The organism is Paenibacillus sp. SEL1, from assembly GCF_054602535.1.
This window is the reverse complement of record NZ_CM137723.1, coordinates 4794559-5025244: the sequence shown is the minus strand read 5'-3', so window position 1 is coordinate 5025244 and position 230686 is coordinate 4794559. Positions and strand designations below refer to the sequence as shown.

The 230686-nt window shown below is 44.8% G+C and carries 151 protein-coding genes, 3 rRNA genes, 14 pseudogenes and 1 riboswitch (1 of these 169 cut by a window edge); of the genes and pseudogenes, 60 read left to right on the top strand and 108 right to left on the bottom strand.

What is annotated here, in order from left to right; all coding sequences use genetic code 11:
• The 6 genes from ACYCSE_RS22895 to ACYCSE_RS22870 form a co-directional block, all read left to right on the top strand.
• Positions 1-1092, top strand: partial view of a Gfo/Idh/MocA family protein gene (locus ACYCSE_RS22895; RefSeq protein ID WP_459700079.1) — the 3' portion only. It extends 15 nt beyond the left edge of the window; only the last 1092 of its 1107 coding nucleotides appear in the window; its start codon lies beyond the left edge, outside the window; its stop codon occupies positions 1090-1092.
• A 299-nt stretch (positions 1093-1391) separates the two neighbouring features.
• A complete protein-coding gene (locus tag ACYCSE_RS22890) occupies positions 1392-2429 on the top strand; it encodes an aldo/keto reductase (protein ID WP_459700076.1) in 1038 nt (345 codons plus the stop codon).
• A gap of 99 nt (positions 2430-2528) precedes the next feature.
• Entirely contained in the window at positions 2529-3101 is a 573-nt protein-coding gene (locus ACYCSE_RS22885; protein WP_165176836.1) for a TetR/AcrR family transcriptional regulator, read from the top strand.
• 308 nt (positions 3102-3409) lie between these two features.
• Positions 3410-4162, top strand: coding sequence for an SDR family NAD(P)-dependent oxidoreductase (locus tag ACYCSE_RS22880; RefSeq protein ID WP_459700074.1), 753 nt, complete (start codon positions 3410-3412; stop codon positions 4160-4162).
• A 64-nt stretch (positions 4163-4226) separates the two neighbouring features.
• Positions 4227-4547 (top strand): hypothetical protein, encoded by a 321-nt coding sequence (locus ACYCSE_RS22875; RefSeq protein ID WP_459700072.1) that lies wholly within the window; start codon positions 4227-4229, stop codon positions 4545-4547.
• Between the two features lie 179 nt (positions 4548-4726).
• Positions 4727-5725 (top strand): NADP-dependent oxidoreductase, encoded by a 999-nt coding sequence (locus tag ACYCSE_RS22870; protein WP_446674872.1) that lies wholly within the window; start codon positions 4727-4729, stop codon positions 5723-5725.
• 192 nt (positions 5726-5917) lie between these two features.
• On the opposite strand, the gene ACYCSE_RS22865 is transcribed toward ACYCSE_RS22870, so the two are convergent.
• A complete protein-coding gene (locus ACYCSE_RS22865; RefSeq protein ID WP_459700070.1) occupies positions 5918-7525 on the bottom strand; it encodes a mannitol dehydrogenase family protein in 1608 nt (535 codons plus the stop codon).
• On the bottom strand, positions 7526-8602 hold the full coding sequence (gene uxuA / locus ACYCSE_RS22860; protein WP_254328569.1) for a mannonate dehydratase: 1077 nt from the start codon (positions 8600-8602) through the stop codon (positions 7526-7528).
• Positions 8603-8764: 162 nt separating this feature from the next.
• Here uxuA and ACYCSE_RS22855 point away from each other — a divergent pair, with 162 nt between their 5' ends.
• The 5 genes and pseudogenes from ACYCSE_RS22855 to ppsA all read left to right on the top strand — a co-directional run bounded on the left by ACYCSE_RS22855 (position 8765) and on the right by ppsA (position 14053).
• On the top strand, positions 8765-9418 hold the full coding sequence (locus ACYCSE_RS22855) for a GntR family transcriptional regulator (protein WP_258296950.1): 654 nt from the start codon (positions 8765-8767) through the stop codon (positions 9416-9418).
• A 225-nt stretch (positions 9419-9643) separates the two neighbouring features.
• A pseudogene (locus ACYCSE_RS22850) lies at positions 9644-9951 on the top strand (DUF6597 domain-containing transcriptional factor); the annotation flags it as partial.
• A gap of 63 nt (positions 9952-10014) precedes the next feature.
• Positions 10015-10416: an AraC family transcriptional regulator gene (locus ACYCSE_RS22845; protein ID WP_459702561.1), complete on the top strand. Its 402-nt coding sequence runs from the start codon at positions 10015-10017 to the stop codon at positions 10414-10416.
• A gap of 132 nt (positions 10417-10548) precedes the next feature.
• The gene (locus ACYCSE_RS22840; protein ID WP_069289605.1) at positions 10549-10926 is read left to right on the top strand and encodes a VOC family protein; all 378 of its coding nucleotides are present in this window, start codon (positions 10549-10551) and stop codon (positions 10924-10926) included.
• Positions 10927-11440: 514 nt separating this feature from the next.
• Positions 11441-14053 carry a phosphoenolpyruvate synthase gene (ppsA, locus tag ACYCSE_RS22835; protein ID WP_459700066.1) on the top strand — a complete coding sequence of 871 codons (2613 nt, stop codon included), beginning with the start codon at positions 11441-11443 and terminating at the stop codon, positions 14051-14053.
• A 326-nt stretch (positions 14054-14379) separates the two neighbouring features.
• On the opposite strand, the gene ACYCSE_RS22830 is transcribed toward ppsA, so the two are convergent.
• Complete coding sequence (locus ACYCSE_RS22830; protein ID WP_459700065.1) at positions 14380-16545, bottom strand: amidase; 2166 nt, start codon at positions 16543-16545, stop codon at positions 14380-14382.
• Between the two features lie 499 nt (positions 16546-17044).
• Between ACYCSE_RS22830 and ACYCSE_RS22825 the strand changes: the two are divergent.
• Positions 17045-17095: pseudogene (locus ACYCSE_RS22825) on the top strand (DUF4188 domain-containing protein); the annotation flags it as partial.
• A gap of 27 nt (positions 17096-17122) precedes the next feature.
• Positions 17123-17353 carry a hypothetical protein gene (locus ACYCSE_RS22820; RefSeq protein WP_459702574.1) on the top strand — a complete coding sequence of 77 codons (231 nt, stop codon included), beginning with the start codon at positions 17123-17125 and terminating at the stop codon, positions 17351-17353.
• Between the two features lie 517 nt (positions 17354-17870).
• On the opposite strand, the gene ACYCSE_RS22815 is transcribed toward ACYCSE_RS22820, so the two are convergent.
• On the bottom strand, positions 17871-18869 hold the full coding sequence (locus ACYCSE_RS22815) for a methyltransferase domain-containing protein (protein WP_250261287.1): 999 nt from the start codon (positions 18867-18869) through the stop codon (positions 17871-17873).
• 666 nt (positions 18870-19535) lie between these two features.
• Here ACYCSE_RS22815 and ACYCSE_RS22810 point away from each other — a divergent pair.
• The 6 genes and pseudogenes from ACYCSE_RS22810 to ACYCSE_RS22785 form a co-directional block, all read left to right on the top strand.
• Positions 19536-19997 (top strand): annotated as a pseudogene (locus ACYCSE_RS22810) (IS110 family transposase); the annotation flags it as partial.
• A gap of 138 nt (positions 19998-20135) precedes the next feature.
• A protein-coding gene (locus ACYCSE_RS22805) for an IS3 family transposase (protein ID WP_452566895.1) occupies positions 20136-21436 on the top strand; the annotation gives its coding sequence in 2 pieces (ribosomal slippage) (positions 20136-20406 and positions 20406-21436; 1302 coding nt in all).
• Positions 21437-22448: 1012 nt separating this feature from the next.
• Positions 22449-23318: a glycoside hydrolase family 32 protein gene (locus tag ACYCSE_RS22800; protein WP_459700062.1), complete on the top strand. Its 870-nt coding sequence runs from the start codon at positions 22449-22451 to the stop codon at positions 23316-23318.
• Complete coding sequence (locus ACYCSE_RS22795; RefSeq protein WP_459700060.1) at positions 23252-23614, top strand: GH32 C-terminal domain-containing protein; 363 nt, start codon at positions 23252-23254, stop codon at positions 23612-23614. Before ACYCSE_RS22800 ends, ACYCSE_RS22795 begins: the two co-directional genes overlap by 67 nt.
• Before the next feature lie 243 nt (positions 23615-23857).
• Positions 23858-24880, top strand: coding sequence for a hypothetical protein (locus ACYCSE_RS22790; RefSeq protein ID WP_155729660.1), 1023 nt, complete (start codon positions 23858-23860; stop codon positions 24878-24880).
• A gap of 2 nt (positions 24881-24882) precedes the next feature.
• Complete coding sequence (locus tag ACYCSE_RS22785) at positions 24883-25149, top strand: acyl carrier protein (protein ID WP_061828346.1); 267 nt, start codon at positions 24883-24885, stop codon at positions 25147-25149.
• Here the strand turns inward: ACYCSE_RS22785 and ACYCSE_RS22780 are convergent.
• Entirely contained in the window at positions 25124-25969 is an 846-nt protein-coding gene (locus ACYCSE_RS22780; protein WP_459700058.1) for a PIG-L deacetylase family protein, read from the bottom strand. The two genes, ACYCSE_RS22785 and ACYCSE_RS22780, sit on opposite strands and share 26 nt — an antisense overlap.
• A 114-nt stretch (positions 25970-26083) precedes the next feature.
• Between ACYCSE_RS22780 and ACYCSE_RS22775 the strand changes: the two genes are divergently transcribed.
• The 10 genes from ACYCSE_RS22775 to ACYCSE_RS22730 are packed head-to-tail and all read left to right on the top strand — an operon-like array spanning position 26084 to position 35074.
• On the top strand, positions 26084-26332 hold the full coding sequence (locus ACYCSE_RS22775; protein WP_061828348.1) for an acyl carrier protein: 249 nt from the start codon (positions 26084-26086) through the stop codon (positions 26330-26332).
• A gap of 1 nt (position 26333) precedes the next feature.
• Positions 26334-27650 carry a hypothetical protein gene (locus ACYCSE_RS22770; protein WP_459700056.1) on the top strand — a complete coding sequence of 439 codons (1317 nt, stop codon included), beginning with the start codon at positions 26334-26336 and terminating at the stop codon, positions 27648-27650.
• The gene (locus tag ACYCSE_RS22765; protein ID WP_459700055.1) at positions 27643-28752 is read left to right on the top strand and encodes a hypothetical protein; all 1110 of its coding nucleotides are present in this window, start codon (positions 27643-27645) and stop codon (positions 28750-28752) included. Before ACYCSE_RS22770 ends, ACYCSE_RS22765 begins: the two co-directional genes overlap by 8 nt.
• Entirely contained in the window at positions 28724-29893 is a 1170-nt protein-coding gene (locus tag ACYCSE_RS22760) for a radical SAM protein (RefSeq protein WP_322161021.1), read from the top strand. The genes ACYCSE_RS22765 and ACYCSE_RS22760 overlap by 29 nt, the downstream gene beginning before the upstream one ends.
• Positions 29894-29943: 50 nt before the next feature.
• Positions 29944-30933 (top strand): ABC transporter ATP-binding protein, encoded by a 990-nt coding sequence (locus tag ACYCSE_RS22755; RefSeq protein ID WP_235309786.1) that lies wholly within the window; start codon positions 29944-29946, stop codon positions 30931-30933.
• A complete protein-coding gene (locus ACYCSE_RS22750) occupies positions 30930-31739 on the top strand; it encodes an ABC transporter permease (RefSeq protein ID WP_165176800.1) in 810 nt (269 codons plus the stop codon). Before ACYCSE_RS22755 ends, ACYCSE_RS22750 begins: the two co-directional genes overlap by 4 nt.
• 3 nt (positions 31740-31742) lie before the next feature.
• Positions 31743-32555, top strand: a complete 813-nt coding sequence (locus ACYCSE_RS22745) for an ABC transporter permease (protein ID WP_231109362.1) — start codon at positions 31743-31745, stop codon at positions 32553-32555.
• 35 nt (positions 32556-32590) lie between these two features.
• Positions 32591-33541: a methyltransferase domain-containing protein gene (locus ACYCSE_RS22740; RefSeq protein ID WP_250261296.1), complete on the top strand. Its 951-nt coding sequence runs from the start codon at positions 32591-32593 to the stop codon at positions 33539-33541.
• Positions 33534-34505 (top strand): 3-oxoacyl-[acyl-carrier-protein] synthase III C-terminal domain-containing protein, encoded by a 972-nt coding sequence (locus ACYCSE_RS22735; protein ID WP_235309789.1) that lies wholly within the window; start codon positions 33534-33536, stop codon positions 34503-34505. Before ACYCSE_RS22740 ends, ACYCSE_RS22735 begins: the two co-directional genes overlap by 8 nt.
• Entirely contained in the window at positions 34496-35074 is a 579-nt protein-coding gene (locus ACYCSE_RS22730) for a beta-ketoacyl-[acyl-carrier-protein] synthase family protein (protein WP_069291976.1), read from the top strand. Before ACYCSE_RS22735 ends, ACYCSE_RS22730 begins: the two co-directional genes overlap by 10 nt.
• A gap of 835 nt (positions 35075-35909) precedes the next feature.
• Here ACYCSE_RS22730 and xerS read toward each other — a convergent pair.
• From xerS to ACYCSE_RS22700, 6 genes and pseudogenes are all read right to left on the bottom strand, one after another.
• Complete coding sequence (gene xerS, locus ACYCSE_RS22725) at positions 35910-36980, bottom strand: tyrosine recombinase XerS (RefSeq protein ID WP_165176794.1); 1071 nt, start codon at positions 36978-36980, stop codon at positions 35910-35912.
• A gap of 287 nt (positions 36981-37267) precedes the next feature.
• A pseudogene (locus tag ACYCSE_RS22720) lies at positions 37268-37554 on the bottom strand (immunity 53 family protein).
• 35 nt (positions 37555-37589) lie between these two features.
• Positions 37590-37742, bottom strand: coding sequence for a hypothetical protein (locus ACYCSE_RS22715; protein WP_322161030.1), 153 nt, complete (start codon positions 37740-37742; stop codon positions 37590-37592).
• Between the two features lie 673 nt (positions 37743-38415).
• Positions 38416-39147: an NADPH-dependent F420 reductase gene (locus ACYCSE_RS22710; RefSeq protein WP_459700049.1), complete on the bottom strand. Its 732-nt coding sequence runs from the start codon at positions 39145-39147 to the stop codon at positions 38416-38418.
• Between the two features lie 69 nt (positions 39148-39216).
• Complete coding sequence (locus ACYCSE_RS22705; RefSeq protein ID WP_459700047.1) at positions 39217-39396, bottom strand: hypothetical protein; 180 nt, start codon at positions 39394-39396, stop codon at positions 39217-39219.
• 405 nt (positions 39397-39801) lie between these two features.
• Complete coding sequence (locus ACYCSE_RS22700; RefSeq protein WP_061828389.1) at positions 39802-40770, bottom strand: NAD(P)H-dependent flavin oxidoreductase; 969 nt, start codon at positions 40768-40770, stop codon at positions 39802-39804.
• Positions 40771-40988: 218 nt separating this feature from the next.
• On the opposite strand from ACYCSE_RS22700, the gene ACYCSE_RS22695 reads away from it, so the two are divergent.
• Positions 40989-41357 carry a winged helix-turn-helix transcriptional regulator gene (locus ACYCSE_RS22695; RefSeq protein WP_081112397.1) on the top strand — a complete coding sequence of 123 codons (369 nt, stop codon included), beginning with the start codon at positions 40989-40991 and terminating at the stop codon, positions 41355-41357.
• 651 nt (positions 41358-42008) lie between these two features.
• Here ACYCSE_RS22695 and ACYCSE_RS22690 read toward each other — a convergent pair.
• The 9 genes from ACYCSE_RS22690 to ACYCSE_RS22650 form a co-directional block, all read right to left on the bottom strand.
• The gene (locus ACYCSE_RS22690) at positions 42009-42155 is read right to left on the bottom strand and encodes a hypothetical protein (protein ID WP_231109365.1); all 147 of its coding nucleotides are present in this window, start codon (positions 42153-42155) and stop codon (positions 42009-42011) included.
• Between the two features lie 310 nt (positions 42156-42465).
• Positions 42466-42777, bottom strand: coding sequence for an SDR family NAD(P)-dependent oxidoreductase (locus ACYCSE_RS22685; RefSeq protein ID WP_235309795.1), 312 nt, complete (start codon positions 42775-42777; stop codon positions 42466-42468).
• A gap of 495 nt (positions 42778-43272) precedes the next feature.
• Positions 43273-47274 (bottom strand): GH32 C-terminal domain-containing protein, encoded by a 4002-nt coding sequence (locus ACYCSE_RS22680; protein ID WP_459700043.1) that lies wholly within the window; start codon positions 47272-47274, stop codon positions 43273-43275.
• 189 nt (positions 47275-47463) lie between these two features.
• Complete coding sequence (locus ACYCSE_RS22675; RefSeq protein ID WP_459700041.1) at positions 47464-49737, bottom strand: GH32 C-terminal domain-containing protein; 2274 nt, start codon at positions 49735-49737, stop codon at positions 47464-47466.
• Complete coding sequence (locus ACYCSE_RS22670; protein ID WP_459700040.1) at positions 49734-52202, bottom strand: PfkB family carbohydrate kinase; 2469 nt, start codon at positions 52200-52202, stop codon at positions 49734-49736. Before ACYCSE_RS22670 ends, ACYCSE_RS22675 begins: the two co-directional genes overlap by 4 nt.
• Positions 52203-52226: 24 nt before the next feature.
• Complete coding sequence (locus ACYCSE_RS22665) at positions 52227-53852, bottom strand: ABC transporter substrate-binding protein (protein WP_459700038.1); 1626 nt, start codon at positions 53850-53852, stop codon at positions 52227-52229.
• A 114-nt stretch (positions 53853-53966) separates the two neighbouring features.
• A complete protein-coding gene (locus ACYCSE_RS22660; protein ID WP_061828394.1) occupies positions 53967-54863 on the bottom strand; it encodes a carbohydrate ABC transporter permease in 897 nt (298 codons plus the stop codon).
• Positions 54864-54876: 13 nt separating this feature from the next.
• Positions 54877-55830, bottom strand: coding sequence for an ABC transporter permease (locus tag ACYCSE_RS22655; RefSeq protein ID WP_459700036.1), 954 nt, complete (start codon positions 55828-55830; stop codon positions 54877-54879).
• Positions 55831-56133: 303 nt separating this feature from the next.
• Entirely contained in the window at positions 56134-57102 is a 969-nt protein-coding gene (locus ACYCSE_RS22650; protein ID WP_061828396.1) for a LacI family DNA-binding transcriptional regulator, read from the bottom strand.
• A gap of 549 nt (positions 57103-57651) precedes the next feature.
• On the opposite strand from ACYCSE_RS22650, the pseudogene ACYCSE_RS22645 reads away from it, so the two are divergent.
• A pseudogene (locus tag ACYCSE_RS22645) lies at positions 57652-57978 on the top strand (Tn3 family transposase); the annotation flags it as partial.
• Between the two features lie 288 nt (positions 57979-58266).
• On the opposite strand, the gene ACYCSE_RS22640 reads toward ACYCSE_RS22645, so the two are convergent.
• Entirely contained in the window at positions 58267-59388 is a 1122-nt protein-coding gene (locus ACYCSE_RS22640) for an NADH-dependent flavin oxidoreductase (RefSeq protein ID WP_250268388.1), read from the bottom strand.
• A 169-nt stretch (positions 59389-59557) separates the two neighbouring features.
• Here ACYCSE_RS22640 and ACYCSE_RS22635 point away from each other — a divergent pair, with 169 nt between their 5' ends.
• Positions 59558-59986, top strand: coding sequence for a MerR family transcriptional regulator (locus ACYCSE_RS22635; protein ID WP_061828399.1), 429 nt, complete (start codon positions 59558-59560; stop codon positions 59984-59986).
• Positions 59987-60343: 357 nt separating this feature from the next.
• Here the strand turns inward: ACYCSE_RS22635 and ACYCSE_RS22630 are convergent, their stop codons facing one another.
• The 5 genes from ACYCSE_RS22630 to ACYCSE_RS22610 all read right to left on the bottom strand — a co-directional run bounded on the left by ACYCSE_RS22630 (position 60344) and on the right by ACYCSE_RS22610 (position 64132).
• Entirely contained in the window at positions 60344-60769 is a 426-nt protein-coding gene (locus ACYCSE_RS22630; protein ID WP_254325618.1) for a MarR family winged helix-turn-helix transcriptional regulator, read from the bottom strand.
• 124 nt (positions 60770-60893) lie between these two features.
• Positions 60894-61634, bottom strand: a complete 741-nt coding sequence (nfsA, locus tag ACYCSE_RS22625; protein ID WP_459700032.1) for an oxygen-insensitive NADPH nitroreductase — start codon at positions 61632-61634, stop codon at positions 60894-60896.
• Between the two features lie 107 nt (positions 61635-61741).
• A complete protein-coding gene (locus ACYCSE_RS22620) occupies positions 61742-62026 on the bottom strand; it encodes an SDR family NAD(P)-dependent oxidoreductase (protein WP_254351508.1) in 285 nt (94 codons plus the stop codon).
• Positions 62001-62966, bottom strand: a complete 966-nt coding sequence (locus tag ACYCSE_RS22615; protein WP_250268921.1) for an NAD(P)H-dependent flavin oxidoreductase — start codon at positions 62964-62966, stop codon at positions 62001-62003. Before ACYCSE_RS22615 ends, ACYCSE_RS22620 begins: the two co-directional genes overlap by 26 nt.
• A gap of 38 nt (positions 62967-63004) precedes the next feature.
• Positions 63005-64132 carry an NtaA/DmoA family FMN-dependent monooxygenase gene (locus tag ACYCSE_RS22610; protein WP_459700029.1) on the bottom strand — a complete coding sequence of 376 codons (1128 nt, stop codon included), beginning with the start codon at positions 64130-64132 and terminating at the stop codon, positions 63005-63007.
• A gap of 484 nt (positions 64133-64616) precedes the next feature.
• Here ACYCSE_RS22610 and ACYCSE_RS22605 point away from each other — a divergent pair, with 484 nt between their 5' ends.
• Positions 64617-64970, top strand: a complete 354-nt coding sequence (locus ACYCSE_RS22605; RefSeq protein ID WP_061828404.1) for a winged helix-turn-helix transcriptional regulator — start codon at positions 64617-64619, stop codon at positions 64968-64970.
• 2022 nt (positions 64971-66992) lie between these two features.
• Here the strand turns inward: ACYCSE_RS22605 and ACYCSE_RS22600 are convergent.
• Entirely contained in the window at positions 66993-67634 is a 642-nt protein-coding gene (locus ACYCSE_RS22600; protein ID WP_459700026.1) for a hypothetical protein, read from the bottom strand.
• A 405-nt stretch (positions 67635-68039) separates the two neighbouring features.
• On the opposite strand from ACYCSE_RS22600, the gene ACYCSE_RS22595 reads away from it, so the two are divergent.
• Positions 68040-69248 (top strand): IS110 family RNA-guided transposase, encoded by a 1209-nt coding sequence (locus ACYCSE_RS22595; RefSeq protein WP_459700024.1) that lies wholly within the window; start codon positions 68040-68042, stop codon positions 69246-69248.
• Between the two features lie 345 nt (positions 69249-69593).
• Here ACYCSE_RS22595 and ACYCSE_RS22590 read toward each other — a convergent pair whose 3' ends face one another.
• The 17 genes from ACYCSE_RS22590 to ACYCSE_RS22510 form a co-directional block, all read right to left on the bottom strand.
• Complete coding sequence (locus ACYCSE_RS22590) at positions 69594-70511, bottom strand: prenyltransferase/squalene oxidase repeat-containing protein (RefSeq protein ID WP_250268378.1); 918 nt, start codon at positions 70509-70511, stop codon at positions 69594-69596.
• 188 nt (positions 70512-70699) lie between these two features.
• Positions 70700-71170 (bottom strand): hypothetical protein, encoded by a 471-nt coding sequence (locus tag ACYCSE_RS22585; RefSeq protein ID WP_061828408.1) that lies wholly within the window; start codon positions 71168-71170, stop codon positions 70700-70702.
• An 87-nt stretch (positions 71171-71257) separates the two neighbouring features.
• A complete protein-coding gene (locus ACYCSE_RS22580; RefSeq protein WP_459700021.1) occupies positions 71258-74686 on the bottom strand; it encodes a GH32 C-terminal domain-containing protein in 3429 nt (1142 codons plus the stop codon).
• A gap of 202 nt (positions 74687-74888) precedes the next feature.
• Complete coding sequence (locus ACYCSE_RS22575; RefSeq protein ID WP_459700020.1) at positions 74889-75230, bottom strand: hypothetical protein; 342 nt, start codon at positions 75228-75230, stop codon at positions 74889-74891.
• 11 nt (positions 75231-75241) lie between these two features.
• Positions 75242-75352, bottom strand: coding sequence for a hypothetical protein (locus ACYCSE_RS22570; RefSeq protein WP_254351536.1), 111 nt, complete (start codon positions 75350-75352; stop codon positions 75242-75244).
• A gap of 22 nt (positions 75353-75374) precedes the next feature.
• Positions 75375-75443, bottom strand: a complete 69-nt coding sequence (locus ACYCSE_RS22565) for a hypothetical protein (protein ID WP_250262072.1) — start codon at positions 75441-75443, stop codon at positions 75375-75377.
• Between the two features lie 915 nt (positions 75444-76358).
• Positions 76359-77840 carry a glycoside hydrolase family 32 protein gene (locus ACYCSE_RS22560; protein ID WP_459700018.1) on the bottom strand — a complete coding sequence of 494 codons (1482 nt, stop codon included), beginning with the start codon at positions 77838-77840 and terminating at the stop codon, positions 76359-76361.
• 11 nt (positions 77841-77851) lie between these two features.
• The gene (locus tag ACYCSE_RS22555) at positions 77852-79087 is read right to left on the bottom strand and encodes an oligosaccharide MFS transporter (protein WP_459700016.1); all 1236 of its coding nucleotides are present in this window, start codon (positions 79085-79087) and stop codon (positions 77852-77854) included.
• 199 nt (positions 79088-79286) lie between these two features.
• Positions 79287-80270, bottom strand: coding sequence for a LacI family DNA-binding transcriptional regulator (locus ACYCSE_RS22550; RefSeq protein WP_061828412.1), 984 nt, complete (start codon positions 80268-80270; stop codon positions 79287-79289).
• Between the two features lie 99 nt (positions 80271-80369).
• Positions 80370-80657: an alpha-amylase family glycosyl hydrolase gene (locus ACYCSE_RS22545; protein ID WP_459700014.1), complete on the bottom strand. Its 288-nt coding sequence runs from the start codon at positions 80655-80657 to the stop codon at positions 80370-80372.
• Positions 80658-80897: 240 nt separating this feature from the next.
• Positions 80898-81353 carry an SDR family oxidoreductase gene (locus tag ACYCSE_RS22540; RefSeq protein ID WP_459702560.1) on the bottom strand — a complete coding sequence of 152 codons (456 nt, stop codon included), beginning with the start codon at positions 81351-81353 and terminating at the stop codon, positions 80898-80900.
• Positions 81354-81799: 446 nt separating this feature from the next.
• A complete protein-coding gene (locus tag ACYCSE_RS22535) occupies positions 81800-82459 on the bottom strand; it encodes a DUF3737 family protein (protein ID WP_459700012.1) in 660 nt (219 codons plus the stop codon).
• A gap of 162 nt (positions 82460-82621) precedes the next feature.
• Complete coding sequence (locus tag ACYCSE_RS22530) at positions 82622-83017, bottom strand: cupin domain-containing protein (protein ID WP_459700010.1); 396 nt, start codon at positions 83015-83017, stop codon at positions 82622-82624.
• Between the two features lie 80 nt (positions 83018-83097).
• The gene (locus tag ACYCSE_RS22525) at positions 83098-83559 is read right to left on the bottom strand and encodes a cyclophilin-like fold protein (RefSeq protein ID WP_459700008.1); all 462 of its coding nucleotides are present in this window, start codon (positions 83557-83559) and stop codon (positions 83098-83100) included.
• Between the two features lie 14 nt (positions 83560-83573).
• A complete protein-coding gene (locus ACYCSE_RS22520; RefSeq protein WP_459700006.1) occupies positions 83574-84362 on the bottom strand; it encodes a carboxymuconolactone decarboxylase family protein in 789 nt (262 codons plus the stop codon).
• A 176-nt stretch (positions 84363-84538) separates the two neighbouring features.
• Complete coding sequence (locus ACYCSE_RS22515) at positions 84539-85741, bottom strand: multidrug effflux MFS transporter (RefSeq protein ID WP_459700004.1); 1203 nt, start codon at positions 85739-85741, stop codon at positions 84539-84541.
• Between the two features lie 206 nt (positions 85742-85947).
• Entirely contained in the window at positions 85948-86997 is a 1050-nt protein-coding gene (locus ACYCSE_RS22510) for an NAD(P)-dependent alcohol dehydrogenase (protein WP_446674900.1), read from the bottom strand.
• Between the two features lie 303 nt (positions 86998-87300).
• On the opposite strand from ACYCSE_RS22510, the gene ACYCSE_RS22505 reads away from it, so the two are divergent.
• Entirely contained in the window at positions 87301-87846 is a 546-nt protein-coding gene (locus ACYCSE_RS22505) for a TetR/AcrR family transcriptional regulator (RefSeq protein ID WP_165179876.1), read from the top strand.
• A gap of 183 nt (positions 87847-88029) precedes the next feature.
• On the opposite strand, the pseudogene ACYCSE_RS22500 reads toward ACYCSE_RS22505, so the two are convergent.
• The 8 genes and pseudogenes from ACYCSE_RS22500 to ACYCSE_RS22465 all read right to left on the bottom strand — a co-directional run.
• Positions 88030-88814, bottom strand: a pseudogene (locus ACYCSE_RS22500) (alpha-amylase family glycosyl hydrolase); the annotation flags it as partial.
• 65 nt (positions 88815-88879) lie between these two features.
• Positions 88880-89773, bottom strand: coding sequence for a carbohydrate ABC transporter permease (locus ACYCSE_RS22495; protein ID WP_250268367.1), 894 nt, complete (start codon positions 89771-89773; stop codon positions 88880-88882).
• A gap of 13 nt (positions 89774-89786) precedes the next feature.
• On the bottom strand, positions 89787-90701 hold the full coding sequence (locus ACYCSE_RS22490) for an ABC transporter permease (protein WP_061828414.1): 915 nt from the start codon (positions 90699-90701) through the stop codon (positions 89787-89789).
• A 62-nt stretch (positions 90702-90763) separates the two neighbouring features.
• Positions 90764-92500 (bottom strand): type 2 periplasmic-binding domain-containing protein, encoded by a 1737-nt coding sequence (locus ACYCSE_RS22485; protein ID WP_459702559.1) that lies wholly within the window; start codon positions 92498-92500, stop codon positions 90764-90766.
• 325 nt (positions 92501-92825) lie between these two features.
• Positions 92826-94484, bottom strand: coding sequence for an extracellular solute-binding protein (locus ACYCSE_RS22480; RefSeq protein ID WP_459700000.1), 1659 nt, complete (start codon positions 94482-94484; stop codon positions 92826-92828).
• A 48-nt stretch (positions 94485-94532) separates the two neighbouring features.
• Positions 94533-95939 (bottom strand): response regulator transcription factor, encoded by a 1407-nt coding sequence (locus ACYCSE_RS22475; protein ID WP_254330353.1) that lies wholly within the window; start codon positions 95937-95939, stop codon positions 94533-94535.
• A gap of 2 nt (positions 95940-95941) precedes the next feature.
• Positions 95942-97648, bottom strand: coding sequence for a sensor histidine kinase (locus ACYCSE_RS22470; RefSeq protein WP_459699998.1), 1707 nt, complete (start codon positions 97646-97648; stop codon positions 95942-95944).
• Positions 97649-98086: 438 nt separating this feature from the next.
• Positions 98087-98248: a hypothetical protein gene (locus ACYCSE_RS22465; RefSeq protein WP_459699996.1), complete on the bottom strand. Its 162-nt coding sequence runs from the start codon at positions 98246-98248 to the stop codon at positions 98087-98089.
• A 1242-nt stretch (positions 98249-99490) separates the two neighbouring features.
• Here ACYCSE_RS22465 and ACYCSE_RS22460 point away from each other — a divergent pair.
• The 4 genes and pseudogenes from ACYCSE_RS22460 to ACYCSE_RS22445 all read left to right on the top strand — a co-directional run bounded on the left by ACYCSE_RS22460 (position 99491) and on the right by ACYCSE_RS22445 (position 104060).
• Complete coding sequence (locus tag ACYCSE_RS22460) at positions 99491-102340, top strand: alpha-amylase family glycosyl hydrolase (protein ID WP_069291950.1); 2850 nt, start codon at positions 99491-99493, stop codon at positions 102338-102340.
• A gap of 251 nt (positions 102341-102591) precedes the next feature.
• Positions 102592-102888 carry a Ger(x)C family spore germination C-terminal domain-containing protein gene (locus ACYCSE_RS22455; RefSeq protein WP_322163434.1) on the top strand — a complete coding sequence of 99 codons (297 nt, stop codon included), beginning with the start codon at positions 102592-102594 and terminating at the stop codon, positions 102886-102888.
• Positions 102889-103213: 325 nt separating this feature from the next.
• Positions 103214-103549: pseudogene (locus ACYCSE_RS22450) on the top strand (GerAB/ArcD/ProY family transporter); the annotation flags it as partial.
• Positions 103550-103622: 73 nt separating this feature from the next.
• Positions 103623-104060: a GerAB/ArcD/ProY family transporter gene (locus tag ACYCSE_RS22445; RefSeq protein ID WP_459699993.1), complete on the top strand. Its 438-nt coding sequence runs from the start codon at positions 103623-103625 to the stop codon at positions 104058-104060.
• Positions 104061-104155: 95 nt separating this feature from the next.
• On the opposite strand, the gene ACYCSE_RS22440 is transcribed toward ACYCSE_RS22445, so the two are convergent.
• The 5 genes and pseudogenes from ACYCSE_RS22440 to ACYCSE_RS22420 all read right to left on the bottom strand — a co-directional run bounded on the left by ACYCSE_RS22440 (position 104156) and on the right by ACYCSE_RS22420 (position 109920).
• Positions 104156-104269: an IS3 family transposase gene (locus ACYCSE_RS22440; protein ID WP_148504410.1), complete on the bottom strand. Its 114-nt coding sequence runs from the start codon at positions 104267-104269 to the stop codon at positions 104156-104158.
• A gap of 389 nt (positions 104270-104658) precedes the next feature.
• A pseudogene (locus ACYCSE_RS22435) lies at positions 104659-105693 on the bottom strand (glycosyl hydrolase); the annotation flags it as partial.
• A 1247-nt stretch (positions 105694-106940) separates the two neighbouring features.
• Complete coding sequence (locus ACYCSE_RS22430; RefSeq protein ID WP_459699991.1) at positions 106941-107408, bottom strand: PAS domain-containing protein; 468 nt, start codon at positions 107406-107408, stop codon at positions 106941-106943.
• Between the two features lies 1 nt (position 107409).
• Complete coding sequence (locus tag ACYCSE_RS22425) at positions 107410-108249, bottom strand: alpha/beta fold hydrolase (protein WP_250268353.1); 840 nt, start codon at positions 108247-108249, stop codon at positions 107410-107412.
• A gap of 576 nt (positions 108250-108825) precedes the next feature.
• Positions 108826-109920, bottom strand: a complete 1095-nt coding sequence (locus tag ACYCSE_RS22420; RefSeq protein ID WP_322163453.1) for an L-dopachrome tautomerase-related protein — start codon at positions 109918-109920, stop codon at positions 108826-108828.
• A 179-nt stretch (positions 109921-110099) separates the two neighbouring features.
• Between ACYCSE_RS22420 and ACYCSE_RS22415 the strand changes: the two are divergent.
• From ACYCSE_RS22415 to ACYCSE_RS22405, 3 genes and pseudogenes are all read left to right on the top strand, one after another.
• Positions 110100-111008, top strand: a pseudogene (locus ACYCSE_RS22415) (IS110 family RNA-guided transposase); the annotation flags it as partial.
• A 38-nt stretch (positions 111009-111046) separates the two neighbouring features.
• Positions 111047-111523: a hypothetical protein gene (locus ACYCSE_RS22410; RefSeq protein ID WP_452566873.1), complete on the top strand. Its 477-nt coding sequence runs from the start codon at positions 111047-111049 to the stop codon at positions 111521-111523.
• Positions 111524-111567: 44 nt separating this feature from the next.
• Entirely contained in the window at positions 111568-112230 is a 663-nt protein-coding gene (locus ACYCSE_RS22405; protein ID WP_452566872.1) for a helix-turn-helix domain-containing protein, read from the top strand.
• 102 nt (positions 112231-112332) lie between these two features.
• Here ACYCSE_RS22405 and ACYCSE_RS22400 read toward each other — a convergent pair whose 3' ends face one another.
• From ACYCSE_RS22400 to ACYCSE_RS22385, 4 genes are all read right to left on the bottom strand, one after another.
• On the bottom strand, positions 112333-112647 hold the full coding sequence (locus ACYCSE_RS22400; protein WP_459699987.1) for a DMT family transporter: 315 nt from the start codon (positions 112645-112647) through the stop codon (positions 112333-112335).
• Positions 112648-112665: 18 nt separating this feature from the next.
• Complete coding sequence (locus ACYCSE_RS22395; protein ID WP_061828428.1) at positions 112666-112992, bottom strand: DMT family transporter; 327 nt, start codon at positions 112990-112992, stop codon at positions 112666-112668.
• Between the two features lie 94 nt (positions 112993-113086).
• Positions 113087-113185, bottom strand: a riboswitch (guanidine-I (ykkC/yxkD leader).
• 83 nt (positions 113186-113268) lie between these two features.
• Complete coding sequence (locus ACYCSE_RS22390; protein WP_459699985.1) at positions 113269-113787, bottom strand: GNAT family N-acetyltransferase; 519 nt, start codon at positions 113785-113787, stop codon at positions 113269-113271.
• 25 nt (positions 113788-113812) lie between these two features.
• Positions 113813-114265: a MarR family winged helix-turn-helix transcriptional regulator gene (locus ACYCSE_RS22385; RefSeq protein WP_061828430.1), complete on the bottom strand. Its 453-nt coding sequence runs from the start codon at positions 114263-114265 to the stop codon at positions 113813-113815.
• Positions 114266-114379: 114 nt separating this feature from the next.
• On the opposite strand from ACYCSE_RS22385, the gene ACYCSE_RS22380 reads away from it, so the two are divergent.
• Together ACYCSE_RS22380 and ACYCSE_RS22375 are read left to right on the top strand one after the other, a co-directional pair.
• Positions 114380-115024, top strand: a complete 645-nt coding sequence (locus ACYCSE_RS22380) for a YczE/YyaS/YitT family protein (protein ID WP_459699982.1) — start codon at positions 114380-114382, stop codon at positions 115022-115024.
• A 398-nt stretch (positions 115025-115422) separates the two neighbouring features.
• Positions 115423-116337 (top strand): dihydrodipicolinate synthase family protein, encoded by a 915-nt coding sequence (locus ACYCSE_RS22375; RefSeq protein ID WP_459699980.1) that lies wholly within the window; start codon positions 115423-115425, stop codon positions 116335-116337.
• A gap of 763 nt (positions 116338-117100) precedes the next feature.
• On the opposite strand, the gene ACYCSE_RS22370 is transcribed toward ACYCSE_RS22375, so the two are convergent.
• The 8 genes and pseudogenes from ACYCSE_RS22370 to ACYCSE_RS22335 all read right to left on the bottom strand — a co-directional run.
• Positions 117101-159286 carry a non-ribosomal peptide synthase/polyketide synthase gene (locus tag ACYCSE_RS22370; RefSeq protein WP_459699978.1) on the bottom strand — a complete coding sequence of 14062 codons (42186 nt, stop codon included), beginning with the start codon at positions 159284-159286 and terminating at the stop codon, positions 117101-117103.
• A 2027-nt stretch (positions 159287-161313) separates the two neighbouring features.
• The gene (locus ACYCSE_RS22365) at positions 161314-161493 is read right to left on the bottom strand and encodes a hypothetical protein (protein ID WP_459699976.1); all 180 of its coding nucleotides are present in this window, start codon (positions 161491-161493) and stop codon (positions 161314-161316) included.
• Between the two features lie 299 nt (positions 161494-161792).
• Positions 161793-162101, bottom strand: coding sequence for a hypothetical protein (locus ACYCSE_RS22360; protein ID WP_025723019.1), 309 nt, complete (start codon positions 162099-162101; stop codon positions 161793-161795).
• 120 nt (positions 162102-162221) lie between these two features.
• A complete protein-coding gene (locus ACYCSE_RS22355) occupies positions 162222-164072 on the bottom strand; it encodes an ABC transporter ATP-binding protein (protein WP_459699974.1) in 1851 nt (616 codons plus the stop codon).
• On the bottom strand, positions 164065-165828 hold the full coding sequence (locus tag ACYCSE_RS22350; protein WP_459699972.1) for an ABC transporter ATP-binding protein: 1764 nt from the start codon (positions 165826-165828) through the stop codon (positions 164065-164067). The genes ACYCSE_RS22355 and ACYCSE_RS22350 overlap by 8 nt, the downstream gene beginning before the upstream one ends.
• Before the next feature lie 74 nt (positions 165829-165902).
• A complete protein-coding gene (locus ACYCSE_RS22345) occupies positions 165903-166313 on the bottom strand; it encodes a MarR family winged helix-turn-helix transcriptional regulator (protein WP_250261362.1) in 411 nt (136 codons plus the stop codon).
• Between the two features lie 612 nt (positions 166314-166925).
• Positions 166926-167948: an NADH:flavin oxidoreductase/NADH oxidase gene (locus tag ACYCSE_RS22340; RefSeq protein ID WP_322175844.1), complete on the bottom strand. Its 1023-nt coding sequence runs from the start codon at positions 167946-167948 to the stop codon at positions 166926-166928.
• A 174-nt stretch (positions 167949-168122) separates the two neighbouring features.
• Positions 168123-168350: pseudogene (locus tag ACYCSE_RS22335) on the bottom strand (NAD(P)H-binding protein); the annotation flags it as partial.
• A 681-nt stretch (positions 168351-169031) separates the two neighbouring features.
• Between ACYCSE_RS22335 and aiiA the strand changes: the two are divergent.
• The 5 genes from aiiA to ACYCSE_RS22310 all read left to right on the top strand — a co-directional run bounded on the left by aiiA (position 169032) and on the right by ACYCSE_RS22310 (position 173552).
• Positions 169032-169790, top strand: coding sequence for a quorum-quenching N-acyl homoserine lactonase AiiA (aiiA, locus tag ACYCSE_RS22330; RefSeq protein ID WP_336078431.1), 759 nt, complete (start codon positions 169032-169034; stop codon positions 169788-169790).
• A gap of 14 nt (positions 169791-169804) precedes the next feature.
• Positions 169805-171127 carry an MFS transporter gene (locus ACYCSE_RS22325; RefSeq protein ID WP_459699968.1) on the top strand — a complete coding sequence of 441 codons (1323 nt, stop codon included), beginning with the start codon at positions 169805-169807 and terminating at the stop codon, positions 171125-171127.
• A gap of 45 nt (positions 171128-171172) precedes the next feature.
• Positions 171173-172561, top strand: coding sequence for an Asp-tRNA(Asn)/Glu-tRNA(Gln) amidotransferase GatCAB subunit A (locus tag ACYCSE_RS22320; protein WP_029515916.1), 1389 nt, complete (start codon positions 171173-171175; stop codon positions 172559-172561).
• A 29-nt stretch (positions 172562-172590) separates the two neighbouring features.
• On the top strand, positions 172591-172782 hold the full coding sequence (locus tag ACYCSE_RS22315; RefSeq protein WP_235306327.1) for a hypothetical protein: 192 nt from the start codon (positions 172591-172593) through the stop codon (positions 172780-172782).
• 158 nt (positions 172783-172940) lie between these two features.
• A complete protein-coding gene (locus ACYCSE_RS22310) occupies positions 172941-173552 on the top strand; it encodes a TetR/AcrR family transcriptional regulator (RefSeq protein WP_081112483.1) in 612 nt (203 codons plus the stop codon).
• Between the two features lie 1144 nt (positions 173553-174696).
• On the opposite strand, the pseudogene ACYCSE_RS22305 reads toward ACYCSE_RS22310, so the two are convergent.
• Both ACYCSE_RS22305 and ACYCSE_RS22300 read right to left on the bottom strand, forming a co-directional pair.
• Positions 174697-174811: pseudogene (locus tag ACYCSE_RS22305) on the bottom strand (NAD-dependent epimerase/dehydratase family protein); the annotation flags it as partial.
• 288 nt (positions 174812-175099) lie between these two features.
• Complete coding sequence (locus ACYCSE_RS22300) at positions 175100-175981, bottom strand: LysR family transcriptional regulator (RefSeq protein WP_416145773.1); 882 nt, start codon at positions 175979-175981, stop codon at positions 175100-175102.
• A 99-nt stretch (positions 175982-176080) separates the two neighbouring features.
• Here ACYCSE_RS22300 and dapA point away from each other — a divergent pair, with 99 nt between their 5' ends.
• Positions 176081-176965 (top strand): 4-hydroxy-tetrahydrodipicolinate synthase, encoded by an 885-nt coding sequence (dapA, locus tag ACYCSE_RS22295; protein ID WP_459699965.1) that lies wholly within the window; start codon positions 176081-176083, stop codon positions 176963-176965.
• A gap of 437 nt (positions 176966-177402) precedes the next feature.
• Here dapA and ACYCSE_RS22290 read toward each other — a convergent pair whose 3' ends face one another.
• Together ACYCSE_RS22290 and ACYCSE_RS22285 are read right to left on the bottom strand one after the other, a co-directional pair.
• Positions 177403-177507: a DUF6254 family protein gene (locus tag ACYCSE_RS22290; protein ID WP_023988604.1), complete on the bottom strand. Its 105-nt coding sequence runs from the start codon at positions 177505-177507 to the stop codon at positions 177403-177405.
• Between the two features lie 232 nt (positions 177508-177739).
• Positions 177740-178654 carry an arginase family protein gene (locus ACYCSE_RS22285; RefSeq protein WP_322175835.1) on the bottom strand — a complete coding sequence of 305 codons (915 nt, stop codon included), beginning with the start codon at positions 178652-178654 and terminating at the stop codon, positions 177740-177742.
• A gap of 106 nt (positions 178655-178760) precedes the next feature.
• Between ACYCSE_RS22285 and ACYCSE_RS22280 the strand changes: the two genes are divergently transcribed.
• Positions 178761-179102, top strand: a complete 342-nt coding sequence (locus ACYCSE_RS22280) for a winged helix-turn-helix transcriptional regulator (protein WP_061830921.1) — start codon at positions 178761-178763, stop codon at positions 179100-179102.
• A gap of 153 nt (positions 179103-179255) precedes the next feature.
• Here the strand turns inward: ACYCSE_RS22280 and ACYCSE_RS22275 are convergent.
• Positions 179256-179432: pseudogene (locus tag ACYCSE_RS22275) on the bottom strand (glycoside hydrolase family 2); the annotation flags it as partial.
• A gap of 198 nt (positions 179433-179630) precedes the next feature.
• Between ACYCSE_RS22275 and ACYCSE_RS22270 the strand changes: the two are divergent.
• Entirely contained in the window at positions 179631-179918 is a 288-nt protein-coding gene (locus tag ACYCSE_RS22270) for a helix-turn-helix transcriptional regulator (RefSeq protein ID WP_322175832.1), read from the top strand.
• 169 nt (positions 179919-180087) lie between these two features.
• On the opposite strand, the gene ACYCSE_RS22265 is transcribed toward ACYCSE_RS22270, so the two are convergent.
• Positions 180088-180975 (bottom strand): LysR family transcriptional regulator, encoded by an 888-nt coding sequence (locus ACYCSE_RS22265; protein ID WP_322175828.1) that lies wholly within the window; start codon positions 180973-180975, stop codon positions 180088-180090.
• A gap of 111 nt (positions 180976-181086) precedes the next feature.
• On the opposite strand from ACYCSE_RS22265, the gene ACYCSE_RS22260 reads away from it, so the two are divergent.
• The gene (locus tag ACYCSE_RS22260) at positions 181087-182472 is read left to right on the top strand and encodes an MFS transporter (protein WP_322175826.1); all 1386 of its coding nucleotides are present in this window, start codon (positions 181087-181089) and stop codon (positions 182470-182472) included.
• A gap of 254 nt (positions 182473-182726) precedes the next feature.
• Here ACYCSE_RS22260 and ACYCSE_RS22255 read toward each other — a convergent pair.
• The 9 genes and pseudogenes from ACYCSE_RS22255 to ACYCSE_RS22215 form a co-directional block, all read right to left on the bottom strand.
• Positions 182727-182840: pseudogene (locus ACYCSE_RS22255) on the bottom strand (SAM-dependent methyltransferase); the annotation flags it as partial.
• Positions 182841-183509: 669 nt separating this feature from the next.
• The gene (locus ACYCSE_RS22250; protein ID WP_322175823.1) at positions 183510-184277 is read right to left on the bottom strand and encodes an S-layer homology domain-containing protein; all 768 of its coding nucleotides are present in this window, start codon (positions 184275-184277) and stop codon (positions 183510-183512) included.
• A 400-nt stretch (positions 184278-184677) separates the two neighbouring features.
• On the bottom strand, positions 184678-185073 hold the full coding sequence (locus ACYCSE_RS22245; RefSeq protein ID WP_459699960.1) for an SAM-dependent methyltransferase: 396 nt from the start codon (positions 185071-185073) through the stop codon (positions 184678-184680).
• Positions 185070-185597 carry a GNAT family N-acetyltransferase gene (locus ACYCSE_RS22240; RefSeq protein WP_459699958.1) on the bottom strand — a complete coding sequence of 176 codons (528 nt, stop codon included), beginning with the start codon at positions 185595-185597 and terminating at the stop codon, positions 185070-185072. The genes ACYCSE_RS22245 and ACYCSE_RS22240 overlap by 4 nt, the downstream gene beginning before the upstream one ends.
• Positions 185598-186122: 525 nt before the next feature.
• Positions 186123-186425 carry a putative quinol monooxygenase gene (locus ACYCSE_RS22235; protein ID WP_250261371.1) on the bottom strand — a complete coding sequence of 101 codons (303 nt, stop codon included), beginning with the start codon at positions 186423-186425 and terminating at the stop codon, positions 186123-186125.
• A gap of 93 nt (positions 186426-186518) precedes the next feature.
• A complete protein-coding gene (locus ACYCSE_RS22230; protein WP_440723561.1) occupies positions 186519-187313 on the bottom strand; it encodes an SDR family NAD(P)-dependent oxidoreductase in 795 nt (264 codons plus the stop codon).
• A gap of 137 nt (positions 187314-187450) precedes the next feature.
• Entirely contained in the window at positions 187451-188479 is a 1029-nt protein-coding gene (locus ACYCSE_RS22225) for a helix-turn-helix transcriptional regulator (RefSeq protein ID WP_459699954.1), read from the bottom strand.
• A gap of 1053 nt (positions 188480-189532) precedes the next feature.
• Positions 189533-190597: a Gfo/Idh/MocA family protein gene (locus tag ACYCSE_RS22220; protein ID WP_069291929.1), complete on the bottom strand. Its 1065-nt coding sequence runs from the start codon at positions 190595-190597 to the stop codon at positions 189533-189535.
• Between the two features lie 117 nt (positions 190598-190714).
• Entirely contained in the window at positions 190715-191623 is a 909-nt protein-coding gene (locus ACYCSE_RS22215) for an AraC family transcriptional regulator (protein WP_250268313.1), read from the bottom strand.
• A 489-nt stretch (positions 191624-192112) separates the two neighbouring features.
• Between ACYCSE_RS22215 and ACYCSE_RS22210 the strand changes: the two genes are divergently transcribed.
• The 4 genes from ACYCSE_RS22210 (at position 192113) to ACYCSE_RS22195 (ending at position 196543) form a co-directional block, all read left to right on the top strand.
• Positions 192113-193321: an MFS transporter gene (locus ACYCSE_RS22210; RefSeq protein WP_459699951.1), complete on the top strand. Its 1209-nt coding sequence runs from the start codon at positions 192113-192115 to the stop codon at positions 193319-193321.
• A gap of 113 nt (positions 193322-193434) precedes the next feature.
• Positions 193435-194676, top strand: coding sequence for an aspartate aminotransferase family protein (locus tag ACYCSE_RS22205; protein WP_069291926.1), 1242 nt, complete (start codon positions 193435-193437; stop codon positions 194674-194676).
• Positions 194677-194710: 34 nt separating this feature from the next.
• Positions 194711-195760: a 2-amino-2-deoxy-D-mannitol dehydrogenase GutB1 gene (gene gutB1, locus ACYCSE_RS22200; protein ID WP_069291925.1), complete on the top strand. Its 1050-nt coding sequence runs from the start codon at positions 194711-194713 to the stop codon at positions 195758-195760.
• A 30-nt stretch (positions 195761-195790) separates the two neighbouring features.
• Complete coding sequence (locus ACYCSE_RS22195) at positions 195791-196543, top strand: HAD family hydrolase (protein WP_081330754.1); 753 nt, start codon at positions 195791-195793, stop codon at positions 196541-196543.
• A 364-nt stretch (positions 196544-196907) separates the two neighbouring features.
• On the opposite strand, the gene ACYCSE_RS22190 is transcribed toward ACYCSE_RS22195, so the two are convergent.
• From ACYCSE_RS22190 to ACYCSE_RS22115, 16 genes and pseudogenes are all read right to left on the bottom strand, one after another.
• Positions 196908-198509, bottom strand: a complete 1602-nt coding sequence (locus ACYCSE_RS22190) for an alpha-amylase family glycosyl hydrolase (RefSeq protein ID WP_459699948.1) — start codon at positions 198507-198509, stop codon at positions 196908-196910.
• A gap of 179 nt (positions 198510-198688) precedes the next feature.
• Positions 198689-199165 carry an RNA polymerase sigma factor gene (locus tag ACYCSE_RS22185; RefSeq protein ID WP_459699946.1) on the bottom strand — a complete coding sequence of 159 codons (477 nt, stop codon included), beginning with the start codon at positions 199163-199165 and terminating at the stop codon, positions 198689-198691.
• A gap of 40 nt (positions 199166-199205) precedes the next feature.
• Positions 199206-200146, bottom strand: a pseudogene (locus tag ACYCSE_RS22180) (polysaccharide deacetylase family protein).
• Between the two features lie 67 nt (positions 200147-200213).
• On the bottom strand, positions 200214-201428 hold the full coding sequence (locus tag ACYCSE_RS22175) for an ABC transporter permease (RefSeq protein ID WP_069291922.1): 1215 nt from the start codon (positions 201426-201428) through the stop codon (positions 200214-200216).
• Positions 201425-202162 carry an ABC transporter ATP-binding protein gene (locus tag ACYCSE_RS22170; RefSeq protein ID WP_459699944.1) on the bottom strand — a complete coding sequence of 246 codons (738 nt, stop codon included), beginning with the start codon at positions 202160-202162 and terminating at the stop codon, positions 201425-201427. The genes ACYCSE_RS22175 and ACYCSE_RS22170 overlap by 4 nt, the downstream gene beginning before the upstream one ends.
• Positions 202159-203631 carry an efflux RND transporter periplasmic adaptor subunit gene (locus tag ACYCSE_RS22165; protein WP_459699942.1) on the bottom strand — a complete coding sequence of 491 codons (1473 nt, stop codon included), beginning with the start codon at positions 203629-203631 and terminating at the stop codon, positions 202159-202161. The genes ACYCSE_RS22170 and ACYCSE_RS22165 overlap by 4 nt, the downstream gene beginning before the upstream one ends.
• 35 nt (positions 203632-203666) lie before the next feature.
• The gene (locus ACYCSE_RS22160) at positions 203667-204773 is read right to left on the bottom strand and encodes a TolC family protein (protein WP_459699940.1); all 1107 of its coding nucleotides are present in this window, start codon (positions 204771-204773) and stop codon (positions 203667-203669) included.
• A 210-nt stretch (positions 204774-204983) separates the two neighbouring features.
• Positions 204984-206996, bottom strand: coding sequence for an ABC transporter permease (locus ACYCSE_RS22155; RefSeq protein WP_459699938.1), 2013 nt, complete (start codon positions 206994-206996; stop codon positions 204984-204986).
• The gene (locus ACYCSE_RS22150) at positions 206962-207741 is read right to left on the bottom strand and encodes an ABC transporter ATP-binding protein (protein WP_061830969.1); all 780 of its coding nucleotides are present in this window, start codon (positions 207739-207741) and stop codon (positions 206962-206964) included. The genes ACYCSE_RS22155 and ACYCSE_RS22150 overlap by 35 nt, the downstream gene beginning before the upstream one ends.
• Positions 207742-207842: 101 nt before the next feature.
• Positions 207843-208829: a sensor histidine kinase gene (locus tag ACYCSE_RS22145; RefSeq protein ID WP_459699936.1), complete on the bottom strand. Its 987-nt coding sequence runs from the start codon at positions 208827-208829 to the stop codon at positions 207843-207845.
• Positions 208826-209527, bottom strand: coding sequence for a response regulator transcription factor (locus tag ACYCSE_RS22140; RefSeq protein ID WP_459699934.1), 702 nt, complete (start codon positions 209525-209527; stop codon positions 208826-208828). Before ACYCSE_RS22140 ends, ACYCSE_RS22145 begins: the two co-directional genes overlap by 4 nt.
• 491 nt (positions 209528-210018) lie before the next feature.
• Entirely contained in the window at positions 210019-210861 is an 843-nt protein-coding gene (locus ACYCSE_RS22135) for a carbohydrate ABC transporter permease (protein WP_322175773.1), read from the bottom strand.
• Positions 210862-210889: 28 nt separating this feature from the next.
• Positions 210890-211768, bottom strand: coding sequence for a carbohydrate ABC transporter permease (locus tag ACYCSE_RS22130; protein WP_061830977.1), 879 nt, complete (start codon positions 211766-211768; stop codon positions 210890-210892).
• Positions 211769-211847: 79 nt separating this feature from the next.
• On the bottom strand, positions 211848-213149 hold the full coding sequence (locus tag ACYCSE_RS22125; RefSeq protein WP_459699931.1) for an ABC transporter substrate-binding protein: 1302 nt from the start codon (positions 213147-213149) through the stop codon (positions 211848-211850).
• A 199-nt stretch (positions 213150-213348) separates the two neighbouring features.
• Positions 213349-214455 (bottom strand): response regulator transcription factor, encoded by a 1107-nt coding sequence (locus tag ACYCSE_RS22120; protein ID WP_459699929.1) that lies wholly within the window; start codon positions 214453-214455, stop codon positions 213349-213351.
• The gene (locus ACYCSE_RS22115; protein ID WP_459699927.1) at positions 214448-216256 is read right to left on the bottom strand and encodes a cache domain-containing sensor histidine kinase; all 1809 of its coding nucleotides are present in this window, start codon (positions 216254-216256) and stop codon (positions 214448-214450) included. The genes ACYCSE_RS22120 and ACYCSE_RS22115 overlap by 8 nt, the downstream gene beginning before the upstream one ends.
• A 177-nt stretch (positions 216257-216433) precedes the next feature.
• Here ACYCSE_RS22115 and ACYCSE_RS22110 point away from each other — a divergent pair, with 177 nt between their 5' ends.
• Positions 216434-217420 carry a LacI family DNA-binding transcriptional regulator gene (locus tag ACYCSE_RS22110; RefSeq protein ID WP_235306353.1) on the top strand — a complete coding sequence of 329 codons (987 nt, stop codon included), beginning with the start codon at positions 216434-216436 and terminating at the stop codon, positions 217418-217420.
• 82 nt (positions 217421-217502) lie between these two features.
• Positions 217503-219779, top strand: a complete 2277-nt coding sequence (locus ACYCSE_RS22105) for an alpha-galactosidase (RefSeq protein WP_459699924.1) — start codon at positions 217503-217505, stop codon at positions 219777-219779.
• 133 nt (positions 219780-219912) lie between these two features.
• Here the strand turns inward: ACYCSE_RS22105 and ACYCSE_RS22100 are convergent, their stop codons facing one another.
• From ACYCSE_RS22100 to ACYCSE_RS22070, 7 genes are all read right to left on the bottom strand, one after another.
• The gene (locus tag ACYCSE_RS22100; protein ID WP_459699923.1) at positions 219913-220458 is read right to left on the bottom strand and encodes a GNAT family N-acetyltransferase; all 546 of its coding nucleotides are present in this window, start codon (positions 220456-220458) and stop codon (positions 219913-219915) included.
• Positions 220455-221180, bottom strand: a complete 726-nt coding sequence (locus ACYCSE_RS22095) for a YjjG family noncanonical pyrimidine nucleotidase (RefSeq protein WP_250261384.1) — start codon at positions 221178-221180, stop codon at positions 220455-220457. Before ACYCSE_RS22095 ends, ACYCSE_RS22100 begins: the two co-directional genes overlap by 4 nt.
• A 272-nt stretch (positions 221181-221452) precedes the next feature.
• The gene (locus ACYCSE_RS22090; protein WP_061830992.1) at positions 221453-222304 is read right to left on the bottom strand and encodes an alpha/beta fold hydrolase; all 852 of its coding nucleotides are present in this window, start codon (positions 222302-222304) and stop codon (positions 221453-221455) included.
• A 277-nt stretch (positions 222305-222581) separates the two neighbouring features.
• Positions 222582-222698: ribosomal RNA gene (gene rrf, locus ACYCSE_RS22085) — 5S ribosomal RNA — on the bottom strand.
• A gap of 144 nt (positions 222699-222842) precedes the next feature.
• A 23S ribosomal RNA gene (locus ACYCSE_RS22080) occupies positions 222843-225770 on the bottom strand.
• Positions 225771-226172: 402 nt separating this feature from the next.
• Positions 226173-227728 (bottom strand): 16S ribosomal RNA (locus ACYCSE_RS22075).
• The 16S, 23S and 5S rRNA genes sit together here, the layout of an rRNA operon.
• Before the next feature lie 460 nt (positions 227729-228188).
• On the bottom strand, positions 228189-229349 hold the full coding sequence (locus ACYCSE_RS22070; RefSeq protein WP_348622343.1) for a trans-sulfuration enzyme family protein: 1161 nt from the start codon (positions 229347-229349) through the stop codon (positions 228189-228191).
• Between the two features lie 235 nt (positions 229350-229584).
• On the opposite strand from ACYCSE_RS22070, the gene ACYCSE_RS22065 reads away from it, so the two are divergent.
• Positions 229585-229935 carry a hypothetical protein gene (locus tag ACYCSE_RS22065; RefSeq protein WP_459699920.1) on the top strand — a complete coding sequence of 117 codons (351 nt, stop codon included), beginning with the start codon at positions 229585-229587 and terminating at the stop codon, positions 229933-229935.
• Positions 229936-229980: 45 nt separating this feature from the next.
• Here the strand turns inward: ACYCSE_RS22065 and ACYCSE_RS22060 are convergent, their stop codons facing one another.
• Positions 229981-230661 (bottom strand): YetF domain-containing protein, encoded by a 681-nt coding sequence (locus tag ACYCSE_RS22060; protein ID WP_061831675.1) that lies wholly within the window; start codon positions 230659-230661, stop codon positions 229981-229983.
• Positions 230662-230686 lie beyond the last annotated feature (25 nt).

Sequence of the window (230686 nt, the reverse complement as noted above, 5' to 3'; positions counted from 1 at the left end):
GTAGGCATTATCGGGTGTGGTAAAATTAGCGGAATTTACATGGAAAATTGCCATCGTTTCGACATTCTGGAGCTGTACGCAGTAGCGGATCTGGACCAAGGTCGGGCAGAGGAGCAGGCGGTAGCGTTCAACGTTCCGCATGTATATTCGGTAGATGAGATTTTGGCTGATCCGGAGATCGAACTCATCATTAATTTGACCATTCCGGGCGTTCACGCCGACGTATGTCTCAGAGCTCTTGAGGCAGGCAAGCATGTCTATGTGGAGAAGCCACTTGCCGTCACCCGTGAGCAGGGTCAGGCTGTCTTGGATCTTGCTTATCAAAAGGGACTGCTTGTCGGCTGCGCACCAGAGACCTTCTTCGGTTCCGGTATACAGACATCATTGAAGCTGATTGAAGACGGAGTCATTGGGAGTCCGGTAGCCGCTACGGCTTTCATGATGAGCCCTGGACATGAACATTGGCATCCTGATCCTGAATTTTATTATGCAGTCGGCGGCGGTCCAATGTTTGATATGGGCCCTTATTATTTGACGGCTTTGGTGCAATTGCTGGGTCCGATTGCTGCCATTTCGGGCATGACAGGCAAGGCGATGGATCAGCGAACGATTACGAGCGAGAAAAAGAGAGGTCAGACCATCCCGGTCGATATACCGACCCATGTGGCCGGATTGCTGCGCTTCAAGCAGGGGGCTGTCGGCACGCTCATTACCAGCTTTGACATCTTTGGTGGAAGCACTCTGCCACCGATCGAGGTATACGGCACTCAGGGCACGCTACAAGTGCCTGACCCGAACACGTTCGGAGGGCCAGTTCGCTACAGGCTGCTGGGCGAGCAAGAATGGACAGAGGTACCGCTGCTGCCGGGCTACCAGGAGAATACACGGGGCATCGGTGTTGCCGATATGGCCTACGCTATCCGCAGCGGACGGCCTCACCGCGCCAGTGGTGAATTGGCTTATCATGTGCTGGAGGCGATGTGGGCGTTCCACGATTCCTCCGATCAGCAGACCTTCTATCCAATGCAGAGCACATGTCTGCGCCCGGCGGCTTTACCGGAAAACCTGCCCTTGTATACGTTAGATGCGTAAACTAATGTAATTTTTACATCCAGCTTTGGATGTTCATTACTACTGAAAAGAAGACTTCAGCTCCGTTTTGACCGCGGCTTTGGAGTCTTCTTAGTTCATTTTCAGGAAGGATCTTAATTTCGGGCATAAAATCATTCTTTACCGATCATTCTAAACATGTTATATTGTTGGCGTAGGAGGAATATACGGATAAGAAGCCAAGAGTTATGAGGAGTGGTGTGAGATCTTGCCGTGGACTCTTCTACGAATATTAGAACGATCATTCTAATTATAGCAGATGGAGAAGGGATGGATTGAACATGGAATATCGTGTATTAGGAAATACAGGCCTTAAAATAAGCAGTTTTGCATTAGGTACAGGTACTTTTGGTTTTTGGGGCAACAATACGGAGAAAGAAGCTGCAGTCATGTTAGATGAGGCTTTGGCTGGAGGCATTAATCTGATCGATACAGCGGATGTCTATTCAAGTGGTCAATCCGAAGAAATTCTGGGTCACATCCTAAAAGGACGCAGACAGGATGTTATTCTGGCCACGAAAGGCGGAATGCCCATGGGCAGTGGGCTTAATCAATCCGGTAACTCGAAATATTGGATTAAGCGTGCAGTAGAGGGAAGCTTGAGAAGGTTGCAAACGGACTATATCGATTTGTATCAACTACATCAGCCAGATCTCCATACTGACATTGAAGAGAGTCTTGACGCACTTACGGACCTGGTTCGTGAAGGGAAGATTCGCTATATTGGTACATCCAATTTTCAGGCATGGCAAGTGACCGAAGCACAATGGACTAGCGAACGCAAAAATACCGCACGCTTTGTATCCGAGCAAGCCCCGTATTCCATATTGAATCGAAGCATCGAATTCGATTTGCTTGCTGCAACCGCTAAATACGGAATGGGCGTAATGGTTTGGAGCCCACTTTCGGGTGGTCTACTAACGGGAAAATACCGCTCGGGAGAAGCTGTTGCCCCAGATTCAAGAGCAGCAAGTTCTCTAGGGAAACTTTCAACTGTTGTAGATCCGAATCGAGAAGAAAATCGCATCAAGTTCGAAGCCGTTGCTAAGCTCCAAACCCTTGCAAATGAAGCAGGATTAACTTTGCCACATCTTGCCATGGCATTTACACAAGCTCATTCGTCAGTTACTTCTGCTATAGTGGGGGCAAGAACAATTGAGCAACTTCGTGAAACGTTAAAAGGCAGCGACATCCGATTAAGCACTGATATCCTGGATGCGATAGATGCTATCGTTCCGCCAGGAGTAACCCTGGATGCCCTGGAAAAAGGATGGACGCCTGATTGGTTACAAGCAGACAAACGAAGAATCCTGGGTTAAATATATAGATTGACCTCAACCTGTAATGTATTCACTTTTTTTAAATCTAGTTTGCCGATCCTTCACTACATTGTATAATGATTATTCGAGGTGATGACGATGGCAAGATCAAAAGAATTTGAAGTTAATGAAGTATTAGATAAAGCAATACACCTGTTTTGGGCACAAGGATATGAGAAAACTTCAATGCAAGATTTGGTTGAGTTTATGGGCATTCACCGAAGAAGTATCTATGATACCTTTGGGGATAAGCATGCCTTATTTATGAAAGCTCTCGAACGATATGAAACGAAGCAGACCAGCAAAATGAGGTTTCTGATTGAAAAACAAAAACCGATCAAAGAATTAATTCGGGAGTTGTTTGAGGCGACAGTAAGAAATGAAGGAGAACCTCTAGGGTGTTTTCTCGTGAATTCAGGTGTGGAACTCGGCGTGTTGGATCCTGAAGTTGCATCCTTAGTTGATGAGAGTTATTCGCGAACTGAGGAACTCTTGACTAACCTTGTTCTGAAGGGTCAACAATCGGGTGAGTTCAAGGCTGACTTGGATCCTGTAGTTATTTCTCATTATTTAATGAATGCGTGGTTAGGGCTACGTACGTTGGTTAAGACAACAACGGATCAGCAAAAATTAAAGAATATTATTGATATGACACTGACCGCTTTAGATTAAAAGTGGAATTACAGCATGACAGGCAAAAGGAGTCACCTAAATAGAGGGACTGTTTGTTTCCGTGATACAAGTTTTTTCTTGTCCCTCTAATGAAAGAAAGAACTTGTATCTTATGCCTCAAACAAGTCAAGGAATACCGCTCCAAAATTAAAATTTTAGTCATAAAAAAATTATTTACTGTTCATTCTAGAATTGATATGCTAATAGCAAGTTAGATCTAACTTTTTTACCCTAATAAGAATGATCGTTCTAAAATCATCTTTAAAACTCATTTACACTAATCTGCATGTTATGAAGGAGAGAATATTATGAAGTATACAGTTATTACAGGAGCAAGTTCAGGGATTGGATATGAAACGGCATTGGCGTTTGCTGCACGTGGCAAAAACTTAATCTTGGTAGCTAGAAGATTGGATAAATTAGAAGAACTCAAATCAGCAATTCTGGATATGGATCCTACTATAAATGTTATTGTTCGTACAAGTGACCTGTCTGTTACAGATCAGGCCTACACACTATATAACAATTTAAAGGAATACCAAATTGAGACCTGGATTAACAATGCGGGGCTTGGTGAAGCTTCTTTTGTAGCAGAACAGAATTTAGATAAAGTTGAAACTATGCTACGTGTTAACATTGAAACCGTGACGATCCTTTCTACACTATATGTACGAGATTATGCTGATGTAGAAGGAACTCAGTTAATTAACGTCTCATCCGCACTCGGATATGCCATTGCTGTTGGGAGTGTTGCTTATTCTGCATCTAAATATTACGTTAGTGCCTTCACAGAAGGCCTTGCAAAAGAACTAGAAATGAAAGGTGCAAAACTAAAAGCAAAGGTTTTAGCACCAGCTATAACGGAAACGGAATTCGGGAAGAAATCATTAGATACTGAAGAATTTGATTACAAAGCAAACATGCCTAAGTACCACACTGCCAAACAAATGGCGGGATTCATGGTGGATCTTTATGATAACAACGAAGTGGTAGGTTTTGTAGACCAGAACTATGATTTCAACCTGAGAGGCCAAATCTATCCAATCATTTCAGAATTTTAAATTCAATTCATATATCCGTGGAGATCCTGAACTTTATCGCTACCTTGTAACGGAATTAGCTCAATTGGATTTAGCTTACCTTCATGTTATGCATCTTGGAAATGAAAAGCTGCTCCAAGACATTCGCTCAATCTGGACGAATCCATTGTTAGTCAATCGTGCTGGACGAGCTCTGGAAGATCTTAGCTTGGATATAGAAAGTAGCCTTGCTGATTTGGTGCCTGTTGGTGTATGGTCATTAGCCAATCCAGATTTAGTGGAACGGCTTCAAAAAGGTGCGCAACTAAATGAAGCCGATCCGTCAACATTCTTTGGTTTGGGAAGTAAAGGTTACACGGATTATCCTACGATGGAAGAATTTGAATCGCAAGAGGGTCTACAATAACATAAAGGCTGAAACATGGCGTACAACTGAAAATTGTGCGCCACGTTTTTAGTCTAAGATGTTTGATGTTTTCAAAAAAACGCATTTAGTAAATAATGGTATAGCGAGCGGGTCAACCTAAAAACTCGATTGCGTTCATGGTTATGCTATCTCCAAATTAGCAAAGGAAGAGGATGAATATGAGAGCAGCACAAGTACAGAAATATTCAAAAATAATCCATGTGGAATTAAATGATGTAAACATACCACAGATCAATAGCCATGAGGTACTTGTCAAAGTAAAAGCTGCAGGTGTAAATCCACTGGACATTCTTAATCTGAATGGCAGTGTTCGGATGATTGCCGACTATAAGTTGCCATTAACTTTAGGGAATGAACTATCTGGGGTTATTGAAGCTGTTGGTGATGATGTTTTGAATTTTAAGGTTGGTGACCCTGTTTATACGAGGTTGCCGCTTAATAAAATCGGTGCTTTTGCTGAGTATGCGGCCGTAAATGAAGATGCTTTATCCATCATGCCTGAAAATCTATCTTTTATTGAAGCTGCTGCTGTACCCCTTACTGCCTTGACTGCTTATCAAGCATTGCACGATGTACTCCATGTCCAGCCGAATAAAAAGCTATTCATTCCTGGAGGAACCGGAGGATTTGGCGCTATGGCAATCCCCATTGCCAAATCACTGGGATTATTTGTTATTACAAGTGGAAGTGAAAGAGGCAGATCACGTATACTGTCGATCGGGGCTGATCAATTCATAAATTATAAGGCAGAGAATTATGCTAACATACTGTCCGATATCGATTATGTGATCGACACCTTGGGTACCAAAGAGATCAAAGCTGAACTGGGTATTTTAAAACCACAAGGGAAATTGGTATCATTGAAAGCCGGACCTAATTATCGCTTTGCGGTTGACAATCATTTTCCAATGTGGAAAAAAGCATTGTTTGGTCTAGTGGGTGCTCGCTTAGATTCTTTAGCACGTAAGAATCAAAATGAATATCGCTTTTTATTTGTGCAAGCCAATGGAAGTCAATTACAAGAAATCACTAAACTTGTTGAAAAAGAAAATATCAAGCCCTCTATAGATTCAACTTATACGTTTGATGACATTAACAAAGCGTTGATTAAAGTGTCAACGGGCCACTCCCAAGGTAAAGTGATTGTGACCTTCTAAGTAATATTACATTTTTCATGATACTAGAATGTTCATTCTACTATTTGTTTCTAAAACGTGCATTCTAGCGAGTTAAAAAACGGTATTCGCGGGTGAAGCAACCCGGGATTTGATTATTTAAAGAATTGGTTCTCATTAATGCAATCCCCCTGACTAGATTTTCTGACAGTGGGGATTGCATTAATGTAAGTTCTAGTTCACATACTTCTCTATCGTGCTTCGGACTGCTCCGGGACCTGCCAGCATTTCATGAAACATGGCTTCAATCTTGTCGCCCAGACCAATTTCATATAATCGGACACCGAACAGTTTGTCATCCTCGAGGAGGCAGCGAACCTCGGAGGTCTGATCGCCCAGCTTCGTATTCTGCAAATATCCCTGCAACGTATCCAGTAACGGGTCCGGACTGAGTGTGAAGGGTTCTCCTTGATCATCCACTCCCAGCAAATAGCGACACCAGATCGCAATGGTCAAGGGGATAGCAGTCAAGTTCGTAGGATCAAGCCCTGCTGTGCTAGCATAAGACTTTATGGTTTCCCCAAAACGGATGCTCATCTTTTGAGACGTATCTGTTGCAATCCGCTGTGGCGTATCCGGAATATAGGGATTGGCGAAGCGTTCCTGCAATACTTCGTCAATAAATGGTTTCGGTTCGATAATTCCGGGATCAATTACAACAGGTAAGCCTTCCTTGTAGCCGATGGTTTCCACCAGACGACGCAATGCCTGATCCTTCATTTCATCTGCGATGAGCTCGTACCCAAGCAGACACCCAGCGAGGGCCAGCGCTGTATGCAGCGGATTGAGACAAGTAGTGACTTTCATCTTCTCCACTTTGTCCACCGTATCCCGATTCGTGAAGATGATGCCAGCTTCCTCCAGTGCAGGTCTCCCGTTCGTAAACTTGTCTTCAATGACCAAATACTCGCTAACCTCAGCATTGACAAAGGGAGCCGTATACGTATGCCTAGAGGTAACGATCATCTCCATGTCAGCTAACCCCAGCTTCCGAAGAGCAGACTGTACTTGCAAGGAAGGGCGGGGTGTGATTTTGTCAATCATGGTCAAGGGGAAGGTTATTTTCTCCTCATTCTGCAGATAGTCTGCAAATCCTTCCTCTACCAGGCCTCTGCGAGCCCACTCCTTGGCGATGGCAATCATGCTATCCTTTAACAGATCACCGTTATGGGAGCAATTATCCATGCTCACAAAGGTCATTGGATGCCGCCCTCTCAGATAACGCTGATAGGCAAGCGAAGTAGCCAGGCTCATCACATGCATCGGCTGTTCAGGACCATTCGTCAAATCCCTCTGCACAACAGCCAGATACTTGCCGTCGGGCCCGGTCAGGGCGTATCCTTTTTCCGTGACAGTAAAGCTGGCCATCTGCAGGGACGGATTCTCAAATATTTCAATCAGACGGAGGTAGTCGTCTGGACGATTTTGCTCTGCTGCGAGTCCCTCAACAATGCTTGCGACCACGCTCTTGTGAAATCTTCCGTCTGCACTCATCAACACCAGTAAGGTTAGATTGTCGTAAGGCTTATAAGCTTTGTCGATCATTTCAAAATCAAAGGCTTCGGCCGCAATAATACCTGTATCCGCTTTCAAGTTATTCAGCAGTTGTTGCTGCGCATTGGCTATCAACCCACGAAAAATATTGCCTGCGCCGAAATGCACCCATTGCGGTCTAACTCGGGTGTTATTGGCTACAAGCTCCAGATCATATTTCGGCAGTTCAATGCCTGCTGCTCGCCAGGCCGCTTTGTCTGAAAGGCCTTTCCGGTCAAGTTGGAGCATTTATTTCACTCCTTTGCCTTGAGAGAGACTATCCCAGACACCAAGCAAGTACATAACCCCCAGTGCACGGTCATACAAACCGTAGCCAGGTCGACAATTCTTTTCTTCACCCCATAGATGTCTGCCGTGATCCGGGCGCACATATCCCTGATAGCCGTTCTCGTGATAAGCTCTAACTACTTCCGGTACATCGACGCTTCCGTCCTTCCCGCGGTGTGACACTTCAATAAAGTCGCCATTCTCAAACACCTTGATATTACGAATATGCGCAAAATGAATACGATCATGAAACTCTCGAATCATAGTTGGCAAATCATTCTCAGGATTGCTCCCCAGTGACCCGGTGCAGAAGGTAAGACCATTATATGGGCTGTTCACTGCATCTAGGATGCGCTGGATGGTCTCACGACTACGGACAATTCTCGGCAATCCGAAGATGGGCCATGCCGGATCATCAGGATGAATGGCCATCTTGATGTCAACCTCTTCGCAGACCGGGATGATGCGCTCAAGAAAATACTTCAGGTTGTCAAACAACTTGTCTTCTGTGACATCCGCATAAGCAGCAAAAAGTTCATCCAGTCTCGCCAACCGTTCCGGTTCCCAGCCAGGCATGGTGAACTTCCCAGCTCCCTTGAGAATCCGATCCACCATTTGGCGGGGATCATCGGTAATGGCAGCCTTTTCATAAAAGAGGGCATTGGACCCGTCAGGCAGTTCCTTGTACAGCTCTGTTCTGGTCCAGTCAAAGACAGGCATAAAGTTATAGCAAATCACCTTAACTCCCACTTTGGCTAATTTTCGAATGGTGTCAATATAAATGTCAATATATTGATCGCGGGATGGTAGGCCGATTTTGATATCATCGTGGACATTTACACTTTCTACGACCGCCGTACTAAAGCCCTTGCTCGTAATCTGATCAGCTACCTCCTGAATTCGCTCCATTTCCCATACTTCACCGGCTACCTTATCATGTAAAGACCAGACAATGCCCATAACTCCCGGAATTTGCCGGATATGATCCAGTGTAATATTGTCGTTGCCTTCCCCATACCATCTCCAGGTCATATTCATAACGATACCTCCCTGATTATATTCCATCTGTCTTGTATACAAGATTGAGTTGATCATAAATTATAGGGTTTGTTCTTGTCAATGATAATCTCAGAGGAGTCCGTCACCTCAAAATGCTTTATAATAAGTCTACTAGATTTATAAAGTGAAGGTAGGAATGATATGTTTACAAAAGAAGAAATCATGCAACTGTTGAAAAAAGATATTTTGTCACTGACCTTAAAGCCGGGTACTCTTCTCAGCGAGACGACTTTGTCAGAACGCTTCCAGCTGTCCAGAACTCCGCTACGCGATGTATTGAAGTGGCTTGCGCTTGAGTCCTACATTGATATTTATCCCAAGAAGGGGAACATTGTGTCCTATATTGATCTGGAGTCCGTTGAACAAATTATTTACTTAAGAAGCGCATTGGAAAAGGAGATTATGAAGGAGCTTTCTTCGCAAATTGCATTAAGTGATGTACAGAAGCTGAGCGATATTCTGGACAGACAGAGAGCTGTGATTGAAGAAGATCATGCTACGGATCAATTCCTCAGTTTGGATGATCAGTTCCACCAAACCATGTTCCAATTGGTGGGGCGGGGGTTTCTTTGGCAGCTCATTCAGCAGTCGAATGTTCACTATATCAGATATCGCAAGCTTCATATGCTGGAAACAGGGAAGCTGATGGGCATCTGGCATGAGCATCAAGCTATGCTTGAATACATGCTGAATAAGGAAACAACTAAAATGGATGATCTGGTTCATCATCATCTCAGAGAGGATATCCATTCGCTCGATTTTCTTCGGAAGTTCGCTGATTATATCAAGAAATAAGGCAGCTAGCTCAAATTAACATGTACAGGAGTTTTCACCCTTGTATACATGTCAGGTGAAATCCTCCTTGAATACACTCATGGAATAATGTGACAGCTTAATCAAATTTATCGTAAATAGGACTGCAGACTCTCCTAGGAACCAACTATGAGGTAACTTAAAAAGAGGCCAGATACCTGAAAATGCTTGATATTACTAGTTAAACTTGATTAAGGAGGGATCTAGATGACTCATTCATTCCATCCCGTCCACTCCCCCAAATTGCAACCGGAGCTACAACAGCCATGGTATAACTGCCGGGAGTATCCAGTGAGTCCTCAATTGGAATCACATGTGGCTTCCTTTTGGACAATGGATTATCGTCCTGTTCCAGACAAGCTTTGGCATCGAGTTATACCGGATGGCTGTGTCGATATTGTCGTGAATCTTCTTTCTCCATTAGCCGAAAGGCTGCCTACGTTGTGGGTCCTACAACTCGATCAGAATTACTGCAGTTCTCTGAACCTCGTTCACTATTTGGTATTCGGATATATTCGGAATCAGCTCGTTCTATTCTTAAGACACCTCTTTCGGCGTTTAAGGGACAGCGTATCTACTTGGATGATGTATTGGGTTTAGAAGAAATGTATTGGGTAGAAGAAATCTTATCAGCCACTACGATCTCCGAAATTCTTGCGGTTGCTGAACATCATTTGGTCCGAATGCTGGCGACTAGCGATATGGCAATTCCTCCACTTGTGTATCAAAGCTTGCAGATTATTTATGGCCGAAAAGGGAATTTATCCGTAACGAATTTGGCCAATCAAGTTCACTTTAGTGAACGGCATCTTAGAAGGGTATTTGATCAGGAGCTGGGCTTAAGTCCGAAGGAGATGCTTGGAATAATCCGGTTTCAAAGCACGCTGCAAGATTTTTTTCAGGGCGGTTATTCCAGTTTAGTGGATCTTTCGCTCAAATACGGCTATTACGATGAGTCACATTTTACCAATACATTTTAAGCAATATTATGGATTGTCTCTTAAAAGCTTGATAAATAAGAGACGAAAGAGTCCGATTTTTCCTATTTAACAGTCTATATGATCGATACAATGGAGGTGAATAATCATACCACTGGATAGGAGTTGTGAAGCATGGCAGTTAAGTTAAAAAGATTATCGATTTTCGTAAAAGAGATGAAGAGGTCCTTGGACTTTTATCGGACATTAGGCTTAGAAATACCGGAAAGGGTAAATGAAGAACATCATATAGAAGTAGCATACAACGATGTTATTCTTTCTTTTGATACTTGGGAATCGGCACAGATGATTCTAGGCGATCAGCAGAAGCCTGCCGGTTATCGGATGGAGATCGCTTTCCAGTTTGACAGTAAGGAAGCGCTGGATGAATCGTATAGCCGATTGACAGTACAGGGATATGAGGGGCATTTTGAACCGAACGATACACCTTGGGGCGAGCGTTATGCGATCATAAAGGACCCTGATGGCAATTTGATCAGTTTGGTCGCTTGATTTGGTTTAAAATTACGGCAGCCGCACACAACGATCGGCTGCCGTTTTTTTCAATTAACGGGCAAATAGTTCGAACAAATTTAAAAAATACTCTTTTCTTTTGACTCAATAAAGGGGTAACGGGATGAAGTTGAGAAGTAACGGAAAAAATATAAGAGGTTCACTATACGTGCTACGTTCGCTGAACTAACGGGCAGGTAGCTCAATAAGAACCTGACGCCACTTCAGTTTCTTTAGGCTGCATAGAACCGATATGGAACTATGCAGTAACTGAGTTCAGCTCGAGCCACGGTTTTTGAATTTGACTAATGATAGTGGAAAATCAAAAAAAGAACCTGGATAGTTTTATCAGGTTCTTTTATATTGCATATAAAACAGACACGATGATATAATTAGATTGTGATTTATTAATTTAAGTGTTCATAAATATCACATCTTACACTTTAACTTTACCATGCCGCTAAACTCTTGTCAAATGTTTTTTTCTCAATTTAATAGTTAGGAGAGATATTGAATGAGTTCTTTGGTTATCGGTTTTCAGGAAATGGAAAAAACGCAGTTTTTGCTCGTTGGCGGAAAAGGGTTGAATTTAGGGGAACTATCAAAAATTGAAGGAATACATGTACCAGAAGGATTTTGTGTTACAACAGTGGGGTATCAAAAAGCCATCGAACAAAAAGAAACGTATTATGCATTGTTGGATCGACTAACAAGGCTAAAAGCAGAAGATCGTGCTCAAATTGGTGAAATCAGCAGGCAGATTCGACAAATCATTATGGAAGTAGAAGTTCCTGCCGATGTTGTGGAAGCAGTTACTCACTATCTCTCCCGGTTTGGAGAAGAACATGCTTACGCAGTGCGTTCCAGTGCGACTGCTGAAGATTTGCCACATGCCTCTTTTGCTGGTCAACAAGACACCTATTTAAATATCATCGGCAAAGAAGCAATCTTGCAGCATATCAGCAAATGTTGGGCTTCCCTATTTACGGATCGCGCGGTTATCTATCGTATGCAAAATGGATTTGACCACAGTCAAGTCTATTTATCCGTTATTGTTCAAAGGATGGTTTTCCCGCAGGCTTCAGGAATTTTATTTACCGCTGATCCGATTACATCCAACCGGAAGCTGCTATCGATCGATGCTAGTTTTGGACTTGGAGAAGCATTGGTCTCTGGCTTGGTCTCTGCCGATTGTTATAAAGTACAGGAAGAGGCAATCGTCGATAAGATGATAGGAACCAAAAAATTGGCTATCTATGGACGAAAAGAAGGCGGAACAGAGACAAAGCAGATCGAGCCTGATCAGCAAAAGACTCAAACCCTTACTGAACAACAAATTTTGCAACTGGCACGTATCGGAAGACATATCGAGGCTCATTTTGGTTGCCCACAAGATATCGAATGGTGTTTGGCCAATGATACTTTTTATATAGTCCAGAGTCGTCCAATCACGACTTTATACCCGATCCCTGAAGCAAATGATCAGGAAAATCACGTTTATGTATCTGTCGGTCATCAACAAATGATGACTGACCCGATAAAACCATTGGGATTGTCTTTTTACCTGTTAATAACTCCTGCACCCATGCGTATAGCCGGTGGAAGGTTGTTTGTTGATGTTACACATATGCTGGCTTCACCTGTCAGCAGAGAAACTTTCTTAAATACCCTGGGACAATCTGATCCGCTCATAAAAGACGCATTTATGACCCTAATAGAGCGAGATTTTATAAAATCGTTACCAGATGATAGAACAGAACGGAGTCCCGGTAATAGCAGTAAAGGTAGGTCGTCTGCAGGTTTTCAAGCACAAATCGAAAACGATCCGACAATCGTTTCTGATTTGATTAAGAACAGTCAAACATCGATAGAAAAATTAAAACAAAACATCCAAACGAAATCAGGAGCAGATTTATTTGATTTTATTCTGGAAGATCTCCAAGAATTAAAGAAGATCTTATTTGACCCACAAAGTTCAAAGGTTTTTATGACTGCTATGAATGCTTCGTCATGGATCAATGAAAAAATGTACGAGTGGTTAGGTGAAAAAAACGCAGCAGATACGCTTTCTCAATCTGTACCAAACAACATTACTTCGGAAATGGGTCTGGCGCTATTGGATGTCGCAGATACGATTCGTCCTTATCCAGAGGTAATTGATTATTTACAACATGTAAAAGATGATAATTTTTTGGATGAACTGGTTAAGTTGGATGGTGGACAGGAAACTCAAGACGCTATCTATGCTTATCTCAACAAATACGGAATGCGATGTGCCGGTGAAATCGATATTTCGAGAACTCGTTGGAGTGAAAAACCAATTATACTTGTCCCCATGATTCTCAGTAATATCAAAAACTTTGAGCCTAATGCTGGCTATTGGAAATTTGAGCAGGGGCGACAGGAGGCTTTGAAAAAAGAACAAGAGTTATTAGATCGATTGAAGCAATTACCGGATGGTGAACAAAAAGCCAAAGAAACAAAACGAATGATCGACCTGATCAGGAATTTCATCGGTTATCGTGAATATCCCAAATACGGCATGGTTAATCGCTACTTCGTTTATAAGCAGGCTTTACTAAAAGAAGCCGAACAACTCGTACAAGCTGGTGTTATTCACGAGAAAGAAGATATATACGATCTCACTTTTGAAGAACTTCACGAAGTCGTACGCACAAATAAACTGGATTATCAGATCATCCGTAAACGAAAAGACGACTATAAATTATATGAAAAACTAACTCCCCCGCGTGTAATCACGTCTGATGGTGAAATCATTGCGGGTGAGTACAATCGAGAAAATCTCCCAGCCGAAGCGCTTGTAGGTCTGCCTGTTTCTACCGGAGTTATAGAGGGACGAGCACGTGTCATCTTAAACATGGAAGATGCTGATCTGGAAGATGGAGATATATTAGTCACCGCCTTTACTGACCCCAGCTGGACACCATTGTTTGTATCCATAAAAGGCCTAGTCACCGAAGTTGGTGGACTGATGACTCATGGAGCCGTTATCGCACGTGAATATGGCTTACCCGCAGTTGTCGGAGTGGAGAATGCTACCAAACTGATAAAAGATGGGCAACGAATTCGTGTGCATGGAACAGAAGGGTATATCGAAATATTGTAATGGCTGAATGCGCTAAGTAATAGCCTCTGTCATAATGGACAGTATTAAATGCATCCTGTCATGGATAAAAGGGCGGTTACCCTGTTCGTCCTTTTATCCATGACACAAAATGATGATTTATACATAGCTGACCCGATAATCTAAATCTCTTTTCCTTTACGGCAATAGGTACAAGTCCTTTTCCTCGACAGTATCAGGTGTTAAATACCCAAGTGTGCCCTCAGAGTCGAACCCGCATATTCGCTTCTGAACAAGCCTTTTTCAACCAACTAATGATAATCTTACGGTCAGGGAACCCACAATTATAGTCAGTTCTATGATGTCCTTTATCGTTGGGGTAAAGTGACAGACTTGACTTGAGCAGAGGTATTTCCGTAAATATCCTTGGCCAGCACGAGAATATGCAGCGTATCAGCTTGGGAGGCACCATCCTGTTTGTATTTAGTAGTTGGAAGCGTTGCTGACCAATTGGCTTTATCTTCTGTAAAAACGACACGAATGCCATTGACATAAACTTTAAGCTGCGCGATATCACTTTGATCTGTGACTGAACCTTCCAAAGCGAGAACATCATCCGTGATTGAAGCATTCAACTTAAGTACAGGGGTTCCTGTTTCCTTGCGTTTAGAGGGTGGGAGAGTGGTTTGCGGGTTATAGGAAAAGGTTTCATCCTCAAGCGTTGGCGTACGTGCTGCAATAGGACGGTTTTTGGTCGCCTGCTCATAGGAATAAGCGTAACGAAGCAGGTCATTATCGCTGTATGCGGCACCTGCCATCGTCAGATTAACCGGCATACCGGTATCCTTCATAGCGCCCATACTCACAGACACACTTGGGATCCCGTACTCGCGTAGAATGAAATTCGTATTGGAGAAATAGTTGCCATTCTCCCAAGCCTCCTCGTAGGACGTTTCATTCACATCGGAGTCAGCTTTGCCGATATTCGAATTTGCCGGGAATGCAATAAAATCAAGGTTGTTTTGCTTCATCCAATCTTCAAAATCAATCTTTCGTACATTTTCAAGCCCCCTCAGACCTTCCTGAAACTGAGGAATTTGTTCGTAAGGGGTGACGCCTTTCTTTATGGTTTCAATGAATACGTCATAGTGGCCAAGGTCTCTGCCACGTTTGGCATCTACCGAACCGGGCGGATTCGGGAAGACGGTTGCAGGGTCAATATTTGCCCATGACGGGAAATTTGGATCGCCCACACTTTTAAGGAATTCCTCAGCTGCATAAGGATTAAGCAACCCGAATTCCTTTTCAGCCCACTTTGCCGGCATCAAACCACGCTCTTCAGGTGTTTTCGCTGTTGGCCGGTCTTTCTCGCTATTCGCCTGCAAGGGGAAGTCAACTTCCACAACCTCAGCTCCAAGAGCAGTTAAATCCTTAACAGCTTTTTCCCATAATGCCTGTATCGAAGGTCTGAATTTGATCGGAGTTGTGGTTTCATGGTCCTTACCGATATAAATTTTCGGAACGCCAATGCGTTTGCCTTTCAAAGCTTGAATGTCTCGCAGCTCTAAATAGGATTTGGGACGGACACTGTTGACAGAAGGGAGCCGAACGGATTTCTGCTCTCGCCAGAAATCGCCCTTGGTGATCTTATCTTCTACAACGATCACGTCAAGCAAGCGGAGCATGTCCTCGACAGTCCTCGTATGTGGGACAACGACATCACGTATAGGGAAGAGCGGCCAATTCCCCCGAATGGAGATTAGGCCCCGCGATGGGGTGTAGGCAATTAAACCATTGTTAGATGCCGGTGATCTTCCAGAGGATACCGTTTCTTCCCCCATACCGAAGGCAGCGAGGTTGGCGGCTGTTGATACGCCAGATCCGTTAGAGGAGCCAGAGTACCAGGCTGCAGCCAAATAATCTGGGTTGTACGGACTTTCAGCACGGCCATAAACGCCTCTTTGCATTCCCCCTGCTGCCATTGGCGGCATATTGGTTTTACCAATGAGCACCCCACCGGATTTGCGTATTTTTTCTACTGTAAAGGCATCGTCCTTTGCCATCAGGTTTTTGAAAGCCGGAGATCCAGAAGCGACAGTGAGTCCCTTAACCTTGTAGCTGTCTTTAACCGTGTAGGGGATGCCTTGCAGAGGACCAGTCTTAATACCTTGTGCCCTTAGTTGATCAGCTTGAGCAGCTTCTTTTAGTACGTCGGGGTTCAGAATAGGGATGGAATTCAGTCGAATGCCACTAGAATCATAGGCATATACCCGGTTAAGGTACAGAGCAGTGAGCTCGACACTTGACAGTGCCCCTGACTTCATCGCTTCCTGCATTTGAGCAATCGTAGCCTCTTGCAATTGAAATGTAACTAGGGAAGAGGCGGGTTCACTAGTTTTACTAGAGGATGAGGGTGAAGGAGTGGCGGATGCAAGCGGGCATCCCGTGAAAGTTAAAATGATACCAACTGTGATCCATTTGCAATAGTTACCGATTACATTCCTTGTATTCGCTTTTAGCGTTCGTGCGCACATAGCATTTTCACTCCTTAAATTAGGTAGGATCAGGAATTTAAAAAGAGGGGGATGAGAAAGGCCCTTTTACAGTATAAATGTTTCTAATTATATTACTTATTTTCATATGAAATGCCAATTTTTGTAATGAGAAACACAAGGAAATTCGCTACTTTTAATGTGAAATCTAGTAATTCATGATTCAGATTGTTGCATCATCGCTGAAGACAAAAATCAATCTCCTCCGAAAAAGAATTTTATATTTCGTTTAATCCCAGAGGAAGAGATGTTGAAAATTACAGACATTGGATTTCATGTGGACCAACGTACAGGCTTTCGATCCTGCGGGTCACCTCAACAAAGAAGGCCTGACGAAGAACGAAGTCTATCACATTGCCAGCAACATCAAGTTTATTGAACAGAGAACCATGTTGGGTGAAAAGGAGAAGTGAAGTGAGGAATTCAGAAGGAAAGATATAAGGCCGAGATCGATGGGGAGTCTATCGTATTTATTATTGGCATGCGAGTAAATCGTCTGTGGGCGATAAATAAGTGGTTACCTGTTTCCAAAGCAATGGGGCCGATTAGAGAACTATACATGAACAAAGATCTGGGGTTTCTCGGGATTGGCTGGCGAGGTGAACCAGTACAACAGCAGCACGTTGATGTCCGCCCACCATCATCTGAAGTAGGAGCAGTTCATGCATATGTTATCAAGGACAAAAAGGAAGTCTATCAAGCGCTGAAGAGGTTTTGGCCAAAAGCACACCGTGCAATAAAAGACATGCGCCCTATCTGCGGAGAAGTAGGCCCCGTAAATATTGTCTAGACAAAACAGCGGTTCTCCGATATTGGAGAACCGCTGTTTAAAAATTGTAGCCGGCTGCGGATCGACCGTCGAATTATACAAAAATGAGGGCTATGATATTAATACAATGCTAAGTATCAACATAAATAAAGGAATTCCACTGTCGGATAACGCTACCGAATTTGCCATGTCAGCTGCCGTTGGGATTAGCGACAATTGTAATTTCATTTTGCAAGATAGCTCTTCTTAAGTCAGTTTCTTATCCGGTCTATAAATAAAACAGGGCGAACGAGTCTGGAACTGTAATCTTGAAAATAAATCGAGTCTTCCTTGTGTTGTCGCTTGCCAGCTCTTTAACCGCCTCCTTCTGCACCTTATGCTCCATCGTTTCTAACGCGTCACTTTCCACAAGCAGACATGGAATCGAGCCAGCGGTCATGAGGTAGCTTTCGCCGCATGACGTACAGTCGAATGAGAACTCCCTCTTCACAAGCGTTTGCTTGCACTGCGGACACGCCCAGTTAACGTCTGTTAATGGTCAAGCATTGCTCACCGCTGCTCCTCCTTCAACCATGGCTAGGCTCTCCTTCGGTGCCGGAGGCATCTTCACCAAATGGACAATTTTGAATACTCTTCTACCTGCGACCATATCGGTATGATTTTGCGTGCCGGGTGCCTCCAGCCATTCCCATACTCGATCTTCCCCTTCTAAGGAGCCTTCAAGCGCATGCAGGCGGGTATCCAGAGCATCGTCTCCCGATTGTAATACATTGCCTGTAATATCCCGGATCAACGAGGTGTGAAAGCCTAGTCTTTGCCACTGCTCTTCATAGCGCGGCACGTCGGAAGCGCTCATAATATCCGCATACAAAAATGTCCCACCTGGCTTTAATACACGGTAGGTCTCCGTAAAGAACAGCTCAATATGAGGGTACAAATGCGAGGACTCGATGTTCAGCACAATGTCGCAGCTTTCCGTTTTAACAGGCAGCTGCTCCGCGTCGCCAATACAATAGTAAGCCTGCTCATATCGGTTATTCCTTTGGCAAAATTGAATATTGGACGGTGTCAGATCAATGCCGACCACGCTGCCGGTCCCATAGTTTTTGCATAGCTCGCTCACGTTGCCTCCCCGTCCACAACCGATTTCCAGGATATCCTTGCCTGAAACATCCAGGCCGCCAATAATTTCGCGAAGCAGCTGGATACTGCTGTGGTTAATACCTTGACGGCCGCCCGGTAGTTCGTTATCGGATGCATAACCCCAGTTAATAAAGGTGGAAAATCTGGACAGTCTTTTCTCCTCAAGCGACCGGTTAATAGAGTCAAACATGCCGATGATCGCTTCCTTTTGCGCCGCGCCTTCGGCAAGCTTCTCCGCTACAGGACGGTCAATTAACATACTTGCGAGGCCCTCTTCCCAGGCGTATTCGAGGCCGCAGGTCTCGCAGATCAAACAGTTGTCCGCCTCATAAAGATCACTCTTGCATTCAGTGCATACCAGGGTAATACCGGACAAAGGCCAAGTCGTTTTCATATCTACATCTCCTCATCGTTTTAGCCGCTTGCGCTGCTATAATTATTTATCGCCTTTCTCCAAATCAAACGGACATTTACCAGAAGAAGGATGGGGACGAGCACCCCCCATAGCATAAGCCCTTCATCCAGCCTATTCATAAAGAAAAGTGGACCAAAATTCGTAATAATTTTCTGCATTCATAATCTTTACTCCCCATTTGTTGCTTTTTCTGATGCGCGATATTTTATCCTTACTTACCTGGCGCTAGGATGAACACTTTACCACGATCAATCCCCCCCTTTAAAATTTAGAATTAATTTCAAGAATATGAATTAAATATACAACTTTTATGCATATGTTTCCAGTTATTTTACAATAGTGATGAATAATCTCTGCCAACGTGTCGAGGGACAAGAACATTGCACCGTTTAAAGTCACTATTATATCGGCTTTTCGTATTATTAGGACAGCCAGAAAGAAATTTTCTGGTTTGCCTATTTTAATGGGTGTTTTACGATGGTGGTAGCCCGGAGAACGAGGGCGGCTTAGGGACAAAGAACCTGTACAAAATCCATCCAACGACCATGTTTGAGCTGGTTGAGGGCTATGACCTCGTATCACAAGCTAAGCTATGGGTTTGGAAACCAGGTGGGAATGCCGGTAAATCGAATTAGGGAGGTTTTTATGCAACCCGTTGTTGGAATTGATGTGGCGAAAGGATGTAGTGTTATTCAGGCCTTCAAAAAGCGTAACGAACCATATGGAAGGATGGAGACCCTCCAGCATGGTGAAGAAAGTTTCGAGCGGCTAGGGGAAGTGCCTAGCAAACTGAAAGAGGCAAGTGGTGTGGAGCCTGTCGTTGTCTTCGAGGCAACCGAACATTACCATCGAGGTTTGGCAGGATATCTGAAACGTAGCGGATGGATTCACTACATCATCAATCCTTTGCAAGCGAAACGATCCAAAGGCACACAACTTCGAAAAGTGAAAACCGATGCAGCAGATGCTTGGCATATTGCCGAGATGTATTACCGTGGGGATGTTAAAGCGCATCGCGAGTGGGAAGAGTCCTACAGTGAGCTTCAGCACTTGACCAGGCAGCATGAGTTTGTGACCGCTATGTACGTGCAGGCGAAGCTAAACAGCTAGAATTATTGAAAAATAAAAAAAGTCCACTCCTAAGTCATGAACTGTGACCCGTAAGATGGACACTTTGAAAAAAGTACCCTCTTACGGGTCCTTTGCGTTTTAATCAGATTATAAAAGTTTGTGGGGATGTAGATTATGAAGAAAATCGGACGGGTTTTTACGGAGAAAGAGATCAAGGTACTGGAGTCGAATCCATCCATTTGGGTATCAGAGAATATCACGTATTCCCCTGCCTTTAAGATTGCGGCTGTACAGGCCAATCAAGCGGGGCATACACCCATGGAAATCTTCGTACAGACAGGATTTTACTTGGAACTGATCGGACAGGAGGCGCCAAAAAGATGTCTGGAGCGTTGGTGGAAAACATATGCTTCTTCAGGTGAAGCTGGGCTGCTGGAAGAGCGTAGGGGAAGGGAAGCTCAAAAAGACCGGTTAGTCGTGAGCTATCGGCTGAGGAAAAGCTCCGTCTTGCCGAGGCTCGTATCAAGCTTTTGGAAGCCGAGAATGAACTCTTAAAAAAAGCTAGAAGCGCTCGAAAGGCACAAAGACACAATGAATTACTAGCGTCTTCCGAGCGCTTTCAGCTCATCAATCAGGTTGTTCGTAAACATGGACTGAAACGCGTGATTTGCTATCTTTGTAAGCTTGCTGAGGTAAGTACAAGCGGGTATTATCGCTGGTGTGCGGCGGAAGAACACCGCCAGCTTCGAGAGGCTGCCGATGAACGAGACTTTTTACTTCTGAAGGCGCACTTTGATGCACTTAGAGGGATGGCTGGCGCGCTGGTCATCAAAATGAGGTTAGAACGGCTTCATGGAATCGTTATGAATCATAAGAAAATTCGCCGTTTGATGCGGAAATTCAGACTCGTTGCTGTGATTCGTCAAGCGAATCCCTACCGTAAAATGGCTAAAGCGACGCAAGAGCACCGCACCTGCCCAAACCTCCTGAAGCGTCGGTTTGACCGGGGAGAGCCTGAAATGGTATTGCTCACCGACATTACTTATATGCATTATGGAAATGGCCAACGGGCTTATTTGTCCTGTGTAAAGGATGGTGCAACAAAAGAAATTTTAGCTCACTACCTGTCCTCTTCATTTGAATTGTCTCTTGTTCAACGAACACTGAAGCGGCTGTTTAATCGTTTGGAAGTACATCCGGAGGCTATCTTTCACTCTGATCAGGGATTCCATTACACACATCCTGAAGTTCGTTCCATTATCGCTAAAGCTGGGTTTAAACAATCGATGTCACGAAAAGGAAACTGTTGGAATAATGCTTCGATGGAGACGTTCTTCGGGCATATGAAGGATGAATTAGAGTTCAAGGATTGCTTATCCCTACAAGAGCTGCGAGTTCGTGTCAACGAATACATCACCTATTACAATACCGAACGGTTCCAATGGACATTAAAAAAGATGACTCCTGATGATTGATGAATAGGGACCCTTTTCAAAAGGATCCACAAATGGGGTCACAGTTCATCACCAATAAAGATATGTTAATTCTATATATAGTAAATATAACTTGACTAAATACATATGGATGGATTTGATAGATAAAAAAATCATGAGTTTTAACAATGAAAAAAATGACCTCTAAATCATTGCGGAGGGTTGGGACTGGCTATAAAAGCATTACAAAGCACAAACGCATAAAGCCAAAAGGCACCTGAAACCGTAATTTGGTTTTTGGTGCCTTTTGTATTAAGACTGTAGTGAGCCACCTCTTCGACGATATCACCTTACCGTAGACGCGATGAACTCCAAAATCAGCGAAGTGTCCACCATGATGGATCATATTGTTTAGTAGACCTCGCACGTGGTGGTAAGCGATCTAGAGATACAACCTGTGTTCTCCAGGAGAATGTCAAAGAGATAATAAAGCTTTAGAAAGCTAAAAGGAACTGCTTTTCCTATTTATTCATTTCAAAAACGAAAAATTATTCAGAGAATTAGTCAAAAAATCCAAATGTCTAAATTTTATTTGATAAATTGGATAGTTTATTGAAAATCATAACATCATTTGGGTATTCAATGGTTTACATTTTATTTACTGAATAATTAAATGCGATAAGGAGAACTCAAATAAAAACGGCCGTTTTCAGATGAAACACTATCAAAATGTGCATATGTAAACTAAAAAGTTTATTTTAATTTAAAAAATAATTCGAATGTAAAAAAAAGTTTGACATTTGTACACATGTGGTTTATTTTGTTAAATATGGGCATTTTGTTTTGAGTGCTCTTGTAGTTTTTCTTGGTTGTTTCTATAGAAAAGTGGACGTAATATGTCCCGAACGAGTTGAATCAATTCTAATATGGATCTTATTTAAACCCAAAGGAGCGTGAGCAACATTAACAAAATGCACTTATCAGATGATATTAGCAGCAGAAAAGGATCAGGAAATCTGTATTACAGGGAGACATATAGGCCGGCAAACCACAGGTGCAGAGCATCGCTTACAGCAGGGATAAAGGTCGAACTTGGATAAAATATGAAGGTAACCCTGTTTTGTTCCCAACGAAAACGCTAGACTTTCGTGATCCGAAGGTGTTTTGGTATGAAGAATCGTCAATGTGGGTTATGGTTCTTGCCGTAAGAGACCGCGTCGACTTTTACACGTCTTCGAATCTGAAGGAATGGTCTTTTGCAAGCGATTTCGGTTCCGATATTCCGGGTATCCATCGAGGGATATTTGAATGTCCTGAGGTATTTAAAATCCAAGTGGATGAGGATCCCAATATCACTAAGTGGGTTCTGTTGCTAAGTGTCGGGGATAGAAATGGTGTGAATCCAAACGATTCAGAACCACCAGCAGGCGGTTCTGGCATGATGTATTTTATAGGCAACTTTGACGGTAAGGTATTTACAAGGGATGAAACGTTGGAATCATTCGATACGATCAAATGGATAGATTACGGGTCTGACTTTTACGCGGCCGTGACATGGGATGGTATTCCGAAAGAAGACGGACGAAAGATCTGGGTCGGCTGGATGAACAACTGGCGTTATGCCTCTACCCTTCCTTCAAAGGAATGGCGTGGCCACATGTCAATCCCCCGAGAGATTCAGCTTAAGACATATCCGGAAGGAATTCGCTTAATCCAAGTACCTATAAGAGAGTTAAGTCAACTCAGAAGACCGATTATGTCTCTGCAAGACTTAACGATTAAGCCAGGTAGCAACGTCTTATCTGATATTTCTACTGCAAAGGCCGAATTATTGCGGAATTTGAAATCGGTACTGCCGTGGAATTCGGGTTCAAGGTGCGTTCCTCTTCTACTCAGGAGACAACCATCGGATATGATGTCTTGAATGAGGAGCTGTTTGTCGATGGGACGAAGTCAAACGCAATTGATTTCCATCCTGATTTTGCTGCAAAGCACCAAGCCCCCATGAAGCCAGAGCATGAACGGATAACCTTGAGCATTTACGTTGATTGGTCTAGTGTCGAGGTCTTCGGCAATAAAGGAAAAACAATCGTTTCAGACATGATTTTCCCGGACTTGGAAAGTAGAGGACTAGAACTCTATACCCTTGGCGGAGAACTAAAGGTCGTGTCGCTTCAAATCAATGATCTGGTAAGCATCTGGGAAAATGAGACGGTTTAGACTTTAGCAATGGCTTGATTCGACGAAATGGTTACAGTCCGGTTTTGGGCACCCGGATCTGAACTTGGTACCCCAAACTAATTAACGAAGCAATCACTCCTTAAAACGAATAAGGACTACAGCGTTGCGGTGGTCCAGGAAGTTTGACTCTATCTGTGCTGTCAGTCTGTAGTTCTTAGCTAATTGACACTAAATCAAATTCTCTCCCAAGGGGGTGTCTAATTGCGATCCAAGATATTACCGATGCAGTATCCGGCAATCACCTCGTGGCAGTGGCAGGCAAATACGTTTGCCGTCCTAGCCAATTACCCGCAAGCAAAGCCGTGGATAATGACACATTTCATTCCTCTCCAGCTCACCTTAAATGAGGGAAGTTCCTATGTGGACTTCTACCGTACTCCTACCTTTGAATTTTGTCCTTGGCTGCTTCGCCAACATTTAAGTCGTCAGTTGGTTCGAAATTTCAACAAGGATATATGTACTTTTCTGATGGATTGTATAGACATGAATAATTATATTTATTTGCTTCTTGATCAAGCGCAGTTTTTGGATATTGAATCTTTCTTTTCACATGACTCATTTATTTTTGGTTATGACGAGGAGAGGGATATATTTCATATCGCCGATTTTACATTCGCGGGGGGGAAGTACTCATTTAACGAAATCACATTTGAGCAAATGAGACGTGCCTACGAGGGAATCGATGATGATGGAGATTGGTTGTATGCGTGGAAGGGTGGTCTCTCTCTGTTACAATTCAACGAGCGAGCAGCTTATGACTTTAATCTAAACTATGTTATTGAGCACCTTAAGGACTATTTAAATGGAGAAAATCCCGCCGACAAATACAGAGAGTTGGGTTATATAACAAATCCATGTGTATGGGGAATTCGTGTTTATGACGAGCTGATTTTGGATATAACCCGCATACGCAGTGGACAAATTGAGGAAGATAATCGCCCGTTTCAAATGATCTATGATCACAAGATCTTGATGTTGGAACGAATTGACTTCATGAATCAAACTGGTGTTCTAGGGGAAAGTAATCAGCTCAAGGTTCGCTATCAGACGATTGCCGACGATGCTCTATTAGCGCGAAATTTGATTATCAAATATTCACTGACGAAAAACGAAGATAACCTCAAAAAAGTGGAAGTGTTAATTAGGCGTATTCAAGCCTGTGAGCGCGAGGCTATCGAACTTATGATCTACAACTTGAGCCTTGTGTCAAACATAACTCCAATGGGCGTAGAGGAGGAGGTCTAACGTTGAGAAAACAACTCTGTTTGGAACGCATCCAAAACCTTATTCATCAAAAGATTCCGGACTACGATAAACAACGTATAAACGCTAATGCGTTACTTGAAGAGATATGGATCCAAATGAATTCTATGCAGATGATTACATTCGTCGTGGAGCTCGAAACCGAATTCGGTCTAGAGCTCCCGGACGAACTGGTAGGTAACATGGCAGGCAGTCATCTAACCCTTGGCGACTTGGCTGATCTTATTAAAAGTTACCAGGAACGCTTATAGCAAGCGGTACTTGATCATGCACACTCACAACATGCAGTCTGAAGCAATATGAGTTTGGATCAGGCTGATGCTCTGGCGGACGGCACGAATGCGCATGTTGAATCACTTGTCTAAGCATCTCCCATCGGGAGTGCCATAATAGACGGATCTGGGAGCGGTATTCCAGGATGGCCGCAGTCTTCTGTTTCAAACTGCACTTGGGAAGTGAAATGTAGACTGGATGTAGATTCCGAGCTAGGTCAATTTCCCATTTTATATCTTGACCATAGTTTAAATACGGTAGATCTTCGTAGTAAATCAAACGGGCAGAGACTTCCAGATCACTAATACTTCGTACAGCCTGTTCGGCCGCAACCCGCACGATACTGTGATCCACATGTCTTCCGATTGCAAGCGGAATATAAATATGATCGTAGTCTGTAAGACAGAGTCGTGTCAAAAGCACCTTTGTTGCCTCAGAAATCACGTCCAGCTCGGTTTCGTAGTCACTACGGAACAGATCGTCCAGCTTTTCATATGAGGGGGCACCGCTGCGATCTTTACGATAGATACATTCCGGCATGTCCAGATGAATCGTGTCCACATCGAGAAGATCACATGCACTAATGTCCTCTTCTCGCCGTACCTTCATCACGTCGGAGCTTAGCCCGAACTTTTTGTGCAGGATGCGAGCAAGTAGGGATAGATCTGTGCCAGTACCAGTGAAAACAGTTGCTATGGTCACATGATAGCCAGCACGAACAAGCGAATCGATATAATCGCCGCAAGAAATAATAGCATCGTCCAGATGGGCGGAGACAAACAGACAGTGGTTATTCAAGGGTTCAAGCCCTCCCTTTAACAGTGATAAGAAATATATTACTATTATACCTTTTATTTATTTTTTTTGGAATTAAATAAAAAATCTAAAATACAACTTGAAAGGATGTCGTTTATGTTTGAAACATTAAAAAATATCATTGCAACTGTGCTCGAGGATGACTCGCTTCGTGAAACTCTCACAATGGAGAGCGACCTGATTAACGACGTCGAGTTAGATTCCCTACAGATGATAACGTTTATTCTCGGAGTTGAAGATGCTTTTGGGGTGGAGATCGTTTACGAGGACCTGGACTTGGCTTGTCTGCGCTCAATCGGTGCCTTCATGGCATTCCTAAAAGGCATGAATCAAGAGGTCGGGTAGTATGTTGGTTGCCAGCACCTTTGATTCGGAAACCTATTGGCGTGAAGAAGGGAGTAGCAGGTTGCCTTTTATTCCTGATCCTTCACGGTCGCGGGTGGTAATGGCTATGGATGAATTGCTGGCTTCCTTATGCGGCCCGGAGGACACACTGTTGACCCGCTTTGAGATGGATGAGGCGCACATGGATTATTTGGCGCACATCGGCTTTCATTTTACACAGCTTAGTGCGAATGTCCCAAGCCATGAACCAAATCTATTTCGCGCTCTGTACGAAGTTCCAGAGACCGACGAGCGGCTGAAGCAGTTTAGTGAAATGACTCCCTTTTCAGTCGTACCTTACGTTCACGAGCTTCTCGACAGGTACAACTATTCGAACAAGCTGCCCACCCTTCAAGACGTTAAACGAGTAAATTCTAAGTTGTATTCCGCCGATCTTGCTAAGAGACTTCTGGGCAGCTCCTATAGCCAGCCAGTGTTCAGCGCGGATGAATTGGCTGCAGTAGGGCGAGAGCTTATGGGGTTGTCGAAAGGGGTCCTGTTAAAAGACCCCTTTGGCGTAGCTGGAAAAGGCAATATGCTGTTTAAAAACCTATCATCTTTGGAACGTGTAGTAAGCTATTTGCGCAAACAAGAGCAAGCCGGTTCCTCAACGGCGTTTCTTGTCGAGCCGTTCCTTGACGTGGAATATGATTTTTCCTGCCAATTTTCAATTGATGAGAGCGGGTCGTACCAGATCGTCGGCTTGCAGCAAATCATCAATCGACAGTTTGCTTATGTGGGGTCACAAGCGATGCAGGAGGAGAACAGTCATTCGCTAATACGGAACGGTTATTTCGATGTCATTGAGAAGCTTGCTTCCTCACTATACAAGGACAGGTACTTCGGCCATGTTTGTGTTGACTCCATGATACTAAAGGACGGCACAATCGTGCCGATTGTAGAAATCAACGCCCGTCAATCAATGGGACTGGTCAGTCATCGACTGGGCGAACGGCTGGAAAATGGGAAGCACGGGACATTTACGTTCCGAACGGTAGGCAGTCGCCATCGGTTTGATTACGGGCAGTGGCTGCGACAGCTGGATGATGACGGCGTTTTATACCCTAATCATACCGGCGAGGGCATCATTCCGCTTTCCCCGGCGTGCATGTTTGCTGGCTATGGGGAATCAGATTACCCACAGACATTAAGCGAAGGCAGTTTCATCAAGGGGAGGCTTTATCTGTTTGTAATCGCGAGAGATGTGCAGGAGCAGAAAAGTTTAATCGACAAGCTAAAGGAACGTTTTGAAGTCCAGGGAGGCAAGTGGTATGGATAGTCATTTGAAGCCTTGTGTCACTATACTTGGATCCGGTAACTCACTAGGTGTGTACATGCCAGCCGTACAGCTAGGCATTTACCTGGAGCGTTCCGGCATTTCAAACGAAGTCTGTGTGCTCGAAAATGTGTATGTCGACGGCGTAAAGAACAAAGTGCCGGCTTATCGCAAGGCCTTTCATGATAATTTCGCCATCGCCCGGAAGAGTGTGGAGTTGGCTCGCGATATTTCAGATTGCCTGGATCCCACCAAGGTACAGCTGCTGCTGGAAGATTGGTCCCGTGAGCGCCGGACGTCGTTCATTGCGTTGACTGGGTTCTGGATCCCGATTTTGGAACAATATGAACAGTTTGTTGGAACTCGGCTCGAGGTCGACATGCTTCATCTCGACGCTACGCTTTCGCCATCTTATTTGGTCTATGGATCTCGAAGCGAGCGGTACAACCACATTTGGTTTTACGAACCGACCAAGAAGCGTTTTGAATTACAACTTCCGATGACGGACGAAGCACCGATCCCGTTTCGCCAGCGAGAAGAGAGAATGGTGGTCCATGGTGGCGGCTGGGGGATTGGGACCTACCCGCAGGCTGTTCGAGACCTGCTTGAAGGCGGTATGGAGCTGGATGTTCTGGCTTATTTTGACGAGGATATTCAGCCTGATCCACGCATTTGCTATTATCGGAACGACCCATCGTGGAGTCCGTGGCTGAGGAATAGACGGGGGGAATTCGGTTTTCCTCCATTTGCTCAGATTCAACATGGAGAGACTTCCATTTACTTAGACAGCGGAACTACTCCCCTGTTATTTGAACGAATTCGCCGTTGCACAGCCATTGTCAGTAAGCCGGGGGGCTATTCCTTGATGGAATCGTTCGCCGCTGCGACGCCTATGGTTTTTCTTGAGCCCTTTGGAAGACACGAAACCGCCAATGCTGAATATTGGATTAAGCAAGGATTTGGCGTGTCCTTTACGGATTGGAAGACGCAGGGATTCAACATCGAGATATTGGAACGTGCTCATTGTAACCTACTACATGCCCGCGAGCGTTGCAAAACTTATGGAGGTGTAAATTATGCAACCCAAAACGAGTCGAAAGTTTGATGAGCGTGTGTTTAACGATCTGAAGCGTACAATTATGAATATGTCCCGGGTCAGTCGGCTTCGAGCGACCGATAGTCGCTATGCGATGGAGATCCCGGAAGATATCGGGATCAAGCTGAACAACGGGTGCAACTTGCGTTGCAAGCATTGCTACGAGTGGAACGCGGACGGCTTTCACTGGGACATGTCCAAGGAGGAGCAAGGTAAAGAAATCGATGTCGCGTTGGTCGATAAGCTCCTTGCCTTTACCCATGAGAAGAAGTCGAAAGTCTATCTTTGGGGCGGAGAACCGCTGTACCATAGCAAGTTCGATCAGATTGCGAATCTGCTGGAACGCGATCAGCGGACGACGACGATTTGTACAAACGCGATTCTTCTGGAGGAAAAGTTAGATTCACTGCTTAAGATCGGTGAGGGACTTGTTGTACTAGCCAGTCTGGAGGGATTCGAGGCTGAGAACGACGCGATTAGGGGCAGAGGGACCTACAAAAAGGTGGTTAGTGCCATAGAGCGTCTGCTGGAGTTGCAACGGCAGGGCATTTTCAAGGGCAGAGTATCCGTCAGCTTGACGATGAATGATCTCATGATTCCCAAAATGTTTGATTTTATGAAGTTTTTCGAGGAGATGGGCGTGGATTCGGTCTACTTTGTATATCCGTGGTATATCGCACCTGAGTCTGCTCAGGAGATGGACAATTTCTTCATCAAAGAGTTTGACTGGTTGGATCCAATCCGTCAGGGTAGCTGCAGTTGGAATTCATTCACTTATCATATCTCCGGCGAGAAGGTGGGGGCACTCAAGGAGGAGGTTCTCCGCATCTCCGAGCAAACATGGGGAAGCCGGGTTCGATTTATGCCCGCATTGGAGCAAGACGAGATAGAGGATTTTGTCACTGGCGTGCAGAGAACCGGGATGAAGCGGAAGGAATGCTTGGCGATCTCCACCCGAATGGACGTATTGCCGAGCGGAAACGTCACTCCGTGCAAGTTCTTTCCTGAGATGGCGGTCGGCAACATTAGTGATGTGGATGTGAAGGAGGTTTGGAAGGGGGAAAATTTTGCCAAACACCGAGAGGTATTAGCTTGCGGACTGATGCCGGTCTGTTCCCGATGCGGGTTACTTTATCATTATGGCCGGTAAACGTTATCGTCCACCTTCTAGTTCGATTTAATTGTTAAGGAGGGGCGCAATTGACAGCGATCCATGTGGTGCAGTTAGCTAAAAACTTCACCTATTACACCAAAGAGGTCGGAATGCTTCATTCCATTAAAAACCTCTTTTATCGGAAAAGTTTGACGAAGAAAGCGGTGAAAAATATCTCCTTTTCGATCGAAGAGGGGGAAATGGTTGCTTTCCTTGGGCCTAATGGGGCAGGCAAAACGACGACGCTAAAGATGCTCTCTGGCATCTTACATCCAACTAGCGGCGAACTTACTGTACTGGGCTTCAAGCCTTATGAGCGAAATAAGGAATTCAAGAAGCAGTTCGCTATTGTAATGGGGCAGAAGAGCCAACTATGGGTTGACTTGCCTGCGGCGGAATCCATTTTGCTAAACAAATATATCTATCAGGTTGACGATCGGCATTACAAACAAACACTGAACGAACTCATCGAACTGTTGGACGTCAAGCACATTATGAATGTTCAGGTAAGGCGTTTATCGCTAGGTGAGCGTATGAAGATGGAGCTCCTTGCGGCGCTTATTCATAAACCGAAACTGCTTTTCCTGGATGAGCCGACGATCGGGCTCGATATTGTTACACAGAAAAAGGTGCGGGAGTTTTTGAAGTATTACAATGAACAGCATAGGACAACGATTATTTTGACAAGTCATTACATGAAGGACATCGAGGATCTGTGCAAGCGGACGATCATTATTAATGATGGCAGGCTCGTCTTCGACGGGGATCTGAAGCGAATCGACGATGTTTTGAACGACACGAAAATCATACAGTTAAAATTTAAGCAACACGTAGCGACTGGACAGCTGCAGTTGTACGGGAAGGTGCGTCAATCGGACGGATTTCATGCCACGCTGGAGATAAGTAAGGAGCGCATTAGCATGGCTTCCAGGGATTTGCTTGAACACTACCCGATTGAAGATATTACGATCGAAGATATTCCTATCGAGGAAGTCGTTGTATCCTTGTATCAGCGGGATGATCGGGTATCCGGATGAGTGCCTTTCCCAAATACGGACGCGTGTTCCAGTTAGGCGTTCAGTCTTCACTCGAATATCGATTTGACTTTCTCTTTTCCTTGATCAGTGCATTCTTTCCGATTCTGATCCAATATTATATTTGGTCAGCGGTCTATGGAAGATCGGAATCGTCGGAATTTTTCGGATATACCTACGGCCAAATGATTTTATACACGATAACGGCAGCCATCGTGACGAAAATTGTGACAACGGATATAGGTCAAAACGTGGCCACCGAGATCAAGGATGGTGGGTTGAATAAATATTTGGTTCAACCGGTCAGTTTTTTCGCTCTGAAGCTATTTACTATGCTGGGGCAAAAGATTTTCTTTTTTTCAGCCATGCTATGTATCTTGCTGTTTACACTCGTTTACTTGACCGGAACTTATGGTATACGGATTCCCTTGGCACATATTCTACTCTTTATGGTGTCAATGGTCATGTCTTTGTTGTTAAACTTTCTTATCTCTTATACGCTCGCGGCTGTTGCATTTATATTGTCTGAAATCTCCTATTTTTTTGAAATGACCGGCTTATTTGTCATCATTTTAAGTGGTGGTGTTTTTCCGATTGAGGTGTTTGGTAAGACCATAAATAAGATTTTAGACTACTTGCCATTCAAGTATACGATCCATTTTCCTGCGAATGTTATTAATGGCAGATTGTCAATGGACGAGGCAGTACAAGGAATCGGGATGCAGTTCTTCTGGATGATCGCGCTGCTTGCCTTTTCACGGATCGTATGGCGCGCCGGAATGAAGAAGTATCTCGGATTGGGGGGCTGACCGGTGAGAGGATGGCTGGGAACGCTTCGCAACTACCTAATGATTTACTTTTTGTTCATTAAGAACTGTTTTATTGCTCAAATGGAATACAGGACGAACTTCATACTCGGGATTGCTGTGGAAATCGCATACTTGTTTGCCAAGCTTCTTTACGTCGTAGTAGTCTATGAGACGGACTTGCATATCGGATCGATCACGCCTGATGGTATCTTGATGTTTGTCGGCACATACACGATTATGACCGGTCTTTATTCCGGGCTCTTTTTCCCTAATTTCGTCAGGGTATCCGAGTATATACGCAGCGGGACGTTGGATCTACTCATGGTTAAGCCAATTTCACTACAGTTTTTGGTTTCGCTTCGATACATCGATCTTGGGATGCCAATTCCGAATTTCATCGCGGGTGGAACGATGGTTGTGATCAGTTGGAATGCATTAAATATCCCGGTAACGGCATGGAGTTTATTCTCATTTTTGTTTTACTTGGGGACAGCGTTGATCATTACTTACTGTCTCATGTTCATCCCAGCCTTGTTATCCTTCTGGCTTGTTAATACGGGAGGGCTGGCGGGAATTTTCTATTCCATTTGGGACGCCAATAATATGCCAATGCCGATCTATTCACGTTTCATCCAACGAATCGGCGTGTATTTATTGCCTTTTCTCGTCATTACGAATTTTGCGCCTATGATGGTGATGAATCAGCTGACACCTGCTTTGGCGGTATGGGGCGCTATCGTACCAATTGTGCTCCTTGTAATCGTTCGCTTCGTTTGGAGTCGGGCAATACGTAATTATAACAGTGCAAGCGGCTAAAGGCTGACAACTTAATTGAGGGAGGGAGGAATGACATGCATATGCTTCGTTGGCCGGCAACCGGCATTGCCTTAGTATGTCCTATTTGCAAGTCAAAGCTAAACACATCGGATCAGATGTTGGTGTGCGGGGAGTGCGCGGTCAGTTACTTCTTCGGTGATGGTGGTGTTCCGTTTATGCTGGCTGATCTGCAAGGGCAGGAAAGCGGGGAAACTGCAGTCCTCAAAAAGGATATCATGAAGATGTTCACTAACTATAATCGGTCCTTGGACGAGAGTGGCTTTTCCCGTTTCTCGACATTTATCAATTGGGGGTTCGCCTCCGAGTTCAATCAGGCCCCAGCAAGTGTCAATCGAAACTCCATCCGGCTTCTGCAGGAGTGCTTGGATGGTTTATATCTCGAGGATAAGAACATTTTGGAGGTAGCCTGTGGCAGGGGGGGAGGCGTGCGAGAGCTCTGTCGAAGTTACGGTGTGAGAAGCGTTGTTGGCTTAGATCTGACCGAAGCCAATATTGCATTTTGCCAATTGACCAATCGTTTCCCAAATGCCTATTTTTGTGTTGGGGATGCCGAGAGGCTTCCTATCGGTTCGTCATGCTGTGATTTTGTCCTCAACATGGAAGCGTCTGATCTATATCCATCGATTAAGTCTTTTTATGACGAGGTCTTCCGGGTGCTGAAACCGGGCGGGACTTTCGTTTATGCGGACGATTTGCCAACCTGGAAGTTTGACGATGGTGAACGATATTTGCTTGAACTGGGCTTCGAGCTGCTTATATCACGCGATATCACGGGGGAAGTTTTGCTTTCAAGTGATCAAGTTCTAAAGAATCGCATAGCCGCTTTTGGTACTGAAGATCAGATGGATACTGCGATTTGGAAAACAATGGGTGTGCCAGGCACTTCCTTGTACGATGAAATGAAAAGCGGGGAACGCCAGTACAAGATCATGCATTTCCGAAAGCGGGCTCATCACAATGTATGAGAACCACGTGACGATCGTCGATTATTCCGTCTATCTCCCGAAGTCCCGTATCCATGTCACGAAAGCGATTCAGCAGGTGAAGGCCGACGGCGTAGAATTTCGAATGAGCGATTCGGAATACTTGAACAAAGGCTTTGAGCTGGTGCCCATAGAAGAGGAACTTGAATTGGAACAGATGATTGCTACCGTGTGTAGGCCAATTCTGCGCCGGGCTCTGCAGATGAATGTACAGATCGCGGCGGTCATGTTTGCTAGTGTAACGAATAATGAAAACGGTGAACGGAATCTTTTTGATCGCCTAGCAGATGAATTCGCCCTTGAGGCAGTCTCATTTATCCCTTTGGAGGAATATTCTTGTTCCACGATGCACTTATCGTTGTGCTTGGCGTCGAACTACTTCATGGCCCCGCGTCAGCAAGGTGAAGGAATCTTGTTCATCACTGCCGACAGAGCCATGAATTCTTATGAACGGAGCGATCCGTTCATGGTGTTCGGTGACGGCGCGAGTGCTGCTTTATATATGAAGGGGCAGCGTCAAGGACAGCAGACACTTGCTTCGGTTATGAGAGTCGACGGCCTCGTATACGATCTGGCTCCAGATCGTATTCAATTATATTACTCAACGTTTTATTTAGGGGTCAGACAGGCAGTAAGAGCAGCATTAAGCGAGTCCGGTATTCACATTGCTCAGATCGCCGTGATCTTTTGCACCAATTTGGGGCTACACGTATGGAGTATGCTGGCTCAAGTGCTGAGGGTGTCCCTGGAACGCTTCTACAATCTAACCCTCTCCAAGGACGGACATATTCATAACACCGATATCCTAAATAATATCGATCACGCTATCCGTTCAGGTTTCTTGAAAGAAGGGGACTTGTATATGACGATTTCCGTTGGCTTTGGAGGCTATTACGGTTGTGCGATTCATCGGTATTCCAAGAAGGTGAACGAGCTATGTATTTGACATTTCATCATGCTGAGGCCGCTGTGGGATTAGAAATGCCATGGGGACGGATAACCGATCTAATTGAAAAGAATAGGAATTGGACCGAAGGAATTGACTTGCTCTGTTACTGTCATCAGACGGACTTTGAAGCTGGTGTTAATGGCTGTGCTAAACTGAGACAAGAATTAGGACTAAATGAGGTTATGCCCATTTCCGTCGGGCAGTCTGGTAGCCTTTCTCTATCTAATGCATTAACAATATTAGACTGGATGTTCAATAGCGGTACAAAAAATCATGCTCTTTGCGTCATTGCCGACTCATTCATTCCAGATCATATCGACAAACAAGGGAGTTGCTTGAGTATGACCGCACTGATCGGTGTGTCGACTATGGCCGGTGATTATCGAGTTGAAAGCTGCCGTAAGCTTCCAGGCACCAACGTTAAAGCAGGAGCAAAAAGCGCAGTTGAACCGATCCTAAAGCTTGGACTGCACCAATCAGAGTTTACAAGCGATCTGGAGATGGAAGTCGTCACGTTCGATGCTGGAGTCTTCGGTGCAAGCCAACTGAAGTTACGACGAACATAATTTCCTCGTACCCACCATCTTACCAAGGCCATTTAGGAGAAGGATTGGTTTTTTCCATGCGCTCCATCGTGACCTCGGGATATTGCTTCTTGTCGAGGGACAAGAACATTGTGTCATTGAAGTCGCTATTTTAGCGGCTTTTTTATTTTATCGGTAAAAGTTCGTGTCCCGATCCAAGGACAAGAACTTTTACCGATTGCCGATTAGATGTGTATCGCTATTTTAGGAGGATAGGACGACTTTTATTGTGGGATGAAGTTACAGGGAGTTGAAAGTGCTTTTCACCGATCAAGGGGTTCGGTGAATTTTAAAGTCAGATTTTGAATATTGAGAGTTAGTAAAAAAGGACCTCAGAAACTGAAAAATTTCGAGGTCCTTTACTGCGGATTTGGATTGAAAACGACGTTGACGGCAAGCATCATCTAAGAGGACTCCCAGCGGGTGACCTTTTTTTTGTAAAACCTTTACAAAAATGCGTAACAGGCAGGAAGCCCTTGATTGGGAGAAAGCGAATGCTATGAGTCTATGGAAAAAAGGCAATTCAATGAGTAGACATCAACAACCACGTCCATGGGAAGAATAGAGGGAGATGAGCGTATTGTATCTAAAAGCATTTGATCTAGATTTACCTTATATAATTAATGATGAAAATGTTGAATCAATGAAGTGGGGCTTTTATAAAGTTTTATTTATCATGAAATAAATTAGAGATGTATAATTTATCAAATAATCTTGAAAATCGCAATGCTCGTTATGAGTGAATGCGCCGCTAGACATTTAGTCAAAATACGGATTTTGTGAAGATGTTCAAGAGAAACCGCGTAGCGACACGGTTTCATCGGTCCATATTATTCACAGCATTACGCATCTCTTCATCTGTTAAGTGAGTATATATCATTGTTGTCTGAATGGAAGAATGCCCTAATTGATTCTTTAGTCTTGGGACATCGTTATTTTCAAGATGATATCGCGTTGCAAATGAATGCCTGAGCGAATGCACTGTTAGAGAAGGTTTCCCAAAGGCAGTGGCATATTTTTCAATCAGCTTTTCAATTGATCGTTGTGTCAGACGACGGCTTTTTCCTTTACGACCTACAGGAGCTGCAATGAATAAATAGTTTTCTTGTTTATCTGGTAAATATCTTGTTTCTCTGATCTGCAGATAACTTTCTAAATCCATTAAAGCCTGTTTGCTAAAGTAAACGTATTGTTCTTTATCACCTTTACGTACCACTCGAACTAAAGCTTTATTCATATCTAAGTCATCCATATTAATTCCTGCAACCTCAGACAATCTAAGCCCTGAACCTAATATCAGCGAAACGATTGCTGTATCACGCTCACGATTAAACTGATGAAACGTAAAAATACGCTTGTTTTCTTTATGTTTTTCACCAAAATCATAAGCTACAAATTGCCTGAATAATTCGAAATCATCATTTCTTAGAATTTTTCCTTCAATACGGTTTGCAATGGTTTCTTGGCTTTCTTTGATAGCATTCAAATCCATCTTGGCCATTACATTTCGTTGAATATAAGGCTTCAAGTCGCTTGTTTCAGCCTTATTCTGAAGGTAATCAAACAACGATTTTAGAGAGGACAATTTGCGATTTATCGTAAGTTTCTTGTTTCCAAGTTGATAATCCAGGAATGACAAGAAGTTTTCCACTTCACGTATTGTTAATAACTCCAATGTTTCTAAGGTTATTTCTTTCCGATTTGATGAAGTTAGATTCTCTGCAATAAGCCAATCGAAAAAAATAATGTAATCATGACAGTAATTAAGAAGTGTTGTTGGAGATAACTTGCGTTTTTTGCTATCTATAAATTCTGTTACATACCAAGGTAAATCGGACAATTTTTCATCAATACGTTGCATGTAGTGATTTTTCATTAGTTTATCCATTTATGTACAAACCTCCATGGATTCATCATAACCCATCGTTATTTATTCGTCAAATTATTATTTTACGTAATTTTAATATTCATCTTACATTATGGCATGGTAATTCGGAATATCCCTATGAATAGGAGAATTTTGTTTTTTTTCAGCACACGTTCAACCCAAAGTCTTTTGGCTTCTGCTTTATCTTGAGCTAGCTTGGTTCCACAGTTAAGAAAACCCGCCTAAGTATGGGTTAAAAAGTTCTAAGGCTTAACATCTGTTTTATCATTATTCTGCGATACTGAGTATTAATCTAACTTTACCCATCTATAGAATATAGATAGCATTTCACCTAGATTTCCTGGGCCCCCTGCAGAAAATAAACTGCTCTCGATATTGCAGTGAATCCAGTCATCATCGCTTCTCTCTATTATAAGCGCATTAAATTTTTTGTTTCTAGTTCTGTTTCTTTTAAATTAATTTTAATATGCCATCCTGGGTTATCAAGCGTTGTTATTTTTATTCGTTCTTGATGCTCCCAATCTTCATCGCAGTGTAAATAATACCATTCTTGTAACCAAGTTAATATATCCAATCATTACACTCCTTATGGCTTACGTAAATTTTTCGTCACAGGCAAAAAGATTGAATTTTTGGATCATCATAACTACAAATTGCTAAAACTTTTATTTTATCAGTACTTCCATCCTCTAGTAAAACCTCACCATATTCACCTATTTCTGAATAACATATCAGTTTAGCACCATCAGTTTCATTAAGCATTTACTCACCTTGTTCTTTCTAAACTTTGATTTGTTGATTTTCACAGATTGATCTGTTCTAATAAAATTCCCTTGAGTATCCCACTCTTCTAAATGATAATTCTGCAATGAATGGATTTATTTCAGTTTAAGTTCCTTTCCCTAATAATTTTCTATATCGTCCATTGCATCTATAACTTAACATTTCTATACTGTGTTTGCCTAAGTTGCTTCCAGTACTTTTCCTCGCGCTCTTCCTGAGAAAGCTTTTCACCATGTTATCCTGTCGTTCAAACAAATTTAATTATCGACCAAGCCCCTGTTCTGCCATAAAAAAACAACTCACCAGGAGTTGTTTTTAATATTCATGCTTCTTTGTAAGAACCCACGTACCTAATCTGTTTAAAATCTTTGGATAATCCATGGATAAATGTATTTCTAATGATCTTTAATATTCATTAGATACTCAACTAAGGTCGCAAAACCAATGATTGAGGAGAAAATCCTTCTTGATGCGCCTTCTTCATGACTTCGCTTTCCGGCCGACGTGTCCGGTTTGAAATTCTTATTTTGCCTGTTATAGATGCGAAGGACATTAGCTCTTGCTTGGTTTGCACCTTATCCGTTTCGTTGCACAGGCCTCTGCCAAGATTTTTAAAGCACACGGATAAAGATTGAAGGCAAAAAAATTCAACTCAGGAGTTATATATATCTCTATTCAGGTTCACAATGTCTTGGTGCGAATATCCCCCAGTAGCTGCCGATAGCTTCTCTATCACTTTATCGCGTTGGAATGGAGCTTTTTCTTTATTTGCTTTTTTTAATGCTTCGGTTAGTTCCTCTTTGGTAAGTTCTGTGCAGTACGCAGGGGTTCCTGGCTGTTGTCGCCACGAATCACTTAAAGATCCGCTATCTACTGGGTCGAAGCCGAGCTCATTTACTACGTTCATGGTTAATTGTTTATGCGACTGGTTATCACCAGCAATCGCTATGGCAAGTCGTCCACTGGTACCTTCGGGAGCTCCTTTATATTCTAACGTATAGGCTAATAAATTGTTGAAAGCTTTAGTGATAGGTCTCCCTAACTGATTTGATACCCAAACACTTTCAACCAACCCATTCTCAATTTCTTCAATTTTATTGTCTCTATACGGATAATAATTTGAAGTGTCAACAACGACTACTTCCTCCCCAACTTTATCTACAATGCTGCGAATGCTTGGCAGTGCGTTGAAAGGGATCGATATGACTAGAACAGCAATGTTTGTTATTACTTCATCTACACTCACTGGTGTACCTGCAAGTTCTTTTCCCTCTAGCCGTTCAATCCCGCGAGCATCTGCAATTTTGACATCATGTCCATTCTCAATTAATTTTTTTGCGATATTCGACGCGATGGGTCCTGCACCTATAATTCCAAATCTCATTTTCATTTCTCCCTATTCTAAAAGTTATTTTACGTCGCTGATCGGGTAGTAAGAAATTATTATTATTTTTTATTTTAGACTTCCGTATTGGTAGGGAACTCCCATATTCTCACGCAGTGTTTTACCCTCATATTCTCTGTATAACAAACCGCGGTCCTGCAAAATTGGGACAACCAGTTCCACAAAATCAGCAACTCCATCATAGGCTATATCCAGAACAACCGAGAAGCCGTCACATGCCTCTGCCAAAAACCATTCTTCCAAGAAGTCAGCAACTTGTAAGGGGGTCCCTGCAACTACCGGATGATAGTTAATGACTCCATAGGCAAGTATGTCTCGTATCGATAGCCCTTGTTTAACAGTCTGATATTATCATAGACGGCTCTAATTGCTCTTTATCGAGTGGCTGATACTGGTTTTCAAATAATACCATGGATTAGAGGTAACCGCGGCTTAAGAGCAGGCTTATCTCCCGACAGAATACCGATACATAGCCCCACCCACGGAATCACATATTTAGGTAAATTCGTTTGATTAGCTGCCTTAAAGATGGCCTCCCGTTGTTCCGCCGTCAGGGTTTATTCGCATAAGAACGAACAGAGGTATGATTTTGAAGTAATTCAAGCGTATTATTCAAAGGATGGGTCTCCGTTTTTACTTAATACCAGCTGCCAACTCATCAACCACTTCTTGTACAGTTTGGATCTTTTTGATTGGTGTAATTCCAGTACCAACAGTGATAATACCACCTTCGCCGTTACCTTCAAGCATACCGATACGGATTACACTTGAACTACCCCCAACCTTAGCAATTTCTTCACGAGATGCGCCCTGGTTATCCATAGCCACCAATTTTTCAGCAAACGGTGTAGGCAACGAACGATAGTAAGCTGGTAAAGTACGGTACAACAACAAATCTGCTGCAGATGAATCCACTATCATTTGCTTTACTGATTGTGCTGCGGGGTTTTCAACAGTAGGAATAAAACGGCTTCCTAAAAAGACACCTTCTGCCCCCAATTCAAAGGCGCTGGCAACACCGCGAGCATCACCGATTCCACCAGCAGCGATAACTGGAATATCAAGCACATCAACGATCATAGGAGTTATTGTAAACGTACCAATGATACTTGTTGGCAATGTTCCACCCTCATCAAATCCAGTAACAACATAAACGTCAACACCCATAGCTTGAGCAGCCTTTGCATCTTCGATCGTTGGAGTCAAAGGACGATAAACAATCTTAATGCCCGCTTCCTTTAATGGGGTAATGATCTTTTCAGTCAATGTTCCTTCAACACCATTAAGAAGAATAACTTGAACACCTTCTTCAATGACAACTTCTAAAATTGGCCAAGTGAACTTCATATCTGCATCAGTAATCAAAGTTGTACCAAATGGTTTATCCGTCAGTTCCTTTGTTTTACGAATCTCGCGGCGCATACGTTCTGCGGTTTCCTCTGGAGAGGTTGTAATTGTCGCTTGACCGGCATTCGGACCAAGAATCCCTAAACCACCCGCATTACTCACGGCAGCAACAAATTCAGCATTCGTAATCCAACTCATAGGTCCTTGTAAAATGGGCTTTTCAATACCAAGAATTTCTGTTACACGATTTTTCATAATTATTATCCTCTCTTTAGCACCATTATTGGCATAATACTGTAAAGCTTAATTGGTCTGCTCTCCGGGTTATGTTACAATAATCATTAGCTTGCTAATAATTTTTGTACTAGTTAGCAGCCTTGGCACTATCATAAGTCCATACGTTTCATTTGCAAAGAAGGCAATTTAAATGAACGTAGTACATATTTTTGTACTTTTAGACTGGGAGCGATATCATGAGGGTATGTAATGAAGGATTTGAAAAAGAGTTTATTGATGAAAAAAGAAATATGTACGCAATAGCCTTTACGCAAAATGTACTTTCGGGGCGATGGAAATATTTCATTATCTGGTATCTGGAAGGGGAAAGACGCCGGTTTACCGAGATAAAAAATTTCCTGAGAGGCTTGTCGCAAGGCTCGCTCACCAAGCAACTCAAGGAGCTGGAGGACGACGGAATTATTCAGCGCGATGTGTATCCAGAAGTTCCGCCACGGGTCGAATATTCGCTGACAGAGAAAGGAAACAAACTGCTGCCTGTCCTAAAGAAGATGGAGGAATTCGGTAAAGAATATGGGGAGAAGCCTGAATTAGATGAAGGATAAAGGCTACCCCCTAATCAGCCAGCACATAAAATCTCGCCATCTGGACCAAATGTATGTTCAGGATTGCTCCTTCAGCCAGCCATTCTAGTCCACCTCAAAAGGAATGGCCTTGCCACTACTTCTAATTGCATAACATATCGGGTAACAGTAAGTTAAGCCAACCTTTGGGGATAGGCCCAAAATATCGAACCTGGTCAAATCGGCAATAGTACCATGTTCTTGTCCATTTCGGCAAAGGGACCAAATTCTTGTCCTTTGCTTAGGACAAGAACTTGTACCGTTAAAAGACAAGAACTTGTACCTATTGGCGTTTTTTGTTCGCCCTCTTTACTTTATATTAGCATAATAAAAAAAAACTTTGAAAGCGACAGACATGGTCTTGTGTGTCCTGCATTCTTTCTTTGTCCCCAACTCTTCTAATGAAGCTATTTAAAACCCCTAACAATTAATGTTAGGGGCTAACTTCAAGTGAAACCAGTATATCGCGCCCGTTGTGGCCAAAGAATACGTCCAATGATCCATTTATCATTTTACTTTTAAAAAGTGTATAACTCAATTTATTACCAAGGTAAAAGCAAAGCTTATCAAGAACATCGAAAAAAATCCTATTTCAAAATTATTCTTTGCATATTGATAAGTCTAACAAGGCAATTAATTAAAATCTTGCATTAAGTCATCAATCACTGCTTTTACAGTTCTAATCTCTTTAATTGGAGTAATACCTGTGCCGACAGTAATATAGCCATCCACTTTGTTACCCTCTAGCATTCCGATACGCAGACCACTTGCTCCGCCCATTGCTTTTGCTCTTACTGATCACCCCTTGTTCCACCAATTGCGAACCGTGCTTGTTCTGCGGGCAACTGTTCCGCAATTTCTTCCTGCGGTGCATCTGGTTGAATTTTGACATGAACGAGAAAACGCATGTTTCACTCCTCCTAATATGTTAATATACTGTATAATCCAAATCTCATTTATTATAGTTTCACACGATCAATACCAATACTTTCACTACAAGCATCGAGTAGGGTATTTTTATTGAAATAAATGTGGGTACAGGGAAGGAACTCCTCCGGCAAGACCCTGCTGTACCTCCCGACTTGTAGCATCAGTCAACAATCTCGTAGAGGTCGGCTTCAATCCCATCGATTGCGGTTCTAGAGATGTCCTTTGGAGATGATTTAGGCGCATGGATGCCAGCTGTCATGTCCGTGTCCATAAACGCTACATGCAATCCGGCACCCCTAACGTTCTTAGCAGCTAATTCTAAGCGTAATGCTTTTGTTACTCCCCATTGAGCAGATTTTGCAGCTGAATATGCCCCTCCTTCGTCTATATTGATCCAAGATAATACGGATAGGATATTCAGAATCGAACCCCCTCCATTCTTCTCAATCACTGGTGCGAACGTGCGAATCATTGAAAGTGTACCAGAAACATGAGTGTCGAATTACAAATGAATATCATCCAGCTCACCTGTGAGCAGAGAAGCACCCGTTGCTGAACCAGCGTTGTTAATTAGAAGGGTAACATCCACTGCGATCTCTGCTGCAGCTACCACAGATTTCGGAGCAGTAATATGAGTTGTAGTGGAATAGCACCAGGCAGATCGACTGATTCTGGGTTCCTCGCACCAGCGTATACTTTAGCTCCTCTTGCTAAAGTTCAAGAGCTAGATGTTTGCCTAAACCTCGATTTGAACCGCTGACAATAGCAACTTGTTTTGAAATATCCATTTTGCTACACCGAATCATTAAATTAAATACATTTTTATCTCCCATCCAAATAAAATTGGTTCAGCTTCGTTTTACAAGTACCTGCCGTTCTCCTTTGCCATTTCGAATGACAAGCTGCTCTGACTATTCGGTTTGCCTGGAGTGACTGCAGGACTCACGGGTGTTCTGTATTGACAAGGTCAGTTGTTGGTCTTCTTCTTTACCTGAACAGGTACGTTGAAATCATCGACGTTAATATGTCCAAACCCGCCTTTGGAGTGGTCAACCACTTTAATGTAAAGCTCCTCGCCGATATAATCCGACGCATCCCAAATCTTTCGTTGATATTCTTCATAATTGGTCGCTGTCTCTTTAAATAACTCTTTGCCGTCCGACGCCCGAACCAGCGCAACATACAGACGATCTATATCCCGGCCGCCGCTGATAAGGAAGTTGATCTTACCGTTCCCACCAAGGACGAAATTTTGAGATCTTAGCGCTCCGGTTAAGCTGTCGCCGCCGGCTTGCTCGTTGAAGCCCCACAAATGGTAGCCGCCCGGAATTTTATGCGACGGGTTGAAGTAAATGTTGTCCCAGAAGAACTGGGTATTGGTCACATGGACATTCTGGAAGGCGTCTCCTTCCGTCATCCATCCTGTTAAGTCGCCCGTAGCAAAATCATGGTTAGGCAACTCTGTAATATCCTTATACACAGAATTATCCCACTTATCGGGTACATAGACCGGAGCAGCCGGTTTACCCGTTAAGGCATTCATATCCCATACTTGCATGGATTTGATATTGATATCGCCATCGGCCCAGATCTGTAAGCCTAAGGAGTCGTATCTGCCTACATAGACACGAGTTGTCAGCTTCTTCTTGTAATTTGCAAAGGATTCAATGACCGAGCGATCGAGAAAGATATGGAGTTTCAAGTTCTCTCCTTCAAGATCTACATATCCTCCTTGAATGCCGTCCACACGCACATCCGGATCAATGCTGCTCTTGGTTCGATCCACATTAAACGTCCCGTTCTTCTTGTCGTAGTAAATGAGCGTCTCTTCTTGGCCTTTTTCCGAGCGGCGTACCTTGAGACCGAATTTCTGGGCCTCACGCGGATCAATCTCCATCACAATCTCTAGCATGTCGCCTTTGACATTTTGGATCAATTGATTGGCGCTCTCCAAATTTTTGTCCGAAAAATCAACCCATTTTTTCCCTCGAAGGCTCTGCAGTTCTTTAATCGGTTCGATATGCAATTTATCATGCTTATCGAGGCTTAGGGAAACCGGCAAAGATAAATTATGAGCCCATCCAGATTGATATTCGGCTTGCGGTGTTCTTACATTTTGCACCATGGAAAATACGACCGTTCTTCCGTCGGGTGTGACCAGACCGCTCTCTGCGGTTAAATAGCCGTCACCTACATCCATTTTGGAGGGTGCCTCCGAATCAGGAATAAATTTAAAGTTATCCCGGTCCCAGGTCCCGATCCAGTAAAAGACCTCAACATCTCTTTGCACATCGTTCGCTGGAGGAACATGCTCCGGCTTTTCATGGGGATTAATCATGAAAATATATTTTTTCTTGCCCGTACTATCTGTGCCTAACGGCAATAACACTGGTAGCTCCCATACCGTACCCAACTCCGGATAACGGCTTCTGTCACTAACGTATAACGGCCCCTTATATTCCCAATTGTACATATCATCGGATACATACACCAAAGCTGTGCCGCTGCTGAAGTCTGGAAGACCAGATGTCACTAACTGATACCACTTGTCCACCTCTTTGTCGTACCATACAAACGGATCGCGGAACTCGTTGTGGATGCCTTTTCCGTTCTGCTCCGTTACCGGTTTAGGATATTTCACCCATTTTTCCAAATAGGGATCGGACAAATCCGCCGGAGATGCCAACCCTGTTCTTTGGTTCGGCGACAAGGAGTCGTTGCCAGCGGTATAGAACAGAACAGGATTGCCGTTTCGATCATACGCTGCACTGCCTGACCACGTGCCGTCCGGATCTAGGGTGCCCGCTTCGGGCGCAAGAGCAGGTCTTACATTTTCCCAGTTCACCATATCGTCACTCACCCAATGCCCCCAGTGGATTTGATGCCAGAATGGACCTTGCGGGTTATGTTGATAAAATAAATGGTATTTGCCGTTATAGTAAATCGGTGCATGTGCTTCATTCATCCAGTTTTGCGGAGGCATCGCGTGGTACTGGGGACGGTGCTGATCTCCGTCAAACACACTTGGATCCTCATCAATGTCCGCATTCGGAATTTTCGGAATTGAACCTCCATGAAGCGCCTTCACGCTCTCATATCCAGCAAGTATCTCCTGGTTCGTAAGGGCTTTATTATGCAGCTTCACTTCATCTAAAAGCCCGCTGAACATATTGAAGGAGAACACCCCTGCTAACTCTACAGGTTTATTATTTTTCCCGATGATCAGACTTTCGGTAGATGGTGTGATCGGAACGTTGACGGGGGTTGCTTGGGAAGCCACTTCCTCACCGTTTAGATATAACTTAATTTTTCCATCTTCTTTACTAAAAGTAGCGGCCACATAATTCCACTTGTATTTTTCCAACGGGTGATCCTTTACCCATACCTGAATCCACTGACCGCCGATGCCTACTTGCATCGACCATGTACCGTGCCGATACATACCAAGAGAAAAGCCTTCCGCTTTATCCTGATCGGATTGGTTTACGATCGCAGATAGCTTGTTTCCGTCTCCCCACTCATAGCTACGCGGTGCAACCCATGCTTCGATGGTTAACGCGTCGCTTACAGGCACAGTATCGTTTGCATTGACCTCAATATAATTCGAGTATCCATCGAACAATAAGGCGCCGCCTTTTATTCCGCGCGGAGTCCATCTCGGATCCTTCGATGCCATATACCTGGCGTTGTTAAATACATAGTTCACATCGTGCTTAAGATTGTGTACTTTCTCCAACGCCTTCTTTCCTGCGCCTTCATCAAGGTTTAAGTAGAAAATAGTCCCCCTACCACTTGCTTGGAAACGATCAACGGCAATGCTGGCTTCATTGGAATGATCGACAACCTTTACATAGAGCTTCTTGTTGTAGTGTTCTTGCACATTCCATGAGATTTTCTCGTTCGCGCTGACATTCCCGGTTTTCATAAGCAATGTGTTGCTGTTCGCATCGTAAAGTGCAACATATGCATTTTCCGGTTTGAGGATATCCAAAACAGTAAAATTAATTGTTCCGGTTCCCTGAAGCGTGAAAGTATTAGAAGTGATGGAGCCCTTTTCTTGCAGGGAGGATTTGGCATAGAAGTTCCCTTCTTTGCTCGCATGAGCTTCATCAGTCACTTCAAAAGCAGCTCCCTCAACCGTCCAGCCATCGAGATTTCCGGTTTCAAAGCTTGGATTATCGATTTCATAGCGCTTGAAATCCGGCTTGATATCTGTCGCAACAATTCCTTCAGCTGGCTCCGACTCATGGTACATGGAGAATGCGTCCGCAAAAATGACTCCCCAATCCGAGGTTGCATTATCGACGACCTCCACATACAGTTTCTTTCCCAAATATGTGGAAAGATCCGCCTTGTATTGCACCATATTGGCAAGCCGCATGCCCAGCGCGGGATCTGGGAAGCCCACGTCGGCGAATGCGTTATTTCCGTAACGGGCAATAACTTGTCCCGTATCGACTTCCACAATATTTATAAATACCTTGTCTGGGTTCTTCGCACCGCCAAGCCTGAAGCTGATCCAGCCGCTGCCGCCCAGCACGAAAGTGCTGGAACGAAGTATACCTGTCGCAGATTCGTCATACTTCCAGCCGTTTAAATGATAAGCTCCTTCCTGGTTATACGGTATTTTTTCCGCCCACCAAGTCGTTTCGTCGGTTACGCTATTCGGACCGAACGCATCGCCTTTGACAACGGTCCATCCCGTCAAATCTCCTGTTTCAAATCCAGGATTCCGGATTTGATAGACTGAATCCGGAACTGACAATCCCATGTCATTCTTAGGAATATTCTTGATTTGATAAATCGCATCCGTAACCGATGATTTCACATCATTCTTAGGAATGAGCGTTTCTCCAGCAACAGTTCTATTTTCGGATGCGACAGAGATTCCCGGAACAACTAGCTGGAGCACCATAGCCCATATAACCATTCCTGATATCCAACATTTTCCTATTTTGACTTTCCTCATTCTCGAGCCTCCTTCGAAACTTGTTATACTTACGAACATCGATACCTCATTTCGAAATGCTCTCCTTGTACAAAGATGAAAGTCATGAAGAAGGGAGAATATGAATGAAACGTTTCCAATCGGAGGAATGCAAAGTTTCTTGATTATTTGTGCATGACCCCATTCGTATGGAGCGCCTAAGCAATCGTCTTACCAAATGGACTGCATATCCCATATATCCAAGGATTTAACAAACGGTTCTCCATCTCCCCAAATCTCGAGTCCCAAAGCATCCATACGGCTCGGATATACCCGGGTTGTCAGGCTTTTCAATCCGTTTGCATAGGCTTCGACCATGGAGCGGTCCAAATAAATGTGGAGCTTCAGATTCTCCCCAAGTAGCTCCAACTTCCCGCCTTGAACCCCTCCGCACTTTTCTCCCGGATGCAGTGTCGTTTTCGACCGGTCGACCATGAGCATCGCTTGATTCCAATCATAATACAGCAGAGTTTCTTCCTCCCCGTCCGGCGTACAACGGACCTTGATTCCAAATTGTTTGGCGCTGCCGGGCTCCAATTCCAATTGAATCTCAAGCATGTCACCATGAACATCCCTGAGCTGTACATTAGTTTCAGCCAATGACTGGTCCCGAAGCGATAGCCGCTTGGCGCCACGTAGCGATTGAAGCTCCTGAATCGGCTCTATTCCCAGACGTCCGTCATCCCTCAAATACACGCTTAACGGCAAGCCGCCGTTATGAGCCCAGCCCGACTTATATTCCATCTCGGACGTCCGATCGCCTTGGGCTATCGTAAAGACGATATTTCTGCCGGTCTTCGGATCAACCATTCCGCTCGGTCCGGTAAAATGGAAATCCCCGAGGTCAATCAATTGAGGCTCTTCTTGATCGGGGATGAACGAAAGATTTTGCTTGTCAAGTTGCCCGATCCAATAGAACACCTCGACATCCGCTCCCTTCCCCACAGGGCTGACAAGCAGGAGATGTTTGTTCACCCCCTGCTTGTCACTGCCAAGGGGAAGAAGCACAGGGAGCTCCCAGATGGGTCCAAGGTAAGGAAACTTCTGAATATCTGCTTTAAATAACGGCCCTTTATACGTCCAATTCAGCATATCCTGTGACGCAAATGCCAGTGCTGCTCCACCTTCGATACCGGACCCGACCAGAGCATACCAGCCGTCATCGTCCTTCCATACGAATGGATCTCGGAAATCCCCAAATGCGCCCATTCCCTTCTTCTGCACGATCAACGGCTCTGGATGTTTGACCCACTGAACCAGATCCGGGTTTCCGTCAAGGGTATAAGTGCTTCGGGCAAGCGCTACGCTCTGATTCGGAGAAGCGCTTTCATTACCTGCCGTAAAGAACAAGACAGGAAGTCCGTCAGCATCATAGGTTGCGCTTCCCGACCAGATCCCGTCCGGTGCGAGCTGATCCTTTTCGGGCGCCAGGGCCACGGGTAGATCACGCCAATGCACCAAATCCTGACTTACCCAATGTCCCCAATGGATCTGATGAAAGAACGGCCCCTGCGGGTTATGCTGATAGAACAAATGATATTGCCCGTCAAAATAGATCGGTGCATGGGGTTCGTTCATCCAATGGACCGGCGGGCTAACATGATATTGCGGTCTGTGCCGATCAAGTAGCAGTGGCGTTCGGTCCAGCTTGATTTCGTCATAGTTTAATTGAGGCCGGTTACCTTCATGAAAGGTATCCAGCACATGCCGATAAGAAGCGGCCACTTCTTCCGCGCTCAGCGCCCGATTATAAATCTTGAGTTCATCAATGATACCGCTAAACATGTGCAGGCTGAACACTTCCGCCAGCAGGCTGCTATGGTTATTCTTGCCGATAAGAAGATCCGTGTCCGTCGCCTCAGCCAGGCGGGAACCACGAGGCACGGCAGCTGAAGCGATTTCACTGCCGTTCAAATACAGCTTGATTTCCCCTTGGTTCCCATCGAACACAGCATTCACGTATGACCATTCATTCTTGGACAGTTCTTGGCCGTCTGGCGACCAAAGTTCCTTCCAGTCCCCTCCTTCCAGCCCGACTTGGAAGGACCAGGAACCGTGACGGAACATGCCAAGCAGATAACCTTGCTTGCGATCCAGGTTGTAGCGGTTCACGATGGCGGACAATTTGCCATCATCCCCCCATTCATAGGAGCGTGGGGCTACCCATACTCCAATGCTTAGCGCTGATCGATACTCTGGCTCGGTGTTCTGATTTCCCTCATCGAACGAATGCGCAATGTAAGTCGAATAACCATCGAACAGAAGCCCATTTCCAATTACCCCCTGTCTCCACCTAGGAGGGCAAGGTTTAGTGAACTCTGCTTGGTTAAATACGTACTGGATATTATCCTGGACTTGGGATACGCTCTCCAGAGCGCTTGTACCGGAATCCTCATTGAACGCCCAATACATGATCAATCCCCGATTATCGGTTGCATGGCTCATACTTCAACCCTCCTTAATGTCTGCTCCGTTGGACCATTGGGAATATGAATGGAGTTAAGAGCATGGATATAAAACGAGTTCACTACAACTTCCCCTGATTTCGCACTTATCTCAATACGATCCATCGGAGCATCAGGGAATATTTGATCCGTCAGTGCAACCAAACCCTCATTCGCGTACACTTCAACCGCGTTGCGATCCAGCCAGATATGCAGCTTGATCTTCCCATTCTCCGAAACCATTCTAGCACCGTGCTTGCACGCAAACGATGAGTGGAAATCAGTCAGGCCCGATTTCGAACGGTCGATGAATAGCCATTGACGCCAAGGGTCATAACCGATAATAGTCTCACTTTGCCCAGAGGACTTCATTTTAATGTGAACCTCGTCCCCGGAACGAATGTCGATATCCGCTTCAATTTCAAGCAGAACATCATTTATTTTTTGCGTAAACGGCGCCTCTGGCGTAACCTTAACCTCATTCCAGCAGAGCGTTCCTTTCCGCAGCTGCTCTATTTCCCGAACAGGCATTTGGGTCAGAACTACGCCCTCGTCTCGGCTGGTCAATGACAAGACGCGAGGCAGAGTCATTGTGCCTCTCCAGGCCCCGGTAGGCGTTTGGTTAGCATATTTCCAGTTGCTCATCCATCCGATGATCACACGCCGTCCGTCCTGCTCAGCTATATCCGACCAGGTGACCCCCGCATAATTGTCCCGGCCATAATCCAGCCACAGGATATGATCGGCCGGATTGTCATTGATGAACGTATTTCCGTCGAACTCTCCGATAAAGTATTGCGTGCGTGAGCCTTCCGGACAGTTGGGATTATCTCCGATGCTTATGATAAGTACCCATTTGGAATGTCCGCTGTCATCAACCAGCAATTCAAAGAGATCAGGGCATTCCCAAACTCCGTCATGCGAGCCATCAATCTTTCCGAATTCGCCTGACAACGACCATTCACGCAAATTGTCCGAACGATAAAACCGAACGTGGTCTCCCGCGACAAGAGCCATAATCCAGGATTCACTTGGCGAATGCCAGAACACCTTGGGGTCCCGGAAGTCGACCAGATCATGCTCGTCGAGTATTGGGTTCCCCTCATATTTGTGCCAAGTTCGGCCTTTATCACTGCTGTAAGCCAGGCTTTGCCGCTGGCGAGGTTGTCCGGTCTCCGGACAGATGTCTGCATGAGTGAAGAGTGCGATCAATCCATGGGAACCATCGAACAGTCCGCTGCTATTATTCCAGTCAACCACACAGCAACCGGAGAAAATAGCGCCATGCTCATCCGGGAACAGAGCGATAGGCATATGCTCCCAATGAACCAGGTCTTGGCTTACAGCATGACCCCAGTGCATTGGTCCCCATTGGTTACTATAAGGATGGTGCTGATAAAACAGATGATAGACTCCCTCGTAATAGACTAATCCGTTGGGATCATTCAACCAATGGGAGTGAGGTGAAAAATGAAAACCCGGCCTAAATCTATCATCATCGTGCTGTTTATTTGTCTCGATTATCTGGGTAATTTCATCTGTCGTCGGCATAGATTGAAGAGCCCCTTTCCGTGTGGTTACTAATGCACCGCCGGCATTAGCAAAAGTTAGCATACCGATGATTTGCTGTTTGGTCAGCTGATTCAAAGAAACACCGGCTTTCAGTATCTTATATAACAAGCAGCCCAGAAAAGCGTCGCCGGCTCCTGTCGTATCAATGGCCTCTACTTGAAAACCCGGCACATATCCGTCATGACCCGCTAATCGGTAATAGCAGCCTTTTTCCGCTAAAGTTACGACGATCCAGGTGATGCCGAATTGTTGTTGCAGCTCTAACGAGCCTTTTTCCACATCAGTTGTACCCGTTATAAAGTGGAGCTCATCTTCCGATATTTTCAGGATGTCGGCATACTTCATGCCCCAAATGATATTCTGTTTCGCTTCCTCTTTACTCTCCCATAAAGCAAACCGGATATTCGGATCGAATGAAAGCAGGACTCCTGCCTCTTTAGCCTTCACAACTGCCGCTCTTGTTGCCGTACGGGCCGGCTCATGGGTCATCGACACAGAACCAAAGTGCAGTGCATGGCAGTTTTCAATCCTATCAAACGGGACATCCTGCGTGCGCAAGTATGTATCCGCTCCTGGCTTCCGGTAGAAGCTGAACGATCGGTCTCCGTTGTCATCCAGATGGACAAATGCCAGCGTTGTATTGGCTTCATCTGTAAACGAAAGCGCAGACACGTCGATGCCGCCGTTCATCAAGGTATCGTGCAGCAAGGAACCGAATCGATCATCCCCAACTTTGCTAATCAATGTCGCTCTAGCTCCTAAGCGGGATAGAGCAGCTGCTACGTTAGCCGGAGCCCCTCCAGGATTGCATTCAAACTGCTCGTTGCCTCTCGCTGTACGACCTGATGGCGTAAAGTCTATCAATACTTCCCCAATGGTTATTACATCAAGCACAGTTTCTCCCCACCTATCCTTTGATTATTTATTTTTTAAATTTGCATTATAACGGTCCAGCCCTTTTTGATAGATCTCCATCAATTCGTTCAGACCCATCTTCTCCAGTGTCTTCACATAGCGGTCCCACTGCTCATCCACGCCGCCATCGACGATGAACTTGCCTCTTTGGGTATTTACATATTTAATAAGTTCTGGCTCAATCCGATTGATTTTATCTAGTTCATCCGGCTCAAAGAAGATACTCGGATAGTTTTCCTTTGTCATATATGGAGTGTAATATTTATCCAAATAATCAGCACGCTTCTGAGCCCGGGGTTCCATATCAACAACTTTTCCGAAGTCATCGAAAGTAATGACGCCCGGATTTCCTGTGCCTGGAGCCACTTTTTGACGGAATTCACCTGCGGAGGCTCCCTCAGGAAGCGGCAGGTTCACCAATTTTCCTTTATCGTCCTTCTTGAATACGACATCCAACGGACCCCAGTGAATTTGAGCCGCCATGTAAGGATCATACTGTTGATCGATCCAACGCATCGTCATTGCCGGATAACGGTTCTCCTTTGTAATCACGAAGCCACCTCGTCCTGGACCGCCGCCGTTGCTGCGGCCGATCATTTGATCTCCATTTGGACCTTTAAGCGGGGGCAGCAGAGCATAATCCTTACTACGCTCCGGTCCGACAACCTCTTCGACTTCCCACCAAACATAGGAGCCAAGCGTTTCATCTGGTGTTTTGCCTTTTGCTAAATACTGAGCAGCGTCCTGGGTGAACGATTCACGGTCAATCAGGCCCTGCTTATACCAGTTATCATGAATATATTTTAATGCTTCCTTATATTGAGGTTGCGAAGCGGTAAAGATCACTTTACCTTCGCGGACAATCCGATGTTCCAAATTATCCGGAAGACCGAAAGCTCCGAATATGCCGGCAATGTCACTACACCACTGCATATGCATAAAGCTTAATGGGATTTCATCAGCCTTGCCATTGCCGTTCGGATCCTTCGTTTTAAAGGCAATCAAAGTCTGAGTGTATTCATCCAGCGTCTGAGGTACTTTCAGGCCCAGCTTATCGAGCCAATTTTTATTGATGATGTGAAAGAAGGGGTTGGTATCGAGCTTATTCTCTTCCCACGACGGCAGCCCATAGATGTGACCGTCTGGTGCTGTGATGGCTAGTTTAATGTCAGGCCGACGATCGAGAAGCGCTTTCAAATTAGGCGCATATTTATCAATTAAATCCTCCAGCGGAATGATGGTTCCGTCTTTACCGTAATTGATTAGATCGTAATCTGTGAATCCGGCTCCGTAAAATGCGTCTGGCAAATCTCCGCTGGCCAACAACAAATTTTTCTTCTCTGCAAAGTCAGTGTCTGGAATGTTTTCCCAGTCAATCTTTACGTTTGTTTGTTTTTCCAGCCGCTTAAAAATTTCCATTTTCGAGTAATCCGGCGCTAAAGCAGCTTTCGGGGAGACCATCTTTAAGGTCACCGGTTCTTTAACAATCGGAAGACCGGTTTTATTAAAATTCGCATCCTGATCCGGATTTACCATCTGATTTTTTGACTCGCCACCGCCTCCCGAACATCCGCTAAGTGCAAACACTCCGGCCAGCATTAGAATTCCAGCACTTTTGAATAATTTCATCGTACATAACCTCCTTTATGTCATTCCACAAGCTGAAAACTTCCCTTGCCCTTGTCTGAATGCTGGATCTATCGATTCTGTTGCACATTCCCCCTTTCAGGCACCATGACAATGTTAGCCTTTGATCGAGCCGATCATCACGCCTTTAACAAAGTATTTTTGCAGGAAAGGATACAAAATCAGCAACGGTAGACTGGATACCATGATGACACCATATTTGATAAGCTCTGTAACGCGCATCTTCGCTGCGTAAGATTCCACGTCTATCATCATGCCCGAGTTGGCCTGATTCTGGACAAGAATGTTGCGCAGAACCAGTTGCAACGGATACTTGTTTTCGTCGTTCAAGTAGATCAAAGCGTCAAAGAAACCATTCCAGAAGCCGACAACATGATATAGTACCATTACGGCTATAACGGACTTAGACAAAGGCAATACAATGCTCCAAAAAAATCTGGTATTGGAACAACCATCGATTGAAGCTGCCTCCCACATTTCATCTGGGATGGTCGACTGAAAAAAAGTCCTTACGATAATGACATTAAACACACCTCCCGCTCCAGGAATAACAAGTGCCCAGATCGTATTCAGCATGTGAAGATCTTTGATCAGCAAATAGGTTGGGATCAGCCCTCCACTAAAAAACATGGAGATCAGTAAAAACCACATAATCGCCGATTTTCCCGCCAGTCCTTTACGAGCTAACGGGTAAGCTGCACATACGGTCACGGCTACTCCGATTAACGTTCCTAGACCCGCATATAAAATCGAGTTGGCATAACCAATCCATATAGATGAATCACTAAATATCCGCCCGTATCCATCCAGCGTAAAACCCTTTGGAAAAAACCATACTTCTCCTGAGTAGATGAGATTGGGGTCACTAAGTGAAGCAATCAGCACAAAATACAACGGGAATAATACAAGCAGCATAACTATGGTCAACATGAAGTAGTTGACGATGTCAAACCACATGTCTCCCTTGCTTTTTCTCTTTAATAATTGATTCAAAATGAACTCCCCCTTACCACAGGCTGGTTTCAGTCAACTTTTTGGCGATCCGGTTGACGGTGATTATCAGGATAATATTTACCACTGAATTAAACAGTCCAATTGCCGTAGAAAAGCTGTATTGTGCCTTTTGAATCCCGATTTCATAAACATAGGTCGGAATGATATTGGAAGTGGCATAATTCAAATCGTTCTGCATAAGGAAAGCCTTTTCAAAACCGATGCCCATAATGTTACCGAGTGCGAGAATCAATAAGATGACGATCGTCGGCAAAATGCTTGGAATATCCACATGCATTACGCGCTTCCATTTGCTTGCTCCATCCATAATCGCGGCTTCATGCAATTCTGGATTGACCCCTGCCAGTGCAGCAAGGTAAATGATGGTAGCAAAACCTGTCTCTTGCCAAACCCCTGATAAAATATACAAAGGACGGAACCAACCTTCGTCGGCCAAAAACATAATGGGGTCTCCTCCGAACAAGGTGATGATGTGATTCACGATTCCGCTGTTTGGAGATAGAAAAACATTAAGCATACCGACGAGCACTACGGTAGAAATAAAGTGTGGTGCGTAAATTACAGTTTGTACAATTTTCTTGTATCTTTTGCCCAGCATCTGATTCAACATAATCGCTATAATAATCGGAGCTGGGAAGCTAAACACAAGCGATAGAACACTGAGTGTAAGTGTATTCGTCATAATCGTCCAGAAGTTATAGGAATCGAAAAAATCAATAAAGTGCTTAAAGCCTACCCACTCGCTTCCCCAGATTCCCCGACTTGGTGAAAAATCCTTAAAAGCAATTTGTATTCCATACATCGGATAGTACTTAAATACGAGATAAATAATAATGATTGGCAACAAAAACAGATACAGTTCATAATCACGTTTGACCTGGTTCCATATTTTGCGATTTGGCTTGATCGTGGAATGATCCAACTCACTAGTTCTTGAATTCACCATTACACTCCCTTTCTTGTAAAAGGATATTTTCATTTTTGAAACGTTTCCAATTTATTATAAGAAAAACGTCAGTCAGTGATCCATACCATAAATCCACCGAATGAGTTGAAGTTTTTCCAATGTAAAAAAACTTGCCTAAGATAACGGGAGATGATACATTTGCTGATTCAACTTATTCCTTCGATCTTTTAACAGAGTAGTCTGATTGTAAAATGAAACGTTTCCAATTTTCTAAAAGAAAAGTCAAGTTTGCATATCCAGACTGTGATCCGACTTTACGAGCTAATATCTTTACAATTAAAATCATGTAGTTTCGCCTTGTCTGAAGATAACGGGGAGACGATACACTTGCTGATCTAAAGTTATACCATCGATCTTTTGATACAGTAGTCTGATTGTCAAACGTGCCATCTCCTCCACTGGTTGCCTGATTGTAGACAATATCGGATGAAAATAACGATGATCCTGAATGCCGTCGTAACCGATGACCTTTACATCCTCTGGAATACGAATCCCCTGCCTACCTGCTCTTTCTATATATTTGGCGGCAAACATATCGGTAATAGCGAAAATGCCGTCCACATCCTGATGCTTAGATAGAAATTCGCCAAAATAGGCTTCGTCATCCACAATAGGATCTGGTTTCTCGTATACAACATAGTCTACACCTAATTTTTTCGCCTCATCAATGAAACCTTTTCTTCGATTCATGGTTTCACTAAAAACGGAAGTTACACTTCCCATAAAAGCCGGTTTCTGGGCCCCTGCTTTAACAAGTTCCCTCAAAGCTAGACGGCCTCCCTCATAATTATCGGAGGTTACACAAGTGATTTTTTTGTTGAAATGCCTATCAATACTTAGAATCGGAATGTCATTGCTTACGCTATTTTCTATATCATTGTAAGTAATGCCGACAATACCAGCCACTTTGTTTTGCCGTAGCATATCCAGGTAATACAGTTCCTTTTCGGGCTTGCCGCCGCTATTACACAACATGAGCTTAAAGCCTTCCCGATCCAACTCATCCTCAATGTAATAAGCTAGTTCAGAAAAAAAAGGATGCCAGATACTTGGAAGCAGCAAGGCTACCATCTTGGATTTCCTCATTTTAAAATTTCGAGCGACTTCATTAGGAAAATAATTGAGTTCTTGTATAGCTTTCTCCACTTTCCTTCGTGTATCTGGTTTTACAGAGCCCGAGTTATTAATAACGCGGGACACCGTTCCCACAGCAACACCAGCTATCTTAGCTACATCTCTAATACTTGGCATTTAACCCCCCCATCTCTCTTATGGGAATTATAATAGCACTAAGTTGGAAACGTTTCAATTATTTTTTGAAGCGCTTTTTTTCTGACTTTTTTCATTGCCTACCCCACATATGAATTTCGTGCCACCTGATTCAATCACACCTATTCGCTTTTTATTCTATTTTTTTACAAACTTACACAATGTACTTTTCGAAGCGACACAAACATGTAGGCAACTCTATAAAATTAGAACTTAATTATTTCAGATTAAGGTTGATGCGAACTGTAGCTTTTATTGTATTAGAAACGGCGATCAAAATGACCGCCACCGCAGTGTAAAATAGATAATCACATCTATTATTTCTTCTTCAAAAAAATAAAATCTCCTTTTAGAGACCGGTTCTTCTCTCGAGCTCTTCCGGTTTACATCAATGCAATATCCATTTACATATTTTCTGTGAAAAATGATATGAGTGTCTTGACAATCAACATGTCCTGGAAATTTTTCGACTTCCAGACTACTTCGTAATAACGCTTAAGTTCTTCCTCTGTTGGCACGTATGGTAGCTTCCGTCGATTACAGTGGATTGGTGACAACATCGATGCGCTTGATGGAGTAAACGTTGAAAAAGGTAGACTACATATTAATCGGCTTGAAAAAGATGTTCCAGAAGAGGCGAAACAATATAGCGCTGCTCTCTACGGCATGTTGCCACGGGTAAAGCTAACAGACCTACTTTTAGAAGTAGCAAGTTGGACTGGGTTTGACGAGCAATTCATTCATGCTTCAACCAATCGTCAACCTAAATCCGAAGAAAAACCGATTGTTCTGGCATCGCTCATGGCTATGGGTACCAATATAGGCTTAACAAAAATGGCTGATGCAACGCCTAGTATCTTAGAATCATTACGTCCGCTGAACCAAGGATAGCATAAAAGCCGGTTACACCCTTAACGTGTGAAAACCGGCTATTTTTGTACTCAGAATTCCTTAGCGTTGTAAATCTGCGTTTTGCTGGCGGTACCCCTTCAAGATCGAAACATTCGCAGTATGTGTGTCCGCAACAGTAGAATTGCCCTACCGAACTACGGATGGACGGAGCACCTTAGAATTAGCAAAAGAAACCCGAAGTCTCATAAAAGACGTGGGTTTCTCGTCAATCTGAGTAGCCTTTAGGACTACTTTTTATTTCCCAATATTAAACCAACCGGGCATTGCTTGAATTACATTCCAGAGTTTTTCTGGAATATTAAGCTGGTCGAGTTTTGAAACGTTCAACTTAGAATCTACCTCGGCTTCTCGTCCATTTGCGACCATTTCAACCCAAGTAGGATTCATAATTAACGCATGCCCAATGGCAACTAGCGGCAATCCTAATTCCACAGCTTTAAGAGCATCATCCGGTGTTATTATGGAACCAGCAGCCATCACAGGTACCTTACCGTTTGCTCTTTCAAGAATTAATTCAAGCCGTGTTTTTTCATCTTGACTATCTACTGGCTTTGAAGACACATTATCTAATGAAGCATGTATATAATCCAAATTCTGTTCAACAAGAATATCGATTAATTCATACGTGTCTTTCATACGTAATCCGTCCACTTTGGAGGATTCTTCAGGTGAAAATCGGTATCCTAAAATGAATGGTTTTGTAGCATGCTTTTCAATGACATTTTTGATTTCGTTAATAATCGCCAATGGAAAACGCAAGCGATTTTCAAGTGATCCTCCCCATTGATCCGTCCGTTGATTCGTTGCTGGCGACCAGAAGTTTTGAATTAAAAATCCATGTGCCCCATGAATTTCGACGCCATCAAATCCGGCTTCTATCGCTCGTCTTGTTGTGTCTCCAAAAGCACGTACAATCGACAAAATCTCCTCATGTGATAGTTCTCTTGTTTCTGGAGTTGAACCTAAATTAGTAATTTCGGGTTGCAATGCACTCGCACTAACTGCATCCAATTCGGGCAAAGCTTTATTGCCAGCATGAAAAATCTGTAGGATCACAGGAGAGCCTCCACTTTTCGCTGCCTCAGCTAATTTTCGTAAACTTGGAGTAAATTCATCATTGTACCCGGCGAATTCATTCGTAAAACCCTGTCCATTCGGTGTAACATGAGTGCACCCTGTAATGACGAGTCCTACTCCATTCACTCTTTGTTTGTAATACTTTACTTCGTCATCCGAAATGGTAAGATCGTCATTACTTGACCAGGTTGTCATAGGTGCCATAACAATTCTATTCTTCATTGTTATTCCACTTCTGAATGTGAAGGATTCAAATAACCTACTATATTTTTGATTCATTTCTTTAACCTCGCTATCATATTTTATTTTCTGTTTCAGTGTAATTGGTTACCGTTACAGTAGGTCAAGGATTTATTTTTATATGATTACATATAGAATTGTTGTGCTTTCATTCTCTTTATGATATATATTTAGTTACAGTAACTGTAACTAAAGGTGGGACAAGTAGATGTTGTATTCAATGACATACGTAGTGGAGAATTTAAATGTATCTGCAAAAACACTTAGGTTTTATGAAGAGCAGGGGATATTACCAAATATATCTCGTGACGAAAAAGGCCGTAGAGTTTATAACCAACAACAAATAGATTGGATTTCTTTTATTCGTTGTCTCAAAGAGACAGGAATGCCTCTTTCAAAAATCAAGGATTACAAGGAACTTTATGAATTGGGGAATAGCACCTTTTTACAAAGAGAGGAGATGTTGATACAGCATAAATTGGAACTTCAGAAGAAAATTGACGAAAGTTTTAAACACATGGAAGAAATAAACTATAAAATTGCCATGTATGAACTTCAGAAAGAAGAGGTTATGAAAAACCCTAACTATAACTTTAAATGTCACGGTCACGGCCTGGAGATTAAGACGGTGAATTAATGTAATGTATTTGCGCTAACGGGAAACGATAGTTCAATCTCCAACTAAGACTAGGCTGCCGATCAATGTCGGCAGCCTAGCTCTGTCTTTGCCCATTACGTAAACAACCCAACAAGATAAATGTAGGTTTATTCCATACGTTTGAGACGCTGGTATTTCTCCAATCATAGCGAAATTCCCAGCACTTATATTTAACATATTAATCCATCTACTTTGCCCTTGTGACAGCGACGCTGGTACTACCCCTTCTTCGGATGATTACACATAGGGATGCAGCCAATAATAATGCACCCTTTCTCGTTGTGTTATTAAATCAGTAATGTTTAGCTTGCAAATATATTAAAAAAGATGGAGAACTCATGATAGATTATTCTCCATTTGTTGCATTAATTGTCTTAATATCAGCCGATCTTCCGTAGAAATGGATTGAAGTAGTTTTTCCTGCTGTTGTCTCCATTTGATCTCAACCGGTGTCTCTAATTCTTTGCCTTTGTCCGTTAGGAAAATGCGCATTATCCTTGCATCTTGTTCATCACGTTTACGATATATAAATCCGTTCTGCTCCAATGATTTAACCATGTTCGTTACCGTAGGCGGTTCGCATTTTAAGTGTTCACATAGTTGCATTTGTGTTACCCCATCACCCAACCACAGACGATACAGCAAATTATCTTGCCCTACATAAAGGTTAAGTTCCCTGAGAGATTCACTATAATTTCGACGCATTTGGAAGGAGATTCGATCTAACGATTGACGAATATCACAATCCACTTGATCTGTCATTAATTCATCATCCCTCGACTCGAATGTTATTTAGCGGGCTAACTATATCACGACGAATTTGATGTGTCAAATTAATTTATGATGAACTTCCTTTCCTTCTAGTCAAAAAAGTTTCTTCCCTGCTTCATTTTTTGGCATATCCCTGTTTGTGGAGATAGTCCATCATTTGTGGCTGAATACTTCTTTGCAGATGATCATGGATGTGGTCACTCCATCCTTTTACTTTTTTCGCTGAGAAAGGGGCCTTTACAGGTCGATTTTCATAATACTTCAACATGGTCTTATCATAAGTTGCTAATTTCAGTTTATCGAGTGTTTGATACTGGTTTTCATGTAAAATCATAGATTTCGGCAATCTGGGCTTGAGTTCAGGTTTATCTCCAGATAGATAACCGATACATAACCCCACCAAAGGGATCACATACTTCGGTAAATTCAAAATGTCAGATAGTTCGTTAATGTTACTTCTCACCCCACCAATAAAAACGCCACCAAGTCCCATGGATTCTGCTGCCGTTAAAGCATTTTGTGCCATAAGCCCGGCATCGAATGAGCCGATTAAAAGGAACTCTATATATTCAAGGTCAACTTCAGGAGCTATTTGATGATTCCGGTGGAAATCTGAACAAAAAATCCAGAACTCTGCAGCTTGTTCAATATAAGGTTGATTAACCGAAAGTTGCATCACCTTTCTTCGAAGATCTGGATCTGTAATTCTAATAATAGAAACGGCCTGCAAAAGACTGAATGATGATGTTTGATTAGCTGCCTTAAAGATTTCTTCTCGTTGTTCTTGTGTCAGTGGTTGATTTGTATAAGAACGAATGGACGTATGATTATGAAGTAATTTAAGGGTATTATTCATATGAATATCTCCTTCAATATTATTATCATAAATAAAAGTGTTAGCAAAAATAGCAATGAAGTCTTAGTTATAGGTGGCCTCATATACTAACTCAATTCAATATTACGTTACATCACAGACAATCCTCCATCAATTACATGATCAGCACCCGTTATATTAGAGGCTTCATCACTCGCAAGAAACAAAGCAAGGTTAGATACCTCTTGAGACTGCCCTAATCTTTTGATGGGAACTTCTTGTACCCGTTCTTCAATTTCTTTTTCACTTAGAGCTTTAGTCACAATGTTTGTTTGTATAGGTCCTGGTTGAATTAGATTTATCCGAATTTGATCAGTGGCAAACTGTAGGGAAAAAATTTTGAGATCTTCATCCGATGGTTTTAACAATTTCATCAATCACTTCTTGACACGTTAGAATGTGCTGAATACCACCGGCTGATTCGGATACACTTACGGTCCCATTAACCAGATCGCCATCTAACATTCCAATTTTGAACCCTTCTCCATAATACTTATATGCTTCTGAAGGCTTTCCTTGATTAATGAGTTCTAACGCTTTTTTGCCCGCTTCTGTAGGAATGGTTCTCAAATGTCCTACGTCTGACTTAAATTCAATAAACTCTTCACTTTTCACCTTAATGATGGCTTTTTTTGTTTCTATGCTAGCCGGATTTTCCTTAGTTACTATGAACCTTGTCCCCATGTACACACCTTCTGCACCCATAGATAGTGCTGCTTTCGCTCCCCGACCATCTATAATTCCTCCAGCAGCAATAACAGGGATTTTTACAAGTGAAGTGATTTGTGGAACAAGGGAAAGAGTGCTAATTTTATAATCACTCATATGGCCACCAGCTTCATAACCTGTAACGATGAGTGCGTCCACTCCTGATTTCTCGGCTTCTACAAGCTTCTCTACAGTTGGACTTAAGTCTCTGTACACTACCTTAAAATCTTGTTCTTTAAGCCGTTTCAGTTCACGATCGACCACATTTAGCCCAATGGCAATAACGATTTTCACCTCTTCTTTTACCAATACATCAAAAACTGCATTAGTAAATGGGTCTTCTTTAGCCCCTCCCATTGGGAAAATGTAGTTTACTGCAAATGGTTTATTCGTTAATGCTTTAACCTTGCGAATTTCCTTCGTTAGTCGATCTGCCATATCCTCTGCACTTGTTGCTTTTTCCGTTTGGCCAGCATTTGGCCCCAACACACCCATTCCACCTGCATTGGAAACTGCTGCAACAAATTCCGCAGAGGTTACCCAGGTCATTGCAGCTGAAATAATAGGATATTCTATACCCAGTAGTTCTGTAATTCGGTTTTTCATGATTGATTTCTCCTCTTTTTTAAAAAAAATTTTAATTATTACTTCGTATACCTGTTTTCAGGGTAAGGTAGACCCAAATTCCCTCGAAGTGTGCCGTCCTCATATTCCTTGCGGAAGATGCCTTTATCTTGCAAGATGGGAACTACCAATCGGATAAAATCTTCAAATCCGGCTGGATGATCCTGTCTTATGAGCAAGATATCCATAACGCCCTCTCGATACCAATGTTCTATTTTTTCTGCAACATTCTCCGCAGCTCCCATCAATTGAGGCTTTGGCAATCTATAACCTTTAGGCATCCATGATTCGATTTCCCTTAGCTTTTCTAAGGCTTCTTTTTCCGTTTCCCCAACGATGGGGCTATGTGAAGGCATAATCAGTAGATCGTTTGGTGAACGCCCTTGATTTTGCACTTTTCTTTTAAGTTCAGTAGTGAATCTCTTAAGATATTCAAACTGATCTACAGGAGCCATGATGACTTCGGCATGCTGTGCAGCTATATCCATGAATTCCAAGGAAGTACCGGCTTGAAAGATGACCGGTCTGCCTTGTCGAGATCGACTAACATTTAATGGTTCCTCCACTGAAAAGTAATTCCCGGTATAATTTATTGGATGCATCTTACTCGGGTCATAAAATACCCCACTTTTCTTATCACGTATGAATGCATCGTCTTCGTACGAATCCCAGAGGCCTTCAACAATCTCTAAAAACTCCTTTTTCATGGGATAAAGATCTGCTTTCCTTAAATGGGACCGACTGTAATTGGCTAACCCTCCCGGATTAGAGGTGATCGCATTCCATCCTGCTCGGCCCTTGCTAATCTTGTCGAGTGAGGCTATTTGTCTAGCAACAGTATATGGATCAGCATATGAAGTAGCTATTGTTGCGGTCAAGCCAATGGAATGAGTCACCATACTCAATGCAGACAAAATAGATACGCCCTCAAACATGCTTAGATAGTGTGGTATCATGCCAGGTCCAATATGACTTACGTCTGCTAAAAAGAGGAGGTCGAACCTTCCCTGTTCAAGTTGCCTGGCTTTTTGAACGTAGTAATCAATATTTTCACTGGCATCTGCTGGAATAGCGGGGTGTCTCCATCCCGTGTAATTCCAACCAACGCCATCAATAAACCCTCCTATTTTTAACTTTCTTCCTTCCATTGTTGAATGATCTCCCTTTCATGAGGTTCTTTAAAGTTACAGTCAAAAAAGGAAAGCAGGTTATCTAATTGCTCTGGAAAATCATTTACCCCAATAATTCTCTGGACCTTAGCAATGCCCACATGGTCCAGCCATCAGCTGCAGAAGTCCTAATGTTTTGGAGACTTTTCTTAGCATCACTTCCGTTATAGACATGAAAGAAGTCTAAAATCGAAAGCTGTAGTCTATTTCCTGTATTCACTTATCAGTAAATCCTTTCTGTGTTATATTTATTTAGCTTACTAAATATAAAAACACAATCTTAGTTACCCTATTAAACTATAAAACGAAAACAAGAACATTATCCTTTCGCATTTTAGGTTAATTAAAATTAATTGTTTTGGTTTGTTGACACAATCATAAAGTCATTATGTTCATTTGCAAAGAGGGCAATATAAATGAACATAGTACAACTTTTTGTACCTTAAGATTAGGAGTGATATCAATGAGGGTCTGTAATGAAGGATTTGATAAAGAATTTATGGATGAAAAAAGGGATATGTACGCGATAGCATTTACCCAAAATGTTCTTTCAGGACGTTGGAAATATTTTATATTATGGTATTTAAAAGGAGAAACACGCCGTTATACGGATATAAAAAAATTTCTTGGAGGTTTATCACAAGGCTCTCTCACAAAGCAGCTTAAAGAGTTGGAGAACGATGGAGTTATTAAACGTAATGTTTATCCGGAAGTTCCTCCGCGAGTAGAGTATTCATTAACAGGCAAGGGAATCAAATTACTACCGATCCTTGAGAAGATGGAGGAATTCGGTAAGGAATACGGCGAAAAACCTTAATCTGATGAAGTTTCCAAACAAGCTTATTACCGAAAATTTTTGAATCCAAAGAAAACATTTTTATTTAAGTCTTTGTCCAAACTTCTTCTACGCAATCCGTGCGAATGAGCAAGGAAATTATACAACCGATTTCACAGTTAATATGGTTGCCTTTTACGGTCTATATGGTGAAGCAAAAAAGCGCATGGAAGCTGTTTATGTTTATGCGTCACAAAGAAAAGCGCGTTAATCATAAAGGGTGCCTGCATTCAGCAAGCACAAAATTACAATTTTTTTCAATGCTTCCTATACCGCTTTCTTATTCATGGCCCTCTTGCATAGATATGTGGGTTTTGCAGTAAGTATTGGCATGTATGGTCAGTCATTTCTGCTGGGCTCGAGGCATATGGGATAGCTGGTATTCTATAGATATCATTTGGCTTTTTCGTCAGCCGGTACGAGAAGTTCTTTTTGTATTTCTGAACTCAAATTACTATTTAACGAATCATCCTAAAACATTTCTGCAATGAGTATGAATACCATCACGCTATTGTCTCTTCCTACAGTCTTCCTGGCTTGTTTGCTATTAGATGTTAATCAAATCGGTAATCGGAGCAAGTTCCCTTTTCGGAAAAGGAACCAAGTTCTTGTCCTCAACTCGGAAAAACTTGGTTCCTCAAAACAAAAAAGCCGCTAAGTTCCGCTCAGATAACCCTTTCCCAATGGGCTGTACCACGAAGCCAATGCTGAGTTTTTCTAACGTAGGCAGTAGTTCGTCTTCCGGACATCTTCACCACAACGAATCGCTCTCGATGGCCGTCATAAGCGGCTTAACGGAATGCGCGCGTCGAATGGTTCCCACGCCCGCCTCCGACAGTCCCCAATGTTTATCTTTTTCCGCCTGAATTAAATCCCCTAGTGCCCAGGCTACTTTCCTCCGATTGAATAAAAATGATTAATGCGGTGAAGTTACCGCTGAAGCTTATCTTACAATCACTCGGCGGATAAAGAACGGGATCACCAGACCGATCACCGCTACGATCATTGCAAACCAAAACACATAAGCTTTTAATCTCGGTATCTCAAAAAATCTCATCCAATCTAGAGGGTTTCCTATAGCTTTAGAATGAAGCTAGAATAAAGCCTCTATATACCGCTGAAGGCTGTCGAGTAATATCGTCAGCCTTCCTTACATTAAATTATGAATTTTCACCCTAGAGATGAAGCCAATGCTGAAACCAAAACAAAAACCATCTATAATAGATGGCCAGATTGTCGAGAAACCCCCTGTTTTTTTGCAGGGGGTTTAAAACTGTCTTAGTGGTCTAAAAACTAGGGTCCTCAGATCGTTTTAAATCGATTTTTGTTTTAAAAGATGCGTCTCCCCATATAAAAATAGAAGTGTCGAAAAGTCCTCTGGACTTTCTCGACACTCTGACCATCTATAATAGATGGCTTTTTTCACCGTGTGGATGGACGAGCACGAAATTCTGTTACTCTCAATTTTATTAGAAAAAATGCCCCACTCTACAGAATTTACAAATGCTGCTCGATGATTTACGTGAAACCTCTCTAAAAGATAAAATACACCGTTTGTTGGGTTCATATGACCAAGTGAATCAATCTAGTTGTATTGTTGCTCAATATAATCAACATGACGATTTAAAAGCTGAACATGTTCATCCTTTTCCATCGATCTTAATATACCATGGCATGAATGTAAGACTTGCGAAAAATGTTCACTTATTGCAATTATCGTTTTTTCAGCATTGTGAGTTTGACTATGTAGTCTCATTATCGTAGAAAATACTGACGTTTTTCCTGCAGTAGATAACCCTTCGATGATTACTCCTCGAATCATATTCCACCTCTTCAAAATACTTCAGTACCCTTTCCGCCTGCCAAGGTAGCCAACCAATCACACTGGCAGCTACCTTCTTTCGTTTATTAAACTATTGTTTCCCGTTAGTTCAACAGGCTGCCAACCAAGGGCAGCCTGTATTATGTTACCTACCAATGAAATCAACAATTGTTTTTTTTATCTCATAATCCAAAATGCTCACAAACTAATTTAAACTGTTCTTCAACACTCAATTCGGGTGTTCTTTCCAGTGTTTTGATGCCATTTCGAATACAGGCACTTCTTACATCATGAGAAAATCTAATCATGTTTTTATTGCCATTTGCGATTGTTGCCGCTGGATTTGATGTAAGATTAATAACATCCAAAATCATCTTATGGTCTTCTCTAAAGAAATATAGCCTTTCTATTTCTTCGTCAGAAGTATAAAGGCAAATCATTCTTTCTTTTGGAATAAAGGGTAATATACGCTCGGGCATAATTCCTAAGTCTATAATGATTGGTTTATCAGTAGGCATTTTCAACAAATCCGTAACAAAAAATCCCATCATCTCTTCGACAATTTGAAAAAGCCAATGAACATGTTCATTATTGGGTTTATTGAACCATTTATCCCAATCTAAACCTGAATGAGGATACTGTAGGGCAGGGTATTCAACTGGATTGGTGAATGGTCTGTACTTCATCACGTTATCTTCCAGTGTTTGAAATCCTAACTCTTTAACAAATTTCTTTGTCATTGTGGACTTCCCTGCACAACAACCACCATTTAACCAATATACATGCTTTAATTGTTCCTTCAAATATTCATCATTTATTTTCATTGTAATCCTCCTCAATTTTTTTAATATTGAGGGAGGTGACGGATTCTTATTGGTTTTCTGTAACTGTAAAACCACATAGTAAATCCCCCTTTCATAATCTTAATCAATCGTATTCGACATATTTTAGTTAATTCCTTCCTTCTCGTTATCCTGCCCGTTCGTATTATGAGATCAACCAGTTCTTTCTGGTTGATCCTTTTTTCATTTGCATAGAGGATTAAGGTAGCCTGGTCGAACGTACCTGCCCGTGGGACTTGATCCCGAGCGCTATAGTGTTCGCCCTACTTGTCATGACCATGATTGAGGCTGGTTGGGACGTAAGATCCCGTATAACAAGCGATGCTATGGAGCGACAAGAAGAACCTTAGGGATGCCGGGGAATCTAAACTTACAGGGAGAGATGAAATGAATCCAGTTGTCGGTCTAGATATTTCAAAAGAAGAAAGTCATGGACAAGCCTTTTTAGCGCGCGAAAAGCCCTTCAGAGGGACATTCCACTTCGAGCACACTCGTGATGGCCTAGCAAATTTACATCAAGTTTTGAAGGATGTTGAGGCTGCATCCAGACTACGTCCTCTACTTATTCTAGAAGCAACCGGCCATTACCAAAGTCCCGTTGTTCAGTTCCTAGAAGAACATCACTACATTTACATTGTCATTAATCCGCTCATCTCAAATCGGCTTAGAAAGTCTCAACTTCGTAAAGTAAAGACGGATGCTGCGGACGCTTACCTATTGGGAGAGTTGTACTACAAGGAAGAGTTTGAACCTTTTAAGAAAAGAGGTGTGCAACTTCTCAATCTGCGCTATCTTACAAGACAGTATGAGTCCCTTTCAAAGATGTGTGTACAGACGAAGCTGCAATTCCAAGCCGTTTTAGATCAGGTTTTCCCAGCTTACAAAGGCGTCTTTGGAGCTATGTATTCCCGTATTTCACTACGGTTTTTAAGTAAATTTCCAACCTCATATTCAGTTTTGCAGACGGATGAAATCACACTCAAAGCTAAGATGAAAGAACTACTTTCTTCGAAACGGGGGCGTTCAGAGGGCTGGATTAACCAACGGGTTCAGCGACTGCTAGACGCGGCAAAGCAAAACCCATTTCAGCAAACCATGTATGCAAGCCACTTAATCAATTTGAAAGTTCTTATTACCCTTATTCTTCAGTACCAAGAGCATCTTGCTGAACTGGAACAGAACATAGATGCTCTGGCTGAAGAAATTGAAGAGTATGAATTAATTCAGTCGATTCCCGGTATTGGGCATAAAATTGCTGCAACAATTTTATCTGAAATTGGAGAAGTCGACCGATTTGATCATCCTAAAAAGTTAGTGGCTTTTGCAGGCATTGACCCGAGTGTCTTTGCTTCCGGTAAATTTACAGCAACTCGAAATCGAATCACGAAACGTGGTTCCAGGCAGTTGCGTTACACACTGGTAATGGCTGTCCAGTGTGGGCTTATACGCTCCCGAAATATGCGAATCAAAGCGTTCTATGATCGCAAGAGAGCAGAAGGAAAACCACATAAAGTAGCTCTAATCGCATGTGCAAATAAGCTCGTCCATTGGCTCTATGCAATCTTGAAAAACAAAAAGGAATTTCGTCCAATTTAAAAGATTATTATTGGCATAACCTTCCAAGACACAACGGAAATTGGAGGGTTATTTGGCATGCTCATTTTAACTATACCACATGATTTAGAATCACTTTACTGGTAATCTTGACAAGCTATTAGCTGGTATAGCGTAACAAGGCTGCCATTCAATCCACGGCAGCCTCATGGTTTAGTTTATTGAGTTGCCTCAACAAAGACCTCTTCTTTTGCTTCCCGTTTTACGGCTTCAATCAGTGTGTTTAGACAATCTTTTACATATGTGAAATTTGCAACTTTCCCCTCTAAGCCTTCCTCATCCTGGTCACTTCCTCTTCCACCATGAACTCCCTTCTAAAGGAAGTCTTTATGCATAGGTATACTCCGGTCCCAATCGTTCGATAACTCGATCCAACTGTTTGGTTAGATAAGGCGAAACGTCACCAATGCCAGCCACTGCTTCTAACAAGGGAAAGGGTTGCCCACTCCACGGGCCTCGTGGATCAAAGACTTGTCTACCGATTCGCAATCCTCCTGTTTCCTTGAAGATGTTCAATCGTTCCAATCCTTCAATAAGCAGCCCGACCGGCAGTGTTTTGTTCCTACGTCGGGACCATTCTGCCAAGAAGGACATGCCGCGTAATATATCATATTCAAAAAACCTCGGAAAGCAAGGCTTCAGCCATTCCATATCGATGACGCTTCTATTTTGTTTAGAACATACAAGACGATGCTCAATTAAATAACGTGCGCCTTCATCTAAGAAAACGACTTCCTGTTCAGTAAATTCACGGTCTGTATGCCATAAGATAGCTTCAAGCGGAGGAAGTGTTGAAACAATAGAGCTCTTTTTAGAATGAGTATAAGCTTCAGGGTCGCAGTTCAGCCCGCCATCAGGTAACTGATGCTTTAAGAGCCATTCGCGAATCCAAGGCAGTTCCTTGTCCAAATCACAGCCATACGCCATTAGAATCATATAGTATACGGCAAGTTCACAATGGCAGCAATCCATCTTCATCTTATCACTTTCACTTGTAGGATGGTCATCGGCGGATATGATGAAGGTCGGCCAGACCTGAGTTTCGAGTAAATATTTTGCTCCGACAATAGCAGACTCGGGAATTAGTTTCACCTCTCCCATTTCATAAAGAGCAGCCATATGCCACCAAGCTCCATCCCATTTTCGACGGCTGCACTCGCCGTGAGTCATCCCCAAATGGGGAGTAGATTCAAGGAACTGTATAGATTCTTTGATTGCTAAACGAATATTTTGATTTGTTTCCATCTGGGTATCTCCTTTTTGATTACCTCTACTTCATGCTTCAGTTAAGCAACGCTCATCTTGTATACCCTTCCACTCTTAAAAAATTCGATATGTTATTAACCCATCCTGCCCGTTAGCTTAACAGGCAGCCGATATTACGGCAACCTATTCTTATGAGACCATTCGTGTTGCGTTAATTATCTTAATCTCTAGGTGACCTTTAAGGCAAAATGATAAAACGCATCGCCACGAGATTGGTTCTCTACATCTTCATCCATCCACCATACCCCGTATGAATAAAAATATGTCCCTTTTTCTGTAGGAACTTGAAAACTATTTTCTTTCAATAAAACTTCTGTAAGTCTTCCTTCATAGAATTGCTCGACATGAAATTTATTCGGTTGGGGCTCATAATTCATAAGGAATTTTACAACATCACCAGGCTTTACTGGAATCGGTTCTTTTCCTTTTAAAAGTTCAACTGGACCAGCTGAATCCACACATGATGTTGTCCAGCAATATGTGCCGAGTTTTGTTTTGTACATTCGTTTATCAATCTGAATTTGAACCTTTGGTGGTTTCTCTCCCTCAAGGTCCTTGTTTTTTGGCTGAACACCCATGCAACCAACTATACATATAAGAGTTAGTGCCATAACGAATAACAAGACTGTATTCTTCATATAAACCCTCCTATCTATATTCGACCCTAATTATTCAACGATAGAAGAAGTAATTTACTGTATAAATCGATTTCTGTGCTGCGGCATTTACAAGGCTGACATGATGATGTTTGCAGGTTCATCGTTGCTCACATTGACGTTTTGATAAGATGCGTAGCCGCCAAATACATGAAGTCCAAAGTGGCCTTCTGCAAAAGTGCCATCCATTACATCTATGACTTTTTGTCTATCCACATAAACTACAATATGCGGCCCATTCGCTTCTATTTTCACCTTATAAGTTTGACATGGCTGAATGAAAGTCGGTACTTTCGCAAGAACCTGCCGTTCTTCAAATCCTCCATTAATTTTATAGAACAGACGGATCGCCTTCATGTTAGGGTCTAGATTCAGATAGTAACCACTGCGCCCATCCTCGCTAGCCCTGAACAAAATAGAACCTGCTCCTCCTGTTTCACCAAGCATCATGTCTGCTTCATACGTAAAATTCCCAGCCTTCTCTTTAGCGATATAATTCGCATCGCTGAAATAATTACCACGAATCCCATTCTCGCTAACTAACCATGAAGCAGCAGACAGATCTTTGGTCCATCCACTCAGGTTTGTCCGGAACTCACCACCTGTGACTTTAACGAGCACACTAGCGGATGCTTTACCATTCGGAGTAGATACGGTGATCGTGGACTCCCCTTCTTTTTTCGCCTCAATAACCGCCTGTGAATTGTCTACCACGTCTAAGGCTATTACTTCTTTATTGCTGGACTCCCACTTAAGCGGTTGAACGCCAAAACCTGGTCTGTACTCGACCATTGCCTGCAGTGTGTCCGATTCCCCTATACCCAGTTCCCGAACCCTCGTATCCATCTTTATCTGAGCTTTTGAATTAATGTCCTCATTCCAGACGGATTGAAGTTGATGCACTTTCAAGGAAACAACGTTCACATTCCCGCCTTTCACGTAAAAACTCATCGCTCTACTGGCTGGATTCGGAAATATAACATCTGAAAAGACGACTTTGCCGCCGTTACCAAAGGCTTCAACGGAAGACTCATCCACAAGAATACGCATCTTGACCCGATTATTCTCCATTTGCATCGGCGCTTCATGCTTTTTATTGAAAAGGCTGGAAAAGTCCGTTACTCCAGATGCAGTTCGGTCCACAAACATTTTACTCTCGCTTGCGGTATAACCCACAACCGTCTTCTGATTTGCACCCTCACGAAGGTTAAAGCCGAACTCGGTCACTGTGCTGGCTTCAGGGATTTCAATTTCAGCTTCAATTTCGTAAGCACCTGAAATAATGCCTTTTAGCAGGTTCCCGGAAGAAGGACTCACCCCTTTGTTAGAAGCAGAGTACAATGGTTTACGCAATGATTCCAATTCTTTAATTGGACTTTGTGCCATCCGAATTCCATCTTCGGTCGTTACCAATGATACTTCTCTCGGAATGGTTAGTTCACCTTTCCAATTCGTCGTTGGGAAAGCGAACGGATAGTCCCAATTCGTCATCCACGCCATCATCACTCTGCGATGATCAGGCATGTTAGCAAAAGACATCGAAGCGTAAAATTCTTTACCAAAATCTGTTCTTAGCACCTTACCCGCCGGATTATCATTCACGAATTTACCATCAGCTGTTAAATGACCAATAAAATACTCGGCATCTGATCCACCAGTTTTTGGATTCGCTCCCGTACTGATCATCATAACCCACTTCTTCTGTGACGTTCCGTCTACCGGAAGCTGGAACAAATCAGGGCATTCCCATACACCTCCGCGGACGTAATCCCCGTATCCCCAATTATCTGTCAATGTCCAGTCAAGTAAATTCGTTGACGTATAGAAACGAATATTATCTCCTCCGGACACAACCATAACCCATCGGTTATTCTCGTCATTATAGATCACTTTCGGATCGCGGAAATCCCAACCCCCAGGGTCTTCTCCGCTCTTACCTGGGTTCTCGATCACGATCGGACGGTCCTTCGAATATTCCCAAGTGCGACCTTGGTCCTTGCTGTATGCCATACCTATACGCTGGTTCCCATTCGGGCCATCCGGATTATAGGAAGTATAATATGCAATAAGGCCCTTGCCTCCTGAATCCCCGAATAAACCGGATGCATTCGTCATATCCGCAACAGCCGATCCAGACCAGACATGTCCGTGATCATTCCACGGAAGTGCAATCGGAAGCCGCTTCCAGTTCAGCAAATCTTTACTGACAGCATGCGCCCATGTGCCTCCATCCTGATGGAAGAGATGATATTCCCCTTCGAAGTAGACAAGTCCATTCGGATCACTTGCTGAACCACGTATTGGCGTGTAGTGATACTGAGGACGATATATTTCGTTATAATATTGGCTCGATTCCGTCACATAAGTATCCTGGAAGTAAGCCGTCCCCTGTTTGACGACGATTCCGGTATTTCCATTCGTGTAGGTTGAATCTTTCACGTCAATCGCGGCCGTAGTGTATCCGTCCAGGAAGACCTGAATTCGATTTCCCTTTGCCTTGATCTCCACATGATGTTTGGCTCCCATCTGACTCGGATAAGTACGCAGTGAACTTGCAATTACTGTTCCTTTCGTATTCGTCAAACTTACACGGACCTGATCTCCTTCCTTCGTAAGAGTAGCTTCATATCCATCAGCTCCATCGGCGGAGGAACGAAATGCGAGAGCCGCAACAGAATCAGGAAGAAGGGTAATATTCCCTTCATACACAATATCAGCCGCCTGTTTGTTATAGATTTGCTGTGCCTTGCTCTCATGTGCTATCGTCCCTCTTTTGCCGCTGATATCAGGCTGCCATTTTCCCTTACTTGCAACCACTGTACCCAAATTACCCTTCAGATCGCTCACCACGATGTTCGAAAACAAGGCGGATCCATCCCATACATGAAGTCCTAGCTTTCCGCTTCGATACGTAATGTCCTGAACATCAATCAAAGGTTTATATTGATTGCCCCAATATACTTTTAGCGAGGAACCCACTGCCTTCACTTTGAGATGATAGATCTGACCCGCTTCAACAGAAACTTTACGCTCCTCCTTTAATTTCCCATCTCCATTCCTTGCATCTCTTAACCGAATCAGACCTGTACCTGGAATGATTTGGAGCATGTACGAGCTAAAGCCATCCTCATTAGAACGGAACAACAACGTTGAGACTGCCTTCGTATCCCTGATCTTGACATCAGCTTCATAGATAAAATCATCGGACACCGTCTCGGAGATGGCCGTTACATTTTCTTTAGGCTGCGAAGTCAGCAAGATTCCTTCTGAAGTATACTCTAATAACCCTTTCCCTTTCACTTGCCAGCCTGTCAAATTGGCGTTTGATTTGATAGCGTTTTCAAAAATAGAAAGCTCCTCCTTTGCCTGTTTACTTGCTTCCTGATCAGCGAACACAGCCCAACCCGTAGCCGGATTAGATGTAAAAACGCCCATTGAAGTCAGAGCTAACCCCGTTGCCATCAGAAGACATATTGCGAATTTAGATTTATCTTTCATTCCTTACCCTCTTTTCTAATGGAATTGAAAGTAGCGGTCAGCAACTCGAGCTTAACTGGACGAGTCCTGGCAGCACAATATAATCAACAATGTGATCCAGTATGACACTAGAGCTGACATAGCCGTTCAGGTTATGTAGCACAGCCTTTCGAATCAACGGGAACAGCTCTTAGCTGACTTAATTCACTTATGGGTGTTTGGATTAAGCAAATTCCCTCCGAATACGTCCTAAGCTAGTATCTCTCGGGGGATTGACATGTGACCACGCCATTCTTCTGAAGGAAGAGTGGAAGCATAACGCCAATTGTTCATCCAGCCGACCCAAATCTTTCGTACGTCCTCGTTCGGAATGCCATCCCAGGTCACGGCCGCCTGCCGGTGGTTCTGAATCGTTTGGATTCACACCATTTCTATCCCCGACACTTAGCATAAGAATCCACTTAGTGATATTGGGATCTTCATCCACTTGGATTTTAAATGCCTCAGAACATTCAAAAATATCCTCGATGGATACCCGGAATATCAGAGCTGAAATCGCTTGCAAAAAACCATGCCTTAAGATTGGAATACGTATAAAAATTTTACATGGTCTCTTACGGCAAGAACCATTACCCACATTGACGATTCGTCATACCAAAACACCTTCGGATCACGAAAGTCTAGCATTTTCGTTGGGAACAAAACAGGATTACCTTGCCTGTGTATCATAAGGGGTATGTTGGTAGAACAGGTGGTACTCTCCTTCATGGTAACCCATGCCGTTGGGATCATTCATCTAATTTTCCTTCGGCTAATAGTGTAATTGGGACTGTATTTATTTTTATAAAAAATATTCACTGGTTCCTTTTCTGCTACTCATCTCACCAGATAAATGTATTTCTTTAATGTTACTCACCCTCCTTTTAGGTTATTTAGGATCTTAATAGAAGTGATTCAACTAGCTTGGCAACTAAATTGGAATGCGTGCAAATAACTGCTTAGTGTACCTGAAAAATGTATTTCTTATGAACCAAAATAATCCAATAGTGTGCATTTGTCAATCTTTTTTTACTTCATTTCACATATTTTTAGATAAATGAGCTTGTTTATTTTACATTTGCACAAAAATATATTAAATCACTCGAAAACGGAAACTTTTATTTAATTTTATCTAATCGTCCTTCTTTATTTTGTAAACTAAATGTATCTACAAATGTTCACAAGTTCTTGTTCTTTCCGGCAAAGGAACCAAGCTTTTGGTCTGACCGCGGCAGCTGCAACACGTCCGATGCTCCTGCAGACGGTGAGATTTCTTTCCTATCTGGAACCCTCCCTTAAACCAAGCCTAGGTTGCAACCAGGAACGAAAAAAGGACGCTCATTAATCCATGAACGCCCTTGCTTCAGAACTCACAACTTTATTTGACACCTTAGTCACCCTATTTTGATAAATGGTGACTAAGATGCTCATGTTTATTTTATTATTCACCTCTGATTTTTACAATTTTATGCTTCTTCATTCAAGACTAAATATCCACTCATTTGCCTTGAAAAAATATTAATTCTATCGCCTTAAAAAAACGACACTACATATTTTCTGCAGTGTCGTCTTTAATCCGATTATCTTAAGTAATTTAGCGAGATAAAATCTTACTTTTCTTTTACATAATATGAACTGCAATCTTTTCATCGAGTTATTCAGCTTGCCATATATCTTTCAATTTCCAATAGGTCAATTCATTTACTAGAGCCTCTCCACCCTCCGTTATGATTTCTATGCCTAGCAATTTCTCACTCGGATAGATGCGACTTGTCATCGTAGCTTGTCCTTCATTCGCAAACATTTCAATGGATGAGCGATCCAGATATACATGCAATGTCAGCTGCCCCCCAGCATTGAAGGCTGTTTGACGTACTCCATCTGTCTTCTTACCTGATTTAGAACAATTAAGCATAAGTTTCTGATCCGGAATAGAATATGTGATAACTGTTTCTTCTAGACCTGTTCCACGAAACTTCAAGCCTACCATGTCTGCACTTGACTTCGTGAGGTCGAACACTACCTTAAGTTCAAGTAGGTCGGCTTCAACTTCCTTAAAGTAACTTCCAGAAATGGCGCCATATTGACACAAAATATGTTTACTTTGACGAAGCAACTTCATTTCTTCTACTGGATTCATCAGTACTTTATTATTGTCACCCAACGTAACTAAACGCGGGATCGTCATTGCTCCACACCAGCCGTCTGCTTTCGTCGGCATATCCGATTCCCACATATCCATCCAACCAATCGCAATGCGGCGACCTTGAGCATCTAGAAAAGTTTGAACCGCATAGAAGTCATGACCATTATCCAACTCGATGAACTCTCCATGCTTATATTCATTACTATCATAATTATAATCGCCAACATAATATCCCGTCTGGAACAAGTTATTGTACTTATCTCCCTGCGCATCAATACCTTGTGGGGAGAACATAAATATATGCTTACCATTCAGTTCAAAGAAATCAGGGCACTCCCACATGAAGCCCATATTCTTATCTCCCTGCAGAAGCACACCATGATAGGTCCAAGTTCTAAGATCAGGAGATGTATATAGAATAACACGCGGCAGATCTTCTTTCGTGCTATTACCTAGGATCATGTACCATGTATCCTCATGCTTCCATACCTTCGGATCACGGAAATGCTGGGAGCTATCTATCGGAGGTTCAGCGATTACGGGATTCTGCCTTAGTTTTGTAAAATGAGTGCCATCTGTGCTTACTGCCACATTTTGATTTTGGAAAAAGATATTGTTTGGTTGATCAATATAGTGATGGCCAGTATAGATCAATGTCAGTTCGCCGTTATTATCTACTGCGCTTCCTGAGAAGCAGCCATCAAGATCACACGCATCTCCAGGTACTAATGCAATCGGACAATGCTCCCAATGTACAAGGTCTTTACTCTTCACGTGACCCCAATGCATTGGACCCCAGTTCTCATCATAAGGATGATGCTGATAGAAGGCGTGATATTCACCTTTAAATTGAATTAATCCATTTGGGTCGTTAATCCAGTTTGCTGGTGCCATAATATGATAACCTAATCGGTACCGCTTGTTCATTTTCGCTTCTGCCTGTTTCAATGCTTCCTCAGCTTGCTTCGTATTGTTATTATATGTGTTCATCTGTCTTCCTCCTATGCTGTTTCAATAAGCTTGTTAGGCTTGGGATTCAGCTTTTTCGGTTCTTTCTTTAAGGTAAAGATTGAGATTGTTGTAAAGGCAAATACGAAAACACCCATAATCACGTACGTATTTGCAAAGCCTCTAATGTCATAAGACATACCGGCGATTGGCGAGAAGATCGAAGCTCCTACCTGACTCGTAAACTGGTATCCCACCAGATATAGGATCGAAGACAGACGCGTATCGAAATTAGCAGCCAAGTACTTAAATACGGAGATCAGCATGATTGGCAGTTCCAATGCGTGAATCAATTTCATAGCTGAGATACCATAAGGTCCAATAACTAAGCCTGAACCCATGATCCGGAACGCCATCAAGAACCCTGCCAATATCAGCCCCTTTTTTGCTCCAATTTTGTTGACAATGAAAGGCGCTAAGAACATCATGCCTGCTTCCAAGAATACTTGTAGGGAATTTAAGTAACCGTAAACTTGATTGCCTAAAGCAACCGTTGAGAACGTCGATGAAAAGTAATTCGGGAACTGTTGGTCATACACATTGTAAACACAGGTAACACCAAGAACATATAAAATGAAGAACCATAAATGCTTATTTGCAAACAAATAGCCGATTTGCTTAAAGTTAACAGATTCTGCTCGCTCCATCTCGGAATCTGTCATTTCAACTTTAATTGTCATCATAATGATAAACAGAATGACAGCAGATACGGATGCAATCCAGAAGTTAATGTTAGGGTTGATATTGAAGAGCTGACCAGCGAAAAATGTTGCTGCTGCCCAACCTAGCGAGCCCCACATACGAGATTTTCCGTATTCAAAGTCATATTTTCGGCTGACTTTCTCGACATAAGATTCGATGGCTCCGATTCCTGCCAAAAAAGAAATACCCAAGTATAATCCACCTACAATGGCGCCGAGAAATACATTGTATTGAAGTAACGGCCCATAGATATAGATATAGAAAGGACCAACAAATAAGAGTAAAGAACTGATTAGAAATAAAATATGCTTCTTCAATCCAATTTTATCTGATATATAGCCATAAAGCGGTTGCATACATAGCGCAAAGATAGCGTTTACAGTAAAGATAACACCTGTTTCAGCACCATTCAGACTAATTTCTTGCCCTAGCCAGATGGAGAACAATGAGTAACTTGCTGACCAAGTAAAGAAGAAAAAGAAGAAATAGGCACTTAGTTTCCAGTACAAGCTCTTTGACTTTCTCATATCGAACGCTCCTCTAAGTTAAACATTTAATGTAAATGAAAGCACTTCCGTATTTACAGATCGATTATATGTCAACCGCTTTCATATGTCAACCGCTTGACATATTTCTAAAAGGAAAAGAGCTCTCCTCTTTGATTTCAATTACTCTAATAAGGATAGCTCCACCTTATATCACAATGCTGAAACTATGGAAATTGTATTAAGCTGTACTAGCTTCAATAAGTTTCACTGGTAGATAGGTTTCTCGCGGGACATCACTGAATCCACCTTCAATTTCTTTAATAAGTAACTCTATGGAAGATCTCGCGATCTCCTGTATTGGTTGCTGAATTGTCGTTAATTCTGGGAGAAGATTGCGGGTTGTTTCTGTTCCGTCATATCCAATTACGCGAATATCTTCAGGAACACGTTTTCCTCTACTTCTTGCTTTAGCAATAAAAGACGCAGCCACCAAGTCATTACTCGCAAACAATCCATCTACTTCAGGATGTTCATCGAGCAAGCGTTTAATCGGTTCATCGTGATTCTGTTGGTGGAAGGGATCATGTACTTCATAGGTAATTGCCTTTCGACCATACTGCTCCATCACATCTTCATATGCTTTTCTTCTCAAGCTTGCAGGTGTTTCCAATTCAACAGGGCCATTTATGTGTAAGATATGCTTGCACCCCTTTTCAATAAGCAGTTCTGACGCCAGTTTTCCACCCAAATAATTATCCGATCCTACAACTGGGATTGAATCGGATAGAAAGTGATCGATCGCAATGACGGCAATATTCTTCTGTTCGTAATTTACGATACCTCGGTTGTGTGTACCAACGATAATACCGTCAACTTGATTTCGCATAAGCATATCCACATAAGATTCTTCTTTATCCAGCTGATTCAAACTGTTACAAAGCAACAGCTTATAGCCTAATGACGCAGAAATATTCTCTATATGAAAAGTCAGCTCTCCGAAAAATGGGTTGCTTGTAGTTGGAATGATTAATCCAATTAGATTTGTTCGTTTACTAAATAATGACCGAGCCACATCATTTGGTAAATAATTCAGTTCCTGCATCGCTTTATGAACTTGATCCTTCGTTTCTTGACTGATATAGCCACGATTATTAAGTACGCGAGAAACCGTAGTCGGTGAAACTCCAGCTAATTGTGCAACATCGTTAAGTTTTGGTTTCATTGATTCAACCTGCCTTCTCTCCATGCCAAGTCTCCAATTATTCTATTATTTTAACATGGTTAAACGTGAAAAAACATCTGACCTACGAGCCCTTTTCATTCAAATCTGTAATATCATCCATATACAGTGGTATTTGTTTTGTAGGTTGCTACTGCCTCCTTGAACCATGGATATTCGCGGCTTGAATGATTGATAACAAGGTCCATGACATCTTACTCCCTTTCGGTCCGCTTCTTCCATCAAGGTGCGAAAATCATTTAGACTCCCACACAGCGGGTATACCTGATAGTAATCAGTTACATCATATTTATGGTAACTTGGAGACGGATTAGGGGCATAAGCCAGAGGCAGTTGACCTCCAAATCCACCCCGAATGGAGTTTGCCATCGTTTAATTAATCAAGTTTTTGTGTAATTCCTTTCAAATCACTGTGTCCGTCTTGTGAATATACTTGGTTGAATTATTATCTTGTGGAGTATGGATAAATGTATCCATTTAAGTGTATACATCCCGAGATTTTTGCCATTTTATATGGACTAATATATGAACGTACCATAATGGAATGAATCTCATGTGTGATTTCGTAGAAGAAGATGGGGCTGTGTTACCGCTTTTGGGCGGCATGCTTTACATGTAGAAACTGGTAGTATACAACAAAAAGCGAATATGATTATTGCATATAGCGTCTCCATCCATGACAATGGTTTGTCCAGTGAGATAACCAATTTTCGGATTGGCAAGTTGGAGCACAAGCTCCCCAACCTCGGATTTTTTACCCAGGCGACCCAGCGGCGTATTCCCGATAATCCCTTTCATCACAGCGTCATTTAATGAATCTGTCATTTCCGAAGCGATCGGGCCAGGCGCGATCACATTCACACTAATATTGTATTTTGCCAGCTCACGGGCTGAGGATTTGGTTAATCCAATCAATCCGGCCTTGGAAGCACCATAATGAGGGCCGAAGCTTCCTCCCGTTAAAGCCGCTACAGAGGAAATATTAATAATTCTGCCTTCTTCACAAAGGATATGTGATAATTTTTTGCATGTAAATATGAATCTGGAATTAAAAGCCCAGCTCAATATTTTAATAGGACAAATCAACTCCCGCTATGGAAATCTAGCACAAGCTCTGCTTCACTTCTTTTTAGCTCGCACCATATATCAACAAAAGCAAGCGCACAAAAAAATAAGCGAATTGTATATCCTTATAGCTGAAGCTTATTATCACCAAAAAGATTTTGAGACCGCATCGTATTACTACAGACAAGTCCTTCCTGATCAATAACAAAAAACCTCAGGGCTCCTTCCAGATGGATAAGGTCCCTGGGGTTTAATCATTTATATTTCACTTATGGTTCAAAACGCTTAATAACGATGACCACATTGTGGCCGCCAAAGAGGTCAAATTGATTTCAGTTTGATCATAATATATAACTTCTCGATCGCTAACTAAACGAATTTTTTACGTATCTCTAAAGCAGATTTTCCATTCGTTTCGTGGGGAGTGTCCGGTAACCGTTATTGAATCAATCGTCCAATCTTTGACGGTCCATGTAGCACATTCCCTGATTGCTTTCGATGGTGCAGTTGATAAACGTGATGTTCTTCGAATTCCAGCCTAAATATTCTCCGATGATCAATGAATCATAAACGGTGATATTCTCACAATTCCAGAAAGCGTCCTTTGAAATAAGCTTTGCATTGCGAATCTCCATATTCTTTGCTCCGTCGAATGCGTAGTTCCCTGCCAATGTGAAATCGTCGATGATGATATTTGCGCTATTCATTCCAAAATAATCGCCTTTTGCGGTCATATGATTCAAGTGAATATCTGCGCAATTCCATAAGGTTTCTTGGGCGTTGGATAGATCGACATTTGTCAGTCGGATCCCGCTCGAACGCCGAAATACCTTTGGTGCCTCTATTACGCAGTCACTGATGGCAATTTGATGTGTATACCATATTCCTGATCGGGCCATTTCAAGGAAAGTGCTGCTACTAACACGAATATTATTGCAATACCATAAGGGATACTTCCATTTGAAAATGCTATTATCGATAGTAATATCGTTGCTTTCCTTCAGTGGGGACTCGCCATCTGCAAAAATAGAATTTGTAATAGTAAGGTTATTTCTTTTGAAAAGTGCTCGTTCTCCAGTAAGTATTTGTTGATCGATCGTTTGCATAATACTGTCTCCAATCACTCAGTACTAGCTTCAAATATTCCCTGACCTCATATTCGTTTGATGAATATCCGCAGACTAGAAACAGAGGGTTCCTGGTTTATGAGAAGCTTCAATAGAAACGACAGCATTGATGTCTGCCGTTTCTGTGTGTTAATTCATTTATTAAAGTTTAGTATAATCTTCATCCATTACGGGTTCTAACCAATCTGTTTGTCCTGGTGTAAGAGCTAAGTGAACAAACCAGCTGTCCTTTGTAGCACCATGCCAATGTTTTACGTTTGGTGGAATGTTTACCACATCGCCTGTTTTGAGTAATTGGGCTGGCTTTCCATCTTCTTGATACCACCCTTCACCGCCAGTAACTAACAACACTTGCCCAGCATGATGAGAGTGCCAGTTATTGCGGGCACCGGGAGCAAAGGTTACATTCCCGATTGCTGTATTGAGTGGTGCTGGATCGGTAAACACCATTTGTAAGTATGCGTCACCGATAAAATTTTTTTCGGCTTTTTGACCCAATGGGAAGAGTGTGCTATTGCTTAAGTGCTCATTCTTCATTTTTTATCCCTACTTTCTTATATTTTCATTATTATCAAACGCGATGCTATCGACTTCTTACTTTTCAGGAATCATTAACGCTATTGGGCTTGCTCAATCGTCATCGTGAAACTGCCGTTCATTTTTACAAGCTTTTCAACTCCGGCCTCAATATGACCCAGCCTTACAAGTCCACTTGAATAACCAAAATCTTGATAAAATATAGCCAAATTGCCCCAAGGAGAATAATAAGTAAAATCTCCAACGGAAGGATCGATGCCTGACGGCGCAGCTTCAATGGACAATCTTTTCTCTAGCCTGCTGATTTTTTCGGTTCCAGCATAATCCTCGAAGGTTATAGTCATTGGAAGTCGCTGTAAAAAATCTTGGCTGGTCGGATTATCGTACATGCTTACCATTACTTCCTCGTTGTTAAATATCAATTTTATTTTTATATTAGTTGTTTGATTGGCCACAGTTTTTCCTCCATTGGTATTACCGCCACAAGCCATGAGGGTAAGGGTCATCAAAAAAACAAGGGATAGAGAAATCTGTTTCTTCACTAAACTCTCTCCAGCTATTCCGGAATGATTTCATTTAAGCAACTTAAAGCGTTTAATGTTCTCGGAAAACCCATATATGGAAGGCAGTGAGTGATGGCAGTGATCATCATATCCTTGTCATTACCCACATTCAGATTGCCCCGCACATGTGCCTTGACTTGACTTTCACAACCGCCCAGGCTGCTTAAGATACAGAGGGTCAGCAGCTCCCGTGTCTTCAGATCAAGACCTCCACGAGTATAGAAGTCGCCAAAACAGAAGGCAGAAAGATAGTCCTGCATATGCTTTTGATTGGTTGGAGCATTCTCCCTATTTTTTTCAATGACATCGCCGAAAATCTCTACCTGCACTGCAAGCCCTTTGTCTAACCGATTCTCTTCTTCAACCTGCTTTTGGCTTTCGAGAGGTAACACTATATTTTTGGCCTTGAAAACTTCATTAATCTCCGCGATGGCATTTAGCGTTTTGGGGAATCCCAAATAAGGCGCACATTGGTAAATGGCCTCTTTGATTTCTCCCGGTGTCAGCCCAACGTTCAGTGCAGCCTGAGTATGGGCCTTGAGCTGTGGCAACGTTTGGTTCGTTGCAAGCACCACCAGAGTAATAAGTTCACGTTGTTTATCGTCCAATTCACCTTGATAAAAAACTTCCCCAAAAATGAAGCGGCTCAGGATGTCCTGAAAATCAGGATCGGTAGCGTATGCCGCTGGCACTCCATCGCCAAATAGCTTTTTATACGTCACTTGATTCTTTTCAATTCGATTCATACATTTCCCTCTATTTCCAAGTTTCGTATAATCCATTTCATTGTTCCTCCCTTTCTTTTTTAAAAATAGTCCAATGAGCGCCTTTATTGATGTACATTAGGTGTTGGTTTCACGCGGTGCATCCTTGACTGTCGCCTAGTATCAATGGGAGTTATGCTCTTAGTAGGTGCATACATAGAGTGAGCGCCAATACTCCTTTGATATGGAGTGCATCAAACGGATAATTTTTTTATCCCTTTAACCAGAATGATATAGGTAATTATAGATAACAAACTGGTAGAAAATATAATAATTCCAAAAGGTATAGCGGAATTTTCGCCTGCAATTCCCACAAGCGGAGACGTAACGCCACCTAACACGAATTGTAAGGTGCCGAGCACGGCAGAAGCGCTCCCTGCAATATGCCCTTGCGACTCCATTGCTAATGTAAAAGAGATGGGTCCAATGATCCCAATGGATAAGGCGAATAAGAAGATCGAAATAAACATAGCTGATAATGCTCCATGTACTAGTACTATAAATAAGAGCGCAGCGGAAGATATAAATGATAGTATTAATCCGATCAAAAATAGTCGACTTTCCGATACCCGGCCTGCAAGCAGCTTGACGAATTGAGATCCTAAGATAATAGCAAGGCCATTCAACGCAAACAGGATCGAAAACAGTTGCGGCGACACGCCGTATATGTTTTGATAAATAAATGGGGTACCCGCAACATAGGCAAAAACACCTGCGAACAATATGCCATTGACGAAAGCATATCCCATAAAAGACCGCTTTCGGAACAAACTGTTGTAATTCTTCATCAACGAACGGAGACTGCTTGGAGCACGTTGCTGTACAGGTAAGCTTTCCTTTAACCCCCATATGGTTATCCCAGTTAATCCTATACCTAGGACCCCTAAAAATATAAATATACCTAACCAAGAGCTGTATGACATGACCGTACTTCCGGCCGTAGGGGAAATTAACGGAGCGACATTGCTTATCATCGTTAGCAACGATATAAACTTAGTCATTTCAATCCCACTAAACCGATCTCGAACAATAGCGCGCGAAATAACGAGTCCGGCGGACGCAGCAACCCCTTGAATAAATCTTAAAAATATAAACCATTCTATGCTTGGTGCAAAAGCGCATCCAATCGAGGAAAGGATAAATAATATCATGGAAATCAACAAAGGCCGGCGTCTTCCATAAATGTCGCTTAAAGGCCCCATTATCAACTGCCCTAACCCTAATCCTAACAGGCTAGTGGTTAAACTCGCTTGAACGGCAGTTGCACTTGTTCCAAAAAAAACAGCGATTTGCGGAAGTGATGCAAGATACATATCGACGGTAAACGGCCCCAGCGCCGAGAATGTGGCCAATATTAGAGCAAAACCGAGAGAATTTTTTTGGGTCTTATATTTCATTCCTTTAACTCCTATGATTGATTAAATGCACATTCTTTAAGCCAACGCATTTGCTTTAGGTTTTGTCGTTTTATTACCCTGTGACAGTATACCCCTCCGATATACAAAGGGTCTTAGATGAATTTCGGAAGATCTGTCTTTTCCTTATCCAACTCAAGGGCACACCACCCGGCGTGCCCTTGATATTTTTTTGCTGCAATGAATCCCTATTCGTTCCCCATCGTGCTGATGTCGATGACAAATCGATACCGGATATCCGAAGCAAGTACGCGTTCCCATGCCTCATCAATCTGATTAGCGGAGATAACCTCGATCTCAGGCGTAATGTGGTGTTCAGCGCAGAAATCAAGCATTTCCTGTGTTTCCCGAATACCGCCGATTGCCGATCCAGCAAACGACCGACGATGCGGGATAAGAGAGAATACTTGAACAGGCAATGCCTCCGGCGGCGCACCGACATTAACCAAGGTACCGTCCACTGCCAGCAGTGATAGGTAGGCATTCAAATCAATTTTCGCGCTCACCGTATTCACGATGAGATCAAACGTGCCGGCCAGCTTCTTAAATGTCTCCGCATCGCTGGTGGCATAATAATGGTCCGCTCCTAGTTTCAAACCATCTTCTTTTTTCTTCAAGGTTTGAGATAAAACCGTTACTTCTGCTTCCATAGCATGAGCGAGCTTCACAGCCATGTGTCCGAGTCCGCCAAGTCCAACAACTGCTACCTTCTTGCCGGAGGCAGCACCCCAATGGCGCAGCGGAGAGTACGTTGTGATCCCAGCACATAAAAGCGGAGCGGCGACATCAAGATCAATGCCGTCAGGAATTCGAACCACGAAATCTTCCGTTACGACGATGTGTGTGGAATAACCCCCTTGTGTATATTGTCCATATCTGTCGATAGCTGCGTAGGTACCCGTATGTCCATTAAGACAATATTGCTCCTCTCCTCTACGGCAACTCTCGCACTCTCGACAGGAATCAACCATGCAGCCAACTCCTACTCGGTCACCAACAGTATACTTTGTGACTTCCGAGCCAACCTGGGCGACAACACCGGCGATCTCATGTCCTGGAACGATAGGGTATTGGACTGGCCCCCAATCCCCACGGGCGGTATGGATGTCAGAGTGGCAAATCCCCGCATACTTGATCTCAATGAGAACATCATGCGGCTTAAGATTTCTGCGCTCAATTGTAGTTAGTATGAACGGACCTTCCGGACCGAACACAGCACGTGCATTAGCATTAATCATATATAACCTCCAGTGAATACAATTTTATCTGTTAGTCCTTTTTTAGAAATTAGTAATGATTATTCACATTTTTTATTAATTACCAAGTGAACATCCCTCCTTTCTAAATTTAAGTTCTCCTTTTAGGTAATATTAGTGAACTACAGAGAGCGGATAAACAAAACTTGTTGTTTTATCAACTCACGTCTATTATTATAAAAAAGAAGCCTAAGTTCAATGGTTAAAAAAGCGCAATTTGTTGAAATAACAACAACATCACGAAAAGTGTTCATTATTTTGAGTTGGTCAGGGGGAAAAGACTAAATGATAAAAGTGGATCGGAGAATTCTAAAAACGCAAGAATCCTTGAAAAAAGCCGTTATTGAACTGATGGCTGTAAAAAACTTCGATGACATTACCATTCAAGACATTGCAGACCAGGCAAACGTAAACCGTGGTACGATTTATCTCCATTATCAGGACAAATATGATTTGTTGGATAAACTGATCGAATCACACATGAATGAGTTAGGCGAAATGGATGAATGGGCATGTAAGCTGGATTGGAGCAATGGACTTGTACCCTTTTTTGAGTATTTTGAGAAAAATTATTTATTTTTTTCGACTATGTTAGCCAGTAAAGGAGCCCCCTCTTTTAGAACTCGTCTTCTTGATTATGTTATGGGAGGATTCAGAGGTGAGATTGATAGAGAAAGTGGAAGAAATGTGGATTTAAATGAAGACGTTATGTTGCAATATGCTGGTACCGCTTATGTAGGGGTAATAGAATGGTGGATTAGAAATGAAATGCCGTATCCGCCACAAATCATGGCTGAACAAGTTGGAGCCTTATTGGAGAGAAGTCTATAGAGGGTTAAATAATAGGTTTAAATAGAGTCTATACTGATTGAAGATAACTGCCCGTTAGTTTATCAAAAATGGAGCAGCTACCAACCGGCAAACTGCTCCATGCTATTTTCAACTAACGTTTCTCGTTTGCTCAATGATATATCAGTAATCACTTCGTCCATTACCCTAAATAATCCATTTACACCATAATGAACAAGCTTTTCGCAGCTCAAGCCTTGTTAATCTGATATGTTCAAATTGAAATACCATTGAAAACTCACTGCCGTCCGTGTTGCTATACAATTTGGCGATCTCTGGCGTAGCGCCCCATGTTTCTCCAACCGTCAGCAGATCTCCAGCTTTTTGAAACGTCTCCTTGCTGAGTTCCCTGATATACTTATGCAGATTCGGCCCGTTGCTGGTAATTTTCAAATCTGGTTCTTTTCCGATTAAGTCAATTACGTCAAGCCGAAAACCGCCTACACCCTTGCTTATCCACCAATTGATCATTTCGTAAATCTCTTGTCGGACTTTTGGGTTTTCCCAGTTGAGATCCGGCTGTTTTACAGAAAAAAGATGTAAATAATATTGTCCTATCTCGGGTACCCATTCCCAAGCTGAACCACCAAATATGGAACCCAAGTCGTTTGGCGGCATTTCTCCAATGCCGTCTCTCCAGACATAATAGTCATGGTACGGATTTTCTTTACTTTTTTTGCTTCTTGAAACCAGGGATGCTCATCATATCATCCAAAGACCCGAACATCGAATCGATATCCCGATAGTCCGAAATATCATAACCAAAATCATCCTGAGGGGATTTACAAACTGGTGATAGCCAAATTGCTCCGGCATCGAGTTGCTGCAAATAGTCTAGACGGGGAAACAATTTCTTTCAAATCGCCGATTCCATCACCATTACTATCTTGAAAACTCCGTGAATATATCTGGTATACAACGATTTCTTTCCACCAATTTTTATTTTTCATTGTTCATTACAACCCTTCCAATACACGAATAGGTGTTTTTATCTCAATCAAGTCACAGCATACAATTACTCTTTTACCGATCCTACAACAATTCCAGTCACAAAATATTTTTGAAGCAGCGGATAAATTAGCAGCAGCGGGATGACAGCGACTACGATTTTGGCCGCATTTAGATTTTTGTTTGAAATTTCAGTCAGGTTGCTGAGTTGTGCTGAGTTGGTGCCGGATTGAAGAAGTTCCGCAATATCCACGTTAAGAGACTGAATATAAGTCATTAGCGGATAATTGCTGACTTGGGTCATATAGATCAAACCGCTAAAGAAATCATTCCACGTTCCCACGATACTGAATAGTGCTACCGTCGCCAGCGCAGGGATGGACACGGGAACATACACTTTAAACAGGACCTGGAGCGGATTCGCCCCATCGATGAATGCTGCTTCTTCTAGCGCCTTAGGTACAGCAGAGAAGAAGTTCATGACAAGGATGACACTAAATATAGGGACAGCTCCCGGTAGAACAAGCGACCAAATTGTATTAAGCATATCGAGGTTTTTAATCAGTAGATAACTCGGGATCATCCCGCCGCTGAACAGCATGGCAAAAATCATGACATTCATATAAATGTTTCTGCCCCTAAATTCCCTTTTCGACTTGGAGAGCGGGTATGCCATTAAAATAATAAGAATCATGTTGAGAAGAAGTGTGAGCACAACACGTAGAACAGAAATGCCAAAGGAACGCCAGAACTGAGCATCATCAATAATTTTCGTATACGCTGCTGTTGTAAAATTGACCGGTACGAGACCTACAGCATTAGCTGACACGGCCTCGCTGCTGCTAAATGAAATCGCAACGATATTCCATAACGGAAGAAGGCAGATCAATGCCAGCAATATGACGATGGCATTGATGACAAACCGGCTAATTCGATCTTTTAGGCTTACAGAATATGACATGGGCTGTGCCTCCTTAGAATATTTTTCGGTCGGTGTATTTTTTGGCCAAATGGTTGGCGGACAATAGCAAAACAATACCGATCACTGACTTGAACAGGCCAACAGCCGTACCGAAGCTATACTGTCGCCCAACGAGCCCAATCCGATATACATAAGTATCTAGAATATCTCCCGACTCATAGACAACCGGATTATACAGATTATAAATTTGATCGAAGCCGGCACTCAAAATATTGGTCAGACTCATCACTCCCATGAGCAGGATAATAGGCAGCATACCTGGCAACGTAATATGCCATACTTTTCTCCACCAGCTGGCTCCATCCATTCCTGCCGCTTCGTACAGACCCGGATCAATCGAAGTAATTGCAGCCAAATAGACGATGGAACTGTAACCGAACTCCTTCCACACGTCTGTCCCAATAATCAGCGGCTGGAACCAGGTGTTGCTGCCGAGAAAATTAATATTCTCCAGACCGAAGAAAGCCAAAATTTGATTCACAATTCCATCCAAACTGAACATGTTAACAACCACGGACGCTAGAACTACCCAGGATAGAAAGTGTGGCAGATAAACAATTGTCTGAACGGATTTTTTAACGAATTTGATGCGAATCTCATTTAACAAAATGGAAAAAATGATAGCCATCATGGTTCCCAATAGAATCTTGGCAATGGCAATCACCAACGTATTACTAAAAACCTGTGCGATGTCCGGCAGCTTAAACATATAAATAAAATGCTTCAGCCCTACAAATTCGGAGCCAAACATCCCCTTGGCTGGTATATAATCCTGAAACGCCGTAATGACACCGACCATCGGAACATAGCTGAATACCAGCAAAAATAAAATTCCCGGAAGCATCATCAGATGATACATGGCACCCGTGCCCAACCGACCTTTTGCTTTATCATTTCCCTGTTTCATGGATGGACCCCTTTCCTGAAGAAAGGCTGCGTATCGCAGCCCTTCTAGCAGTTCATGATTATTTATTTATTGGATGCGGCCTCGTCTTCAATTTCCTGAATTACCTGGTCACCGCCTTGTTTCTTCCAATTGCTAACGAAAGTATCGAAGTAATCCAGAGATTCTGCACCAGTCACGATTTTGATGAAAGATTCCTGCTCCATCTTGGTCAGATTAGCCCATGTCTGTTTCATGCTTGGTGTAGTTCCAGAGAAAGCGGGTGTCATCCAAACGAATTTGTTTTCCTGTGTCAGTTTGTCGATGAGTCCCACTCCGTTGATACGCGAGTGATATTTCGACCAAGCTGTTATGTTATCCGTATCCATATCGCTCAAGTAGGTTTGGATACTTTCAATATTGTTCTTTGATTCGGTTGTCCGGACCTGATCCAGACTAATTTCCCCTTTAATCCCGCGAACAACGTCAGAGTAATCATCCAGCAGCGAGGTAGCCGAGTTGACTTCAATATTAAAAGGTCTGGTAGAACCGTCTACGCCGTTCTCTTGATACTTGGCGGCTTCTGGCATAGATGTTTCCACATTTTTATCATTTGCCAGTTTATCGTAGAAAAGGTTTACTATTTTAACGGCGAGTTCCGGGTGTTCATATCCTTTTCTCACAACGATAAACTGATTGGCTGGATTGGCGTGTGCCACGTTTACCTTTCCGTCTGCATCCTCCAAAGTGTAAGCCGTGAATTTCGCATTCTTATCCATCTGCTTCACGCTGCTCAGACCCCAGTCGGGAATATGCCATGGTCCAAAAGCAATACCGCTTTGGCCGTTGGTGTACAGTGCCGTAATATCATCAAATGTGCGTGTTCCAAATTGCGGGTCGATGATGCCTCTCTTGAACCAATCTGCCATGACGCCTAACATCTGCTTGGTTTCCTTTGTTGTTGAGCCATAAACAATGCTGCCATCCTTTCCCTTCATCCAGTATTGAGGGAATGCACCCTTGGTGGAGGCAACTCCCAGCATGGTATAGGCGGAACCATTATAGTCACTTGTATTCAGGGTGTTCACAAAAGGAATACCTACCGGTTTCCCGGATTGGCCAGGATCTCTTTTCAGGAATTCCTCGGCCGTTTTCTCCACATCATCCAGCTTGATGGCCCCGTCTCCGTCTGCGTCAAGTTGGATTCCCAGTAAATCCAGCCAATCCTGACGAACCCAGACCATGGTTGGCGCGGAATCTAGGGAAGTAGCCGGAAGTCCCATTAAACGTCCATCTATCGTCGCATTATCTAATGCACGGCCCTCATAAGATTCGTAAATGTTCTTGATGTTATCTGTGGCATACTGTTTGTAAATTTCCGTCATATCTTCAATCAGATCATTATCAACCAGTTCTTTGAGTTCATCCTTGGAATCGACACGCATCATGTCAGGCAGTTCCCCAGAGGCGATGGCGAGAGAAACCTGACGGCTGTAATCTTCTCCGTTGGCTTCAAATTGGTCTTTAATCTGAGCGTTAAACGTTTCTTTGACCAGCCGAGTATACGCGTTGTTCTCATACGTATCTCCAGCCGGCAGTTTCGGGTTGGCTGTAGTCACACGACCCATCGTTACGGTTATTTCGTCTTTATAGGCACTGAATGGGTCTCCCGGTGTTGCCTCATACTTGCCCGCTTCCTCCGCAGTAGGAGGGTTGAAGGAACCCCCACAGGCTACAAGGGTTGAAATCATCAGGGCAGACATCGACAGCACGGCCAGACGTCTCGTCAACATGTTTCTTTTTATGAACCATTTAGTTCTCATCACATTCGATTCCCCTTCGTTCTGAATATTTCTCTATCGTTGTTGTTTGCGCTTTCATTATGAAGACTCGGAGAAGACAAATCGAGATAGGGATTGAACGTCTGTTTGGATAGAGAAATGTATACGGTTTCATTCGGGATCATGAAGCCATAGTTGGCTTGTAAGCATTTATCCTACCTACCGACATACATTTGTCTATCCTTACTTACTAATCAAAGTGAAGAACAAAAAAACCGGCAGCTCCTGAAACAGGAATCTGTCGGCTTGATTAATGGAATTATAAAAGTGTCGTGTAGAATTTATCGTATCACATTCATGATGGTCTTCAGCGATGATTATGGGCTACGGTCACCTCCAGAGTCACTTGATCGCCCCCTTGTTCCTTCCATTCCTCGACAAATTGATCAAATGAATCGATTGGTTCAGCGCCTAAAATAATTTTCAAAAATGTATCATGTTCCAGTTTCGATAGTTCACCCCAAGCCTTCTCCATCGTTGGAGTTCGTATATAGGTAAGGCTTCGAACTTTATGGATGTTTGGATCGAAGAAATTTCTTCCGCCTACAAGAAGCGAATAACTCCGCATAAAGCTGTCGCTCTGTTTATTCCAATAGGAAATACCATGTTGATCATAAGGCTTCAATTTGGTTTGTTTTATCGTCGAAACCAAGTTTTCCAGTAATTTGTATTCAGACTTGCCCTTGAAATCGTCGGGTGTTTTGGTTCCCATCAGAATATCCTGCGCGGCCTTCGATTCATATCGTGCCTCATCTGCCGGAGCAAAGAAATTGCGGCTCAGCATAAAACGCGTACCGTACTTGAACTCATCACGAAGGTACAGATTGTTAATTTTAATGATCGCTTCGGGATGAGCATATCCTTTTCGTACCACCAAGAATGAACTTGACGGATTATCCACCTTCACATGGTATGCTCCGTTTGCATCCAGCGGGAGTGCGTATGCTTGCCAGTTCGCCTTCGGCTCGTTCTGCCAAGCGCTCGGAAGGGGCCAGTACCCAGCATAGAAACCTTGAAAGAACATCCCCGCCTGACCGTTAATGACCGTTTCCTCCGCTTCTTTGCGGATGCCCATTTCTGGATCGAGAAAGCCTTTGGCGTACATTTCACGCAGCTTCACCAAGGCGTCCTTCGTTTCCGGTAGAACCGAACCGTATACAGGTTTTCCATCTTTGCTCAGCCAATATCCCGGGAAAGATCCATATGCTGCGAAGATCGGCGTTAGATCAAAAGCAAAAGCACTGTTGTTGAAATCGTTATACAGTCCAGTGCTTGAAGCAAGGCCAATCGTATCCCGCTTACTGTTTCCATCCGGGTCATTCTCCACAAAGGCCTTGGCGATAGCTTCCAGATCATCGACCGTTTTCGGGGGCTTCAGTCCAAGACGATCCAGCCAATCCTGTCGAATCCAGAGCATGCTGAAGTCTTCCGCTGTCACAGAAGGAACAGCCATCATCTTGCCATCGAAGGTCACTTGTTCCATAGCCAATCCGTTTGTGCTATCGATGATTTTTTTTATTTCCGGTGATGCGCTGCTATTGTATGCCTCGGTTAGATCTTCAATTTCTCCAGCCTTGATCATCTCGTTCAGCTGCACCTGATTTACAATCATGGCATCCGGCAGATCATTGCTGGCGATAGCCAGATCGATTTTCTGACCCAGATTTTCCTTCGACACCTGCCATAATACCTGGACATCAATGTTAAGACTTTGTTTAATCATCGTTTTCCACATATTCTTCTCAAGTGTTTCTCCTCCGGATAGATCCGCGCCTGTTGGGTCTACCACATATCCCAGCCGGATGGAAACGGGATGTTCATATTTCCCCAATGGATCAGCAGCAGCAGTGTCCGAGATTGTTTTCGTTGGTCCCATTGGTGATTCCCGGAAGTATGGGTTGCTGAAATTTACTGTCACTGCAATTAAGCTGACGACAAGAACACATGCAGCCATCTTCTTAATCATCGCTTTCCCTTCTTTCGCCCGGATTATTGACTCATCTGGGAGAGTACGCTATTTATCCCCTCTGCCGAGCTGTCGATATTCACTTGGCAGCAGACCTGTCAATTCGCGAAAAATTCGGCTGAAATATTTTTCATCCGTATAACCCACTCGCTCCGCAATCCAGAAAATCGTGTTGGTTGTATTCAATAAATACTCTTTAGACTTCTCTATTCGTATAAATCGGGAGTACTCATTAAAGGTTTTCCCCATCAAATCCTTGAAGCATTGACTGAAATAGCTTCGGCTGATGTTCAGTTGTTGGGACAGACCTGAAGCTGTAAAAGCTTGGTCCAAATCATTTTGCATGATCATAATCGCTTTTTTCACGGCGTCTACAATTTCTTGTGAATACGAAGTCTGTTCATCTGCCTTACGAATGCCCACAGAGGTCTGCTTGATCCAATCTTCTACCTCGTACCAGGATTGAAAAGAATGGATCATTGAGATTCTACCCAGCGTGGTCTGAGCAAAAAGGTGATTCCATTCCATAACTATAGAGTATAGCAAACCCATCAGCTGGCCTTTATGCAGTCTTAGTGATTTGAACTGTTCAATCAGTTGGTTGTAGTAACTGTCGTTGTGGGTCCATGGTGATAGGAACCAACTTTGTTTAATACGATCCATGTCTTCATCCTGCGGTTCTATTGGAAATGAGTCCTCCACATTCATCGAAACGGAAATGACAGGATCACAAGGATTGTATGCATAGAATAAGGACGTTTCTGTATAGTTCATAATCCAGTTTTGGATTTGCGACCATGTTCGCTCTTGTACATCGGACAGAACCAGCAAGGCGCCTTGGGGAACTTGATCCAGGTATTCCTTCAGTTTATGGAACAGCTGATCCTCTACGTCCATGGGTGCCGTCCACATCCAGCTGTTCCGTTCAACCTCCCAACGGATCTCATCTACATTGGATGTCAGTTCAATCGGCCAGTTCTGTCCTGACTTGCGATCCAGTGAAACAAGTGCATACACATGGCGATAAAGGACATTGGTCTCACTTAGCAGTGGCAGCTTTCGTCTTGTATTCGCCAGCTCGTCAATCCGGGTATGTATTCGATGCAGCACGTGTTCGAATTGCTCCTTCTCGAGCTGAACTTTGGCTATATAATCGATGGCTCCCAGCCTGAGCGCTTCCTGGATATAATCGAAATCTTGATGCAGTGTTAATACGACAATATGTAGTTCTGGATAGAGCTGCCTTGCAGCTCGCATCAGTTCAATACCTGACATTACCGGCATCGCGAGATCCGTCAACATCAGATCGACCGGTTGGGATTTCAGAAAATCCAGTGCTTTCAACCCGTTACTTGCTTCTCCTACAACTTCCATATTGAACTCGTTCCACGGCATCGCGGAGCTTATTCCTTTTCGTACCAATTTATCGTCATCCACAATTAACACCTTAATCATCCTCAGACATCTTCTCCTTTGATAGGAAGTATGAGCAGTATACTTGTCCCTGTACCCAATTCACTTTCGATCACCAGTTGTGCTTGATCTCCGTACTGTGCCCTCAACATGCGGTGGACATAATTGAGTCCGATGCCCATCCCTACTTTTTTATGTTCAGCTATACGATTGTTCAGAAGTCTTTGAATCGCTTCCTCGGTCATACCTGCTCCATTATCCTGTATTAAAATATTCAGCGTTTTGGCAAGTGTAACTTCAATTTGAATAAAACCTTCGTCACTCAGTCCATGATAAAGTGAATTTTCAACCAACGGTTGCAGAATAAAACGAGGCACAGGTATTTGTAGCACTTGATCATCCGCTGAAATACGCACGTCAAATTCAAAGTCATATCGAATTTGTTGCAGGATTAGGTACTGTCTTAGCGCATCAATTTCCTCTTCCATCGTGGATACTTGCCCTAATTTACCCAAATTGTAATACAACAGCTTGTTCAAGGATTGCACCAACTTGTCAATCTCCCCTTGTCCGTTCATAACGGCCAGCCAGTGCACAGTATCCAGCGTATTCATCAGAAAGTGAGGATTGATCTGATATAACAATTTTTCCACTTCCAAATCTGCACGGATCTTTTCTTTCTGCTGCACTTCCTTGAACAGGTCGCCGATTTGATGCTGCATATTTGAGAATTCCCCCAGCAGAAAGTCAAACTCGGGAATTTGAGTGCGGATCTGGCTGCCTGCCTTTTGTGGATTCTGAGACATTCCGTTAATTTCCGAATGGAACAGACCGAGTGGTTTGTAGACGGTCTTCCACAGAAGCCAAGCAAGAAATACGGTAAAGCCGAAAAAAAATAAAGCGACCAGTAATATTTGAAGCAGCCACTGGTTTTTCTCCTGTTGATACTTAGCCTGCGAAATTACCGATATGACGCTCCAATTCTGAGAGGAGTCCTCCTTAAACCAATGGTAATCACGGGATATTCCATCTTTTGCAGTACCTTTCGATAAGCTGGAGAAATTCTCCCCGACCTTCATCGCTTCTGGAATTTCACTGTAAACAATGTTGTCCTCACCATTCAGGATCAAATGCGATAAAGCTCCTTTGTATTGATTGTAATCCAGTATATCCTGTGTAAGCCGAAAGCCGGATTCGACGTATATATATACATCGTCCCTTTGAGGCAGTTGTACCTTTCGCATAGCAGATAAAACGAGCTGATCATCAAATCGGTTCATACTGACATGGGGACCATAGTATGCAATGCCATATGATTTGAATAGCACAGGCAAAGACTCGGGGGAAAAACGATCTTTGATGGGAAAGTTAGCGAACTGTGTAGTGCCTTCTTTCTGGAAATAGTATAAGGTCAGACCTATATTCGGATTAGTAAACGTTACAACATTTAACTCATTCTTTAATTCATCTCTAGCCTCAATCAATTCAAATATATTGGAGGAAGGCTTCAAGACTTCATCCAGTTTCTTACCTAATGTACCTCTATATGACAATTGCTGAGTAACATGATTCAGGTTGTTAATTGAATTCTCCAGTGATGAAGTTACCTGCTGTAGATTGCTCCGAATTCCATCATTGATTTTATTCGCAAAAATGGAATCAATGGTATAGTAAGAAATTACAAATATGCTAATAAAGGGGATAAACGCGCTGAGAAAAAACAATAGAAAGATTCTTTTTTTAAGTGTCATTCCGACCCATTCTCCTTAGGTAAATGAAACAGCAAGCCCCTGGTTATGGAACTTGCTGTTTATGAACAACAGCTCTATCAATTATCGTGTTCCTCATAGCAGCGACCTATTTGAAAATTGGTGACATCTCAATCCGTTTCATATTGAAAAAATCAGGATACTTCCATCTCTGTGAGGTCCAATTCTGTTCATAATTATAGATTGATATTCAAATATGTCAAACGCTTTCATGGAATTCATAGAGCTTATTCTCTCTTCCTCTTTGCAGACATCGATTTGTCGTGTTTAATTGCTTATTGTAGTCCTTCCGTTCATCACGAACCAAAAAAAGAAGCGACATCGTTCAAGATCCCAACCAAGGTTTTTTTCTTGTCTTTACGTGTTTTCTTCTGTTTTCCGCTCTACCTGTTCTTGTTTTGCCAGTGTCTGTCATTCTACTTAGATTTTCTGCATACAAAAAAGGCTCCCTCCGTTATTCTTCAAATATATATACTTGCTGAATTCCTTTGGCGGCAATTGTTTTTCCTTAATATCGATTTCAATAAAAGTGTTCTCCGGCCAGATTGGAGCAAATACCAGTAACGCGGCCTGACGATTCATATTTTTCCTTCTTTCTGAGGTTTAGCTGTAAACCTCTTGTCCCAGCACCCGATTTACAGCCTTGATAAAGGCAAGATATCTACCATCGGTATCGTTCCGATGAGGAAGTGCCAAAAGCATTGTCTCTTCAACCTGGTTTTCGTCTAACTATTAGTTTAGGATTAGGGTTTTCATATGGGTATAAAGATCATCTTAAGATTTAGATGGCAGATGAAAAATAAAGAGACCATGCTCCATAAGAGCATGATCTCTAATTACATAATGGTATTGTTACCTAGCCATCATCTCCAACCTGAAGCATACGGTAACCAACTTCGATATGTGTTTGAATAAACTTTGTTTGAGATGATGTTTTTTCTATTTTTTTCTCAGCGTTGCCATAATGCCATCCTGTGCCCACCCTCTGTTATATTCTCTCTCAATCCTTAGTATATCATGAGCAAAATCACTACCGTATTACGAATTTGCCTACAACGTTAAGATTGCATTAAGATCCGATCTTATGTAATAACATCCTTAAAGAAGCAAGAGAACGATACTCCAGATACGTCTCAAGATGGGGCTTGCCTTCCTCCTCATACTAAACTTGATTTTATTTTACAACCAACCTCTCTTGAGAGATTAGGAGTAAATAAAAGAGGGTAAAAAAACAAAGTGTATACGTTTTCAAAGAGGCAATCGTTTGCATGTAATTATACTCAGAGACATGGTTTTATTCATTTAATAATTTGTCAATGCTTATATTAAAGATAAATTTCTAACGGCTTCCCCATCTGCTACTTGATCCGTTCACTCCACATTCTTCGTTTAAACATACGCTTTTCTCTGAAAATCCATTTTTTCACTGTTTTTAGCCATTCACTGACTAGCTTCTTGCAAAAACTCTTCGAATATGTGGAATAAGTTCTCGCTATGCTATTACATTGAAGGAATCATCCCCTTTTTAGTACTAAAATATAAACTCTTAAAACCTTAAAAATATGTCCCTAGCAATGCATTGACCAGTAAAAGTATGGATGATATAATCATAAAAGGAAAAAATCATTGATATAGAGCCCTGGGTTAATGGGCTTTTCTCATAGTTTCTTTTGTAAGCGCGTACAATGATTATTTTCCATATATACCGTGGAGGAGGCGATCAATGAATCCATTTTATCATAAATAAATGTCTTTCTTTTTTTTACTTTTAATGCAACCGATTGCATTATCTCCCCTACTAAATATTATCAGGAGGTTGTTAACTTGCTAAGGAAAAAAACTAGGAGTTTTATTTCTTGGTTGATTATTTTATCACTTTGCTTCAACTTCTTCGGTTTACCCGGCGTAGCTTCGGCCAGTAACACCGATTATACATCCACCTACACGAATTCCACAGCAACTGCCTTTCCATCGACAACCGCTTCTATCACGTCTACCGTAACCGCAACGTATGCACCTACCACAACACCTAAATCAACTCAAACTGGGTTAACGGTTCACTTTAAGAAACCTTCAAGCTGGAATTCAGCGATTCGAATCCATTACTGGAATCTGAATCCGACAACCGTTCCGATAAGCGGGGCGTGGCCGGGAATCCTGATGAAGCCGGATGGAAACGACTGGTACAGCTACACCATTGCCGAGGCGACAGGCTCAAGTCTCATCTTCAATGACAGTAGCGGCAAACAGACGGCCGACTTGTCCCGCAGTGTGAAAGAGGGCTGGTATTACACAGATAACACATGGTATGATGCCAGCCCGGAAATGCCTAAAATTCCGGCGATTTCCGCCTCTCCTGTACCCAAAACTTATGATTCGTCCCAAACGGTGACGCTTTCCAGCACCAACAGTGACGATAAGATTTACTATACGATAGACGGTTCGACACCTACGACATCCTCGATCTTGTATACCTCTCCAATCCAAGTTGCGTCCTCTTTGACCATTAAGGCCTTCGGTGTTAATTCAATCGGTCAAACTGGAAATGCATCCTCTTTCGCTTATGTGATTGACCTGAATGCAGATCTGCAAGCTCCGACAATCACAGCGAATTTGCCTGCAGGGCATTCCGATTCCTCAGTGACTGTATCCTTTAACCTGAAAGATAACAAGGCAGCAACGACCAAGGCATACTATACGGAGGATGGTACAGAACCAACCACAAGCTCAAAAGTCTATATCCTCGGCAACGCGCTGGCCGGAGTGACTGGACCGTCTATTCTTATCTCCAAGACCACGACATTAAAATTTCTCGTTATAGACGGTGCTGGTAATCAAACCAAACAGAGCTTTGTTTATAATATTGGAACTAAGGGGGATTTTCGGGAAGATACTATTTACTTCGTGATTACTTCCCGGTTCTATGACGGTGATTCGAGCAATAACGTGCACGCATGGGATGATGGAAAGGCGCGCAATCCAGATTCGGACCCAGCTTGGAGAGGGGACTTTAAGGGCTTGATTCAAAAGCTCGATTATATCAAAGCCCTCGGATTCAGCGCCATCTGGATTACACCTGTTGTGCAAAATGCCAGCGGTTATGATTACCATGGTTACCATGCTTTAAATTTTGCCAAAGTAGACCCACGGTATGAATCGGCAGGAGCTTCTTATCAGGATTTGATCAATGCGGCCCATGCCAAAGGGCTGAAGGTTATTCAGGACATCGTCGTCAATCATACGGGTAATTTCGGTGAAGAGAATCTGTATCCCATGTTCAAGAAAGATCCAGCTAAACCCGATACCGCTAACAACTTGGTGAAGACTACGGATAAGTTGCCGCCAAACTATGATTCCATGACACCCGATCAGCAGTATCAGGCAAGGCTCGCCTTAATGAAGTCAGAGGGGACGAACAATAACATTTACCATACAGAAAAAAGTCTCTCCTGGGAATCCTATACTGTTCAAACCGGTCAGATAGCGGGCGATTGCGTGGATTTGAACACGGAAAACCCTGCAGTTAACAAATATTTAATTGATACCTACAATCACTATATAGACATGGGTGTTGACGCTTTCCGTGTCGATACGGTGAAGCATGTAAGCCGGTATATTTTCAATAAATACTATATTCCTGCCTGGAAGACAAGAGGCGGCTCGGATTTCTATATTTTTGGAGAAGTAGCCACTCGTTACAGAGATGTCTGGAACAGTGGAATTCCAGCGATCTCGACGCCATTCTATACTTGGAAAAGCTCAAAATCGTATCCGGGCGATGGAAAGAATGACTACGCCTCCAATAAAGCGTCAGTTGAACAAGAGTGGGCGGACAACTCTACTACAGCAGGACAGCCAACCTCGAACAATGCTTTCTTAAACGGAAATACCTATCATACGCCTGACTATTCGATGAAATCGGGCATGGATGTGATTGATTTTCCAATGCATTGGGCATTCAAGACTGCACAGGAAGCATTCAGTATGAAAGGTGGCGATCAATACTATAATGATGCTACCTGGAATGTAACCTATGTCGACTCGCATGACTATGCGCCCGACCAGGCTCCGGAAAATCAAAGATTTGCGGGCACACAGGACACTTGGGCCGAGAATCTCGATCTGATGTTCACCTTCCGCGGAATACCCGCTATCTTCTATGGCTCCGAAATCGAGTTTCAAAAAGGGGCAACCATTGATACAGGTCCAAACGCACCGCTAAGCAAAACAGGACGGGCATATTTCGGCGATCACATGGAAGGCAATGTTACGGTACAAGATTACGGCAAATACACGAATGCTACTGGCACGCTTGCGGAATCGCTCAATCATCCTCTGGCGAAACATATCAGACAGCTTAATTTAATCAGAAGAGCTGTACCCGCCTTGCAAAAAGGCCAGTATTCCACAGAGAATGTATCGGGCAATCTGGCGTTTAAGAGAAGATATACCGACAGTGCCAAAGGCATTGACAGCTTTGCATTGGTCACGATTTCAGGAAACGCCACGTTTACCGGAATTCCGAACGGAACCTATGTGGATGCAGTGACCGGTGATTCCAAAACCGTTACTGATGGCAAGATTACCCTGACATGCTCCGGCAAAGGAAATGCAAGGGTATATGTATTGAATGGCAGAGGTGGAATTGGAGAAACGGGAACCTATCTGAAGTAAACGGCAGTATGTCTTAGTTAACTGAAGCAACCTCAGTTCGGTATTGCACCGTGCTAAGGTTGCTTCATTAAAAAGTAGATCCAAGAGAGAGTCGAATATTGCTCTGGACTAAATTTCTGGTTTTATGATTTGGAAGATGCACATCAGCAAATCGCTTCTAAAGCCAGAAGCTATCGTTGAAATGGACGAGACATACTTGTAATCGGAAAAGGGCAAGAGGAACATCACCGAACGCAAGCCAAGCTATAGATGTGACTGAACCGACTGAGCTTCGAAAGCTTGAACTGCTGCTAAATGAGAAAATCAAAGACCGCATCCGCCGAGCTGTGGCCGTATCTAAGACATTGAAATCAGATGTTTTTCAGTTCGCAGATTATATTAAATGGAGATATCCCGGGAGATGGAAGGACCTTAGGCCTGAGTGGGGAAAGCGTTACGCTGACCAGGTGAGAGTAGATCCTAGGGTTAATATTTCTGTTAAATGGTTCGGTACGTCGCAGAGACCTCAGTGGAACAGAATCCTGTCGGATACGGAGGAAGACAAATGATTATGATCGCCATTGTTTATGGTGCAGTAGGTATTTTAGAATGGAGATACCTACGGAAAAATAAACGTTCTATGCGTAGTGTCATGATTCTGGCGTGTTTATGGCTAGTCATATTCACCGGGATGGAAGTTACTTATGCCTTAAAGGATCGGTGGTCCCTTGGGCTGGTTATCTCGTTTATTTTTGAGCCCATACAGAGGTTCTTATTCATCGGAGATTGAAGGAGGCCCCATGGGAAAAATAACATCGCTTCAGGTGTACATGTTCTTTGCTCAATTCCTTTTCTCATGTACGATCGGGTTCTTCATCAGCCCCTTGGTTAAAAATGCCGGATATATGTCTTGGGTGTCCGGTATTACTCGGAAGTCTAATCGGGCTTCTCATAGCTTATCTAACTTATAGGTTATGTCTTCGCAGGCCTACACATTTTCTTGGACAGTACGGAAAGGACATCTTGGGCAGAAGGATCCATTATCCGCTGTTTCTGATCGTCATCTTTGTCAATCTGTTCTCAGCCGCATTTATCATGCGCCAGTTTATTGACTTTGTCGTACAAATATACTTACCTGGGACACCGGACTGGCCTATAGCAATTTTATTCGGTTTTTGTGTAGCCCGAGGGGTTCGTTCAGGCCCAGTTGCGTTATTTCAAAGCGCTCAAGGCGTGTTCTTCTTAAGTTTAATCTCAGTTCTGGCATTCCCCCTATTCGCCTTCGAAAGAAATGAATATAGACATGGCCGTTGCATTGGTTACAGCTGGGCAACCAGCTGGAATATGGAATGGTACAATGATCGTCGTGGCCCTGTTCAGCGAAATGGCTTTTATCGTGTACCTATTTCCGTATTTTGTAGGGACTGATAAGTTAATGAAATCCCTAATGGGGGCTACGGCTACAGCTGTTGTGGTTATACTTGCTGTCCTGCTAGGATGCTTATTGTTATTTAGTTCAGAACTAACAGCAAATCTAACCTATCCGACATTAGAATTGATTCGTTATATTCATGCGGGGGTTTTCTTGGAAAATTTGGATCCGCTGCTGATTATCTTTTGGCTGTTTAGTATATTTCTAAAGATATTTACAGGAGTGACTCCAGTCTTATATTATCTGGTGGACCGGATTCGTTTCGGTAAGCTGAAGAAGAACACTAATCAACCAGAGACCGACAGTTAAAGAATACCTGTTAAGAAGTACTTCGATATTGTAATGACAAAAAGCCTGAAAATTGGTCATCCCCCTGTCAAGTAGACAGGACTAAAAAGACATGTTTAAGCAGCAACCGCTTCTCGGTATTCAGCCGGGGAACGGTTGTTTAATTTTTTCTGAAATCTACTTTGGTTATAAAATGAAATATACTCACGTACCTGTTGTTCTGCCTCCATCTTTAACTCCAAGGAGACTGCCGAAAGGGTTGTCCCTTTTTGGCCATGAAAAAATCCCCTCCGTTCAACAAGATTAAATCCATCTTACCAGATGTCTTTTTTCTCTTGTCTACTAAAGGGGATAATACCAGTGCATCACTTCAGCATAAGCGTTTTTTTAAATTTCATTCAATCATTGCAGGTTCATTGGCATAGAGTCTAAATACTTGTACTCCTCGATCCTAACGGAGTCTTCTGTCCAATTCCCCTCTTTATCTTTCACAAAGACTTCTCTTATTTGTTACCGTCAAGGTAAAACTGCCCTGCGTCGGTATGATCTTGTCGGAGATCAGGTAACCCGTATCCGCAAAAGAGGCCTTGGTTGTTCATTGTGCACTTAGGACACACCGTTAATTGTTTTGGCCGTAATGATCTACATCCGGTAGCTCATCGAGCGTGATCACGTTTGGATGGTTAAACACTTTGTTCAAATGTTCCCGGCTGTTGTTTACGCCATCGGTCAGGAACTCTCCCGTCCAGGTAGTGAACCAGCTCCAGTTCGTTCCGTCACTGGAGAGTAAATCCGGATCCGGGATCGCGCCGTTCTCGGTTAATGCGACCAGCTTCTGGTTGTTCACAAGCGAGACGAGTGCATCATACTTGTCAGTGACCGGACTATAGTCGCCCGCAGACGGATAATGGTCCGTACTCACGATGTCTACAACATCGTGTCCCGGATACCACTCCGGTGCGCTAGAGTTCCAGACCCAAATCAAATTGTTCAGATCATGCACGTTCGTTAAGCGGTCGTACACCAGGTGGTAAAGTTTCTTTGACGGCTCCGGACCTTTCGCGCCCCACCAGAACCATCCTCCTTCCGCTTCATGCAACGGCCGGAAGAGCACGGGGATTTTCGCATCTTTTAGCTTTTGAAGCTGTGCCGCAATGGCATCGATATCCCGCAAAATAAGTTTATAATCCTCGGATTCCGGGTGATCCAACGCGTAATCAACGTCGAAAGTGGTGGAATCCCCGAAGAATCCCTTGTACCACTCTTTACCAGGCTGGTCAATTAAACCCTTCGGCGCGTTCCAATGCCATACGACGGTGACAATACCGCCTTGGCTATGCCAATCGATCGCATTCTCGATCTCGGAGGAGGAAGCGCCGTACTCGACTCGAGACGGTGAATAATCCATCAGGTCGAATCCGACAATGGCTGGCTTTTTACCAATCGCGTCCTGCATCCAGCTAATGTTAGAACTGTTCTGCTGACCGGATAGTATACTCTTGCCGTATTGATCGACCAGATAGCTCATCAACGATTTGGCTTCAGGCGAGGCGTTGGGATTAACGAGTGTCTTCCTAACCTGATGCTCCTCAGTGACCGTCGATTTTTGAAACTCGGCCACCCCCCCGTTCAGAACGCCTGATCCTGCTTCATACACAGCTTCAGACACGGTAACCGGTTCTTCGGATGCATGGGCAAAATAGTTGATACTGCTCTCTGCGCCTGCCGTCATTGGTAGCGAGAATAATAACGCTGCCCCGGTCAGAGTGCTGATCAAGCTCTTCGTTTTTTTAAATGAATTCATATTGGTTATCCTCCTAATGTTTATATCTTGCTGTCTGTTATCGCAAGATAAGGTCTGTTATGTGGGAAACAAGAAGTTATCAAAGAACCTAATCCCACGATCTCAAGTATTTATACTCTGTTTTAGCCCCCTTTTTTTGTGCATAACATAATCCATTTTTCTAGTACACTACCTCCTTCCCTAAGGATCGGCTGGTTGACTGATACCATCAATCGCAACGTACATTATTTTTTTGTTTAGCGAGTTGATCCCATCTTCCTATATGAAAAGGCTTTTTGGCGAATCCTCAATTATATCGACATTAAGGAAAAAAATTGAAATAGTTCTATTGGAGTGAAAATTATTTCATATAACAACAAACTATCAATTTCTGCAAAGAATGGTAGGGACTAAGTGTGTGATAAAGAAAATATTGCCGTTTCATTTTTATGAATCTTTAATTCACCCTTATGAATTTTGATTTAAATTATTGTTATTCTTGTACTATATAGAGGATTCATACTCACACACATAAGTGGTGAAAACGAATCAATTTACTTCTTCCACGCAGCTCGAGGATGAACAGATCAAAATGAAGATAGCGGATGCTGTAAAGAGGTAAAAGGAATCTACGATTATCGACGGGTCAAAGTATGGATCGAGAATACGCTTGATGAACGAGATGAGGAGTTAAGCTGTTATACGTAAGAAAAATCCTTATTACGCTATTTAATATTTAATGGACATAAAACCTATCTGCCATCAAAGACCTTTATAACAACGAGATTATCGCCTATTAGATCATGTAGAAATGACTTGAAATTTCTTTAACCATTTTCAAATCAGAGTGTTTTAAACGCTACACTTTTCGACAGGTGAAAAAGTGGAACATGTTATCTAATTAACGTCTATCCATAAAAACTAATATTCTCTGCATAAAATTAAACAACCTAAGACCGTATAAATATCGGACTCAGGTTGCTTAAATATTGCTTTTTTTATTACTATTTACTTGATAGGGGTCATTTCAAACAGATGTCTTTTTTCTCTTGTCTACTAAAAGGGGATAATACCACGATTCGGGCTTTTAGAGTATAACTACTCAAAGAAGCATTGAACTATATCTTGGGATTAGGTAAAGATGAAAGTCCTTCCTTTTTTTTATCAAGCTGCTTCTCAATCCTTAGTAGCTCCTCTTCCGCCTTCCGATAGGCTTTCTCAGCTTTTTCAATCTGTTGCTCGTATTCCTTCCTACGCAGCATGGGAATTAAGACACAATCGTACACCAATTCGTCTCCCTGCTCTCGAATCACAGCATTTAAAAGAACGGGAAGTGTTCCGCCGCTACCCGTTTTCATCATTAAATATATCTCATCTACGTGATGATTAAGCCGAATCAACGGTAAAAAATAAACCTGAAAGAAAATTTGGCTGGACCGATTTAGCAGGGATTCAAAACTGATACCGTTTACCCCTTGTTTTTCATATTCTAACAAGCGACACAGCGTTGCATTGACGATGCGTATTGTCAGATTTTGATCCATCGACAAATAACCGCAGGGGGCATGATCCAACCGTTCGTCCATATTATGTGTGCAACTCGCTTTCCTGTATTGAATCGATTGAGGCAAGATATTCGCTGATGAGTCTAATGGTTTCATCCGGATGGCTTACGTGTGGACAATGACCGGTTGCATCCATCAGTCGGAACTCGCTCTCCTTCATCTGCTGGTGGATATAGGCTCCAGCTTCCATCGGAACGATTACATCATCGGAGCATTGCAAAATCAACGAAGGCACCACTACCTTGCCGAGTTCCTTACGGTAATCAGAGAGAAACGTTGCTTCCGCAAAACGACGGGCTACCTTAGGATCGGTCGCGCAAAAACTTAACTCAAGATCTTGAGATAATTCCGGTCGGTCTGTATTCCCCATAATGACAGGAGCCAGATAGCTCGCCCAACCTTGAAAGTTTTGATCCATCAAGTCCAATAAATCCATCAGATCTTCCCGTTCAAACCCGCCGATGTAATCAGGTAAATCGTTCAAATATCGTGCAGAAGGACCAATCAGAACAAGCCGATCAAAGTATTCCGATCTTTGAATAGAGGCCAGCATACCGATAGTAGCACCGACGGAATGACCCACTAGAATGGCATTCTTCAATTCGAGCGCTGAACAAATGTCTAAGATATCCTGGGCATACCCGTTCAGATCATGATAAATATAAGGATTATAGGCCTGCATATCGGACTTTCCCGAACCTACAAAGTCAAACAATACCAGCTTGTACTTCTCTTCGAAAGCTGGTGCGACAAAGCGCCACATGTTCTGGTCACAGCCAAAGCCATGGACGAATATAAGAGTCTTGGAACCAAAGCCCCTTACTTTGACGTTGTTTCGGATGAGAATTTGTTGGCTATCCATCGACTTTTCCTCCTGGTAACGATAAATTCTGTTCAATAAATCATTATACCACTATATCAAGATTTTTAAATTTTTCCTGACGTGCCTAATCATCTGCTTGACTCTTATCTGCGGTTCCACAAGAAGCTACGCATATCATTGGCTTAAAGGCTATCCACCGATTCACCGGTTTGATTTATATAATCGAAGAACCTAAGCTGGATTAAAGAGACTAACACCAGTTGAGTTACCGTCGCCAGTTTGCAGCTCCATTATCCATTATGTTTTTTTCGGAATTAGGATTACTCGTTGGACTAAACTGCCTGTTAGCTCTTAACAGAGTACCGATAGTCTACAATGTAGTGTAGTGCTTAAGATCAAAAATAACAGCAGCTAGCATACCGATTAAAACTATTTGATTTCCAATTTCTCAAAAAACGTAAACGTTCTAATTTAAGTATACATAAGAATATGTAGAGCTTCCCTGGAATTGCTCAAATTAATAATACATGCCGCTACTAATTGTGTGGCAGCATGCATTGGTTATGAAATGCATTTTCTATTCAAATAAAGTCAACTTTGTAAAGTGAATATTTATTAAAAGGTGGGAGCAGGTAATTCATCAATTTTTATACGAAGTAAACTATAAGGTTTTTGTCGCAGGTCTTTTCCATAATGAAATCTTGCCTGCCGATGTAATTGGTTCACAATAACATATAAGTATTGATCTGGACCAATAGAAAAAGTATCCGGCCATAAAATTCTCGGATCATGTGCGATGGTTTCCATTATTCCATTCGGAAATATCTTTCGAATACTATCGTTTTCATAGTCACCAGCGTAAACGTTTCCTTTTGCATCGGTTATCAATCCATCAGACGCACCTTTTTCTCCCCAATACTGCACATGATAACGTAAGTTGAAATCCGGTATCGTTCTGTCTCTTAGGGCTTCTGTTGAGATCGAGTATAGATGACGACTGGTTAATGGACAAAAAAATATAATTTTTCCATCAGGGGAAATCGCTATACCATCAGAGGCCAATCGAAAGGGAGATGTCGAACCATCTGTGTTTCGATTCATCAAAATTTTACCTTCCACTTTCGGTAAAAAATACGGATCGGGTGAAGTTGAATTTGCTCCATTTAACCGTCTAAACGCATTTCCATTTTCTAAATCTACGACTATAATAGCGCCTGGACCTTTGGAAGAAGAATCCGTTATATATGCGTAACCTGATTTACCAACACGAAAATCAAATCGGACATCATTCAGATACGTTGTCGGCAAGATTGCATCTTCTGCAAACGTGTATACTTTTCTTATTGTATTTGTTTTTAAATCTACAGCGACTAATTTTGCCCCTCCTTTAATAGGCTCAGAAAAATTTGGTGCAGCTGTATCCAGTACCCACAGGGTTCCCCTTCCATCAGCAATTACACTTTGGACACTGATGAAGGACATAGTGATATTCAAAGGATTTACCAAATTCGTTTCTAAATTAGGATAAGGCTGCAACCGACCCTCAACAATTTCCGCTACCGTAAATCTAACGTCATCTCCCCATTTCGGAAAGCAAATGAAGATACGCCCGGTTTCTGATACACTAACGCCTGTAGGCATAGCCCCATAAAATGAATAAACGAGTTCTAACTTACCGAAATATTCTTCCATAGGTAACATAGGTTTTATGATATCCTCCCCAACATATTTGAACGGATATTACCTATAATATGTTTAAAAACTTTTTCTAATGCCTGCCTCTTAATGATTCTTTTCTAACCGAAACATAGAAGCACGCTGGGTAGAGTAACCCTTTGCTGGTTGTTGCGCCAGTTCTCAATTTTAATTGCCGTAGACAGGTGAATGTTATGGATGTCCTGATCGGGCGAGCTTGCGGTTTGGATGTTCACAAGAAGTCCATTACCGCATGTGTCGTAACTCCCGAAGGAAAGCGATTAAGACGTTTCATACCTACACGGTTTTCCTGCTTGATTTGATCGACTGGATCAAGCAACATTGCTGCACTCATGTGGCCATGGAAAGTACCGGCGTGTTCTGGAAACCGATCGTGAATTTGCTTGAAGCTGAAGAAATTCAGTTCCTCGTCGTTAACGCCCAGCCATCAAAGCCATTCCCGGCAGGAAAACGGACGTAAAAGATGCAGAATGGATTTGTAATCTGCTCCGCCACGGTCTGCTGAAACCCAGTTACATCCCAGACCGGAACCTAAGAGAACTGCGCGAATTAGTTCGTTACCATTGCAGCCTGATTCAGAGACGGTCCCGCGAACACAACCGGACCAAAAAGTGCCGGAAGGAGCCAGCTACCGTTGTCTCCGACATCATGGGGTGAGCAGCCGTGACATGATGAATGCCCTGATCGAGGGTGAAGAAGATACGGAAAAGCTGGCTGCATTCGCCCGAAGAACGCTGAAGAAGGCTAGATACGATCACGGGGATCGCAACACGCACCGTGGAACAAATTCTGCACGAAGTCGGGACCGACATTGGTGCGCGTTTCCCCTCCGACACTCCTCTCTGTTTGTGGATAGGTCTAGTTCCAAAGCAGAACGAAAGTGGTAAACGAATATCCTCCAAGACTCTCGCAAAGGCAACAAATACCTTTGTTCGGCACTCATTGAAGTTGCCCATTCCGTATGCAGATCCGACAATTACTCGGGTGTTCAGTACCGACGCTGAAAAGGCAGAAACCGAGCGGCCGTGGCGGTCACCCACTCCATCATGACTATTGTTTACCATCTCCTCACGCGCAGCGATACAAGGAACCATTCCTGTAGCCATAAGGGTGGCCGAACTTGACAAACGAGGCCTCCCGCATCTTTGGTAATCCGGTAATCATTGTCGACGCAGGCTATAAGTTACTCGCTATGTGTCAAGCCCCTATCCCCAGCCGACCTGATATCGAACAGCAGCGAAATTTGGGCTATATTCTTGACAGTAATATTGAGAGCATGAAGAAATCCAATCTGTACGAACTGACCCGTATGGCTCTTATTCCTTATTATTCACGTGATCCCGAGACCAACGACTGTTGGATAACAGCTTTTGTGTACGTACATGGTATAGAATTCGCGCAGGTCAGTGTTATGGAGCTGGATCGCAAATTTACAGATATTGATTTTGAACTCGTACAATTTCTTTGTGAGCTGGTTTCGGTAGAATTGCAAAAGAACAACTTTTATAATTGCAATCCAGGAATGATGCATAGTTTTTGCTTTCCGAACTGCTTACAGGCGAGCTCAATGATGCTAATATTATCGCAATGCGACTGACTCATCTGGAATGGACGCTTACACCTTACCTGAGAGTGAGGACCTTGACAGACTTGAAGAACGGCTTTTTTGACGGGAAAGTTCAGCTGGTTGCACAGCATATGATCCAATTACTGCCGGATAGCCGTTGGATCGTGTATCAGGGACGTATTGTATTTCTCATTTCCCTTGTTGATTCATCCTGTAAAATCATTGCTAAAGACAAACGAATTCTGGAATTTCTCCAAGTAAACGGACTAACTGCTTCGCTGAGTGACTGCTTTAGTCATTTAACTTTTTTGCGAAAATATTATAAGCAATGCCTAACTGCCATCGAGATTGGTTTCCAACTTAATTCTAACAAGCCAGTGTATATGTATGAGGACTATCTCTGCGAGCATATTGGAAAGATCATATCGGAACAGAATGATCTCGCTGACTTCTGCCATCCGGTTATCCAAAAGTTAATTGTTTATGACAATGCCCACAAAACAAGTTTGCTGCCTACCCTTGAAGCCTATCTTCAATATGTGGACACTCCAAATATTGCTGCTAAAACACTTTTTATTCATAGAAATACTTTGTTCTATCGAATCAACAGGATACGTGAGCTTTTTGAGATTGATCTAAGCGATGGTGATATTCGCCTGAAACTTCAATTGACTCTTCATTTTCTAAAACTGAAAACACAACGCGACGATCCTAAAGATCAGAGTATAGAAGGGTAAGAAAATGCAAAAAAACATGCAGACAAAATTTCTTATCGCTACTTTGTCTGCATGCTGGTCTTTTCTATCTATTTTCTTTAATTTTTCCAATTCCATCATTATTCAGCTTACCAGCTTTAGGCCAACTGCTGAACCGAGTACCATCGCGATGAACAGAATTCTCGCGGTATTACGCGGTTCACTGTAAAAGATCATGCCCAATATGGCTCCGCCAGAAGCTCCAATACCGGTCCAGACAGCGTAGGCCGTTCCCATTGGTAGTGTTTCCATGGCCAGGGATAGAAACAAGAAGCTCAATCCAAAGCCTGCAAGCAGGTAAAAAGCAGACAGGAAATGCCGATCTTTATGGAGCTTATTAATCATGAGAACCCCCATCATCTCAAATACGCCTGCCAAAATTAGAAATACCCAGTTCATACGTCAGTCCACCTCTTTTCATTGTTTCTTCTCTTTGCTCTGTATTTTGAGCCCTACAACTCCGAGCAGAAGCACCCCAATTAGCAACAATTTAGATCCCTGTACCTCAGCACCAAACAACAAAATTTCTGCTAATACAGTGCCGGCCGTTCCCAACCCGACAAATACTGCATACACCGTGCCTACCGGAAGCGTACGGGAAGCCATAATCATAAGTATGAAACTTACTAAAATGGCAACTAAAGTGCCCCCCCACTCTAACCAGCCGCTGGCATGTTTCAGGCCGATGACCCATCCAACTTCGAATAATGCCGCAACTACAACAGATAACCATGTCTTGTTCATTCTGTGCTTCCTCCTTTTTGATAATGCTGCAAATGTAGTATGGATTTATAGCAGCAATAAAAAAAACCTGAGAGAATACTGCATACAGCAGTTTTTCTCCCAGGCTTTTATCCCTCCGTGGCACAGTACGACGACTGTGAGTTTTCTCTCGGACCAGCCGATATTACATCGCGGAACCCTAGAAAACATTTATGAATTCAATTATAGTTAACATTATACACATTAGTTAATAAATTACAATATAAAAATAATAAGAATTCTTATATCATCCTAAACTTATATCATTGTTTTGGTCATTATGAAATCAATTTGTTCTTCATCACCCATATAAAAAGAGTGTGCGCCAGTTTGAACAAACCCCATTTTCTTATAAAAAGCAATGGCGTTTTCATTTTTTTCCCATACGCCGAGCCAGATTTTCTTTTTATTATGCTCCATCGCAATTTCCATAGCTTTATTTAGCAGATTTTTACCAAGCCCATGTTTTTGAGATTTATTTTTTATATAAATCCTCTCAATTTCGAGCGACTCATCACCCATTTTTTCAGATTGGGCGTCATTCATATTTACCTTTAAATATCCAGCAAGTTCTTCATTGAAATAGATGAAAAAGATTTCTGAAGAGACGTTGGACAATTCATCCTCCAACTGTTGAAAATTAAATGCTCTTTCCAGATAGGCTTTCATATTTTCAGGTGAATTCTGATCTTTAAAAGTATCGTTGAATGTTTCAATACTTATTTCTTGGAGTATTTGTAAATCTTCACGGTTGCACTTTATTATTTTTACAGTCACTTAATGTATCGCTCCTTCATGTAAATCAATAATTTCTCTTGTTCCCCTTTTTTACAAATTCCCAGTCTTCCCCTATATTTTCTCTCACTCTTTGAAGAAGATTGAAAATGGTTTCTACTTCTCTTTCCGAAAATCCCTCTAATGCAACGTTATTGGAATAATCATTTTCTCTTTTTATAAAAGGATAAACATTGTTCCCTTTATCTGTTGGAAAGAGTTTTTTAATTTTTTGGTTATGGTTATCTTCTTTCTTTTCAATAAAGCCATTAATTACAAGTTTTTTTATAGCACGAGATGCAGTTGTTCGATCTACTTTTATCATCTCAGCTAACTTTTCTTGAATGATTCCTGGGTTTTCACATATTCGCACAAGGTACAAATACTGCCCTTTTGTAAGGTCATATTCTTTAAATTCTATATTACTTATAGAATCTAATGCCCTTGCAATCATTCCAATTTCACGAAGTACTTCCTTCATAGTTAACTCCTTCGCACCTATTTTATTGCAAATGCAATAAAAATGATATATATTGAATTTACCTTATTTTTATTGCATTTGCAACATAAAATTATGTTAAAGAGGTCGAGTAAAGTGAGATATGTTTTTTTCGTATTAGGAATTTTTATATTATCCCTTGGAATTTCGTTTACTATACAATCAGACCTTGGGACTTCACCTTTTGATGCACTTTTGGTAGGACTGTCCATAAATGTGGGGCTTACTGTGGGAAGTTGGGAAATCATAATAGCTATAATATTGATATGTTGTAATTCGCTTTTAAAAAGACAAAGACCAGAAGTTTTGGGGTTGTTAACGGCATTTATAACGGGTATTGGAATTGATATGTGGCTTTTTTTATTACACAATTTGATAACACCTGAACTATGGTACAGCAAAGTTGTTTGTTTTGGAATTGGTTTAGTCGTTGTAGGATTAGGAACTGCAACATATTTACAGACAAATTTTGCACCAATTCCAGTTGACCGATTAACATTGATCGTACAAGAATTTACTAGAACAAATCTATTTTTTTCGAGAACATTCATCTACCTTATATTCTTGATCATAGCAGTCATTTTAAATGGACCCATTGGCATTGGAACTTTGTTAACCGTTTGTTTAGGGGGGCTAATACTCAATTACTTTATGCCACTTACTGAAAAAGTACTTGACCGCATATTAACACACTCTGATACATCACCAAATCATGAGAAAGATAAAAAGCATTCTATATAGAATGCTCAGAGTGTCGAGAAAGTCCAGAGGACTTTTCGACACTTCTATTTTTATATGGGGAGACGCATCTTTTAAAACAAAAATCGATTTAAAACGATCTGAGGACCCTAGTTTTTAGACCACTAAGACAGTTTTAAACCCCCTGCAAAAAAACAGGGGGTTTCTCGACAGCCTGAGCATTCTATATAGAATGCTTTTTATGTTGTTCAACTAACTTGGTCTGTTAAAAGATGTACTATCATAACGTTGATTTTGATACAGAAATGTACTTTGTACTTAAGTTTGTCTAGAAGAATTGGTACTGTTATTTGTCACTCCATTGGTACTTTAATTGTGTCTAATTCATTTTTATAATGTGTTTGTATTTTGAAGGTCAATTAATAAAGGAGTGTAGCTTTATGTTCTGTGGATTATCTGCTTTTCCACTCACCCCCGTTAACGAGACAGGTATTGACGAAAAAGCATTTGTGACACTGATTCAACGATTAGTTGCAGCTGGTGTCGACTCAATTGGTGCATTGGGTTCAACTGGAAATTATGCATATTTTAATCGAGAAAAACGTTTACGTGTGCTTCGACTTGCTGTCCGTTCAGCTGAGGGGATTCCCGTGATGACAAGTATAAGTGCGATTCGTACTTCTGAAGTACTTCGATTAGCGGAAGATGCACAAAGAGCAGGAGCAAGCGCAGTGTTGCTAGCCCCTGTCTCCTATCAAACACTAACGAATGAAGAAGTATTTTTACTCTATGAACAGGTAACCAGTTCACTCTCCATTCCACTTTGTGTATATGATAATCCGAGTACCTCGCATTTCCATTTTAGTGATGAGTTGCACGGTCGGATTGCTGAGCTACCTAACGTTCGTTCTATCAAGATTCCTGGAGTACCTTCTGATCCTGAAGCAGCCAAGGCACGCATTAGAAAACTACGCACGACCATTCCTCCCCATGTAACTACAGGAGTAAGTGGAGATTCATTTGCAGTCACTGGCTTGAATGCAGGCTGTGAAGCATGGTACTCGGTTCTCGGTGGTTTGTTTCCAAAGGCGTGCCTAAAAATGACCCGTTTGGCCCAGGACGGTTTTGTTGATGAAGCGGAACGACTCTCGGCGCTACTTGAACCTATTTGGACGTTATTTCATCAATATGGTAGCCTTCGTGTTGTTTCAGCAGCAGCAGAAATAAGTGGCTTGATCTCAAGTCCCAGTCTTCCTTTGCCCTTACAACCATTGAATCAATCAGCTAGAGAACACTTGGAATTCATACTAAAGGATCTTCAGTCTACAGAAACATTCTGTTGCCCATTCGGCTAATAGCTTTTCGAAGAGAAGACTACTAAGCACGTTTGCTGTAAAATTTTTCGTTATGAGTGTTGGAGAAACAACAGATGTGAGCTTCAATCATAGCATTTTTTTCGGGACTAACGCCTGTGCTTGTTGTCCTGCTAGCTACTTTGCTTTGGGAAAAGACACTTACTTTTAGTGCAGCTAGTCGAATTCTGCATCATTATCCTTCTCGCTTATCGTCGTTAAATACAAGCGAGATCTGCAAGTAGGACATTACCGAGGCTAGCAATGGAGCGTGCTGGCTATCTTGTTTCATAGCTTCACAGACCTTTCCTCGAAACAAGCTTTACTTTACGGAGTATCTATTTTGCCTATGTCGTCAAGAGATATTCGGTTTAATTCTAGCATTGATTGGAATTATCGTAATTAAAATGATGTTTTAAACAAATTGATGTTTAAACTGCATATGAATTCAACCAGCAATTGCTAAATAAAGAAGACCCGCGTTTATTGAAACACGGGTCTTCTTTTGTTAAGTTCATTGAGCTTATTCAAAGTGGTATCTTTTAAATAATCAAAACAATTCGTAACATACAATGGAGCTAATCCATCTTATAATCTTCCCTTAATATATAATGTGCATAATCAACCTAAACTTGACGAATTTTATAATACTTAAATTTTCAAATGGAATTATTTTTGCTGTTTTTTCAATGCAGGCAAGGGCAGTCGGACAAGCCGCCGCCCTCTGCACACGCAAAGTGAAATCATTGCATCTTAGAAAACAGATTTAGAAAACAAAGTCGATGGAATCCGGCGAGAAGCCTTCCGGTTGCTCGTCCGAGTTCACCTGAATATCGCTTAACAGCAAATCTGGATTGATCCCAACCTGGGACAGGATCGCTATCAAATCTCTGGTTAATCTCTCAATAGCGTCGGCTCCAAACAGCTTCGTGCAATATTCAAAGGAACCCTTGATTTCCCCGTCTTCATCACTCATAGACAAGGTCAAATCGAATTTGGAGATGCTGTGCTCCTGAACATATGGACTGAAGGACAGCGTTTCTAGCTTCGCTTCCTGTGACTCCGTATTTTGCAGTACAAACATAGTGTCAAATAATGGGTTACGGCTTGCATCCCGTGCTACATCCAGCTTTTCCACCAACTCTTCCAGTGGATAATCCTGATGCTCAAAGGCTTGCAGCGTACGATCTCTGGCTTCTAGCAAGTAGCTGTGGAACGGTTGGTTGCCCTTCGGCTGATGCCGGATGGCTAGCGTGTTGACGAACATTCCGATCAGTGGCTCCAGTTCAGGCAACAAGCGGCCTGCTACCGGCGTACCGATGATCAAATCGTCCTGACCGCTGTATTTGGACAGCAGAATGGTGTAGGCACTCAACAGCACCATGTACAGTGTACTTCCGGTTTGTGCCGCAATTCGGTGCAGTTGCTCGGATACATTCGCGTCCACTGTAAATTCATACATCGCACCCTCGAAGCTGCGAACAGCAGGTCTAGGATAAGCAATTGGCAAATCCAGTACCGGCAATTCTCCGGCTAAATGCTCCAGCCAGAAGTGTTCCCGGCGTTGGTATGACTCACGCTGCGTCTCCTGTTGCTGCCACACGGCGTAGTCTTTGTACTGAATTTGCAGCGGCTCCAATTCCTGTCCCTCGTACAGTTGTACCAGCTCCTGCACGATATTGTTAGACGATACACCGTCTGAAATAATATGGTGCATGTCGTACATCAGGAGATGGCGCTCTGGTTCAGTTTGAATAAGACGGACACGCAGCAGTGGTGCCTGGCGAAGGTCAAAGCTGCGTACAAAGGACTCGATATAGGCTCCGGCTTCGGACTCCCTGGCCTGCAAGTGCTCTACTGCAAACTCCACTTGATCGTAAACCCGCTGAACGACCTCGCCTTCCACCATTTCAAAGGAAGTCCGCAGCGTTTCATGGCGGGCTATTAACTGACGGAACGCATCTTCCAGCCGATCGGCCTGAAGCGGCCCCTCCACGGTTAATACACCCGGCATATTGTAGCTGAGATCCCCACCTTCCAGATGGCTCAAAATGTACAGTCGTTTTTGAACCGAGGAAACCGGGTAGTACGCCTGTTGCGCCGCCGCAGGGATCACCGTATAGGTGTCTGTACCGTGCGTAGCTATGAGCTGAGCTTGCTGCTCAATCGTGAAGTGTTGGAACACCTCACGCAGCGTAATCCGGCTGTCCAGTTCCTGATGGATTTTGGCCACCAGCGTCGTTGCCCGCAGGGAGTGCCCACCCACGTCAAAGAATGAGTCGGTGACTCCTACGGTGGACAGCTTCAAGACATCCTGCCAGATTTGGGCTAGTTTGGCTTCCAGCGGCGTCCGCGGTGCAACGTACTCCAGGCCTCCTTCGAGACGTGCTTCCGGTGCCGGCAACGCCTTGCGGTCGATTTTCCCGTTCGGTGTCAGCGGGAAACGATCCAGTTGTACCACATACGTCGGGATCATGTAATCCGGCAGCTTCGGCTGCAGCGCATTGCGCAGCTCCGGCAAACTCAGGGACTCTGAAGCTATGATGTAGGCACACAGGTCCTTGTGTCCGTCTTCGTTTTCCCATGCTGTGACCACGGCTTTCTGAATGCCATCCACGGTCAGCAGCTGCGCTTCCACTTCGCCCAGCTCGATCCGGTAACCCCGGATTTTCACCTGATGGTCGATCCGGCCCAAATACTCAATGCTGCCGTCTGGCAACCACCGTGCCAGGTCGCCCGTCCGGTACATCCGGTTTGCGTGAGTGCTGTCCGCTTGATCGGTTGCTGCCGTATCAGCGAACGGATTCAGGACGAACTTCTCTGCCGTCAGCTCCGGCAGGTTCAGGTATCCTCGTCCTACACCTGCACCTCCGATATAAAGCTCACCTGCGATCCCGATTGGTACCAGCTGTTGCTGGCTGTTCAAGATGTACACGGACTGGTTCGCTATCGGCGTTCCGATGGATACCGTATGCTCCCCTTTTTCCAGCAGTGCGTTCAGGGCTTCCACATCTTCAATCGTATAAGCAGTCGCATCTACCGTGGTTTCGGTCGGACCGTACACGTTGGTAATCACCGGACGATACCCGGACCACTTGTGCAGGAACACATTTACCAGCTGCACGGATAATGCTTCGCCACCGATCAGGTAATGCTTCACCTCCGGCGCTTCCGTCACATTGACGCTTTCGTTCAAAATATGCAGATGCGCAGGTGTGCCGTCCGACAGATCAATCCGGTGCGTACGGTAGTAGGCGATCAAATGCTCTCCGCTCAGACTGACGTCACGGGACACCACGTGCAGGGTGTGGCCTAACAGCAAGCTGGCAAAGATTTGCTTCACTGAAGCGTCAAATACAAATGCCGACAGCCATGCGACATGAAGCGGCTGTTCATAACGGCTGTATACTCGCTCCAATAAAGCATCTACCAGATTGCTAACACTGCCCTGCTCGATCATGACCCCTTTCGGTTGGCCAGTGGTACCTGACGTGTAAATCATATAGGCCAGATTATGCGGGCGGGCGACAGGGATTAGATTACTCGCATCCTGTGCTCCCAGTTGAGCTTGAACGTCCTCGTCATCCAAGACTACAGCTCGAACTGTGCTGAGCGACAGGTTGGCAACTCTGCTTGTAATCACGACCTTGGCCCCACTGTCTTGGAGCATGTAGTCGATGCGCTCCTGTGGATACATCGTATCCATCGGCACATACGCGCCTCCGGCCTTAAGTACCCCCAGAATGCTCACCAGAATATCCGCAGAACGTTCCAACAATACGCCAACCGGTTGATCTGTTTCGACCCCTTCCGCTCGTAACACACGAGCCAATTGGTTCGCACGCTCATTCAGCTCAGTGTAGGTCAGCGCGGTGGCCCCAGACACAACTGCTATCCGCTCAGGGTTTCGCTTCGCTTGCTCTTCAAAGCGTTCGCTGAGCGAACGGCCTTGCACCTGTCTGTGTTCAGCACAACGCACACTATGTGCGTTCGGGTCATTAAATACCTCCAGAATCTGCACGGTTTCTTCTACTGTAATCAACTCCAGCTCACCCAGCTTCGCATCCGGGTTCGCCGCCACGGCTTCAGCCAAGCGAATAAAGTGGCGTATCATCCGTTCCACGGTTTCCCGTTGATACAACGCGGTTGCATACTGCAATCCGAACTGGATGCCTGCCTCTTCCTCTCTGGCTTCCAGCGTCAAATCAAACTTGACTGGCGTTTGTTCTAAGCCGTATGGACGGAAGCTCAGGTTCGCCAGCTGCAGCTCTCCTTCCTCAGTCGTTTGCAGGGTAAACATCGTATCAAACAGTGGATGGCGGCTCATATCCCGTTTCACGTTCAGCTTTTCCACCAGCTCCTCAAACGGATAGTCCTGGTGCTCGTAAGCTTGCAGGGCACGCGTCTTGACATCCTCCACGTAGCTTCGGAAGCTTTGCTCTGCCGTCGGATAGTTCCGTAATGCCAACGTTCCGACGAACATCCCGATCATTGGCTCCAGATCCGCATGCGGTCGTCCGGCAATTGGCGTGCCAACTACGATGTCCTCTTGCCCGCTGTATTGATGCAAGAGCGCGGTGTACGCTGCCAGCAGCACCATATACAGCGTGGAGCCTGTGTGCGCCGCCAGTTCTTTCAGCCGTTCGCTGACTTCACGTTCCAGTCCAAACACCACCGTATCACCTGCGGTACTTCGCACCGCCGGACGTGCAAAGTCCGTCGGTACATCCAGCACTGGCAGCTCATCCCGGAAGGTGTCGAGCCAGTACGCTTCCTGACGTTGCATCCACTTCTGATGGGCTTCGCTTTGCTGCCATACCGCATAATCCTTGTACTGAATTCGCAATGGCGATAGCTCTTTACCATCATACAAGCGGACAAATTCATCGGTCAGTACTCCCATGGACACACCATCCGAAACGATATGGTGCATATCGAGCATGAGTAAATGCTGCGGTTCCTGCTCGGTTCCTTGTACGCCCAAATCTACCAAGCCTACCCGCAGCAGCGGAGCGGCTTGCAGATCGAACGGACGTACAAACTGCCGCACCCGTTCTTGTGCTTCCTGGCTGACCATCGTGTCCGTATCCGTAGTCGCATCTTCTGCCTGTACCTTTGTATATTCCACCTCAAACGGCACGGTGTCCTCAATCCATTGCATTGGCTCACTGTCCACCAGTGCAAAGCGGGTACGCAAGGTCGCATGACGGGCGATTAATTGACGGAACGCGTCTTCTACCCGTTTCACATCCAGCGGTCCGCTCACTTGCAGCACCGACGGCATGTTGTAGTTCACATCATTCGGGTCGAACTGATGTAGCACATACAGTCGTTTTTGCGCCGAAGATAACGGGTAGAAGCTGCGCTCTTCCGTTACCGGAATGGACGCATATGTTACTTGATCCAGCTGTTCCAGTACGACTGCCAATTGTTCAATTGTTGGTGATTCAAAAATACTGCGTAGTGGAAGCGGCTTGTTCAGCTCCTTGTGAATTTTCGAGGCCAGCGTCGTCGCCCGCAGCGAGTGTCCGCCAATCTCGAAGAAGTTTTCCTTCACACCGACCTGCGCCAGACCCAGCACATCCTGCCAAATTTGCGCCAGCTTCACTTCCACCCATGTCCGCGGCGCGACATAATCCGCTCCGCTTTGCAGGCTGTCTTCCGGTGCTGGCAGTGCTTTGCGGTCGATTTTCCCATTCCGAGTCAACGGCATCTGCTCCAGCTGTACCAGATAGGAAGGGACCATGTAACCCGGCAGCTTCTGGCTCAAAGCGCTGCGTAGCTCACTTGCCACAACTTCCCCATCGGCGACCACATAAGCGCAGAGCTGCTTCTGCCCTTGCTCATCTTCACGTGCGATGACCACAGCTTCTCGCACTGCCTCCAGTTTCAACAGCTGCGTTTCTACCTCGCCCAGTTCGATCCGGTAGCCCCGAATTTTCACCTGTGCGTCGATCCGTCCTTTATATTCCAGCGTCCCGTCCACATTCAAGCGTACCAGGTCGCCTGTGCGATAGCAGCGTTCTCCGCTGCGGAACGGGCTGTCGATGAACTTTTCGGACGTCAGGTCCGGACGGTTGCGGTATCCACGTGCCACCCCGTCACCGCCGACGATCAGCTCACCCCATACCCCGACGGGCTGAAGCCGCATCGAACGGTCCACGACATACGCTGTCGAATTATGGATCGGTCTGCCAATTGGCACCGATTCCAATTGCATACCAGTGATCGCATGCACTGTCGAAAAGGTCGTATTTTCGGTCGGGCCATAGATGTTACTGATCCGCAAGGATGGATGAGCCTCCAGCACCCGGTTCATATGTGGTACGGACATCACATCACCGCCGATCAGCAGCTCCCGTACCCCCTCGAACAGCGCCAGATCCTGCTGGGACAGCTGGTTAAAGAGCGGTGTAGTCAGAAACATCGTGGTAATGCCGTGGCTACGCACAGCTTCCTTAAGCTTGGGGGCGTCCAAAATGACACCCTGGCTCACTAGCACCAGCTGTCCACCATTCAATAGCGCCCCCCAAATTTCGAAGGTGGATGCGTCGAAAACAACAGCCCCTGTCTGTAAAATGCGCGTGTCGGCATCTAATTGCGCGTAGTTTGTATTTTTCACCAAACGTACGACATTACGATGCTCCACCATAACGCCCTTCGGCTGCCCCGTCGTACCCGACGTATAAATGACATAGACCAGATCGTTCGGACCAGACAACGATTCCAGATTGGAACCATCCTCGTGATACACACCCTGTGACCCATTCAGCACCAGCACGTTACCGTCAAAAGCTGCTTTGTCCACCAGATGGTTTTGCGTTAACAACAGCTTCGCACCCGAGTCGTCCAGCATGTAGCGGATACGCTCCTCTGGATAGGTCGGATCGATTGGGACATATGCACCCCCGGCTTTCAAAATGCCTAAGATCCCCACGATCAAGTCTACCGAACGTTCGGTCATCAGACCCACCAGGCGATCCTTCGTCACGCCTTGACTACGCAAGGTGCGCGCCAGACGATTCGCACGTGCATTCAGCTCGCGATAGGTCAACTGCTCTCCTTCGAAGAACAACGCTGGCTGTTCCGGTGTCTGCGCCGTTTGTGTCTCGAACAAGCCATGGATCGTTTGCCCGCTCGGATACTCGGCAGCTGTATCTCCCCATACGCGGAGAATTTGCTCACGCTCCTGCTCACTTACCATATCCAGCTCATGCACTCGAATGTCCGGCTTCGCCACCACCTGCTCCAACAGCTGTACCAGATGGCCCTGAGTCCGTTCAACAGCTTCCCGATCATATAACTTCGCATTGTATTCAAATCGGATTTTCATCGCTTCCTGCGGCATGACAACCAGATTGAAATCATAGTTGGTTTGTTCAATCATGCCGGCATTGCGAATTTCAAAATCCGACTCTACACCTTCGCCAAGTTGCTCGACCTGCTCCTCCACCGGATAGTTTTCAAACACGATAATGTGGTTGATCAGATCTTGCTTTTGCTCGCTCAAGGCTTGAATTTCATACAGCGGATACGTTTCATAATCTTGAGAAGTCAGCGCCTGCTTCTGATTCATTCTGATCATGTCAGCAAAGGTGTCCTCAGCCCCACTGCGGATACGTATTGGAATGGTGTTAATGAACAAGCCCACCATATTTTCGATCCCCGTAATATCCGCTGGACGACCAGACACTACACCGCCAAAAACAGCGTCGTCACTACCGTTGTACTTTTGGAGCAGCAATCCCCAGGCTGTTTGCAGCAATGTATTCGGGGTCACGTGGTGCTGCTTAGCCACCATTTCCATACGTCCGGTCAAATCCTTGCCGAGATCGCACAGGATATGCTCAAATTGTGCACCGTCCGCTTTCACGCCTACTTTTCCGGTCGGAATCGAAGTTTGCTGATCATAGCCGAGCAAATAATCCTTCCAGTAGGAAGCTGCCGCTTCTACATCCTGTGCTTCAAGCCACTCAATATACTGACTGTATGGAGTCACGGGGGCAAGCTTCGGCTGTCTATGCTCCACGGCTGCAAAATAAGCCTCAAACACCTCATCCGTGACTAACGCCACACACCAGCCATCCATCAAGATGTGATGAGAGCTCCACACAAAATAATAATCCTCGTCGCCTGTTCGTAAAATCGCCACGCGCATCAACGCATCCCGGGATAAATCGAATCCGGCTGCCTTGTCCTTGCGAATAAATTCCTTCACATACGCGTCACGCTCCCGCTCATTCAGATGACGCAAATCTTCACATCTAAAACCAACATCCTTGCGGCGGAAAATGACCTGCACAGGCTCATCCTGCCAACCGCTGATGAAATTAGCTCTAAATATTTCATGCCGCTGCGCCAAATGATTCAAGCTATCTTGGAAAATATCCGCTTGGAAGCGTCCGTGCAAATCAAAGGTCGTTTGTTCAAAATAAGCACCTGACGCTGCATCCATCAGACTATGGAACAACATGCCTTTTTGCATCGGTGTCAGCGCATAGACATTTTCCAGTTCCCCCATGTCACGTGTCCGTTCTACCAATTGATCCAGCTCGGCCATGGTTACATTTTTCAGCATGACATCGCTTGGCGTCAGCTCTTGCTGTTTGCGGCTTGTGCAATGCGTAATGATTTCCTGCAAGCTGGTTCTGAACTGTTCGGCTAACTGCTCCATCGTTTCACGACGATATTCCTGCTTGCTGTAGCTGATCGTCAATTGCAGCTCGCCTTCCGAAATCAGTCCGTTCATATCCAGCGTGTGCGATCTGGCTGCATGGGCGCTAAGCTCTGCACCGCTAGCGTAAGGAGATACGCCAATGGATTGATTTTGCATATCTTGGTCAAATTGTCCCAAATAGTTAAAGCTGATTTCAGGTTCGGTTACAAAACGCTCTTGCTCACGTGCTGCGGACAGGTATCTCAACATACCGTAGCCGATGCCCTTTTGCGGAATGCGGCGTAGTCCTTCTTTCACATGTTTGATGCGCTGTGAAAGGTCTTGCCCCACGCTCATATCCAGCACAACCGGGAATTGGGTCGTAAACCAGCCCACGGTGCGCGTAATATCCAGTTCTGGCAAAATGGATTCCCGTCCATGGCCTTCCAGGCTCACGAGCACTCGTTCCAGGCCCGCCCAGCGATGAATCGTCAGCCCCAATGCGGTAAGCAGCACATCATTCATCTCCGTGTTGTAGGCACGATGCGCTTGTTTTAACAGCTGCTCCGTTTCCTGAGCTGTCCACGTAACTGTAATGTTCTCGCTGTCCCTATTGAAGGAATGAGAAGGGGACTCGTCTTTTGGAAGCGGCTGATATACGCCTTGTTCCATTTCCTGCCAGAATGCGAGTTCAGCTGCCATGGCCGGACTGTTCGCATATTGAGACTGCCCATCCGCCCAGGTGCGGAACGAATCCGTTTTGTGCGGAAGACGAGCCGCTTGTCCGTTCAATGCCTGCTCATAGGCGGTCGTAATATCCTCGAACAAAATGCGCCAAGATACGGTATCCACCACTAAGTGGTGAATAGCTATCAGCAAATGATCTCCATCAGGACAATGGAACAGCCCCAGCTTCACCAGCGGTCCTTCGCTTAAATGAATGCCCGCCTGAATTTCATTCACTTTGGCCTCGATCGCCGCTGCCACCTCAGTCTCATGGCTGAAGTCCATACGTTCCAGCGTATACAGCTCGCCCTCCCCAATCGCGCGGTTCCAGGCTTCATAACCGTGCTCACTAGGACGGAAAATGATACGCAGTGCGTCGTGATGGCTAACGATTTGATCCATCGCCGTGCGCAATGCCAGTTCATCAAAACCGTCCTTGCTATGCAGCATAATGGACTGGTTATGATGATGAGCATCAGCATCCGTCAGGTTCTGCTCAAAGAACCATTGTTGCACCGGTGTCAGCTTCACAGCGCCCACCACTTCGCTCTGATCCGCCAATCGGGTCACCGATTGGACTTTCAGTGCCAAGGCAGACACGGTTGGATGACTGAACAGGTCTTTCATCTCCAGTCGATAACCTGCTTGCAGCAATCGGGAGGATACTTGCAAGGCTTTGATCGAATCGCCACCCAGCTCGAAGAAGTTATCCTGCGTGCCTACCGCTTCCACGCCGAGTACTCCGGCCCATACCGCAGCCAGCACTTGCTCCACCGTGGTACGCGGTGCCACATAGGCTGCACCGGTATGGATGCTTCCTTCCGGTTCCGGCAAGGCCTTGCGGTCGATTTTTCCATTGTGGGTCAGTGGCAAGGTCTCCAGACGCATCAAGCGTGCAGGTACCATATGTGCTGGCAGTCCTGCTTCCAGCTCGGCCTGTACCTCCTCGATCCGCAGCTCGGTTTCTCCCGTGATGTATCCGCACAAATACTTGTGTCCACGCTCATCCGTCCGGTCGATGACTACCGCTTGACGCACGCCCGGCACCCGCTGGATCGCCGTTTCAATCTCGCCCAGCTCGATCCGGTAGCCGCGGATTTTCACTTGATCATCCATCCGCCCGATAAAGTCTACATTGCCGTCCGGCATCCACCGCGCCAAGTCACCTGTGCGGTACAGTCGTTCACCTGGCACGAACGGATTGGCCACGAATTTCTCGGCGGTCAGGTCCGCACGATTCAGGTAGCCTCGTGCTACCCCGGCACCGCCAATGCACAGCTCGCCCAGTACGCCGATCGGCACCGGATTTAGCTGGCTGTCCACAATGTAGAAGCGGGCGTTCAGCCACGCCTGGCCAATCGGTACATTGCCGCTGCTTGGCAGCTTCGACAATTCTTCGTCGTAGAAGCTGGAGTCAATCGCCGCTTCCGTGACACCATAGCTGTTCATAATGCGGATATCCGCGCCAAACCGTTCTTGCAGCACCCGGTAGTCTGTCACACTGCAGCTATCCGAGCTGGTGATCAGCAGTTCCAGACTGCTCATGTCCAGTCCCTGTTCATACACATGCTGCATAAACGGTACGATCAGGGCCGGGGTCGATTCGAACACCGTAATCTGATAGTCGCGAATCCAGCCATATAGACGGCTTGGGTCGATGCGATCATCTTTCGGACAGATAACCATCGTGCCACCGTTATAAAGCGTTCGCGCAATATCCCCGACGAACACGTCGAAGGAGAAGCTCGCCAGTTGCAGCAACCGTACCGGGAACTGGTTCAGACGGTAATCCCGGCGATAGGCCGCGGCTGTGTTTACCAAACTGCGATGCTCAATCATGACCCCTTTCGGACGTCCCGTTGTACCGGAGGTGTAGATCACATACGCCAGATCCTGCTGTTCATTGATGTGATTGACGTCTGTGGTATCCCCGGTGTACAACGACTCATCGTCCAACGCCAGTACGGTATGCAAACGTATCCCCGTTGCGGATTCGGATGTAGTTTTGCTTTCATCCAGCCATACCTGTGCACGCTCCTGCAAGCCGATTTGGGTCAACAGTACCGTCGCACCACTGTCCTCCAGCATGAAACGAATACGTTCGGACGGATAGTCCGCATCTAGCGGCACATAGGCGCCTCCAGCTTTCCACACCGCCAGTACGCCGACCAGCATGTCTACCGAACGTTCACTCAAAATGCCGACCATCGACTCGCGGCCAATGCCTTCATTTCGCAGTCTACGGGCCAATTGGTTCGCACGCTCGTTCAGTGTGCGGTACGTCAGTTGTTGTTCCTCGTACACCACCGCCACGTGATCTGGTACAAGCTGCGCCTGTTCTTCCACATAGGTATGGAACAAGGCTCCTGCTTCAACAGCAGCAACATCCGATACTCCCACATCTCCAAAACCGTAGATGATTTGTGCCTTCTCCTCGACGGTTACCATATCCAAAGTTGCCAGTGGCTGCTGCGGATGCAGGGTAATTGCACGTACAAGTTCGGTAAAATGCTGTGCCAATCGCCCGATGGTCTCAGCCTTGTACAGCGCCGTGCTGTATTCCAGACTGCACAGAATGCCTTCCGGCTGCTCCACTGCATCCAAGGTCAGATCAAATTTGGCCGTATGATTGTCCGTCGGATACGTTTTAAAGGTCAGACCCTCCAGCTCGAACTCCTGCTGTTCAAATGTTTTCAGCTCAAACATCGTGTCAAACAGCGCATTCCGGCTCGTATCCCGCGTTAAATTCAGCTTTTCAACCAGTTCTTCAAAAGGATACTCCTGATGCTCATAAGCACTGAGCGCATGCTCTTTGACCTCTTGCAAGTAATCCAGGAACGTTTTGTCGCCAGCCGGATAATTGCGGATCGCCAGCGTGTTGAGGAATACGCCTACCAAGCCCTCCAGTTCCGCATGTGGTCTTCCGGCAATCGGCGTGCCGACGATAATATCCTCCTGCCCCGAATATTTATGCAAGAGCGTGCTATACGCGGCCAGCAACACCATGTATAAGGTGGAGCCGGTTTGCGCGGCCAGCTGTTTCAACTGCTCGCTGTCCTCCAAGCTGATCGCAAATTCCAATCGAGCTCCTTCCAGACGCTGCACGGCTGGTCTTGCAAAATCTGTTGGCATATCCAGTGCTGGAATGTCACCAGCCATCGTGTTCAGCCAGTAGCTTTCCTGCTCACGAAGACGTTCACTTTGCATATCGGCATGCTGCCAAACCGCATAGTCCTTGTACTGGATGCGCAGGGGCAGCAGTTCCTTGCCTTCATACAATTGAGAGAACTCCTGCACGATAATTCCTTCAGTCACGCCATCCGAAATAATATGGTGCATGTCATAGAGCATGACGTGACGCTCCGCTCCGGTTTCCACCAACTGAACCCGCAGCAACGGTGCTTGTGCGAGATCAAATGCACGTACAAAGTCCTGTGCGTACTGCTGGGTCTCTTCTTCGCTTGCCTGCACATGCTCCACGTTGAATGCGACGCCCGATTCAATCCGTTGAATCACCTCGCCATCCACCATGTCGAATCTAGTTCGCAGGGCTTCATGACGGGCAATCAGCTTACGGAAGGCTTGCTCCAGTCGCGTTTTATCCAAGGAACCTTCAATGATCAAAGCGCCTGGCATATTGTAGCTAACCTCTCCGCCTTCCAGGTGACTCAGCACGTACATCCGTTTTTGCGCCGAGGAAACCGGATAATATGCACGTTCCTCCGCAACAGGGATGGATACATACGTTTGCTGTGTCTGAACTTCTCCCATCACCTGTACCAGTTGCTCAATCGTCGGATATTGGAAAATATCTCGCAGCGCCAGCTTGTAATTCAGCTCCTGATGGATTTTCGCCATCAGTGTTGTCGCGCGCAGAGAATGTCCTCCGACTTCAAAGAAATGGTCCTTAATACCGATCTGCGGATGATTCAGAACACTTTGCCAAATACGTACCAACTGCTCTTCCAGCAGTGTGCGCGGTGCCACGTACGCTGTGCCTCCTTCAAGGCGCGCTTCCGGCGCAGGCAACGCTTTGCGGTCAATTTTCCCGTTTGGTGTCAGCGGGAAATGATCCAGTTGTACGACATATGTCGGGATCATATAACCCGGCAGCTTGGGCTGCAGCAGGTTGCGCAGCTCGGGCAAATTCAGCGCCTCAGAGGCTACGACATACGCACACAAATCCTTGTCTCCGTCTTCGTTTTCCCAGGCGGTGACGATGGCTTTCTGAATACCGTCCACGGTCAGCAGCTGTGCTTCCACCTCGCCCAGTTCAATCCGGAAACCCCGGATTTTGACCTGATCATCCATCCGGCCAATAAAGTCCACATTGCCATCTGGCATCCACCGCGCCAAATCGCCTGTGCGGTACAGTCGTTCACCCGGTACATATGGATTCGCTACGAATTTCTCGGCCGTCAGGTCTGCACGGTTCAGGTAGCCTCGTGCCACCCCGGCTCCGCCAATGCACAGTTCACCAAGTACGCCGATCGGCACCGGATTCAGCTGGCTGTCCACGATGTAGAAGCGTGCGTTCAGCCACGCCTGGCCAATCGGCACATTGCCGCTGCTTGGCAGCTTCGACAATTCTTCGTCGTAGAAGCTGGAGTCAATCGCCGCTTCCGTGACGCCGTAACTGTTCATAATGCGAATATCCGCGCCAAACCGTTCTTGTAACAAACGGTAATCCGTCACACTGCAGCTATCCGAGCTGGTAATCAGCAGTTCCAGACTGCTCATGTCCAGTCCCTGTTCATGCACATGCTGCATAAACGGTACGATCAGGGCCGGAGTCGATTCGAATACGGTAATCTGGTAATCGCGAATCCAGCCATACAATCGGCTAAAATCAATCCGATCGTCTTTCGGACAAATGACCATCGTGCCACCGTTATAGAGCGTCCGCGCGATATCCCCGACGAAGACGTCGAAGGAGAAGCTCGCCAGCTGCAGCAAACGTACCGGGAACTCGCTCAGACGGTAATCCCGACGATACGCCGCAGCCGTATTGACCAAGCTGTGATGTTCGATCATGACACCCTTCGGACGTCCTGTTGTCCCGGAGGTGTAAATGACATACGCCAGATCCTGCGGTTCGTTGATAGGCTCGATATCGGTGGTATCTCCGATGTACAGCGACTCATCGTCCAACGCCAGCACGGTATGCAGACGCAGCACTGTTGCCGGTTCGGATGCTGCTTCGCTGTCAGACTTCGAATCTGATTTCAAGCTTACGCCTTCACTAAGGCGGTCTCTTTCCATCGTTTCAGCGCTAACCGCCGTCTCCAGCTCACTCTCATTCTTTCCTTCGCCCAGAGCCCATTGGCTTTCATTCAGCCAACCCAGTGCACGCTCCTGCAAGCCCGTTTGGGTCAACAGTACCCTCGCACCACTGTCCTCTAGCATGAAACGAATACGTTCTGACGGATAGTCTGCATCCAGCGGCACATAGGCGCCTCCAGCCTTCCACACCGCCAATACACCGACCAGCATATCCACCGAGCGTTCACTCAAGATGCCAACCATCGACTCGCGTCCAACGCCTTCGTTCCGCAATCTCCGCGCCAATTGGTTCGCACGCTCGTTCAGTTTCCGGTACGTAAGTTGCTGCTCCTCGTACACCACCGCCACATGATCCGGTACAAGCTGCGCGTGTTCTTCCACTAAGATATGGAATAAGGCTCCTGCTTCAGCAGCAACATCCGATACCCCCACATCTCCAAATCCATGGATGATTTGTGCTTTTTCCTCGGCAGGTACCATATCCAAAGCTGCCAGTGGCTGTTGTGGATGAAGTGAAATTGCACTTACAAGCTCGGTAAAATGCTGTGCCAATCGCGCAATCGTCTCAGGCTTATACAGCGCCGTGCTGTATTCCAGACGGCACAGAATGCTTTCTGGCTGCTCTATTGCATCCAAGCTCAGATCAAATTTGGCCGTATGATTTTCCAGCGGATACGAATGTAAGGTCAGACCTTCCAGCTGCAACTCCTGCTGCTCCAATGTTTTCAACTCAAACATCGTGTCAAACAGCGCATTCCGGCTCGTATCCCGCGTCAAATTCAGCTTTTCAACCAGCTCTTCAAAAGGATAGTCCTGATGCTCATAAGCACTGAGCGCATGCTCCTTCACCTCTTGCAGATAATCCAGGAACGATTGGTCGCTAGACGGATAATTGCGGATTGCCAGCGTGTTGATGAAGACACCTACCAGACTCTCCAGTTCCGCATGCGGTCTTCCAGCAATCGGCGTGCCGACTACGATATCTTCTTGGCCTGTGTATTTATGCAAGAGCGTGGTGTACGCCGCCAGCAGCACCATATACAAGGTTGAACCTGTTTGCGAAGCCAGTTCTTTCAGGCGTTTGCTAACTTCACGCTCCAGTCCGAATTCGATCGTATCCCCTGCCGTACTCTGTACCGCCGGACGGGCAAAGTCGGTTGCCAGATCCAGCACAGGCACGCCGCCCCGGAAGGTACCCAGCCAGTACGCTTCCTGACGCTGCATCCACTCCTGGTGGGCTTCGCTTTGCTGCCATACCGCATAGTCTTTGTACTGAATCCGCAATGGTGATAGCTCTTCACCGCCATACAAGCGGACAAATTCATCGGTCAGCACCTCCATCGACACACCATCCGAAACGATATGGTGCATGTCGAGCATGAGCAGATGCTGGGATGCCTGCTCTGCTCCTTGTACGTCTAGATCCACCAAGCCTACCCGCAGCAGCGGTGCAGCTTTCAGATCGAACGGACGCACAAACTGTCGTACCCGTTCTTGTGCTTCCTGGCTGACCGTCGTGTCCGTAGCTGTAGCTGTGTCCTGATCTGTATCCGTAGTTGCACGCTCTGCTTGTACCTTCGTATATTCCACTTTGAACGGCACGGTGTCCTCAACCCATTGCATCGGCTCATTGTCCACCAGCTCAAAGCGGGTACGCAAGGTTGCATGGCGGGCGATCAGTTGACGGAACACATCTTCTACTCGTTTTACGTCCAGCGGACCGCTCACTTGCAGCACCGACGGCATGTTGTAGTTCACATCACTTGGATCAAACTGATGCAGCACATACAGTCGTTTTTGCGCCGAAGATAACGGGTAGAAATTGCGTTCTTCCGTTACCGGAATGGACGCATAGGTTACTTGATCCAGCTGTTCCAGTACGACTGCCAGTTGTTCAATCGTTGGTGCTTCAAAAATACTGCGTAGTGGAAGCGGCTTGTTCAGCTCCTTGTGAATCTTCGAGGCCAGTGTCGTCGCCCGCAGCGAATGTCCGCCAATCTCGAAGAAGTTTTCCTTCACGCCGACCTGCGTGAGACCCAGCACATCCTGCCAAATGTGTGCCAGCTTCACTTCCACCCACGTCCGCGGTGCGACATAATCGGCTCCGGTTTGCAGGCTGACTTCCGGTGCTGGCAGGGCTTTGCGGTCAATTTTTCCATTTGGACTCAGCGGCATTTGCTCCAGCTGTACAAAGTACGACGGCACCATGTAGCTTGGCAGCTCCCGGCCCAGCTCACTTCTCAGCTCACTGGCACCCATTTCTTGCCCGGCGACATAGTACGCCACCATTTGTTTTTGTCCCGTTTCATCCGCACGCGCCGTGACCACGGCTTCTCGTACCGATTCCACTTGGAGCAGCTGCGATTCGACCTCGCCCAGCTCAATTCGGTACCCGCGGATTTTCACTTGATGGTCGATCCGGCCCAAATATTCAATGTTGCCGTCCGGCATCCATCTCGCCAAATCGCCTGTGCGGTACATCCGTTCATAGCCTGCTTCCCCGCCAGCAAACGGGTCGGCTACGAATTTCTCGGCCGTCAGCTCTGGACGGTTCAGATAGCCGCGGGCTACACCTACACCGCCGATGCACAGTTCTCCTGCAACCCCGATCGGCTGCAATTGCTCCGTGCCTTCCTTCACGATGTACAGACGAATATTCTGAATCGGTTTCCCGATTGGAATGACCGCATATTCCTCATCCGGCTCGCAATCGAAGTACGATACGTCCACCGTCGCTTCGGTTGGTCCATACAGGTTGACCAGTTTCGCTCCGGACAGGCTCGACACCAGCCGTTGGAACCGGGCCACATGCTGTGGCGGCAACGCTTCGCCACTGGCAAAGACATGGCGCAGCGTGCCTAGTTTCGCTTGCATCACTTCTCGTGGCTGCTGCTCCACATACTCCAGGAACGCATGCAGCATGGCAGGTACAAAGTGCATTGTGCTCACGCCATCGCGGGCAATCGTGTCGACGATGTCTTCCGGGTTCTTTTCCCCGCCAACGGACAGCAAGCTCACCTTCGAGCCGACCAGCGACCACCAGAACAGCTCCCACACCGACACGTCGAACGTGAAGGCGGTCTTTTGCAGAACCGTATCTTCCGCACTCAAACCGTATCGATCATGCATCCACAAAATCCGGTTCAGCACGGAATGGTGCTCCACCATCACGCCCTTCGGTTTCCCGGTGGAGCCAGAGGTATAGATGACATAGGCTACATGGTGCGGTCCGGCCAATGGCTCCAGATTCGAACCGTCTTTGTGGTAAATGTCTTGGCCATCCTGCTCATGACGATCCAGCACCAGCACCTGGCCGTCGAAACTCCGTGAGGCTTGCTCCGCCAAATGCGATTGCGTCAGCACCAGCTTCGCTCCCGAGTCCTCCAGCATAAAGCGGATACGGTCCGCCGGATATTCCGGATCAATGGGCACGTAGGCTCCGCCTGCTTTGAGGATCGCATAAATGCCTACGATCATGTCCAGCGAACGGTGGACCAGAATGCCTACAGGCTGATCCGGTTCAACACCTGCGGCACGCAACGTTCGAGCCAAACGGTTCGCGCGCTCATTCAACTCCGCGTAGGTCAACGATTCCACTCCGCACAACACTGCCACCTGATCCGGTGTTTTCGTGGCCTGCTGCTCGAACAGTGCACTTAGCGTTTGATCCTGCGGATAGGCTGCCGCCGTATCCCCCCAGACCTGAACGATTTGTGTCTGTTCTTCTGGTGTCACCAATTCCAGCTCATTCACACAGATATGTGGATTGTCGATAATTTGCTCGATAACATGCAGTACATGTCCCTGCATACGCTCTATCGTGATCCGATCGTATACATTGGCGTTATATCTGAACATGATGCGGAAGGTTTCGTCTGGCATCACAATCAAGTCCAGATCATAATTCGTTTGCTCGACAACCTCTACATTCGTAATTTCAAAAGCGGACGGACGAACTTCACCCAGCTGCTCAACTTGCTCCTCTACCGGATAATTCTCAAATACCATAATGTGGTTAATCAAGTTCTGCTTCTGCTCCGTCAGCGCCTGAATTTCATACAGCGGGAAGCTGTCATAGGCTCCCGAGGCCAGTGCCTGTTCCTGCGTTTTCCGCATCACTTCCACAAAAGTGGCATTCCGTTCACTTTGAATCCGCACCGGGATCGTATTAATGAACAAACCAATCATATGCTCTACGCCAGCAATATCCGTCGGACGTCCAGATACGACACTACCGAAAATAACATCCTCGTTGTTGTTATATTTCTGCAAAATAAGGCCCCACACGCTCTGCATCAGCGTATTAATCGTGACCTGCTGCTGCTTTGCAATCCGGTGTATGGCTTTGCTCCACGTTGGGTCCAGATCTACCGTTATTTTTTCAGAGATATATTTGCTGGTGTCGCTTGCTGTAGTGGATACCGTATGATCCCTGCTATCTGCCGCTTGATCTTTCGATAAAGCATCCGATCCAGGTAACAACGTCTGCTGTTCAAAGCCGGCCAAATAGCTGCTCCAATATTCTTTTGCTGCACGCTCATCCTGACGCCCCAGCCATTCGATATATTGGCCATATGGTGTGATAGGAGCAAGCTCCGGTTGCTTCTGCTCCAGTAGCGCAAAGTACGTATCAAACACTTCACCCGTAACAAGCGATAAGCACCAGCCATCCATGACAATATGATGGAAGCTCCATACCAAATGATACGTTTCTTCATGGGTCTGCAATACCTGTACGCGCATGAGTGCATCCGTACCGAGATTAAAGCCCCTAGCCTGGTCCTCTTGCTTAAACGCCTGGATATACGCCTGTTGTTCTGCTTCCTGCATGCCGCGTATATCCTGGAAAGCAAGATCGCTATCTTTGTGACGGAATACGATCTGCAATGGCTCCTGACTGTGTTCTGTCTCAAACATATGGAAATTCGTCCGCAGCGCTTCATGACGCTGTGTCAGTACATCCAGACTCTTGCGGAAAATTTCAACATCAAAGCTGCCTTTTTGATTAAACGACGCTTGCTGGAAGTAGGCACCTGACTCCGGCTCCATCAGATTATGGAACAGCATCCCCTTCTGCATAGGCGAAAGAGCATACACATTTTCCAGCTCGCCTACAGAAGAAGTTTGCTCCGTCAACTGTTCCAGTTGTTCCAGTGACAAGCCTTTGAACAATACATCGCTTGGTGTTAGCTCACTCCGCTCTTTGAAGGCACAATGAGCGATCACTTCCTGCAAGCTTTCCTGCAGCAACTGCGCAAATTTTTCTACATTTTGCTGATGATATACCTTACTGTCATAGCGAATTTCCAGTGTCAGCGCGCCCGCTGTAATCATTCCGTTCACATTCAAAGGATGCTCCAGAACGGTATGGTCACTCATCGGCTCTCCACCTGGATGTGAAGACAGCGTGATATCCCCATTTTCCAAGTCCTGATCAAATTGTCCTAAATAGTTAAAGCTAATTTCGGGCTGCAGGGTCCAGGAAGGATGGGCATCATGCTGAGACATATAGTTCAAAATGCCGTAGCCAATGCCCTTATGCGGCACATGACGCAGATCTTCCTTCACCCGCTTGATTCGCTGCCCGACTGCTGCCTTTCCGTCCACATCCAGCAGCACCGGATACTGACTCGTAAACCAGCCCACGGTACGGGTAATGTCGATATCTGGAACAATGGCTTCCCGGCCATGTCCCTCCAGATTGACCAGCACGCGCTCCTGTCCGCTCCAGTTATATAACGCTGTGCCGAGTGCGGTTAACAGCAGATCATTGACCTCGGTGTGGTACGCAAGGTGTGCTTCCTGCAGCAGCAGCCGTGTTTCCTGTTCGCTCCAAGCCACGCTTACCGTCGCAGTGTCTCTGATTAGAGAATGTTGTCCTTCCGCTCTCTCTTGATCCTTAGGCAACGATGCGACTTCCATTTGAGCGAGATGCTGCCAATATTCACGTTCGTTGTCGATCGCCGGACTATTCGCATATTGTGATAAGCGCTCTGCCCAAGCAGAGAAAGCGTCCGTTTTATAAGGCAGGCGAATCGCTTCTCCCCGCACGGCCTGCTCATATCCCGTGGCAAAATCCTCAAACACAATCCGCCACGAAATCCCGTCTATGACCAAATGGTGAATGGCAATCAGTAAATGATCTCCATCCATGCAGCGGAAAAGTCCCAGCTTCACCAACGGTCCTTCGTCCAGACGAATGGAACTTTGGATGGCATTGGCTTTCGTTTCAATGGCTGCTGCAACATCTGTAATGTTCTGCACATCCGTCAGATCAACAACGTCCAGACGATACAGCTCGCCTTCGTTCAAACCGCGATTCCACGCTTCATAGCCCTGTTCGGTCTGACGGAAGATCATACGCAAAGCATCATGATGCTCCGTTACCTTGGCCACCGTTTGATGCAATGCGTCTATATCGAAGCCTTGTGCTCTATACAGCATCACTGACTGATTGAAATAATGCGGCTCTGCTGAGGATTGTCCAAAGAACCATTGCTGTATTGGGGTCAATTTAACTGCCCCCGAAACCACCCGCTGATCGGCTGTGCGGCTGACCTTGTGAACATGACCGCTCAGCAGCGAGATGGAAGGATATTGGAACAAATCCTTCATGTCCAGCTTGTAGCCCGCTTGCAGCAAACGGGAGGATACCTGGATCGCTTTGATCGAATCGCCGCCCAGATCAAAGAAATTATCCAGAATTCCGACTCTCTTCGCTCCTAATACAGCCTGCCAAATGGACACTAACGTCTGCTCCAGCGCTGTGCGCGGCTCTGCATAATCCGCTCCGCTTTGCAGGCTGCCTTCTGGTGCCGGCAGGGCCTTGCGGTCGATTTTACCGTTCGGTGTCAGTGGCATCTGCTCCAGCTGGATGAAATACGAAGGCACCATGTAGTTTGGTAGCTCCTCGCCCAGTAAGCTGCGCAGCTCACCCGCGCTTACTTCCCGTTCAGCAACATAGTACGCCACCAGTTGGTTTTGCCCCTGTTCGTCCGCTTGTGCCAGTACGATGACCTCTTGTACGTCCTCCACCTTCAAAATTTGTGCCTCGACCTCGCCCAGCTCGATCCGATAGCCCCGGATTTTCACCTGATGGTCGATCCGGCCCAAATATTCGATGTTGCCGTCTGGCATCCATCTCGCCAAGTCACCCGTACGGTACATTCGTTCATAGCCGGCTTCCCCAGCCGCAAACGGGTTCGGTACAAATTTCTCAGCCGTCAGCTCTGGGCGATCCAGATAACCCCGGGCCAGACCCGGACCGGACACGCACAGTTCACCCGCTACGCCTACCGGAGCCAAATGTCCATGCACATCCAGCATGTATACCCGATGGTTCGGCACAGGGCGTCCGATGGAAATCAGTTGTCCGGCTCTCTCATCCTCGGATACCGGCCAGATGGACGTCGCCACCGAGTTTTCGGTGGGACCGTATCCGTTGTAGTACGCCACTTGATCCTTCCACTTGTATACCAGCTCGGTTGAAGATGCTGAACCCGCCGTAAACAAAATACGCAGGTTTGGCATCCGTCCCGGCTCCAGATAGACCGCATAGGTCGGCGGCAAAGCGGCCACCGTGATGTGATGATCCGCCATATATTGCTCAAACCGTTCGTAGTTCAAAATCGTCTCTGACGTTGGCACATACAACGTGGCTCCGCAGAACAGCGCCTGGAAGATTTCCCAGCATGCCGCATCAAACGAATAGCTGGCGAACAGCAACGCATGATCCGACGTACGGATCTTGAGCGTCTGATCAAAATACGTTTTCAGATTGCACAGCCCGTGGTGCTCCAGCATCACGCCCTTCGGCTGCCCGGTTGTACCCGACGTATAGATCACATAGGCTAGATCGTTCGGACCGGACCACGGCTCCAGATTGGAACCATCCTCGTGGTACACCGTTTGCTCCCCATCCAACACCAGCACGTGACCGTCGATAGCTGCTTTGTCCACCAGATGGCTTTGCGTCAACAGCAGCTTCGCACCCGAGTCGTCCAGCATGTAGCGGATACGCTCCTCTGGATAGGTCGGATCGATGGGGACATATGCACCCCCGGCTTTTAAAATCCCGAAGATACCTACGATCATGTCCACCGAACGCTCAGTCATCAGACCCACCAGACGATCTTTCGTCACGCCTTGACTACGCAAGGTACGAGCCAAACGATTGGCGCGTGCATTCAGCTCGCGATAGGTTAATTGCTCTCCTTCGAAGAACAATGCTGTCTGCTCCGGCGTCCGCGCAGTTTGCATTTCGAACAAGCCGTGAATCGTTTGCTTACTTGGATAGACTGCCGCTGTATTGCCCCAGACCTCAACGATCTGCTTACGCTCCTGCACCGTAACCATATCCAGTTCATGCACCCGAATGTCCGGCTTCGCTGTCACCTGTTCCAGCAGCTGTACCAGATGACCTCGAATTTGCTCTACACTTTCCCGTTCAAAGGCCAGTGCATTATACCCAAAACTCATATGAATGGTGTTCCCTGGCAGTACCACCAGGTTAAAGTCATAGTTGGTCTGCTCGACAGACTCGGCTCCGGTGATGCTGAAGCTGGACTCATCACCGTTGCCTAATTGCTCCAATTGTTCCTCTACCGGATAGTTCTCAAAAATAAGAATATGATTGATCAAATCCTGCTTAAGCTCCGACAGCCCCTGAATTTCATACAACGGATACGTATCATAGGCATGGGAAGCAATCGATTGCTCTTGGGTTTGCTTCATCACGTCTGAGAATAAGCTGTCCACTTGACTGCGGATACGCACAGGAATGGTATTGATAAACAGACCAATGATGTGCTCCACATTCGGAATGTCTGCCGGACGTCCAGATACCACGCTGCCAAACACTACATCATCTGTGCCATTATACTTTTGCAGCAACAGGCCCCAAACGGTCTGCATCAACGTATTGATCGTTACCTGATAACGCTTGGCTACGCGCTGAATGCCTGCCGTTAGATCCGCGCCCAAGTCAAAATCCAGACGCTCCGCCTGATATTCCGTTTTGCCCTGCATTTTAGCCTGTGGCAGGCGGGACTGTTCCTCATATCCTTCCAGAACCTTGCTCCAGTAACTTGATGCGGCCTGACGATCCTGCTGTTCCATCCATTCGATATATTGACTGTACGGCGTTACAGGGGCCAGTTCAGGCTGCTTATGAGCCAGTATCGCAAAATAACTCGCAAACACTTCGCCTGTCACCAGCGACAAGCACCAGCCGTCCATCACGATATGATGGAAGCTCCATACAAAACGGTACGCATCCTCACCTGTGCGCAAAACGGCCACACGCATCAAAGCATCTTGCGCCAGATCAAAGCCTCTTTGCTTGTCTTTGCGCGTATATTCGAGGATGTACTCGTTTTGCCGCTCTTGCTCCATATCCCGCAAATCCTCTACATACAGTTCGCTGCGCTTATTCCGATACACAACCTGAAGTGGTTCATCTTTCCAGCCGCTGTAGAAGTTCGTGCGCAGTACCGTATGCCGCTGCATTAAAACATCCAAACTTGCCGCAAACGCATCAATATTAAAATGTCCTCGCAGATCAAAGGAGGCCTGTTCAAAATAAGCTCCCGATTGCGAATCCATCAGATTGTAAAAGAGCATGCCCTTTTGCATCGGCGTCAGCGCGTATACATTTTCCAGCTCATCGGTATGTGCCGCCTGTTCCGCAATTTGTTCCAGTTCTCTAGTCGTCAGACCTTTGAAGGACACATCACTCGGCGTCAGCTCTGGCTGTTCCTGAGCGACACAGTGCGCAATCACCTCTTGCAAAGCGGATTGCAGTAATCCCGCCACACGTTCCAGCGTTTCTTGGCGATACTGCTTACGGCTGTAAGCAATCGTCAAGCGCAGCGTGCCTTCCGAGATCATCGCGTTCAAATCCAGCGTATATTGCAGCCGTGAATGTGCATCCTCTGTCTCCCCTGCACTATAGGATGACCATGTGATTCCACTGTTTTGCATATCCTGATCGACCTGCCCCAAGTAGTTAAAGCTGATTTCCGGTTCTGCTCCAATCGCATGCGCTTCACCTGATGCAGACGCAGGAGATAAGTAGCGCCATGTGCCATAGGTCAGCCCTTTATGTGGAATGCGGCGCAGACCTTCCTTCGTTTCTTTGATGTGCTGTGCCAGTGTCATTCCCTTGCCCATTTCCAGCAGCACCGGATACAAGCTCGTAAACCAGCCTACTGTACGTGTAATATCCACCTCTGGCAGGATTGCTTCCCGGCCATGTCCCTCCAGATTCACCAGCACCTGTCCGGCGCCTGTCCAGTTGTGCATCGCCAATCCTAACGCGGTCAACAGCAAATCATTGACCTCGGTGTTATAGGCGCGATGGGCCTGCTTTAGCAGTTGCTCCGTTTCAGCCTCGGTCCACTCCACCGTCAGCACTTCGCTGTCTGCATTCAAGGAGCCCTCGTAGGCGAAATCCTTAGGCAGCGGTGCCGCTTTCGCTTTGGCCTGTTCCAGCTGCTGCCAGTAGGCTTCATCCGATGCAGCCTCTGGACGGTTGGCGTAAGACGACAACTCCCGTGCCCATGTTTGGAAGGAATCCGTTTTAAAGGGCAATCGTACAGGCTCGCCCTTGATCGCCTGCTCGTAGCCTGTCGAGAAATCTTCAAACAGAATTCGCCACGACACCCCGTCCACCACCAAATGGTGAATGGCTATGAGCAAATGATCGCCCTCGGCTGTGCGGAACAATCCCAGCTTGACCAGAGGTCCTTCGGACAGGTGGATGCTGCTTTGAATTTCATTTGCCTTCGCTTCCAGCGCTTCCGCATAGGATGCTTGTTCACGGTAGTCCACGGTTTCCAGCGTATACAACGCGCCTTCATCTACGCCGCGTGTCCAAGCCTCGTAACCGGCTGAAGCCTGACGGAAAACCGTACGAAGCGCATCATGATGCTTCACAATATGATCCATGACTTGGCAAACCGCCGTCTCATCAAAGCCCTCGGCACGATAGAGCATAACTGCCTGATTAAAGTGCTGCGGACGCTCGCGCTCCTGCGCAAAGAACCAATGCTGGATCGGAAGCAAAGCGGTTTCCCCGCTTACTTCTCCTTGATCTGCCATACGACTGACCTCATGCATATGCGGTGCCAGTGCTGCAACCGTTGGATACTGGAACAAATCCTTCATGTCCAGCTTATAGCCGGCCTGGAACGCACGCGATGCGATTTGGATCGCCTTGATCGAATCGCCGCCCAGATCAAAGAAGTTGTCCAAAATACCGACAGTCTGTAGTCCCAGTACCGACTGCCAGACCGCTACCAGAGCGCGTTCTTGCGCGGTACGCGGCTCTGCATAATCCGTTCCGGTCTGCAGGCTGCCTGCCGGTGCTGGCAGGGCTTTGCGGTCAATTTTGCCATTTGGACTCAGCGGCATCTGCTCCAGCTGTACAAAGTACGATGGTACCATGTAGCTTGGCAGCTCCCGGCCCAGTTCACTTCTCAGCTCGCTGGCGCCGAGCTCTTGTCCGGCGACATAGTAGGCCACCATTTGTTTTTGGCCCGTTTCGTCTACACGAGCCACGACGACCGCTTCTCGTACCGATTCCACTTGGAGCAGCTGCGATTCGACCTCGCCCAGCTCAATCCGGTACCCCCGGATTTTCACCTGATGGTCGATCCGGCCCAGATATTCAATGTTGCCGTCCGGCATCCATCTCGCCAAATCGCCTGTGCGGTACATCCGTTCATAGCCTGCTGCCCCGCCAGCAAACGGGTCTTTCACAAATTTCTCGGCCGTCAGCTCTGGACGGTTCAGATAACCGCGGGCTACCCCGACACCGCCGATGCACAGTTCTCCTGCAACCCCGATCGGCTGCAATTGCTCCGTACCTTCCTTCACGATGTACAGACGAATATTTTGGATCGGTTTTCCGATTGGAATGACCGAATAGATTTCATTAGGCTCGCAATCGAAGTACGATACGTCCACCGTCGCTTCGGTTGGTCCATACAGGTTGATCAGCTTCGCTCCGGCCAGGCTCGACACAAGCCGCTGGAACCGGGCCACATGCTGTGGTGGCAACGCTTCACCACTGGCAAAGACATGGCGCAGCGTGCCCAGCTTCGCTTGCATCACTTCTCGTGGCTGCTGCTCCACATGTTCCAGGAACGCATGCAGCATGGCAGGTACAAAGTGCATCGTGCTCACGCCATCGCGGGCAATCGTGTCGACGATGTCTTCCGGGTTCTTTTCCCCGCCCACGGGCAACAAGCTCACCTTCGAGCCGACCAGCGACCACCAGAACAGCTCCCACACCGATACGTCGAACGTGAAGGCGGTCTTTTGCAGGATCGTATCTTCCGCACTCAAGCCGTATCGATCATGCATCCACAAAATCCGGTTCAGCACGGAATGGTGCTCCACCATCACGCCCTTCGGTTTCCCGGTGGAGCCAGAGGTATAGATGACATAGGCTACATGGTGCGGTCCGGCCAATGGCTCCAGATTCGAGCCATCTTCGTGGTATATTTCCTTGCCATCCTGCTCATGACGATCCAACACCAGCACCTGGCCGTTGAAACTCAGCGATGCTTGCTCGGCCAGATGCGACTGCGTCAGCACCAGCTTCGCTCCCGAGTCCTCCAGCATAAAGCGGATGCGATCCGCCGGATATTCTGGATCGATGGGTACGTAGGCTCCGCCTGCTTTGAGGATCGCATAAATGCCTACGATCATGTCCAGCGAACGCTGAACCAAAATGCCCACGGGCTGATCCGGTTCAACACCTTCCGCACGCAGCGTCCGAGCTAAACGGTTCGCGCGCTCATTCAACTCCGCGTAGGTCAACGATTCCGATCCGCACAACACTGCCACCTGATCCGGTGTTTTCGCTGCCTGCTGCTCGAACAGTGCACTTAGCGTTTGATCCTGCGGATAGGCTGCCGCCGTATCCCCCCAGACCTGAACGAGCTGTGCCTGTTCTTCCGGTGTCACCAATTCCAGCTCATTCACACGGATATGCGGATTGTCCACAATTTGTCCGATGACATGGTCGATATGGCCCTGGATACGCTCCATGGCAGACCGGCTATACACGAGCGCATTGTATTCAAGCAGGATAGAGATATCCTCGTCAGGCACGACAATCAGGTTAAAATCGTAGTTGGTTTGCTCGGCAAGTGCCACATTGGCAATCGAGAAGCCTGTTTGTGCCTTTGTCTCGCCGGAACCGCCCATCTGCTTCATCTGTTGCCCGATCGGGTAGTTTTCAAAGACCATAATGTGATGAATCAGGTCTTGTTTTTGTTCAGTCAGTGCCTGGATATCGTACAACGGGAACGTATCATAGACACTGGAGGCCAAAGCCTGTTCCTGGGTGCGCTGCAATACTTCAGCAAATGTAGCATCCGGTGCACTGCCAATGCGTACTGGAATCGTGTTGATAAACAATCCGATCATGTTCTCCACGCCTGGAAGGTCTGCCGGACGACCGGATACCACACCACCAAACACAACATCCTGATTATTATTGTATTGCTGTAAAATAACGCCCCAAACGCTTTGCAGCAATGTGTTAATCGTGACATGTTGTTGCTTGGCCATTTGGTTTAATGCCGCAGTCCGTTCTTTACCCAGCCTAAAGGGCAGCTTTTCCGAAACATAGCCGGAATGGGAACCCGCACCGCTTCCGTCTGATTCTTCATTGCGTGCGACGACAGAAGCTTGTGCGTTTTCACCAGGCAACAAGGTTTGCTGCTCAAAACCTGCCAAATAGTCACTCCAATAACGGGTCGCTTCCTGTGCATCCTGTTGTTCCAACCATTCGATATAGTCACTATACGGGTTGACAGGTGCCAGCTCTGGCTGCTTGTGCTCCAGCAGGGCAACATATGCACCAAACACTTCGTCCGTCATTAGTGACAGGCACCATCCGTCCATCACAATATGATGGAAGCTCCATACAAAACGGTATGAGCTTTCACCCGTGCGGAAGACGGCTACGCGCATGAGCGCATCCTTGCTTAGATCAAAGCCTCGAGCTTTATCCTGGGCCACAAATTCAGCTACAGCGTGTTCGCGCCCTCTGACATCCTCATAACGGAAGCTCGGATTTTTATGACGATAGACAATCTGCAACGGTTGACCATACCAGCCGCTGTAGAAATTCGTCCGTAATATAGCATGTCGGCTAACCAGCAGCTTCAGACTTTCCTCGAATAGGGACGGTTCAAAGTACCCCTCCAGATCAAAGGTCGCCTGTTCAAAATACACGCCTGTTTCTGCATTCATCAAACTATGGAACAGCATACCCTTTTGCATAGGGGTCAAGGGATACACATTTTCCAATTCCCCAACCGTCTTGGTCTGCTCGATAATCGTATCTAATTGCTCCAGGGTCAGACCTTTTAGCAATACATCACTTGGAGTCAATTCAGTCCGCTCCCGTGTGACACAATGCTCAATCATCTCAAGCAGATTGGATTTCAGCAGATTGGCTAGCATGTGGACGGTGTCCTTACGGAAGGCTTTGCCGTTATACCGAATGTCGAGTTCCAGAATGCCGTTCGTTACGATTCCGCTCACATCGAGAGCATATTTCATCTTCGTCCGGTCACTAACGACTGATCCAATCGAGTAAGGAGACCTACGCATATCGCTGTTTTGCAAGTCCTGATCCAGCTGTCCGAGATAGTTAAAGCTTACTTGTGGCTCGGCAAAAGCTTGATATTGACCAAGGTTCAGCACACCTGCTTGCTGACTAGCGACTTGGCCGGATTCACTCAAATATCTCCAGATTCCGTAGCCCATTCCTTTATGCGGAATAAGGCGCAGGCTCTCTTTGACCTGTTTGATGCGTTCCGACCAAGCGTGATTGCGACCGATGTCCAGCAATACTGGATATGGACTCGTAAACCAGCCTACCGTACGAGAAAGGTCCGTACCCGGCAAAATGTTCTCACGTCCGTGTCCCTCTAAATTAATCAGACTGCGTTCATGACCCGTCCACGTGTACAGCATCATGCCCAAAGCAGTCAGAAGCAGATCGTTCACTTCCGTGTTATATGCGCGGTGTGCTTGCTTCAATAATTTTGATGTCTCTTCCTCCGTAAGCTGGACGACCACTGTATCCGTGTCAGCCAAGGTAAAGGGCTCAGCCTGCGCTTGATCCTCAGGCAAACGTACTTGGTCAGCCCAAGCGGCTGCGTTCCATTGCTCCCAATAGGCGTGTTCACTGTCCATGGCTGCGCTATTCGCATAGGTGGAAAGTTTTTGTGACCAGGAACGGAATGAATCCGTTTTGTCCGGCAGCTGAAGCACTTCCTGATGAACAGCCTGTTCATAGGCAGTAGCCAAATCCTCAAACAAGATACGCCAGGATACCCCGTCCACGACCAAATGGTGAATCACCATCAGGAGATGATCTCCATCTGCACAGTGGAACAAGCCCGCCTTCAACAACGGCCCTTCATGCAGCTGAATACTGCTTTGGATTTCACTGGCTTTCGCCTCAATTACCGCGCTGAGCATGGCTTCATCCGTCAAATCCCTAAAGTCCAGCACGTCCAGATGATACAGCTCGCCTTCCTGTATTCCGCGGTTCCATGCTTTATAGCCTTGCTCGGTCTTGCTGAACACCATCCGCAGAGCATCATGATGCTCTGTCAGTTTGATAAGCGCCTGACGCAGAGCAGCTTCGTCAAAGCCCTGCTCCCGGTGCAGGATAACGGCCTGATTAAAGTGATGCGCATCCACTTGGGCCTGCGCAAAGAACTCATGCTGGATCGGAAGCAACGCCGTTTCTCCGCTCACTTCTCCCTGATCTGCCATACGACTGACCTCGTGCATATGCGGTGCCAGCGTTGCGACGATGGGATAGCGGAGCAAATCCTTCATGTCCAGCTTGTAGCCTGCCTGGAACGCACGAGACACGATTTGAATCGCCTTGATCGAATCGCCGCCCAGGTCAAAGAAATTGTCTAAAATACCGACGGTTGGCACGCCCAGGACGGACTGCCAGATCGCTACGAGTGCTCGTTCTGTTACAGTGCGTGGCGCTGCATAATCCGCACCGCTTTGCAGACTGCCTTCTGGTGCTGGCAGGGACTTGCGGTCGATTTTACCATTCGGTGTCAGCGGCATCTGCTCCAACCAGATGAAATACGACGGCACCATATAGCTTGGTAGCTCTTGTCCCAGCTCCTGTCTCAGTTCACCCACTCCAAGCTCTTGACTCGCCACGTAGTACGCCACGAGCTGTGTTTGGCCCGTTTCGTCCGTGCGTGCCATAATGACCGCTTCTTGTACCGACTCCACCTGCAGCAGCTGCGATTCGATCTCGCCCAGTTCGATCCGGTAACCTCTGATTTTCACCTGATGGTCCATCCGACCCAAATATTCAATGTTGCCGTCCGGCATCCATCTTGCCAAATCGCCTGTACGATACATCCGCTCATGGTCTGACTTGTCATCAGCAAACGGATTACTCACAAATTTCTCGGCCGTCAGTTCTTCACGTTTCCAATACCCACGGGCCAATCCTTCCCCTGCAATACATAACTCACCCGGTACGCCGACGGGCTGCAATTCTCCATTCGCATTCATGATATAGATTTGGGTATTCGCAATAGGACGTCCGATATTAATGTCTTGAGCATGAGTCAGTTCCTGTACGGTCGACCACACCGTCGTTTCTGTAGGTCCGTACATGTTATAAATGCCAGGACCGTTTATTTCTTGCAGTGCTGCGAGCAGCTTGGACGGAAGGGCTTCGCCCCCGACCATAATGGCCTTCACGCTTTGCAGCGCGCGGGAACCTGCTTCATGACCCAGCAGCATTTGTAACCGGGATGGGGTCATTTGCAACATCTCAATCGAATGTTGAGTAATCAATTCACCCAGCGCCTGCGGATTCACCTGATGCTGGCTGTCGCCAAGCACCACCGTCATTCCACCCAATAGGGGCAAGATGGTTTCCAAGACGAAAATATCGAATGAAATAGTCGTCAGTGACAAAATGGTTTGGCTCGCTTCAAAGTCAATGACTTCGCGCATTCCGGTAATAAAGTTGAGGACCGAGCGATGCTGGAGCATAACTCCTTTCGGATTTCCAGTCGAACCCGACGTATAGATGACATAAGCCAAATGCTCTGGGCGGGCAATCGTCTCCAGGTTGCCGCTCTCTCCCTGATACAAGGCTGCATCCTCAAGAAATAGGGTATTGGCATGGCAATGATGCTCTTCCAACAGATCACGACTGGTCAGAAGCACTGCGGCCTCGCTATCTTCCAGCATGTATGCAATACGAGAGGACGGAAATTCGGGATCAATCGGCACATAAGCACCACCTGCTTTGAGAACAGCCAGCAGACCTACGATCATTTCCACGGAACGCTGTACCATCAGACCGACCAGCTTGTCAGGTCCTACTCCTTGTGCTTGAAGCATTCGTGCCAATGAATTCGCCCGTTCATTCAGTTCCCGATAAGTCAGACTCTGATGTCCAAACACCAATGCCACCTGATCTGGCGTATATTCTACCTGCTCCTCGAACAGCTGATGGATCGTCTGATGAGACGGAAAAGCACAAGCGGTATCATTAAATGCCGCTGTAATCTGTTGTTTTTCCGCTGCTGTGAGTAGTTCCAGTTCTTCAACACGAACATGCGGATTGAGCGAAATTTGCTCCAGCAGGCGTGCAAAATGCCCATACAGACGCTCAATACCTGCTTGATCAAAGCTGAGCGTGTTATACATAAAACGAATCTTGATGCCTTCACCCGGCATAACGACGACGTTCAGATCATAGTTGGTTTCCTCTGTAGACACCACGTTCGAAATCGTAAATTTATCCTGTCCATCACTGCCCAACTGCTCTACCTGCTGCTCCACCGGATAATTTTCAAATATCATAATATGATTGATTAAATCCTGCTTCTGCTCGGTCAGTGCTTGAATTTCATACAGCGGGAACGCATCGTAGGCATTGGAAGCCAGCGCCTGCTGCTGTGTTCGTTTCATCAGCTCGACAAAGGTTTCACCTTGTTCAGACTGCACGCGCACTGGAATCGTGTTAATGAATAGCCCAATCATGTGCTCCACACCTGGAATATCCCCTGGGCGACCGGACACAACGCTGCCGAACACAACATCCGAACTGTTATTATATTTTTGCAACAAGACGCCCCATACCGTCTGAATCAGCGTATTGATCGTCACCTGATTTTGCTTCGCTACTTGTTCGATCTGGGCAACCAGCTCTGGCTGGAATTCGCAATCCAGATCTTCAGCAACATATTCCCCGGTGTGCATCGATTTAGGCTGTATTTTTTGCTGCGGGAGCGTAATTTGCTGCTCATAATCTTCCAGATATCTGCTCCAGTACTGCAGGGCCGCTTCACGGTCCTGACGTTCCAGCCATTCAATAAATCGACTGAACGGCGTAACAGGCTCCAGTACGGGCTTATGACCCGCGCGCAGTGCCAGATAGCTGCCGAATACCTCCTGTGTCATAAAGGACAAGCACCAGCCATCCATCAAAATATGATGGAAGCTCCAAACAAAGTGGTACGTTTCATCCCCGGTTTGCAGGATCGAAATACGAATGAGCGCATCCTCTGCGAGATTGAATCCTTTCGCTTTATCGGCAAGGGTAAAAGCCTCAACACGCGCTACTCGTTCTTCTTTTTCCAGTCCGCGCAGGTCTTCATAGTACAACTCTCCGCTGCGATTGCGGAAAACGACCTGTACAGGCTCATCCTTCCAGGAGTTGATAAAGTTCGTCCGCAATGCCTCATGACGCTGTACGAGCAGATCAAAGCTTTTGCTGAAAGTAACCACATCAAACCGTCCATTCAATTCAAAGGTGGCCTGCTCAAAATAAGCTGCCGAACTCTCATCCATTAGACTGAAGAAGAGCATACCTTTTTGCATCGGTGTCAAAGCATACACATTTTCTAGTTCACCCATATCTTGTGTATCTTTCACCAATTGCTCCAGCTCGTCCAGCGTTACATGTTTTAACAAGACATCACTTGGGGTCAACACCGTTCTCTCTTGGGCTACACAATGATGAATGACTTCACGCAAGCCGGATGCTAGCAGCTCTCCCAGCCGTGCAATCGTTTCATGACGGAACTGCGTTGTGCCGTAGCGAATAGTGAACATCAGCTCCCCATCCTCGATTAATCCATTGATATCTAGTGCAAAATCCATAGCCGCGTTCGTGCTAACAGGCACACCAATGGAATAGGAGGAAGGCTGTAGATCGTTGCCTTTATAGTCCTGATCGAATTGGCCCAGATAGTTAAAACTGATCTCAGGCTGCGCCTGTAACTGTACGCCTGCTTTTTCCAGCACATTCATATCTGACAGGTATCGCAAAATACCATAACCGATACCTTTTTGCGGAATATGACGCAGCCCTTCCTTAATCCGTTTGATCAGACGAGCGGTATTTCCCCCTTGTCCCAGACTTCCATCCAGTACAACCGGGAATTGGCTCGTAAACCAGCCGACCGTGCGCGTAATATCCACGTCGGGTACAACGGCTTCCCGTCCGTGGCCTTCCAGGTTAACCAACACCCGTTCGGAACCGGACCATTCATACACGGCTTTGCCGAGCGCAGCCAGCAACAGGTCATTCATTTCCGTGTTGTATGCGCGATGAGCTTGTTTGAGCAACTGCTCGGTTTCCTGCTTCGTCCAGCGGACAGTCACAACCTCACTTTCTCCCAGCAGAGCATTGTCATTTGCAAAATCCTTCGGCAAAGGCTTCGCGAGACTGGCTTCTGCTTGTTCGATATGCTGCCAGTAGGCAAGCTCCCGCTCCATCGTCGCACGATTCGCGTAGGCTGACAGCTGTTTGGCCCATACCTGGAAAGAATCTGTTTTATGCGGCAGTCGAATAGCTGTGCCTGTTTGACCTGCAACGGCCTGCTCATAACCGGATGCCAAATCCTCCAGTAAAATACGCCACGATACGCCGTCCACAACCAAATGATGAATCACGATTAGCAAATGATCGCCCTCAGCGCAGTGGAACAGACCAAGCTTCACAAGCGGACCCTCGCTCAAATGAATGCCGGCTTGAATTTCACTCGCCTTGGCTTCTACAGCGGCAGATTCGTCCTCTATTCCTCTAAAATCTACAATGTCCAGCGTGTATAGCTCGCCTTCCTCCACACTGCGGTTCCAAGCGACATAACCCTGCTCCGTCTCACGGAATACAGTGCGCAATGCGTCATGATGCTGGACAATACGTTCCATCGTACGGCGCAGCGCTTCTATGTCAAAGCGCCCAGCTCGATACAGCATCATCGCCTGGTTGCTGTGGTGCAGGTCTACCGGCTGCTGCTCGAAGAACCACCGCTGAATGGGTGTCAGTTCCACCTGGCCTACGACTTCTTCCTGACTGGCCATCTTGCCATCTGTACGAAGTAAAGGACTGAGTGACGCTACCGTCGGATTGCTGAAGAGGTCCTTCATGTCCAGTCGATAACCTGCTTGCAGCAATCGGGAGGATACTTGCAGCGCTTTAATCGAATCGCCGCCCAGTTCAAAGAAGTTATCCTGCGTGCCTACCGTTTCGACACCCAGCACCCCGGCCCATACTGAAGCTAAAACCTGTTCTACCGTGGTACGCGGTGCCACATAGGCCACTCCCGTAAGGATGCTGCCTTCTGGTTCCGGTAAGGCCTTGCGGTCGATTTTGCCGTTGCTCGTCAGGGGGATCGCCTCCAGACGCATCAAGCGTGCAGGTACCATATGTGCTGGCAGTCCGGCTTCCAGCTTGGCCTGTACTTCCTCGATCCGCAGCTCGTCTTCACCCGTAATGTATCCGCACAAGTACTTGTGTCCACGCTCATCCGTCCGGTCGATGACTACCGCTTGACGCACACCCGGCACCCGCTGGATCGCCGTTTCAATCTCGCCTAGCTCGATCCGGTAGCCCCGGATTTTGACCTGATAATCCATCCGGCCGATAAAGTCCACATTGCCGTCCGGCATCCACCGCGCCAAGTCACCTGTGCGGTACAATCGTTCACCTGGCACGAACGGATTGGCCACGAACTTCTCGGCCGTCAGGCCCGCACGATTCAGGTAGCCTCGTGCCACCCCGGCACCGCCAATGCACAGCTCGCCCCGTACGCCGATCGGCACCGGATTCAACTGGCTGTCCAAGATGTAAAACCGGGCGTTCAGCCACGCCTGACCAATCGGTACATTGCCGCTACTTGGCAGCTTCGACAGTTCTTCGTCGTAGAAGCTGGAATCAATCGCCGCTTCCGTGACGCCGTAGCTGTTCATAATACGAACATCCGCGCCAAACCGTTCTTGCAGCACCCGATAATCCGTCACGCTGCAGCTATCCGAGCTGGTGATCAGCAATTCCAGACTGCTCATGTCCAGTCCCTGTTCATGCACATGCTGCATGAATGGTACGATTAAAGCCGGTGTGGATTCGAACACCGTAATCTGATAGTCGTGAATCCAGCCGTACAGACGGCTTGGGTCAATCCGGTCGTCTTTCGGGCAGATGACCATCGTGCCACCGTTATAGAGCGCCCGCGCGATATCGCCAACGAATACGTCGAAGGAGAAACTTGCCAGTTGCAGCAAACATACCGGAAACTGGTTCAGACGGTAATCCCGACGGTAGGCCGCGGCTGTGTTTACCAAACTGTGATGCTCGATCATGACCCCTTTCGGACGTCCCGTTGTACCGGACGTGTAGATCACATACGCCAGATCCTGCGGCTCATTGATAGGTTCCACATCCGTGGCATCCCCGGTGTACAGCGACTCATCGTCCAGCGCCAGTACGGTGTGCAGACGCAAGTTCGTTGCGGATTTGGATGCTGCTTCGCTGTCAGGTGGCGAATCTGATTTCAAGCTTAATCCCTCATTAAGGCTGTCTCTTTCCATCGTTTCAATGCTAACCGCCGTTTCCAGCTCGCCCTCAGACTGCCCTCCGGCCAAAGCCTGTCGGCTTTCCTCCAGCCATGCCTGCGCGCGCTCCTGCAAGCCGATTTGCGTCAGCAGCACTGTCGCGCCGCTGTCCTCCAGCATAAAGCGGATACGTTCGGACGGATAATCCGCATCTAACGGTACATATGCCCCGCCGGCTTTCCATACTGCCAATACGCCGACCAGCATGTCCACCGAGCGCTCGCTCAAAATACCAACAATGGATTCGCGCCCAATGCCTTCATTCCGCAATCTACGAGCAAGTTGGTTCCCACGCTCGTTCAGCTCACGGTATGTAAGCTGCCGCTCCTCGTATACAACTGCCACGTGATCCGGTACAAGCTGCGCTTGTTCTTCCACATAGGCGTGGAACAACCCTTCTGATTGCTTTTCATCACTCCATGCAGATACGCCTACTGATCCAAAGCCGTCGATGATCTTCACTTTTTCCTCAGCAGTCACTAGCTCCAGCTCATCTACCAGCGCATGCGGTTTGTGAATTGCTTCTTCTATCACATGCAGCCAGTGCTCACGGAATTGCTCGACAGCTGCACGTTCAAACACCAGCGCGTTGAATTCCAAATGAATACCCATTTCATCGCCTGGCACCACTGTAATATTAAAATCAAAGTTCGTTTGCTCTGACATTGAAGCATTGGCAATCGTAAAACCGTTCGTGTCACGGCTGCCCATGTGCTCCATACGCTGTTCCACTGGATAGTTTTCAAACACCATAATATGGTTCACCAGGTCTTGTTTTTGCTCTGTCAGGGCCTGAATTTCATATAACGGATAGGTTTCATAGGCACGGGAAGCCAGTGCCTGCTCCTGTATCTGCTTCATTAACGCAGCAAACGTTACATCTTTTGAACTATGAATCCGTACAGGAACCGTGTTAATGAACAAACCAACCATTGTATCGATGCCTGGAATATCCGCTGATCTGCCGGATACGACACTGCCAAATACAACATCCCGACTGTTGTTATACCGTTGCAGCACAACGCCCCACGCCGCTTGCAGCAGTGTATTGACCGTTACCTGCTGCTGCTTGACCAGCTTGTTCATCTGCTTGGTCACTTCGCGGTCCAGTGTAAACGAAAGCTTGTCCGCTTCATATTCTTTAGCGTGACCGTCCAGCTGTTTTGCCTGCGGCAATACCGTCTGCTGCTCGAAACCAGCAAAATAATCACTCCAGAACCGTTCAGCCTCTGCTTTGTCCTGCCGCTCCAGCCATTCAATATATTCGCTGTATGGCGTTACCGGGGCAAGCTCCGGCTTGCGGTCTTCGAGGATGGCAAAGTACGTATTAAATGCCTCTCCTACAACAAGGAACAAGCACCAGCCGTCCATCAAAATATGGTGGAAGCTCCACACAAAACGATACGACTCCTCGCCTGTACGTAAAATAGACACCCGCATCAGCTCGCCTGAGCTAAAGTCAAACCCTTCTACCTTGTCACGCTTTGCAAAATCAGCAATGTACGCGCCCAGTTCCTCTTGCTCCAGTGAACGTACATCTTCAAAACGGAATCCAGCCGCTTTATGGCGGTACACCACCTGTAAAGGCTGCTCATTCCAGCCGCTATAAAAATTCGTTCTGAATATTTGATGGCGATCCACCAGTTGATTTAAGCTTTCGGCAAAAGCCTCCACTTGAAAGCTGCCTTGCAGATCAAATGTCGCCTGCTCAAAGTACGCCCCGGATTTCGGCTCCATTAAGCCGTGGAACAGGATGCCTTTTTGCATGGGTGTGAGCGAATAAATATTTTCCAGTTCTCCCGCAACAGCCGTCTGCTCTACAATATGATCCAGCTCTCCAGCCGTCAGTCCTTGGAAGGACAAGTCGCTTGGCGTCAGCTCTGGCAACTCTTTTTCCACACAGTGAGCCAATACCTCACGCAAGCTCTCCTGCAGCAGATCAGCCAGCTTTTTGATTGACTTTTTCATGAACGTTTTGTTGCTGTAGCTGATCGTCAGTTCCAGTGCACCGTCCGTGATCATGCCGTTGATATCCAGAGCATACCGCTTGGTCAACGTATCACTAATGGAAGCTCCGATGGAATAAGGAGACATGCGAAATGCGTTATTCTTCAAATCCTGATCGAATTGTCCGAGATAGTTAAAGCTGATTTCCGGCTCGGCGACAAAAGCGGCTTCCCCTTCCCTAGGCGCAGAAAGATATCTCAAAATACCGTATCCAATTCCTTTATGCGGCAAACGACGCAGCCCTTCCTTGACGCTCTTGACACGCCGTCCCACATTCCGATCCTCGCCCATATCGAGCACAACCGGGAATTGGCTGGTAAACCAACCGACCGTACGCGTAATATCCACATCCGGCAAAATAGCTTCCCGTCCGTGACCCTCCAGATTTACAAGCACCTGACGGATGCCTGCCCACTCCTGAATTGCGGTGCCCAGAGCTGTCAGCAACAGGTCGTTCGCTTCCGTGTTGTAGGCTTGGTGTGCCTGCTTCAAAAATTGTTCTGTTTCTTCGACAGTCCACGCTACTGTCAGTGTCCGATCATCGCGAAGCTGTGGCTTGGCCTGAGATTTACGAGTGTAATCTTTAGGCAAGGATGCCTGACTCTTCCCTGCTTGCTCAATCTGCTGCCAATACGCACGCTCACTCTTCAACGCTGTGCTGTTCGCATAAGCGGATAGCTGGTCTGCCCACAGACGGAAGGAATCCGTTTTGTTAGGTAAACGGACAGATTCGCCCCGTAAAGCCTGCTCATAGCCGGTTGCCAAATCTTCCAGCAAAATACGCCAAGACACGCCGTCGACCACCAAATGGTGGATCGCTACCAACAAATGGTCTCCATCCGGGCAACGGAACAGACCCAGATTTACCAGTGGTCCTTCGGACAGGTTTATGTTGTTTTGAATTTCAGTTGCTTTCGCCTCAATCGTCGCGCTCAGAATGGCTTCATCTGTCAAATCCCTAAAGTCCAGCACGTCCAGATGATACAGCTCGCCTTCCTGTATTCCGCGGTTCCACGCTTGAAAGCCTTGCTCGGTCTTCCTGAACACCATCCGCAGTGCATCGTGGTGCTCCGTCAGCTTGATAAGCGCCTGACGCAAAGCAGCTTCGTCAAAGCCCTGCTCCCGGTGCAGCATAACCGCCTGATTAAAATGATGCGCATCCACTTGCTCTTGTTCAAAGAACCCGTGCTGGATCGGAAGCAACGCTGTTTCCCCGCTCACTTCTCCCTGATCTGCTATATGACTTGCCTCGTGCATGTGCGGTGCCAATGCTGCAACGGTTGGATATCGAAGCAGATCCTTCATGTCCAGCTTGTAGCCTGCCTGGAACGCACGAGATACGATTTGAATCGCCTTGATCGAATCGCCGCCCAGATCAAAGAAATTGTCCAACATTCCGACGGTTGGCACGCCCAGGACTGACTGCCAGACGGCTGCGAGTGCCCGTTCCGTTGCAGTGCGTGGCTCTACATAATCCGCTCCGCTTTGCAGGCTGCCTTCCGGTGCTGGCAAGGACTTACGATCAATTTTACCGTTCGGTGTCAGCGGCATCTGATCCAATTGAATGAAATACGACGGCACCATATAGCTTGGTAGCTCCCGCCCCAGCTCACTTCTCAGTTCGCTGGCTCCGAGTTCTTGACTCGCCACATAGTACGCCACGAGTTGTTTTTGACCCGTTTCGTCCGTATGGGCCACGACGACCGCTTCTCGTACCGATTCCACCTGCAATAGCTGCGATTCAATCTCGCCCAGTTCGATCCGGTAGCCCCGGATTTTCACCTGGTGGTCCATCCGTCCCAAATATTCAATGTTGCCGTCCAGCGACCATCTCGCCAAATCGCCTGTACGGTACATACGTTCATACCCGACTTTGCCTCCGGCAAACGGATTATCCACAAATTTCTCGGCCGTCAGTTCTTCGCGATTCCAATATCCACGGGCCAATCCTTCCCCTGCAATACATAACTCGCCCGGCACACCGACTGGCTGCAATTCCCCACTCGCATTCATGATATAGATTTGGGTATTCGCGATGGGACGTCCGATATTAATGTCTTGAGCATGAGTCAGTTCCTGTACGGTCGACCAAACCGTCGTTTCTGTAGGTCCGTACATGTTATAAATGCGGGGACCGTTTATTTCTTGCAGTGCTGCGAGCAGCTTGGACGGAAGGGCTTCACCCCCGACCATAATTTCCTTTACGTCTCGCAGCGCGCGGAAACCTGATTCATGATCCATCAGCATCTGCAGCCGCGATGGTGTCATTTGCAACATATCAATATGATGGTGAGCAATCAACTCACCAAGCGCCTGAGGGTTCACCTGATGCTGGCGGTCGCCAAGCACAACAGTCATTCCGCTCAACAGGGGCAGGATGGTTTCCAATACGAAAATATCGAATGAAATGGTCGTCAGTGACAAAATCGTTTTGTTCGCTTCAAAGTCGATGATTTCACGCATCCCGGTAATAAAGTTGAGTACCGAGCGATGCTGGAGCATAACTCCTTTCGGATTTCCAGTCGAACCAGAGGTATAGATGACGTAAGCCAGATGCTCTGGGCGGGCAATCGCCTCTAGGTTGCCGCTTTCTCCCTGATACAATGCTGCATCCTCAAGAAACATGGTATTGGCGATGTAATGATGTTCTTCTGCCAGATCACGACTGGTCAGAAGCACTTCGGCCTTGCTGTCTTCCAGCATGTATTCAATACGAGAGGACGGAAATTCGGGATCGATCGGCACATATGCACCACCTGCTTTTAAAACGGCCAGCAGACCTACGATCATTTTCAATGAGCGCTGCACCATCAGACCAACCAGTTTGTCAGGTCCTACTCCTTGTGCTTGAAGCATTCGTGCCAATGAATTCGCCCGTTCATTCAGCTCCCGATAGGTCAGACACTGATTTCCAAACATAACCGCTGTCTGATCCGGTGTACGTTCTGCCTGTTCCTCGAATAGCTCATGAATCCCCACATTGTGTGGATAGGGCACTGCTGTCGCATTAAATACATCCATAATTTGTGCCCGCTCTTCGTCACTCATCAGTGACAACTCCTGAATCCGCTTCTGTGGCCCTTTCACCATATGCTCTACCACACTCAGGAATTGGCGAATAATTCGGGCGATCTCCTGCTCGCTGAACAACTCGGTCCGATAATCCAGTTGCAATACAAGTTTATCGTCATCCAGCATGTCTATCATGGCAATATCGAAGTCACTCACCGTATCTCCGCAGAAATCGGTATGCACCTGCTGAACGGCTTCATCAAAACGGGAGAAGCTCAGTGTACGGTATTGAATGGTAACGCCAAACAGGCGGCGAATATCCGTGCCGCTTTGCTGTTCACGCAAATCCTGCATGATTTTGTTGTACGGATAACGCTGATGCCGCAAAATGGACGCCTGCTCCTTGCCAACACCTTGCAGGAAGGTGAGTAGCTCGGATTCCGGCTCAACCCGCAGACGTGTAGCCACAGTGCTGACGAACATGCCCATTGTATTTTTTTCCTTCTTCAACGTACGGTTAGCATACAATGTGCCCACGGTTAAATCCTGTTCCCCTGTCATTTTATGCAAATAAATATACAGAGCAGCCAGGAAAAATGTAAAAATACTGATGTTATTCGCCTCGCAAAAAGCAGTGACACCACGATATAATTCGTGCTCCAGTGTATAGTTCTCCCGGCGTGCAGCCGTACTCACCGTAAGTGGATTGTATGATTTTAAACCTGTAACCTCCGGCAAATCGGCAAATTTCTCCGTCCAGTATATCTTGTCCTTTTGATAGCGGTCCGATTGCTCATAGCTTTGCTCCACCTGAATAAAATCGAGATATGAATTCGCTGGAGCCGACGCATCTGAACCTGTACCATGCACAATATTCATATAATGCCCCGTAATTTCATTAATGGCCTGCTCCATGGTTACGCCGTCCGAAATAATATGGTGCATTTTGAAACTAAACCAGGTGTCTTCTGCCCCCAACCGCAAAATAACAAACCGATACAGCTGCGAATCCAACAAGGGGAACGGCTGTGCGTTATGATGGCTGACCCATAGCTCAGCTTCCTCCGGGGTAACCTGAAGCGTTTCTATGCTTTGAGCAGCAAACGGCTCCACATATTGATAGGGGATGCCGTCCCGAGCCGTGATTTTGATACGAAAAGAATCGTTTTGTGCAATCACCCGGTTCATTGCCTGCTGCAATGCATCTATTCGAACTGTTCCCTTGATTTTAACAGTGGTAATAATCGTGGACGTGTTGCGATTGGGATACACAAGCTCCGTGTACCAAATACGTTGCTGTGGTTGGCTTAATGCAAACAATTGAACATTGTGCTGAGTCATACGTATCTCTCCTCGCGAAATAGATGTGGGTAAAAAGTAACTCCTCATAAATGACCGTCCTTGTCAAGGAACTGGTCATGCGTACCTTTTCACCGGCATTAAATTGCCAATGGCAGTCGGCAAAAGCGACCACTCCTGATATACCATTGAGATATGGGTGTCTTCGAAGAGCTAAATTTGAATAGAAACAAGCACATCTCTCTTTTTCATCACTCACACTTTCGCAGTGCAAGCTTTTTTAGTTGGGCGGACATAGTGAAATAACTCTGACTCTGGATGTATGAATATGTGCATGGAGTGAGAACTTTTTTGAATTATGCTGAGAGTACATCTTGGTGGTGGGTTGTAGAATGGTTGCCGCAGTGTTAACAACGTAGTGTATCATGCTGTGTGCTGTTTGAATCTTGGCTGGAGGGTATCGATGCTGTGAGATACATGAGCTGCTGCAGCGTGGTGAGGAGCGTAATTCTAAGATGAAAGGACAAAAAAATACTCACGACTGCGCTTATAACTTCCTGATTTTGTACATGGATGAAAAATGATGGTCATCGGACGAGTCAACGGGATTCCCAGGCTGTTAAAGGATATATTTCGTATACCTTAAAAATAATAGAGTTGTCTTTTGGATTACGGAAAATGTGAGACGGATTTACCAGATATGATGCTATGGACAGGAAATCTTGCAGTTTTGCCTATACAACTGCCATGCTGTTTCAATTACAATCAGTGCTCCCATACAGTGTCTAAAAAAGAAAACAGCTTATGTACTTATGAAGCCATTTCGGGAAGCTGTGAGGGCATATTGTTCTGCTTGATATCCATGGAGCTTCTGCTGAACAACTTTCATGTTCTGTAAGCCATTCAGGTTTAAAGCCCCCATGTCGGGCGAAACAAAATAACTGGATCTTCTCAGTCAGATGGATCACGTTTTTAAAACCAAGACATGACCGAGTTGACATATAAATTTCTCATATCCTCTTACTGTCCAAAATCTCACAATAAATCCTTATATCCCTTTTTTCCTCCCAATACTTTCTAGCTATTTTAAATATACAAACTTTAAAACCGATTAGCATGGGACATAAGTTCCAAATTAATGGATTTCATGAAATCAATAAATAACCCATATTATTCCATTATTTTTATATCTTCAAATGCAAGAATTTTAATTTTTTATTAAATTGAATACTGACCATGACCCGTTAACGTGATTCAAAACAAAATTTTTGATTTTATAAATTGATAAAATCAAAATGATGTAGGCTTGCAAGAAAGTCCAAAACCCTTGTGCCAAAACAAATTTTACGTTACATACCATTAACACAAATATAACAAATCAATCCTGACATTATCCGACAAATTTCAACTTTTTCAGCAATATTCTTTAATTGCCTATATCATGGAATTTATTTGCATTAAGCTGGAATAATTCAAAATTAATAACTCTTCACTTTTTAAATAGATAGTGACTTTTAATAGATCTTTTGAACCAATTTACATGCGGAATTTTCTTTAATTTTTCTCCTGAAATTTTAGTTCAGCTTAAATTCCGTTTAATTTAAGCTATAAATTTTATTTTTTAATTAATAGAAACGTTTTGATTCCCCTTTAAAAATATAAATTTTTAGAAAACTCATAACTTTGGAACTATTTTTTTTCGCAAAATTTAATGAACGGAAAATACAAAATAGCAAGTCTCCATGTTGCAAGAGACTTGCTATTTTAAGATTTTGGCGACTTGACCCTTAAGAATGAAGTGAATACTCTCACAGCGAACGTACCGGAAACATTTGTTGTGTGATGTATACTGTTGTACGAATCGAATCGTTTTTGTTACCGAGCGCATCACAACCGAGTGAGCTTCTGCCCTGTGACCAGACAGGAAACGAATCCTTTGAAACCACTCATCAGAAATCCAGACAAACCCTCGTACATCACGTCTTTTAAATGACAAGGGCTTGCCGCAGCTGTTCACATTAACCGATTCAAAATGGTGTGCGTCAGGCAGGAAAATGATTCGAAATGCTTCACTCGTTGGGAAGCTCCAGTTTTTTACGCAAAACAATCTCATTACTGTCTTCCTCGCTAAACATCCCATACAAACGAGCGCTGACAGCCCATCCTGACAATCCGAACTGTTCCGAGCTGGAGATCTCCATTAATGCGCCATCCAAAGCAATAATTAAATCGCAGCTTTTTACCGTCAATGGTTGTTCGCCTAATTTACCAGCTTGCACTGCCTCCGTAATGTGAAACAGCGAAACATCTCTAACCTAGCATCGTTCCCCTTTTAGTTGATCCAGCTGTTAAGTCTCTTAGCATCAAGCCAATGGAATATGTATTTTGTGGTATGGATTATTCTTCCCAGTATATTGACATAATTAACAAAAATGCTGACATCTATGTAACTCGATGTCAGCAGGCAGAAATCAGCACTGTCAATTTGCTGTAAAGATATACTACGAAGTCAACTACCTTCAGCAGAATAAGAATAGTGAATAGTTCTTCACCCATCCACCACATCTGCTTGCAAATCTGTTGCAATTTCAATCATCTTAGGCACGACAGCCTCATCGGAAATAGCCACATACACATCACCCATGTAATGACGAAAAGGTATTTCTACATCAGCATACTTCCACATGAAAAAATCTCCCTCGATCGACATGGTGCTCTCAGCACCTTGTATGATTAGTACTCGTGAATACGAAAAGTCTGGCTGGGATGCAAAGTAATCTTTGCACTCCTCCAGGGAAATGGATTGCTCCACAGGACTTTCCTGCATGGAACGGGTGATTCGAAAACGCTGGTTCATTGATCTGCCTCCACAATTATGATTAAAAAATTCTGGCTTTCATACCTTATAATGTCCATATGCTGATGTCAATTTCGTTGGAATTATATGGATATTTATTGTGCTTTCAAGCAGTTACTTTTAAGATGCATGTTCAAACTGACTATTGTATAGATCGGCATAGAAGCCGCCTTTAGCCAACAATTCCTCATGGTTACCCATTTCGATAATGTCACCGTCCTTCATGACCAGAATCAGATCCGCATTCTTGATCGTCGAAAGTCGGTGAGCAATCACAAAAGAGGTTTTCCCCACAGTCAGCTGGTCCATCGCTTGTTGAATCAGCAATTCCGTACGCGTATCGACCGAGCTTGTGGCCTCATCCAGAATGAGCATGGGTGAATCTTCAATCATCGCTCTTGCAATGGTAATCAATTGCTTTTGACCGGCAGAGAGATTGGCTTTGTCATCCAGCACTGTATCATAGCCCTGCGGCAGTGTTTTAATGAAGCTGTGCAGACCCACCGCTTTACATGCAGCTTCCACCTGCTCATCGGTAACATGATCTTTGGAAAAGACGATATTGTCACGAATCGTTCCTTCGAACAGCCAGGTATCCTGAAGCACCATACAGAATAATTCATGAATATTTTCGCGCGTTAATTGGCTAATCGGGGTGCCGTCAATGTAGATTTCTCCATCGTTCAGCTCATAAAACCGCATGAGCAAATTCACGAGCGTGGTCTTACCAGCGCCTGTCGGACCGACAATGGCAATTTTCTGGCCAGCTTCAGCTTTCATGGAGAAGTCCTTGATGATCATACGATCTGCATTATAGCCGAAACGGACATGTTTGAATTCGACATCCCCTTTGGCAGTGTCCAGCTTTATGGTCTTGTGACGCTCATCTGCCAATTCTTCTTCACCCAGAAATTCGAATACACGTTCACTGGCGGCAGCCGCCGACTGCAGATTGGTTGCAGCCTGTGCCAGCTGCGACAAGGGCTGTGTAAACAGACGAATATACACCATGAAGGCGACAATAGTTCCAATAGTTATAGTCTGTTGGTTGACCAGCAAAGCTCCCACGACACAGACCGCAACATAACCAAAATTTCCAATGAACATCATAACTGGCATCATCAGACCAGACATGAATTGGGACTTCCATGCATTTGTATATAAGCGGCTGTTAATGCCATGAAACACTTCCTTGGCTGCTTGTTCCCCGTTATATACCTTGACTACGTTATGACCAGCATAAGTTTCTTCGATATGACCGTTGATCTGGCCAAGCTCCGCTTGCTGTGCTACAAAGTATTTCTGTGAATGCTTCATAATCACGCTCATCAGGCAAAAGCCGATCAGCGTAGCTATAATTCCGGTAACGGTCATGATCCAGTTCGTATACAGCATCATAATCAAGGCGCCTACAAAGGTAGCCAGCGCACTGACAAGCGTGCCGAGACTGTTGTTTAACGTTTGTCCAATGGTATCGACATCGTTGGTTACACGGCTAAGCACATTACCGTAACTCGTAGAGTCAAAATACTTCAAAGGCATATGATCGATTTTTCGAGACAGTTCTGTCCGCATCTTCTTTGTAAGACGCTGTGAGACGGTTGCTGTAATGAAGCCCTGAAAATAGTTAAAGATAAGACCAAATCCATATAAAAGCGCCAATACAAGAACAATCTTCTGAACAGCACTTACATCAATCCCGGTCACGATTCCTTCCTGAATCAGGTTGGCAATATCGCTGAGCTTATCGGGGCCAATCACGTTGAGGGTGGAGCCGACCAGGGCCAGTACCATAGCTAGTATAATCATAGGCACATAGGCCTTGCTGTAGGATACAAGCTGGCTGATGGTCTTTTTAAAATTATTCGCTTTTTCACCAGCACCCTTGCCCCCCGCAGGGCCTTTACCCATGGGACCTCCCTGATTCATTTTCATTTGCTGGCTGTCGAGGGTGTGTTCATTCTTATCCATGTATGAGTTCCTCCTTCGAAAGCTGCGAATATGCGATCTCCTGATAGGTGCTGCAGTTCGTCATCAGCTCTTCATGCGTGCCGCTCCCTACAATCTCTCCCTGGTCCAGCACGATAATCCGATCAGCGTCTTTGATCGTACCTATGCGCTGACCAACGATAAGTGTCGTAGCGTGGCCGGTTTCTTTTTTGAGAGCGGAGCGCAGAATCCGGTCTGTTCTGTAGTCTAATGCCGAGAAGGAATCATCGAAAATATAAATTTCCGGCTGACGGTAGATGGCACGCGCAATGGACAGCCGCTGCTTTTGGCCACCGGACACGTTCGCTCCACCTTGCGAAATTCTACCCTGATATTGACCATCCATCTTTTCGACAAACTCCGTTCCTTGAGCAATACCAACGGCTTCTTTAACGAGTTTCTCCGAAGCTCCTGCTCTTCCGTTATCGCCATACGAAACGTTGGATACAACCGTACCGTTGAACAATACAGCTCTCTGGGGGACATACCCGATTTTGTTATGGAGTGCCTGCTGATTATAGTTCCTGACATTCACACCATCCACGAGTACCTCTCCCTCGGTCACATCATAGAAACGGGGAATCAGATTGATCACGCTGGTTTTTCCGCTGCCTGTAGCGCCAATAAAGGCAACCGTCTCGCCTCGTTTCGCCGTAAAGCTAATGTTGCGAAGCACGGCCTCCTCCGCGTCTGGATATTTGAAGCTGACATTACGGAATTCCACTTGCCCCATAACGCTCTCTTCTCCTGTCGTCTCATGCCCGTTAATGATGCTGGATTCGGTATTCAAAACCTCCATGATCCGTTTGGCAGAGATCGAGGCGCGAGGCATCAGAATGAATATCATACTTACCATCATAAAGGCCATAACCACCTGCATTGCATAAGAGGAGAATACGACCATATTGGAGAACAACGTGATGCGGTCTGGTACGGCCGCCCCGTTAATCAGGTAAGCGCCGATACAATAGATAGAGACACTCAGACCTGACATAATAAAGGTCATACCTGGGCCAATCATCGTCATTAATCGGTTCGCGAACAGGTTTGTATTCGTCAACTCAACGTTAGCCTGCTCGAACTTCTCCTGCTGATACTGATCTGCATTATAAGCGCGTACTACCCGAAGTCCGATCAGATGCTCACGTGTTACCCTGTTCAGATTATCGGTGAGACGCTGGATTCTCTGAAAACTTGGAAGAGCGAAAACAACAATGACACTTAGCATTAAAATCAGAACAGCCACGGCCGCTCCTGTGGAGGCGGTCCACTGCCAGTTTTTATCCGCAATCTTCACAATAGCCCATACGGCCAGAATAGGTGCCTTGATGATCACCTGCAGCCCCAGCGCAACCACCGTTTGAATCTGCGTAACATCGTTCGTGGAGCGGGTAATGAGGCTTGCCGTCGAAAAGCTGTTCATCTCTTCCATCGAAAAGGATAAGGTCTTGTCAAAGACCATCGCACGCAGACGCATAGCCAGCCCAGCAGCCACCTTTGCCGCGAAATAGCCCACAATAATAGATGCAATCATACTGCCGACGGCACAAAACAACATGTAACTGCCGGGAATCAGCAGTTCGGACACAGGCGTTCCTTCCGTTTGCAGCTTGGTCGTAATTTCCGCCATATAATCAGGCAGCTTCAGATCAAGCCATACCTGCACAACGATGAAAGCTAGGCTGCAAAGTACGAGCATCCATTCATTTTTCTTGAGATATTTGAATATCTTTAGCATTCTGTTGCTCTCCTTTTATCTGATAGTCTTTGATGTTTGGTGAAGTATGGTGCGTCCTGCATCTGCATAGAAATTCAGCTTCTAGAGACAATAAGCTTAATGAGTCGAATCAGTTCTTTAGCATCCTCTTCGTCTAACTTTCGAAGAACATTCTCGGTCCATGCAATTCCTTCATTATGCTTATCAATCATAAATTGCTTACCTGAATCCGTAATGAATACAATCACCTTACGTTTGTCGTTGACATCAGTACGCCGTACAACTAGTCCTTTCTTCTCCAGACTCTTCAGTGCCGTTGCTACCCGTCCCGTACTGACGGACAAGTATTCGCTCAAGTGGCCAGAGGTAACCCCGTCCTTATTGAAATTCAGACAAATGAGAATCCCCATTTCGCCACGTGAGAAGTGCCCTCGTTCCTCTAATGCCGGTTTCCGCGATTTGACGATATACTCGAATAATTCTGTCGCTAATGCTTTATAATCCAATGGTCACAACACCTTCTCGCTAATACCTTATACTATAAGATAATTAATCTTATAGTATAAGATAATTAATCTTATAGTATAAGATAATTAATCTTATAGTATAAGATAATAATAATGTCGAGTCACAAAGTCAATTAGAGAAAATATGGAATACAAAAAAATCCTTCGTAACTAGCTTGTATTTGTACCAATTTTTCTACACAAAGTCCAATGTAAAGACATCAGAGCTAAAACTGAATCTCTTCTTATGTATCTTCCTCTGAACATCTTCATTATTGTTTGTAAGGTCAAGTTCTACATGCCGTACTTTGATGAATCGTCTGGTCATCGATTCCGCCCACAGATTCAAAGCATATTCGGCAATCTTACGCACTTCTCCCGCCACAATCGGAAACCTTCTTCCATGCTCCTGCCCAGGCAGCCAGCAAATTGATTTGAGCAACAATATTCTGGATGCTCTCTGTGATCGCAGAGTTCATTAATTAGACCTTTTGTAGAGTACCTTGATAGAGTACTTTACAGAAGGTCTAAAGGACGTACTTTTTTTGCTTAATCGATTCGAATCGTTTTACTGACCCAAGCAGGCTCAATCAGTAATGTATACAGTCAGTCTTAAAACCCTGTAGTATACTGTGTAGGGATTGCAGTTTCTTTTTTCAATTTTGATGCTGCTTCCAGTGACCAATAAGGATTTCTCAACATCCCTCTACCCACAGCAACCAGATCGGCCTCTTCATTACCGATAACTGCATTCGCCAAAATTGGATCTTCCAGTCTTCCAACGGCCATCACCGGAATATCCAGAGCTTCTTTGATATCTTTTGCCAAGGGGACTTGATACGCTGCGTGAGTTCCTGGTCTGCCCCATGCAGCTATAGGTCCCTCACCGCCAGATGAAATATCAAACATATCTACTCCTGCCTTTTGATATTCCTTGGCAAAAGCAATGCTTTCCTTAATACCATATCCACCTTCTACATATTCTTTGGCAGAAATACGCATCAACAGTGGCATATCTTCCGGCATTTCGCCCTTCGCTGCCTGAATGATCTCCCGACCAAAAAGGGTAAGATCTTTACCATATTCATCTTCCCGTTTGTTCGTAAGCGGCGAATGAAATTGATGAATCAAATAGCCATGTGCACCATGAATTTCAATGCTGTCGAATCCAGCCTTAACAGCGCGAGCTACAGCAGCACGAAATTTCTCAACGAGTCCTTTAACCTCTTCGGTTGCAAGCGCGCGAGGTTGTTTTGAATTTTCATCAAATGCAATAGCAGATGGTGCTACAGGGACTTCAGCATCTTCCGCCTTGCGTCCGGCATGCGCGATCTGGATTCCCACTTTGGCACCGTAGCTGTGACAAGCATCTACAATCCGTTTGAGAGCAGGAATCTGCTCATCTGACCATAAACCAAGATCAAAATCGGAGATACGACCATCTGGCTCTACATCTGTCATTTCAATTATGATAAAACCAGCTCCGCCTACCGCCCGGCTAACGTAGTGTATATAATGCCAATCTGTGGCGACCCCATCCTTTTTGTCAACCGAATATTGGCACATTGGAGGCATAACTACGCGATTTTTCAATTCCAAACCTTTAATTGTATAGGGACTAAATAAATCTTTCATGTGAGAAAGACTCCTCTCTGATTTATATTATGAAATGCATCAATAAAATGCATGCACAAGCATATACATTAACATGTTTGTTTCATTTGTCAACTCTAGGCATGATTTCAAAACTTCAAAGTAATTGGTGCAAATAATTCTTTATTGTTTGGATTCACACTTGATCATTCATCTTCAGATTTTTTGCAATGCTTCGACAACTGAATCGTCACCAGTAATCAGATCAAATGCTCGCTTGTATGTGTTCTCCTCATCTAAAGCTGCCACAATGGCACGGGCTACATCCTCACGTGGGATACTGCCATAGGTGATATTCTCCGCGGCAGCCACTTTTCCCGTACCGATTTCATTTAAAAGAATCCCCAGTCTTATGATTGTGTAGTTCAAACTGCTGCTTTCCAGCTATGAGTAATGGCTATACTTGAGACAAAAGTTATTCTTACATTCCTAAAATTTCTAGTTATAAGTGATACTTTCTTGCTTTAACTGAGAATTTTTACGTTTTTTTGGATTATAACTGAGACTTATCCTCCAACAATAACATAATCACACCCTAATATGATCACTCGTCATTCTATAACTGTGAAGAGAAATGAGAACCAGTAGATTCCTTTTAGCTACTGGTTCTACCTGAACCGCAACAGCGACACAACATCCGTTTGAGTAAACTGTAGGCAATCTGCCCGGCTAAAAAAGTCTAAGACATATACCAAAAAAAGTATAGCTAAATTCGTCTCATGTATTACCGTAACTCATACCTGCGTCAATATGCCGGAAGTGTATTCAATAAGATATCCTTAGCTCCTTGGCTTTTGTCTTGCGTGGCTCTTTAGCCGCAAATACTCTTGCTCACTTTGATATCGCGATCCCCTTGGTTTTTGTACACTGCGGCTTTAACGCAGCCCCGTTGTTTCTTTGCACTCCACCTAGGCGACATTCTTTAGCTTGGCGTATTGTTGCAGGTGTAAGGCTTTTGCCGAAGCCCAACCGCCGATAACAAATTGACATCGGACAATTTGTCCGATATAATCAAAACAAATCGGACAAACTGTCCGAATTTATAATATGAAGGGTGAAACTGGGATGAATATCAAAAAGTTGTATTTTTTACCTGTAGGTGAATGTTTCCTAGATCAATCGGCAGTTAATCGAACCCTTGCCCCCGGGAAATTAGTCGGAATGCCTGTGTGGTCTTTTCTATTGGAAACGACCAGCGGGCTGATACTCATCGATACGGGAATGCCCGACGCTTTTATCAACAATCCCGATTACTACAAGGGGACTAGACGTGAAGGGCGCGTCGTCCCCAACATGTCTGACGGCGACTCGATCGTAAATGTGTTAAAGCGTGTAGGTTATCGACCTGACGATATTCAAATGGTCATTAGCTCCCATTTACACTTGGATCATTCTGGGGGAAACGGGCATTTCCGCAATACGCCGATCCTTATTCAAAGGGCAGAGTATGATGCGGCCATAAACAATGAGGATTACTCTCCATTAGAGTGCAGGCTGCCCGATTTACAATATCAAATCATTGAGGGTGACCATGAATTGATTCCGGGGGTTCAAATTTTATTCACTCCGGGTCATTCCCCTGGCCATCAATCAGTCCTTGTCACAACGGAAAAGTCGGGTCCAGTGCTACTGACAATTGATGTTGCTTATACTCGGGAGAACTTCGAGAATAGCGTACCGTTCTTGACATTCGATCAAGAGATGGCTGCCAAATCGATTACTCGCATGCAGGAGTTAATTCAGGATGTTCGGCCGTCCTATGTTTTCTTGGGACACGATAGAGATCAGGCGCAAAAATGCCGCACCTTTCCTGACTTCCTGTAATGGAGGGACAGGCTATGGATACTCAATCAATGGCTTTATCCGGCAATGAGCGGAAATTAATGGGGACACTTTGCTTGCTCATTATTTTCGGAAACATCAATATGACCATGTTTAATTTGTCTATACCTTCGATTTCCGCTGACTTTGCCCTGACCTCCTCGCAGGTGAGCTGGGTTATGGTCGGTTACAGCATTTTGATGGCTATCGGCGCCGGTACTTACGGCAAGTTAACGGAGTCCTTTTCCTTTCGCCAGCTGTATGTCATTGGTTTAATCCTTTTAGCTTTCGGCTTTATGATCGGCTTTTTTGCAGATTCATACTTGCAAGTCATCATTGGAAGACTGCTGCAGGCAGCAGGGGCCTCATCCATCTCTCCCCTGTCTTATGCGGCAGTAACCCTGTATTTTAAGCCTACAGTCAAGGGACGGGTGCTGGGAACCTTATCCGCCACAATTGCCTTTGCTTCCGGCTTCGGGCCTGTGTTCGGCGGTTTCGTGGAGCAATACTTTGGCTGGCGTGCTTTGTTCATCGTGTCCAGTCTGAGCCTATTTGTTATCCCTTTGATATTCAAGTATGTTCCTGACAAGAAACACGACCGCGGTTCATTCGATTTTCTCGGAGCTGTTTTGTTCTCCGCGGGACTGGCGTTGGTATTGCTAGGGGTTACGAACTATTGGTTTATGCTCATTGCAGGAGCAGCAGTTCTTCTATGGTTCGGTACTCATATTCAGAAAAAAGAACATCCATTTATCGATGCATCTTTCATGAAAAATGCTCCTTACCGACGAATTCTAGGGATTGGATTCCTTACCTTCGTATGCAACACGGGGTTAACCTTTACTCTTCCTGTCATGATGAAGAATTCCTTTCATTTACCAACTAGTAAAATCGGTCTGCTGATGCTTCCCGGTGCCGCCTGTGCAGCCTTGCTCGGATCCCGGATCGGAGGTTGGACAGATCGTTTCGGAAGCTCCCGCGTGCTTGTCATATCGCAAAGTCTCGTCATCAGCGGATTTATACTACTGGGGGTATCCGTACATTTGCCGCCATGGATCGACGCTTTATTGATCATTATCCTTATGATTGGATTCAACGGTGTCCTCACCTCTAGCAGCAATTTAGTTTCGACGACACTCCGTTCGGCTGAGCTGGGTGTAGGGATGGGTGTTTTCACACTGGCCTATCTCCTAGGCGGAGCATTCGGCCCTGCGCTGGTCGGCCGACTGATTGATCTAAAGATGCCTTTTTCTGTTGTTTATTTTACCATTTCCCTGTTGGCAATCCTGACATACTTATTCGCAAGAAAAGCAAATCGTAGCGGAAGCTATGGTAATTAGTTTGGTAGACTTACGACATGTCCGAAAGATACGGAGGATGAATAGATGAGTAAATTAAATTTCCAACTGTCCTTTGCTGCTATTCATGAGCTGGCCGAGGGGATTCGAACAAGGGAAATATCCCCGGTAGAGATTACAGAACATGCGCTTCACCGCATCGAACGTTTGAATCCGAAACTGAACGTTTTCGTTACCCAAACGTCCGAACTGGCGATTGAACAAGCGAAGCAATCGGAACGCGATATTATGCATGGTCGGTACAAAGGGCCCCTTCACGGGATTCCCATCGTTCATAAGGATCTATATTACACTAAAGGGATCCGAACAACTGCCGGTTCAAAAATATTGAACAGCTTCGTCCCCGATTACGATTCGACGGTTGCAGCTAAGCTACATGAGGCTGGAACAGTTCTGCTAGGCAAAGTACAGACTCACGAGTTCGCTGCGGGATTGACAACAACTAGCCCGCACTTCGGTCCTTGCCTCAATCCGTGGAACACTGAACTTGTAACGGGAGGTTCAAGCGGCGGCTCGGCTTCTGCTTTAGCGGCTGGACTTACTTATCTGGGCACAGGCTCGGATACCGGAGGTTCGATCCGCATACCCGCTGCTTTGTGCGGTGTCGTAGGGATGAAGCCGACGTACGGTCGGGTCAGTCGGTATGGTATCATTCCAATGGCCTGGTCATTGGACCACTCGGGTCCGTTGACCCGCTGTGTCATGGATGCGTCCCTGTGCTTGGATGTGATGTCTGGCTTCGATCCAAAGGATGAATCGACTGTCGATCTGCCTGCGCCAGGTATCAAGATGTATCCGAATGGTCTCAGGGGTGTGCGTATCGGATTGCCGACAAGCTACTATTACGAGGATTTGATGCCGGAAGTGGAAGCTGCGATGAAGGCCGCTATCAATAAATTCCGAGAACTGGGAGCAGAAATCATCGAAGTTAGCCTGCCCCTGATCAAACATGTTAGAAGTGCGACGATGGCCATTATGATGACGGAAATGTACTCGTACCACGAGAAGTGGCTTGAGACAGAATTGGAACAGTATGGACCGGACGTCCGAATGTTTCTTGAAAGCAGTAGAGATATTCCGGCTTCCATTTACCTTCAGTCTCAGCGGGCCCGGCAACTAATTGTCAATGATTTTTTGAATGCATTGTCCGGAATCGACATCTTGTTGACGCCGGCAACACCGATCACTGCGCCGCGTGCAGATGATGATGCTAGTGTATTCAGATTGAACTCATTTACGGTTCCGACCAATTTGACTGGCTTGCCTAGCCTGAGCATGCCTTGCGGCTTCTCACCTTCCGGTCTGCCGATTAATATGCAATTGATTGGCCGCCCCTTCGAAGAAGCGACAGTACTAGGTATCGGCAATACTTATGAAATGAATACAGACTGGCACAAGAGACATCCGGATTTGTAAGCCTGAATATATTTGATGGAGGGTAATCTATGGATCAAAAGCAACTTAACTCTGAAGTTAGCAGGAAAGCATCAACCGAAACCGGAACAGATACGACGAGCGACAAGAAAAAAGCATACGAGCAGTTTATTCATTCGATCGCAAGTTTAAAGGAACTGGACCTATCGGGCATTGAACCGCATTTGCCTCCAATTTACAAAAAGCACTATACCAAGAAATAAAAAAAAGCTCATCGGTCACCCAAATGAATGTATTTTTAATTTTTCACGAAATGTATTATAATATGAAGACGGACAACATGTCCTATACACGAAAAACGGACATATTGTCCGTTTTTCGTGTTAAATAACAGTTAAATTAATGATGAAGGGAGATGTTTATGATGAATTCAGAATCGCAATCTGTCTCTCTGAAAATTCCCAGAGAGGAGTTAAACCGAAGACGAATTTTGGCGGCGGCTAGAGAACTTTTCATCAAAAACGGTGTTGACAATGTCAATATGCATCAGATTGCGAAGACTGCTGGAGTAGGACAAGCAAGCCTATACCGCCGCTACTCGGATAAGGGCGACATATGTCAGGAGATCGCGTATGAAGAATACCAACCTTTGTTTGATGAAGTTCAAGCATTTCTTGATCAATCCCCAGAAACCGCTGCCTTGGACCGGCTTTACCATGTAATCGTAAGATATGTCTCTTTTTTAGAAGCGAAAGTTCCTTGGCTCTGTGAGGTCAGCCGGGCCTCAACCGGGCATCGTCCGTTGCAATCTCCGTTATGTCAATGGATGCGCAATATAAGCAGAAATCTGCTAAATGAGGCCGTTGAACAGGGAGACGTATCCGGGGTGGACATTTCATATACTATTGAAGCCCTGCTGGCCGTGCTTCACAATATCGATTACCATCTCCAAGATGAAGGCTTTACAAGCCAACGAGTTCTTGATGGATTACACCGCATATTTATTGAAGGTTTAAGAGCTAATAGACATTAATTGAGGGGCTGGCCACAAAGCCACATAACATGGATGAGGGATAGTCCTGCGTAACTCCTCTTTTTATCTCATAATGGTATATTGAATGTACAAAGAAACCATATCCTTTCAAATGGTCGGGTGGTACCTCCATTTTACCCAGGAACGGTTTCTTATTGTTTTACAATTGGAGAACAGGACGTCCCTAGTCATTTTTATGACTTATGGGACAACCCTTTTTTTTCTGCCAATGGCTGCTATGCGAATTGTCCGGATCGGACTTCCATGGCACGCTCTCCTTATTCGGTCTTCTTATCATCAGCAGCGCTCTTTCGTCTACTTCCTGTAGGCTTCGTAGCAGCAGGCTTAGTAGCCTGAGAATCCATGGAGAACAAGCAGGTTTTCATCTTATGTATTCCAAAATTGCAGTTGAAGAGATTTGTACAGCACTTTTATCGTATGACTTCTTCTCTTGTTGCTTCTCAAGTTTCATCGAGGCTTCCAGTACAAAAGTCGGGTGATTCACTAAATCAGTAAAAAATATCTCTAGATCCTCACCATCAGGCCTCCTTAGCCACACATGAGGGGGATTTATGGTAACCACCTTGAACTTTTTCCCATAAAGACAACACTAAGCATATATCCTGATTTGGTTAAATGCCATACAACATTCCTCCATCTATTTTTTCTACTTGGGGGTTCACCTGTGTGTTTAGTAATATTATGCTACGGGATGAAATAAGCTCGTTGAGATTGGTGATTAATGTTCCTTTTGCGATGAGGTGATAAATCAATGGTTTAATTAAGAGGGGATCTGTATTGTTTACGAATGTGGAGGCAAGATGGTCAACTGGACAAGACCCAAATACACTGAAGTCGATAGATAACAGGGTTATATACCATTGTGAATAGTACTTTCTCTCTTTTAAAAAATCTTTCAAAAACTTAAGGTTACGGGACAGAGATATCGGCGGTTTTTTTGGGAAAACTACTTGATATTCCCAATCCTTTTTTGATGCGTATGTTCTACAATATTTATTACCCAATTCTGTTCGATCATTGTTTCGTTCTTCTTTGGGCTCCAGTTTTATTTGATAAAGTAATGGAATATGCCCTTGCCTAAAAACCAAAACATCAGGAACATGGAACCATTATGATAAGCATTAGCTTGTTCTTGTTTCCTAACCATCGGGACGGACTGTGTGTTCTTTGTTTTCTTTCAAAAAATGGATAAGATGTTGTCCAATTTGTCCATTTGAACCTACCACCAAAACCTTCACCTAATCACTCCTCATTATTATATTTTTTCCTTTCCCATTAACTTAAATCACCATTCTTGGCTGTAAGGTCGATCATCTTGTTCTAATTAAACATTAAGTAACCGAATGGTTTAGTGAATACAAATATTGATTGCTTATTCTCCAGAAAAAATACGTCGATGATTTGAATAAACTTTGGTTCATCTTTGCTTTCTAAGTTCTCATTCTTCGGTACGTTAAACTTTGAGCGCTTCTGGTATCTACTAGGAAGCGCTCGTATTGTATATTAATTTTGATGTGGAGGAAAATCTATATTCTCATGCTCTCCATAAAAAAGCTCAATGCGTTGGACACCCACTTTTTGGGATGAAGAACAAGCTGAATTTCCAGCTTGAGCTCGGCATGCTCAAAGGGTAACACCTTTAACTCTTCCCGTTCAATCTCTTCCAGCGCAGCCATTAGAGGTAGAATGGATATACCCTCTCCAGTCTTGATGCTCCGTTTGATCGCTTCCGGATTACCCAGCTCCAGACTCACGCGATAGGTGATTCCATTTGCTCGAAGCACTCTCTCCAGCAGTTGTCTGTAGTTGCACGTATGCTCGGGCATGATCCACTCCGCATCAACCAGATCATTCAGGTCGATTCGCTCTTTAGCGATAAGCGGATGGTTCGGATGGACAATCAGCACAAGCGGTTCTTCTCGAATGGTAATCCACTGCAACGCCGGATTGCTTGAATCGTCCGCGAGGATCAACCCAACATCGGCCTCCCCTTCCCTCACCTGGTGCAAAATCATCTCTTCGCGATCCGTATGCAATCGTATGTTCAGATCTGGGTATTCTTTGCGAGTCGCCTGCATATACGGCGGCAGAAAATACGAAGCGATGGAATCCATAGTACCGATCGTCATGGAGCCTCCGCCCTGCTTGGCCAATTTTTCTTTCGATTGCTCGAAAAGCTCCAGCATTTGTCCAGCAAGCTTGAACAGCTCTTCTCCGGCGGAGGTAAGACGAATCTTATTGTTATTGTAGCGCTCGAACAATTTAACTTGATATGTTTTCTCCAGCTTTTGAATCTGGGTCGTGACGCTGGATTGTGCGTAACCGAGCACTTCTGCTGCTCTTGTAAAGCTTTCACGAATGGCAACTTCCCGAAATGTTTGAAGATAAATGAAATCCAATCTGGCCACCCCATCGAAAATTTTGATTAGAATCATCGTTTATTATAGATAACTCTGATGCTGTTTCCTATGTTACATTAGATTTAATTCAACGGGAAGGGATAACTGATGATGATGAACGAACAACATATTCATGGGATTTTCATACCGCTGATTACACCTTTTACGCGTGACTATAAGTTGGACATCGATTCGTACCGGAAGTATGTTACCTATCTTGCAGGCCATGACATCCAGGGTCTGGTCGTTAACGGTACGACAGGAGAGTCGCCAACCGTATCCTGGGATGAAGTGAAGCAGATGGTACATGTGACGCAGGATGTTCTGAAGAGCATAAACAAAACCATTCCGATCGTCATTGGCACGGGAACGAACGATACCTATTCAACGGTGCATCGGACGGAAATGGCGGCTGAATTAGGAGCGGATGCAGCCATGGTGGTCACTCCGTATTACAACCGGCCGACGCAGGAAGGAATATTGGAGCATTTCCGTGTCGTATCTCGTGTAGGCCTGCCTGTGCTAGTATATGAGATTCCGGTTCGCACGGGTAGTCGCATGACAATAGATACAATTCGCAAAGTGCTGGACCTAGATGGCATAATTGGGCTCAAGGACAGCACGGGCGGTCTTGATCTGCTCTTAAAATTGGCCCAGTACGAGACCAAGCCTGTCCTCTGCGGAGAGGATGCCTATTTCCATGCCATGCTATGCCAGGGGGCTACCGGTGGTATGCTTGCATCCGCTCATCTCCATATCCAGAAGTATGTGGATATATACCAACGTTTTGTGGCTGGCGACATGAACGGGTCGCGAGACAGTTTTATGCTACTAGAACCGATGATCCAGCATGTATTTGCAGAGCCAGCCCCGGCCGCGATCAAGTGGTGGCTTACCCAACAAGAGATTATTGCCGCCGAGCAATTGCGTCTGCCACTTATGCCCCTGTCGGATCAGGTGAAGCAGGGTCTCCTGAATTCAATCGTATCCTGATAAATCAGCTTATCTCAGACTCACCAATCATAACGTAGAAGAAGCATCTCCTGGACAGGAGATGCTTCAATTCTTAGCCGGAACAGGCAACCTGTAGAAAAACGAATTTAAGAAGATACCCTCTTTAGTAGAACGCTGCGCATCTTCATCCCCAACCAACCCCAACTGTCTGTCATCAGGAAAACATTTTTTACAAGTCCCGCTATCTGCATTGGGTTGTTATACAAAGAGAATATTATGAATAACTACATACTCAGTTTTTCATCCTAATGAGGTCTACAATCTGAAAAGCTTACAAGCAATAGCTGGAAAGTTATTAGTAAATCCAGCTGCAACATTAAAGGGATTATTTCCTGTAAGCGAAATTATTGCAAAAAGAGGGCTGCCGATGAATTTCACCGACAGTCCTTCTCTTTCAAGCAGTATACTCCTCACTCCTATTCGCTGGACAGCTCCTTGAGCGATTTGACTTTACCATGGGGATGCTGCTCTTGCTTTCGTGACTTCCAGGCTGCTTCTTTCCTTTTCTTCTGGTGAGCCATAACAGATATCCTCCTTTGGAAATTGTGATGTATACTACTTTCTTAAGTTGTCATTTCTCAGCTCTGTTCATTCATAAAACTAAATTCGTTGAATTTTCTCCTACATATCACAATCCCAAATATAGGATGTCAAAATCGCTAATCATAAAAATGCACTCACGCACTTTATGTTTGCGGAGGTGTATTTTTATGATTAAGCAGATCATTGTTCTATTATAATCCATGTATGAACTTACTTATTTAAAATAGGTATCTCTCCAAGCAGATTCTTTAAGTTAATAGCATCCCACGGCATATGCTCCGTTATACCTAATCCAACTACATCTGTCTCTTCAGATAGTTCTTTAATCAGATTAAGTAGCTGAGGCATTTGCATTGTTCCCGCAGGAGAAAAATTATAGGGCGCTTCAGGGTTGGCGAACAGTAAAGAACGAAATGCTTTTGGGTCAAGCACATCTAAATCAAGGTGAATAGCTAGATGCTTAATGCCACTTTCTTTAATCCACTCTCTAATAGATTCAGTACTATTCGTTAACTCTTTGGTTCCTGCAGTTTTAATCCCTAGTCTTTGAATCATTTCTGTGTCTGATTCTGCAGGAGCTATGCCTAGTCTTTGAAACGCTTCTGAAATGACTTCTGCTTCTTGTTCTGTAGGAGCCGCTAATCCCGCGATAAAGACATTTTCAGGTTTTAGTGGGATTTTCACATGTTTTGCGAACTCCTCATCTCCTTCTCCCAAAAGATTTCCGAGCGGTAATGTATGTCCGTTATCATAGCCCACATATCTAACTAAATCACTGTGAGCATCGATCCAAATTAAACCTAATTCCCCACCGTATCGTTCGTTCAAATAGGCAAATGGAGCTTGTTCCACTAAGCAGTCACCACCAAACATTACAATACGATCTGGCTTATGAGCATCAATGATATGCTGAGCAGCCTCTAACTGTTCAAGTAGCTGTTTTCTCCCATTCATACCGTTTTCGTTTTCAAGCGGAGTACCGTTATAAGCTTGAATGGGAACATGAATAAGGGGTTGATCATTATCCGGAGCTAGCCAAGCAAGCAGTTCGGCTCCAAAAGAGTAATTAGGATTGTTTCCCCCTTGCCATTGTGGCATTAACAGACGTATTGTTTTTTCAGTCATGTTTTTCTCTCCTTTACTTCAAAAGTAAGGTTAGTATAAACTGAACACAAATAAAAACGTAGTACGCACTATTTTGATAGGTACTACCCGAAAGGATATTGTAAACATGAGTATGGCTGAATTTAAAGGTAAAGTTAAAAACATTCAAGATACACCTTTTGGTTATACAGTTTCACTGATTGGTGGTAAATGGAAAATGGTTATTATTTATCTCCTAGCCGAAAACCGAACAGTTCGCTTTAATGATCTGAAAAGACAGATAGGGGCTATTACTTATAAAACATTGAGTTCACAACTAAAAGAATTGGAAGCGGATGGTCTGGTGAATCGGAAAGAATATCCTCAAGTCCCCCCTAAAGTCGAGTACAGTCTCACAGATAAAGCAGAAACGTTATTACCTGTTTTGGAAGGGTTATGTGAGTGGGGAACAAAAAACCAAAAAAATTAAATCCAGTTTTCTAATAAAAAGCCTGTATGCGAAAAGTTGTCCTGTTTTCCAACATTGCTATTCCAAGTTTAAACTCTCTAGTTAAGTGAATCCAGCAATGGCTGAACAACAGCATGCAACCGTTCTGCAAATTCTATTATCTTAATTATCGCTTCAAGCCAGATTTATTTCCCGAATCACTTCAAGCGGAACCTTCGGTTTTCGGTCTTCCGTCAACAATCCGTTAACTTCCTGCTGTACATCGGTTACCTGTGTATAGCAATAGCCCGAGAGATAGGGGGTCGCTTTAATTGCTCCGGTGATTGCACGGAAACGTTCGATAAAAGCTTCGACTGAAAGTCAAAGCGGATCATATGACGGTCGATATCCGGTATTATCTTGACCTCATTGATTCTTACCTCATTCACATATTCAATCCACACACTTTTCCAGATTCCGGTGCTCTGTACATAAAAGCATTCAAAGTTCGGCACCTCTCCCGGCGGCACCGTCCATGAGAGGATTCGTCATACGGCGGAATATATTCGTATGCAATGTCGGAACATGCTCGATTTGAAGACAATGACTGCGACGTCAGGTTATAGCTCCTTTCATTTTAGCCGGCTCTTCCATCAGATCATGGGCAGCACCCCAGCTCAATATTTGCTCCAATGCCGAATAACGCTGGCCAAACATCTCCTTGTATCCACGGTACTCACTGTAAAGCAGATTGCACTGGAAACTGGCTTTCATCAAAGCAGCTATTTTATCAAGAGATTTCGGGAGGATACAGGCATCACGACGGAGCAGTTTCGCCAGCTGAGAAGGATGGGTTAGTACAATCTAATAACTGTTCAATAGCTGGGCATGTGTGTATGGCAGCGTACAAATCGAAATTACAAATTTTGCAGTTGAAGAAAAGAATAAGCGGCCGCTTAGGACGTTTGGTTAACATGTCCTACGCTACCGCTTCTGTTAATGTTTTTTATTTCACTTCTATATGGGATTATATTGTCTGTTTGGATATTGCTCCGAAATATTCTACAACTACCTCACGGAATTCCAGAGCAGCCCGCGAAATATACCGACTCCTTTGCCATAATAAAGCGATCTCACGTACCAATTCGTGATTTTCTACTTGAAGATATTTAAGATGTTCCCGTGAGTTTCTTGCCGTGCTTGGTATGAAGGCTATGCCAATTTCAGCTTCCACAAGTGTACTAAGCCTTGCAGGTTCATCCCCCTCATACACATACTTAGGTATAAAACCTTCCGATTTGCATACGGAGTCCACTAAATCGCGAGTACCGTAGCCTCTCTTTACACCGACAAACCATTCATCCCTTAGATCTGTCAACGTTACACTGCTTCGATCCGCCAGCCGATGCCCCTTTGGAACAGCTACAAGGATTGGGTCGATAAACACGATTTGGCATTCGATGTCATCTCCCTCTATTGGAGGTGAGGACAAGCAAAAATCGACCTCTCCTCTATGAAGCAGCGTTACCATTTCCTGCGTGGTCAGCATTTGCACATGAAATTGAATATAGGGTCGCTTTTTCCGAAACTCTCGCAGAATATTGGGTAATGTGCTTGCGGTGGTCACTGCCAATTCGAGAGTGCCATGTTCCGGGCTGGATAAATCACTAAGCTCCTGCTTCCCCTGCTCCAATTCAAATAAAGCCCTCTCTGCACGGTGAAGGAATCTGCTTCCGAACTCATTCAATCGCAGTTTCCTCCCTGTTCGATCGAATAGAGGAACCCCCAGATCTTCCTCCAGGCGTTGAATCGTTTTGCTCAGCGACGATTGAGTAACGTGCAGACTTCGTGCAGCTTCGGTCACATGTTCCAAACGAGCTACCGCGAGAAAATATCGCAGTTGAAGAAGTTCCATTATGATCCCCCATTCATTCCCTCAAGTCAATGAGATTATAACATCAAATGCGTTGGAATAAATAATCGCTTTCAAGTACGATGATATTAATTCGCTATGGGGGGACCAGAAATGAGCGTTCGCAGCTGGTGGTTACTGATTTCAGTTGGTCTAGGGATACTATTGAACCCATTAAATTCTTCGATGGTTTCTGTTGCTATTCCAAGTCTGCAAAATGTATTCCAACTTGACTTTACAGGTGTTTCCTGGATTATTTTTTCTTTCTACATTGCAAGTAGCATCGCACAACCTGTCATGGGAAAGGCCAGCGATTTATTCGGTCGTAGGAGGATATTTCTTTCTGGGCTTGTTGTAAGCTTCATTGCATCATTATTAGCTCCATTATCACCAAATTTCGGGTGGCTCATCGTGTTCCGCATTGTGCAATCCATCGGAACAAGCATGATGGTTGGGGTTGGAATGGCTATTGTTCGAATTCATATTACAGAGAAACCAGCAACTGCGCTGTCTGTTTTGTCCATATTCCTATCTGGAGCAGCAGCGATTGGCCCCTTTATTGGCGGTGTCTTGATTCACTGGTGGAATTGGCCTGCTATCTTTTTCATCAATATTCCGTTTGTGGTGGCCAGCTTTGTATTGGCTTGGAGGACTATTCCTAAGGACGAACTGCCAACATCCGTAGCACGCAACATGTCCTTTCGTAAATGGTTTGAATTGATTGATGCATTAGGAATTCTGCTCTTCACAGTGGCTTTGGTTACCCTGCTCGTTGGATTACTCTCAGCAAAATCATCTGGACATATCTTATTAGGAAATGTCATTTTCGGGCTGGTAGGTCTCGTTGCGCTGGGGATATTCGTACGACATGAGTTAAAAGCGACATCACCCTTTATTCCTTTACGTACATTTGCCAAGTACCCTGCGATGACTTGGGTTAATGTTGAATTCATGCTCGTTAATGTACTATATTACTCGCTCTTTTTCGGGCTTCCGTCCTACTTGCAAATGGTACGTCATGTCAGTGAGTTCCAAACAGGCATTCTCATGCTAAGCTTAGGCTTGTGCTCGCTAATTACTTCTCCAATTGCAGGACAATGGATCGATAAATCAGGACCCCGACCGGCATTGCTGGTGTCCGCAATTCTGATGACATTGGGGTCAGTGTGGCTCGTGACATTGAATCCAACTTCACCGGTTATCAGCGTGTGTTTGGCTTTAGCTGCATTCGGTATTAGCAACGGTTTGAACAATGTAGGTATGCAAGCAGCCCTGTTCCAAAGTTCTCCAAAAGAAATAATCGGTGTAGCATCCGGATTATTTAACACATCAAGATATCTGGGAACCATTATCTCTTCATTATTGATAGCTATTGTAATGGGAGGTACGTTTAGCTTCAAGGGATTTCAAATGCTTGGGATTATCCTCACGGTAATTGCATTGTCTTTGGTATTCATGAGTCGGCAGCACTGGAAGTCAGCGCAATTGTATGAGTCGTAGGCCCACAAAGTTCATATCTCAAACCATTGCGCGGCACCAATCATCATGCATCCAATGTCATTTATTTGGATTAAAGAAGGCGTTTCACCTAAACGAACGGTTTTATGAAGTCGGTTGCATGAACCTTTGCACACTATTTTAATTGATTCTGATGTTTCTCTCTGTGAAGCAACCTTATTAGCTATTTTTTTAATAACTGCCATAATACCATTTTTCAGAAAACAAAAGCATATTCAGTGGTCGTTTGATCATTATCGCGCCCCTGTATTTCCCTTAAGCGGAGTGGGCTTGTCGAAGTGTTGAGCCAACGTAACACGGAAGTCAGTCTGCTCCAGCGGGCTGGTATATTCGCCAATGTTTGAAAAATACTACAGATTTCGTCCCTCGCTGAAGCAAGGACAAGACCCTTGTTCCGGCTTGGCGACATAATCCAGCTTGTCATTATACCCTTCCGAATTCCAGGGATTAGTAGAACGTTCGCTACACATAAGTTCAGTCTCCTTTTTGTATGATTACAGGTCACAATAGTAGTGCATCATTTTCTCACAAAAACCAGTACTTTATAGAATGTACCGACTTGGTAAAATTTCAAGTATTAAAGACTTAATAGATATATACTAACTATATTTTAATCAAAGCTAACCATTCCCTTTCGGTCTGTCTGACGCAAAGGCAATTAAATAAAGCATCGTGTGGAGTGCATTCTTCATTGCTTTTGAATACTTCAGATTCCCCACTTTAATCAAGGATTTAATGGATCTATATTAACCTCGATTTCGTCGACCTGTCAAAAAACTTTCCAAAAAATGCAGCTTGATCTTCCCCCACGTTCATACTAAAAAAAACCGCTGATTTGATTTGTTCAGATCAGCGGTTTGAAATCTCAATAATTCTTCCACAAATTCATTGACATACTTTTAGATTTGTTTATTTTCTGAATTCGGATTATCAAAACCTAACAGCCTACCCTTTGAGGTGTAAATGAAGCCATTTGTTGGATCTTTTTTGCTTTTGTCTGATCATCATTGATTTAAAAATTACTTCGTTGTAGCTTCGTACAAACGCTGTAAAATGGTAACAGCTTCAGCCCGTGTGACTAGCGCTTTTGGGTGAAGGTATCTTTCATTAGCAGTAAGGACTCCCATCTTGGTTAGGGTGTAGAATGCTTCTGCCTTTTGATCCTGGGAATCTCCATCATAGTTGTACTCTTCTCCAGTCTTGTCGATGTACAGCACCGGATAGTAGGCCGAGAAATTGTCATTGTAATTGGCCTGACGAACTTTTATATCCTTGTACTGCGCAGCTGCGGAAATCACTTCCTCAATCTCAGGATGAAGCGTCTGATTGGTATAATCCGTCCGAAGAGAGGCGATCATCATCACATCCCAGCGGGTCAATGGTTTGTCAGGTTTGACATAGAATTGATAGTTTGGATATTTCCCGCCAACACTTTCAGCATACGGCCAGACGTAGTCCCCGTTGAATATTGCTGCAAAATCTTTATTCGCCCAGTGTTTACGCGCATCCACAAAGTCGGAAGGTTCGCCGGAAGAATGATCGATTTCTGGAAAAAGCTTGTGAAACATATGTACAAATTCCGCTTTCGTTATGGTTTTACTTGGCTTGAAGGTCCCATCTGCATAGCCCTTGACAACGCCCTTGTCGACCATGGAACGAATCGATTCGGCAGCCCATTCATATTTTGTTCCTTCCACATCAGGAAACGTGTTTGCCGCGAATGCAGATTGACCGAAAAATAGTGTCGTCGCAACCAACGGGGTGATAAGCCATTTCTTTTTCAACATCTCTTTCCACTTCCTTTAGGTAAAATTTATGTATAAAATAGTTCTCTAGACTCAATTTTATATCGGCATTTCAAAAGAAAATGATGATATTAGAGAGAAAAAAGCACTGTTAAACAGTATTTTGGAATATCGACAATCTGTGTTTAAAAAATGTTATGGATACAAGTTCTAAAGCCTCTCCATATTCGGGTAGACCCGTCGGGAATTGAGAAAGCTTGTGGAGGCCTTCATGGGCCGTTCTCGCTTTTTACTCTTTTGACCTAAGCCTGTACGTTCGACCCTAGCATCGATTAACCGCTTCATGCGATGAGGAATCTGCATTAGTGTAATCTGCCCGTTAGTTAAAAAACAGCCGAGCGCTCGGCTGTTTTTTTGGTAGCGTTGAACTATCGTTTTTTAGTTAGTTTAGCGAATTCCACCCCATAGGACTGGGAAGCTCATTCGCTCCAAAATATTGATACGCATCTACGCTTATGACTGCATCGAAGTATTGCTCTGCAAAAGGCAAGTGGCAGGCATCTGCATGGATGGGGATAATTTGGCTTTCCAAACCAAACTCTCTGAATCTTCTATAGTTTTCAGTTGCAATAATCCATAAATCGACAGCAAATATGGTTATGTCAAACTTTTGCGCCAGATAGATAGAAGTAAGTCCGGTCCCACAGCCCAAATCCAGCACTCTCATTCCTTTCTGCAAAGTCAAATTTTTCGATAGCTCCTCGAGCATGATAATCGAACTAGGCCCCATTAAATTTGCTCTTATGAAATCTACGTCACCTAGATCTCGCCGGATCATTTCTGCTGACCCCCTCCTACTTTCTTCATTTGATATTTCCAATAAAGCAATTCTTCATCTTTGTGATCAATTTGAAATCCTAACTTCAATAACAAATTCTTAGAGCTGTTATTGTCAGGTGCGCATCTTGCCGTTACGATTTGGACTTCTTCATGATTTAAGGACCACTCTATTAATTTTTGAGCGGCTTCATAGCAATAGCCTTTGCGGCGATGACTTTCATTCGTTGCAAAACCGATCTCAATCTTACCGTTCTGATCAGGATCTCCTAAAAAACCAATCCCTCCAACAATTTCTTGGGTATCCTTCTCCACAATGATCCAAGAATCAAAACCTCTAGTGCCATTATTTTTTATCAAAAGTTCTCGAAAATAAGGTAAAGCTTCAAAGAAATCAGGACCCGGCCATTCATCACTGGTTTTATAACCCAAAGCTTCAATAGCACCTATATCACGTTGGGCTGCTGCTTCGATTAAATTAAGATCAAGTGTTTTTAATAGGAGCCGATTCGTTTGAAGTTTCATGTATTGTCCACCTTTCTACTTACTTAGATTGAATCTTTCATTCAAGAAGTCTGGTTGTATTGGACCAAATTGGAGTAATTCCCTTCTATCCCCCTTTGCTAAAATTAGAAAAGGGCAGGAATGAACATACGTCATTCCTACCCTCATATCACCTGCTATTTTGCCACAAAAAAATCCGCGCTGAACCAGCACGGATTGGACTCATAATAACAGGTATCCCTAAGGATCTGGTAATATCCGTTGTTCTTAACTAATTCCGAAGCTTTCAAATCCCCACCCGTAATACAAAAATTGGGCAGACGAATAGTAGGTGCATGAAAACCTCTTTTTATGGAATTGGATTAGTAAAGAACAGCTCTAGACAAAAAAATCTCTCCTCAGTGAATTACCCTTATTATATCAGGGCCAATTTTATCTGCCAACCTTTCACATGTTTCAAAAGTGTTTCATTAGGACTATCCTGCTGGTTAGCTTAAAAGCAACCGAGTGATCGGCTGCAGTGGTAGCAGTAACTGCATCATGACCCTACAGGCCTTTTCCCCCTAGAGCACGCAGTTTAATGGGCTCCGCTCCAATAATCAACGATCGGCCGCGTTGTATCGACGCCAGTACCTCTTCGTTCTTAAGACTGGCTGCATGGGCATCTGCATCTTTCCACAGTTCGGTCACATACACCGCATTCGGGTCGTCGTCTGACACATTGACTATATACAAATAGCAGTCATTATTCGACTTCAACAGATCGGCCGCTTCTAGCAAGATGTCTGCAAGAGCGTCCCTTTGCCCTGGACGTGCCGTCAACTTTCCATACATAGCAAAATGGTTCATGATCCTCATCCTACCCTCGAATGATATTTGACTTCATCTTATTATAATGTTCCGCAATGTCAGCGCTAATTTCAGCAAGCTTCTCCACAAGCGCTAAAAAATAGTCGGTACCATTCCCCCATCCATACGGATTGGCGAACCTTTAAATGCAGATGCATAAGGACTACATACAAATGTAGCTAGTCTACCTATTTCAATAGGCTTGATAAATCGCTGTATTTCAGATTGAGGCAGGTTTGTAACCATAAAATCTTTCTCTTTTTCTGAAAAAGTCATATTTTCATGAGGATACATACTCTCAATGATTTGGTGCACATTCTCAGAGAGTGTTGGTCCTGGCATGATCGTATTGACTGTAACTTCTGTCCCTATTGTTAATTTAGATAAGCTTTTTGACAATGATAACAACATAGATTTTGTCATACAATACTGCGGCATTTGTCCTGAAGGCATAATTGCTTCTTCACTCGCAATAAAAATAATGCGGCCATAATCATTTTTCAACATTTTAGGTAAATAAAATTTTGATAATCCATTTGCAGCAAGAACGTTAGTACGGAAGTATTTTTCCCATACTTCATCGTCTACGTCCTCATATTGCATAATTTCATAAATGCCCGTATTGTTAACCAAAATATCAATACTAGGGTATTTTTCAAATAAAGCTTCTCTTTGTCCAATATCCACAATATCGGCTGTCGCATTTTGAGGGGAGGTAGCTGGGAAATTTGACTTAATTTCATTTACAGTTCGTTCTACCTCTTCATAATTTCGTCCATTAATTAGTACATTAACACCTTCTTTGGCTAGTTCAATGGCAGTTGCTTTACCTATGCCTTTCGTTGATCCTGTAACTAAAGCTGTTTTATATTTTAATCCCATATCCATAATACACTTCTCCTTTTTTAAAACAGTCTTGAGCTCTGGATAGTGATTATATTATCTTGTCTGGATTGTCCAGTAACTAGCATATTGCGCCAAAGTTCTTGTTTAACACGCCAAATGATAAAACTCATTAGGCAGTCCTAACGTGCTCCTGATATCGAGTTTGTACCTAAGTGTTCAGTCCGCCAATTTGAAGGTGTATCACCCTCCCATTGGCGGAAGGCGCGGTAAAACGAATTCTGGTCTTCATATCCAATCAAAAATGCCACCTCTTTAATATCGAGCGAGGGGTCTGCCAAGTACTCTCGTGCCTGCTCATGTCTAGCTTGTGTCAATAGAAACTTGAAGCTCGTATTTTCGTCAGTAAGCCGGCGCTGCAAGGTACGATCGCTCATACTGAGCTCCTTCGCCACAGCCTGAATGTCAGGACGCCCTCCTGTAAGGCTACGTTTCAGGATCCATTTGACCATTTCAGTAATTGAGCGGCTGCGCTGCTGCTCATCCAACGATCTGTCCAGAGCAGGAGTCAGGATTTCCAGCAACTCTTTGTTGTACGAGACAAAGGGACGGTCCAGATCTCTTCGATGTAGCGTCAATCGGTTACATTTTGCACCAATTCGAATGCGACAGCCGAAGTATGCTTCAAGGGCTTGTACATCGCCCATGGAGTGCGAAAATTCAACAAGCTGCGCTGTCAAAGGTTGACCTGTCCCCCGTCGTCCAATCTCCAGAAGACAAGCCAGCGTAATACCCACCAGCATCGGCGGACCAGATTGCTCGGGAGACAGCCATTCCAGATCAATTGTACAGTGCTCCCCCTTCTCAGTGATATGTAGGTTTTCCGGGGGACACAGTTGTTTGTACCGAGCCATTCGGTTTAGAGCGTCGCGGTAGTCCCGAGCATGGTAAGTCGCTAAGACAGTCGGTGGGTACTTCGCTGTATCAAAGACGGTTGCAAGCTTGATGATTCCTTGTGCAGTGTCACCAATGAGATCAGAATATGCCTGCCAGATCGCGAAATATTGAGCGGTGGTGACTACTGTTTCAGTACTAATGGTGATCGGCAATCGTGCTTTGCGAGCTACCTCGTGGGCGCCAAACCCTAACTGACATAATCCTGCCCACAATCCTGGCGGGATTTTAATACGGCCAGAGGTATGAGACTTCATACGTATGGGCCTCCTTTATCTACTTACATATTCATTAGTTTTGGTTGCGATGGGATCCCTCTTAAGTACACATAAGAATACTCTTAAGTAGGTTAAGGTGTCTACATTAACGTAATAAGCTGCGAAAAATGTTACATCTTCTTGTTATCTGTGATACTTTCAATCAATGAAGAGGAATATGGCGAATTACTTAATCATAATAAAATTCTGTTAATGGCACGAACGACTCATCCTCAACACCAAAAAACACACCCATATGTTTATGAGTGTGTTTTTAAAACCTCAAATCACCGACACTCCTAGGAATGTCATTCCTTCATGCTTCTTATATTTAAAAATTAAGGCTTCAAGAAAGGCCCGTTTTCACCGATCTTACCGGAGGCAGGATTATCCGGGAGATCAAGTACAATAAACCTTTTGCACCCCAGCGGCTAGAGTAGTTGTACACAACATCCTGTATGATTTTATATCTTTATCGTGTGCAGCATTAATCAAATCTTGGTAGGTTGCACCTGGTGACTCTCATTGGATCACTGTTGGCTGCATTGCCGCTTGAAACATGATTCGCACCACCTCGGTTGTTCGAAGGGTCCGCATCAACGTTTTTTGCATTGATCAGCATTGATCGGCGTTACAACAATTACAGATGTTAATACAAGTATCCCCGTGACGATCTCTCCCTTCCTCTTTTCTCGTACAAATGATTATTCTATCACTCTCATGGATTATTTTATGTTTTTATGGAAGAATTCAGAGTAGAATATGTTGATTTATAAGGAGGAAATAGCGGATTTTATGTAAAAACTTCTTTTCTCTTTACGTGTAAATTAAACCTATTCGAAATCTCAGCAACTTAAAAATGATCAAGCAATAGAATTCGGTTGTGGAGCGATGCCCGCTTGTGTTTTATGGTGGGCAAAATTATTTTGCTCACCATTTCAAAGGTTTACTGATTACTTAAACGCATCCCAAAATTTCATTAGATCAATACTATTTGGTTCTCTCCAGGATCCTATATCTCTCTCTTATGATGGATCGAAAAATAGAGCGGATTTAAATAGTTCTTCGAATCACGCTTTTGGTTGCTGCCGCCTCAAAAATCGTCTCAATCAGCACCAATACACGGTGTACTTCTTCATTTTTGATCGCAATCTCCGCTTTTCCTTCGATGGTGGAGACAAAATTCTCATAAAAGCTTTCTGCAGCAGCAGGTATTTTCTCAATCGGGAACCTAAGGGTGGATTCCTCAGACGGCGGCGCCATCGTTTTCGTCAATCCTTGACCTGCTTGAATCGGCTTGGGTTCCACGTGAGCGACATCTGGGTTTCGGGTGACGATCTCTCCACTCAAATCCCAATCTCTAATCATTGCGGTTCCTTCAGTTCCTTTAATATACCAGCGCGGCAGCTTTACGTAATTGGTTGTACCCACTTCAATGACTGCGGTCAGACCGTCCTTGAACTCAATAAAGCTGGTAAAGCCGTCATCCACTTCAGTCCCCAAAATATAGCTAAGTGTAGCAGCTACGCTTTCTATTTTGCTGTCCGTAATCTGAAGCAGCTGGTCCAACAGATGTACTCCCCAATCCAGTAGCATTCCTCCTCCATACGCCTTTAGTTGCCGCCAGTCACCTGGGATGCCATTAGCCCCCTGAACTCGCGATTCCAAGTGGAAAAGATCACCCACGGTCTTATTGCCAATTATATCTTTAATAATTCGGAAGTCTTCATCCCATCTACGGTTCTGATGTACTGTAAACACACGATTTTCTTTCTTCGCCACCTCAACAATGTCCAATAAATCCGCGCTCGTTATCGTAACCGGCTTTTCACAAATGACATGTTTTCCGGCTTGCAGTGCCTGGATCGCGATTTCCTTATGAACATCATTAGGTGTTGCTATCAAAACAATATCCACGGCCTGATCGGCAAGGACGGCATCCAGGCTGGCATAGGTTTTATAGCCGGCAGCCGCAGCCAGTTCCATTCGGTAATCGACAATATCATATACACCGCCAACGGCAAGTTGCTGATTAGATTCGATCAATTGAACATGGTAGCTTCCCATGCCTCCATAACCGATAATGACTACATTGTATATACGATTGCCCATTTTCATCTTCCTCCACTCCTGATTTAAGCCCACCGCATATCAAGTGGTTGCTCATAGATCAATAAATTTTAATGTCCTCGTAACTCTCCCTTCACTTCATCGGATAGCTCTATCATACAAATCTCATGAAAAGCTTTCCTCCTCATTTCTTGCTGTTTTATTCCCGAATATTGTCCTGCGGTATTTCAATGGTGATGTTCCTGTTGCTTCTTTAAAGAGATGATGAAACGTCTTTACACTACTGAACCCTGCGGCCTCTGCGACCTCAGTGATCGGATTATTTTCATTCAACAAAATCCATTTTGCCTTATTCAGTCTGTAATCATTCAAAAATGCTACAAAGGTCATCCCCGTATTCTTCTTAAATAGCCTGGCGAAATAATAGGGACTGAACCCCATATAATCAGCGACATTCTTCAGCGAAATGGTTTCATGATAATGGCATTCCACATACTCAAAAATACGTTCCAGTTTATAAAGGGTGTCCTTTGATTGTGTTAAGGGTCTTTCAGAGATTTCAGGAAGCCTTGGCGCCATGCTTCTCGGCACTTCACGCATAATAAGAGTCAACATCTCAAACAACTTCGCTTTGATCATATAGGCATGACCTTCGTGGTGGTTGACGTTCTCATCATAAATGCTTTGAATCAGAGGAAGCATTTTAGCTGCTGTTTCTTCTGGCCAGTTCCAGCTTGATTGCTCCATCTCCGTAAATATAGTTCTAAGAGGGCGTTTCTGATCACTTAATGTGGAAACCTCTTGAAAAAAGCTCAGATCAAATTGAATAACCACCCGTTCGCTGTCGGGAGAAGCCAAGAAATAATGAACATCACCCCCATTTATAAACTGAACTTCACCTTGTTTCATGCGTATCGAAATATCGTTAATTCCCAGATCCAAGGTTCCCTGGGTCACATAAATAATTTCAATTTCTTTATGCCAATGAGGATAGCAAAGCACGTCGCCTTTATTAATAAAACTCCGGAAAGGAAAATGTCGGTCAAGCTCCGGGATTTCTAAATAAAAATTCATTTTGGTAGACTCCTTTTGTTGTAAAGTTCAAAAAAGCCGTACACATGACTATTGATAATTATGCTGCACTGCATTCCTTCTTTTCTTTTCATTTTTCTCCTTCTCGACTTTCGAAAAAATTCCCTCTCCCTTTTAAATTGTAAGCGGTTAACATTCTTTTTCCTACCCTATCAATCATAGTTGTATTAAGTAAAACAACTGTTAGGTATCCTTACTAACCTAATTTTGCAAACACAAAGTTATGCCTCAATTATGAGCGGTTTGGCGCCCGAAAACAATTTGGGCTGATCTTATTTCTCCCTTCCGCATGCAGTTTCTTCAGGTAAACTGGTTTCACCTTAACTGGATTAAGCAAATACGTGTAAAATTGTCGAACGATTATTTTTACATTTTTTATATAAATACGTGTGTACATTTCCAATAAAAAGGTATAATCTAGTAATGCAACAGAATCCATATAAAAAATATAGACTTATGGAGGGACGGACCTTGAAGAGACTATTCGCTTTAAGTTGTGCTTTCTATCTGTTAATCGGCATTACTAGTGTGGTGCTTGGAGCATTACTGCCGGTCCTACTGCCTTACTATGGACTGGGGTACAGCGATGGCGGATTATTGTTGTTCCTTCAGTTTTTCGGATTTCTTGTCGGTGTTCTGTTCTCCCCCTTCATGGCTCTACACATCGGTCGCAAGTCTATGCTGTCCATTGCCCTGGTTAGTATCGTAGCAGGGTATGCCATCTTGGGTGTACTCCCCTCATGGACCTGGGTTATCGTGATGACCATCTGGGTTGGCTTCGGCTCAGGCATCATTGAGTCGTCCATCGGAGCGTTCACGATTGAGTTCACCGAAGAGCAGAAAGCCGTAGCCATGTCCAAGCTGGATGTCTATTTTGCACTTGGTGCACTGCTCATTCCCGCAGTGGTAAGCCTGTATATCTGGCTTGGAGTGTGGTATTTGACCTTCTACACCATCTCCCTTCTGACGTTTATTCTGGGGCTGTTCTGGATTACCATGCCTACTTCCTCCTCTTCCCATCTTATTCAAGCAGATCTCCAAACCTCTGAGCGATCGGTCGAACAAGCCCGGTACTCTGTACAGCACCGTGTGTTACTGGGAATATTCATTGTATTTTTCTTTGTTTACATGGGGCTTGAACTGGGGCTCATGAACTTCCTACCCTCTATTCTGATCGAGACCCTGCAGATTCGGGAATCCGTAGCTTCGTTGGGTGTTAGCATACTATGGATTGCGATGATCATCGGCCGCATGTTCTCAGGGAAGATTGCAGAGTCCGCAGGATATATTCCTTTCCTGCTGTGGAGCGGAATCGGAACTTTCTGCTTTCTGGTCGCAATGGCGTTTGTCTCCAGTCAGTGGGCTACATACCTTCTGATTTTTGGTGCAGGGTTATTCATGTCCGGTCTCTTCTGTATTGCCCTCGTCTATGCGAACGTGCTGATTCCGGGAATGACCGAGAGAACGACCAGCATTCTAATTGCGTCAGGCGGAATTGGCGGAGCAGTGCTTCAATATGTAACAGGCTGGAGCATGAGCGAATGGTCGGTGACGTCTACCCTTTGGATTTTGGCGGCTTTCAGCCTAATTTTGCTGCTGGCGGTCATTTTCTCGCATCTGTGGAATGGCAGGAGCAGACGGGTAGTTGACTCCCTTGTCCATCAGGGCAAGGAAGGATGAGATTCTTTATTCTTGGGGGAGGTGAGGCCCACCGCTTTATGTAGTAGCAGGGCAGTACATTTTTTAAGGATGTACTTAATGAGAATGTATATTCTGATATGGAGGGGAACATCGTGCATACCTTAACCAAAGAACGCTTCAGATACGGAAAAGGCATTACTCTGATTGACGATTCGGGTAAGGAATATTTAGATGGCGTATCTGGCACCTTCAATCTCTCACTCGGTTACAATCACCCTCATGTCGTCACCAAAGTACAGGAACAAGTCGCCAATCTTGCCCACATGTCCTCATCCTTTACCGAGCCCTATGTCGAGGAAGTCCTGGATCATTTGATCCAGTATACGCCGAACGGCATTGACGCGGGATGGATGAGAGATATTACCGGCTCTACGGCGAACGAATGCGCTGTGAAGCTAGCCCAGAAATATACGGGAGCGCTCGATATAATCAGCCTGTATCTATCCCATCATGGGCAGACCCAGTTCGCAACAGGCATATCCGGCAACGCCTTCCGGCGGAGGAAGTTTCCCAACTCGGCTGCAGCAAATTCCCTTCATGTACCTGCTCCCTACTGCTATCGCTGCCCGTTTAATTCTTCGCCTGACAAGTGTGGCTATCAATGCGTCGAAGCCATATCGGATGCTATTGAGTATGCAAGCTCAGGTTCTGTGGCCTGTATGATTATTGAACCCATCCTGGGCAACGGAGGCAATATCATCCCACCTGCAGGATATTTTAAGCGTCTCCGTCAGCTGTGCAACGAGTACGGGCTGATCCTAATCGCTGATGAGGTGCAGACCGGGATTGGGCGGACAGGCTATATGTTTGCAAGTGAACTGTTTGATATCCAGCCAGATATCATTACTCTCGCCAAGGGTCTCGGCGGCATTGGTGTACCGGTAGCAGCAGTATTGATGCAGTCTCGTCTTAATGTCCTCGAGAAGCACGAGCACTCCTTCACCTCAGGTAGTAATCTAATCTCGGTTACGGCAGCTAAAGCCACGCTAGAGGTTGTGTCTGAACCCGGTTTTCTGGAAGCCGTTCGGTCCAAAGGAAGCCTGCTCGGAACCCTGCTGACGGAGATGGCCGACAAGCACGATTGTATCATTGGTGAGGCTCGCGGCGTCGGCTTGATGTGGGGACTGGAAATTGTCGACGAGGATAATGCCCCAGACGCAGTTAAGAGCAATGCGATTATCGACCGCGCTTTTGCCGAACAGCAGCTGATTCTCAGAGGCTCCCGTTACGGTTACGGCAATGTGGTCAAAGTGAGACCTTCCCTCACGGCTACGGAAGATGAGATTGTCGAAATTGCCAAGCGGCTTGACACTGTTCTGACCACCCTTCACTAACTATCTGCCTAACAGGCAAAAGGAGGAATTATTCATGCTTGCACTGGTATACAAATCGGCTTGGGATGTCGCACTTGAGGAAAGACCTATCCCGGAGATAAAAAAAGATAACGATGTACTCGTCCGAATTCGGGCGACAGGCGTATGCGGTACGGACCTAGGTATCATTAGTGGCAAATATCATGCCGTTCCGTCCACTATCTTGGGCCACGAATCAGCGGGGGATGTGATCGCTGTAGGATCAGCCGTCAGTTCACTGCAGCCTGGGGACCGGGTGGTGATTGATCCAACATACTACTGCGGCCAATGCGAAATGTGCCGGACAGGAAGACAGAATCATTGCACACACAAATCCGTAACCGAGACCGGAGTTAGCGCCGACGGTACGTTCACCGATTATTATGTGACTGAGGACCGTTTTTTGTACAAGCTGAAGGACCATATCAGCTACGAAGAAGCGACGCTGACCGAACCGCTGAGCTGTATGCTGACCGGAATCAACCAGATTCACTTGCTGCCGAACTTCACAACCGTTATTTTAGGCGCAGGTCCGATCGGGATTCTGTACAGTTATGCTCTTGCTTCGAAAGGCATAACTGGTTGCCTTGTTGACATCTCGGAGGAACGGCTCGCTATAGCGGATTCTATTGCTCCCGAACGGTGGTCCGCGCACGCCACACTGGAGTCGGCCATTCATGAGCTGGCTCCGTTAAAAAATCAGGTGGACATGATTGTGGATACCACAGGAGTGGTCGGCACTGAGGTACTAAGCCAGCTTGCGAGCGGCGGGTATTTGATGCTGGTGGGGCTGAGAGATGGGATAAGTTCGTTTAATCCGAAAGAGGTAGTTGACCGTAGCCTTAAAATCATCGGCTCGATTGATTCTCTGGGCACGTTCTCCACGGCGCATTACCTGATTGAGCAACAAATCATTCCCGCCAAAAAAATCATAACCCACTCGTATCCGCTTGATGACTACCATGAAGCCTTTAAGACGCTTGGATGCAATATCAGCGAGCGGACACTTCAGCCTTCGTCTCAGGCGATCAAGATTGTACTGCAATCTAATGGCTCCGGCAACTAAATTTAGCTACTAACAAGGGAGAGAATGGACATGACGAGCATCCATCATGTTACACCGACCAATAATGAATGCACAGGAGACCTATCAGCGTCCGTTCCGGTCAAAGCGGTCATTTTCGACATGGACGGGGTGTTAGTAGACAGCGAACCGATTTACTTTGAGGTCGAACGCAGCTCCTTTGCCCATTTCGGTGCGCCCATGACGGAAGAAGAGCATCACACCTATGTCGGAGTGACACTCGAATCCATGTGGCGTCAAGTGCTGAACAGGCATCAGCTCACCAATACGGTGGAAGAGGCCCTGTCCTATCACCGAAAAAATGTGATGCAGACGATGATTGCGCACGAGGGCCTTGTGGCGATTGACGGACTGGAGCGGTGGCTGGACTGGCTGAAAGAGAAAGGGATTCCGGTCGCGGTGGCCTCTTCCTCTCCACGGGCGCTGATTGATCTCATTATGGAAAAGACAGGACTTGGCCGTTACTTCGACATTCGAATCACCGGTGAAGAGGTATTGCAGGGTAAGCCTGCACCGGACATCTTCTTATACGCCGCCGAGCAGCTAGGCATTGCACCGGCTCATTGCATCGTTATTGAGGATTCACAGAACGGGGTCCAGGCAGCCAAAAGTGCAGGAATGTACTGCATCGGCTTTCACAACCCCGGCTCCGGCCGGCAGGATCTGTCCAGAGCCGATCGCTGGATTCTCAGCTATGACGACCTGTGGGCGATCAAAGAGAATCTACCGTTCGATGAGCAATTGCTTGCTAAGAGCAAGAGCTGAAAGGTACCGGAAGGTATACCCCCTTTATAATTATATGGAATCGTCCGATCTTTACTATGATTGAGGGTATTAAATAATGCCCCTTGGAATATACACGGGAGAATGTCATTTATCCTTCCCTGTGTGTACTCTAAGGGGCGTGCTTTGCATCCAAGTGGTCTAGTTGAAACGAGTAATTTCCCGGTTCAACACACAACTGTCGTAAAAACTGTCTTTTTGGCATATAACTGATCTCCTGACGGTTTTAAATCCTCTATTCGTATGCAGCAAAACTTATATAGAAAAATGGGGTGCTGTTAACACCCCAAACTGGATTCATCGATATATATCCTTGCTTCATCTGAACGGTAATTTTGCCCTATATTCAGCTCTTTCTGTCTTCTTCGGTAATTAGAGAACTGTAAGCCGGAATTGTAACTGTTCCTTTCTTCACCTTTACATCCTTTGAGGTGGAAAAGATCACTTTCCATTTACCCTTATCGAAATCTTTTATCTGCAAGGTAACCGACTCTCCAGACAGGTTATGATATACATACATTGTTTCTTTGCCTGAAGTACGTTTAAACGCGGTCACGCTGGCAGAACCTGCTTGTATAGGTTGCAGACTGTCGCTGCGTAAAGCTTCATGTTCTTCCCTCAGACGGATGAGTGTGCGATAGCTTTCCAGTAAGGAATCATCGTCCCTCAGCTGCGCTTCCACCGATACCTCGCCTGTGTTGTATTTGGGTTTCTCCCACGTCGTTTGACCAGGGCCATCTCCCTTGTACCAGCGCATAGGCTCACGAAGATACTCATCAGGCTTCTCTCCCTTCATGCCGATTTCTTCCCCGTAATACAGGAAAGGCTGACCCGGAAGCGTCAAAAGAATGGAAGCGGCCAGCTTGGCTTTTCGCACATCCCCGCCCAGTTCGCTCATGACACGGGTCTGGTCATGGTTGCTCAAGAACGGAGCATCGAGTGCTGCCTTATTATACGATTTGTACAGTTGCAGCGTTTTCTCGGCGAATGTCGCGATACCCTGATCTCGGCCGTTTTTCACGGAGTTCAAAATCGTTCCACCCAGGTCAAAATTAAATAGGGAGTGGAGTGGTCCGAAATAAGGAGCTATGGTCTCCGGTTTGTCCCATACCTCTCCTGCCAGATATACATTTGGATTCACCTTCTCCATCTCGGAACGGAATTCATTCCACCAGGCGATGTTCTTATCCGCACCATCCTTCGTCTGTCCTCTAAAAATATGCATCGCCGCGTCAAGCCGGAACCCGTCTGCACCCTGCTGCAGCCAATACTTGCCGACTTTGATCATTTCTTTGCGGACTTCGGGATTGTCAAAGTTCAGATCCGGCATTCCCGACCAGAATGTACCGTAGAAATATCCTTCGCCGTTCGGATTCTTATGCCATACCTGCTGACCCCACGAGCCCTTTTCTTCCAGATCTGTGTTCTCATTCGCCCATACGTAATAGTTGTGGTATTTGCTTTGTGGGTTGGCACTGGCCTCCTTAAACCATGGGTGATCGCTGCTCGAATGATTGATAACAAGGTCCATGATCACCTTGACGCCCTTTCGGTCCGCTTCTTTCATCAAGGTGCGGAAATCATTTAGACTCCCATACTGCGGGTCCACCTGATAGTAATCAGTTACATCATATTTATGGTAGCTTGGAGATGGATTTAGGGGCATAAGCCAGAGGCCGCTGACCTGCAAATCCTTACCCGAATGGGGTTTGCCATCGTTTAAGTAATCAAGTTTTTGTGTGATTCCTTTCAAATCACCGTGTCCGTCTCCATTCGAATCATAAAAAGAATTGATATAAATTTCATAAAATACGCCGCTTCCAGTAGAAACCGGAGGCTTATGTCTGTTCAATTCCTGCTCTGCCATTGCACCTGAAGCGAACATCGTGAGCATAGGCACCGTTAACATGGCGGTGGACAATCTTCTTAAGCGTTTGTTACGTGTCAAAACAAATCAGCTCCTTTGATTGTTATGGGTGCGCTTTCATTATAAATAGAAACAATTCAAAAAAAGGGGATATTTATTATCTATTATGGTGGAAAATATCGATCTTATTGTTATATCTCTGTATCAAGCAAAAAAAAGGAGCAGACTCTATATCTACTCCGCTTTTCATCCAAATCAGTTCAGGAAATATATCTTAATTTAATGCGTTTTGAAGCTCTGTGCAGCGAAGACTTTACCGAATTTTCACTCTTGTTTAAGATTCTAGCCGTTTCTTTTATGGAGTATCCTCGGACTACACGCAATTCAAGTACCGTCCTTTGCTCGGTATTACTTGCCATCAAAAGAATTCGATTGACCTCCTCCTGAATTTCAAAATCGAGGGTATCCCAGTGATAGTAGAGCAGCTCCTTACGTAAGTTGTATTCATCCATCTTTTTTCGTTTTCTTATTAAATCTATAGCTAAATTTTTGGCAATTCTCAGAAGATAAAATCGAATACGATCTTGAGGCAAGTCAGGTGCAGCTCTTATAAACCGAATAAAGCACTCATGCAACAAATCTTCGGCATCCTGTTTGTTATGCAATATCCTCAATAAATATCCCAAGAGATCTGATTTGCAAGATAAATATAGATCCTCCACACCTTTAATATCCATATTATTGCTTGTCCCTTCTGTTTTGTTTGGAATCGGCAAGTCACTTTATTGTCTTAAATTCATATCCCTGCTTTTTTAAATATCTTATGATTTCAGGCAAGGCTTTGGCTGTTTCTTCCTTCCCATAAGTGTCATGCATGAGTACCACTGCTTTTTCTCTAGTCCCCATGTTCCTTATGAATTCGCGAATTAATTGTTCAGCGTTCTTAGGTGCACCTTCTGCATCTTTAGGTAACACATTCCAGTCAATCTGATGATAATCCTTATCTTGTAGAGCATGGTCCAGTACTTCCATACCATCGGGATCATTTCTCTGCCATGTCATATGACCGCCTGGAAATCGAATCACTCTTGTGGAAAAATTCTGTCCCAATATTTGTTTTAAAACTTGATTTGTTTTTTCAATATCATTCATAAAAATACTCGAATTCACAGTCTGATTAGGATACAAATAACTGTAGTCATGTGAGTAGGTGTGATTACCGATAGCATGTCCTTCCTTAACCAATCTTTTGGTTATTTTTTAGTCACTTCATTTTCTTCCACTGCTTTTCCTACCACAAAAAACGTTGCTTTCACATTTTCTTCTTTAAGAATATCTAATATTTTAGGCGTTACGGTAACCGATGGACCATCATCAAAAGATAAATAGACTACTTTTTTACCGTCTATCCCCTGAGGCCGATGCCCTTGCATTTGCTGATTCAAGTACTTCTCAATAAATGCTGCATCTTCAACACCCGAAACATTTTTTAGAGGAGATTTGCTCCCTTTGGATTCGCTATTTAGTTTGTCGGTTGACACTGACTCTATTTTTTCTGCAAATTCAATTGTTTTTACTGGCTGTGGTTTACTACTGAATATGTCAAAAAGTTTTATAATAATTAAAACAATACATATGATAATAATAAACAGAAGCCTTCTTCTATTTCTCTTTATCCGATGAGCTCTCGTTCTATTATGCGTATAGCTTTTCTCCATAGTTTATGTTCCTCCAAAATCTAGAAGCTATTGACGGCTTTCATTTTGTGACCATGTGCCAATACAATTATTCGTATCTCAATGCATCTATAGGCTTCAAACTTGCTGCTTTATAAGCCGGGTATACTCCAAATAGGATGCCTGTGCCCGCAGAGCTAAGAAACGAATATATGATAGGCGAGATCGTAAATTCAATGGTCATATGTGCAGTTGCCTCAAGTATTTTGGATGCCCCTATGCCTGTTACAACCCCGATTGTACCTCCTAATAGACCAAAGATGACCGCTTCAGATAGGAATTGAATCATAATATCTCTCGGCTTGGCGCCAATAGCTTTTCGAATACCGATTTCTCTTGTACGCTCTATAACCGACACCATCATAATATTCATAATTCCGATTCCCCCTACCACGAGCGATATCGCGGCTACACCTCCTAGCAAGCTGGTCATGATATTATCTACACCTGAAGCAGCACCTGCTGCTTCTGACAGACTCATAATTTGAAATTGATCCGGTTCCGAGGGTTTTAGCTGGTGCGTTAAACGCAAGCTTTCCAATATGTCTGAACGAGCCTGATCCATCAAAGCTGGTGACTTGGCGGATACGTCCAATCCTGTAATGTTCTTCTCACCCAGACGGTTCATTATGGTTGTAGCAGGGATGTAAATTTGTTCATTAGTGCTGTAGCTTAATTTCGTTACTGGCTGAGTATTTAATACTCCAATTACCTTGAAAGGGATCTGTTTAATTTGAAACGTTCGTCCCAATACATTTTGGGTATCTCCACCAAAAAGACGTTGAACCGCCTGACTTTCAAGAATGGCGACATTCATGCGTTTATCCATCTCATCGTTGGTAAATGTTCTGCCCTCGGCAAAGGAAAACTTTTTGACTTTATAGAATGAAGCGGAAGTCCCTACAATAGTGGCGTTATAGTTGTATCGCCCCCACGTAGCTTTTGAATTGCTCGTTATATTTGGCATCAATGCATCTATGGAATTCTTTTGTTCCAACGCCTCGACATCAGCCCAAGTAAACGATGGAGTGTTGTCATAATCTATTTCACCATCGACCATTGTCATAGCTGGCGCAACCATCAATACGTTATTCCCTAATTTATTAATTTCCGCCTTTATGCGGGTTGTAGAGCCGTTTCCAATCGCCATAATGGCAATAACCGCTGCCACCCCGATAATAATACCGAGTATTGTTAAAAAGGAGCGTAGCTTATTGGTTGTTAAACTGTTAATTGATACACGGATCGTTTCCATTAAATTCATAGGCTTGCCATCCTTGATGAAATTCTTCTATTCATAATGCTCTCATCCCGCTCAATATTCCCATCTCGAAAGCTGATCAGGCGCTTGGCATATTCGGCAATTTCCAGCTCATGAGTAACCAAGACAATGGTTTTCCCCTGTTCATTCAAACCTTGAAACAGCTCCATAATCTCGACACTCGTCTTTGTATCTAGTGCCCCCGTTGGCTCATCCGCCAGCAGAATAACAGGATTATTCACCAACGCACGCGCAATGGAGACACGTTGCTGCTGACCACCAGATAGCTCATTAGGCTTGTTGTACATCCGTCCTGCAAGCCCAACACTTCGAAGCGCCTCCACAGCTCGTTCCCGGCGTTCCTTGGCAGGTATACCTGCATACATCATTGGTAGCTCTACATTGGCTAATGCTGTAGTTCGGGGAAGTAGATAAAATTTCTGAAATACAAAACCCAGTTTCTGATTTCGAATCTCGGAAAGCTCGTTCTCACGAGCATCTAAAATGGAATACCCATCCAAATAATACTTCCCCGTATCAGGATGATCGAGGCAACCAATGACATTCATCATAGTGGACTTACCCGAACCAGAGGGGCCCATTATGGCAACAAACTCACCTTCGCTAATAGATAAATCAACACCACGTAGAGCCTGAATCTCCTGACCGCCCACCTCATATATTTTTTTTAGTTCTTTAATTTCAATAACGCTTTTATTCAAACGAGCTTCGTTCATTGTGCCTGACCTCCATCAGGGTCCTGACCCTCTTGACTGCCATTCGGACCAGCACTACCACCCTGGGGCGGAATAACAATGGTTTCGCCTTCCTTGACACCGGACTTGATTTCGGCCTGATCCGCTGTATAGACCCCCAGCTTCACTGGTCTGAATTCATAATCTGCAGGGTTAGCCGGGTTCTTCGCTACATATACTCCATCCACTCCACCTTCGGATCTCAATGCGAACAATGGAACAGACAACGCATCTTTATGTTCAGCCAAGAGGAGTGATACATCCATGTTCATCCCTGGTTGTAGTCTTATCTTTTGACTATCCAAAGACAATTCAATTTTGTATGTAGTCACATTGGATTCCGTAACCGGCTCTGGAGAAACAAAGAGGACTTCGCCTTTAAATTGTTTGTCAGGGAATGAATTCGTGTGTAACGTAGCCTGGAGCCCAGTCCTCATTTTAGCAATGTCACTTTCGTTAACCTTGGCACTAACCTTCATAACGCCTGTATTGGAGTTGTTCATAACAATGAAAGGTGCTGTAGGACTGGTACCCACATCGCCATTAACCTTCAAAATAATTCCATCCCACGGTGCCGTAACCTGTAATTTGTTCAGAACACTTTTCTTCTGTTCCAATTCCGTTTCAGCCTGTTGTAAAGAAGCCTGTGCGGATTGAATATTGGAAGCATCAGGCGGGGACTGTGCTGCCTTTAATTGTATTAAAGCTGTTTTATAGCCCATTTCCGCATCCTCAATCGCCTGAACTTGTCGATTCTTTGCCTTCTTGTATTGAAGTTCGACATTATTCATATCCAATTTTGCCTTATCCAGGTTTTGCTTGGCCGTCGCCAGGTCACTTTCTGCAGCTGCATCATTCTGGACTAGATAAGTCTGGTCATCATAATCCTTCTGGGCTTTATCCAAAATCATCTTGGCCGCCACTTTTTGTGCTGCGACTTCTTCCAGCTCCATGGAATCCTTGGCTGTTTTAATCGCCATCTGCGCCTTTAGGACATTTGCCTTCTGGAGCTCAATATCACTAGACTTTGGTCCGCGCTTGGCTTCCTCCACCTTGGCTCGGGCAATCGCTACATTGGATTCAGCATTTTTAATTTGTAACTTGGAATCCGAATCATCCAAACGAGCCAACACCTGACCCGCTTTGACACTATCTCCTGCTTTAACATTGACGGCAATGAGCTTGGCACCCTCAACATTTGTAAAATTGATATTGACTTCCTTAGAAGCCTGAACGGTTCCAGTTACTTTAAGCGATTCGGTCATGTTTGTTTTCTGTACCTGTACGATCTGGTTCGCAGGACCCTCCATGGGCTTTTCCTGACTTCTATTCATATAAACAGTACTGCCAATTCCCGCTATAATAATCAAGACAAGAATACCTATGATCCCTTTCAATCTTTTTTTCCTTCTTAACACTTGCAATGCATCTTTCTTTTCTGTTTCTGACAATGTTATATCCCCTTAAAATGTATTTTTTCTAAAACCTATACGCTCCACGGTTTGTTTAAAGCATGTTGCAGCATTGTCATTTGAATAATGAGTTCATCCTTATTCCGTTCAATTTGCTTCACTTTTAACTGATTCGTGGCAACCTCCGTACCTGTGGCAAATCCACGTTCCCTTTTTTTACGAGATATGTCCAACACTTTAATAGCGTTCTGTAAATTACTTTGCATTTGTTCGTATTGTTCATCATTTTGCTGTAAGTTAAAGTAGAGACTCTTTAGTGATTCTGCCAATTGATCCTTGGTATTTTTGAGTCCACCTTCCGCTGAGTCTACATCAATCTGTTTAATTTCATAATCGTCCGTTCCCGAGTTCCATGTGTAATATTTAACTTCCATTTTTGCCAGCTTGACAGCCTCCTCCTGTCTCCATACCGAAGGACTCGCCGAGATTGCACGCGTCACAAGCGTATCCAAATTCGTGTTATCCATTTTCCGGTAAGCGGGTCGCTCAACCAGTTCATATACCGTACCTTGCGGCTGCCCCATTTGGGTGTTTAGCACCTCTAACGCTTTTTGCAGTGCAGATTTTGCAATCTCTACATTCTTTTCAGCTTCTAAACGAGTCTGAATAATGGTGCTTTGTTCACCTGGAGAAATTTTTCCACGGTTGGCTTTCGCCTCAGCAGCTTTTTCCTCCAATAACGCAAGCGAAAGTGCATCCTCACTACTCTTCACTTTGTTGTCAGCCAAAAGTACGTCGTAATAGTCCTTCATTGTGGTGTAGTCTGTCTGATCTTGAGCAAGTTCGATTTGCTTCTTGGATTCCAAATAAGAAACCGTCGATGAGGCATACCCCTTCCAAGCAGAACTACTAGCCGCGTCCTCTTCACCGTTGCCTGCACCTGCTGGAATGAAATCCAGATTCTTACCTGCATTTTTTAGGTTAATCCGGTTACGATCTATCGTTTGCTGGGCTTCTTTCAAACTAAAGCTATTAGACCGTGCCCATTGCTGGGCTTGACTCAATGTTAGTCTCACACTTGCATTGGAAGCCAATTGCTGCCCCTCTGCTTGAACAAAGGACCCTGAAAAAGAACTGGTTGATAAGGCCAACAACAATAAAATAAACACACTTTTTTTCATAGATATCCCCCTCTTTCTAAGTTTATTAAGTATAATAAATACGTTGTTATATGAATTACAATTCTTCCTCTACACTACAATTTCTTTGTATGACTCCCCATCAAGGAAATCGTGAATTGAGAGCTGCATCGTCTATAATCCGTGGAGATTCCAGAAAGGAGGAACCACTCCTCCCCTTCTGCAACTTTTTTACACACAGCTTATCGTTCCTTATAACATCTTCAAATCCAATTGACGAAGGTACAGGAACCGTACAATAAGAAAGGAAAAGAATTGGATTGCCCAAAAGCACAGCATAATCTGAATAAGCGTCATGCGAAAGGGTACTACATATATTCCAGATGGTTCTGACATAAATAAACAAAGCACTATTCCTATGGATGATACCACTAATGGCAGAAGAAATAAGAAAGCAATTTGTCTGGATGCAGCTCGTCTCATTTCTCTTGAGTTTAGTCCGATTTTCGATAAAGCTCGGTATATTTCCTCATCCCGTTGAAGATCTACATACAATCTGAAATACAATAGACTTACAGTGCTTGCCAACATAATAATGGCGATAAATCCGCCAATAAATTCGCTAATATTCAGATCCATCTCCGATGTCAAATAATCCACTGCTCTAGAGTTAAGCACCCCTTTATTCACCTTGTGGGCCAACACGGAATACAACCATATCTCCTGTTGAGTTTCTGAAGTATCTAAAGAAAGTTGACCATTCTTCCATTTTGGCACAAAGTAGTAAACAGATTTGTATGCCAATGGATCATTGAAATACCGTTGTTCAATTAAATGGTCGTAAGTTCGATCTGGAACAACAAGTAACCGTGCTAGTTCAGAGATGATGTTTTCATCAGACTTTAAGTTATGGTCCAACTTCTGAGTATCCATAATCTGAATATTCATAATCTGAGATTTTCCTTGATTGTAAGTTAGCTTTTTTTCAAAAAAGGTTTTCTGTTCTTCTAAAGACATCCCGTTTGAATCAAAAATGAAAAAGCCTTGATGATCCCGAATCGCTACTGCCTGTTTTAGTTCCTTAAACCTGGAAGCAAGAGCCTCATAATTGGATTGTTTCATCACAGGTGCGAGCTGTTCACGAAAGGGAAAGATCAGTATTTCACTTTTCGAATAATCCACCCCAGCCGTATAAAGATTTTGGTCAATCTCTTTTTCAAGCTCTATAGAACTTACAACATCAGAAGAAAGTGCAAATGAATAAGATTGCTCCTTAAGAAATCTTTTTTGCTGCTGCATAGAGTCAAACGTTGATGCTGCTCCTACACAGGAAATGATAGAAATTAGGGTAATTAATGAAAACAGCCCGGCATTATTCCTAATTTTGTATGTGATCTCAGATAACCATAATAAGCGTATTCCGCTCCAAGACCATTTCCTGTTAGCTTTAAGCAATTGAATGAATAGTACACATAATTGAGTGTAAAATAAGTAAACACCAATAATTCCCATTACAATTGTATATTTAAATGTGTCTCCAACTGAATAGTGTAATATATAAAAAGAAAGAGTCCCCAAACGATACGGTGCCAGATAAATGTAGGGTGGAAAGTCAATCCTCATCAAATATACAGCCGCTCCTATTAATACTATGGCAAGAAAGGACAGGCTCCATGAAGCTTTTAAATCCTTTTTTAGCTGTGGAACCTTGCTAAAAGGCTGCTGTAATTTAAAATAGCGTATGAAGAAAACAGACACAAATGAGATCAATATAAACAAAAACATAAAGCCCACCACGGTGAAAGCCAGTGCTTTCCAAGGAAAATAAAACGTTAAATACATTCTTATGACATTCGAGCCCAAAAGTAGAAAGAATTTCGCTGAAACAAATCCTCCGATAATCCCGGTAATTAAGGATAAAAAGCCTATAATTAGATTTTCATATGCGACCAAAAAATAAATCTGTCTGTGATGTGTCCCTAAAATGGTCAGTATACCAAATTCTTTTTTTCGTGCAGCAACAAAAATATGGTTTGTGTATAATACGAAGAAAAAGGAAAACACAAAAATCAACAGATCAGCAACTTGTAATCCCTTTTTTACATTAGCTGCTGTGATTGCATCTGAGACATCCGGGTGAAAAATAAATATCGCATATACGAAAAAAATCGAAATCATCAATGAGCTGCTTACATAGTAAGGTACATAAGCACGCACATTGTGCTTGAGATTATTCCATGCTAACAGACGAAAGCTCATGCGCATGTCTACTTCCCCCCAAAAAGGAGAGTATATCTATAATTTCTTGAAAAAATAATTGCTGACTATGACTACGATGGATTTCATTATATAACTCACCATCTTTTATAAAAATAACCCGATCGCAATAACTGGCTTCCACGGCTCCGTGTGTTACCAGCACGATTGTGGAATGATCCACACGACTGATAAGCCCCAGCATTTCCATCACAACACGTGAAGACATGGAATCGAGATTTCCAGTGGGTTCATCTGCGAGCAAGAGTGAAGGAGAGTGAATAATAGCCCTGCCTATAGCTGCCCTTTGCTTTTGTCCCCCTGACACCTCATAAGGTCGTTTATCCAAAATATCAATAATATCCAGTTTCTTCGCTACCTCTTCCAGTTTGTGCTCCATTTCCTTTAATCCTTTTTTATTCAGCATCAGAGGAAACAATATGTTCTCTCCCAAAGTGAGAGTTTCCAGCAAATTATAGTCCTGAAATACAAATCCCAGCTCTTTGCGACGAAATAAAGCCAGCTTATCCTTCTTGAGCTGATGTGGATTTTCCCCTTTAATACAAACCTCGCCAGAAGTCGGCATATCAATGGTTGAAATCATGTTTAATAATGTAGTCTTCCCACTACCAGACGGCCCCATAATGCCAACAAACTCGCCTTGTTTGATCGTTAAATGGATGTTGTTAAGGGCTCGGTAGGGAACCTTGCCATAGTATATTTTGGTGACTTGATCCATTCGTACAATCTCCATAATTCATTCCTTTCTTTTTCCTATGTCATGATCATAATCCATCCAGACAAGTGAAGCGATCGATTAACATTACAAAAACCTTAAATCTGTTGTAAGGTTTCTCATTTGCGAATTGGAAACAGGATTTGAACCGTCGTCCCTTCACCAACCGTCGATTTTAACTGAATGTTATGATTCAGTCTTTTGCAGATTTCAGACACCAAATAGAGACCCATCCCGGTTGATTCACGATACTTCCGCCCATTTTCACCTGTGTAATAAGCCTCAAATACCCGTTCTACGTCTTTTTTAGGGATACCAATCCCCTCATCCTGTACTTCCAACACAATGACATGATCTCTTACGTGAGACATCAGTTTCAGACTGTGGGCATGACCTGAAGAATACTTCACCGCATTGGTTACCAATTGGTTAATTATGAATCTTAGCCACTTGGCATCGGTTATCACACACAACTGCTCGTCCACTTCATTGGAAGGATAAATTTCGTTACGAATCAATAGTCTTTTGTTATCATAGATCACATCACTAACCAGTTTTCGTAATACAACAGGCTCCACATGAAAATCAGGTTCAAAGGATTCCAACCGTGACATATATAAAATCATGTCTAGTCCTTTTCCCATTCGATCAATTTCATCGTAAATCTGATCAGATTCAGGATCTATTTTTCCTTTGAGGATTAAATGAATAACAGCAAGAGGAGTTTTCATCTGGTGAACCCACTGATTGATAAATGTAATATGATCACGCTGCTGATGCTCTAACTGATGAATTCGAGACTGATACAATCGGTAATATTGTAAAAGCAAATGTTGCAAAGAAGAGGCTAACGGATTAAGTACCTTCATCTGAATAAGCTCATCTAAATCTCTTAGGTTTGCAGTGGATAATATTCGATATAAACCAGAGTACAGGACATATCGCAAGAGCAAATAAACCAGCAATATGGAAGCCCCAAAAAAGACGGAATACAGGGCCGTCGACCAGTTACGGTAACCATCCAACCAATAGATACTTAACACAAGAAAAAGTTGGATGATATTAAAAATCACCAGCGAAAAATGGTCACGCCAAAAAAGCTTCACCGTTCATCCTCCTCAGTCAAGTGAAGCCGATAGCCAGCCCCTCTAACCGTCTCTATGATATCCCCCAGTCCCAGCTCGCTCAGCTTTTTACGGACACGAGTGACATAAACATTCAATGTGTTCTCGCCCACATATTGGTGATCATCCCATAAAGCCTCTAAGAGATGAACTCTACCCACAACCTGTTTAGGATACGTCATTAATAGCTCTAGCAGTGCTGCTTCTTTCTGGCTAATTTCGACCTGCTTGTCATGGTACACAAGTTCCATAATATCGGGATATAGCGTCAAAGCTGACACTTTTAAGGAACGTGATTTTGGAGCAACGGCATAAGAACCATAGGCACGTCGCAGATTACTTTCTACTTTGGCTAACAGTACTTCGGGATAAAATGGTTTCGTAATGTAATCATCTGCTCCATTTTGCAAAGCAATGACCTGATCCATTTTATCATCGCGTGCAGACACAAAAAGGATGGGACATGTAGATTGAGTCCGTATTTGTCTACACCAATAAAATCCATCGAAACGAGGAAGATTCACATCAAGTAGTACCAAATCAGGCTCCACCTTTTGAAAGGCAACTAAAACTTGATCAAAATTTGAAACAATAACTCCTTGATAACCATACTTTTCAAGATAGGATTGGAGCAAGGAGCTGATTTGAGGGTCATCCTCTACTATTAATATCTTTTGCATTGTGTTTTCTACCTTCTTATTGCTTGAATTTTTAACAACTGATTTCTCTATAATGCCTTTATTTGATCATTCAAGCAATAACAACAATCTAATCCTCTTTGGTTGTAGATTTAGGAGGTTTTCGTGGTGGTGTATATAGAACCCCGGATAATATGCATGGTGCCAAATACCAGAGTGATTAACAATATAATTATAGTAACGACAACTATTACTGTTATAATGGTTTTTTTACGATTTTTTAATATTTCATTGAAACTTTGCTTTGGATCTTTCAAGTCTGCTCACTTCTTTCCTTGCCTAGCTATTTACCAGCATAATTAGTTTCTACATAACGAACAACAGTTGAATCTTACAAAAACATTTCTTTGCTGTAAGGTTTCTGATTACCTACAGACCATCCATCGTCGGATTGAACTAACGTATGTACATAACAAAACTGCCCGGGGTTGAGAATCTTTTTCTGATTCTCAACCCCGAGCAGTTTATCCTTTCTATCCTTTTACAGCCGAACCTACCGTCATCGCCCGCTCCACTTGTTCACTCAAGAACAGATAGACGAGTACCATCGGTAAGGAAGCCATAGTCATAACAGCCCCCATGGCTCCCCAATCTGTGCTGTAAGAGCCTTGGAAGAAAAGCAAGCCAAGTGGTAATGTCTTCATATTTTCATCAGAAATTAGAATATAGGCCAAAGTGAACTCATTCCAGTTGTTCAAGAATTGAAAAATGGCTACAGTCGCAATTGCAGGCAATGCAAGTGGCACAATGATTTTCAGGAACAGTCTATAAATATTAGCTCCATCCATGCATGCCGCCTCTTCAATCTCCTTAGGAATTGCTATAAGAAACCCGTAAAAAATCATGGACGAGAAAGGAAGGCCAATTGCGATATAAGGAAGAATAAGAGCTCCATACGTATTGGTAAGATGAAAATCGCGAACCAGAATCGCCAGCGGTATCATGATAACCTGCAGTGGCATAAACATTCCTATGATCATATAAGTCCGAACGGCAGAACGAAACCTCCATCTCATACGAGCCACTGCGAAGGCAAACATCAGAGCCAGTAAAAGGATGAACAGAGTCGAAATCGTTGATACGACCAGACTGTTCAGAAAGTAACGGGGAATATTAAACTGCGTCCAGGCATTAATGTAATTCTCGTAACGAAAATGCGTCGGCAGTCCAAATGGATTAGAGACAAAGATCTCATCGTTGTTCTTGAACGAGTAGGAAACCATCCAGAACAACGGGTAGACCGAAACAATAAAATACAACCACAGCGGTATCTGCAGAACAGCTTGTCTGAACTTGCTCAAAGCGGTTTTACTCATTTCGTTCTCCTTTTCGATACACGCCTTATCAGGCGGTTTGTCCGCGGTCGAACAGCTTATTGATGACTACAGTTGCCAATAGTGAGATTAGTACAAGCAGCACGGATACAGCACATGCATACCCATAGTTGCTTTCCATGAAAGCATAGCGGTAAATCATGAATGTCATTGTATAGTTTGTAGTGCCGGGGCCACCATTTGTCATAATCAGCATCTGCACAAAGGCCCCAATTCCAGAGGTAATCGCAATAATAAAGCAGAATTTGTAAGTTTCCCTCATCAGAGGAAGTGTGACATGCCAGTGCGCTCTCCATTTGCTGCAGCCGTCAATCGTGGCGGCTTCAAAGTAGTCCTCGGGTACTGACTTAACTCCTGCATATAGCAGCGCGAATTGATACCCCATAAACTGCCAGGCATTAACGAAGGCGATGGCAATAATCGATGCTGTCGGGGAGCTTAGCCAATTTTGCTGATAAGGGATGTTCAAGAGATCAAACAGCCGGTTGATCAATCCGTTAGTTGGGTCATAGATTGCGATCCACAGCTGGCACACCACGGTTACCGATAAGACAACTGGGATAAAATAAGACGTTTTCAGTATTTTTCGCCCGCGTGTGCGCGGGTCCGCACAGATTAGCGCTAATAGTGTTCCCAGTCCGATCTGAAAGACCGCCAGTACAATAGCAAAGATTAATCCGTTCTTAAGCGAAGTAGCAAGTAGAGGATCAGAGAACAGTTCCCGATAATTACTCAGTCCCGAAAAGGTTAGCGTACTCAGGCCATCCCAATCATAAAAGCTGCGGAGAACGGTTTGCAGAACGGGATATATCAGTATCACACTGTACAGTATCAAAGCAGGGAGGAGAAACAGTGCGAGCGCCGATTTGTTCCCCAAATATTTATTCATGTCTTGCTTCCACCCCTTATCTTTGGAACAGCATCCCCCAGCGGCTTATGCCGCCAAGGGTTGCCAAATCCCTGAATTCTCAGTTTTCTTTTTCCAATGTGCTATTCAGATTGTTCACAAAATCCTGTTCAGAGAAATTGTCTACCATTAAATTTTGAGTATTGTCATTAATGGTGTTCTGAATTTTTGTATTGCTCAGAAGTTGAGCATATTCCTGCGCGTTTGGCAGCAACTCTTTGACGACTCGCTGCATCATTGCTGGGACATTAGAGGCCATTGGCTTATCCACTTTCTGCGAAACAATTGGACTTCCAAGTTGGGTGTATCTGTACTCGGCTGACTTGGTGGCAAGGAAGGCCGCTACCTTTACAGCTGTTTCCTTGTTCTTGCTACTCGGTGATACTGCGTAACCTTGTGGTGAACCCGAGCCGTCTATGAAATATTTGGAATTCTCGTAGGTTGCTTCATCCTTTGCAGGCCAGTACATCCAGTCAACCTGGTCGCCCAGCTTTTCTTGTGAACTGTAAATTTCCCATTGTCCGTTCACGAACATAGCAGCCTTCCCCTGATAAAATAAGGACGATGCCTGATCATAATTGGTGTTCGTGGCGTTGGCGTCGAACAATCCGGCTCTCTGCAATTGCTTCATCTGCTGAGCTGCTGTTACGAATGCCTTCGGCAATGCTTTTACACCTTTCTGATCAAGTGCTCCGAATCCATGCGGCTGCTCCCTTGTAACCAGTCCATTATAAAAAGCGGTCGTTATCCATTTTTCCTTGGCGAAGATTGACATAGGTACATAACCTGCAGCTTTCAACTTTTTCCCTGCATCGGCCATCTGGTCAATCGTCTTAAGCGGTGTTTTGATTCCGACCTTCTCAAAAATTGACTTGTTATAATAGATCATTTGGAATTCTATACCGGTTTCGGGATAAGCATATACATGATTGTCTGGAGCTACCAAACGCGATTCAACACCAGGGTTAAGATTCTTCTTGAATTCGGCCGTTGTGTCATAGTTGTCCAGCACCTCAACATTTTTCGATTTTGCGAAAGTTTGCAGAACAGACCAATCCGCTAAATAGATGTCCGGCATGTTTCCCGTTGCCGCATAGGTTTTCAGCTTCTGGCCTCCATCCTGCACGGCAGGATCCAGTTCAATCTCTACGTTTGGCATCTTCTTTTTGAGTTCTTCCACTGCATAATCGAACGGCTTTATGGTATCGTCATCAAAATGCTGCGCATACACCTTCAATTTGATCGTACCGTCCCCTGCTTCGCTCTTGGAAGAGGTCGAGTTATCTTCGCCACAAGCGACCAATCCAATAGACATGGTGAGCACTAGCAAAGCTGCACTCCAACTTCTGTAAGTTTTTTTCATGTGTTTAATCCCCCTCATGCAGTATGTTTTTATGATTACGCTTTCATTTGCATGACTACAGTATACATCCGCTTCTTTTTTTGATTAAGGAATAAAACGGGCTTAATCAGTAAAAAACGGGACAAATAGAGCAGCGGTTCTCCATATATAGGAAAACCGCTAGGCTTAAAGCGATTTGTCCTGCCTCGTAGGAAAGGCGCTACCTTTTTTTAAGTTGCTCATATTCAGTCGGTGTCATGCCAAAGCGTTTCTTGAAACATTTGCCGAAATAATTGGGGTCACTGTATCCAACACTTTCAGCGATTTCTGACAGCTTCCGATTTCCATTTAGCAAAAGCTCCTTGGCCTTTTTCATCCGGATGTGTGTAATATGATCCACTATGGAGAAGCCAGACTCCTTGCGAAAAACGCGCCGGAGATAGCTGGGATCGACGAAAACTCCGCACGAAACCTGCTCAGCAGACAACTCTGTGTCTGCATAATGTTCCTCGATATAATTGATCGCCGCCGCAAACAAATTGGAAGCCTTCGTAGGACGCATATTCTCCATCAGCTGGATCAGCTTACGGTATAGGGCGAGCATCCAACCTTCAGCAGCCTCCCAGGAATCCAACTCCCGCAGCCGGTCGTAAGGAGATTTGTTCCCTCCTTCATCCCATAGCCGATCATAAGGAATACCGCGTTCACTTGCAAAGGAAAGTGCTAGAGATACGATTCCCATAAGCATCGCATCTGCGTACTCATCCCCCCACTTGTATATACTAAGCTGCCGGATTGCCTTACGGACCTCCTCTAACGTTTCACTGTCTTTCATTCGGAGGTCTAGCACGACCGCATCACGCAGATGGCCCAAATCAGGCATACCTGCTCTGCCGTGCAACGATTCGCTACCATGCTTACCCCACTCGGTACTTTCGCTCTCTTGTGGAAACACCGGTAGTTTCGGCTTAATACGTTCCAACATCGAGAGCATTTCTTCTGCATTGAACGGCTTCAACAAATAATCCTGTACTCCGGTTCGAACCGCCTTCTGTAGGTATTCAAATTCGTTATGTCCGGATATGAATACAATAACGATGCGTTCGAACTTGACTTTTAACCTCTCGGCTAATTCAATTCCGTCAATAAAGGGCATATTGATATCTACGAGGGCGAGATGTGGCTGATACCGCTCGGCTTCCTGAAGTGCTTCCTGGCCGTTCCTTGCTTCGCAGCAAACCCGAAAGCCATGACTTTCCCAATCTATCTTAATTCGCAGAAAGTCTCGGAACAGCGGTTCATCATCGACAATCATCACTTTATACATCTTGGTGTTCACTCCCCTTTGGCAGCATCGGCAGCAACAGGTCAACAGTTGTTCCCTCCGTGAGCACACTTTGCACGGATATCCCATACTCTTCGCCAAAATAGAGGCTCAGTCGTTGCTGAACACTGTAGGTACCGATTGATCGTATTCCTTCTTTCGGTAAATGTCTGGACATGATAGTCTGAACTTGGAATTCATCCATCCCCACACCGTTGTCCTGCACTCGAACGACCACCTTATCTCCCTGTTTAAAGGCAAAAATACGGATAAAACCTTTTGTTTCTTTCTTCTTAAGACCATGATAAATCGAATTCTCGACAAGCGGCTGAAGCGAGAGCTTCGGGATCGGTGTACCTGCAAGCTCGGGAGGGATATCCACTTCATAGCGAAACACATCGGGATAACGGATTTGCAGAATCGTCAGGTAATCATCAGTAATCTGAGCTTCCTTTTCTAAAGTGATTAATTCCCGTCCTTTGTTCAGCACCATTCGATAAAAATCTGCCAGCGCTTTTGTAGTATCTCTCGCCTCCTCATTACGATCTAACTCATTGAGTGCATAAATGGTATCCAAAGTGTTGTACAGAAAATGCGGTTTAATTTGGGCACTTATTAGTGCAAGTTCATATTCACGCTTACGGTTCTGTTCCTGCCTTACCTCATCCAGCAGCTCCCGAACTCGTCTTATCATAAAATTAAACGCTTCAGCAATGGTACCGATCTCATCCTCTGTGCGGACTGTTGTAACCGATTGCAAGTCACCGGTTACAACAGTCCGCATGGCCCTAGTTAGTTGTTCGAGAGGGCTAACGACCATTTTAGATAGAAAGCTAGCGCCCAGCCAGGAAAAAATAAGGCATAACACGCCGATTAAGAGCGACAGTCTAACATTTTGCCGGACATCAGCCGTAAGCAGGCTAAGAGAAACAATATTAACCAACTTCCAATCCATCCGGTTGTAATCAGTGACCGTTACCAGATTACCCTCATACTCGAATGAGCACGTTCCATGGGATGCATTAGGTGCACAACGTTGGATGGCCTCACCCAGCTGTGGATTCACCGGATTCATCAGCATCTCATTGTCTTCTGCCACAGCCACGCGCATTTCGTTATCTAAAAAATAATAAGATTTGGGTGCATCTGGATCGCTGGAACGAAAGTAATCGGACAAACCTTCTTCCTTCACTAACAGAAAAAGCGTTCCATAGGGTTCGCCGGTGTCTATATTAATGACCATCTTCCCCAGCGTCAAAACGGGAGAGCTCGGATCTGGTGTTAGGAAATCCCTCTTCTCCATATCAAACCAGAGGGCCTGTCCATAACTTTCAGATTCCCTTACCTGCTTAAGCATGCTATAGATCTTGCGATCATCCCCGTTTTCGGTATAAGAGGCGAAAATCGTCCCTTCGTTATCAATGAATACAGCGGCATCCACCTCACGAAAGATTGACAAATCAATGGATAAGCGGCTCTGCATCAAGTTTCCAAACTGAATAGGCTCCATGGCAGTATCAGGTTTGGCACCGTATGAATCATACATCCGGTTAATATTCGTGACCATAATATTGGCCGCCGTTTCCACACTCCTGAATATATAATCGGTCCTAGACAAGATGAGCTGAGACTCATCGACCACATTGCTGGTGGTTCGATCTATCAAAGAACGGCTGAAAAGTTGGTTGGACAATAGTCCAAGAATAAGCAGAGAAATAATAATTAGCGGAAGAAATACCGTTATAACCTTGCTTTTAAAGCGAAGTCGACCGAACCACTTACGAGCTAGTGACAAAATATTCAACTAGGACCCCTCCGTCATCAAGAGAATATTCATCATGTTAACACAAACAATCTCTACAGTAGTAGTTCAAAAATAAAGTTAAAAAAATTCAACCGTTCTTCTTGAAAGTGCTTTAGAGATGTGTTAGGATAAAGTCGATTTTTAGTAAAATTATTAACTAAAAAGGTGTGAGCTCTTTTGGCAACCATTAAAGACATTGCCCGCGAAGCGGGTGTGTCTGCCGCAACCGTTTCAAGGGTTTTAAATAACGATCTGTCACTGTCCGTAAGCCCAGACACTAAAAACAGAATTTTTGGGGTTGCCGAGCAACTCGGGTATAAGCCTACCCGGCTGAGGCAATTAAAGCAGAATACGGAACGTGCCGGGAAAACGGTCTCCCTCCTGCTGTGGTGTTCTATTGAGGAGGAAAGAGACGATCCGTATTACGCTTCGATCCGCCGTGGAATCGAACTGCGCTGTGAAGAGCTTGGCCTGACGTTGGGCCAGACCTTGCGAGGCCGCTCATCCATCGGCACCCTGCAGAAGGCGGACGGTCTGATTGTTGTGGGCGGCGTTGACCCTGAAGAGGTATTCAAGCTTCATCCTGACAAGAACACCATTGTCCTTGTCGACCAGTACCATGAACAGCTGGAGTATGATTCTGTACGACTTCATTTCCGGCAAGCTGTTGATCAGGCACTCGGTCATCTACTTGAGCTTGGCCACCGACAAATCGGATTTATCGGCGGTAAGAGCGACGGTGAGCGAAGAGCGCATTATTTTGAACGATTCATGCGGGAACAGGGGTTGTACAATCCTCAATTCGTCCGTATAGGTACCTGGAGTACCGCGGATGGTTATCTCATGATGAACGAACTCCTAACCCAACAGGAACGACCGACAGCCTGCTTCGCTGCAAGCGATCCGCTCGCTATTGGAGCCCTCCGCGCCCTTCATGGACATGGAGTCAAGGTACCCGAAGATATGGCTGTTGTCGGCTTCGACGATATTGAGATGGCAGCCTTCGTGCAGCCTCCGCTAACCACTGTCCGTGCCTACCCTGAACAGATGGGAAAGGCTGCCGTGCAACTGCTCTCTGAACGGTTTGAGGGACGTGAACCACCTGCGTACAGCGTGATCGGGACTAAGCTTGTCATTCGGGAGAGCTCATGCAAAAAAGGCTAACATCAGTACTTGTGAGTCTTGTTGTCATTGATCAGTATCCTTACGTAAAACAATAATGATAACCCCCTAAGGAGTGAATATCATGAACATTCATGTTAACGAGGCGCTTGGTTTGTTTCATTTGCAGTCCAAGGATTGCAGCTATATTATCCAGCTTGTAGAAGGATATCCCGCACATGTCTATTGGGGAGCTCAACTTCATCATGACCAAAGTCTCGCAAGTATATTGGAGCTTAGGGAGCGTTGCTCCTTCTCTCCCACTCCCGTTTCTTCCAGCCGTACAATTTCTTTGGACACGCTTCCTCAGGAATACCCCCAGTATGGAACAAGCGACTTTCGTCAACCTGCTTACCAGGTTGCACTTGCGGACGGAACTCGGACTACGGAGCTGAAATATAGTGGTTACCGTATTGAACCGGGTAAACCAAAACTCGAGGGACTTCCTTCCGTCTATACCGAATCGGATGATGAAGCCACAACCCTCTTTTTGATCCTTGAGGATCAATACTCGGGGCTTAAGACTACATTGCTCTATACTGTATTTGCGAATCATAGTGCCATTGCTAGATCTACTCTTTTTGAACAAAAGGGAAGCGCTACCATAAATATTGAACATGCCATGAGTGCCTCTGTCGACTTCGCCGATTCCAACTACCAAGCTCTCTACTTATCTGGAGCCTGGGTTCGGGAAAGACATATCCAACGCCGTGATCTCGGACCCGGCTCCATTCGGCTCGAGAGCCGACGGGGTTCCAGCAGCCACCAAATGAACCCCTTTCTGGCACTGCTTCGTCCTGATGCGACTGAAGATCGTGGAGATGTTTACGGTTTCAGTCTAATCTACAGCAGCAACTTCGTCGCACAGGCAGAAGTAGAGCAGTTCAATCAGACTCGTGTAAGTATCGGAATCAATCCTTTTGACTTCTCCTGGCGGCTTGAGCCGGGTCAGTCATTCCAGACCCCTGAAGCCGTATTGGTCTTTTCCGAAGAAGGTCTTGGAGGCATGTCACGCACCTATCACCGACTCTATCGCACACGTCTGTGCCGAGGGGCTTACCGTGACAAAGAACGTCCGATTCTCGTGAACAATTGGGAAGCCACGTATTTCGACTTCGACGCCGGCAAAATCGAAGCGATTGCCAAGGAAGCAGGACCCCTTGGAATTGAGCTCTTTGTTCTAGATGACGGTTGGTTTGGTAAGCGCGACAACGATGACAGTTCGCTTGGAGACTGGTTTGAAGACCGTCGCAAGCTGCCTGGCGGGCTTGCTGACCTGGCAAAACGGGTTAATGAACAAGGATTACAGTTTGGCTTGTGGGTTGAGCCGGAAATGGTATCACCGGATAGTGAACTGTACCGCAGCCATCCCGACTGGTGCCTGCATGCGGAAGGCCGGCGGCGGACGGAAGGCCGATCCCAACTGGTGCTCGATCTCTCCCGCAAGGAAGTATGTGACTACTTGTATGAGACACTTAGCTCCGTATTCTCGATCGCTCCAATTACTTATGTCAAGTGGGACATGAACCGTAATATGACAGAGATTGCTTCGGCTACCACTCCTAGTGAACGTCAAAAGGAAACTGCACACCGATATATGCTCGGACTTTACGATCTGATGGAACGTCTGACCTCCCAGTTCCCGGACATCTTGTTCGAAAGCTGTTCCGGAGGCGGGGGACGATTCGATCCCGGAATGCTCTACTATATGCCGCAGACATGGACCAGTGATGATACCGATGCCATTGAAAGATTAGCTATCCAGTACGGCACAAGCATCGTGTATCCAGCCAGTACCATGGGCGCACACGTATCGAACGTACCAAATCACCAGGTGGGGCGAATCACCTCCCTCGCTATACGCGGCGACGTGGCAATGAGCGGAAATTTTGGCTACGAACTTGATCTAACTGCCTTTACAAATGAAGAAAAGGAGCTCGCTGCCAAACAAATTGCCCAGTATAAGGAAATTCGTTCCCTCGTACAGCAGGGAGATATGTATCGACTCCTTAGTCCATTTGAAGGCCGAGGCGATACGGCCTGGATGTTCGTTAGCGAGGACCAGTCCGAAGCTTTTGTCGCTTACTTCCGCGTACTAGCTGAACCGAATGGGCCCATCCGGCGACTAACTCTAAAAGGACTTGACCCAGATAAAAAGTATATAATCGAACACGGAGCGACGGGCAACACAGCAGTCCATGCGGGTAATACCTTAGTAGAAGATGGCGATTCCCCCTTCTGCGTAGCATTTGATGGCGAAATTTTTGGAGGTGACCGCCTAATGAAAATTGGGCTTGTTGTCTCGGATCTCTCTGGAGATTTCGCCAGCTCTACCTTCCGCCTTAAAGCTATCTCTAACTAATAACAAATGCAGTTAGCAACGGTGAATATCGATGAAAAAATTAAAACAAGGCAGTCCGATTTTCCGGCCTGCCTTGTTTTATAACTTTGGTCCCTGTAGATTAAAGACACACAAGAGATTGCCAAGCAATTGATCATTTAATAGCATCCTTGACTTTGATTCTCCATATCATATGATCAGAGCCTGCTCCCCAATAATCTTTTAATAAATAATCAGGAGTTCCAAATTTCTTTTTCCATATTTTCTGCGCAATACAATATCCACTATCTAAACAAAATTCTCCTACTCCTCTATTCTTCAGCGCCAAATACATTGATTTCAACAATAAATTCCCTACCCCAATCTTCTGGTAGTCAGGGTGAACAAATACAGTTCCTACCTCGCATAACTTTTTAAATGTATCACTGGTAGATTTACTTATTAGTTGACTTACTGGTCCATATTCAATAGAACCCATTATTTGATTCCCATCTACAGCGATTAAGAAATATCGCTGCTCACCGTGACTCTCCAAGTCACTTTCCAAATATAACCTCTTAGTATTAATTTCCTCCTCTATGTCTTCCAGCATATGACCAATGCCTTCTTTAGCAAACGTGTCTGTAATCACAACTCTAAACAATTCATTTAACTTTTCCATGTCCTTAATTTCCGGCCTTCTGATTTCGACATTATTCATCTAATTTCAGCCGATGTATGATTCAGTACGGGATACTTTGAAAGTACACTATTCGGCAGCTCCATCAAACTTGTTATTTCATAAGTAGGTTGAATCCCAGACGTATTTGTTTTTCTGGAAGGGTTGAACCAACAGGTATCAATTCCGTATTTGTTCCCTCCTTGAATATCAGAGGTTAAAGAATCGCCGACCATGAGAACCTTACTTTTATTTGAGATGGCCAACTTGGTAAATGCGTAATCGAAAATACCAGCTTGTGGCTTTTGGCAACCCACTTCCTCTGAAATAATTACCTGCTCAAACACATCACGCAGCGGCGAAAGCTGAATTCTGGAGGTTTGCACCTCTTTGATTCCATTCGTAATGATCGCCAAACGACAGTCGGATAGTACATTACATAATTCAATCGCTCCGTCCATCAAAAAAGCACCTTCACCCAAATAACGTAAATAAGCAGCACTAAAGGCATCTGGATTGAAGTCTAGACCATGAACAGTAAATAATCGCTTAAACCTCTCGACCCGTAGCTGTGCCGAGGTAATATGTCCTTCCTCTGCCTCTCGCCACAACGCGCCGTTGATTTCATCGTAACTGGATTTATACTCCGTGGCCCCTTGCGGCAATCCAAATTGGGCAAACGTATTATGTAGCGCATGACTCTCTGCCATTTTAAAATCAAACAGCGTGTCATCAACATCAAACAAAATAATTTCGTATTTCATAACGACCTCCATATCATTGCTTTACTAAATTGTTCAGTCCGCTTGATCCTTTGAGCTGTTCCAGATAGAAGTACAACAAAAAACTAACAATACATTATTACCTTTCGGTTATTATACAGAACCTAGTTAAGCCGTCAAGTCACTAATAACAAAGTCATAGTATTTTGTCATCGGTGCAAAAGGTAAATAACGCTCAATAAGAATGCCCGTAAAATGAAGGTGATCTCATTTTACGGGCCACTGAGCATCTAAGAGATGATATAGCAAAAATCCTAGTGATCTTCATTAATCCATTTAGCTAGTGTTTGATCAAAACAATGAGGTTCTTCAAACATCGGGTTATGCCCACTATATTCAAAAACCACTTTTTTCACGTTCTCGTAGGTGTCATCGACCCTATCCCATAAAGAAACTGGCGCAACCAAATAATCATACCTTCCCAAACCAATAAATACGGATTTATGGATATCCGCTAAGGATTGTATCAAATTCATGTTTCCGAATACTTCTCCCCATAAATAATCAATGATAGGCATGTTCGTATATACATCATTCCACGTGTAAGCCGCATCATAGGCATAATCATAAAAGCTTTGAGCTCCCATACGTATACACATGTGAACAAATCTTCTATCAGGGTCTCTTTTGATATCTTCCTCTAATAAAACAATGTCCTTTTCAAAACGTTCCTTTCTTTCTGAACAGGCCGTTTCATTAAAGAAAGAAAAGCTTTGCCGTTGTCTTTCTTGGCTGTTTGTAGGTGCTGAATTTAAAAGTACCACTTTTTGAACATAGTCCGGGTATTGTTTAGCATATTCTAAAGCCATAAAAGCATGCCCGGAATGCCCTAATATGATAAATTCATTTAGATGAAGGCATTGTCTTGCTGTTTCTATATCATTAATAACTTTATCCAAAGTATAGTCTTCTGGTTTTAAAGCTCGAGTCGGTTTTGCAAACCCTCTATGATCCAGAAAAATAAACTGAAACTTTTTATATAAATGGTCTGAAAATAAGCAAGGATAATATACACTACTGCCGATCACCAATATCGGTCTTCCGTTACCTCTTATAGCATATTTCAGCTCAAATCCATCACTAACAACTGTTTGATAAGTGCTCATTTATAATCTCCTTTTCTTTTTTAAATCACTCCCTTTCCTTTGTGTAATTCCCTTGTATTCTCCATAGAACGTTCCAACACTTCAACTCACCTCAGAAAGTACATTTATTTTTATGAGAAAAGTTTAACATGGTTTTTTCAAAAACAAAACTGTGTTATTTTTGTCTTACTTGTCTTGACTTATGGGATTCATACTTCATTTTTGACAAGCACATATTTTTGGAAACAAAAAAACCGCGATTATCGCGGTTTTTTATGTAGAGGTCATACTTTTATTTGCTTGGCGACGTCCTACTCTCCCAGGACCCTGCGGTCCAAGTACCATCGGCGCTGGAGGGCTTAACGGTCGTGTTCGGGATGGGTACGTGTGGAACCCCTCCGCTATCGCCACCAAACATGAATTTACATCGTAAATTCTTTTTCAGGAATCAGCATCGCCAAATGCTGTGTGTTCGCTTGTTTCACATAAGCCACTTGGGCTTATACCATACAAAACTTACACCCTGAAAACTGGATCCGAAACTCATTGCGTCTTATCTTAGGATAAGCCCTCGACCGATTAGTATTGGTCAGCTCCATGCATTACTGCACTTCCACCCCCAACCTATCTACCTCGTCGTCTTCAAGGGGTCTTACTAATTGGGAAATCTCATCTTGAGGGGGGCTTCACGCTTAGATGCTTTCAGCGCTTATCCCTTCCGTACATAGCTACCCAGCGGTGCTCCTGGCGGAACAACTGGTACACCAGCGGTACGTCCATCCCGGTCCTCTCGTACTAAGGACAGCTCCTCTCAAATTTCCTACGCCCACGACAGATAGGGACCGAACTGTCTCACGACGTTCTGAACCCAGCTCGCGTACCGCTTTAATGGGCGAACAGCCCAACCCTTGGGACCTACTTCAGCCCCAGGATGCGATGAGCCGACATCGAGGTGCCAAACCTCCCCGTCGATGTGGACTCTTGGGGGAGATAAGCCTGTTATCCCCAGGGTAGCTTTTATCCGTTGAGCGATGGCCCTTCCATGCGGTACCACCGGATCACTAAGCCCGACTTTCGTCCCTGCTCGACTTGTAGGTCTCGCAGTCAAGCTCCCTTCTGCCTTTGCACTCTTCGAATGATTTCCAACCATTCTGAGGGAACCTTGGGGCGCCTCCGTTACTCTTTAGGAGGCGACCGCCCCAGTCAAACTGCCCACCTGACACTGTCCTCGCACCGGATTACGGTACCAAGTTAGAACCTAGATACGATCAGGGTGGTATCCCAAGGATGCCTCCCTTCAAGCTGGCGCTCAAAGTTCTACGGCTCCCACCTATCCTGTACAGATCGTACCCAAATTCAATATCAAGCTGCAGTAAAGCTCCATGGGGTCTTTCCGTCTTGTCGCGGGTAACCTGCATCTTCACAGGTATTAAAATTTCACCGGATCTCTCGTTGAGACAGCGCCCAAGTCGTTACGCCATTCGTGCGGGTCAGAATTTACCTGACAAGGAATTTCGCTACCTTAGGACCGTTATAGTTACGGCCGCCGTTTACTGGGGCTTCGGTTCATAGCTTCGCTCTTGCGAGCTTACCACTCCCCTTAACCTTCCAGCACCGGGCAGGCGTCAGCCCGTATACTTCGCCTTGCGGCTTCGCACAGACCTGTGTTTTTGCTAAACAGTCGCTTGGGCCTTTTCACTGCGGCCCCCTCGGGCTATTCACCCTACCGAGGCACCCCTTCTCCCGAAGTTACGGGGTCATTTTGCCGAGTTCCTTAACGAGAGTTCTTCCGCGCGCCTTAGAATTCTCTTCTCGCCTACCTGTGTCGGTTTGCGGTACGGGCACCTTCTCCTGGCTAGAGGCTTTTCTTGGCAGTCTGAGATCATGACCTTCGCTACTATAATTTTCGCTCCCCATCACAGCCCAGCCTTACGATGTGCGGATTTGCCTACACATCAGCCTCACTGCTTAGACGGACATCCATCAGTCCGCGTCACTACCCTACTGCGTCACCCCATCGCTCATAACGGATTACGGTGGTACAGGAATTTCGACCTGTTGTCCTTCGACTACGCCTATCGGCCTCGCCTTAGGTCCCGACTTACCCTGAGCGGACGAACCTTCCTCAGGAACCCTTAGGCTTTCGGCGGATCTGATTCTCACAGATCTTTTCGTTACTCATACCGGCATTCTCACTTGAATGCAGTCCAGCGCTCCTTACGGTACACCTTCAACCCGCATTCAACGCTCCCCTACCCCTGATGCAAGCATCAAGCCATAGCTTCGGTGGTGTGTTTAGCCCCGTTACATTTTCGGCGCAGAGTCACTCGACCAGTGAGCTATTACGCACTCTTTCAATGGTGGCTGCTTCTAAGCCAACATCCTGGTTGTCTGTGCAACTCCACATCCTTTCCCACTTAACACACACTTGGGGACCTTAGCTGATGGTCTGGGCTGTTTCCCTTTCGACAATGGATCTTAGCACTCACTGTCTGACTCCCGGAACTAAATCGATGGCATTCGGAGTTTGACTGAGCTTGGTAACCCTTGCGGGCCCCGCACCCAATCAGTGCTCTACCTCCACGATTCTTCTTTCCGAGGCTAGCCCTAAAGCTATTTCGGGGAGAACCAGCTATCTCCGGGTTCGATTGGAATTTCTCCGCTACCCCCACCTCATCCCCGCATTTTTCAACATGCGTGGGTTCGGGCCTCCAGTGCGTGTTACCGCACCTTCACCCTGGACAGGGGTAGATCACCCGGTTTCGGGTCTACGTCCACGTACTCAAGTCGCCCTATTCAGACTCGCTTTCGCTGCGGCTTCAGCTCTTCACCTTAACCTTGCACGGGAACGTAACTCGCCGGTTCATTCTACAAAAGGCACGCCATCACCCCTAAATAGGGCTCTGACTTCTTGTAAGCACACGGTTTCAGGATCTATTTCACTCCCCTTCCGGGGTGCTTTTCACCTTTCCCTCACGGTACTGCTTCACTATCGGTCGCCAGGGAGTATTTAGCCTTGGCAGATGGTCCTGCCGGATTCATACGGGGTTTCACGTGCCCCGCACTACTCGGGATCCGTCTCAGAGAGAACAAGTTTTGAACTACAGGGCTTTTACCTTCTCTGGCGGGCCTTTCCAGACCTCTTCATCTAACCGGTTCCTTTGTAACTCCATGTGAGACGTCCCACAACCCCAAGGAGCAAGCTCCTTGGTTTGGGCTAATCCGCGTTCGCTCGCCGCTACTGACGGAATCACTATTGTTTTCTCTTCCTCAGGGTACTTAGATGTTTCAGTTCCCCTGGTCTGCCTCTATTCTGCCTATGTATTCAGCAGAAAGTGACTGTCGATGAAGACAGCCGGGTTTCCCCATTCGGACATCCCCGGATCAAAGCTTGCTTACAGCTCCCCGAGGCTTTATCGTTGTTCGCCACGTCCTTCGTCGGCTCCTGGCGCCTAGGCATCCTCCGTGTGCTCTTTGTAGCTTAACCTAGTATTTACATCGTAAATACGATTTGCTCTGAATTTCGGTTCAACACTTACGTGTGAATGAAATTCAAGGCAGCTACCTTTATTTCACTTGTTTACACAAGATCAGCTTAAAGGAATATTCTAAAACGCAATTTCGTTTCGGTATCCAGTTTTCAAGGTGCAATATTCTCTCCGGCTTTAACCCCGGAAAAACATCATATCAAATTCCTCAATACTTGAATACAAGCATATTTTGGAAATCCGATGTGAGAGTTTGAACTCTCAAAACTGAGCAACGAGTGAGTAAGTTAAGGATATTCATTTCATTCACACGAACGTGATGAAACGAATTGAATATCCGGTCGCAGGTACATGTACCTGCTGATTTGAATGTTTCCATCGCAGGAAACGATTCTCCATAGAAAGGAGGTGATCCAGCCGCACCTTCCGATACGGCTACCTTGTTACGACTTCACCCCAATCATCTACCCCACCTTCGGCGGCTGGCTCCCTTGCGGGTTACCCCACCGACTTCGGGTGTTGTAAACTCTCGTGGTGTGACGGGCGGTGTGTACAAGACCCGGGAACGTATTCACCGCGGCATGCTGATCCGCGATTACTAGCAATTCCGACTTCATGTAGGCGAGTTGCAGCCTACAATCCGAACTGAGACCGGCTTTTCTAGGATTGGCTCCACCTCACGATTTCGCTTCCCGTTGTACCGGCCATTGTAGTACGTGTGTAGCCCAGGTCATAAGGGGCATGATGATTTGACGTCATCCCCACCTTCCTCCGGTTTGTCACCGGCAGTCTGCTTAGAGTGCCCAGCTTGACCTGCTGGCAACTAAGCATAAGGGTTGCGCTCGTTGCGGGACTTAACCCAACATCTCACGACACGAGCTGACGACAACCATGCACCACCTGTCTCCTCTGTCCCGAAGGAAAGGCCTATCTCTAGACCGGTCAGAGGGATGTCAAGACCTGGTAAGGTTCTTCGCGTTGCTTCGAATTAAACCACATACTCCACTGCTTGTGCGGGTCCCCGTCAATTCCTTTGAGTTTCAGTCTTGCGACCGTACTCCCCAGGCGGAATGCTTAATGTGTTAACTTCGGCACCAAGGGTATCGAAACCCCTAACACCTAGCATTCATCGTTTACGGCGTGGACTACCAGGGTATCTAATCCTGTTTGCTCCCCACGCTTTCGCGCCTCAGCGTCAGTTACAGCCCAGAGAGTCGCCTTCGCCACTGGTGTTCCTCCACATCTCTACGCATTTCACCGCTACACGTGGAATTCCACTCTCCTCTTCTGCACTCAAGCTCCCCAGTTTCCAGTGCGACCCGAAGTTGAGCCTCGGGATTAAACACCAGACTTAAAGAGCCGCCTGCGCGCGCTTTACGCCCAATAATTCCGGACAACGCTTGCCCCCTACGTATTACCGCGGCTGCTGGCACGTAGTTAGCCGGGGCTTTCTTCTCAGGTACCGTCACTCTTGTAGCAGTTACTCTACAAGACGTTCTTCCCTGGCAACAGAGCTTTACGATCCGAAAACCTTCATCACTCACGCGGCGTTGCTCCGTCAGGCTTTCGCCCATTGCGGAAGATTCCCTACTGCTGCCTCCCGTAGGAGTCTGGGCCGTGTCTCAGTCCCAGTGTGGCCGATCACCCTCTCAGGTCGGCTACGCATCGTCGCCTTGGTAGGCCTTTACCCCACCAACTAGCTAATGCGCCGCAGGCCCATCCACAAGTGACAGATTGCTCCGTCTTTCCTCCCTCTCCCATGCAGGAAAAGGATGTATCGGGTATTAGCTACCGTTTCCGGTAGTTATCCCTGTCTTGTGGGCAGGTTGCCTACGTGTTACTCACCCGTCCGCCGCTAGGTTGTTTAGAAGCAAGCTTCTAAACAACCCCGCTCGACTTGCATGTATTAGGCACGCCGCCAGCGTTCGTCCTGAGCCAGGATCAAACTCTCCATTAAAGACCAACCGAAGTTGGTTTATAGAAAGAGCGATAAGCTCATGTTGAAACTGACGAGATAAAATATCTCATTTTCGCTTCCATTTGTTACAGCCTGACGGCATGTACCAAAATCTCAGCGTTGGATTTTGTAAACAAAATCCGTACTCACTCGTTGTTCAGTTTTCAAAGATCAAATCAACAGCCGTTTAACTGGCTGGATATATAATTTATCACGTGTATACCTATCAGGCAAGTTGTAATATTTACCAGTTCGCTAATTTGTATTTCTACACGGTGTAGTTTTTATTAAAATACTCCAACACACGATGATTTACCTGTAATAACCGAAACTCTCTTATCTCTACTTGAAGTGCAAAGTTGATCAGGTATAAACGTCATAAATCAGAAAAGCAGCAGCTCTTTATGTATTGTACGAGCTGCTGCTTTAGCTTTTATGATAAAAATCCTAAAATGTTCGTTTAGCTTAAAGCTGTAGCTAAATCCTGTATCAAAAGTTCAGCAGGCTCATGCCCTACAGCCAAGCGGATAAGCGATTCAGGCATGTGTTGTTTTTTTAGACTCTGCTTATTGAAGCCGTAGTTTGGTGAGATCACCTGACTCTCCATGGACCCCCAAGATACACCGATCCGGATCAGTCGCAGTTTATTGATCACTCTACATATATCCTCATAAGTCGAATCCTTTAGTTCAAAACTGAATAATCCGGCATAGCCTTTGAGCTGTCTACATGCCAGCTCATGTTGTGGATGAGAAGGGAGTCCGGGATGATTCACTTTGGAAATGGCCGGATGATCTGATAGAAAACGAGCAACCAACAAAGCGTTTCTCTGATGGGCTTCCATTCGGAGCGGGAGTGTTCTTAGCCCCCGAATGAGTAGCCAGGCTTCAAAAGGGCCCAACGAGCCGCCAATCAACTCATACTCTTCAGCATACATACGGTTTATTATCTCTTTAGAAGCGATCACTGCCCCTGCAATTAAATCATTATGACCACCCAAGTACTTGGATGCGGAATGAACAACGATATCTACGCCCCATTCCAATGGTTTTTGGAAAAGGGGTGTAGCCCATGAATTATCTATGATTGTGCGTATTCCCTTCGCTTTGGAAAGCGAAGTTACCTCCTGAATATTTACCATATCGAATGTGAATGAGGTAGGAGACTCCATAAGAATAGCACGGGTCTGCGGTTTGATGGCACTAGCGACTGCTTCTGTAGAAGTCGAATGTACGATTGTATAGTCTATATGGAACCTCTTTAAATATTGGGCTAGGCTGACGGAGGTTTCATATATGTGTCCGACCAAAATCAGATGGTCCCCTGCGGACAAGCTACACATTAGAGCGGCGCTGATAGCAGCCATTCCGGAAGCAAAGCACTTGCAGTCCGCCCCACCTTCCAGCGCAGCAATCATTTGCTCTGCAATCTGAACGGTAGGATTAGTTCCCCTCGAATAGACATAATGCTCCTTTTCATTATTAGCTGCTTCAGCATAATCTTCGTAAGTATCAAAGAAAAATGGAGCAGTCTCATAAATAGGAGGAGCAGCAGCCTTAGCAAAATACCCTAGTTCGCCCTCAAATCGGAGACAGATAAGCTGATCATCCGAGAAACTCAAACCTGATCACCACTTTCTGAAAAATTTCAAACCCATATGTGGTAGTCTCCTCAATCCGGAACTCAAATATTCTATAATGTAAACTCCTCTAGACCCTGTGGTGGTTGATTGCGAAATTCGGAGAATTATGAGGCTTCCAAATGTCTTTCACTAAAGTACCCAATTCATAAAATAACGAATTTTTTTAGGTTGCAGGGCAAAGATATGCTTTATCAAAAAAAGAGGGAGCTCACATGTGTTAACACGTTGGATTAGAAATGTTCTGAAACCTGGAAAAAGGTACCCACAGGATATCGAAAAATCCAAACAGCAAGCCTCTTCAGAACCTATAAATCCGTCATTATCCCATACTCTCTCCTTGCTTAAATTAAAACTTGGGCAAAGCTCTGACTTTATTATTCGTGATTTTTCCGAAAGTCCTACCCATGCTGGCCAATTTGCCGTTTGTTATATTGAAGGACTGATTGACCAAAACTTGCTTTCCGATTTAATGGAGGGCTTGATTACAGAGATGGCCTCCACAGCTTCTTTGAAGCTTGAAAGAATTACTGCTGCTTCATTATTAGAAAGAACAATACCGAGCTAAAAAAACAGCCCGATTCGTAATTCAGCCTCTTTTATTGTGCTTTTTCTATTTCATCGGCACGATGTGAAGTGTTCCATCCTCGCTAAACTCTGCATAGGCAATCTCATCGATACTATCATATCCCTGCTCTCGCACTTTTGCTTTAATCTCTTCAATATCGATTGACTTCCCACGCATAGATTCGTTCAGGAATTTTCCTTTATCAATGACTGTAACAGAAAAAAGATCAGGCTGTGCATCTATTCCCATATCCTGAGCGGCGGGTGGCTCGTATTCGGGTTTGCGCATGACTGACAATGAACCGTTCGTCTCTAACGTGGCATACCAGACCTCACGTAGAGAAAAAATATTTTGCTGGCGCAGCATGGAGAGCAACTGTGTGAATTCTATATCATATTTTTCAAGCATCTCTTGATTGACCTGGCCCTTATCCACGAGCAGCACTGTTCGACCTTCTGCCATATAGCCAAATTTCACAAAACGGGTCGTCGCCTTTTCAAAAAAGTAGGCCAGCGCGCACCATAGTGCCAAAGCAAACAATAGCTGCCCAATGGTTACCTTATCGTCATATAACGTATTTCCCACAATTTCGCTTAACACCAATGATGTTAGGAAATCGAGTGGTGTTAACTGACTGAGTGTTTTCCGACCTGTAATAAAAGTGATGATCCACAAGCCAAAAAAGCTGATGGTCAATTTGACACCAATCGTAACAAATACCTCCATAAGTATGCCTCCCGGAAGAAGTTGT

Excerpts from the sequence above, each read along its gene's own strand:
- ACYCSE_RS22650 (WP_061828396.1), bottom strand. The coding sequence starts at position 57,102 with ATGCCAAGTATTAGAGATGTAGCTAAGATAGCTGGTGTTGCTGTGGGA.
- ACYCSE_RS22545 (WP_459700014.1), bottom strand. The coding sequence starts at position 80,657 with ATGGCAAACTCCATTCGGGGTGGATTTGGAGGTCAACTGCCTCTGGCT.
- ACYCSE_RS22175 (WP_069291922.1), bottom strand. The coding sequence starts at position 201,428 with ATGAATTTAATGGAAACGATCCGTGTATCAATTAACAGTTTAACAACC.
- ACYCSE_RS22580 (WP_459700021.1), bottom strand. The coding sequence starts at position 74,686 with ATGAAAGATAAATCTAAATTCGCAATATGTCTTCTGATGGCAACGGGG.
- ACYCSE_RS22325 (WP_459699968.1), top strand. The coding sequence starts at position 169,805 with ATGGATACTCAATCAATGGCTTTATCCGGCAATGAGCGGAAATTAATG.
- ACYCSE_RS22185 (WP_459699946.1), bottom strand. The coding sequence starts at position 199,165 with ATGGATATTAAAGGTGTGGAGGATCTATATTTATCTTGCAAATCAGAT.
- ACYCSE_RS22840 (WP_069289605.1), top strand. The coding sequence starts at position 10,549 with ATGGCAGTTAAGTTAAAAAGATTATCGATTTTCGTAAAAGAGATGAAG.
- ACYCSE_RS22225 (WP_459699954.1), bottom strand. The coding sequence starts at position 188,479 with ATGAAGTCTCATACCTCTGGCCGTATTAAAATCCCGCCAGGATTGTGG.
- ACYCSE_RS22695 (WP_081112397.1), top strand. The coding sequence starts at position 40,989 with ATGAGGGTATGTAATGAAGGATTTGAAAAAGAGTTTATTGATGAAAAA.
- ACYCSE_RS22880 (WP_459700074.1), top strand. The coding sequence starts at position 3,410 with ATGAAGTATACAGTTATTACAGGAGCAAGTTCAGGGATTGGATATGAA.
- ACYCSE_RS22150 (WP_061830969.1), bottom strand. The coding sequence starts at position 207,741 with ATGGAGATTGTACGAATGGATCAAGTCACCAAAATATACTATGGCAAG.
- ACYCSE_RS22750 (WP_165176800.1), top strand. The coding sequence starts at position 30,930 with ATGAGTGCCTTTCCCAAATACGGACGCGTGTTCCAGTTAGGCGTTCAG.
- ACYCSE_RS22280 (WP_061830921.1), top strand. The coding sequence starts at position 178,761 with ATGAGTATGGCTGAATTTAAAGGTAAAGTTAAAAACATTCAAGATACA.
- uxuA (WP_254328569.1), bottom strand. The coding sequence starts at position 8,602 with ATGAATATGACCTGGAGATGGTATGGGGAAGGCAACGACAATATTACA.
- ACYCSE_RS22240 (WP_459699958.1), bottom strand. The coding sequence starts at position 185,597 with ATGAAACTTCAAACGAATCGGCTCCTATTAAAAACACTTGATCTTAAT.
- ACYCSE_RS22530 (WP_459700010.1), bottom strand. The coding sequence starts at position 83,017 with ATGAAGAATGAGCACTTAAGCAATAGCACACTCTTCCCATTGGGTCAA.
- ACYCSE_RS22155 (WP_459699938.1), bottom strand. The coding sequence starts at position 206,996 with ATGCGCATGAGCTTTCGTCTGTTAGCATGGAATAATCTCAAGCACAAT.
- ACYCSE_RS22060 (WP_061831675.1), bottom strand. The coding sequence starts at position 230,661 with ATGGAGGTATTTGTTACGATTGGTGTCAAATTGACCATCAGCTTTTTT.
- ACYCSE_RS22830 (WP_459700065.1), bottom strand. The coding sequence starts at position 16,545 with ATGTGCGCACGAACGCTAAAAGCGAATACAAGGAATGTAATCGGTAAC.
- ACYCSE_RS22715 (WP_322161030.1), bottom strand. The coding sequence starts at position 37,742 with ATGCTTAATGAAACTGATGGTGCTAAACTGATATGTTATTCAGAAATA.
- ACYCSE_RS22655 (WP_459700036.1), bottom strand. The coding sequence starts at position 55,830 with ATGGTGAATTCAAGAACTAGTGAGTTGGATCATTCCACGATCAAGCCA.
- ACYCSE_RS22630 (WP_254325618.1), bottom strand. The coding sequence starts at position 60,769 with ATGACAGATCAAGTGGATTGTGATATTCGTCAATCGTTAGATCGAATC.
- ACYCSE_RS22120 (WP_459699929.1), bottom strand. The coding sequence starts at position 214,455 with ATGTATAAAGTGATGATTGTCGATGATGAACCGCTGTTCCGAGACTTT.
- ACYCSE_RS22095 (WP_250261384.1), bottom strand. The coding sequence starts at position 221,180 with ATGAAATACGAAATTATTTTGTTTGATGTTGATGACACGCTGTTTGAT.
- ACYCSE_RS22170 (WP_459699944.1), bottom strand. The coding sequence starts at position 202,162 with ATGAACGAAGCTCGTTTGAATAAAAGCGTTATTGAAATTAAAGAACTA.
- ACYCSE_RS22370 (WP_459699978.1), bottom strand. The coding sequence starts at position 159,286 with ATGACTCAGCACAATGTTCAATTGTTTGCATTAAGCCAACCACAGCAA.
- ACYCSE_RS22360 (WP_025723019.1), bottom strand. The coding sequence starts at position 162,101 with ATGAACCAGCGTTTTCGAATCACCCGTTCCATGCAGGAAAGTCCTGTG.
- ACYCSE_RS22665 (WP_459700038.1), bottom strand. The coding sequence starts at position 53,852 with ATGAAATTATTCAAAAGTGCTGGAATTCTAATGCTGGCCGGAGTGTTT.
- ACYCSE_RS22620 (WP_254351508.1), bottom strand. The coding sequence starts at position 62,026 with ATGAAATTGTTAAAACCATCGGATGAAGATCTCAAAATTTTTTCCCTA.
- ACYCSE_RS22560 (WP_459700018.1), bottom strand. The coding sequence starts at position 77,840 with ATGAACACATATAATAACAATACGAAGCAAGCTGAGGAAGCATTGAAA.
- ACYCSE_RS22505 (WP_165179876.1), top strand. The coding sequence starts at position 87,301 with ATGATAAAAGTGGATCGGAGAATTCTAAAAACGCAAGAATCCTTGAAA.
- ACYCSE_RS22605 (WP_061828404.1), top strand. The coding sequence starts at position 64,617 with ATGAGGGTCTGTAATGAAGGATTTGATAAAGAATTTATGGATGAAAAA.
- ACYCSE_RS22820 (WP_459702574.1), top strand. The coding sequence starts at position 17,123 with ATGAACAAAGATCTGGGGTTTCTCGGGATTGGCTGGCGAGGTGAACCA.
- ACYCSE_RS22685 (WP_235309795.1), bottom strand. The coding sequence starts at position 42,777 with ATGATTCGCACGTTCGCACCAGTGATTGAGAAGAATGGAGGGGGTTCG.
- ACYCSE_RS22740 (WP_250261296.1), top strand. The coding sequence starts at position 32,591 with ATGCATATGCTTCGTTGGCCGGCAACCGGCATTGCCTTAGTATGTCCT.
- ACYCSE_RS22220 (WP_069291929.1), bottom strand. The coding sequence starts at position 190,597 with ATGAAAATGGGCAATCGTATATACAATGTAGTCATTATCGGTTATGGA.
- ACYCSE_RS22865 (WP_459700070.1), bottom strand. The coding sequence starts at position 7,525 with ATGCTCCAACTTGACCGGAAAGGCCTTTCAGACAAAGCGGCCTGGCGA.
- ACYCSE_RS22680 (WP_459700043.1), bottom strand. The coding sequence starts at position 47,274 with ATGAGGAAAGTCAAAATAGGAAAATGTTGGATATCAGGAATGGTTATA.
- ACYCSE_RS22550 (WP_061828412.1), bottom strand. The coding sequence starts at position 80,270 with ATGAAACCAAAACTTAACGATGTTGCACAATTAGCTGGAGTTTCACCG.
- ACYCSE_RS22635 (WP_061828399.1), top strand. The coding sequence starts at position 59,558 with ATGTTGTATTCAATGACATACGTAGTGGAGAATTTAAATGTATCTGCA.
- ACYCSE_RS22465 (WP_459699996.1), bottom strand. The coding sequence starts at position 98,248 with ATGAATCGTCAGGCCGCGTTACTGGTATTTGCTCCAATCTGGCCGGAG.
- aiiA (WP_336078431.1), top strand. The coding sequence starts at position 169,032 with ATGAATATCAAAAAGTTGTATTTTTTACCTGTAGGTGAATGTTTCCTA.
- ACYCSE_RS22595 (WP_459700024.1), top strand. The coding sequence starts at position 68,040 with ATGAATCCAGTTGTCGGTCTAGATATTTCAAAAGAAGAAAGTCATGGA.
- ACYCSE_RS22425 (WP_250268353.1), bottom strand. The coding sequence starts at position 108,249 with ATGGATAGCCAACAAATTCTCATCCGAAACAACGTCAAAGTAAGGGGC.
- ACYCSE_RS22870 (WP_446674872.1), top strand. The coding sequence starts at position 4,727 with ATGAGAGCAGCACAAGTACAGAAATATTCAAAAATAATCCATGTGGAA.
- ACYCSE_RS22585 (WP_061828408.1), bottom strand. The coding sequence starts at position 71,170 with ATGAAGAATACAGTCTTGTTATTCGTTATGGCACTAACTCTTATATGT.
- ACYCSE_RS22445 (WP_459699993.1), top strand. The coding sequence starts at position 103,623 with ATGGCCGTTGCATTGGTTACAGCTGGGCAACCAGCTGGAATATGGAAT.
- ACYCSE_RS22890 (WP_459700076.1), top strand. The coding sequence starts at position 1,392 with ATGGAATATCGTGTATTAGGAAATACAGGCCTTAAAATAAGCAGTTTT.
- ACYCSE_RS22475 (WP_254330353.1), bottom strand. The coding sequence starts at position 95,939 with ATGATTAAGGTGTTAATTGTGGATGACGATAAATTGGTACGAAAAGGA.
- ACYCSE_RS22315 (WP_235306327.1), top strand. The coding sequence starts at position 172,591 with ATGGATCAAAAGCAACTTAACTCTGAAGTTAGCAGGAAAGCATCAACC.
- ACYCSE_RS22285 (WP_322175835.1), bottom strand. The coding sequence starts at position 178,654 with ATGACTGAAAAAACAATACGTCTGTTAATGCCACAATGGCAAGGGGGA.
- ACYCSE_RS22340 (WP_322175844.1), bottom strand. The coding sequence starts at position 167,948 with ATGAAAGATTTATTTAGTCCCTATACAATTAAAGGTTTGGAATTGAAA.
- ACYCSE_RS22510 (WP_446674900.1), bottom strand. The coding sequence starts at position 86,997 with ATGATTAATGCTAATGCACGTGCTGTGTTCGGTCCGGAAGGTCCGTTC.
- ACYCSE_RS22515 (WP_459700004.1), bottom strand. The coding sequence starts at position 85,741 with ATGAAATATAAGACCCAAAAAAATTCTCTCGGTTTTGCTCTAATATTG.
- ACYCSE_RS22885 (WP_165176836.1), top strand. The coding sequence starts at position 2,529 with ATGGCAAGATCAAAAGAATTTGAAGTTAATGAAGTATTAGATAAAGCA.
- ACYCSE_RS22270 (WP_322175832.1), top strand. The coding sequence starts at position 179,631 with ATGCAATGTCGGAACATGCTCGATTTGAAGACAATGACTGCGACGTCA.
- ACYCSE_RS22735 (WP_235309789.1), top strand. The coding sequence starts at position 33,534 with ATGTATGAGAACCACGTGACGATCGTCGATTATTCCGTCTATCTCCCG.
- xerS (WP_165176794.1), bottom strand. The coding sequence starts at position 36,980 with ATGGATAAACTAATGAAAAATCACTACATGCAACGTATTGATGAAAAA.
- ACYCSE_RS22350 (WP_459699972.1), bottom strand. The coding sequence starts at position 165,828 with ATGCTAAAGATATTCAAATATCTCAAGAAAAATGAATGGATGCTCGTA.
- ACYCSE_RS22590 (WP_250268378.1), bottom strand. The coding sequence starts at position 70,511 with ATGGAAACAAATCAAAATATTCGTTTAGCAATCAAAGAATCTATACAG.
- ACYCSE_RS22485 (WP_459702559.1), bottom strand. The coding sequence starts at position 92,500 with ATGAGAACTAAATGGTTCATAAAAAGAAACATGTTGACGAGACGTCTG.
- ACYCSE_RS22855 (WP_258296950.1), top strand. The coding sequence starts at position 8,765 with ATGTTTACAAAAGAAGAAATCATGCAACTGTTGAAAAAAGATATTTTG.
- ACYCSE_RS22535 (WP_459700012.1), bottom strand. The coding sequence starts at position 82,459 with ATGCAAACGATCGATCAACAAATACTTACTGGAGAACGAGCACTTTTC.
- ACYCSE_RS22320 (WP_029515916.1), top strand. The coding sequence starts at position 171,173 with ATGAGTAAATTAAATTTCCAACTGTCCTTTGCTGCTATTCATGAGCTG.
- ACYCSE_RS22250 (WP_322175823.1), bottom strand. The coding sequence starts at position 184,277 with ATGTTGAAAAAGAAATGGCTTATCACCCCGTTGGTTGCGACGACACTA.
- ACYCSE_RS22130 (WP_061830977.1), bottom strand. The coding sequence starts at position 211,768 with ATGAATAAATATTTGGGGAACAAATCGGCGCTCGCACTGTTTCTCCTC.
- ACYCSE_RS22610 (WP_459700029.1), bottom strand. The coding sequence starts at position 64,132 with ATGGAAGGAAGAAAGTTAAAAATAGGAGGGTTTATTGATGGCGTTGGT.
- ACYCSE_RS22195 (WP_081330754.1), top strand. The coding sequence starts at position 195,791 with ATGACGAGCATCCATCATGTTACACCGACCAATAATGAATGCACAGGA.
- ACYCSE_RS22105 (WP_459699924.1), top strand. The coding sequence starts at position 217,503 with ATGAACATTCATGTTAACGAGGCGCTTGGTTTGTTTCATTTGCAGTCC.
- ACYCSE_RS22215 (WP_250268313.1), bottom strand. The coding sequence starts at position 191,623 with ATGAATTTTTATTTAGAAATCCCGGAGCTTGACCGACATTTTCCTTTC.
- ACYCSE_RS22395 (WP_061828428.1), bottom strand. The coding sequence starts at position 112,992 with ATGAACAAGACATGGTTATCTGTTGTAGTTGCGGCATTATTCGAAGTT.
- ACYCSE_RS22775 (WP_061828348.1), top strand. The coding sequence starts at position 26,084 with ATGTTTGAAACATTAAAAAATATCATTGCAACTGTGCTCGAGGATGAC.
- ACYCSE_RS22570 (WP_254351536.1), bottom strand. The coding sequence starts at position 75,352 with ATGCTAGACTTTCGTGATCCGAAGGTGTTTTGGTATGACGAATCGTCA.
- ACYCSE_RS22440 (WP_148504410.1), bottom strand. The coding sequence starts at position 104,269 with ATGGAGGCAGAACAACAGGTACGTGAGTATATTTCATTTTATAACCAA.
- ACYCSE_RS22765 (WP_459700055.1), top strand. The coding sequence starts at position 27,643 with ATGGATAGTCATTTGAAGCCTTGTGTCACTATACTTGGATCCGGTAAC.
- ACYCSE_RS22160 (WP_459699940.1), bottom strand. The coding sequence starts at position 204,773 with ATGAAAAAAAGTGTGTTTATTTTATTGTTGTTGGCCTTATCAACCAGT.
- nfsA (WP_459700032.1), bottom strand. The coding sequence starts at position 61,634 with ATGAATAATACCCTTAAATTACTTCATAATCATACGTCCATTCGTTCT.
- ACYCSE_RS22700 (WP_061828389.1), bottom strand. The coding sequence starts at position 40,770 with ATGAAAAATCGTGTAACAGAAATTCTTGGTATTGAAAAGCCCATTTTA.
- ACYCSE_RS22355 (WP_459699974.1), bottom strand. The coding sequence starts at position 164,072 with ATGGATAAGAATGAACACACCCTCGACAGCCAGCAAATGAAAATGAAT.
- ACYCSE_RS22385 (WP_061828430.1), bottom strand. The coding sequence starts at position 114,265 with ATGAAGGAAGTACTTCGTGAAATTGGAATGATTGCAAGGGCATTAGAT.
- ACYCSE_RS22760 (WP_322161021.1), top strand. The coding sequence starts at position 28,724 with ATGCAACCCAAAACGAGTCGAAAGTTTGATGAGCGTGTGTTTAACGAT.
- ACYCSE_RS22770 (WP_459700056.1), top strand. The coding sequence starts at position 26,334 with ATGTTGGTTGCCAGCACCTTTGATTCGGAAACCTATTGGCGTGAAGAA.
- ACYCSE_RS22125 (WP_459699931.1), bottom strand. The coding sequence starts at position 213,149 with ATGAAAAAAACTTACAGAAGTTGGAGTGCAGCTTTGCTAGTGCTCACC.
- ACYCSE_RS22790 (WP_155729660.1), top strand. The coding sequence starts at position 23,858 with ATGCAGTATCCGGCAATCACCTCGTGGCAGTGGCAGGCAAATACGTTT.
- ACYCSE_RS22675 (WP_459700041.1), bottom strand. The coding sequence starts at position 49,737 with ATGAGCCATGCAACCGATAATCGGGGATTGATCATGTATTGGGCGTTC.
- ACYCSE_RS22260 (WP_322175826.1), top strand. The coding sequence starts at position 181,087 with ATGAGCGTTCGCAGCTGGTGGTTACTGATTTCAGTTGGTCTAGGGATA.
- ACYCSE_RS22490 (WP_061828414.1), bottom strand. The coding sequence starts at position 90,701 with ATGAAACAGGGAAATGATAAAGCAAAAGGTCGGTTGGGCACGGGTGCC.
- ACYCSE_RS22600 (WP_459700026.1), bottom strand. The coding sequence starts at position 67,634 with ATGAAAATAAATGATGAATATTTGAAGGAACAATTAAAGCATGTATAT.
- ACYCSE_RS22690 (WP_231109365.1), bottom strand. The coding sequence starts at position 42,155 with ATGGGCGGAGCAAGTGGTCTGCGTATCGGAATGCTAGAGGGTAACAAA.
- ACYCSE_RS22495 (WP_250268367.1), bottom strand. The coding sequence starts at position 89,773 with ATGTCATATTCTGTAAGCCTAAAAGATCGAATTAGCCGGTTTGTCATC.
- ACYCSE_RS22730 (WP_069291976.1), top strand. The coding sequence starts at position 34,496 with ATGTATTTGACATTTCATCATGCTGAGGCCGCTGTGGGATTAGAAATG.
- ACYCSE_RS22290 (WP_023988604.1), bottom strand. The coding sequence starts at position 177,507 with ATGGCTCACCAGAAGAAAAGGAAAGAAGCAGCCTGGAAGTCACGAAAG.
- ACYCSE_RS22815 (WP_250261287.1), bottom strand. The coding sequence starts at position 18,869 with ATGAAAACGACTTGGCCTTTGTCCGGTATTACCCTGGTATGCACTGAA.
- ACYCSE_RS22400 (WP_459699987.1), bottom strand. The coding sequence starts at position 112,647 with ATGAACTGGGTATTTCTAATTTTGGCAGGCGTATTTGAGATGATGGGG.
- ACYCSE_RS22520 (WP_459700006.1), bottom strand. The coding sequence starts at position 84,362 with ATGGATTATACGAAACTTGGAAATAGAGGGAAATGTATGAATCGAATT.
- ACYCSE_RS22230 (WP_440723561.1), bottom strand. The coding sequence starts at position 187,313 with ATGGATATGGGATTAAAATATAAAACAGCTTTAGTTACAGGATCAACG.
- ACYCSE_RS22140 (WP_459699934.1), bottom strand. The coding sequence starts at position 209,527 with ATGCAAAAGATATTAATAGTAGAGGATGACCCTCAAATCAGCTCCTTG.
- ACYCSE_RS22135 (WP_322175773.1), bottom strand. The coding sequence starts at position 210,861 with ATGAGTAAAACCGCTTTGAGCAAGTTCAGACAAGCTGTTCTGCAGATA.
- ACYCSE_RS22470 (WP_459699998.1), bottom strand. The coding sequence starts at position 97,648 with ATGACACTTAAAAAAAGAATCTTTCTATTGTTTTTTCTCAGCGCGTTT.
- ACYCSE_RS22615 (WP_250268921.1), bottom strand. The coding sequence starts at position 62,966 with ATGAAAAACCGAATTACAGAACTACTGGGTATAGAATATCCTATTATT.
- ppsA (WP_459700066.1), top strand. The coding sequence starts at position 11,441 with ATGAGTTCTTTGGTTATCGGTTTTCAGGAAATGGAAAAAACGCAGTTT.
- ACYCSE_RS22310 (WP_081112483.1), top strand. The coding sequence starts at position 172,941 with ATGATGAATTCAGAATCGCAATCTGTCTCTCTGAAAATTCCCAGAGAG.
- ACYCSE_RS22235 (WP_250261371.1), bottom strand. The coding sequence starts at position 186,425 with ATGAACCATTTTGCTATGTATGGAAAGTTGACGGCACGTCCAGGGCAA.
- ACYCSE_RS22265 (WP_322175828.1), bottom strand. The coding sequence starts at position 180,975 with ATGGAACTTCTTCAACTGCGATATTTTCTCGCGGTAGCTCGTTTGGAA.
- ACYCSE_RS22555 (WP_459700016.1), bottom strand. The coding sequence starts at position 79,087 with ATGAGAAAGTCAAAGAGCTTGTACTGGAAACTAAGTGCCTATTTCTTC.
- ACYCSE_RS22100 (WP_459699923.1), bottom strand. The coding sequence starts at position 220,458 with ATGAATAATGTCGAAATCAGAAGGCCGGAAATTAAGGACATGGAAAAG.
- dapA (WP_459699965.1), top strand. The coding sequence starts at position 176,081 with ATGATGATGAACGAACAACATATTCATGGGATTTTCATACCGCTGATT.
- ACYCSE_RS22245 (WP_459699960.1), bottom strand. The coding sequence starts at position 185,073 with ATGATCCGGCGAGATCTAGGTGACGTAGATTTCATAAGAGCAAATTTA.
- ACYCSE_RS22710 (WP_459700049.1), bottom strand. The coding sequence starts at position 39,147 with ATGAGATTTGGAATTATAGGTGCAGGACCCATCGCGTCGAATATCGCA.
- ACYCSE_RS22480 (WP_459700000.1), bottom strand. The coding sequence starts at position 94,484 with ATGATTAAGAAGATGGCTGCATGTGTTCTTGTCGTCAGCTTAATTGCA.
- ACYCSE_RS22640 (WP_250268388.1), bottom strand. The coding sequence starts at position 59,388 with ATGAATCAAAAATATAGTAGGTTATTTGAATCCTTCACATTCAGAAGT.
- gutB1 (WP_069291925.1), top strand. The coding sequence starts at position 194,711 with ATGCTTGCACTGGTATACAAATCGGCTTGGGATGTCGCACTTGAGGAA.
- ACYCSE_RS22430 (WP_459699991.1), bottom strand. The coding sequence starts at position 107,408 with ATGGACGAACGGTTGGATCATGCCCCCTGCGGTTATTTGTCGATGGAT.
- ACYCSE_RS22090 (WP_061830992.1), bottom strand. The coding sequence starts at position 222,304 with ATGAGCACTTATCAAACAGTTGTTAGTGATGGATTTGAGCTGAAATAT.
- ACYCSE_RS22375 (WP_459699980.1), top strand. The coding sequence starts at position 115,423 with ATGTTCTGTGGATTATCTGCTTTTCCACTCACCCCCGTTAACGAGACA.